A 230,686-nucleotide genomic window follows, 5' to 3' on the forward strand; every position below is an offset into this window, starting at 1 on the left:
AACTTCTACAACGTCGCGTCGTTGTGTGCGGCGTATTATAGACATCTCGAAAATCTTTGCAAGTGTTTTTTTGTAAAAAATAATAAAAAAACACAAAAATGATGACAGCTGATTATTTTAAAATCACAATGATGATTTCTTCTGCAAAGTGCGGTGAAAATTTAGTGAATTTTTATACCGCACTTAATTATTGGCTATTTATCTAAAATAAGCGTGCGTAAGCTTGAAAAGCCAAATTGTTTAAATACCTTTAATAAAGAAGGCTGTTCTTTACTTTCTTTTGTACAATACACCAAATTCTGTTTGACTGTTTTTTGCGTTAGTTCTCCAAGCAAATCCTTGACTCGTTTAGCAATTGCTTTACTTGGATCTAAAAAATATTTCACCTGTGGCAAGCAGGCTTTTAGTTCTGCTTTTAGGAATGGGAAATGGGTACAACCTAAAATCACCGTATCTAATGATAAATTCCGTTGCCATTCTTTGACTTCAAATAAAAGTTTTATGGGATCAATGGGATTCCCTTGTAATTTTTCTTCTGCCATTTTCACCAATTCCGTGCTTCCTAGCTTTTCAACAGTACAATGCATTGCGTAATCTTGAATCAGCTTATCTACATAAGATCGTTTTACTGTACCTTTAGTGGCAAGTAATCCGATAATCCCTGTTTCTGTTTGCTGTGCAGCAGGTTTTACAGCCGGTACGGTACCAACAACTGGGCAAGAAAAATTTTCTCGTAATGCTGGCAAAACGACTGTGCTTGCGGTATTACAAGCTATCACAATTAAATCAATCGGATGTTGTTGCGAAATTTTCTGACAAATCGAGACACAACGTTCAATAATCGCCTGCTCTTCTTTTTCAGAATAAGGAAAAAATGCGTTGTCTAAACAATAAAGGTAATGGCAATAAGGCAAAAGTGTTTTAACTTCACGATATACACTCAAGCCCCCAATGCCAGAATCAAAAAATAAAATGGTAGGCGGATTAGATAAGGTTGTCATGTATTATTAAAAAGCAATTCAAGTTGAGGTGATCTTATACCTTAGTATAGGATATCTCAAGGTAAAGTTTACGCATTGGAATAAATGGTTTTCTCGTCAAGCCAACGCTGAATCAAGGCGTCCGAAAGTTGTGGATATTTGTGAATTATTTCTCCGGCATACTGCTGAACCATTGGGATCATTTTGCGATCGCGCATTAAATTTGCCACTTTAAATTCGGCTACCCCTGTTTGTTTTGTTCCCAATACTTCCCCCGGCCCACGGATTTCAAGATCTTTTTCTGAAATATAAAAACCGTCTTGACTTTCACGTAACACTTGTAGACGTTTTTTTGATACCTTTCCTAATGGTGGTTTATACATTAGTACACAAAACGAGGCCGTACTTCCCCGCCCTACACGTCCACGCAGTTGGTGGAGTTGAGATAAGCCAAGCCGTTCAGCATTTTCGATAATCATCAAACTTGCATTAGGTACATCAACCCCCACCTCAATCACCGTTGTGGCCACCAGAACATCTAGCTCTGCCGCTTTAAAACTTGCCATAATATCTTGCTTTTCTGTCGGCTTCATTCGCCCATGAACTAAACCAATACGTAAATTAGGTAAAGCGCTTGTCAGATCTTGCCAAATTGCTTCTGCGGCTTGCGCCTCTAAGACTTCACTTTCATCAATAAGCGTACAAACCCAATATGCTTGACGTTTTTCATTCACACAAGCCTGATACACGCGTGCAACAATTTCAGCACGGCGTTCTTCTGAAATCGCAACCGTTGTAATGGGCGTTCTTCCCGGTGGCAATTCATCAATAATAGAGGTATCCAAATCAGCATAAACTGTCATCGCTAAGGTGCGCGGAATCGGGGTTGCTGTCATTATCAGTTGATGTGGATAATTTCCTGATTTTTCACCTTTTTCCCGTAACATTAAACGCTGATGTACGCCAAATCGGTGCTGTTCATCAATAATCACTAAAGCGAGATCATTAAATTCTACATCCTGCTGAAATAAGGCGTGCGTACCAACAATCATCTGCACTTCACCTGATTTCATCTGTTCTAATACGGTTTGGCGTGCCTTACCTTTCACTTTTCCAGCAAGCCAACCGACCTTGATACCGAAAGGCTCAAGCCAATGTTGAAAATTGACAAAATGCTGTTCAGCCAAAATTTCCGTCGGTGCCATTAATGCCACTTGCCTTTGGTTATCAATTGCGACGAGTGCGGATAACGCTGCAACCAAGGTTTTCCCTGATCCCACATCACCTTGCACCAATCGCATCATTGGATAAGGCTTTTGTAAATCTCGCTCAATATCCTGCACAACACGATGTTGTGCATTAGTTGGGGTAAATGGCAAACGCTGTAAAAATTGCTGTTTTAGATCCGTTTGATAGTGCAAGGGCAAAGCAAAAAATTGCTGAATATTTGACCGCACTTTTTGCATTGCCAAATTATGAGCTAATAATTCTTCAAAAATTAATCGCACTTGCGCTGGGTGCTGTCCCTTTTCGAGCATTTCCAGCGAAACATCGGGCGGTGGACGATGCAAAAATCGGATCGCCTCTTTCAAAGAGTATGTATAAGGATTAAATTCATCAGGTAGAATTTCTGGCAACTGGATTTTATCTAATAACGCCAGCGCTTGATCGGTGAGTTTTCGTAAAGCGTTTTGCTTTAAACCTTCAGTAGTAGAATAAATGGGGGTAAGCGTTTCTGCCATAACTAAAGGAGCATCATCACGAATAATTTGATATTCAGGGTGATGAATTTCTGCCATAAAACGACCACGCTTAATTTCACCGAAGGCTTTTACCCGGGTTCCCACCTGAAAACTGTTACGCATTGCCGCGTTAAAATTGAAAAAACGTAAAGTTAATTTTGATGTGCCATCAGACACCACGACGATTAGAATTGGGCGACGTCCAAACTGCACTTCACAGAGCTGAACTGTTGCACTGATCGTCGCATATTGCTCAGGACGAAGATCAATAATGGGGGTAATGCGTGTATGATCTTCATAACGACTCGGTAAATGAAAGAGAAGATCTTGTAGATTATTAATACCAATTCGGCTTAATTTCGCCGAAACTGCCGCTCCCACGCCTGATAGGGTAGTAAGCGGTACAGCCCCAAGAATATCTGTTGTCATTAGCGATTAATATTACGTTCAATACTGACAAAACCCGGCGTTGTCTTGATTTTTCGCATAATTTGGCTTAAATGATGGGTATCTTTTGCGGTAAGCAATACGACAATTTGATATAAACGGCCGTCTTGCTCTTCCGTCCAAATGCTATGAATATTACTGTCCATTGCGGAAATATTCGATGTCAAATTAGGCAACGCCCCTTGCTGATTAATCATTTCAATGCGTAATTCTGTTTCAAAATCGACTTTATTCTCACTATTTTCCCAAGTGACGGGCGTATAATGCTCTTTATTTTCTTCATGATTACGCAAATTTGCACAAGCTTCATGATGTACAACAAGTCCTTTGCCGGGACTCGCATAAGCCATAATTGGATCGCCCGGAATAGGATGGCAACATTGTGCGAATGTTGTTAATAAATTTTCTGAACCATTAATAGCAAAAATGCTTTTATTATTACTTAGATCGCCATCGGTATCAATTTCAATGCTTTCACCAAGTAAACGATAGGCAATGACTGCACTCATCTGATTGCCTAAGCCAATTTCAGCTAATAAATCCTCAAAACGATTAAGTTTAAGTTCATTTAGCAACGTATTAATACGTTGTGGTGAAATCTGTTCTAATTTATGTGGCAATAAGGCATTAGTAAGCTGACGTTTACCTAATAGAATAGCGGTATCTGAACGCATATTTTTCAAGGCATGACGAATATTAGAACGTGCTTTTGCGGTAACCACAAAATTAAGCCAAGCCACATCAGGACGCGCATTTAACGCGGTGATAATTTCTATTGTTTGTCCTGATTGTAACGGTTGAGAGAGTGGGTAAGGTTTACGATCAACATTTACTGCGACACACGCATTACCAATATCAGAATGAACCGCATAGGCAAAATCAACTGCTGTTGCCCCTACAGGCAATTCAACAATGCGCCCTTTCGGGGTAAAGACATAAATTTCTTTCGGGAAAAATTCTGATTTTACGCTTTCAATAAATTCAAAAGAATTCCCCGCACTTTGTTGCAATTCGATCAGGCTTTGTAACCAACGTTGTGCGCGAATTTGTGCCGTGGTGCTATCATTCTTACCGCCTTGTTTATATGCCCAATGCGCTGCCACCCCCATTTCTGCCATTTGATCCATTTCTTCTGTACGAATCTGCACTTCCACCGGCACGCCGTGTGGACCAATCATAGAAGTATGCAAGGATTGATAGCCATTTGCTTTCGGCACAGCAATATAATCTTTCACTCGACCGGGACGTGGCTTATATAAGCTGTGCATTTGTCCTAGCACACGGTAGCAAGTATCGACATCTTTCACTACCGCACGGAAAGCATAAATATCCATAATGGAATGAAATTGCTGATCTTTGAGGCGCATTTTTTGGTAAATGGCATAAAGGTGTTTTTCTCGCCCAAAGACGCGTGCATCAATACCCACATCCCCCAGACGTCCTTTAATTTCATCGGAAATCCGCTCAATCATATCTTTGCGGTTACCACGCGCAATTTTTATTACTTTTTGTAATACCGCATAACGCTGCGGGTGCATCGCTTCAAAACCGAGATCTTCTAGCTCATTTTTAATATGTTCTATCCCTAAACGATGAGCAAGAGGAGCGTAAATTTCAAGGGTTTCTTTCGCAATCCTACGCCGTTTATCCGGGCGTAATGCGCCAAGTGTGCGCATATTATGGGTGCGATCAGCCAATTTAATAAGCACAACACGAATATCTCGTGTCATTGCCAAGATCATTTTACGGAAGTTCTCTACTTGCGCCTCTTGGCGTGTGCGAAATTTGAGTTTATCTAATTTAGAAACACCTTCTACAATTTCAGCAACACTCGTACCAAATTCGGCTTCAAGCTGCGCCTCGGTATAAGGGGTGTCTTCAATCACATCATGCAACAAGGCTGCCATCACCGCTTCGTGATCTAAACGCATTTCCGCAATAATGGAGGCCACCGCAACAGGGTGTGTAATGTACGGCTCACCGCTAGAGCGAGACTGTCCTTCGTGCGCATCTCTTGCGATAATATATGCACGTCTTACTAATTCAATTTGTTCAGCAGGCAAGTAGCCGCGAATAATATGCTCTAAACGTTCAAATAAGTACAAAGGACACCTAACTTTTTATTCAAATTTTATTGCGAAGGATAAAAATAAAACAAAAAACTACCGCACTTTTATCGCTTATGAAGATAATAAAGATACTGCGTGATGTTCTGTTGCCTCTTGCTCTAAGGCATCTTGACGCTCGTGCGCATTCATAATTTCATTATTGATCAAGCCTTTCTCAATCTCACGCAATGCAATGACTGTTGGCTTGTCATTATCTTCTGGCACCAAAGGTTGGCGAATATGCAATTGTAATTCTCTTGCACGGCGTGCTGCGGTTAAAATTAAATCAAAACGGTTACCAATTTGTTCTACCGCATCTTGCACTGTTACACGAGCCATAAATTTACTCCAATCAGTTAAACTTCTTCAATAAATAAAAGGGATCTAATGATACTAAAATGTCAATTATTTTGCCAGTAATTGATGAATTAAAGCGATATTTTGCGTTTGTTGATAGCTTTTGGTTAAACATTCGGCGCGTAAAATATGCTGTAAATCTGCCACAGCTTGTTCAAAATTATCATTAATAATCACATAATCATATTCATCATAATGAGACATTTCACTGGTGGCTTTTGCCATTCGATCGGCAATCACTTCTGCACTATCCTGTCCACGTCCAATTAAACGGCGCTCTAATTCACTCACAGAAGGAGGCAAAATAAAAATACTTTTTACACTCGGTAATTTGGCACGAATTTGTTGCGCCCCTTGCCAATCAATATCTAAAAAAACATCAATGCCTTGCGCCAAACTTTTTTCAATCGTTGGTAAGGAGGTGCCATAATAATTTCCGCCAAATACGTTGGCATATTCTAAGAATAAATCTTGTTCAATTAAATGCTCAAATTCCGCTTTACTCACAAAATGATAATGCACGCCATCCACTTCGCCCGGGCGTGGTGAGCGGGTGGTATGGGAAACAGAAACCATCATTTTACGCCCTGTTTCTTTTGCTAATAATGCGGCGATTAAAGATGATTTTCCCGCACCACTTGGGGCAGAAATAATATAAAGGTTACCTTGGCTCATTGTTTATCCTCAATTTTCATCAAATTATGCTCATTATGCCGATAAATCAGAAAAAAATCATTAGGGGCTGGGGATATTTTTCGTGATAACTGCGTTGAATGTGGTTCGTTTAGCATAACTCAACTTCGCCACTTTCGCCTTGCTCTCACAAAAATAGCTCCCCGCTCAACGGCGAAATAAATTATCAACAATCCCTAAAAGTGCGGTGTTTTTTTACTTAATATTGACAAAATAAAAACAAGCTAACTGGCTGATCCGCAAAGTTTTGATGTAGATCACAAATGTTTTACGGTTTTCTTGCGAGTTAGTTTCACCCTATCTAAAAAGCGTGCTATAATTCGCAGCGAACGGAAAATAGAAATTCTTTCTATGCACCGTAACCCTTTTGTTTAACTTAAATTATAGGTGAAAAACTTATGGCAATTAAAATTGGTATCAATGGTTTTGGCCGTATCGGTCGTATCGTATTCCGTGCAGCACAACAACGTGATGACATCGAAGTAGTAGGTATCAACGATTTAATCGACGTTGAATATATGGCATATATGCTAAAATATGATTCAACTCACGGTCGTTTTGATGGCACTGTTGAAGTAAAAGACGGCCATTTAGTGGTAAACGGTAAAACTATCCGTGTTACCTCTGAGCGCGATCCTGCAAACTTAAAATGGAACGAAATTGGTGTTGATATTGCTGTTGAAGCAACAGGTATCTTCTTAACTGATGAAACTGCTCGTAAACACATTGAAGCGGGTGCGAAAAAAGTTGTATTAACCGGTCCATCTAAAGATGCGACACCAATGTTTGTAAACGGCGTAAACTTTGATACTTATGCAGGTCAAGATATCGTTTCAAACGCCTCTTGTACAACAAACTGTTTAGCACCATTAGCGAAAGTAATCAACGACAAATGGGGAATCAAAGACGGTTTAATGACCACTGTTCACGCAACCACAGCAACCCAAAAAACAGTTGATGGTCCTTCAGCGAAAGACTGGCGTGGTGGTCGTGGTGCGGCTCAAAACATCATTCCATCTTCAACAGGTGCAGCAAAAGCAGTAGGTAAAGTTATTCCTGAGTTAAACGGTAAATTAACCGGTATGGCATTCCGTGTTCCAACACCAAATGTTTCTGTTGTTGATTTAACTGTAAACCTTGAAAAACCAGCAACTTATGCTGAGATCTGTGCAGAAATCAAACGTGCTTCTGAAAACGAATTAAAAGGCGTTTTAGGCTACACTGAAGATGCAGTAGTATCAACAGACTTCAACGGTTGTGCATTAACTTCTGTATTTGATGCAGAAGCAGGTATCGCATTAACTGATACTTTCGTTAAATTAGTATCTTGGTACGATAACGAAACAGGTTATTCAAACAAAGTATTAGACTTAGTAGCTCATATTCACAACTACAAAGGCTAATTAAAAATCATTTAAAATTAAGCCGCACTTTTAAAGTGCGGTTTTTTTTCACCAAATTTTTCTCGCTGATTTATTCTTGCTTCTCTCTATTTGCCTTTCTCTGGAAAAACATTTCTTTTCTTCATAGCATAAAAATGAACAACTGTTCGCTCGTTAAAACTGTTACATCGCTCACAAAATCACTGATTATCCGCATTTTTCAGCGGATTTTTCTCGCTTTTTATTGGATTAACGATTATATTTAGCCTACAACTGTACGCTAAAAAATAATCATTAGGTAAATAGGATAAAGAAGAATGACAAATACCCTTGATTTTCATTTTGTGAGCCGTTTTCAACAGCAAGCAAAAACATTAAAAAATAACACCGCACTTCGTTATTTTGAAAATCAACAATGGCACGATATTTCTTGGGCTAGCTTTCAACAACAAGTAAACGAACTTTCTCTTGCACTACTCGCCCATCATATTGATGTACAAGACAAAATTGGCATTTTTTCCCATAATATGCCACGCTGGACAATTGCCGATATCGCGGCATTACAACTTCGTGCCATTACCGTACCAATCTACGCAACCAATACCGCACAGCAGGCCGCGTTTATTATTAATGATGCCGATATAAAAATTCTCTTCGTTGGCGATCAAGAACAGTATGAACAAGCATTACACATTGCTGCGGATTGTCCACAGTTACAGCATATTGTGGCGATGAAAGACAGCATTCAACTGCACAATCATCCACTGGCTTGCAGTTGGGCGAACTTTATTGCAACAGGATCGCAAACCAATCCCACAGCATTACAACAACGTCTCGATAATAAACAACTGAATGATTTATTTACCCTTATTTATACTTCTGGCACAACAGGTGAACCAAAAGGCGTGATGTTAGATTATGCTAACCTTGCCCATCAACTTAAAGCGCACGATCAAGCACTAAAGCCCATTACAGAACAGGATATTTCCCTTTCTTTTCTGCCTTTCTCACACATTTTTGAACGTGCTTGGGTCGCCTATGTGCTACATCGTGGTGCAGTGAATTGCTATATTGAAAACACCGATCAAGTACGCCCTGCGTTAAGTGCTATCCGCCCAACATTAATGTGTGCGGTGCCACGTTTTTACGAAAAAATTTACACCGCTATTCACGATAAAGTGCAACAAGCACCCAAACTTCGCCGTGCGCTATTTAACTGGGCGATGAACGTGGGGCATCGTTATTTTGATCGCAAAAGCCAAAAACTGCCTATTCCATTTTGGCTTAAACAGCAATTTTTCTTAGCGGATAAATTAGTGTTGAGCAAATTACGCCACTTGCTCGGAGGACGTATTCGTATGATGCCCTGTGGCGGTGCAAAATTAGATCCCACTATTGGGCTATTTTTCCACAGCATTGGCATTAACATTAAGCTGGGCTATGGTATGACAGAAACCACCGCTACCGTTTCTTGCTGGGAAGATGATCATTTTGAGCCAAATTCTATCGGCAAGTTAATGCCCGGCGCCGAGGTTAAAATTGGCGAAAATGATGAAATCCTAGTGCGTGGCGAGATGGTTATGCGTGGTTATTACAAAAAACCAGCGGAAACTGCTGCCGCCTTTACCGCTGACGGTTTTTTGAAAACTGGTGATGCTGGTAAATTAGATGAGCAAGGACATCTCTACATCACGGATCGCATTAAAGAGCTGATGAAAACCTCAAACGGTAAATATATTGCCCCTCAACATATTGAAGGAAAAATTGGAAAAGATAAATTTATTGAACAAATTGCCGTGATTGCCGATGCGAAAAAATATGTTTCCGCCTTGATTGTGCCTTGTTTTGCATCTTTAGAAGAATATGCGAAAAAACTCAATATTAAATATCAAGATCGAATGGAGTTGCTCAAACATTCTGAAATTATTCAGCTTTTTGAAAAACGTTTAAATGAATTGCAAAAAGAGTTAGCAAGCTTTGAACAAATAAAAAAATTCACCTTGCTACCAGAAGCGTTTACTACCGCAATGAATGAAATTACCCCCACATTGAAACTACGTCGAAAAGTAATTTTGGAACGTTACAAAGCGCAAATTGAAGCAATGTATCAATAAAACTAAGTGCGGTGATTTTTCACCGCATTTTCCATTTTTCATTTCTCTTCACAACAGCAAAAACTCGCAAATTTTTCACCGCACTTTATTTTTATAAACTTTGATCTATATCAATAAAATTGACAATTTATTGAGAATAATTCTCATAAATAAAGATGAAAATTGCCTAGTAAAATCAACTTCTCCACGTCATTTCACTCAAAAAACAAGCTAAAAAACCTTATTTTTTATCAGTTGAATTTGGTAAAAATCTATATATAGTGCTTTTCAAAACACAAAAACACAATATATAGGGGTTATACAATGAGTTCGTTTTTTGTCATCAAACGCGATGGTTCACGCGCGCAATTTGATATTCAACGCATCATCAATGCAATTCGTAAAGCAGCCTTAGCCGTTGGCATTCATAATGAGGATTATTGCCACACAATGGGACAACAGATTGCCAATGACATTTTTGCACAATATCAGCAAGACATTGATATTAACGAAATCCAGCAATTGGTTGAAAATCAATTAATGACAAGTGCTTATCCGCAAGTCGCACGGGCTTATATTGAATATCGCCACGATCGAGATTTAGCGCGCGAAAAACGTAGTCAGCTCACCCAAGATATTGAAGGGCTGATTGAACAAAGTAATGTGGAATTACTCAATGAAAACGCGAACAAAGATGCTAAAGTCATTCCTACGCAACGGGATTTACTTGCCGGTATTGTGGCGAAGCATTATGCAAAGCGTTATATTCTACCTCGTGATGTCGTAGAAGCGCACGAAAAAGGCGAAATTCACTACCACGATTTAGATTATGCCCCATTCTTTCCAATGTTTAATTGTATGTTGGTAGATCTCAAAGGAATGCTCACGCACGGTTTTAAAATGGGCAATGCGGAGATTGAACCACCTAAATCAATTGGCACCGCTACCGCAGTAACCGCCCAAATTATTGCACAAGTGGCGAGCCATATTTATGGCGGAACCACAATTAATCGTATTGATGAAGTACTTTCCCCTTATGTTCAGCTGAGCTATGAAAAGCATTTAAAAACCGCCCAACAATGGAATGTCCCTGAACCAGAAAATTATGCGAACACCTTGATTGAAAAAGAATGTTTTGATGCCTTTCAATCATTGGAATATGAAGTCAATACCCTACATACCTCCAACGGACAGACCCCCTTTGTTACCTTTGGTTTCGGTTTAGGAACAAGTTGGCAAGCCCGTTTAATTCAACAAGCCATTTTGCGTAATCGTATTCGTGGCTTAGGAAAAAATCACAAAACCCCCGTCTTTCCTAAATTGGTTTTCACGATTAAAAAAGGAATAAATCAGCAACACTGCGATCCCAATTATGATATTAAACAACTGGCTTTAGAATGTGCTTCCAAACGGATGTATCCTGATATTCTTAACTATGATCAAGTGGTTAAGGTAACGGGATCATTTAAAGCGCCAATGGGCTGTCGCAGTTTCTTAGGCGCTTATGAAGAGAATGGTGAGCTTATTCACGATGGGCGTAATAATCTCGGTGTGGTTAGTCTGAATTTACCGCGTATTGCACTCGAGGCTCAAGGTGATGAACAACGTTTTTACGCATTACTTGATGAACGCCTTGCTATTGCGAAAAAAGCCTTGATGACACGTATTGCACGTCTCGAAAACACCAAAGCACGGGTTGCCCCTATTCTCTATATGGAAGGAGCTTGTGGGGTTCGCTTAAATGCGAATGATAATGTCGCCACTATCTTTAAGCAAGGACGCGCTTCCATTTCCCTAGGTTATATTGGTATCCACGAAACTATTAACGCCCTTTATCAAAGGGGTCATATTTATGATGATGAATATCTACGTCAAAAAGGCATTGCTATTGTAGAATATTTAAGCAATGCAACAAAACAATGGCAACAAGACACAGGCTATGCCTTTAGCCTTTATTCCACACCAAGTGAAAATTTATGTGATCGCTTCTGCCGCCTAGATACCAAGCAATTTGGCATCATTCAAGGGGTAACGGATAAGGGATACTACACCAACAGCTATCATCTTGACGTAGAGAAAAAGGTCAATCCCTACGATAAACTCGACTTTGAAATGCCTTATCCCCCATTAGCAAGTGGAGGCTTTATTTGTTATGGCGAATACCCAAATATTCAACACAATCTCAAAGCCTTAGAAGATGTTTGGGATTATAGCTACGACCGCGTGCCTTATTACGGGACAAACACGCCCATCGATGAATGCTATGAATGCGGTTTCACGGGCGAATTCCATTGCACCAGCAAAGGCTTTACTTGCCCTAAATGTGGTAATCACGACAGTGAAAAAGTCTCTGTTACTCGCCGTGTTTGTGGTTATCTCGGTAGCCCCGATGCACGCCCGTTTAATGCAGGTAAACAAGAAGAGGTGAAAAGAAGAGTGAAACATTTATAATTGGAGAATGGAGTGAGAATTTTGTTTAAGGTTAAATTGCTTTTTTCTTTATGATTGATAACGGATTTCGCCGTTGGCAACTTCCTTTCTTTTGCTTACCCAAAAGAAAGGAAGCAAAGAAAAGGGAACCCCGATCAAACCGCTTTTTCCTCATTCCAATAAAATTTTCTTAACGAAAAATCAGCCTGATGTTCGCTTCGCTCTCGCTCGGCGTGATTTTTCTAAAAATTTTATCTCCATTCGGGCGGTTTGGACGGGGAATGCGGTTAAGATGAACTTTAAAGTGCGATAGAAATTTTTGGATTTTTTAAAATTCTGTGGAAAATGCCCGCACTTTATTACTTGCTTTTTTCTTTGGGATTGATAACGGATTTCGCCGTTGGGCGACCTACTTTCTTTTGCTTGCTCAAAAGAAAGTAGGCAAAGAAAAAAGCACCCGACTAAATTGCTGTTCTTCATTTTTAACAAATTTTCTTAACGAAAAGTAAGCCCATACTCGCTACGCTGCGTTCAGGCATTACTTTTCTAAAAATTTGTTAAAAATGAAGGCAATTTACACGGGAGATTAATTCATTATCTTCTCCAGATCATAGAGAAGGATTTTGAAGCCCTTCTGAAATAAACGGGGAGATACTGTATTCAACCCCAGATTTTGTAAAGCGGGAACATTCAAGCTCCTCTTTAGTAAAGAGGGGTGGGGAGATTTGTTCAGGAAGCTACTTCACCACCTACGAGCCGTAGGCGGTTAGGTAACACAGTCGCTCTGTGACTGAGATCGAGAATTTTCTTTACTCTTTGTAAAACTCAAAGATTCTCACCGCACTTTAAAATTCGCCCTAACTGAATTTCCCCGTCCAAACTGCCCGAATGAAGATAAAATTTTTAGAAAAATCACGCCGAGCGAGAGCGAAGCGAACATCAGGCTGATTTTTTGTTAAGAAAATTTTATTGGAATGAGGAAAAAGCGGTTTGATCGGGGTTCCCTTTTCTTTGCTTCCTTTCTTTTGGGTAAGCAAAAGAAAGGAAGTCGCCAACGGCGAAATCCGTTATTAATCACAAAGAAAAAATTAATTATTCAAGATAAACAATAAAATAAAATAAAATAAAATGAACTATCTCCAATATTACCCCGTTGATATCGTAAACGGTGAAGGCACACGTTGCACACTCTTTGTCAGTGGTTGCGAACACGCTTGCAAAGGTTGCTATAACCAAAAAAGCTGGTCATTTAGTGCTGGTGTTCGATTTGATAAAGCAATGGAAGATCAAATTATCCACGATCTTCAAGATCAACGTATTAAACGGCAAGGACTCAGTTTATCAGGCGGAGATCCCCTCCACCCACGCAACGTGCCAACTTTACTCGCCTTAGTCAAACGCATCAAAACAGAATGCCCTGACAAAGATATCTGGCTTTGGACAGGCTATCAACTTGCGGAACTCAATGAATTACAACGCGAAATGTTACCTTATATTGACGTACTGATTGATGGTAAATTTATTCAAGAACAAGCCAATCCCTCTTTAATATGGCGAGGATCGGCTAATCAGGTAATTCATCGCTTTAAACTGAAGTGAAATAATGAGTAAGTGTAATAAATAGTTGCTATTTATACATTTAGCTAAACTACTCTATGCTCTTTAATATCAAGCTGTTCCCTTGCTTCCCTAATTGATTGATACGAACAGGCAGTCCCTCTTTCTTCTCTATCATCTTCGCAGTCTCCGCTAAATATTCTTGAAAGTGCGCTGTTTTGCGGTGCTGTTCATAGGCTTTGGCATCAGCATAAATTTCAAAAAACAGCCATTGATTTGGGAAATTTCTCTCTGTTCCTGCTGCAATTAGCCAACTCTCCTCTTCTTTTTCTATTGCAATTTGCATTTCATTTTTCACGATTTGGGCAAACTCAACTTGATACTCGGGTTTAACACGAACTTTCACCAAGTTTGTTTGCATTGCTTTGCTAGGTATAAAGGCTTCATCAGCCCAAAACTGCAAGGTTAATGGTGTAAATTTTTTATGGTCGGTCAGAATTTTTGGCGATTGCGCTAAAAAATAATGGTATTGTGGCGAATTTTTATGTATTTGATAGGCAGTTTCATCAGCATATAACTCTAGCATATAGCCTATTTGCGGATTATCTTTGGATTGTAGGGCAATCATCGCTAAAGTGCCTTTTTCATTTTTGATGGAAGTTTCGATATTATGCCGTGCCACTTGATCATAAGCGGAGTTTTGCCCCTTGACGATACCAAGCTCAAAGAAGTTCATAATCGGAACAGCCTCAACATTTAAGCTTGTAAAAAGGGTCAGTACAATGATTAATTTTTCCATTTCTTATTCCTTAAAAAAGACGGCGAAAAATCCACGTTTTCCGCCGTCTTTCATTTTATTTATAAAATCCAATTACCAAGGCTGCGTGCTTGGACCAATAGTAATTTCACTGATTGCGGTATCTTCAGGCTGGCTCAAGGCAAATAACACGGCATTTGCTACACGTTCAGCGGGAATTTCATAAGTGTCATACAGCTCACGATAGCCTTTGGAAACCTGTTCATTAGTGATGCCTGCCACCAATTCCGACTGCACAGCGGCGGGATAAATGGTAGTGGTGCGGATATGAGTACCAGCTTGCGCTGATTCCATTCTAAGGGCTTCCATAATGGCTTTCACCGCCCATTTAGTGCCACAATACACTGCGGCGCCTGGGTAAATTTTCAACCCTGCCACAGAGGAGGTAGTGATGACTTGCCCTGATTTTTGTGCTTCAAAAGTGGGCAACACGGCGGCAATACCATTCAACACACCTTTTATATTCACGTCCACCATAGTATTCCAATTGTCTGTTTCTAAAGCCGAAAGCGGCGAATTGGGCATTAAACCCGCATTTAAAAAAATGGCATCGACTTTGCCAAAACGGTCTTTGGCAAGTTGCACAAGAGATTGATTGCTTTCAGGTTTGACTACATCAATCACTCGATAGACTGCCTCACCGCCATTTTCTGCAATTTTATCAACAATGGCTTTAAGTTTGTCTTCACGACGAGCGCCCAAAACGATTTTTGCACCGGCTTCTGCCAATTTATAGGCTGTGGCTTCACCAATGCCTGATGATGCCCCCGTGATGATAACGACTTTATCTTGAATATTGTGCATTTTTTGCTCCTATTTTAGTAACAAAATACATTGACCTCATATTAAGTGCGGTCAAATTTTATGAGATTTTTATCTCTTTTATTTTCAAACAATATAAGCATTTTATGCTACCCTCTAAAAAACTGGATTTTCCACTATTCCGCTTAATTCACCATTTCAATTAAAGCATTTGCGATAAATTTGGCAGTAAACTCGCGAACCTGATAATCCGCTAACTTTTTATGAAAAAACACATCTTCTGCCAAAATCTTCTGCAAAGCGGTTTTATTTTCTACTTGGGCAAGAATGACTCCCCCTTTGTGATCAGCATATGGCCCAAATAAAAGAAACACGCCAGTCTCTGCATACTTTTTCAGCCAAACTCGATGCGCCTCTAACAAAGCATTCACCACATTATTTGTGGGATCTAATGAAATTTGTACTAAAAACATACCGCACTTTCCTTAATTCTGGGCTTGAATAATTTTGGATAAACGCGCTGCGTGAGCAAAGGCTTTTTCACGCACCAATGCAAGCTGTTCCGCAGTGCTGACATTAGGAATCGTCATCATTCCATTAGAATATACAGGCGGTAACCACTGCATTTGACAAAGGTTCGCTAGCTGTTTAAATGCGGGTAAAAATTGCTCTATACTATGATGCATTGCACCATCAGGTTGATACTGTTCCGCTGCGGCTCCCGTGGTAAAAGAAATGAGCAACTTTTTACCAGCTAATTTGCCGCCTGTACTGCCGTGTGCAAAGCCATACACAAATACATCATCTACCCATTTTTTCAACAGCGCTGGATAGCTATACCAATAAAAAGGAAACTGCAATACAATGGTGTCAGCATTAAGCAAGCGGTTTTGTTCCGCTACCACATCAATTTGATAATTTGGATAAACTAAATCTAGACGCATAACTTCTGCCTGCGGTAAGGTTTTTTCTAGCTGGGTGAGAATTTCACGATTCGCCACGGAATGATCTAAATTAGGGTGGCCTGAAATAATTAATACTGGGTTCATTATTATTACTTATTATTTTCTGAATTAATTTGATGCGTAGTATAGACTTGCCTCATTGGTTAAACTAGACTAATAATAAATAAAACAGAATTAGGTAAAAACTAATAATGGATAGCTCAACCTACCAACAATTACGTATTTTCCACGCTATCGCTCGTGCTGGTAGCATCAGCGCAGCAGCGCGTATATTAGGAATAACGACCCCTTCTGCTAGTCAAGCCTTGAAACTCCTTGAACAAAAAATGGATATGCCGCTGTTTTGGCGGAATACTCGCCGTGTGATCCTAACAGATGCAGGACAACGATTACTTAGCCAAACAGGTTCATTAATAACACAGCTAGAACACAACTTTAACACCCTTATCAGCGAAGAACACGAACCTACTGGAGTGGTGAAAATTACCCTTTCTCGTTTTGCTTACCGCCTGATTATTCAGCCTTATTTAGCCGAATTTAACCAACTTTATCCACATATTTGTTTAGATATTTCCATCTATGACGGTACCGTAGATTTGGTGCAAGCAGGCTATGATTTTGGGATCCGCTTTAGTGATAAAATTGATGAAAATATGGTGGCACGGCAATTATTACCGTCCTTTCAAGAAGGATTATATGTTTCCAAAGACTACCTGAAAAAATACGGCGAACCACAAAGAAATAATTTGCATCAGCACCGTTTGATTGGATACCGCTTCATCACCACTGGACAAATCTTACCGCTGATTTTGGAACAGAATGGCGAAAGTGTGAGCGTGGAAATGCCTATATCAGTTATCTGTAACGACATAGACGCTATTGCCGATGGTATGCGTGCAGGTTTGGGTATTGGCCGCTTATTCACTCCAATTTATCAACAATTACCCGATAAAAACAACTTTATTCCTATATTACAAAGTTACTGGAGAAACTACCCACCTGTATATCTCTATTACCCACAAGCCAGTCAGAAAATAAAACGCGTGGCAGCGGTGATTAAGTTTTTAGTGGACAAAATGACAGATAGGGTGAAACAAACAGTTTCATATGGGAAATTTTAATATAAAAAAGCACCGCACTTCAAAATTCCCCAATCCAAACGGTTTTGACAAGAAAATTTTATCGAAATGAAGAAAAAGCGGTTTTCAGAGTTCCCTTTTCCTTGCTTATTTTCTTTTCGGTACGCAAAATAAAGTAGTTTCTCAACGAATAAAATCAGTTATTAATTACCAAGCAAATTAACGCTAGAAAATTATCCAAACATCTCACAACTAGTTTGCCAAATTCGCTCGGTAATGGCTTCAGGACGTTCTGATCTTAATTCGCATAATACCTTGAAGGTTTCTCGGATACGCATTGGGCGATTGGGCTGACCTTGAAAACCAAATACGGGCATATCCGGGCTGTCGGTTTCAAGCAATAAGCTATCTAAAGGCAGACGTTTAATAGTTTCACGAGTTTTGTTCGCACGCGCATAGGTAATCACACCGCCTACGCCAATTTTATAGCCTAAATCGACAAAGCGTTTGGCTTGTTCATAACTGCCTGAGAAACCGTGTACCACGCCCGTACTGCTAAGTTGGGCGTTTTTTAAAAAACGATAAAGATCCTCGTGAGATTTGCGTGAATGTAAATTCACTGGTAATTGATTGTCTTTCGCTAAATGAAGTTGAGCTTCTAAAAATTCGCATTGTTTTTGCCATAATGCAGGCGTTAATAGCTCAGGCACGCCTTTTTCTAAGCCAATTTCAGCTACCGCAGTCAGATTGTTAGAACGCTGAGCAAGCCGCTGCGCCAATAGGTCTAAATCTGCTAAGCGATGCCGAGCAATATATAATGGATGTAAACCCAAGCCATAATAAAGCTGTTTAGGATAAAGTGCGGTGAGTTTTTCAATATTATTAAAATCTTCTGCTTGCACTGCCACCACTAACATTTTCTCAACGCCAGCTTGTTGGCTTTCTTCAATCAGTTCCGCCAAAGGCTGTTGAGTGCTAGCCAATAAATAATCAAGATGAGTGTGAGTATCAAAAAATGGCACGAGAATTCCTATTAATCAAAAATAGTCTGCCAATGTTTGGCGTGATGTGCTTCAAAACACATTTTTATTTGCGCTTCTGTTGTTTTGCCCGTTGCCAAAGGTGGTAAATTCTGTAAGGAAAAATAACCACTGGCTAAGGTTTCGCTATTTGGTTTAAATTCTCCCCCTATGGCACGGCAATAAATGAACACTTTACATACATTATGCGCCAACGCAGGAGGGTTATTTTTAGTATGATCTTGCAAGGCAATAACAAACTCAGCTATGGCATCTAGCCCTGCTTCTTCCTTTACTTCTTTCAACACATTTTCTTTGACGGTGGCAACCACATCACACCAACCGCCGGGGAGCGCCCACAAGCCATTTTCTTCTTGTACCAATAGAATTTGGTTATCTTGAAAAATTGCCGCTCTAGTATCAATTTTTGGCGTTTGATAACCATTTTCATTGCAAAATAACTGGGTAACACGCGCTAAAGGTAAATTAGATTGGGCTTGCAACATTTCAGCGCTAATTTCTCTAATCCGTTGAAAGCGTTCTAAATCAAATTTGTTTTCAGAATAAAATAAGCCAGCTTGCGCCAAGCCTTGCAATTCGATTATCCATTGCAGCCATTTTTCATTTTGCATCGTACGCTTCCTTAGAGAAGATAGTAAAAATCAAGTGCGGTAAAAATTTTAGTTATTTTAAAAGGAGGCAAGCCTCCTTTTATTTCGTCAATCTTATTCAACTGTAACAGACTGAATGACAATATCGTCCACAGGAACATCTTGGTGGAAGCCTTTATTGCCGGTTTTTACACCTTTGATTTTATCTACGACATCCATACCGTCCACGACTTCACCAAATACGGCATAGCCCCAATCTTGTACCACTTCTTTGCCAAACATTTGTTTAGAACGGTAATCCAAGAACGTATTATCTGCTACATTAATAAAAAACTGTGCTGTTGCAGAATGCGGATCAGAAGTGCGAGCCATTGCGATAGTCCCACGTTTATTGCTTAAACCGTTATTGGCTTCGTTTTTGATAGGCGCATTGGTATTTTTTTCCTTCATTCCCGCTTCCATTCCACCACCTTGGATCATAAAGCCGTTAATAACACGGTGGAAAATTGTGTTATCATAAAACCCATTTTTACAATAGGTTAAAAAATTTTCGCTGGTAAGTGGCGCTTTTTCGCTATTTAAAGTAAGTTTGATGTCACCCAAATTGGTGTGTAAAGTAACCATTGTCATCGTTATATTCCTCTAACTGATAAAGGCGGTTATTATTTCATAAAAGTGCGGTATAATTCCAGCTCATTTATTTTGTCTAATTCATCATTTCAAGAGAAACAAACAAATGCTAAAAATTTTCAATACATTAAGCCGAGAGAAAGAAATTTTTACTCCCATTGAAGCCAATAAAGTGGGAATGTATGTGTGCGGTGTTACCGTTTATGATTTATGCCATATCGGACACGGACGCACTTTTGTTTGTTTTGATGTGATTGCGCGTTATTTACGCTATTTGGGTTACGATCTCACTTATGTACGCAACATTACCGATGTGGACGACAAAATCATTAAACGCGCATTAGAAAATAAAGAAACCTGTGAGCAATTAGTGGATCGAATGGTCGCTGAAATGTATCGTGATTTTGATGCGCTCAACATTTTACGCCCAAATATTGAACCAAGAGCCACCCATCATATTCCTGAAATTATTGATATTGTTGAAAAATTAATTCAACGTGGTCACGCTTATGTAGCAGAAAATGGCGATGTGATGTTCGATATAGAAAGTTTCCCACAATATGGCAAACTTTCTCGCCAAGATCTCACTCAATTACAAGCCGGAGCAAGGATTGAAATTTCTGAAATCAAGAAAAACCCAATGGATTTTGTGTTATGGAAAATGTCTAAACCCAATGAACCAAGTTGGGATTCTCCGTGGGGAAAAGGTCGCCCGGGTTGGCATATTGAATGCTCAGCAATGAATAGTAAACAACTTGGGGATCATTTTGATATTCACGGTGGTGGCTCAGATTTAATGTTCCCACACCACGAAAATGAAATTGCGCAATCTTGCTGTGCGCACGATGGCGAATACGTCAATTACTGGATTCACTCAGGAATGATTATGGTGGATAAGGAAAAGATGTCGAAATCCCTCGGCAACTTCTTCACCATTCGCGATGTATTAAATCATTATCACGGCGAAGTGGTACGTTATTTCTTACTCACTGCCCATTATCGTAGCCAGCTCAATTACAGTGAAGAAAATCTTAACCTTGCACAAGGCGCATTAGAGCGTTTATACACGGCATTACGTGATACCGATCCGAATGTTGCCCCGCAAGGTGGCGAAGCATTTGTCGTACAATTTAAAGAAGCGATGGATGATGATTTCAATACACCAAATGCCCTTTCTGTACTCTTTGAAATGGCGCGTGAAATCAATAAATTGAAAGGGGAAGATAAAATCAAAGCCTCTCAACTTGCCGCCCGTTTGCGTGAGTTAGGCGATATTTTAGGCTTATTACAGCAAGCCCCTGAACGTTTCTTACAAGCTGGCGCTGACGATGACGAAGTCGCCAAAATCGAAGCCTTAATTAAACAACGCAACGAAGCCCGAGCAACTAAAAACTGGGCTGCCGCTGATGAAGCCCGCGATCAACTCAATGCAATGGGCATTGTATTAGAAGACGGTGCAAATGGCACAACGTGGCGTAAGCAATAAACCTTGATAATCACATCCGCACGTAAAACGTGCGGATTTTTAGACTTTATCTCTAAATTTTTATGTCCTCAACAGAGGCAAGTGAATAATTTTTCTCAGCTTATCCTTATTCACTCACCTTTGCCTAAAAGGCTACAAATCGTTTTTGTTTAAAAACTATATACTATTTATAGTTCCATTTATTGTATGGTCGATTTTTATCATCATTCAATTTGCTTATCATAGCTTACCTTCCTATATGTTGAATTTTAGTTATTAATAGCATTTTCCCACAGCTTAGGTTCTTTCGCCCCATACAATAGATAAATAACATACCATTTTTTATAACCAGATAAATTAGCTATAAAAAAATAGGGCTAGATATTCCTATCCAGCCCTATTTATGTATTAACGCTAAAATATTAGTCTAACTTGACACCGCCCGTATTAAATGCCTCAAAATGAATTTGCGCTACTGGCACGCCTAACTCGACTAAAGCATTGTACTGTGCTTGCATAAATGCCATTGGACCGCATAAATAGTAATCCGCCTCTTTAGGTAAAAGTGCGGTTGGAATTTGGCTTAAATTTAGATGACCTGTTGCATCAGCTTGTTCGTCTTCCACTTCATATACGGTAAACGTACTGACATTTGGATACTGTGCTTTTACACTATCAATATGATTTTTCATAGCATGCACATCAGCATTACGACAGGCGTGGATAAAGCTTACTTTTTCAGGTACATTTTGTTCTACAAGCTGGTTAAGCATTGCAATCATAGGGGTTAAGCCAACACCACCACTAATAAATACATTCGGCTTATGGCTATCAACCAAGAAGAAATTACCTGTTGGCGCGGTGGCTTCAATCTCATCGCCTTCTTTTAACTGATGCAAGGTGTTTGAAACCCAACCGCCTGCAAGTTCACCTTTTGGATCTTCACGTTTTACAGAAATACGTAAATAATCTGTTTTTGGATTGTCTGAAAGCGTATATTGGCGAGGTTGTTTTAACCCTAATTCTTCGACAAAAACACGCACTGAAATATATTGCCCAGCTTTATAAGTTGGCAATGCGCCTCCATCGACAGGCTGTAAATAAAAAGACGTAATTTCACTGCTTTCTGCTACTTTTTTCGCAATTTTAAATTTACGCCAACCTAACCAACTTCCTTTTGTTTGTTGATGTTCATCATAAATGGCTTTTTCTGTGCTAATCAGAATATCTGCTAATTGGCTATAAGCTACAGTCCAAGCTTCAATTAATGGATCGTCCATTGAAATTTGCAACACTTCACTAATAGAATGAAGTAAGTTGTTACCTACAATAGCATAGTCAGGTGCTTGAATATCCAAACTCACGTGTTTATGTGCCATTAATTCAACGGCAGGCAATAACACAGCGGGATTTTCAATATTTTCTGCATAAGCTAATACCGCATTAGCTAAAGAACGGGCTTGTGCGCCACTACGTTGATGACCAAGATTAAATACTTGTTTTAATTCTGGGTGATTGGTCAGCATTCTGTTGTAAAAATAAGAAGTCAGTGCAACACCATTTTCACGTAGCACTGGCACAGTCGCTTTCACTAATTCAATTTGATTTGCTGTTAATGACATAAACATTCCTTTTTCGTTTATTAAAATGTATTTAAAATACATTTTTAATGTTAGGCTGGCAAGCGATTATTTATGAATACGCGATAATCTAGCGAGAAGTGGTGAAATAGACTACAATAATCCACCTAAGGAGTTGAAATGCAAATTAATAAATTTACTGATTATGGTTTCCGTGTGTTAATTTACCTTGCTCGTCAGCAAGCGCAAAGCCACACAATCGCAAGCCTTGCTAATGCCCTTCAACTCTCACAAAATCATTTAGTGAAAATTGTGCATTTTATGGCGAAACAGCAATGGCTCATCACTAGTCGTGGTAAAGGGGGCGGAATTCGCTTAGCAGAAAATACACTTGATCTTCCTCTCGGTGAAATGCTACGCACTTTTCAAGGCAATGATCCCCTTGTAAATTGCCTCTCACCAAAATGTGGATTACAGCCCCAATGCCAACTGAAACATTTACTTGATAATGCATTAGAACAGTTTTACCAAAGTCTGAATCAGTATCCATTACGGAAAGTCATTAGCGCCCACTCATCAGAAAACATTCCTTTTATTTCTTATCTATAATATCAATAAGATAGGGATATAACCTGCTTATGGATAATCTAAAGTGCGGTGATTTTTTTAGAAAAATTTAGAAAAAAAGCCCCGCACTTTAGAAAGCGGGGCGACATTAAAAAGACAAGTTATTGCAATAAAGAAATATCTGCTACTTGTAAGAATAACCCTTGCAAGGTTTTCAGAATGGCTAAACGATTTTGGCGAAGTTGCGGATCTTCGGCGTTTACCATCACTTTCTCAAAGAAGTTATCCACTGGCTGGCGTAAATTTGCCAATTTATCTAACACCGCCACGTAGTCTCCCTCCGCAATAAGTGGTTGCACTTCACTTTGTAACGCGAGTACGCTTTGCGCTAATGCTTTTTCTTCTGGCTCAACACAACGATCTAACTGGATTTCACCAATTTCACCCTCTGCTTTGGCCAAAATATTGCTTACACGCTTATTCGCGGCGGCTAAGGCTTCCGCTGCCTCAAGGGTACGGAAATGTGCCACTGCTCTTACTCGCGCATCAAAATCAGCAGGACGGGTAGGGCGACGGGCAAGTACTGCTTGAATGACATCAACAGCGATGCCTTCTTCTTGATACCAAGCACGGAAGCGACCTAGCATAAAGTCCACAACATCCTCTACGACATTACCATTGGTTAATTTATCGCCGAAAAGTGCGGTGGATTTTTGCACTAAATCGGTTAAATCAAGAGGTAATTTTTTCTCTACAATGATACGTAACACACCCAATGCCGCACGGCGTAAAGCAAATGGATCTTTATCGCCCTTTGGATGCTGACCAATGCCAAAAATCCCCGTTAAGGTGTCTAATTTATCCGCTAATGCTACGGAACAGGCCACTAAGGAATGAGGTAATTCATCACCGGCAAAACGTGGCATATATTGCTCATTTAACGCAACGGTCACCTCTTCATCTTCACCATCATGACGTGCATAATGCATTCCCATTACACCTTGTGTATCAGTAAATTCAAACACCATATTGGTCATTAAATCACATTTTGATAGTAAGCCTGCACGCTCTGCTTTGCTTACATCAGCACCTATTTGTGCCGCAATTTCACCGCTCAGTTTTTCAATACGTTGTGTTTTATCAAATAACGTCCCGAGCTGCTGTTGGAACAAGACGGTTTTCAAACGAGGGAGATTATCTTCTAAACGCTGTTTTAAATCGGTTTTGAAGAAGAATTCTGCGTCAGTTAAACGTGGGCGTACTACTTTTTCATTTCCTTCAATAATCTTGCTTGGATCGTTTGGATTAATGTTAGATACGAAAATAAAGTGCGGTAATAATTTGCCGTTTTTATCGTAAATTGGGAAATATTTTTGATCCCCTTTCATTGTGTAAACCAAGGCTTCTGCTGGCACAGCAAGAAAACGTTCTTCAAATTTCGCGGTCAGCACATTTGGAAATTCTACTAATGCGGTAACTTCGTCAAGTAAACTTTCTTCAATATCCGCTACACCACCAAGTGCGGTGGCTTTTTGTTGTGAATTTTCCAAAATAATCGCTTTACGGCGTTCAAAATCCGCGATCACACTGCCTTTTTGTTCTAAAATTTGTGGATACTGATCGGCATTTTCAATGGTAAATTCTTGCTCACCTAAAAAACGGTGTCCACGAATGGTTTTACCACTGGCAACACCAAGAATTTCGCCTGCAATCAGCTCATCTCCCAATAACAGGGTTACAGTATGCACAGGACGAACAAATTGCTCACTTTTATCTCCCCAACGCATCGTTTTTGGAATAGGCAATTTCGCAAGGGCATTGCTGATAATACCAAGCAGAAGATTTTTAGTTGGCTGACCTTCAATCACCGCACGATGGACTAACCATTCGCCTTTATCAGTTACCAAACGATCCGCCTGTTCCACACTAATACCACAACCACGCGCCCAGCCTTCTGCGGCTTTGGTTGGCTTGCCTTCTGCATCAAAAGCAGCCGAGATTGCCGGCCCACGTTTTTCCACTTCTTTACTTGGCTGTGCTTCCACTAATCCCAACACTTTCACCGCTAAACGGCGTGGGGAGGCAAACCACTGAACTTCATCAAAGGCTAAACCTGCTTGATGAAGCTCTTGCTCCACATTCTCTTTAAATGCCACCGCTAATTTTTTCAGAGCCTTCGGTGGTAGCTCTTCTGTGCCGATTTCGGCGAGGAAATTTTTTGTCATTTTGTTTCTCTAATTACATTTTAATTTAATTAAGTTTTAGGCTCTCTTGTCTTGCTTTTTCAAGCTGTTTTTCTAACTTTACCATTTGGCGAACCTGATGACGTGCCTGTTCAATAATTTGACTGATTTGCTGTAATAACCCCGTTTTTTGTGGTTAATTGCGTCATTATCGTTCCTTAATCAGTCATTAAACCGCAATTTTGCTTTTTCTACCGCTAAATGCAATCGCTGTGCTAATATTTCTTTGCTCGGCAACACCGTCATATATTCAGCGATATGAATATCCGATTGCTTTAAATCTAATAATTCAACTTGTTCCTGCTTTTTAGAAGTACATAAAATAATACCCAGAGGAGGATTTTCCCCTTCTTCTTGTTCATATTTTGCAAGCCACGCCAAATAAAGTTCCATTTGGCTTTTATGTGAATGTTTAAACGCTTCGGTTTTTAATTCAATGGCAATTAAGCGTTTTAATTTACGATTATAGAACAACAAATCAATATAGAAATCATCATTATCAATTTGAATTCTTTTCTGCCGTGCGATAAAAGTAAAACCCGCCCCTAATTCTAAAAGAAATTGTTCAACTTCTCTTAAAATCGCATCTTCGAGATCTTTTTCTAAATAACGATCATTGAGATCTAAAAAATCCAAGACATACGGATCTTTCAGCACAAGCGACTGATTATATTCGCCTTTTTCTCTCAATAAGGTTAATTCTTGGCTAATGGTTTCATCAGGCTTTTTCGATATTGCCGTGCGTTCAAATAGCAAAGAACCAATACGCTCTTCTAGCGTTCTTGTACTCCAACGCTCTTGTGCCGCCATCGTTGCATAAAAATCGCGTTTGAGCGGCTCATCAATTACAAATAACTTTGTGAAATGCGTCCAACTTAATTTTGCAATCAGTGATTGCACAATTTGAATATCAGGAAAAGCCGTAGCAAATTGCACCATATAACTTAAATTTCGCCGCCCCCAACCTTTGCCAAATTGCGCCGTTAGGCTTTTAGACAAATTCTTAACCACTTCCTTGCCATATTCCGCCCGTTCATTATTGAGAATATGTTGATTAATCCGCTGTCCAATATGCCAATAAAGTAAGGTAAGTTCCGCATTGACTATTACCGCAACACGTTGTTTACTGGTTTGAATAAGTTGGCTAATTTCACCCACTAATTGCTGTTCGTTGATTGCTATGTGGTTTTCTTTTTTCATTTAAAACTCCTGCAAAACTTACCGCACTTTTAGATATCACTTACTTCGCAAAACGTCAGCCAATTTTTCAATTTCTAGCACAACATCGCCGTTATCTAATAACAACGCAGGAATGCCAATCGATCCGCGTGCTTTCACTGCTTCAAACTCTGTACGATTATCACGCAAAGCAAGAAAACGTTTGAGGTTACCTAATGAAGATTGTATTTCCACCGCTTCATATTGCACACCTAATTCTTGCAAGCGTGCCACAAAAGGGGCGGTATCAGGGCAAGTTTCGGCGAAAAATAACACGGGTTTTGTCATATGCTACTCCTAACACAAAATCTTATATTGTTGGTTTTGTTGTTTGTAAAAATATATATTTTTCATTCATTTCTGCCGTCCATTCTACTAAATTAGGGAAGTGTTGCACTAAATTGAAACCTGTGCCATCTATACGAAATTGCCACCAATCAATTAAGCACACCGCACTTAATGTACCGATATTAATTTCGTCACCAAATGTTGCTAATTTCTGTTCTAATTGCTTAAATGTACGAATATTTCTTTCCATTAATTGCTGATGTCTGCTTGTCCACCATTCATTTTGTGGACGAAAACGGCGTTCGGCAACAATGGTTGGCGTGGTATTCTCTAAAATCCCTTCAACTAAAGAATGTAACTGCAAGACTTGCCAACGTTTAGCATTTATCGGAAATAATGTTGGTTGTGAACCTATGCTATCTAAATATTGGCTAATTAACAAACTACCAAATAGCCATTCACCATTTTCCATTTGTAATGCAGGAATTCTCCCTAGCGGATTATCTTGATTATGTGGAGAGTTAGAATCAAATGAATTAGTAATTCTCAATAATTCAACTTGTTCTTCAAGCTGATGATATTTCAATGTAGCAACCGCTTTACGAGCAAATGAACTCGTCGTGGAATACCAAAGTTTCATTTTCCCTCTCCTTAATTCTCTAAAATTATTTTTTACAACCAGGAAAACCTAACGCCTCACGGCTGGCATAATATGCCTCTGCCACACCTTTAGTTAAAGCACGGATTCGTAAAATATAGCGTTGGCGTTCGGTGACGGAAATGGCTTTGCGTGCGTCCAACAAGTTAAAGCTGTGTGCCGCTTTTAAAATGCGTTCGTAAGCAGGCAATGGCAATGGTTTTTCCAGTGCTAATAGCTCTTGTGCTTCTTTTTCATATTGCTCAAAGGCGTTGAATAAGAAATCAATATCAGCGTATTCAAAATTGTAAGTGGATTGCTCTACTTCGTTTTGATGAAACACATCGCCATAAGTTGTTTTGCCTAAAGGACCGTCTGACCACACCAAGTCATAGACACTATCCACGCCTTGAATATACATCGCTAAACGCTCTAAGCCGTAGGTAACTTCCCCCGTAACTGGGCGACATTCTAAACCACCGACTTGTTGGAAATAGGTAAATTGGGTGACTTCCATACCATTTAGCCATACTTCCCAGCCTAAGCCCCATGCACCAAGGGTGGGGTTTTCCCAGTTATCTTCCACAAAACGAATATCGTGTTGTGTTGGATCAAAACCAAGCATTTTTAATGAGCCAAGATAAAGCTCCTGAATGTTATCAGGGGAAGGTTTAATTACCACTTGGAATTGGTAATAATGCTGTAAACGGTTTGGGTTTTCGCCATAGCGCCCATCTGTCGGACGGCGTGAAGGTTGTACATAAGCAAATGCCATTGGCTCAGGCCCGATAGCACGTAATGCAGTCATTGGGTGAGAAGTCCCCGCGCCCACTTCCATATCAAAAGGTTGCACAATAGTACAACCTTGCTCTGCCCAATAAGCTTGTAGGGCAAGGATCATACCTTGAAAGGTTTTTACATCAAATTTTGTATTCATAGCTAGCTTTATTCAAATTAAGTAAACGAAATGGGGCTATTGTACTGGATTATGGGCAATTATCCTAGTTTAGAATAATCCTCTCAAGGAAATTCAGACAAAAAATAAGCCCTACAATATGTAGGGCTTAAAAATAACAAAAATCTCACCGCACTTTATAAATTAAACAAAACTAAAGTGCGGTACAATTTTCAAATGATTACCATTGATAGCCGACAGAACCACCCACAATGTAGTTATTGCGCGTATTTGCCGATGCACCAACTTTAATCACCCATTTCTCATTGTCAGATACACGAGAAACACCTAACGCCACTGCTGACTCGTTGCGGTAAGTTGTACCACCCACAGAAACCATTGATTTACCCGGCCTCGTTGGTTGAGGCAACATACCTAATGCCGCAGCACCTGCGATACCTGCACGGAGTTTTTTATCCATACGTTTCATATCGCCAGCAACTTTATTGACTTTATTATCAAGATGGTTCGCAACATTGCTAAGCTGTGCCACATTTACTGCATCTGTTGGCGCGGTACCCGGTGCCACATTAGTAATTCGATTACCACCATTATTCAAGCCATTTTGCGTTAAGCTTACCGCATTATTGCCACTGCCAATGGTTACCCCCTCGTTATTCACAACGGTGTTACCCGCAGTGATACTATCAACTTTAAGGTTTTTATTTAATGCAACTTTCACACCTGAAGATGTTACAGAAGTTTTAATATTTTCATCACCATTAACAGCGACTGTATCACCTAATTTACGGTTAAGTGTTTGACCATCATCAGCCGTAAAATTCAAGCCCTTGTTGATCGTTGCAGTGTTGTTTGCAATATTTGCAGCATTTTCCGCTACATTTTGGTTAGTTTCGTGTAATTGACTACCATTTACTGCATCAGTGCTATTCGCATTAATATTACCGGCTGATACGCCTGTTACTTTGTTGTTACCTGCGTTAATTCCAGTATCTTTGTTAATGCTCACACCGCCAACATTGACCTGATCAAAGTTTACCTCTTTCTTAGTTGCAACAGTATAAACAGTTTGACCATTACCACCAGTTTTTGAAGTTACTTCAATATTATCACCAGCTTCAACTTCTGTTTTCGCCGCTTTCGCTGCTTGTTGAACAGTGTAGAGTTGACTACCGTTTACTGCATCTTGACTTGTTGCACTAATATCACCATTGGCAACACCTGTTACTTTCTTGTTACCTGCATTGATACCATCAGTTGAGATATTCACATCTCCCACTTTCAAGCCATCTTTGGTGAGAGCAACCTTATCGCCAACTTTAACACCGTCTTTATTCAGTACAGTATCGCCAACTTTCACACCCTGTTTATTCAATACCGTATCACCAGCTTTTACGCTATTCACATCAAGATCATCTGCAGTCGCAACTGTATAGGTTTTGCTACCGTCAGTATTTTTTGTTTCAGTGACTTTGATGTTTTTACCTTCAACCACTTTTGTTGTTGCGGCTTTTTGTGCTTTCTCTAGTTGGCTTACATTTACAGCATCTGTTGGTGCTGTACCAGCAGCAACATTAGTAATTTTGTTACCGCCGTTATCTAAGCCATCTTTCGTTAAGCTAACTGGCTTACCTGCTTTACCATTATTGATAGTTACACCATTGTTATCCATCAAGGTATCGCCTGTTGCAACACTGGTTAAATCTGTCAGGGCTTTTGCCATTTTGATAACAAGCTCACCATTTTCGCTATCTACACGAAGGTTTTTGTCTGTTACATCAGCATCTGCCTGAGCTTTACCTTTGATTGTCACTGTTTCATTCAGTTTCTTAATCAAGGTATCGCCTTTGTCCCCAGCAAATTTCAAGCCATCGTTTAAGGTCGCAACGTCTTCACCATTGATGTCTAAACGCGGTTTCTGTTCGCCATCTTTACCATCAACGCCCGGCTTACCTTGTTTCACGGTAATTGTGCCGCTTGCACCATCTTTACCATTCAAGCCGATTGAACCGTCTTTACCGTTGAGGCTTACGCCGTCTTTACCGTTTTCACCTTTCACCGTAATGGTTCCTGGCTCCTTGTCATCACCTACCGTTAAATCTTTATTTAACGCAAGTTTGATTTCATTATCTGCCACAGTAGTCACAATATTTCCATTAGGGTCGGTGAATTTCACTGTTTCTCCTAATTTCACATTGTCTTTATTTCCATTATCTGCTGCGATATTGAAACCTGTGTTCACAAGGTTGCTGGTTGCATTTTTCAAATCACCAATATTCGCTGCGTTGGTTTCAACAGTACCACCGCTTGCTACGTTTGTGATTTGGTTGCCACCGTTATCTAAGCCAGCATCCGTTAAAGATACAGGTTTTTTCTGACCATCTTTTGGTGTAATCGTTACCCCATTATTATTGACAACAGTTGTATTACCATCTGGGGTTGTAAATGTTGCACTCGTCAAGTCAGTTAGCGCTTTTGCCATCTTGATGATTAACTCAGAACCGCTGTTTTCTACATACATATTAGTAGCAGAAACATCATCTCCCGCATTTTCCCCTTTGATGGTTAAGGTCTCATTCAGTTTTTTCTGAATTGCTGCAGTTGTGTCATTATTACCTTGGAACTTCAAACCATCGTTTAAGGTCGCAACGTCTTCACCATTGATGTCTAAACGCGGTTTCTGTCCGCCATCTTTACCATCAACGCCCGGTTTACCTTGTTTCACGGTAATTGTGCCGTTTGCACCGTCTTTACCATTCAAGCCAATTGAACCGTCTTTACCGTTGAGGCTTACGCCGTCTTTACCGTTTTCACCTTTCACCGTAATGGTTCCTGGCTCCTTGTCATCACCTACCGTTAAATCTTTATTTAACGCAAGTTTGATTTCATTATCTGCCACAGTAGTCACAATATTTCCATTAGGGTCGGTGAATTTCACTGTTTCTCCTAATTTCACATTGTCTTTATTTCCATTATCTGCTGCGATATTGAAACCTGTGTTCACAAGGTTGCTGGTTGCATTTTTCAAATCACCAATATTCGCTGCGTTACTATCGACATCACCACCGCTTGCTACGTTTTTGATTTGGTTGCCGCCGTTATCTAAGCCATCTTTCGTTAGGCTAACTGGCTTACCTGCTTTACCGTTATTAATGGTAATACCATCAGTATTCATCATTGTATCACCAGCAGTGACGGTATTTGCTGAAACACTGTTCAGATCTTTTAAGTCTTTAGCAAGTTTAACAGTCAGCGTATCTTTACCGTCTGAAACCACACCAATATTATTATCGGTTAATTTAGTTTCATCAGTTACGCCACCTTTCACATTGGTTTGTTCACCCAATTTACGGCTAAAGGCATCGCCACTATCGCCTGCAAAACCAACACCTTTGGTATCTACTGCGTCTTTCGCATCTACACCTTTTTTGATGTCTTCTTTGGTCTTGTCGCTTAACGCTACACTGTAGTCTGTCACATTATTACCAGCGTCTGTTGGCGTTACAGTTAAGCCATCACCTTCAGTCACTGTCGTGCCTTTCGCATTAACTGTAAAGGTTGTTTTCTTACCTTCTGTTTCGCTATCTACACTTGCAATGTTCGTGCCGGCTGCCACTTCAACGGTTTTTTGAGCATTGTTGATAGCATCTGCTACGTCTTTCGCTGTGGCAAAATTATCCCCAGTATTAACCGCACTTACATTTCCGCTATCATCTGTATTAAATGTCGTTTTATTCACATCATATTTAACAGAATAAGAACCATTGCTTCCAGTGACTGTTGCTGTGGTGCCAGTGCCATTGACAAAGTTTACGGTATTATTATTTACCACTTTGCCGTTCGCTGTTCCATTGCCTTGAATGTTCCAGCCTCCCTTATTCACTGCTGATTTGATATCACCAATATTCGCTGCGTTACTATCGACATCACCACCGCTTGCTACGTTTGTGATCGGTTTATTACCTGCGTCAATGCCACCGTCTTTAGTAATACTTGGACCGTTATTGATCGTTAAACCATTACCATCAACTTTGGTATCACCCATTGTAACGCTGCCGTTTTTGCCTAAGTCTAAGGTTTTCGCAAGTTCAATTTTTAACTTGTTCTCCTCTACTTTGGTTGTGATATTGTTATCCGCACCGACTACATCTACGGTATTATTTAAGTTTTTGGTTACTGTTTTGTCGTCTTCAGCTTTTAAGCCAAAGGTTGCGTTGTTGAATTTATCATCAACATTTTTCACCGCGCCCTCTGTCGCCGCACGTGTTGCGTTATCACCTACGCCATAATCGCTTGCAGAAGGATCACGTGCCGTTAAGCCAGTAATTTTACCGTCTTCCATTACCGTTGAACCTGTTGTGACTTTCGGCGTTGCAACACCTTCATTATTCACATTTGTATTACCAACTGTAAGGCTTCCGTTTTCACCAAGGTTCACATCTTTAGCAAGTTTAACAGTCAGTGTATCTTTACCGTCTGAAACCACACCAATATTATTATCGGTTAATTTAGTTTCATCAGTTACGCCACCTTTCACATTGGTTTGTTCACCCAATTTACGGCTAAAGGCATCGCCACTATCGCCTGCAAAACCAACACCTTTGGTATCTACTGCGTCTTTCGCATCAACACCTTTTTGGATGTCTTTTTTGGTTTTATCACTTAACGCCACTTTGTAGTCCGTGATGTTATTCGCTTTATTCGTTTCACTATCTGTCGTTAAAGCTAACTCATCCGAAACGCTCACTGTCGTGCCTTTCGCATTAACTGTAAAGGTTGTTTTCTTACCTTCTGTTTCGCTCTCTACACTTGCAATGTTTGTGCCGGCTGCCACTTCAACGGTTTTCTGTGCGTTGTTGATGGCATCTGCTACGTCTTTCGCTGTGGCAAAATTATCCCCAGTATCAACTGCACTTACATTTCCGCTGTCATCTGTTTTGAATGTCGTTTTATTCACGTCATATTTAACAGAATAAGAACCATTGCTTCCAGTGACTGTTGCTGTGGTGCCAGTGCCATTGACAAAGTTTACGGTATTATTATTTACCACTTTGCCGTTCGCTGTTCCATTGCCTTGAATGTTCCAGCCTCCCTTATTCACTGCTGATTTGATATCACCAATATTCGCTGCGTTACTATCGACATCACCACCGCTTGCTACGTTTGTGATCGGTTTATTACCTGCGTCAATGCCGCCGTCTTTAGTAATACTTGGACCGTCATTGATCGTTAAACCATTACCATCAACTTTGGTATCACCCATTGTAACGCTGCCGTCTTTGCCTAAGTCTAAGGTTTTCGCAAGTTCAATTTTTAACTTGTTCTCCTCTACTTTGGTTGTGATATTGCTATCCGCACCGACTACATCTACGGTATTATTTAATTTGTTGGTTACTGTTTTGTCGTCTTCAGCTTTTAAGCCAAAGGTTGCGTTGTTGAATTTATCATCAACATTTTTCACCGCGCCCTCTGTCGCCGCACGTGTTGCGTTATCACCTACACCATAATCGCTTGCAGAAGGATCACGTGCCGTTAAACCAGTAATTTTACCGTCTTCCATTACCGTTGAACCTGTTGTGACTTTCGGCGTTGCAACACCTTCATTATTCACATTTGTATTACCAACTGTAAGGCTTCCGTTTTCACCAAGGTTCACATCTTTAGCAAGTTTAACAGTCAGTGTATCTTTACCGTCTGAAACCACACCAATATTATTATCGGTTAATTTAGTTTCATCAGTTACGCCACCTTTCACATTGGTTTGTTCACCCAATTTACGGCTAAAGCCATTGCCACTATCGCCTGCAAAACCAACACCTTTGGTATCTACTGCGTCTTTCGCATCTACACCTTTTTTGATGTCTTCTTTAGTCTTGTCGCTTAACGCAACTTTGTAGTCCGTGATGTTATTCGCTTTATTCGTTTCACTGTCTGTCGTTAAAGCTAAATCATCAGAAACACTCACTGTCGTGCCTTTCGCATTAACTGTAAAGGTTGTTTTCTTACCTTCTGTTTTGCTCTCTACGCTTGCAATGTTTGTGCCGGCTGCCACTTCAACGGTTTTTTGTGCATTGTTGATGGCATCTGCTACGTCTTTCGCTGTGGCAAAATTATCACCATTTTCAACCGCACTTACATTTCCGCTATCATCTGTATTAAATGTCGTTTTATTCACGTCATATTTAACAGAATAAGAACCATCGCTTCCAGTGACTGTTGCTGTGGTGCCAGTGCCATTGACAAAGTTTACGGTATTATCATTTACCACTTTGCCGTTCGCTGTTCCATTGCCTTGAATGTTCCAGCCTCCCTTATTCACTGCTGATTTGATATCACCAATATTCGCTGCGTTACTATCGACATCACCACCGCTTGCTACGTTTGTGATCGGTTTATTACCTGCGTCAATGCCGCCGTCTTTAGTAATACTTGGACCGTCATTGATCGTTAAACCATTACCATCAACTTTGGTATCACCCATTGTAACGCTGCCGTCTTTGCCTAAGTCTAAGGTTTTCGCAAGTTCAATTTTTAACTTGTTCTCCTCTACTTTGGTTGTGATATTGCTATCCGCACCGACTACATCTACGGTATTATTTAATTTGTTGGTTACTGTTTTGTCGTCTTCAGCTTTTAAGCCAAAGGTTGCGTTGTTGAATTTATCATCAACATTTTTCACCGCGCCCTCTGTCGCCGCACGTGTTGCGTTATCACCTACACCATAATCGCTTGCAGAAGGATCACGTGCCGTTAAACCAGTAATTTTACCGTCTTCCATTACCGTTGAACCTGTTGTGACTTTCGGCGTTGCAACACCTTCATTATTCACATTTGTATTACCAACTGTAAGGCTTCCGTTTTCACCAAGGTTCACATCTTTAGCAAGTTTAACAGTCAGTGTATCTTTACCGTCTGAAACCACACCAATATTATTATCGGTTAATTTAGTTTCATCAGTTACGCCACCTTTCACATTGGTTTGTTCACCCAATTTACGGCTAAAGCCATTGCCACTATCGCCTGCAAAACCAACACCTTTGGTATCTACTGCGTCTTTCGCATCTACACCTTTTTTGATGTCTTCTTTAGTCTTGTCGCTTAACGCAACTTTGTAGTCCGTGATGTTATTCGCTTTATTCGTTTCACTGTCTGTCGTTAAAGCTAAATCATCAGAAACACTCACTGTCGTGCCTTTCGCATTAACTGTAAAGGTTGTTTTCTTACCTTCTGTTTTGCTCTCTACGCTTGCAATGTTTGTGCCGGCTGCCACTTCAACGGTTTTTTGTGCATTGTTGATGGCATCTGCTACGTCTTTCGCTGTGGCAAAATTATCACCATTTTCAACCGCACTTACATTTCCGCTATCATCTGTATTAAATGTCGTTTTATTCACGTCATATTTAACAGAATAAGAACCATCGCTTCCAGTGACTGTTGCTGTGGTGCCAGTGCCATTGACAAAGTTTACGGTATTATCATTTACCACTTTGCCGTTCGCTGTTCCATTGCCTTGAATGTTCCAGCCTCCCTTATTCACTGCTGATTTGATATCACCAATATTCGCTGCGTTACTATCGACATCACCACCACTTGCTACGTTTGTGATTTGGTTGCCGCCGTTATCTAAGCCATCTTTCGTTAAGCTAACTGGGTTACCTTTTGTACCATTACTGATAGTAATGCCATCAGTAGTCATCGTTGTATCACCAGCAGTGACGGTATTCGCTGAAATACTGTTCAGATCTTTTAAGTCTTTAGCAAGTTTAACAGTTAGTGTATCTTTACCGTCTGAAACCACACCAATATTATTATCGGTTAATTTAGTTTCATCAGTTACGCCACCTTTCACATTGGTTTGTTCACCCAATTTACGGCTAAAGCCATTACCACTATCGCCTGCAAAACCAACACCTTTGGTATCTACTGCGTCTTTCGCATCTACACCTTTTTTGATGTCTTCTTTGGTTTTATCACTTAACGCAACTTTGTAGTCCGTGATGTTATTCGCTTTATTCGTTTCGCTGTCTGTCGTTAAAGCTAACTCATCCGAAACGCTCACTGTCGTGCCTTTCGCATTAACTGTAAAGGTTGTTTTCTTACCTTCTGTTTCGCTCTCTACACTTGCAATGTTTGTGCCGGCTGCCACTTCAACGGTTTTCTGTGCGTTGTTGATGGCATCTGCTACGTCTTTCGCTGTGGCAAAATTATCCCCAGTATCAACCGCACTTACATTTCCGCTGTCATCTGTTTTGAATGTCGTTTTATTCACGTCATATTTAACAGAATAAGAACCATTGCTTCCAGTGACTGTTGCTGTGGTGCCAGTGCCATTGACAAAGTTTACGGTATTATCATTTACCACTTTGCCGTTCGCTGTTCCATTGCCTTGAATGTTCCAGCCTGCTTTATTCACATCACCAATGTTCGCGGCGTTGGTTTCAACATTACCACCACTTGCTACGTTTGTGATCGGTTTATTACCTGCGTCAATGCCGCCGTCTTTAGTAATACTTGGACCGTTATTGATCGTTAAACCATTACCATCAACTTTGGTATCACCCATTGTAACGCTGCCATCTTTACCTAAGTCTAAGTTTTTCGCAAGTTCAATTTTTAACTTGTTATCCTCTACTTTGGTTGTGATATTGCTATCCGCACCGACTACATCCACGGTATTATTTAAGTTGTTGGTTACCGTATTATTGTCTTCAGCTTTTAAGCCAAAGGTTGCGTTGTTGAATTTATCATCAACATTTTTCACCGCGCCCTCTGTCGCCGCACGTGTTGCGTTATCACCTACGCCATAATCCGCATCATCGTCAGCATTGCGATCATCTAAACCTTCAACTTTACCTTCTGATATGGTTGTGCCGCCAACATTCACGTTATTTGCTATTACGCTATCAGTGGCAATAGTGTCATTGGTTAAAACAGTATCACCAATTGTTAAGGTTCCTTCCTTCGTTAAATCAATATCTTTCGCTAATTTAACGGTTAAGGTATCAGTACCATTAGAAACTACACCAATGTTGCCTTCCGTTAGCTCACCCGATGCACCACCTTTTACATTCGCTTGTTCACCCAGTTTACGAGCAAAGACTTTGCCAGTATCACCACCAAAGTTTACGCCTAATGTATCAATGGTATCTTTCGCATCAACACCTTTTTGAATGTTATCTTTTGTGGTTTGAGATAAATCTGCGGTATAAGCAATCACGCCTTCGCTATCAGCCGTGCCATCACCACTGATCACAACATCACCAGAGCCAGCCACAGTCGTTTTTGTTGCATTTACGGTATATTTCGTATGACCATCTTGTGCATCTTTTTCAGAAGTAACGGTAACTTGTTTTCCTGCAACCACTTCTGTTTTCGTTGCTTTAATTGCATCATCAACGGTGTCTTTGCCTGTGCCACCAATATCTGTCATTGTGATGTTGCCATCTTCATCAACTGCGGCATTTCCCCCTAAATTATTGACAACCGTATTTGCCACATTGCCTAAGGTATCTGCCACGGCATAAAGTTGTGAGCCATTAATCGCATCGGTGGATGTTTTGCTAATACGTCCTGCTGCAACATTAGTAATGGTACGCTCTGCTCCTGCTGAACCGACACTTACGGTAGATTTTGGATCATTACCTGCAAATCCACCATAGGATAAGCCGTTAATATCCGCCGAATCTGTTGTTACAACTGTCGCTGTGGTTGAGCCAGAACCCAATGCCACATCGCCATTTTGAGCATTTGCTTTTGCACCGTTACCAATGCTTACGGTATCGCTCATTGTAACGTTTTGACCAGCTTCATTACCTAAAGCAACATTATTGCTACCTACACTGTTCGCCCCTGCGTTATAACCGACCGAAGTATTGTTGCTACCCTCAACGTAACGCCCTGCTTGCGCACCGACACTGGTATTATTATTCCCTGTGCTGTTTTGCCCCGCATAAACCCCTAAACCGGTGTTTTCATTACCCACTACTTTATATAGAGTAGCTTGACCAAGTGCCACATTCAGATCACCCGTTATACCTGCACCAGCATTTTGTGTACCAATAGACGTATTCCAACCGCCTACTGTATTTTTCCCAGCGCCACTACCGATATAAACATTTTCAGGACGATCAGAATTTGTTGTTGAACCCATCCCTGCTTGTTCACCAATATAAACTGAATTGTTCGCTGTGCTGTCGTTACTTCCCGCACTATGACCAATGGTAACAACATTCTCACCCGTTGCTTGTGCGCCAACACCTGCGGCTAAGGCATTTAATCCTGTTGCGCCGTCATTATTGTAGTTTGCACCTTGATTACCGCCGTCATTTACACTGTAATAACGGGTTTTCGCGCCTTCAATGGCGTTATAAACCGTTCCGCCATTAACTAAACCGGTGTTGCCATCTGTCACGCTACCATTTGCAGGCGCTGAGATTTTCAATTTGCTATTATCATTTTCAAGGGTGATATTATCGCCAGCTTCAAATGAGAAAGTGCTATCAGATTGATTAACTGTTTTGATTTCAGTTGTATCATCGCCATTAACAATTTGGGCTTTCCAAGATTGTAATGCGGTGTCTGCTTTGTCTAGGCTTGCTTTAGCACCATCAGAAAGATCTACGGCATAATCTGTTACATTATTCGTATCTTTTGTTCCTGGAGTAACTTTAACTAAATCAGAGCCTTTAGATACTGTTGTACCATTCGCATTTACGGTGTAAATGGTATGTCCATCTGTTGTATCAGTTGAAGTGGCAACATTCGCAACATTTGTTCCCGCTTTAACTTCTGTTTTCGCGGCTTTAATTGCTTCATCAACCGTGTTTTTACCCGTACCGCCAATATTCGTCATCGTAATATTGCCCGTAGCTGGATCAAGCGTCGCATCTCCACCTAAAATATTTTTCGTTGTGGTTGCGACATTACCAAGGGTGTTTGCCACCATATAAAGTTGCGAACCATTAATTGCATCGGTTGAAGTGGCGGTAATACGCCCTGCGGCGACATTTTGAATTTGGCGTTGTTGGTTTTCCCCTGTCGTTGTCCCCACAGATACAACACGGCTGCTTCCGATTTTATCACCCGCAAAACCAGAGTAAGTAATGCCATTGACCGTTGCACTTGAGGTTTTAACCGCTGATCCGGTTACACTGCCTGCCCCTAATGCCACAGAACCTGCAAGAGTTGCTTGAGCTCCATAACCCATTGCAAGGGAATCACCTTTCTCTGCTTTAGCTTGATAACCTAATGCCAGCGCATTATTTCCTTTGGCTACGGCTTCCTGACCCACTGCCATACTTGAAGCGCCAACCGCTTGGCTATTCTGCCCCACAGCCATTGAATTTCCGCCTTCCGCTTTTGAGCTATTACCAACAGCTAAAGACACATCACCAAACGCATTTGCTAGTGGACCTAACGCCGTAGAACCACCTGTTGAAGCAATAGCGGATGTTCCCACTGCAACGGTGTTATCCCCTGTTGCATTCGCTTGTTTACCAAATGCTGCTGCGCCATTTCCATTCGCATTCGCTTGCACGCCCACCGCCATTGAATTTTGTTTCGCAGTTGCCGCAGAATTACCAATAGCAATGGCACTTGCACCATTTGCGGATGATGAAGTCCCTAAGGCTAAAGAGTTAGATGAATAGGCGTGTGCGCTGGTACCGACCGCAACAGATTGCGTCGCTTGTGCATTTGATGAAGAACCGATCGCAAGGGCATTAATGCTACTTGCTTGTGCAGAAACCCCAATTGCTGTCGAAGCCGAATTTACCGCACTGGCATTTGTACCAATTGCTGTTGAGTTATCAAATTCCGTTGTTACATTATTACCGATAGCAATAGAACCTGTGCTTTTCGCACCTGACGCTTTATTTACATTAGCATTATTTGCTAACACCATTGCCGTAGAGCCATTGACATAGTTGTTATTCCCTAACACACGGCTTTGTGTTGCATTTTCAGTTAGGGTGTTGCTATCGCCAAACACCCCCACTTGTTTGCCTTGAACGGTATTTGAATTACCAATAATTTCGCTATCAGTCGCACCGGAAATCGTATTACGCGCCCCCATTACCATATCGCCACTTGCTTTATTTTGTAGCGTATTATAATTGCCAATGACACGGTTATTATCTCCAGCAGCATCAAGGTTATTGTTATTACCAAACACGCCAGAATCACTTGATGCGATCGTGCCGTTGTCATTACCGAGAGAATAGGTGCCTGCGCCTGTAATGGTTGTTGGATCCCCAATCGCGCCAGAGTTTTTCCCCGTAACTACGTTGCCGTTACCAATAGAAATGGCATTTGAGGCTAAAGCTTGTGCGTTAATCCCCAAGGCAATGGCATTTTCAGCTGAACCTTTAGCGCTTGAACCAATGGCGATTGTGTCATTTGCGGTTGCTTGTGCTGCACGCCCAATTGCGGTTGATTGAATGCCTGAGGCATTTGACTGTACGCCACTTGCTACTGCATATTTACCCGAAGCAGAAGATGCATTCCCTAATGCGGTTGCTCCTTCACCACTCGCATTGGCATTGGAACCAAAGGCGGAAGCCGAACCAGCGGTTGCTTGAGATTGACGCCCTACGGCAGTGGTTGCCCCTGTGGTAATAGGTGAACCCTCAGTAATAGGCGCTCCCGCAGAAGCTAAAGCAGCTTCACCAATTGCCACAGATGCCACACCTAATGCTTGTGCAGAAACCCCTAATGCAGTCGCGGCATTTGCCAAGGCATTTGCGTTAGCACCAATAGCGGTTGCTGCATTGCCGTTTGCCCCTGGGTTGGCTTTGGTGTCTGTACCAATGGCGATGTTATTATTCGACGTTAATTTTTCCGCTTCGGTATATTTACCCGCATTTTTACCAATGGCGATATTGGAGCTACCTTTGATATATTGCCCTGAATAATAGCCTAATGCGATATTTTGGCTTCCTTCAACATTTTGCCCTGCGTTGATAATGGCAGCAAAGTTATCAGCACCTTTAACATTATTCCCCGCGCTGACACCAATGGCATAGTTTGTGTTGCCCTCAACATTCATCCCTGCCCATCGACCAATCGCCACGTTTTCTGTGCCTGAAATTACATTTTGACCTGCACCGTTACCAATGGCAATTCCGTGGGTGTTCTTTTTGCTCTCATCCGTCGCCCCACCTTTACCTGCGTTGATACCAATGGCAATCATATTCTGTGCTTTCGCTTCTGCCCCTGAACCAATGGCAACAGAGCCTGTCCCCGTTGCTTTCGATTTAAAACCACTTGCTACGGCGTTATAAGCAGCTTGTGCTGCCGCCCCAACAGCAACATTATCTGCACGGTTTTGCGAAGCTAGGCTTGCAGGCAAACCTGCTGTGCTTGCTTCTGCCCCTGCACCGATTGCAACCGCATTACGCCCCGTAGCATTAGCCCCTGCCCCCACTGCCACTGCTGCTGAGGCTCTTTCTGCATAAACATTTGCATTAGTCATTGCTGCAGTATTATTAGTAGTAGTTGTGCCATTTGCCACCGCACCAAGCCCCATTGCCATATCAGCACGTGAAAGGGCATTGGCTTCTGAACCTAAAGCCACCGCGTCATCAGCAGTTTGTGCAGTACGCGCTTTAGCCCCAAAGGCAATAGAACGATCACCTAAGGCTTGAGTGTTGGTATTCGCATCGTAATTGGTTACGCGGGGTCCTGTTGTCTCTGAATCCCCCACATTGGCACTACCAATTGCAATAGCACGATCGCCTGCAGCTTGAGAAGATTGCCCCATTGCAAGGCTTCCTTTTCCTGCTGCCCAAGACACGTTACCAATTGCCATTGCATAATCATTGGTTGCGGCAGATTGACGCATCATTGCTAAAGAGTTAAAGCCTGACGCACGAGAGGCTGTACCAATCGCCGTAGCCCCTGTATCGCTAGCAATAGAATAGCCGCCTAACGCAAAACTCAATGCACCGATTGCCTTTGAATAATCACCAATAGCAATACCTGAAGACTCACCTTCCTTATAAGTACTTTGCCCTGTTGCTCGTGCATCTGCCATTGCCCCAATCGCAATCCCCGTCGCTCCAGATAAAGCACCTGAATAATTTTTGCTAGAACCTTCGCTATCAGGATCATCATAACTCTTACTACCGGGGTTATAGTAGTTTAATGCTCGATCTCCTATTTTATTTCCAGCAAATGCTTGTTGTTCTCTAGATGTTCCATTAACGATTGAACTTCCCGCATTTTCTTGTGCGATTCCGCTATATTGTGCTGTTCCCCCAATTGCCACATAGGCATTTGCGGCAAGGGGTAGGCTCATTAATACACTTAATGAAATAAGATTTAAAAAGAAATTTTTGCTTGATTTTGTTGGCTGAATGGAAGAATCCACAAGGCTGTTTGATTTACCTTGTCGAGAAGCTAATTCTGAGGTTACAACCCAATTTTGTTGAGCGTGGTTCCAAATAATACGGAATATTTTATTCATAAGTTATACCTAATTTTGGTTGGTGAAGAAACAACTATCGTTTAAAAAACGAACAAAGATAAAATTTCAGGATGCAAATATAGCATAAAACCGCTACATTACTAACCAATTTAGCGTAATTAATTGTAAATTTAATGTAAAGTAACCCCACGTTAATGATTGAAAAGAAGTTCTTATAACTTATTGCACTTTTTAAGCAGCTATTTATAACAATCAACAATTAAATCTACAAAAAAGTTATTTTTCTTCAAAAAAGGATTGGGAGAAATAGAAAATTTATAACAAGATAAATTATTACCTAAGCAAAATGTTCAAGCTGCTTAACCGTAATAATGTAGCATTCATTAAAGATTTGCCCGATAACCACAATGCTAATGCAACATTGCTTCACATATTTAATGTAGGGGCAGACCGATGTGTCTGCCCGTTTAATGCGTTATCTTATTTAATGTAAGAAAGATTAAGTGCGGTGTTTTTTGGGTAAGTTTTTGTAATGAAAAACAATTGCTACTTAGCTACTTTACTAAATATTCAATTCAAGATGATAATTGGATAATGTACAAAATCGGAAATCATTACTCGGTGCTTTAGGGTTGTTTTTCATTTCAGTGATATACCGTTCAACGAACTTCTTAAAATGACGCGTGATCTTTTTCACATTACCTTGAATATGAAGAAATTCTTGTTTATCTCTAAGTTGAATAGTTTTATTCATAATATCACTATGCAGATCAACAATAACTGCTTTCGTAAAATCAATGCCTTTAAAGCCCCCATTCTCATTTGGTACTGTTTTAAAACAGATTTTGTCATTATCTGGTTGCGGTAAGTTTGTTCTTAATGGCAATGCGAAATTAACGCCCTTAACTTGTACTAATAATACACAATAAGGACGATTGTCTTTCTCAAGTATTTCATTCAGTAAAGGGGCTTTCTCTGTAAAAAAACGTTGTGATAAAAGATCAATTTGTAGATCAAGATGTTTTATTAACATTTTATTAACCGTTCTATATTCCGTATGTGTATTTTATCATTTACCAGAAAATAACAAATTCATAATGCTTGATTTTTTTTTTTTAACTCTTATTATAGAGACGTGGTGCTAGAGTACGCCCACGTTAATAAATACATAGCTCAATAGATGAAATTTGTGGTGCTAGAGTATGCCCACGTTAATAAATACATAGCTCAATAGAAGAAACCTTGCCTAATCGCAAGGTTTTTTTTGTTTTATAGTATGTTTGGGTAGGATGGGCTTTAGCCCACCGTTCGACACAATTTATCCTTTCGGTGGGCTAAAGCCTCCCAACTTAACTGCTTTGTAAAAAAATCAACGTATATTATTGAAAATGGTATATAGGCGGCACATCGGTCCGCCCCTACCTGTGGGATAACACAATCAACGTTTATTTAGATCGTATAATACAAATGAAAATCCCCTCTTAGGAGGGGATTTTCATCTATTTAATGATTTTTGTAAGCGGATAAAATAATTTTCTATGCTTTATCTCGAGATCTTTAAATTCGATAAAACCTAATTTTTTATAAAATAAAAAAGCATTATCATCTTTTGCCTCAACAACTAAAATTGCAGCACCTACATTCGTGTTTTTTATCTTGTACATCGCATCTACAACCAAAAATTTTCCGTATCCTTGCTTTTGAAAATAATCAGCAATGGCTAATCGCCCAATTAACACCCCCGGAATATTAGGGTATGGAATACCTTTAACTCTTTCTTGCGGAATATCTGAAACAGATACAGACAATGCGGATAAGGTGTAGTATCCAATAATGTTGGATTGTTTTTCATCTATAAGTACAAAACATTTTGCCAATCCCTTTTTTACATCTTGAGAAGCATACTGGTAAAAATATTTTTCTAATTCTTTATTACAACAAGAAAAAGTATTTCTCTTAATCTGTAATTCCTCTAAGGGAAGCACTCGTAAATCTTTTAAGTTCTTATTTATCATTTCACTTTAACCTCCTTGGAGGTAGATAAATATTCTTGATACAAATCAAGTGCGTTTTTCATTGATTGATTAGGCTCAAATGGTTTACTTAAACTTTCAATAAGTAATGCTTGATCATTTAATGTTAAATGTAAAACTTGATGCTCTGAAATCGTTTTTTTAGCTTCTTCGTAAGCAACACTCACAACAAAGTCAGTTAATGTTCGCCCTGAAATTGCTGCTGCTTGCTTAATTATTTGATATATATCTAAATTTACTTTAGCTTCCAATCTTGCTTTTGCCATTGCCTTCATCATTTTTCCTCTCCATAAATTAAATCTCTAACAAGAATTATACGGCTGATAGACGTACAAATCAACGAAGATATTGCCAACTCAATCAGTGCAGTAAATCGGCACAGTGATACGGTTCGTTATTCCTAAAAATAGCTTCCCCTCTTTTATAAAGAGGGGAAGAGAAGAATTAAGTGCGGTGATTTTTTCACAAGTTTTTTCTGCACTGTCGCTATTTTTTCTTCGCATATTTAAGCGAGTCAATGGCAACAGCGAAGATGATAATGCTCCCTTTGATAATATATTGCCAGTAAGGGTTTACGCCGATGTAGGTTAAACCATAATTGATGACAGTAAAGATAAGCACGCCGGTAATAACGCCCATTACGGTACCCACCCCACCTGCGAAAGAAACACCTCCCACGACACAAGCTGCAATGGCATCAAGTTCATACATAAAACCAAGGTTATTCGTTGCACTGCCGATACGTCCTGCCTCCAGCATACCACCAAATGCGTAAAATATTCCTGCAATCATATAAATGGCGACAAGGTTACGGGTTACATTCACCCCTGACACACGAGCGGCCTCTGGATTTCCCCCAATAGCAAAAATATTTTTACCAAAACGCGTTTTATTCCATAGCACCCAAACAAAAGCGGCACAAATTGCTGCATAGATGGTGATATAGGATAATTTGAAACTTCCTATTCTGAAAAAACCTTGAGCAAAGGTTGAAAATTGTTCATTAAAACCTGCAATTGGTGATGAGCCAACGGCATCGTAATAAAGCGAGTTGATACCATAAACAATGATCATCGTTCCCATTGTGGCAATAAATGGAGTAACATTCAGGTAAGCAATAACTACACCATTAACCAAGCCAATGATTGCACCAACAAAGCAGACAACTAAAATCACCACAGGAATCGGGATTTCACCTAAATCAGGGAAAACACGGTTCATATTATCCATTGCTTGCAGAAGTGTGGCAGAGATTACCGCAGCCAAGCCCACTTGACGCCCAGCGGATAAGTCGGTTCCCTGTGTAACCAATAAGCCTGCAACACCGAGTGCAATAATTAAACGAACCGAAGATTGGGTCAGAATATTACTGAAATTTCGTAAGCTTAAGAAGCTTGGATCTTGCATAATAATAATACCAAGCAAGACTAAGAGGACAAAATAAATGGCATTTTGTTTGAGGAAATCAAGCGATTTATTCGATTTTAAAGCTGACATAATTCATTTCCTTCTAAATTAGAGATATTTCGCTGCAAGTTGCAGAATTTCTTCTTGTGAGGTTTTGGCGGTTTCGACAATGCCCGCCACTTTTCCGTTACTCATCACTAAAATTCGGTCGGTTACGCCTAACAGTTCGGGCATTTCGGAAGAAATCATAATGATGCCTTTCTCTTTTTTGGCAAGTTCCATAATCAATTGGTAAATTTCAAATTTTGCACCAATATCAATGCCTCGAGTGGGTTCATCAAGCATTAAAATTTCTGGCTGGGTGAGCAACCAACGCCCAATCACCACTTTTTGTTGATTTCCACCAGACAGCGAACCAATGGTGGTTTTGTGTGAAGGGGTTTTCACATTCATTGCATCAATCACCCATTGGGTGTCGCTTTTCATTTTGTTGCCACTTAATAAACCTAATCGACCTAAATAGGATTTCATATTTGAAATCAATGAGTTAAATTCAATATTTAGGTTGGCATAAATGCCCGTAGAGCGACGTTCTTCTGTGACTAAAGCAAAACCATTGTTAATCGCTTCAAGTGCGGTGCGATTTTTCATTGTTTTTCCGTACAATTTAATTTCACCCGCTTTACGTTCGCGTACCCCGAAAATGGTTTCGACAATATCGGTGCGTTTTGCCCCTACAAGCCCTGCAATCCCTAGAATTTCCCCTTTACGAAGCTGAAAACTCACATCTTGAATAGACGGTTGATTGAGAGCAGTGAGATGTTCCACGTCTAAAATGACTTCTTGTGGTGTGTTGGTTTTTGCAGGAAAGCGTTGAGTTAGCTCACGCCCTACCATCATTGCCACAATTTCGTCCATTGTACTGCCTTTGACTGGCACGGTGTTGATCCATTTGCCATCACGCAGAATAGTGATTTCATCGCAAATTTTGAAAATTTCGTCCATTTTGTGCGAAATGTAAATAATCCCACAGCCTCGTGCTTTGAGTTTTTCGATGATTTTAAATAAATGTTCCACTTCTTTTTCTGACAAGGAGGAAGTGGGTTCATCCATAATCACAATTTTTGCGTTGTAAGAAAAAGCCTTTGCAATTTCAATCATTTGCATTTGTGAAACAGAGAGATTTGCCACTTTTTCTTTCGGATCTACATCAATATCCAATTCATCAAAAATCGCTTTGGTATCGTGATACATTTTAGCGTGATCGACAAAAATGCCTTTTAGCGGATAGCGTCCTAACCAAAGATTATCCATTACATTGCGTTGTCGAACTAAATTGAGTTCTTGATGAACCATTGAGATGCCATTTTCTAGCGCTTCTTTTGATGTTTTAAAATTAACAGGTTGATTTAAAAAGAGAATTTCCCCTTCATCTTTGGCATAAATGCCAAATAGGCATTTAAGTAAGGTGGATTTGCCCGCCCCATTTTCTCCCATTAAGGCGTGAACAGAATGTGAACGGACGGTGAGATTTGCCCGATCGAGGGCTTTAACACCGGGGAAGGTTTTACTTACATTGGTCATTGTCAGTAAAATCTCTTGGTGTTGTGGCATTGGTGTATGTTCTTTCATAGCCAACCTCATAGAAAAGGGGAGCCATTCTCCCCTTATATGTAACGCATATTATTTTAGAAATTCATTTAGATTATCTGCATCGACACCCACATAAGGAATACGCACAACCTTACTTTCTAATTTCCATTGTGTGCCTTCTGTCGCGGGTTTTTCGTTAGCTAAGTTATTGGCTAATTGCACCACGGCTTTACCTTGGTTTACGCCATCATTTAACACGGTGCCTGCCATTTCCCCTTTTTTGATCAGTTGCAACACTTCAGGCAGGGCATCCACACCGAAGATCGGTAATTTTTTACCGTGTGCTTTGGTGGCTTCCAATGCACCCATTGCCATACCGTCATTATTAGAAATAATCACTTCAATATCATTCGCTTTAGAGCTGGATAACCACGCGTCCATTTTGTCTTTCGCTAATGCTGCGTCCCACATTCCTGTGTCAATAAAAAGCTGTTCGGTTTCAATGCCATTTTTATTTAATTCTTCAATCACATATTTGGTTCGTGCTTCGGCATCTGGGTGACCGGGTTCACCTTTTAACAGTACATATTGAATTTTACCGTCTTTATTTAAGTCAAAGGCTGGATTAGCTTTCCAGTGCTTGGTGATAAGTTGCCCTTGAATGACGCCTGATTCTTTTGGATCTGTCCCCACATAATAAGCCTGTTCATAACTTCCGATGGCTTTTGCGCCCGGATCTTTATTGAAGAACACCACCGGAATATCCTCCGCTTTTGCTTTGCCAATAATGGTTGGCGCAGCCGCGGGATCCACAAGGTTAATGGCAAGAGCTTTCACCCCTTTAGAGATCAACACATCTACTTGGTCATTTTGCACGGATTGGGCATTTTGTGAATCGTTCATTAATAATTCAACGTCTTTAAGTGTTTTTGCTTCTTTATCAATTTCTTGACGCATTAAAGACATAAAATTATCGTCATATTTGTAAATCGTTACACCAATTCGGTTCACCGCTTGTGCTGTTGTTGCAGCAAGACCTAAGCCCACAGCAAGTGCGGTGGTTTTTAATAGCATTTTTTTCATAGATAGCTCCTTAAATGGATTAAATAATCGCAAAGAGGTTGTGCATACTGCTAAATTTATTTCATACAGCACAAGGATTTGTTATGAAATAAATTCAATAACAGAACAGAGCATAACGAAAAATAATTGTTAAGACTGTGATCCCTCTCACATTAATGGAAACGATTACAAAAAAATGTTTAAAAATGTGACGGTGATCATAAATTAATCACAAGGTTCTGTGGAAAATCGTCTGACTAGGGTTGGATTAAATTGCGTATGAATCGGTGTATTAACGCGGTTATCCACCAAGCTTAACGCTAAGTTAGCCGCATAAGTTGCCATTAAATCAATCGGATAGCGAATGGTGGTAAGTTTAGGGATCAAATAGCGGGCAATGGGCATATCATCAAACCCGATAATGGAAAATTGTTTCGGCACGTTGATATTGTTTTCATTTAATACGGAAATTGCTCCTGCTGCCATTGTATCGTTATAGGCGACGACGGCGGTTAAATCAGAATTGTAACTCAATAAATGGATCATCGCCTGCTCACCCCCTTCAAAATCAGGCGAGCTATGTGCAATACGATGAGTGACGGCGGGTAAATGATATTGTTCAAGGGCATTTAAATAGCCCTGAATACGTTCCGCTTCATCACTGATTTGATGATTAGAACCAATATAGCCAATATTTTTATGCCCAAGGCGAATTAAACTTTCTGTGGCAATAAATGTGCCTTTGGTGTTATCAAGGCTCACACAACGATTTTCATAGTCTTTCACCACGCGATTAATCACCACCATTCCCGCAATGCGACTTAAATATTGGCTTAATTCTTCATCACTCAAGGCTTTGGCGTGAACCACTAAGCAACTACAACGCTTGCGTAGCAAGGTTTCAATAGCACGGCGTTCTTTTTCTGCATTATGATAACCAATACCGATCAAAATACTTTTTTGATGCTGTTCCGCCACTTTATCCACCGCTTTAACTAAAATCGCAAAGAAAGGATCGGTAACATCGGTTACCACCACGCCGATGGTCTCCGTGTTTTGCAGGGCGAGCGCTTGTGCATTCGCATTAGGGTGATAACCCAGTTCCTGCACCGCTTTTTGTACCGCCAGACGGGCTTTCTCACTGGCGGAAGAATGATTATTCAGCACACGAGAAACCGTTGCGACGGAAACCCCCGCCTGTTTTGCCACATCACGAATTGTAATCATCTTCTCCCCTAAAAATGCGAAAAATTTATACCGCACTTATCATATAAAGAATTTTTTCTAATTGAAAACGCTTACTTTAAAAAATGAAAACTCCATCACAAAAAAAGACGACTTATTTCTCAATTTGTGATCTAGTTAATAGTTTATTTTTGGCAATCTGCTATTTTATAGCAGTTTCTTTTTGTAACCGCTTTCATCTTTTTGATAAGGGAGAATAATTATGTCTGAACAATTTGTTGCGGCAGATCATCCACACCGCCGCTATAATCCATTGATTGACCGTTGGGTGCTGGTTTCTCCCCACCGCGCAAAACGTCCGTGGCAAGGTCAGCAAGAGAAAAATGAAGAAGCGCAAAAACCAAGCTATGATCCAGATTGTTATCTTTGTCCGCGCAATAAGCGTATTACGGGTGAGCAAAATCCTGATTATCACAAACCTTTTGTCTTTAAAAATGATTTTTCTGCCTTGTTAGAACAAACACCTAAGCCCGCACCTAGTGATGATCCATTGTTTCAAACCGCCGCGGCAGAAGGGGAAAGTCGTGTCATTTGTTTTTCACCTGATCACAGCAAAACCTTACCCTTACTGAGCGTAGAAGAAATTGCTGATGTAATTGATGTGTGGCAAGCTCAACTCAATGAGCTAGGTCAGCGTTACCATTGGGTACAAATTTTTGAAAACAAAGGGGCGGCAATGGGCTGTTCAAATCCACACCCACACGGGCAAATTTGGGCGAACAGTTTTCTTCCCAATGAAGTGGCGCAGGAAGATCTGGCTCAACAGCGTTATTTTGAAAAATACGGTTCAGTGCTATTGGTGGATTATGTACAACGAGAATTGGCACTGAAAGAACGTATTGTGGTGGAAACCAAACATTGGGTTGCCCTTGTGCCTTATTGGGCGGTATGGCCATTTGAAACCTTATTACTCCCTAAACAACATCGTAAAAATTTTGCACAACTCAGCCCTGAGCAACAGCAAGATTTGGCACTTGCCTTGAAATTGCTGACCACCAAATATGATAATCTGTTTGAAACCTCTTTCCCTTATTCAATGGGTTTTCATTTTGCGCCATTTAACGGCAAAGAAAATGAACATTGGCAACTACACGCCCATTTTTATCCCCCATTATTACGTTCTGCTACGGTGCGAAAATTTATGGTGGGCTATGAAATGCTTGGGGAAAGCCAACGTGATCTCACCGCAGAACAAGCCGCAGAAAGATTACGGGCTTTAAGCGATATTCATTACAAATTACGCTAAATCAAAAGAAGGAGACAATCAATGACCCCACAACAACGTGCAGAACACTTATTTTCTGAAAAATTTCACCGCACTTTTGATCTCCGTGTTTATGCTCCTGGGCGCGTTAATATTATTGGTGAGCATACGGATTACAATGACGGTTTTGTGATGCCTTGCGCCATTAATTATGGCACGGCAGTATGTGGTGCAAAGCGTGATGATAGCTTATTTCGGGTTTATGCCGCTGATCTTGATGCGTTTGATGAATTTGATCTCGCCAAGCCCATTGAAACAAATCCTGCACATAAGTGGACGGGCTATGTGCGTGGGGTGGTGAAATTTATTCAAGCGCAATGTCCTCATTTCCAGCAAGGGGCTGATTTGGTGATTAGTGGTAATGTGCCACTTTCTGCTGGGCTAAGTTCTTCCGCTTCATTGGAAGTGGCTATCGGCAAATTTTGCCAACAGCTTGCCCAGCTTCCGCTTAGCGATACTCAATTGGCGTTGATCGGTCAGCAAGCAGAAAACCAATTCGTTGGAGCGAATTGTGGCAATATGGATCAACTGATTTCTGCCCTTGGGCAAAAAGATCATTTACTGATGATCGATTGCCGCAGTCTTGAAACCCAACCCACGCCTGTACCAAATGATGTAGCTGTGATGATTGTTAATTCTCACGTTAAACACGATTTAGTCGCCGGTGAATACAATACTCGTCGCACACAATGTGAAAAAGCCGCCGCGTTTTTTGGCGTGAAAGCCTTGCGAGATGTGTCAGTGGAACAGTTCAATAAAATGGAAGAAAAACTTACCGCACTTGATCCTATCGTCGCCAAGCGAGCCAAGCACGTTATTACTGAAAATGCCCGTGTGCTTGCTGCGGTTGAGGCTTTAAAACAAGGCGATCTCAGTAAACTGGGGAAATTAATGGCACAATCTCACGAGTCAATGCGTGATGATTTTGAAATTACCGTGCCACAAATTGATTACTTAGTCGAACTCGCTCAACTTGCCGTTGGCAACACAGGCGGGGCGAGAATGACAGGGGGCGGTTTTGGTGGCTGTATTGTGGTGGTTGCGCCACAAGAAAAAGTTGCAGCGGTACGCCAGCTTATTAGCGAAAATTATGAAAAACAAACAGGGCTAAAAGAAGATTTCTATGTTTGCACCGCCTCACAAGGGGTTTCAGTATGTTAAGACAATCGCACACCGGGCTTGCGCCAGATGGCAAGCCCTTTAAGCTATTTACGCTAACCAATCAACAAGGAATGTGCATTCAATTAATGGATTGGGGGGCGACGTGGCTTTCTTGTAAAATCCCCGTGAATAATCAATTACAAGAAGTACTGCTAGGTTGCCATATACAGGATTATCTCACACAGCAAGCCTATTTAGGGGTAACGGTGGGGCGTTATGCTAATCGCATCGCCAATAGTCGCTTTCGCTTAAATGGTAAAACGATTTATCTCAATGCTAATCAAGGCAAACATCAACTTCACGGCGGTAAAGGGTTTGACAAAGGTCGCTGGCAAGTAGAAAAGTGCGGTGATAATTTTGTTCAATTTTCCCTTTTTTCTGCCAATGGCGATCAGGGCTTTGTCGGTAATTTACAGGTGAAGGTGACTTATCGTTTAACTGAAAAAAATCAAGTACGTATTGAATTTGAGGGCATTTGTGATCAAGATACGCCACTTAATTTAACCAACCACGCATATTTTAATTTAGATGATGCCAGCGCTGGCGCAGATGTACGCCAACATTGGTTACAACTTAATAGTGAGCAATTCTTACCGGTTGATCAACAAGGTATTCCGAATGCCCCTCTCAAAGCGGTGCAAGGCACAAGTTTTGATTTTCGCCAAGCAAAAATGATTGCTCAAGATTTTTTACAGCAAGAACAACGACTTACTAAAGGCTACGATCACGCCTTTTTACTCAATGGCACACAGCCTTGTGCCATATTGCATTCTAGTAATCGCCAAATTTCCCTTAGCGTTTCCACCTCGCAGCCAGCGTTACAAATCTACACAGGAAATTATCTGGCTGGCACACCAACTCGTTTAGGGGGAACTTACCAAGATTATCAAGGTATCGCCCTTGAGCCAGAATGTTTGCCTGATACCCCTAATCATCCAGAGTGGCAAAAATACGGTGGAATAAGCAAGAAAAATCAGCCTTATCGGCAGTGGATTGAGTATCAATTTAAGATTAAAAAACTAAGTAGAGGGAGATTAACCGTTCCTGAAATACTATATCGTAAACCTTAAATTCAGTTGGGCAAAACGATTAAAGGGACTAATAGATAAATACCCTCAACCCGCTTTGTTTAGTATGGGAATGCCTGAGAATTGGCATCAAGATAGCTTTTGGGAAAATGCCTTAGAATAAAAAACGTGATAACACTACCGCTCTTTTCTAAGTGCGGTAGTTTTTTCCAAAATACCTCTACAACACCACCATATCATCACGATGTACCGCGACAGCGCCGTATTCATAGCCCAAAATTTGTGGAATCTCTTGTGATTTTTTGCCTTTAATTAAATTTAACGCATCGCTGTTGTAGCGTGGAATTCCAAGGGCAATAACGTTGCCGTTAGGCTGTTGGATTTTTACCACTTCGCCACGAGAAAAACGCCCTTCGATTTGTGCAATGCCTGCTGGAAGTAAAGATTTATGCTGCATTAGCACCGCACTTGTTGCGCCTTCATCAATGATAATCGTGCCTGCTGATGGCGCGGCAAAAAGCCATTGTTTACGGCTTTCAAGGCGATCTGTTTGCACGGTAAATTTGGTGCCAATATTTTCGCCGTAAGCCAGATCCACAATTACATTTGGGCGATTACCCGGTGCAATAATGGTTTCCACGCCTGAACGGGTGGCAACATCTGCGGCGATCACTTTTGTGGACATTCCGCCTGTACCAAGATTTGTGCCACTTCCGCCTGCGATTTGGCGAATCGCATCGGTGATTTTTTCCACCACTGAAAGCAATTTCGCTTGCGGATTGTTTCTTGGATCACTATCAAATAAGCCTTGCTGATCGGTGAGCAAATAAAGTTGTTCAGCTTGTGCCAAAATCGCCACAAGCGCCGATAAATTATCGTTATCACCAACTTTAATCTCGGCGGTGGCTACTGCATCATTTTCATTAATCACGGGAATAATGCCGTTATCTAATAAGGCGTTAAGGGTGTCTCGTGCATTGAGAAAACGCTCGCGATCTTCAATATCGGCTCGACTAAGCAAAATTTGCCCAATATGAACATCGTAAATAGAAAAAAGCTGTTCCCACGTTTGAATAAGCTGGCTTTGCCCCACGGCGGCTAATAATTGTTTTGAGGCAATAGTGGGCGGGAGTTGCGGGTGGTTGAGATAATCTCGTCCTGCCGCCATTGCGCCAGAGGTAACAATGATAATGCGAAAGCCTGCTTGGTGTAGTTGGGTGATTTGTCGTACAATTTCCATCATATGTGGACGATGAAGTTTGGTTGTACCTTGTGTTAAGGTACTTGTGCCAAACTTCACGACAATGGTTTTCTTTTGTTCCATAAGGGAGTTTCCTGTTACTGTTGAATGCGCCAAACCCTATCATTAAATGCGAAAAATTTCATTAAATTTTCACCGCACTTTGTATGATTTAAAACAATTTTTATTACTCAAAACAGGGTATAATAGCATCATTTTTTAATCAACCCAGCGCAATTGAAATGTCAGAACAAAATCATATTGAACGCCAACGTGAAGTAACACGATTATGTATAAAAGTGGCATTAATGCTACTTCAACACGGTGCAGAAAGTGCGGTTGTGGTACAAATGTCGCATAGATTAGGGCGAGCTTTAGGAATGGATAGTGTTGAATGTGCCTTAACGCCGAATGCGGTGATTATTACCACGCTATATCATAATCATTGCATTACCACTGCACGCAAGAATGTGGATCAAGGCATTAATATGCATATTGTTACGGAAGTGCAACGCGTAGTGATTACGGCGGAGCATCGTATTTATGATTTGCACCAAGTAAAAAAGCGCCTTGAGCAAATTAAACCGTTTAAATATAACCGCTCTCTTGTGGTGCTAATGATTGGGTTATCTTGTGCTTGTTTTGCCCATTTATCTGGGGGCGATAGTAGGATTGCGGTGATAACATTTGTTGCTGCTGCAATTGCAATGTTTATTCGTCAATCCCTTGCTCATCGCCATTATAATCCGATCATTGTCTTTTCAATTACCGCCTTTATCGCCTCAATTATTTCAGGAATGGCGTTGAAATATCAATTAGGCAATGATCCGCAAATTGCCCTTGCTTCGAGCGTGCTTTTACTTGTGCCGGGTTTTCCATTGATCAATTCCCTCGCAGATATTCTCAAAGGCCACGTTGGAATGGGCTTAGGGCGTTGGACCATTGCCACCATTCTCACCTTTGGTGCTTGCTTAGGTATTGTCTTTGCCCTTGCACTGTTAAATATTCCCTATTGGGGAGAATTAAAATGACCTTGTTGCTTAATTTATTAGATGATATGTTTTTCGCCGCTATTCCTGCGGTGGGCTTTGCCTTAGTCTTCAATGTTCCCCCTAAGGCATTGAAATATTGTGCAATTTTAGGCGCATTAGGACACGGCTTGCGTACCTTATTGGTGCATTTTGATGTGCCGTTAGTATTTGCGACCTTTGCTGGAGCCAGTTTAATTGGTTTTATTGGCGTGCATTTATCGCATCGCTATCTTGCCCATCCTAAAGTATTTACAGTTGCGGCAATTATCCCGATGATTCCCGGCGTTTATGCCTATAAAGCGATGATCGCGATTGTGCAAATTCACCATTATGGTTTTTCTGATGTGTTATTTGCACAAATGATTGATTATTTTATTAAAACGGGATTTATTCTAGGGGCATTAGTTTTTGGTTTGGCATTGCCGGGCTTATTGTTCTATCGACAAAAACCTGTAATATAATAGCCAAAGCAAAGTAATCAAAAGGAAAGCAAATGACCCTCAGTTTAATTGTGGCAATGACGAAAAATAATGTGATTGGTAAAAATAACCAAATGCCGTGGCACTTGCCTGCCGATCTCGCGTGGTTCCGCCAAAACACGCAGGGCAAACCCGTGATTATGGGGCGGAAAACCTTTGAAAGTATCGGTCGCCCATTACCAAAACGCACCAACATTGTGCTTTCTCGCTCTCCCTTTGAGTACGATGGTGTCATTTGGAAAAGTGATTTTACAAGTGCGATGGATTTTGTGAACGAGTTTCCTGAAATAATGCTGATTGGTGGTGGCGAGTTATTTAAACAATACCTTCCCCACGCAGATAAACTCTATCTTACTGAGATTCAAGCAGAAATTGATGGGGATACATTTTTCCCACAAATTAATTGGGCTGACTGGCAAATTGAATTTGAACAATATCGTCCCGCCGATGAAAATAATTCCTATGATTGCCGATTTTTGATTTTGCAACGGATTAACCGTTTCCGTTCCTAATGAAAAAGGAAGGCTTGCTTGCCTTCCTTCGTTTGTTTAATTGATTTTATACGAATGCATTTTTTCCTATTTTCCGCCTTTTTGCTGACATTTTGGGCAGAAAAAACTATTACGTTGTCCGATGACTAAACTTTCAATTTTTGTACCGCACTTTGGACAAGGCTTGTCTTTATTGCCATAAACTCGCAATGCTTGAGCAAAATACCCCGGGCGACCATCAGGTTGTAAAAAATCTTTTAAGGTTGTGCCACCTTGTTGAATTGCGCTGGCAAGCACTTGTTTAATGGTTTGAACCAACAATTCACATTGCGCTTTAGTCAAATTTTTGGCTAATTTTAGCGGATGTAATCCACATAAAAATAAGGTTTCATTCGCATAAATGTTACCTACACCAACGACTACGGCATTGTCCATTAAGAAAGTTTTAAGTGCGGTCTGTTTTTTGCGAGATTTTTTAAACAGATACTCCCCGCTAAATTCTTCCGACAGGGGTTCGGGGCCAAGTTTCGCAAAAAGGTGGAAATCCGCCAAATTATCCGTATATAGCCACGCCCCAAAACGGCGAGGATCGTTATAACGCAAAACTTTGCCATTATTCATCACAATATCTAAATGATCGTGTTTATCAATGGGGCTATCTTGTGGCACAACACGCAAAGAGCCTGACATTCCTAAATGCCCAATGATTGCCCCTTTTTCAGTATGAATGATTAAATATTTCGCACGACGAGAAAGCTGGCTCACTTTTACTTGCCTAAACTCACTCAATTGCGGACTCACTTCCCAGCGTAATCTAGGGTTACGCACGACAATTCTTTCAATGGTAAACCCTGTCAAATAAGGTGAAATGCCATTTTTGGTCGTTTCAACTTCGGGTAATTCAGGCATTTTTCCTCCTTACGAATGCTATATTGTTCCTAATGGAAATCGCTATAATTAACTAGGTAGATAAATAGAGGCAATCAATAAAAATCCAAGAAACGCAGATAGAAAAAAACCCGAACAAGTCGGGTTTTTCTAATTCATCAAAATCAAATTATTTGATTTTCGCTTCTTTATAAATAACGTGTTTACGCACAACAGGATCAAATTTTTTGATCTCCATTTTTTCTGGCATATTACGTTTATTTTTGGTTGTTGTGTAGAAATGACCGGTTTCAGCTGTTGAAACTAAACGGATTTTTTCACGAGCACCTTTAGCTGCCATTTTTTAGCTCCTTAGATTTTCTCGCCACGAGCACGGATTTCAGCTAACACTGCATCAATGCCTTTTTTATCAATAATACGCATACCTTTCGCTGTTAAGCGTAAAGTTACGAAACGTTTTTCAGACTCAACCCAGAAACGGTGAGTGTGTAAGTTAGGAAGAAAACGACGACGTGTCGCATTCATTGCGTGTGAGCGGTTGTTACCAACTGCTGGACGCTTGCCTGTTACTTGACAGACTCTAGACATATTAATCTCCAATAAATCAAATATAAGCTCGAGCTTAGGGTTCGGATTACTGCAAACTAGGTTTGCAAGCCACCTCGTCAGGTCGCTGTAACCGACCCGCATACTATATTAAAGGTGGCAAATTATACTCACTTTATTTGCTATACTCAAGCCTAAATCACTTAATTAACGCAATAAATGACAAAAAAATCAGCAATTCTGTTACATTGCGCTGGCAAGACTTCTGCTATAACCAACCTTTTTCACTAAAAGAAACATAACAACCTTTACCGATCACAAAATGATCCAGTACCCGAATCTCCACTAATTCTGCCACTTTTTGGATCTTTTCAGTAATGCACCGATCAGAATGGCTCGGCTCTGCAATTCCAGAGGGATGATTATGGGCTAAAATAATCGCTGCCGCATTGCAAAATAATGCTGTTTTCACAATTTCTCTAGGATACACAACGGCACTATTAATTGTTCCTAAAAACATTTCTTCTTTTTTAATTAAACGATGTTGATTATCTAGAAAAAGCACCAAAAAAACCTCCCGCTCTTTATGCTCTAGCTCCGTTTGCAAATACATTCGCACCAGTTCAGGACGGGTAAATGCCTGTGCCATTTCCAATTCTTGTAACAAATAACGCTTTGTCATCTCTGTACTGGCTTGGAGCTGAATAAATTGCGTGATACCTAACCCTTTGACGTTGCAAAAAGCGTGTTGATCCGCACTGATTAATTGCCTTAACGATCCAAAATGTTCAAGAACCAAGCGGGATAATTCCATCACTGAACAATTCTTGATCCCTGTACGTAGAAAAATTGCCAATAATTCACTATCATCAAGGGCTTCTGCACCAAATGTTAATAATTTTTCTCGTGGCATTAAGACGGTCATTTTAATGATGTACTCTTTTCTCTTAAATCAATTTATACTTACTTTTAGCATAGACAACCGCATTGTGATAGGTTTCCCCATCACTTTTGCGATCCTGATCGAAAAATAGGATTTTGTATTAAGGAAAATTACAGTAAAATTAACCGCACTTTTAATTTAAGGATCGCTAATTAATGCAAGATCTTCAAGGAAAACGTATCGTTATCGGCATTACGGGGGGTATTGCCGCATATAAAAGTATTGAACTTATCCGCTTGTTACGCAAAAGCCAAGCAGAAGTACGCGTGGTACTTACCGCAGCAGCGGCTGAATTTGTTACCCCACTCACATTACAAGCAATTTCAGGCAATGCGGTGGCTCAATCACTATTAGATCCTCAAGCTGAGTTAGCGATGGGGCATATTGAACTGGCAAAATGGGCAGACCTTATTGTTATCGCACCCGCTAGTGCAGATTTTATGGCGCGCTTAAATGCAGGAATGGCAAATGATTTACTCTCCACCATTTGCCTTGCAACTGCAGCGCCAATTTTGCTTGCGCCGGCAATGAACCAGCAAATGTTCCGCCAAGCCATCACACAACAAAATTTGACCAATTTAAAAGCCCGTGGTATTGCCACTGTCGGACCAAATAGCGGTGAGCAAGCTTGTGGTGATGTGGGCTTCGGGCGAATGTCAGAACCAGCCGAAATTTACACCGCACTTTATGAGATGCTTCTTCCTAAACAAGATCTCAGCCATTTAACGGTTGCCATTACCGCAGGTCCAACGCGTGAAGCCATTGACCCCGTACGTTATATTAGCAATCACAGCTCAGGAAAAATGGGCTTTGCTATTGCCGAAGACTTTGCCAAACGAGGCGCAAAAGTAAAATTAATTGCAGGGCCGGTCAATTTGTCCACGCCTGCGCAAGTAGAACGAATTGATGTCATTTCTGCTCAAGAAATGGCGGATGTTACCCTTTCACTTGCACCACAAGTGGATATTTTCATTGGCTGTGCAGCCGTAGCAGATTACCGCGTAGCCCAGATCGCCGATCAAAAAATAAAGAAAACGGCTGGAAATGATATGCTCACCTTAGAATTGGTGAAAAACCCTGATATTATTGCCGCTGTGGCTGCACTCACTGAGAACCGTCCTTTTGTGGTAGGATTTGCCGCAGAAACGCAAAATGTTGCCCAATATGCACAGGATAAATTAGTGCGTAAAAATTTGGATCTGATCTGCGCAAATGATGTTTCTGATGGAAAAGGCTTTAATGGTGATGATAACCAACTTCAGCTTTTCTGGCGTGACGGTAACCAACCATTACCACACAGCAGTAAAAAAGAGTTGGCACGGCAACTCACTCAATATATTGTGGAACGATTTTACGCTCAGTTTGAACGAAAGGAATAAACAAAAAAATGAAAAAGATTGATGTAAAAGTTTTAGATAGCCGAATTGGCACGCAATTTCCCTTGCCAGCTTATGCCACAAGCGGTTCTGCCGGCTTAGATCTGCGTGCGTTGGTGGAAGAAAGTTTTGAAATCCAACCGGGTGAAACGAAACTCATCCCAACAGGGCTGTCTATTTATATTGCCGATCCTAATCTTGCTGCCGTCATTTTACCTCGTTCAGGACTGGGGCATAAACACGGTATTGTACTGGGTAATTTAGTTGGTCTCATTGATTCTGATTATCAAGGCCCTTTAATGGTTTCAATGTGGAACCGTGGTGATCAACCTTTCAAGGTGGAAGTGGGAGATCGCATTGCACAACTTGTGTTCGTTCCTGTGGTGCAAGCAGAATTTAACGTTGTGAATGATTTTGAACAGACAGAACGTGGCGAAGGCGGATTTGGGCATTCGGGTAAGCAATAGAGGGAATATGGTAGAAGAACAATTAGAAATTGCGGGGATTGAGCCAGCGCCCATCACAGAAAAGCACACCACGACACAACGTACAGAAAAAATAACGAAAAGTGATAAACGTAGTGTTAAAGAACGCCGTTTACAAGTCCTCACCGTGCTGACCCATATGCTTCATTCCGAACGTGGAATGGAACGGATGACAACGGCTCGCCTTGCCCAAGAAGTCGGTGTTTCGGAGGCGGCGCTCTATCGCTATTTCCCAAGTAAAACCAAAATGTTTGAAGCCTTGATTGATAATTTAGAAAGTAATTTATTTAGCCGCATCAACCATTCAATCAAAAATGAAACAAACACGATGAACCGTGTGCGAGATATTATGCAAATGATTTTAGATTTTGCACGTAAAAACCCCGGGCTTACTCGTATTCTTACCGGACACGCCTTGATGTTTGAAGATCCGCTCCTACAAGCACGCGTTGCGCAATTTTTTGATCGTTTAGAATTTCAATTTGTGAATATTTTACAAATGCGAAAATTACGCGAAGGAAAAGGGTTTCATCTCGATGAACGGATTATTGCCTCTTACCTTGTTAATCTGTGTGAAGGACAATTTATGCGTTATGTTCGTTCTAACTTTCGCCATCATTCTAGTCAAAATTTTGAACAGCAATGGAAACTTATCGCGGTACACTTTGCATAATAACAATTTTTAGGTAATATGATGATTATTCCTTGGCAAGATTTAGAAGAAGAAACGCTCATTAATATTGCAGAAAGTTTCATTCTGCGTGAAGGGACAGATTACGGTGAACAGGAGCTTTCCCTCCAACAGAAAACGCAAAACTTGCTGACCAAAATACGTCAAGGAACGGCTGTAATTGTTTGGTCGGAATTACACGAATCCATTGATATTAAAGATAAAATGGAATTTCTTAAATCATAGATGATAAATGTAGGAGGACACCGTGCAAGAACAACATACTCCGCCAATGGATCCAACCTTAGAATGGTTTTTATCTCATTGCCATATCCATAAATATCCAACCAAAAGTTCAATTATTCACGCGGGTGAAAAAGCAGAAACGCTTTATTATCTCATCAAAGGCTCTGTGGCTATTTTAGTCAAAGATGAAGATGGTAAAGAGATGATCCTTACTTACCTAAATCAAGGCGATTTCTTTGGCGAAGCAGGATTATTTGAAGAAGGTCAAGAACGTTCAGCTTGGGTAAAAACAAAAATGACGTGTGAAGTGGCAGAAATTTCTTACAAGAAATTCCGCCAGCTTATTCAAGTAAATCCTGAAATTTTAATGTATTTATCCGGTCAGCTTGCTCGTCGTTTACAAAATACCTCAAGACAAGTTCGCAATCTTGCTTTCCTTGATGTGGCAGGGCGTATTGCACAAACCTTGCTAAACCTCGCTAAAATGCCAGATGCAATGACTCACCCAGAAGGAATGCAGATCAAAATTACTCGCCAAGAAATTGGTCAAATGGTCGGCTGTTCCCGTGAAACCGTTGGGCGAATTTTAAAAATGCTGGAAGACCAACATCTTATTTCAGCTCACGGCAAAACGATTGTGGTTTATCACTCCAGATAAAAATCTCCATCAAAGAAAAGAGCGGTGTAAAAATGCTGAATTTTCCACCGCTCTTACTCTTTCTATTGCTTTACTAATGCTTATTACCAAATGGCGGTTTGGCAAACCACACCACGATAAAAAGCAACATAAACATTATCGCAGACAACCAGAAAATCTCATTTGCGCCAATAATAAATCCTTGCGCTGTGATGGTTCTTGCGAGAGACATTGAGGTTTGCGTTTCGCTCAAACCTAGCTCTGCCATTGTGTTGTAATAAGCTTGGGCGTTGAGATTATAAGGATTGATCGCTTCGGTAAATTGCGTGTGATGTATTGCCTCACGGTTATACCATAAGAAAGTGGTCAGCGAAGTACCAATTGAACCTGCAAGGGTTCGTAAAAAATTAAACAAGCTCGAGGCCGACGCCATTTTTTCTGCGGGTAAACCGGATAAGGTAATGGTGGTGAGCGGCATAAAAAAGCAAGCTACAGCGATTCCTTGGATAAGCTGTGGTAATGCTACATCAGCAAAGGTCATTGAAGGCTCAAAAGTAACGGCACGCCAATGGAAAGTTAAGGCATACACCATAAAACTGATCGTAACTAAAATTCGCATATCAATTTTGTAGCCAAAACGCCCAATAATAGGCGAAAGTAGAATGGGGAATAATCCTACTGGGGCGGCGGCAAGCCCTGCCCAAGTGGCGGTATAGCCATAAACTTGTTGTAATAAGAGTGGAATTAGGACGACTGAACCAAGATAAATCAAAAATGCAAGGCTAGTACACAAACAGCCCACACTAAAATTACGTGATTTAAATAAGGAAATATCCACAACAGGGTTATCCTCAGTCAATTCCCAAATAATTAAGGCAATTAATGCAATGGCAGAAATCACAGTAAGCACGACAATTTCAGTAGAATTAAACCAATCTTGCTCACGCCCTTGGTCAAGCATTAATTGTAAACAACCCACGCCGATAACAAGCAAAATTAATCCCATCATATCAATAGGCTGCTGATAAGTTTTGGTTTCTCGCTTAGCTAAAATTTTCCAACTTAGAAAAATGACACACAATCCAATCGGCACGTTAATAAAGAAAATCCACCCCCAGTGTAGATTATCACTAATCCAACCACCTAAAATTGGACCAAAAATAGGTGCAACAACCACCGTCATTGACCAGAATGCTAATGCCATACTGCGTTTTTGCGGGGGATAGTTGTTCAGTAATAAACTTTGGGAAAGTGGGATAATTGGCCCTGCCGCAAGTCCTTGAAAAATACGGCATAAGATCAACATTTCTAAACTATGAGAAATACCACATAGCCAAGAAGCAAGCACAAATAAGCCAGTAGCAATTAAAAACAAGCGCACTTCGCCAAAACGTTTTGCAAGCCAGCCTGTAATGGGAATTGAAACGGCATTTGCAACCCCAAAGGAAGTAATGACCCAAGTACCTTGACTAAACGATGCCCCCAGATCGCCTGCAATCGTCGGGATTGCCACATTGGCAATGGTCGAATCTAACACTTGCATAAAGGTAGCAAGGGAAAGCGCAATCGTCATTACTGCCAGTGCGGCACCTTGAACAGGTTTTTGCATATTATTCACCTGCATTAGCTTGAATAATTTGTTCTGCTAATGTGTTTACAGGACTTAGGTCATAATCTAATGCCTGCGTTTGATACAACACTTCACTTGCACGAGGTTCGCGCAACACCTTACCGCGGGTATCTGCCACATTCACTTCCACTGTGGCAGAAAGCCCAAGCCGTAATGGATATTTTTTCATTTGGTCAGGATCTAAATCAATCCGCACTGGCACACGCTGTACCACTTTAATCCAGTTACCTGTGGCATTTTGAGCAGGAAGAAGCGAAAAAGCACTGCCTGTTCCCATTTCTATCCCGCTCACGGTGCCATCAAATTTTACGTCATCGCCATATAAATCGAAGACTAATTTTACCGGCTGACCAATTCGCATTTTACGCAGTTGGGTTTCCTTAAAATTCGCATCAACCCACATTGTTTGATTGGATACCACTGCCATTAAAGGGCTACCTACTGCCACTTTTTGCCCCACTTGCACATTACGACGTGCAACATAGCCATCAACAGGGCTAACAATTTTGCTACGTTGTAAATTCAACCACGCGAGGGTTAAGGCACTCACGGCATTCTTCACCGCTGGTTGCTCGCGTAACGGCAAATTCCCTAATAAGGCTTGATTCGCTGCTAATTGGTTCTGTGTAGCTTGTAGATCCGCTTGTGCAATATTCACCGCGTCTTTGGCGTGTTGTAAAGTTTCCTTATCAATAGATCCTGTTTTAGCTAACTGCTCACGGCGTTGTAAATCGCCTTTTGCTTTATTAAGTGCGGTGCTTTTTGCATCTAAAATGGATTGCAATTGTTTCACCGTAAAACCCAACTGCTCAATTTGACGCACACTACTGGCTAAATTATCTTGAGCTTGCTGAAAGTGCAATTTGAGATCCGTATCATCAAGCTCAAGAAGAACGTCACCCGTATGGACAAAATCCATATTATCTACGTTAATTTTGCTTACGTTGCCGTTCACTTGGGACGAAATCATCACTTGGTTACCTGACACATAAGCGTCTTCTGTTTCCTCGTAATTTCTTACAAAGAAAAACCAATAAACGCTGGTAATTATCGCGATGAGAAGTAGTATAGTAATAAAATATCCCAGTGCTTTTTTACGTTTCGCATTTTTACTTAATACCGGTTTTTTATTTTCAGTTTGTTCTGTCATTGACTTCACCTATTAAAGATTTTCTAAACTGGTTAGCAGTTTAAGTAATAATTTTTTTAATTGTTGCTGCTCTTGTTCATCTAACACAGAAAAAAGTTGATCCACTTGCTTCCATTGATTGGGCAAAAGTTGTTCTAAAAATTGTATTCCTTGTGGCGTAAGGGTTAATAAAAAGCCACGCCGATCCCCTTGCACTTCCGTGCGTGCTAACCACGCACGTTTTACTAATTCATCAGCAATACGTGTTGCATTGGTTTTTGAATAACCAAAAATTTCACTTAATTGACTGGGTTGTAAAGCATAGGTGGGCTGGCAATATAGCACAACTAATGCCATAAAAAGGGTATCATTGAGCTGATATTTTTTAAGCAACTGATTTCGTTTTTCCACATAACGACTACTATTATGCAAAAGTAAACGAGCCAAAAGAATTTGTTCTACTGGCATTGCAGGATTATTCTTCGCCGATTGGCGAATCAACATTTCTTGATCCGAAAAAGAGAGTGGCATAAAACAATTGATTAGTAGGAAATAAACTGCGTAATAGTAACGCACGTAACTATTTGTGTCAAAAAATACCGCACTTTCTTTTTCCTTAATGTATAAAGTGCGGTGCTTTTTCTTAATATTTTTCAAGCCTTATGGCAAACCTGATTTATGCCAATAGATAAGCAAAAATGAGATTGATCCCTAGTCCCCCAAGCATTAACCAAATCCAAATTATTGCCCCCAATAATAAGGGTTTTGTTCCCGCTTTTTTCAGTGAGTTAATATGCGTGGTGAGTCCTAATGCCGCCATCACCATCATTAATAAAAAGCGGTCTAATTGAACCAGAAAATCTACGATAAATGAAGGTAATACATTGAAAGAATTAAAAATTGCTACACCAATAAATAATAAAGCAAAATAAGGAATGACGATTTTACCTTGCTGTGGGTTATTTTCTTTACGTAAAAAATAGGATAAGGCGAGTAAAAGCGGGGCGAGCATCATTACACGCAGCATTTTAGCAATCACCGCGGTATCTGCCACTTGAGGTGTAATATTTGCCCCTGCAGCGTACACTTGTGCGACTTCGTGTACCGTTGAGCCAATATAAATACCGAATAAATGATCTGGTAAGTAAGCTTGCAAGTAAGGGTAAAGTAGCGGATAAAGGAACATACTCATTGTGCCGAAAATCACAATTAATGCCACCGCAACAGACACTTTATAAGAAGGGGCTTTTAGGATTGGCTCGGTTGCCATAATGGCGGCAGCGCCACAAATACTGCAACCTGAGGCGGTAAGCTGTACAATTTGGCGATCAATCTTAAGCCATTTAATGCCGATCCAACAAGTCAGTAAGAAAGTCAAAATTAGCATCGTTAAATCAGAAAAAAACGCATTTAAGCCAACCTGACTAATGTCTTGCAAGGTCAAACGAAAACCAAATAATACAATACCGCAACGTAATAATATTCCCTTTGCAAAGGTTACTCCCGATTTCATTACGGATTCAATACGATGATAAAACGTATTTCCGCCTAAAATCCCTAACAAAATGGCTAATGTCAAGGCGCTAATGTGCCACGACAGCGCTAAAGGGGTTTGCGCAAGTGAGCTTGCCAATAAGCTAATTAATATAGTTAAGAATAAACCCGGGAGCAGTGAGAGGTGTTTCATCATTGTATGGTTCTCCACATAACAAGGTGGTGATACAGTAACGCATTTTTATGATAAGTAAATAAGAAAAATGATAAAAATCCCACCGCACTTAAATTAGCCATTTTTGAATAACGCTGGTGATGCTATAATCTTGCACTATTTTTCAGCAGAGATCAGGAAAGAATATGATACGAATTGGACACGGGTTTGATGTACACGCCTTTGGTGGGGCTGGGCCGATTATTATTGGTGGTGTCGCGATACCTTATGAGAAAGGCTTGCTGGCACACAGCGATGGCGATGTGGCATTGCACGCATTAACAGATGCATTGCTCGGTGCGGTGGCGTTAGGGGATATTGGTAAATTATTCCCAGATACCGATCCACAATATAAAGGGGCAGACAGCAAGGGATTACTACAAGAAGCTTATCGTCAAGTGCAGGGCAAAGGCTATAAAATCGGCAATGTTGATATTACCATTATTGCTCAAGCACCGAAAATGCGTCCGTATATTGATAATATGCGTGCGGCCATTGCACAGGCGTTAGATTGTGAAATAGAACAGGTGAATGTAAAAGCCACTACCAGTGAAAAACTCGGTTTTACCGGGCGTGGTGAAGGCATTGCTTGTGAAGCTGTCGCTTTGCTATTGAAGGCTTAATTTATGCAAGAACTCGCCTTTTTATACAATCCCCCCGAACAACCGGCTCACTTAAAAGCGGAATGTGCTGATTTTATCGTGAAAGAAGAATTGGGCTATGAAATGGCTGGTGAAGGGGAATTTGTTGCTCTTTATGTGCGTAAAACCGATGCCAATACCCTTTTCGTTGGTGAAAAATTAGCTGAATTTGCGGGAATTTCGCCACGCAATATGAGCTATGCCGGCTTAAAAGATCGCAAAGCCATTACGGAGCAATGGTTCTGTCTGCATATGGCGGGACAAGAAACGCCTGATTTTAGTCAATTTCATTTAGACGGCGTGGAAATTCTTAAAGTAACAAGGCATAACCGAAAAATTCGGACAGGTAGCTTGGACGGTAACCATTTTGAGATTTTATTGCGTGGCGCACAACAAACTGACGATTTAAACCTGCGATTAGAAAATCTGAAGCAGTTAGGGTTTCCTAATTATTTTACCGAACAACGTTTTGGCCGTGATGGGCATAATCTCACACAAGCAATGCGTTGGGCAAAAGGTGAAATTAACGTGAAAGATCGCAAAAAACGCAGCTTTTACTTATCTGCCGCACGGAGTGAAATCTTTAATTTGGTGGTTTCAGATCGTATTCAGCAACAACTTACGCAAGCTATTTTATTCGGTGATATTGTGCAATTAAATGGCTCACACAGTTGGTTTACGGTGAATGAAACAGAGGATCTTGAGCAATTAAAAGTGCGGTTAAAAAATCAAGATATTTTACTAACCGCCCCATTGGTTGGAGAACATATTCAAGCGGCGAATGCGCGTGAAATGGAGATTGTTCAGCAACATCAAGAGATCTTAAACTTAATGCATAAAGAACGAATGAAGCCAAGTCGCCGTCCCTTATTAATATGCCCGCAATCCTTAGATTGGGCATTTTTGCCTGAAGGATTGAAATTAACCTTTTATTTACCAGCAGGTTGCTATGCCACGGCATTGATTCGTGAATTAATACAGATTATTGAATAAGGAATACAATGAATATTTTATTATCAAATGATGATGGCATTCACGCTGAGGGAATTAAAACCCTTGCTACCGAATTACGTAAAATTGCACAGGTTACCATTGTTGCACCAGACCGCAATCGTAGTGCCGCGTCAAGTGCGCTAACCCTAGTAGAACCATTACGCCCAATGAAATTAGATAACGGTGATTACTGCATTAATGGCACACCCGCTGATTGTGTGCATTTAGCCTTGAACGGTTTTCTTTCAGGGCAAATCGATCTTGTCGTATCAGGTATTAATGCAGGGGTGAATTTAGGTGATGATGTGCTTTATTCGGGGACAGTGGCGGCAGCTTTTGAAGGTCGCCATCTCGGTTTACCGGCTATTGCCGTTTCATTAGATGGTCGCCAACACTATGAAACAGCAGCACGTATTGTCTGTGAACTTGTACCGAAATTGCACAATCAGTTAGTAAAAAGCCGTGAAATTCTGAATATTAACGTGCCTGATTTACCTTACGACAACATTAAAGGGATCAAAGTCTGCCATTTGGGCTATCGTGCAGCGGCAGCAGAAGTCATTAAACAACAAGATCCCCGTGGTGAAGCCATTTATTGGATTGGTCCTGCGGGTTTAGCAGAAAATGAACAAGAAGGCACAGATTTTCACGCAGTGAAAAATGGCTATGTGTCGATTACACCGATTCAAGCGGATATGACCGCTTATCATTCGCTCCAATCTTTACAAGATTGGTTAAAAAGTGAATAATATTCCGCTTTGCAAATTATTGAGGGTATGCCATTGAAAATATTTGGCGCGATGTACGATAAAGTGATGCAGTGGTCGGTTCATCGCTATGCGACGGCGTGGTTGATTTTTACCAGCTTTATCGAATCCATTTTTTTTCCTGTTCCCACTGATGTGATGCTTGTGCCAATGGCAATGAATCGCCCTAAACAAGCCTTAAAGCTGGGAATTTATACCGCGATTGCCTCTGCACTCGGTGGCGTCGTGGGCTATGGATTGGGTTATTATGCTTTTGATTATATTCAAGAATATATTATTAAATGGGGCTATCAATCTCACTTAGACACAGCGATGTCTTGGTTTAAACAATGGGGAATTTTAGTGGTGTTTATTGCTGGATTTTCCCCTATTCCCTATAAAGTGTTCACTATTTGTGCGGGCGTAATGCAAATGGCATTTTTACCATTTTTAATTACATCAACGATTTCTCGTGCTGCACGTTTTATTTTAGTGGCGAAATTAGCCGCTTGGGGCGGTCAGAAATTTGCCCATAAATTACGTCAATCCATTGAATGGATTGGCTGGGCAGTAGTACTGCTTGCTGTGATCATTTATTTCATATTCAAATAAAAGTGCGGTCAAAAATGAAAAAATTTTTAATCCTAATTACTTGCTTTTTTATGCTAGGGGCTTGTACATCAGAACCACAACAGCAAGATGAACATACCCTTTCACCGGGAATGATGCAACCTGTGCTTGGCACAGGGGCAACGGAAGATGCCCAATGGCAACCAATTATTGAAAAACAACCTATGCCTGAATCAATGAATTAATAGAGGAACTCCAATGAAAAAATCTTTTTTACTTTTGCCTATTACGATGGCGGTATTATCAGCTTGTTCATCCACTTCACCTGCACCGGTAGAAAATGCCGATGGTGCGTTGCCACCGGGAACGATGCAACCGGTAGATAGCAATGCTGGTAGCACTTGGGAGCCCCAAATTCAGCAACAGAGTATGCCGGCTACAATGACTGCACCTGTTGCGCCACAACCCACTTATCAAGCCCCTCAAGTACAGGCGCCACAAATACCACAACCAGTCAATCAAACTGTGCAACAAAGCAAAAAAGCGGTGGCAAATACCACTGTGAAAGCAAAACAAGTTTCACAAAACTTTGAGATTCCGCGTAATCCAGAAACCAATGCCCCTGATTACAGTAAAATTGATAAAGGCTTCTATAAAGGGAACACTTACACTGTTCGCAAAGGCGATACAATGTTCTTGATTGCTTATATTTGTGGGCTTGATGTGAAAGAACTGGCGGCGATGAATAATATGTCTGAACCTTATACCTTAAGTGTTGGACAAACCTTGAAAGTCTCTAATGAAACTGCCCCTGTCGCGACCAATACTGCGCCAAGTACGGCTAAACCGGTGGAAAAACCTGCACAACCTGCAGTTACTTACACGCCGGGGCCAAATGGTACACAATATGGTTCTGATGGTTCGATCATCGGGCCGATTAAATCTTCGGTCGGTACTCCTTCATCAACACCAATCGTTTCTGCACCAGTTAAAACACAACCTGTTGTGCAACCGGTTTCTTCTACCCCAATTGCTTCAAATGTGGCTTGGCAATGGCCAACCAATGGAAAAATTGTACAAGGGTTCTCTAGCGCTGATGGCGGAAATAAAGGCATTGATATTAGCGGTTCACGTGGACAGGCAGTTAATGCAGCAGCGGCTGGTCGCGTAGTATATGCAGGTAATGCATTGCGCGGTTACGGTAACCTTATCATTATTAAGCACAATGATGATTATTTGAGTGCTTATGCACACAATGAAAGTCTTTTAGTGAAAGATCAGCAAGAAGTGAAAGCCGGACAGCAAATTGCGAAAATGGGGAATTCTGGCACAAATAGCGTGAAACTTCATTTTGAAATTCGCTATAAAGGCAAGTCTGTTGATCCTATTCGTTATTTACCGAGACGTTAATGATGAAAAAACTTGCTGCATTATGCTTTAGTACCACGCTGACCTTGGGCTGTACCGCCCATTCAGCAAACCACCTTTTAGGCGGTGATGTTGATGAAAAAGGCTGTATCTCCTCTGCTGGTTATCGTTGGTCTGAATTAAAACAGCAATGTGTTCAACCTTTTGATATTGCCGATCTTCGCTTTACCGATCCTGAAGATTCGACCCTCGCTATCTATGTCATCTTGGCACAAGATCAAGGTAAAGCAGAGGTTTTTTCTGCACATTCAACGCCTAATCTGATCCTTGATGCGGTAAAAGGTGGCTATGCAGCAAAAGATAAAAGTCTGAGCATTATAAAAACCACGCAAGGGTGGGAACTGAAAAAACGTCCTACTCGTTAAAAATAAAAAGTGATCTGCCGCCAAAAAGTTAGACAGGTTGTTAAACTATAAATACTGAGTTCTGTATTGAACAGGACTCAGTCTTTTTAAAGCCATTTAAATACGTTTTTGGTTGTAATACACCACATATTATTCCTCAACTTCAGCTTGCAATTGTGCTATCCACGTATAGCTACGTGTATAAAAACACTCGGATTTCAAAATCGCAAAGAAACCCTCAATCACCGCATTATCCTGGCAATTCCCTCGTCGGCTCATACTCGGTATCGTGCACCCTTCCAGCATTTTTCGCCAAGCGTTTGTACGATAAAGAACGCCTTGGTCGCTGTGAATAATGGGGCAATCCGTCGCACTTAATTGGCTTCTCCCTTATTACAGCATCTTTGTTACCAAAGGAAAGCTGGGGCATCTTGCAAACTGATAGGCGATAATTTCTCAATTCGCCAAATCCATTAATGCGGAAAAACACATCTTCTCCTGCCCAATATGAAATTCGGTCACATCCATCACCCATTTCTGATTAAGTTTTGTGGCGGTAAAATCACGATTCAGCACATTTGGCGCAATCAAAGCGGTCTTAGTAAATCATTTAACGCGTGCGTTTGCTTTAAATCGTGAATGGCGGCTATTTTTTCTGCCGTCGTTTTTGCCGGTCTAATTCCTCCAACTTTTTTAAATAAGCAATCTCTGCACGGGCGAGAGCCAGCTCACGTTGCAATTTTTTAACGGCTTTAGGGGATAAATCTGTGGGGTTCAGGAATCTTCATCTCTTTTTTCTTCATTTTGGGCTTAACTCTTTTAGGTTGAATAAAGGGTGATTTTCCCCCCTCTAAACCTCTTTCGTAGAAGGCTTTTAACCATTTAATCACAAGAGAATGAGAAATTTGATAACGTTTAGCCACTTCTCTGTGTAAGCGGTCAATTTATTTTGCATAGATTGACGAATTATTTTGCATAGCTAATAAACATAACCTATGCAAAATAAAGTAAAAAATAAAGCCCTTTAAAGTTCATTTAAAAGGGCTTTAAATTTATATTTTATCCCCACAACGGCGTTGCATACTTACGGCGGGCATATTCAAACAGCAAATCCATAAAGATTGGGTCGTTCTCCATGTTTTTATCAAACATCATCATGTGTCCGATATAACCTTTCCACTGGCTTGCATGAGATTCATCCGAACCGTCGTACCAACGTCCGACATAGAGATAATCATCTTCTGCCTTGAGATTATGTCTAACACCTTTTGCAAAATTTTCAGGCGTACGTAAAAAGGATTCATTGGTTTCAAATACTGTCGATGCAATAATGTTCAGCGGTTTTCCAACCACGCTATCAACTAAAAACTTCGCTCGCCCCGCATTTAAAGAGACTGACGCATTATCCATATACAGAGCATAAGAAGATGTCGTTTTTCTGGATGCTAAGATAGTTAATGCTGGGGTAGATGTTGCTTCGGGTTTTAACGCAAAAACAACCATTGTCATCTCTGCCCAAGTTGATTTATAAGCCGTATTTTCTGAAACAAGATATTGCGAACCTGCAAAATAGCCAGAGCTGATACCTTTTAAGGTTAAATTGTCCAGTGTTGGAGCAAGTTCACTGGTCGCAATCAATGGATTTGCATTGGCTGACTTATCTAAGATTTTCGTGATTTTGTTATTTGATAACGTCAAAGTCGATTTATCGCCAAAATCCCAAAAGCCTTGTAAATTGGGATGTTTCAAAATTGTAGCTTCTAGAGCTGAAACATCTCGATCTACGATAGCAGGCAGGTTTTTGTTAGAAAATACAGTATTTAATCGAATAATGTGTCCCATAATTAAGTCCTATTGGTTAGTTTGTAATTTTTTCTTCAAAGGCAAAGCACCAGTTGTGCAGTGTCCAATTACCGTCGCTAGATAAATCTGAGCAACTGTCTCGTAAGCAGCCACGAGCTCCTTCTGTCGGGCCAGATTTCCCTGAGCCGTTATCAAAAGCATAGGTAATCGATGCCCCGTCTGGAATGTTTCCATTAGTGGTAATGATGACTTTGTTGTTATCTTCATCCAGCGTAATGTTGTCAATATTGACACCATTTCCCTTATAGAGATAAAAGCCGAAATTACCAGGGTCTGTTACCGTTCTTGTGTCAAACACTAGTGGTGGATTTGGCACGTTAAAGGTAATTTCTACCGTTCTTGAACTCACTTTCTGGCAATGAATCGGTCGTAAGCCTAACCAGTCTTCTCCTTTATCCACGACGAGATGTTTCACTTTGCCGTAATAATCTCCCAAAATATCGGCAGATTTGCCGTTAATATGGATGCCATCGACACAAGGGAACATGTATTTGGGCGTTACTGCAAAAATACGCGGGTTCTCAGCACTAGCTTTTAACTGTAAAAACGGTGTCGTGAATTGGTGTCGGTCTGCCAGGTTTGGTCGATAGTGTGCCGCACCTGCCGTTTGACACATTAACATCACAGGTTTATCTGTTTGCCCATTGATAGCGTGCAAATCTTGCGTATAACTCTCTAACCAATCATTCAGATTTTGGTCATACTGGCTATTTTTCTCTTTACCGTCTTGTTCACCGTGAATCACTAGCATAGCTTTGTAGTTCACTTTGTATGGCGTATTCTGCACAAAGCTCATCGCTTTAATGACTTTCTCATAAGCACCACTTTCTCCGCCTTTAATCAACTGACGATAACTTCTGCCACCACGGGCTGAGCCAAATACCATAATTGGTTTGTCTTTCTTCGCTAGTACGGACTTGCCAAAGTTCGACATCATGGTTTCATAGTAGCGTTCTCGCAATGGGATAATGCCTGTAATCTTGTTATTCCATTCCTTATGCCACATAGGTCCCGTTGAGATGGTGAATGCTTTATCAGAGAATACAGTGGTTGAAGTCGCTACATTATCCGCACTCACAGCAAGGGATTGCCCTGTTAAGAAATAGCCGTCAATGTCGCTTTGTTCAAAAACTTGCGATATTTCGCCATCTCGCCATTCATAAGTTAAAAATAAACCACGACGCGGTGCTACATAACGAACGGCTGAGCCTGACATTTCACAGGCAAGCACATCGCCACGCTGTGTAATCTGGGTGGTGACCGTACCTTGCTGTAAATAGACATCGCCATCTTTAATAAAGCAGATGCCCGCGTCGGAAATAATCCCAGCTGGGATATATTTTTCGCCCGAATTAAGCGTCTGTTCGGCTAATTTGTAATTGCTATCCGTTTGTGCAAAGACATGAGCTGTTGTAAAGCCTTCTTTTTTATCAGCTACTCCAAATTCAGCGGTTGCAGTATTAAAGCCGAATAACAAGCGGTCTTGACTGTCCGTAACGCCCCAACCTGGATAAGTCGTGTTACGGGTTTCCGCAGAATGCTGATACCAATCGCCCCGTTCTGTAATCCCCAATGCAATCTGAGAACGCTCATCTTCAATGCTCAAGGCTAGAGCTGGGTGTTTGCCTTTATTGTCCATTCTGGCTTTCACTAGCACGTCCTTCACTTCCACTAAGTTGTCTTGAATACTTTGTGCTTCGGCTTTCACAAAGCCTTGCGTTCTTGCATAGGCTTCATCAGCAACCTGCTTGGATATTTCACTTTTTAATTGATTCTTAGATTTCTCGCTTAAGGTAACATCCGATAAATCCAGTGAATTTAATGCAGCTGTCACGGTTTCATTTAATTTTCCGACCGCATACTCACTTGCTACTTTAGTTTGCGATGTGCCTGCAATTTGATGCGATAAATCGGCATCAGTTAAGATTTTCTCTAACGTCCAAACATCATCAGAGCCAGAAAGCAAATCATTCACTCGTAAATAATGTAAGCCGTAGCCACGAGTTAATAACTGAGCAACTTGTCTGCCAACGGAAGCGTATTGAATCCCTGAATAATCTCCAGCCGCTAAACCAAGTTTATCAAGCAATTCAGGAGACGAGAATGCAAGAAATTTACTGTAGGTTTTATCGCTAGAAATATCCTTTACTTCTGGAGTAACGATATGAGCATCATATTGCACAAGGCGTTTCCAGCGATGACGTCCAGCCGTAATCACTGTATGTCTATTATCATCTTCGCTTGTAGTGTCGTTCATATCCGCATAGAACTCGCCACCACCTAAATTTTCTCCTGAGTTGATAGATTTAACTAAAATACGTTGCCCCTGTTCAGTAGGTTCAATTTTTCTTAGCTCAGCAAAGGATTCGACTTGACCGATATATTTAAAACCAATGGCTTTTAAGAGTTTATTTGTTAAAATAACTGCTAAAATAGCTTGAAAAAGCTGAGTATTATCATCCGCATCAATCTCAATCCCTGCCTCATTCAACACAGTAATGATCTCATTCTGCATTGAGATCACTGAATCTTGCACATTATTCATATGTTCAGCAGTTACTACCGTGCCATATTCACCTGTTGCGGGATTTCCATCTTTAAAGCGACCATTATCAGTCGCAATAGGATTCATTGTTTGTCTCATTGATTTATTCCTGAAAAATCTCTTACCCAATAACGAGTAAAGGCGGGTTTAATCTCATCTAATAATAATTTGAGAGTTTCTGGTGTATTGATTAAGGGGGCAAAATCGGGATTAGTATTATCGTTACGGTTAAAGTCCACAAAAAACATCCAGATGACGTCTTTATCCCAAAGCCTGTCGCCACAACAGTTAATGCCACATCTAAACGGCTCTGGCTCGTAGATTTTAAATTCATAACCTAATGCTTTAGCCTGTTCCATTAAGTATCCGATAGACAATCCACCAAGCTGATTTAGTTTTGCAATAACTCGTTCAATCCGAGCATCAATAGGCAATAATTTATTTGCGGTCAAACCACATACTCGTTCCCAGTCGTCAATAAAAATGCCGCTTGATACATCAACCGCATCCGTTAATGTCTTAGCTCTTGTATCAATTCTGTCTAATTCTCTCCCTTCAACTTCAAGGGACAATGCCAGCCATCTGCCGTTTGGGTCATACGATACAGGCGGCAATAAACCGCCTAATGCTTTGCCGTGTTTAGAGTTAACTGTTACCATTACATCAACTCCACATTAACATTACCTAATCTAAACCAGCCCATTTCACGATAAGCATCTATGGTCTGATTTCGAGTCGGTTGCACAATTTCACGATCTACAACGCCAATCAAATCACTAATTACAGCTTCTATTTGCGAAAGAATTAGCGTGTCTGCTGGTTTTAACGATAAGAAATAATTAGATAAAGCATTTTCAATTTCAGCTTTTACATTAGCCAGAGTCGTGTCCGTATCCAACTGCACCTTGATATCAAAATTCACTTTCTTCTCAATGGGCTTAAGTACATGGACGGACTTAGCTGTTACAGGGCGTACTTCATCTATATAGGCTTGCGTAGCTTGTACAATCTCATCACTTGGCACGGTATCACCCGATGTAATAGCAATATCAACCGTTCCCTCCCCACGCCGTAATGGATAGACAAATGCAGAGGTTACGCCATCCATGCTTTCCGCCCATTGGCGAAAATCGTTTTTATTACCCCCTGAGGGTGGTCGGCGGATACGTTCTAACAAACGAGCTAAAAGAGACGAATCACTTTCAGCCATTGTCCCACCCGTAACATCTGAAAGAAGTAAACAGTCTGTCGAAATCCCAACTGGTGGTGCAGTTAATAATGCTTTGCTTTCTGCTTTAACATTACTTGCAACACCTGTTGCAAGAGCAGTTACCTTAACGATAGTAGAGCTATCATCACCTATAACACCAGTGGTTTTAGTTAGATAAAAAAGCTCGCCATATTTAACTTGTAAACCCTCTTGAATTACCGAGCCAACTGTGCCAAATACTTTCAGTGAACCACTCGCATAAGTCGCATTTTTACGGTAAATATTCCGCAATTTAGCGTGCATTTCGAGATATTCAGAGTCTGCCGTATCTGGGAAATACTGGCGGACAATCCAGTTTTGATGAGCATATAAACCAACGGCACAACTCGCCAGAGCAGAGGCTCGGACGTAATAGTCTGAATCCACTTCAACATCAGCAGTTGGTTCTAAAGATTGGATATCTCGCAGAATCTCACTACGCACATCCTCAAGCGTTGGGATTTGATACATTTTAAAAACCACCTAAACCAGTTTTACAGGGTATTTAAACTCAAATTTAACCCCACGATTATCAATAACGGAGATGAAAAGATTTAAAGAACCATCTTTTGGCTGCTCGTGCGTTACCGTAATACTTTTGGCACGACCATCATCAATAATCGGCTGCAACGCTTCCTCGGCATACTGCTGGGCTAACAGCCCCACACGGCTTAAATCTTTTTCTCGTTGAATAAGATGGAGCAAAGAACCTACACGCCCATCTGCCCACCACGAGCCTTTAGGAGTTGTTAATCGGATATACACAGCATTTTGCAGTGTATCTATTTTTTCACTTGTATAGTCCCGAGTGAGCGGGCTGATTTCTCTGTCCATATTGCAAGGATAGAGAGATTAAAGAAAGGAATAAGGGGGAAGGAGTTCCACAGCCACAAGCGGTTAGATTCTGCAAAAATTTTGCAAAAAATAACCGCTTGAAATTAAGCATTTGGTCTGCCACGTCCATCATTTTGATGGGTATGGTTTTTAAGGGAGGTTGAGCCAGCAGTTACATCGCCATCCGTCGTAAAACTACCGCCTTTTTGCGTAACATTGCCACTAAAACTTGCTCCCGTTCCACCTTGTACAGTCATTCCACCATTGCCGCTGATTTTCCCTTGAGATACAAACTGCTGATCGGTTTCAAGTTTTGGTGTAACAAAATTCGCTCCATCTGTTGCTGTAACCTGATATTGCTTGCAATTAACGTTAAAGCTATCGCACTCAATATCAATTACCCGTCCATTTTTTAAAATGATAGTTGAGCCGCTAGAATCATAAATCGCCACCTCACCATTTTTCAGATTTTTGACCCTAAATGAGCCGTTTTCAGTCGCCACAATAATGCCGTGCGTGGTTTTACCGCCTAACGGAATAACAACCGCTTGCGTGCCAGATGGTGGCACAGAGGTAAAACCAAAGTGCTGCATTAACTCTAAGTCTTGGATAGTCTCATCAGCCAAACCCGATACCTGCACTTGCTGAATGTCACTGCCGCTTTTAACTAAATTTAATACTCCCCTAAAAGCAATACGCATACTATCTTGTACGCCTTTTGCAACTGCTTTTGTTTGTTGTGCCAGTTTTCTCATCATTGTCCTAATTCCCAAGAACCTACAATCTCAACAGGTTGTTTTGTTTTACGTCCCTTTTTAGCTTTTTTAGCCTTTTTCGTTTTTTTCACTTTCTCTTTCGATGCTTTATCTCCTTTCTTACCCTTACGCTTGCGGGCTTCTTCAGCTTTGGCTTGATAAGCATCTGGAGTCCAGACGCCATCTAGTTTTAACCGCAGTTCGGTGGTTGTGCCACCACTACGAGAGAGCCGAAAACGCCGCCCCATCAGAAAGAATATGCCATCTAAATCGTACTCTTCGCATACAACGTGAACCCGTTGCCCTGCTTGCCACAGCGTACCGTCTTGGGTTTTATGGTCTGGCACAACAATCGTGAGGCTAAATGACTCTAACTGCCAATCTGATACCTGCTTTTTCGCCTGTTTCATCAGAGCTTCGAGATTTTCCACATCGCCCAATACAATCGTTTTTGGCTTGTATAAGTCCATCTCGTCATTTTTATACACCCACTTAAAGTCGTGCTTGGCATTGTCAGAATCCTTGCCGTGTTTTTGAGCGAGAAAAGTTACCTCTGAATAACTTTGCGACACATCATAAGAAAGCGTAGCATCCACAAAGTTATTTTTGCGGGTATCCCCAGATTCTTTCACGCAATATAGCGTGGCGACAGGCGGCTGGGCATAATCCGCACCGCCGACAATCAAAACGCCTTTCGGATCAAACCAGCAATGCAAACCAGCAGAGTTAGCACACCGCATAATTGCCTCCCACGCTGATTCGCCTACATCAATATCGACCTTGCTTAGAGTTGGGTTTTTCTCGGCTTTAAGCTGTACCTCTTTAATCCCAAGCGGATTTACAATTTTTTTAACCGCATCAAGCAAGGATAGTCCTTGCACATTGGTAATTGGTGCAGAGCAATCCACCAAAATAGAGGCTTTATCACGTCCATTCAGGCTAAAATCACGTCCGCTTTTGCTTATAGAGTGGTATGTAGTATCTACAATGCCAGTTAAAACCGTTTCACCGTTGATTTTTACTACTGCCGTTTTACCTGAGTAATTTGGCAGAACTTCCAACTTGCTAGATTTCCCCAACTCAAAATTAAAACTATCGGCAGGGATTAAAAAATCACTGTCAATATCATAGCTTTTCCAATTTTTATGCTGTGAACCGTCAATCTCCACTACAATCTCATTCTCAAACATTGCCTACTCCGAATAACAATTTAACAATGTGCCACGCTCAATAAAGTTGGGCTGGTGGATCTGTGGATTAAGGCGTAGCAACTCATCAGAACGGCTATAGTCCCCATAAAAATGATGTGCTACCTTATGCACAGTACCACTTTCTGCGACCATTTTAACGATAAGTGGTGGCTTCTGATTGATGACGGCAAGCACCATTGTCGTAAATTGATGAGCAATATCTCGAATAGTATTGATAGTTTGCTCAGCAGTTTCATAAACTGATTTGGTTTTATCGCTTACTTTCCCTTTTTGAGCATATTTCTGCTGTTCACGTAGTTTATTAATGATATTTAGGCAATGTTCACGTACCGTTTGGTTCATCAGTTCTAAATCACTAATAAGTAAATCATCTTCTTGCTCTTCAATTAACTCAACTAAAACTTTAATAAGCTTTGATGTTGCAATTAGATCCACCATAACACTAAGTTCAATCACATCAGAACTAAGCAGTTTTACCGTTTTTGAACGATTAAATCCTTCATCTTTAGTAACTTTGCCGACAATCGCTTGAGAGTTATCAACCGCATCGGTAATATTTAAAAACTGTGATTTAAATGATAAAGTGGCTAAGTCTGCACGCCCTTGAATCCCATTATTCATCATCTCTTTTAACTGAGTTAAAGCACCAAGTCCATCATTAAGATAAGTTCGTGGAGATGTTGATGATGCAATACGGTATTTCTTTTTATCGAAATCAAATAGATTTCTGATTGCTTCAAATGTTGCAAATAACGCCCCCCAAAGCCCTAGCAGACGAGATTTCAAATCAAGCGATGACACGCTATTCCAAAAGGAAAGTCCATCATCAAAAAGTTGTTCTAAATCCAATAGCAATTTATCGATCTTGGAAATCAGCGAATCTTCAAAGGCAAAAATTGGCTGCATTTCGGTTGCCTCTTTAAAGGTCAAATCTAACGCAACATAATTGATATTTTCGGCATCGGTATGCACATTAGCGGATACCAACAACATATTTGGTAAACGTCCACGAATAGGGTGGACTAAAACATCCGCTCCTTTTTGCTGTAAAACCGAAAGTAAACGGATATAATCCGTATAATAACTTGAACCAAAAAAGACCGCTTGCAGCCGAATAGTTTGGGTGTTTAGCCCCATATCCTCTAAATCAGCCCCATTCACAAAAGGGTAAGCGTGTTCAATTACTGCTCGCTCAAAGCTGTCATCCACCGCAAGCACATCAAAACGTACCCCTTTAAAACTAGCCTGCTGAATAGGCATTGTCCAACCACTCATTACGCCATCCTTTTGTTAAACTTAAACTGATACTCAGCCACTTTTTCAGCCACCACCGAGCCGTCCAGCTCGACTGTAATTTGGTTTGCTATCGTATGAGATTGAGCGGCTAAGCCTGCTTCTAATCCTGCTGAAATCGTTGCTCCGAATGCCTGAAAGTCGGCTTGATAAGTTGATAATGTTTGGGTAACGGAATCGACTTGCGGTTTAATTACCCCTTGAATAATAGATTGATTTCGTTCTGTACGAGCCTTAAGCTCTTCCGTTGTCAATGTGCCTTGTTTAAGGCGTTCTTTTGCAATTTCATTATCTTGTAATCTCTCTGCAATAATATAACCACCGTGATATGGTTTAAGCGGTGGCTGAGTATCTGCTGGTATGCCATATTTAAAGGTTTGTGTTACTTTAGGTTGAATAGATTGATGGAATTTTTTTGCCGCATCGGCATATTTCTCTCTATCCGCTTCAGATTTTGCCGCATAAGTGATACGACCTTCAGCAGCACCATACAGACCAAAACCAACACCTGTTGCAGCTAAACTACCCAACCCAAATTTAAGCCCCTTACGACTAGTGGCAAGATCAATCGCACTACTTACTAAAGAGCCTTTACCATTTTTTCCACCAAATTTTCCAGTTAATAAATCCATTAAACTTGACGCAGCCAATGCCGCCCCGAAAGTAAATACTGCATCTTTTGCTCCTACTAAATATTCAGTGAGATTGGGGTATTCTTTAGCATAATTCGTTAGCTGTTGGCTTAAATCTCCGAGAACATTATTCACTTTTTCAAAATTTTTCATCTGAGCAAATTCAGCGGTATTTTTTAGATCGTCTGTCTTGTAATCTGCTGTATCACGAACTACAGCATGAGATGTTTCAACCGCTCCATCACTATTTTTTACATCCTTTCTAACGGCTTCACCAAGCTCTTTATTATTACGAATGGCGACTAAAGCCATAACTGCTTGTCTATCAGAGATAACCTGCCCAATAGCAGACGCCTCAATCAAATCAGTCATCTGATCTAACAGTTTCTTCGCTTCTTCGCCTTTAGCTGTTTTTAAACGTTGTTGCAAATTTTTATATTGATCATTGTTGACAACAGTATCTTCAATAACCGACATAAATGCTTGTAAAGAATCTTGCCCTTTACCTTTGTAATGCTCCATTGATTTCATATAATCAATAGATTTAATCTTTCCGTTTTTATCCTTATATTCTAATTTTTCAAGGCGATCTTTCGTTTCTTTGGCAGTAATTTTCGCTAATAGATTGACAAGGTTATTACCAGCCTCATCACTTGTTCCCGCAGTTACTCGTGCTTGCTGATTTGCAACAAGTAAAGTTTCAAAACCCTCTAAATCTTGTAAGCCGATAGATTTTGCCGCTGCCATTTGTTGCGGTAGCCAGCGAGCCATATCCGCAAGCTCAAAGTTACCCGCTTGTCCAGCAGCAACAGCCATATCAAGCACTCGCCCAATATCTGCTTCTTGAATACCAAACTGCTGCATTGCTGAGATTGCAATACTTGCCATATCTTCAGGCGTTGCTCCAGTTGCCACCGACCCTTTCTGTAATGTTGGTAACAAGTTCATTGCTGTTTCAGCCGAAACTGCACCAGATGCAAGCAATTTATCTAAAGAAGCTAAGGCTTCTTCTTTTGATCCACCTCCGACTTCAACTGCTTTCTGCACGGCATCAAACAGTTCTTTCTTACCTTCAATACGTCCTTTTACATCACGCTCTGCAAAGGCAGTATTTGCCACCATAGCTAATCGGCGATCAAAACTCATCTGGTTTCTAGCTGGCTGGCTAACTACCGCAGCTCCTGCCATAACACCAGCCCCTACGCTCATCAAACCACGCCCAAAACTACCTGCTTTATCCCCAAAACTTGTTTTACCTAACTCTGCATTTAGTTCTCTCACTCGGTTTTTGGTAGCTTCTGAAGCACGACGTAGCTCATTTTGTGATGCAACCCCTGAGCGTTTTAAACGCTCATAGGCTGCACGGGTTTGATTGATTTCTCTCTGGATCGCATTTTCAGACCGAACTCCTAACGTTTCACGGGCTTTGGCTACATCCGCAGCCACTTTACGGGCATTACGATAGCTCTGCTCAATCTTTTTATTTGCAGCTTGAGTTGCATTAGCTGCTCGTTGTACAGATTGCTCTTGTGCATTTCCACTTTGTTGTGCTGCACGCTCGGTATCTTTAAACGTCTTTTCCGCACTCTTGGCAGCTTGTTTAAGAACGACTGAAGCATTATCTTTAGCTGATAACTCCAGTTGCACTTTCATATTTTTTGCCATTTTTAAAGTCTCTTTAAAATGATTTTAAAGTACAAAAAAGGGGCTTCCGCCCCTATTCAATTTTGCCACGCCGAGTAAAGATATAACTTTCGTGTTTCACTTCTGAATTGTTTGCACCCATTGGGCCATGTGGTGTTTTCACTCCTTCGCTCTCTAAGTAGCTCTCAATCCACGCAAACACTTCAAGCAATGGCATTTGCCATACTTGCTCGGCGGTAATTGCAAATTTTGAGAGTAAAATCACCGCTTGTCGGTACTGCTTAAAGGCTTCCGCTACGCCAAATCGGGATTTACTGGGCTTTCGCTCTCGCTTTGGCTCGCCCCATTTTCTAACCGCTTTTTTCGTAGTTCCAACGTTGCCTCAATCAACGTCCAGTAATCATCAGTGGCAAGATTATCAAACAAAAATTGAGCGGTAACGGTTTCTTTATCTAAGCCATCAAAGCTCACTTGTTGAGAAAGATAAGCCATATCCACCAACGTTTGTTCACGCTTTGATAAGGCTTCCGAGCTTTCTTCAATGTCTAAATCAGCCACCATTTCTTGAGCGGTGCATTGCCCCCCCATTGTCAATAATCGCACCGTGCAATCACGGTAGATTACGCCATTATGTTCAAAACCAAGTAGGGTAACTTTCATTATTCTTGCACCTTACGCAACGCGTTTAACTGAATATCACGAGTAGATTCGCCATCCACCGTGTAAGATTCTCCTACATCGGTAGTAAAACAACCCAAATAAGAAGTACGTTTTTCACTGTTATCCAACGGGTATTTGGTAAGTTTTGCATTTTTGATATTATCCCAATCAATCACTGTGCCATCTTGTGGTTCAACCGCAGTAACTGAAAGGGTATATTCAGCGATACCCTGTGAATAACCACGAGCACGCCCGGAGCTATTCATTGTTTTCACCAGCTTACGACCGGTTACGGTTTTTACATCAAGTTTGGTAATTTCAATCTCAACGCCATCCACCTCAAGCACACACGAGCCTTCATAAACAATCGACATCTAATACCCCCTATAAAATTAACGTAATTTTGTTACGGATAACGTGTAAACCATTAACCACATCAGCAGGGATTTCTAAATCCAAGTAAGTCGGGTCTTGAGTATTACGCACCACCAATAAGCGAGATTTCCACGCCTCCACGTTTTCAATCACCTCTTCGCCTTCGAGCTGGTAAAGCACATCTAAAATTTCCGAACGCACTTTCGCCACAATACGATGCGAATTTTTCGCACGAGGGAAACGCAAACGCTGACGGGTTTGAATTGCCTTACGCACATAGTCGAGTGTGCGAATTGTGGTTAAATCCAAATAGCTCGGGTCGTCCGTATTGGTCACATTTTTGGTGTAAGTGGTAATCGCACGGGTAATCTGCACACGGCTTGCCACCACCTCAATCGGACTTAAACCGTGATATAACGCTTGGTTTACCTCAGTAAATAACGGCTTTTGCGAGTCATCCACCACTGTTAAGCCTTTAATTTCAAGAGTATTCAATGGGAGAGCTGGATCTTCTTCGCCTGCAATCACCGCTCCCAATCCGGCTGCAATCATCGCATTTGATTCGGTTGCTCCTTTATACCAACCGACAATAATGCGTTCGCTATTTAGGCTTGCGGTTAAGGTTGTGCCGGTGGCATAAGTACCACGCCAACCCATTACACCGATAGCCGGTTTATCTTCAATCGGGGCAGAAACAGATTCTAAATGGCTACGCAATGCCAGAGCATTTTCATCGTCTGAAAACGGCGAAATAATCACGTTGTAATGCGTACCGGCAACACTTGCCAATGCTGGTGCAATTTGAGCATTACGCTGACCGTCGGCAAAGGCAGTGACTTCTAAATGCAAGTCTTTTGCCGTGTTTTTAGCTGCAAGGGTAATTTCATTGCCGATTTCACCTTTCACTTTAGCCGTTAATTTCAATGTAGTATCGGTTTCAATACTTGCTATTACAGGGCTAAGGCTTGAGCCGTTAATCACATTCACCAAACGAGCCACCACCGCTTGAGCTTCTTCGCCCTTAGCCGCTGCGACTTCATACGCTGTCCCTGCAATCGTAAGGGAAACGACACCGGCATAAGTCACTGTACCGGTAAAAGTCACTTTACCTACTGCCGCAATACCAGCATCGTGGTCTTTTAAACCTACCACCGTTAAGCGGATTAGCGAGTTATTTTGGATTGCTTGACGTACCATCAAGTGAGCGGTTGAGCCTGCACCAAATAAATCTTCTGCTTCTTTATCACTAAACAACTTATGCGGAGCAGTAAAGGCAGTTTCTCCTTCAATCATCGGGGCAATAATCAAAACTTCTTGCTCATTGGTCGGCAAAGTGGTTACTGCATCTTTATTGTTATATTCGGTCAGCACACTGGGCTTACGAATACTATTCGGGATTTTCTCAAATTCGATTTTAGCCATTGTTTACCCCTTTATCTTTTGTACTTTTAGGCTCATTGCCTTTCACGATAATTAAATCACCATCGGCAATGCGGCGTTGGTAGTAAAGGGTGTTTTCCACCTCTACTGCATCTTGTTCAATATAGTTGTGCGGTCTGCCTTCAACTGGCACTCGCCCCCCTTTAGCGGCTTTCACTTTTAACATCTAATCACCATCCTTAAATTCTGTTCTAAATGCCGTTTCGGCATTGTTATTCGGGTCAAAAACCCGATTATTAAAGCCCGATAAATTGCCTAATGGTTGGTCTAACTTGCCTTGATACTGCTTAAAGACTTGTTCATTCGGCTCAACCCCTTCCGGGAATCTGCCATCATCAAGCACATCGCACTCGTTGTAGCTGATTTCAAACTCAATAGCATAGGCAGAGAGCTTCTCTTTCTTCACTTCCGCATTATTCCAAATTGTGCGGATTCGTTTAGGCTGGACAGGGTGGACTAAACCGCCTAAGGTCTGGTTAATCAGCAAGGTTTTAACTGCACCCAATAGCTGATTCGCCCCCACCTCTCGGCTTGTTACCCCACCTAAACGCCCTGCGGTTTGATTTCGCATTGAACGGGTAATCACTAACACCACAAACACATCGGTGGTTTGATAGCGTTTACCTCTTGCCCCCATTGATTTAGCCTCGAACGCCGAGCCACCGTAAGAGACAAGGCAAGCCGGCAAACGGCGAACATCTAACTGCTCATCGTTAATCTCTCCGGCATAACCGGCAACGGAATACACCATCTTGCCTAAACCTAACTCCAAACGGTCAATCAAGGCTTGCTCAATTTTGCTAATCATCTACGGTCTCGCTCCCAAATACGATTGCCGCCATTGAAAAACTGTACCGTGTTTTCGCCATCAGCCGATTCAGCGGCAGCCTCTTCATCCAAACTCAACGAAACCACGCCTTTTGAGATGTTTTCCAGCTCTTTCAAGCAAAACTTGTAGCGATTTTCCACTTCTTCCGTCATCGTTACAGACGATTTACTGGTTAAGTGGTAGCGAGCCAAATCACAACAAATCCGCACTAAGTTATGTGGCACAGTCGCTAACGGGAGCTTATAACGACCACTTAAATAGCCGTCAATTTGGCTGGATGAATCAGCTAATGCTACTTGCAGTAAATCTTCATCCACCACACCTTGCATTTCACGGTCGGTTAATTCAATGCTTTCACGCTCACCAATCCGCAGTACAAAGTCATCAACCTGAGCGTACATCGCTATGCCTCAACTACCGGTACAAATTCCAAATACGGATCTTCCGCAAGCGTTATAATCTGCTCACCGGTTAAGGCTTCACGAGGGATTTCTACCGCCGTTTCTTTGTTAAAACGGTAGCCGCAACGCCCATAGGTCGCTTGCGGGTGGTGGCTTTTGAGCGTGATTTCAAAGGCGATAGGGTCAATCACTGCACCGTCAGTTTTTGTTTCACCTTCTGGTGGTTGTGGTTGCTCGTCAGCCTTAACTTCGTCTTCAGGAGGAGTGTTTTCCTTTGTGTTCAAGGTTTCATCCTCATTTTTAGGTTTTCTAGCCATTTGTATCCTCTCAAAATGGGCGTATTGCTACGCCCGATTAACTTGTTATTCTGCAATCTGAGCAGAAACTGCGACTTTCAGCACACCTTTTAACGGATTGCTTGTGCCGTTAATAATATCTGCCTCAACCAACTGGCGAGCCGCATATTCAAGAGCAGGCGGCACTAAAATGGTGCTTGGACGGATATTCAGCAACTTGCCGCCATCTCCTTTGAGCATACGCATCTTAGCGATAACTGCCATTACGGTTTCTGCATTCAGCTCTGAGTTTTCTACACGGTGGATAAGCTGCCAAAAGCCGAAACCGGCATTACCACGAGCACGCACACCCCACAAATATTCATCTTCCATAAATACGGTATCGGATTTTGAAGGATCAAACTTCGTTTCAATTTCAGGCTTAGTGCGTTCTTGCCAAATTAACGGCTTAATCGCATTGGTATCATCTAAAATATAAAACGCAGGCTTACCGCTTGCAGCACCGGTGGTAATATTGCTTTGGATTTTGCTTGTGCCTGTACCGTCCACGTTTTCATAAACAGGGTGGTCTGTGTCAAAAAAGTTCTGCCCGTCATAGCAAAGTGTGGATTTACCTTTTGCCAATAAACTAAACACTAAGTCATCCGGCAATTCCGCCGCACTTTGACCAGCTTGCTGCACAATAGGAGTAAACAAACCCACCTGATCATCTTCAATATCGGTACGAGCCACACTGACTGTCGATTCAAAGGTTTTATTCTCAATCGACATCGCTTCTGCTTGCATTTTCTTGATTTGGCGTTTACCCACCCACTCACGCATTTTCGGGAATTGCCCTAACCAGCCGTAAGTATTGGTTTTAGTTGATGAACTAATCTTCATCGCTACCATTCCCCATTGCGGTTTAATTAAAGCTAAACCCGCACCAAATTCTTTTTTAAAAGCCGTATCTAAGGCTTGTAATAATTCTGATTTTTTAAACATTACTTCGCTTCCTCTTTGTATTTTTGAGCAAATTCATCAGGGGTTAAGCCTAACGTCTTAGCAGTTGCAATTTCCGCAGCCGATAAAGCCACTTTCTCCGCACCTTTATTCGGATCTTCACCGCCCGACTGTGTACCATTTAACGCAGGGGTAGGAGTAACGGTTTTCAAAAAGTTTGATAATGCCACTAAATTCTGCTTGCCTAAATCTTCCGCCCATTGTTTTTGAGCTGGCAATAAACGACCGTCTGATAACGCACTTTTAATTAAGTCATCACGCTCTTTGTCGTTCATTTGTTGCTTTAAGCCATTCAGCTCAGTTTGCACCGCTTGTAAATCACTTAACGCTACATATTTAGCAGGGTCGGGGTTATTCACTTTTGCCGACAGTGCCACAACTTGACCTTGCTCTTTAGCAAGCTCAGCATACACATCGCTCAACGCCACAGGGCTATCGCCTTTGGCTTTATCCAATGCGGTCAGCTTTTCGGTAATCTGCTCATCGGTTGCATTTGCCGACAATGCAAATAATTTAATTAAGAGTTCTTTCATTTGAGAATTGTCCTCGCTAGGTTCTAGGTAATGAGCAAACTGGCTTGAAGTTGCCACTACTTCGGCAAGATTGTGTAAAGCAGGACGATTAGTTAAAGCGGCATTTAACACCTTAATTACACGCCCCGACTTATCCGCTAAAAACAGTGGGGAAAGATAACGGTACTCACCATTTTTAATTTCAGTGGTGGCTTTTTTCGTCCACTTCACCTCAACAAAAATACCTTTCCCCGAAATATATTCCGCTTTTACCATCCAGCCCGCGGCAGGGTTGCCCTTGCCATTAGTTGCTACATAAAGGGTTTGATGCTCATAATCGATCATCAGTTGGATTTGCAAATTATTGATGTCATCAGCAAGCTGATAACCGTTTGTGTCATCTACATACCAACCTCCATCACGCCCATCTTGCGGATAGAACCAACCATAAGGAAAAAGCTGAATACGACCATTCACTTCTTGCTCAAGTTGAAAACTGCACGCAATCGGGTTTAATTTGAATTTCTGCGTAAACACAAAAACACCTCAACACAAATTATTGAGATTAGAGAATAAAGAAATGAGAAAGAAGAAAAGCGGGGAGCAACTTCCACAAGTTGCAAATTTTTATAAAAAAGTAACCGCTTGTATTGGAAAGGAAATAAAAACCATTTTAAAACGTTTTAAAACCACTTTAAAAATTTTTAAAAAAGGAGAAATGATAAATCGCACCAATAAAATCTAAATCGCCATCACGAGCGATTTAGGGGCTTTATTTTGGATTATTTATTGAGTAGATTTTGCCAATATTCTTGAACATCATCCAAAATAGTTTTTTCATCTTGTGATGTAAGCTGCAAAAATGGGCGGGCAGGAATTTCCACTTTCCGCCCTCGACCAGCCATTCCACCGAATTGATGGATAGCGGCATAAGGCTCATTTGTGCCGACTACTGCCGAATCGTTATCGTAATCACTAGTAATACTGTTCATCAAGTTTTCAGTATCTACAAGCGGAGTGCCTTGTCGATGCTTAATACCGAGCCATTTTGGGCGACCGCCTTCATCAAAATTAGTTAGCACCGCCGACTCCATTATGCCTGCGATATTCCGCATTAAGTCGCTTTTATCTTTGGTTCTAGCCGAAATACGATTAAGCGTGGCAACAATCTCATCTATACCGTTAATTTGGATTTCAATCATTTTTTAACCATCTGAGTTGATTTTTAAAATAAACGGGGGTATATTCACACTGAGGCTATTTGACTCCGCCTGATGAATCTCCCCCGCAGGAGCCGTCTTGCTGAAACAGTGCAAGTAGAGCTGTAACGTAAGTGCTGGGAGCCTTACCTGATAGCCTCGTACTTTCTACTCTTTCTTTCGATATCCCATTCAGATTTATTTTGTAATCTTGCTGAAACCATAAACCATTCATCGGTATGTTTTATTTGTTTCACAAACACAACATAATTTTTCAACTCATCAAAATGCTTTACAAAAATGTAAGTATTCCCGTTCTTAAAGATATTGTCTGCCAAATTAAGCACATCGGGCATATCTTGATAAGTTTCAACGGTAAAATAGGGATCGTCTAGTCGGCTATTAAATTGCTTAACCAAAGATTCGTCGGATAACCAAACGGTAGCTGAATTTGAACCAATAAGTTCTTTATCTTTGGCATTTATAATACCGGCAGCAAATTTAAAATTTTTGGTAATAGTCAGCTCAACCTTTTGCAAAATATCTTTGTTGGTAATTTTTTTCTCAATTCCTAATTTGGCTTTTTCAGATAAATATGCCTTCTCTAATTTTGCATAATCAGACTTAAACTCCCCCCCACTCATCTCCGCCTTCGCAAACTGATGTGCCAGCTTTTCAGGATATAAATCCAAATTCGGCTTGTAGGTTAGGCGCCCCACATTGTAATCAAAGCCTTTATCCGCCAATCGCACCGTACCATCAGGCAGTTTAAAACCAATCGTCTCCTCTTGATTGCCAAGTTTGTCTTTCGGGCGTTTTGCCTTAACCAAAAACGGCTCACTACTGCCGATCTCATCAATCCCTTTACGTTTTAAATCACGCTCACCCAGTGCAATCACGGTACAACGGCAATTAAAGCCGTTGGGCGGGTAAAATGTTGCCCAAAACGGATCGTCATAACGATAAATTTTGCCGTTTAACGCTTGATGAGCAGGGCGGGTGCGTTGGTCGCCCACCGCTGAATATTGCCAATAAGGGCGATTATCCACATTCTCCATATACCGCTGATAACGAGCCGCCGAATACGCCTGTTGCATATTAGTGCGATAAATCGTATTTAAACGGCGAGGCGTACCGAAATGTTCACCAGTTTTCGGGTCGGCAAGCAATTTACCGTCAATGCCACGACTAATCGCCTTATCGTGTCCATACACCCAGCCTTTCCGTTCAAATTCACTAACTAGCGTTTTCTTCCACTCATTAAAGGATTTTCCTTCACGACGAGCCTTTTCCATGGATTCGTAAATATCACGAGTCATTTCAAGGCTGGTTAATTTACTAATCGTAGTGGCTCGCCCTAAAGCTGAATCAAACAGCTCCGACTTAAACACTTTGCTTGCAAGTAACCTTTTTTGGTATAAATATTCAATCGCTTGCTTCGGCTCAAGCCCAATCACAAAATTAGCCTTCGGCATTGGCAGCCCCCAATAAATCCGCTAAAAATAACGCATTGGCTAAATAGCGGTCGTGTTCTTCGCTCACTAAATCAGGATAGGCAGCCGCCAGTTTTTCCGCTGCCTCATCATAAGAGCTACACGCCATCAACACCGCCACCGCTCTTTTAGTTATTGGATCAAATTGAGCATTAAAATCAGGCATAGAAAAAGCCTCATCTGCCAAATCATCTAACACATCTTGCTCTTTAATACCGGTTTTGGTTTGAGCAGAGAGAGAATGTACTCCACCGCATCTACACCCACAGGATTTATTCGCAAAATGTGCTGATAATCCGACTGCTTGTTGTTGGGGTGTATGCAATACGCCCCTACTTAGCACTTTTTCATTTTCTTGAGCTGCTGGAATACCTAATTTATCCATAGCCCACTGCACAGGGATTGGCATGCCAACATCCACTAATTTGGGTAAAGCCTCTGCAAATGCTGTTAAATCTGCGGTTTCTTTGGTATCAAATTCAAAAGTGGGAATACGATTTGGATCAACACCAGCGAAGTTAATTTGTAAGAACGGCAAAATAATCTGCTGGGTAAAAGTTTGCCCCAACTGCTTCACATCCGAGACCAACAAATCACGGCGGACTTCGTTATGCACATTGCCAAGTGCATTGGTTGAGCTTTTGCCGTCTGCACCGCTGGTTAAGGTTTGCCCCAGAATTAAACGAGCAATAGATTTCTCGCACCAATCGACCATCTGCAAGAATGGATTATTACCTGAACCCACTCCTGCATTTGCTGCATTATGCAGCTCAATACTCATTGATTCTGGCATAATCCCTGCAGCATTGTGTCCGATTTCCGCCAGTGCACGCTTAAGGGTTTCTTTTTCGCCCTTGCTTGCCCCCGCACCGTATTTACCAATACGAATCGGCATTCCATAAAGCTCTAAAAATTCAGCAAAATCGTGAATACTGTAATGCTTAAACATATACAGCCACGCTAACGAGCGGAATAAGTTATTGCGTGCTGCCTGCGTTGAGCGGGATTTATGGGTATGCACCACCCAACCGAACTCACGCAACGGTTCGCCATTAAAGTTTTGTGGAGTTTTAAGCAGTAAATTGTCGTGTTTATCCCATTTAAACCACGATTGCGGGCGATGATTAAACACTGTCGGCAACCACTGCTTACCATTAAATTTCCACTCAATTTCAAGAGCAGCAAATCCGTGTCCAATCGCGTCCATACAACCCATCATCAAATCTTCAAGGTTGCCGATTTGATAGAACAATTCGTCCACTTCATCACGCCATTTTTCTTCTGCTGGCGTGGCATTGCGAGGAGCTTTTATAAACCAATCTACGCCCAACACAGCACGCTTACGGGTTTGAATATTGGCAAAAATAGAGCTGTCTCGCTCTTCAATGTCCATAAATAGCTCGTGCTGGGCGGTAATATCGCCATTCTCCGCATCTTCAAAAATCGCTTTCATTTTTGCCGGCGTAATAAAATTGCTAGGGTGGTCGGAGAGTACCCGACCTGTAGCGGTAATTTCGGCTAAATCCGTCTGCAATTTTTGATTTTTAATTGGGTTTAAATCAGGTTTTTTCTGTTTCTTTTTTGCCATTTTAAATTCCTAGTGTCGCCATTTACTGCGATACTCACCGTCAAAATCATCTACCGATTCCCACTCAATCGGGGCGGAAGAACTCACCGCATTACGCCACAACATCTCCAACGCATCCGGTCCGTCATCGTGGTCAGCTTTTGGAAAATGCCGCAACTGGCTCTCTAAGGTCGATTGCGAGCGGTGCAGCAAAATCAAGCCGTTAGCGATATGCGGTTGCAAGCTCTCAATCCGTAACATTTTGTCGCTGTTCGGCTTGGTTGCCGTTGCCGGCACAGGCTTGCCACGTTGTGCCGAACGTTTAACCAGTTCCGTTTGTAAAAACTCCTGAAACTGCACCGTCTCCACAAACCAGCGGTGGCAGTTGTATTGCGAGTGCAAGCGGATCACATCTTCAATAATTAAATCCGGCAGACGTTTCTTAATTTGAGCTTCTACAACGTACAACTTACCGCTTTCACGGTGATAGCCACCGACTAAAATCGCACTCGGGTCTCGGCTTGCACCGGCTTTCCCCATTGATGGGTCTAACGCTCCGAAATAAATCAAGTCATCGGGCAATTCCGTCCAATATTGGATACTGTTGGCAAAAATCGCATCATCACCCGAAACAGGGTCGTTTTGATATTCGGAGTCAAAAGTAGAATGTCCATCCCTTGCCCGAATTTTCATTAAATCTAAAATCGGACGAGTAGCCCAAGAGACAATCGCCCCTTTGTCCATTTCCGCTTTATTCGCTGAGTAAAAAGCATCAGCCACCAATTCGCCTTCGGTTAAGTAAAACTCTTCCCACTTATCCCACAACGCCATATTGTCGGGCATTTGTAAAATCGCTTTAAAATGGGCGGTGTGCCACGCTTTACTGGCTAAAGTACGGTTGAGAACACTGTCGTAATGTAAAATGGTGCCGATATAGACAATATCTAACTTGCCATCGGCAGAGCCTAACGGTAGCACAGTCTTTTTCAGCCAGTTGTGGAGCTTGTCTCGCTGTTCGGGGCTTCTGACTTGTTCGTCATTTTCAATATCGTCTAACACCACTAAATCAGGACGGTATGCACCGTGTCGCAAACCACGCAACTTTTTACCCGAACCGGCAACTTGTACCTTTTGGTCGTGTTTAGTAATGATTGTGCCGACCTGCCACACACGCCCCACACCGGCAATTTCAGGAAAATCAATGCCAATGCGGTTGTTAAATTCTAATTCCGCCTTAATTGCCTCTAACATCGGGTAGGCTTGGTCGATACTGTCCATCACAATCAAGGCGTATTTTTTGCGGTTTGTTACCAAGCACCACAACACAAACAACTGCGACACAATGGTCGATTTCGCCTCACCACGAGGGGCAGCAATCGCATCTAAGCATTTTTTCGGGCTTTGGATAATTTCCGGCAACCGCTTAAACAGATAATGGTGTAACTGCGATTTATGCGGCGAGCGAACATAATGCGGAAAATAATGGGAAACAAAATATTCAAAGCCGTTTTGAGGATCGAATACTTTCTCCCGACGGCTTAAAATATCTTCAGCTTTATCACTCCAGCCCTCATTACTTGCTTCAATAAATTTCTGCAAGTCGGCACGGATGGCTTCTAAACCTTTCTTAAAATCTTTAAAATTCATTATTTACCTGCCAATAAAACTGCCGCAAATAAAAAACATCCCCAATGCTTTGAGCCTTCTAATGCCAAAATAAAGGCAATTAACAAACAAATGAATCCCATTTTTACCCCTTAAAGGTTTTGCCAAAATCAGCCGTCAGTTCTTGCATAATCTGCATAAATTCAGGCAATAATGCAGGATTACGCTGTTTGACTTTGTCCGCAAACATCTCAATCGCTTTTAATGCAGTAGCAATTTCATTCACACTTGGTAAAATCTTCTTGCTCGATGCCGTCATTTTCGCAAACGAATCAGCCAAAGCAGATAATGCCTCAACCTTAGCAGCGGTTGTCATCTCCGTGTTTTCCTCAAGCTCCGTCATCAAAGTGCGGTACTTAATCAAAAAACCGGCTAACAAGCCTTGAGCGATATTCTCAATACCACCGCTTGCGATGACTTGCACATCACGGGCTTTTTCCCAGTTATCACCGTTTTTTTCAGCTTGAGCTTTCCAACGGCGAGCCGTACCGAACGACACACCGGCACGCTCAGCAGCCATTTCAAGGCTTAAGCGGTCAAATACATAGGCTTGCCGAACGGCTTTCTGTACTTCAACATCGTGTGCCATATGTCCTCTACATACCAAATTTCAGGCGTAACAACTCAAAACCCACAGCAACAATGCCACCGCCGACACCACCGGCAATTAAGGCTTGCTTGCGGTTTTTAGTTGCCATTTCATTAACTAAACGATTGGTGGCTTGAATTTCACGGTGCAAGCGTTCAATTTCTTCGTTTTGCTTATCCACCTTGTCGTTAAGCTCATTTAACCCACCTAAAATCAGGTCTAATTTTTCCGAATCTGTCTGCTTTTGTTTTTTACGGCTCATTACTTATCCGCCTTTTTATCTAATTTTTGGTTTACTTCTTTGATAGAGTCTAAAATATCGTCCAATTTCTCTCTGATGCCCCGATTAACCTCGTGAGCAAGCTCTTTCGACTGATATTTACTCTCCATTTCTGCTTTTAACTCTTTAACCGCTTGCTCATTGCGATTGATGCGGTCAAACACCACCTTAATCGCAAATCCAAGCAATGGAGCAATCACAAACGAGAGCAAGATCTGAAATAGTTTCTCATCAATCATAACGCCCCCGTTTTGCTCGCCCGACCGGATTTTGATTACCTTGTGCTACCGCCGCACGCACCACGTTATGCAGTTCTGCAAGGTCAGGACGGCGGCGGTAAAATCGCCATTGATGCCAACGCTTTCTCAGTTTTTTAATTAATGTCATTCTTGCAAACTTCCTCATAGGTCAGATTGTGTGCAAGCACTTGTCGTTTCGTTTCCGCCGTGTCCGCACGACTCGGATAAATCAGACCGAACGCCGTGCAACCCGTTGTCGTTACGGAAGTAACCGTGTTGGTGCAACTGCTCATCAACGGCACTAGGCTGAATACGGCGAGTTTCGCTAACGTGTTTTTGCTGAATTTTGGCATTTTTCACCTCTGCATTTTTTTGTTGAATTTCGACCGCTTGTTGCTGCTTTTCAGCCTCTAAAGTTGCTGTCTTTTTACGTTCTTGTTTTAACTGCCAGACTTTAAAAAACGCATAGGCAATTACTGTGCCAATCACACCGATAAAACCGACAATTTGTTGAGTAATCATTCTTCAGCCTCCCTTGAGCGTTCTTTTTGCTTTAACGCACTTACCACGCCTTTTGTGGCAGGGCTGCCTAACACACAAATGCCGGCATAAGCAAACCACCAGTCGGAAATAAACGTCTTATCGGCAACATAAGCGTGAATTAAAATGCCCGATAGCACTAACCAGCTCATAAACTGAATAAAACCGGTAGTGCTGGCTTTGCCGTCTTTGTTTGTGATGAGATCGAGTAAAAACTGCTTCATTTTTACTCCTTAGTATCGTGGGCAAAATAACGAAGATTGTTCGCCATTCTGCGAATCCAGCCTTTACCGTAGCGTGGGAAATCATTGAGCTTGGTGAAAAACTCGACCCGTTCAGCAATAAATAACGTGCCAACATCCGCAACGGAATGACGTTCAATCGCCGCCAACGTAATTTTGCCAATAACACCATCATCAGCCACACCCACTGCACGCTGTAGCATACGAGCAGCATTGCCGAATCCGTGATTCACGGCAGCATCAAAGAGTTGGAAAGCAATTTCTGGGGCAAATTTTTCGCAGTTGTAGCGTTGCCAGAACGCTTTAAGATAGATTTGCTTGGCTTGCTCACGAGTCATTGCACGCATTAAGCCTGTATAACCATTGGCACGAGCCGTGTCGATTGTTACTCCCCAATTGGTTTCACCTCCTTTATCGTGTTTATCGTTTACATAACCACCTTCGTGACCAAGCAAGCGATCAAACGCAAGATTAAAATCGGCAAGAGTTGCCTTTGTTTTGGTAGGTTCAGTCATAAAAAAAGCCTCTTTAAATACAATGATGATTTAAAGAGACTCTAACGATTCGAAGTAAAGGGGAGCAGTTGAAAGAGTTCCACAAAGAGCCTAAAACAAGGTTTTCTGAATACTGGTCTGTTTACGTTTAAAATAACGTACCGCTTCCCATGCAATACGATCACACACACCGTATTTTTGACAAAGTTGCATAATTGCCAATCGACCACTTAAGCCATTTTGCTCGGTTAATTGGCAATAATCAGTATAAATTTGCTGATTACGGAGCATTCTCAACGCGGTTTCACAACGGGGGATATAAACTTCCCCAGCTCCCATATAAGCTTGTAGTTTAACGGTATCATCTTGCCCCAACACTTCTTTTAATCTATCAAAATAGATTTTGCCATTGGAAAATTGAAATGAAAAACCACCAAAAGCCTTGATCAGCTTTTCAGTTGCAGGCAAGCCAATCACGCCGACAATTTCTTTTACCGTTTCCGGCAAATAGTGTTCAATGCTTTCAAACTCAGACATAAAAAATCCCCCTGAATAATTTCTACATAAGCTATTATCCAAGGGGATTTTGAAAAGTATGAACTTTTAGGGAAAATTTTTTGCAAATTTTGCATAAAAAAAGACCGCTTGAAAGCGGTCTTAAACTTTAAGATAAGTTATTTACAATTATTCTCTTTGAGTAAATCACTCACTTTTATATATCCATCTTCATTATTAGCATCTAAATAAAACTGCTTTGCAACTCTTAAAGATGTACAAGCCTCCGACATATTGCCGTGTTTCTTAGCTAACTCAAAGGATTTTAATTTATCTTCTGCTAAAGAATTTGAGAACTGACTTTTACCCTTCGATAGGGTTTCTTGGTCCATAATAATTTGAGCATCTTCTAATTGAACCCAAAATCCTTTTTCATAAGGGGAAATAGAGTATATCGTATCAAATTTATAAATATTAGCTTGAACAATAGCAGAACAAGCCCTTACATCTTTTCCTTGATTTGGAAATTTAACCTCTTTGACAAAATCAATACTTTTAGGTGTTAAATCAATACCGGTTTCATCCCCTCTCAACTTAAATACATCTGCTAGTGTTTCTTGAATATTACTGGCATCACATAATGGTAAATTCAAAATGCTTGCATTCGTTAAAGCTGGCAAGAAGAAAGCAAAAACTACTAATTTCTTCATTATCAATTTCCTTTAATTAGGTAAAAACACCTGAAATCTACCACAAAAAAGCCCACTTTTTAAAGTGGGCTATGCAAAAAATATCGTTATTTTATCCTTTTACCATGCCGATAGTTATAACTCGCTAACATCTGCACCAGTTTATGCAACTGCTCATCGGTTAGCCATTGCACCCGCTCAATGCCAAAAGAGCGTTTAGCGATTGCATGAGCATAATTCCAAGGCTTTTTACTTTCTGTTAATAAGGCAGTGATTTTGCTCATTAGCAACTGCCGATGTGGGGCGAATTTTGATGCGGTTGGGCGTTTGCCATATTTAGAACGAATCACAAAACCTTTTGCCTGCATTGCTTTAAGTACAATCATTAGCTCACTGTCTGCCATCATCGTGCAACTTGGTTTATCTACCGTCTCTAATAGCAATGTTTTGTAAGCGTTATCGTCTAATCCTAGCTCACTCTTGCCAATATGAATTTTCTGAATCATCTGTTTTCTAGTTTGTGGTTGCATTTGCTTTCTCCTGTTGCCACGCTTTCCAATCACTAAATCCATGTAAATTTCGACAAGCTTCTTCCCCCCTTAGCCGGACAAACCGTTCGATATATTGGATATTCGCAATTCGTTTTTCTTCTAACTTTCTAGCCTGCTTTTCTTCACTGCTTAGTTCTACTTTTTTATTCTCACTTCGCACAACAGCAAAATGTGGCTTATTACTTTCATAGACTTTTTTCAAGTAATTATGATTGGTAAGCGGTTCGACTCGCCCCGTTTCACGGCGATTTTTACGCACGTTTTCCACCGTTTCTGCTAGTGCATGAGCCAGTAGATTGGAGCAAGGGTAGAGTTCTAATAAACTTTGCAAGAGTTTTAATGCTCGGCTACTGCTGAGTGTGCTTTTTGGTGGTTTGAACAGCCCTAAATAAGCGGTGGCATATCGTCCACAATCGTGCGTCATTTCGGTAATCATTCTTAATAATTCTCGACCGCTATCATCTTCAATCAGGGCTTCTAGCGTTAAGTCCGAGTGGCAAATCGGACATCGACAGAGTTTCATTTTGTAGCTCCTTTGTAAAAAAACATCCAAAAACCACCGCTTGCAGTTACTTTTGGATGCTCTTTAAAACCTCCGCCCCGAGCTTATGCAATTTTCTTTGAACTTGGGTTTCGGGGCGGTGGTGTTTTTTTAAACAAAACTTTCTAACTTCGTTTCATTCACAAATTCCAGTACTGTAGATTCTGCAATTTTCAATAAGGCATTAAGCTGGCTTTCTAAATATTCAGTAAATGCCAATGATTTGCCGACAAAATCTGGGCGGTTGAGTTGCTTGCTGACATCACTACATTCACTAAAACGCATTGATCGGATTTTTAAATTACCGTCTAACTTAAAATGCACGGGGAAATTGCCTTCGTCACATCGCATTTTTGCCGATTGCACTCTGAAGCCATTATTTAATGCTTCAAGGGCTTTATTTTTCCCTTTTTCACTATCTAGGTGGCGACAAGTCAAGAACGTTTCATCACCTTCTTCACGATTACCTAATGTAGCTTCATGTTCAAAATTTAAGAATTTAAACATCGGTTTGCTTTCTGCTAAGTATTCTTTTAGGCGTGTGTTTAAACCTAGCTTTTCATCAGATACCACAACACTTCTAAATCCTACCAAACCAAATAATCCAATTAAGTGATGTAATGCCAATTTAGTGTGCTTTGAGTGGCTATTTGTGATCAGCAATTCTTTTTCTGGGCTGTAAAAGATATTCACTAATTCACTTGAAAACGGCACAATGTGGAAAAGTTGCATTTCTGCTTCTAGTCGCCACTCTTTTTCATTGCTTGGAGGTAGCTCTGGACGCTCTTTGTACTCTTGTTTCAATTCATAAATCTTGGCTGACAATAATTCTTTAGTTACTTTTTTGAAAGTGCTTCGTACTGTAAAAAATAAGCCATTTTCAAGTTCTTGCACTTTCTGACCTGTCATTGGATTTTTTACAATTTCAACTTGAGTGTAGCTATCGCCTACATCAATTTCAGCTTGCTCCAAGATCTCTTTGATATTGTCGGTCGGAAATTTAATGCTAAAAATATGGCATTGGCTCATTTGGATAAAATCACTGTTTTTCATTGGTTTCTCCTAGTGTAGGTTAGTTAATTTCTGTCTCACTCTCGGCAGTTGGTTCTGCACCGTACCGACGTAGATTGAGGCGTGGGTAAATTGGTTATTGCTTAATGCAGTTTGGGCTTGTTGTAACTGCACAATCACTTCATTTAACTGTGCTTCCAACTCACTTTTGTGTAATTCGCTCATGTCTCCCCCTAAAACGGCTTCTCAACCACGCGTTCACAAAAATCACAACGATTTCTGCACCATGCTTGCTGATTAGTATTTACTGCAACTTTTGCGGCTTTATTCCATAACTCCGTCGCTTGTGCATAATTGCCAAACCGTTCTGCACGAGCAGCAGCCTCGGCAATTTCTTTTTCTTTTGTCATAAGTACTCCTTGGTTAAAACACATTACAAACGCCCCTTAAATTGGGTTTAAAGAGCGTTTAAATGAGCTTTAATGCCACAACTTCTCAATTTCTGTATAGATTTTGCAAATTGTGCCAAGTAGTAGTGTTAAGGCTACGGCTGGAATCAGTACAATAGCCAAAATCACAAACAAAGCTCCCATCACGCCACCTGCTCAAACGGTTTAATCACAAAATCTTCTACACCTTGTTTGAGAGTGATGCCTGCAATGCCTTTTGCTACATCAGGCTCGGCAAGTAGGGCATCTTTATTGATTTCGCTTTTAGTACGGATAAAGCGACCTAGCCCCAGTTTTTCCAGTGTTTCCAACACGCCATCTTTGTTGCGAATGGACACCGACGGTGGACGTTGTCGCCATTGCACTTCGCCAGTGACGAAGTTTGCGGTTTTGCTTTTACCAAATTCGGTCAATTCATCACGATGAGCTTCGCAGTATTCCTGCACCGCTTGTTGCAGTGGCTCAATGTCTGCTTTTAATGCCTCTAATTTCGGGGCGTAAGCGTTGCTCGTTTCGCCGATTTTGTCATTCATTTCGGTGGTAAGGCGTGTGTGTTCACGGCTTAAATCACCAATCTCTTTAATTGCATTTTGAACCTGCTCAGGTGTGGTAAAACGCAGTTTTGCAGGTTGTTTTAGGCGAGTTTTCGCTGCCATTTTTTTGCTCCTTTGGTTATTGATAATTCGGTTTGGTTGGTTTCCAGTTTGGGTTAAATTCTTCACAGCGGAAAATAGTCTTAATTCCTTCCACCATCATTTGTCCTTCCCAGAAGTGAATGGCTCTGTCATCACTGCCTCGTTTAAAAATGATGGCTTTACCATTAGCTAACATCTTTTCAGTTACGTGGTTGTGCATCACTTTCAATCGGGGCTTGATTTTGCTGAAATCAATTTCTGTCACGGTTAGCCCCATCGCATTGCAACTCACTACGGCTTTTTGGGCTTGTTCTAAGAACTTATAGGCAAGGTGATTGCCTTTATTTAAACGACGATGTTTCATTTTTACATTTCCTCTTTTCCTAGCTTGACGACGATAATTCGTCGTCCTTTATGCTGTTTTTGATAACTGGGGCTTGACCATTTGCGTATCGTTTTTGCTTTAACCCCTAGTTTTTGAGCCAATTCATCAGCCGTACCATCTACGATGTTGATATCTTGCCGATAGGCGGCATAAATTTGCTTGCCTTTGCTCATTTATCCCCCCTTAATGAATCAACATCCCTGCATACTGTGTGATCATCTCGGCATTGATTGGCGTTTGGTTAATCTCGCTAGACCGCACCACACCTCGCATTAACTTGCTTAATCGGCGAACATTGCCGTTACAGGCTTTAATCAGTGGAGTATTAAATTCACTCGTACCTAATGCACTTTCCGCTAATAGCCCTAAATCTTCTTCACTTAACGCATTACCTAAATCGCAAGCAAAACCCACTCGGCTATAAAGCTGTGCCAGTTCGTTATTCTTGCCTTTTAGGTTAATCAGCAAGCGAGGCATACCGGCTAATACCACCCCCACGCCGGTTAAATCGTGGATTCGGCGGATAAATTCCAGCGAGCGGGTAGAGAGTAATTCAGCCTCATCAATCATCAGCAACCGCTCCGAGCCTTTGAGCTTGCTCACAATGCTATCTAACAATTCGTTATTTACCCCTCGTGCATTTGCTCCCACCGCTTCGGCAATCTTGCGGAGCAACACTTTCGGCGTGCAACTTGGATCAACTTCAATTAACACCGCTGAGCTGTTTCTGCGTTCGTACTCTTTCAACATCTGCGTTTTGCCTAAGCCTGCCGAGCCGTAAATCACATTAATTTCACCCTCAATATGAGCAAACTGCATTACTTCCATTCCACGGCGAGCCGCCAAAGTCGGCACAAAAGTAGCGTTATATTTGGCTTCCACTACCTTTGCTTTATCTCGCTCAATCAGCTCTTCCACCTTGCGGTCAATATCTGCCACGTTGCCGTTATATTCCCCTTTGAGATAGAGGCTTACGACCGTAATCGACACGCCTAAAAGTTGTGCCACCTGTTTTTGCTGATAGCCCTTGATATCCATTAAGGCTCTAAGTTCTTGGTTTTTCATTTTTTATTCTCCTTTAAATGGATTAGTTTTAAGTTTTTCAGCCGTGCAAATTAATTTTCTACCCTTTAAGGAATAAACATTCACTTGACTTGCATCTTCATCATCAAATTCGACTAAAACCGCTTTTTTGTGATAACCAATTAATGCTTCAGCGTGATATTTCACACCCAACACACAAACAAACGCTCTGCTCACAATACGAGTTACACGATATTTCATATTTACTCCTTACCCGTAGGCTCTCTGTTTCTTTTCCCACTCATCCTTATCGGCTTGCGTGAGGAATATTGGTTTGGCTTGTTTAGCTTTGGTAGTTGGTATAAGACTAAACGCCGGTATATGTTCAATGGTTCGCACTGGGTTTAATTCCGCTTGGATTTCATCAATCTGCTCTTGTTTGAGCTTCATTCTGCGTTTACCTCGTTCTTCTCGTGCTTTCTCTACAAAAGATTGAGGGAACGCATCACGTTTGTTGCCGTCAAAGATCGCATCGCAAATATATCTGCCGTCTAAGGTGCGGATAATTACGCTTTCGGCATTGTGAATATCAAAGCTCACCGTAACTTTCTCGCCGTCCACTTCAATCAATTTTTGGTTAAAGTAGTTATTGTTAAATAAGCTAATCCAACCACGTTGTGCGGTGCGAACAACCTGCGGTCTGAACATATCTCTTGCTTCAATCTCGGTAATCGTTAAGATTTCCGTCTCTTGCAATAACTGCTGGCGTTTTCTTGCCGGTGTTGTGCCGATTTCTCGGTGAATATGCTCGTTGTTGTACCACTTAATGCCAGCTTCAACCGCTTCAATAAACTGCTTCCAGCTCGGCAATTTGCCTTTGGCTTTCTGCTGTTTCGGGGTGAGTTCGGTTTTCCCTTCTCGCACCGCTTTTTCAAGACTAATCACGCCTGTGTTAATTTGTCGCACCGTTTCACGATCTGCCCCTGTGCCGTGATAAGTGGCAAACTGTCTGGCAACTCTTAAAGCGATGGTTTGGTTCACTCGTTCGATAATGCCTCGACCTTGCGGATTACCGGGTATTCCTGTTTGGTGGTTAATGCCTAATCTCGGCAGAATCCCTGTAATATCCGCATCTAACGTCCAGTTCTTTTCACCGCCACCGTTATCGGAGTAATACACCGCCGGTATGCCGTGTTTTTCCACCCCGTTGCGGATAGCATCAGCCACTGCGATGCAGTTTTCCGCTAAGCTAACCGACCAGCCCACAATAAATCGGCTTGCTGTATCCATCACCATTGTCAGCTCAGGGATAAACGGTCTGCCGTGGTCAGGGTGGGCGACCTTCATCTTCATTGAGTGACCATCGCCAACCCACACATCATTTGCTTTTAACACCGACCAATCACGCTTCACATAAGTGTTCATTGCTCGGAGTTCCGCCCCTGTTTTACGCCCCACCGCTTTAAATAACTTGCTAAATTTGCTCATTACTCGGCGGACTTGCGAGAGGCTCGGCATCAGTTCCAACCATAACGGCTGGTCTGCATAAGCGGTTTGCCACCGCCAGCTAAATTCTTCATAGGCTTCTGCCACGCATAAGCCGTTGGTGTTGCGATAAACCGCCAAAAATTCAGGCAACCAGTTCAAGGACTCCACCGCAACAGGCTGTCTAACCTGCGGGGCAATCATTTGCAGTCTTTCGGTTGCATTGTCTGCCTTGCAGTAATCAATTACCCATTGATTTAACGTCCGTTCACCAATAGTCCGTTTTGCATTTGCCTTAGCATTTGCAACCGTAACCAGCTCAGCCATATCGGGCGATAACTCCCCACTTTTTGCAAGATTGCAGAAAAATTTAACCGCTTGTATCCGGCTCATTCCGCTATCTTCCAGCTCTAATACCTTGGCAATAATTGCCATTCGGGCATCAGCAATGCTGCGTTGTTTATTTGTTAAAGAGCTTAAATCTATTTCAGCTCGCACCGCTGGGGGCTTGGGCTTACTTTGGACTACCGACACCGCAAAGCGGGAACGGATTTCGGTTTGGACTTCGGTGGGGAGACTACTTAACTCATATTCAACGCCACCGCCTCGTCCTTTGCGTTTTTGAGATTGCCAGTTTTCTCTTATGGCTTTCTCAAGCACATTTTTATGAGCACTTGGTAAGCTAGATAACTTAAAACTCAGTAATTCCGCCACCGAATAGTGCGTTTTTAAACTTTGTTTTTCCATAAATGTTCCTTTTTGTAACCTTTATGGGTAGAATTAAAACTTATTCGTTAAAATTGGTCGGCGATTACGTTCAATTCGCTCTGCATTCCGCCCAGCCCAGATAATTTCTGGAGCAACGCCAATCGCATTAGCAATTAAACGTTCCATCTTTGGATAAGGCTTATCTAGGGCAGATTTCAGCGTGTTATAGCTAACTTTGCCCTCAACCGCCAAAGAACGAAGTGACCAACCATTTTTACGAAGCTCCGCAAGAATATCGGCTCGATGCCAATCACTCTGTGCGGTTTTTTTAACGTCGCTAAATACGCTCATTTGATACACCTACTTTTATCTATCTGATGTGCGTATTAAAGCGTAAAACTTAAATTAATGCAAGCGTAAAACTTAATTTTAGTGAATTATTTTTATATTTAAGCTAAACATTTAAGAAAAACAATGACTTACATTTAACATTTACAGTAAATGTTGCACTAAAGGAAAAGTAAAAGATCAGTGTTTGTAAGTTTTACGCCATGCTTTAGCGTAAAGGGTACTATATGAGTAAGGCAAAAATTAACGATCCTGATTTCGGTGAGAGACTTCAATGGATACTTAAAGAAAAATTTAATGGTAATACTAGCGAGTTTGCTAGAACTGTTGGTATTGCAATAACGTCATTAAACCGTTGGTTAATTGGTGAAGCAGATCCATCTCGTTCAAATCTAATAAAAACAGCAAACGCTGCTGGAGTAAGCCTAGAATGGCTTGCAACAGGTAAAGAAAGCCAGCCACAAACCAGCCATAACGTTGTTGAAAGGGCATTTGAACAAGCGAGAAAGATGTTAGAAGATGGAATTTCAATGATCGCATCTTATTCTTCCATCAATGTGTCTGCTGGCTTTGGTAGCTTTAACGAAGGAGTTACTAAGCCAGATGGAGAAGAGCCTTATTCTGACGCTCTTTTGGCATCATTAGGGGCAAAAGCTGAACATTGTGGCGTATTCTGGGCTAATGGAACATCAATGGACCCGACTATCAGCGATGGCGATCAGATGTTAGTGGATTTCAGCAAAAAAGAAGCTCGTGGAGACGATAAGATTTATCTTGTGCAAAACGGTGAAAGCGTTTGGGTAAAACGTGTAAGAAAAGAGTGGGACTATGTTGAATTGATTAGCGATAATGAGTCCTACCGCCCAATCCGAATTACAGCAGACGAAGCTCAAAATTTACAAATCATCGGGCAAGTAATCCATAATGGACATAAGTTCATTTAAAACTGTTTTAAAATCATTTTAAAACCGATCAAACCTATGCAAAAAATAACGCAAAAACTGCTCATTTTTTTCTAATCCTGCTCATTTTGTTTTTTGCATAGCCCCACCCAAACAAAAACGGCGAACCCTTGTATTCACTAGGCTCGCCGTTATTTTTTCGACCAAATTTTTTTCTTTCTCTCTATGCAAAAAAGATCAGTACCCCACATCTGATACCGACATCCTGTTCGGTGGCTTGTTTAATAATTTCTAAACGGAATTGATAAGTATAGGACATAATCTGCACCTCTAATTAGGTGTCAGTTTTTAGGGCGCAGATCATAAGTGCGGTGTTATTTTTACGATTTTTTTCGTTTCGCTCTTGGATGTGCGGAATCATAAACCTGTGCTAAATGTTGGAAATCAAGGTGAGTATAGATTTGCGTGGTAGAGAGATTACTGTGTCCAAGCAATTCTTGTACCACGCGTAAATTGGAACTACTTTCAAGCATATGTGTGGCAAAAGAATGGCGCAATTTATGAGGGTTTAAATGGCTAGATAGCCCTTGCTTAATTCCCCACACTTCCATTCGCTTTTGAATAGAACGATGGCTCATTCGATTGCCTAATTGACTCACAAATAAAGCATCATCTTTTGGATTAAATAACAACCGCACTTTTAACCATTGTTGTAAGGCGTGAGAGGCATAACGACCGAAAGGCAAAATACGTTCTTTATTCCCTTTCCCAATGACACGCACCTCCCGCGCACGCGTGTTAATGCTATTTAGATTCAATCCTTGCAATTCGGATAAACGTAAACCTGAGCTATACATTAATTCCAACATCGCTTTATCGCGTAAATCTATTGGCTCTTTACTGTCGTTAGCTAATAATTGCTGAACCTGTTCATTATCCAAATTTTTTGGTAAATGTTTCCCTTGTTTAGGCGCAGAAACGCCAACCGCAGGATTGACAGCAAGCACGCCTTGCTGAACTAAATAACTCAAAAACTGACGTAATGCAGATAATCGTAAAGCCAAACTTTTTTCGTGTAAGCCTGCCTTTTTACTCTGTGCCAAGACAAACCGCACTATACTTGGTGTAATATCTTGCCATTGTGTTATCCCATTTTCCTGCAACATCGGCACCACCGCCTCAAGCTGACGCTGGTAATTACTCAATGTATGTGGACTCACCTGCCGTTCAATACGCAGGTAGTTCCAGTAGGTGTTGAGGTGTTGTTGCATTAACTTTGTCCTATCATAAAGTGCGGTGTAAAATAACGAAAAATTACAACCTAATCACCCCATCATAAATATGCGTCGCATCGCCTGTCATATAAAGTGGGTGGCCTTCGCCTTGCCATTCAATGGTGAGGCTGCCTCCGGGCAGATCAACTTGCACTTTATTATCAAGTAAACCTTGCATTATGCCTACTGCCGCTGCAGCACAGGCGCCGCTTCCACAGGCTTGGGTTTCTCCTGCGCCCCGTTCGTAAACACGTAATTTAATATGATTACGGTTAATGATTTGCATAAACCCTGCGTTTACTCGTTCAGGAAAGCGTTCGTGGCTTTCAAGTAAAGGGCCTAGCTGGGCAACATTGGCGCTGGCAATATCTTCCACTTGTACAACGCAATGAGGATTTCCCATTGATACTGCACCACATAATACCGTTTGAATTTCCGTACGTAGAATGTAATTTTTCTCAAATTTATTGGCGATAAATGGAATTTTGCTTGGCTCCCAAATCGGTTCACCCATATTCACACGGATCATTCCATCATCTTGTACGCTTAAGATCATTTTGCCTTTTGCCGTGCTGACCGCAATGTCTTTTTTATTGGTTAGCCCTTTCATTGTCACAAAACGGGCAAAACAACGTGCGCCATTGCCACATTGAGCCACTTCACTGCCATCTGCATTAAAGATACGATAATGAAAATCTAGCTCGGGATCATAAGGCGGTTCAACGACAAGGAGTTGATCAAAGCCAATGCCAGTATGGCGATCGGCCAGTTTTTTTATCATTTCAGTGGGAAAATAAGCATTTTGCGTTACCGCATCAACCACAACAAAATCATTGCCTAATCCGTGCATTTTGGAAAATTGCATTTTTCCATCCTTATTGAAAATCATTAATTAACCGCAATTATAAAGGTGAAGAACAATTGAGTAAACTACTCATTTATGCAACCTATTGTTCTAACGGTATTAATAGATTTTGCTTAAATTTTTTTTATTTTATGCTTGAAATTTACAAATTAGTCCTTACTTACTTGAACAAGAGAAACTCGCCAAAATGCGAGATAGCATAATGATCATTGCTTGATTTTGAAATACGATGGCATTGCCTTGCTTTTCAAACTTAAGCAACAAAAGATAGGAAGAAGAGAGAATGAATATAGAAAAATTTACCACTAAATTTCAACAAGCCTTGGCTGAAGCCCAATCTTTAGCCTTAGGAAAAGATAACCAATTTATTGAACCCGTACATTTAATGACAGCCTTGTTAAACCAAGAAGGCGGATCTGTTGCCCCAATTTTAACCGCAAGTGGGGTGAATGTTGCAATGTTACGTAATGAATTAAATGCAGAACTTAATCGCTTACCACAGGTTTCAGGGAATGGCGGTGATGTGCAAATTTCACGTAACTTGGTTAATTTATTAAATTTATGCGATAAGCTCGCACAACAAAAACAAGATAAATATATTTCATCAGAACTTTTTCTGTTAGCCGCATTAGAAGAAAAAAGTAGCCTAAGTGAGTTATTACATAAGTGCGGTGCAAAAAAAGATCGTTTACAACAAGCAATAGAACAAATTAGAGGAGGTCAATCCGTGAATGACCAAAATGCAGAAGAAAGCCGTCAGGCCTTAGAAAAATATACGATTGATTTAACCGCACGTGCGGAAAGCGGTAAGTTAGATCCCGTCATTGGGCGAGATGAAGAAATTCGTCGCACAATCCAAGTGTTACAACGCCGAACTAAGAATAACCCTGTCCTGATTGGTGAACCGGGTGTGGGAAAAACCGCCATTGTGGAAGGATTGGCACAACGTATCGTTAATGGTGAAGTGCCAGAAGGATTAAAAAATAAACGCGTTCTTTCCCTTGATATGGGCGCATTAATTGCGGGCGCAAAATACCGTGGTGAATTTGAAGAACGTTTAAAAGCTGTACTGAATGAAATTGCAAAAGAAGAAGGCCGTGTGATTTTATTTATTGATGAAATTCACACTATGGTTGGTGCAGGTAAAACCGATGGGGCAATGGATGCAGGAAATTTATTAAAACCGTCTCTTGCTCGTGGTGAATTGCACTGTGTCGGCGCAACAACCTTAGATGAATATCGTCAATATATTGAAAAAGATGCCGCACTTGAGCGTCGTTTCCAAAAAGTTTTTGTCGATGAGCCAACGGTTGAAGATACCATTGCCATTTTACGTGGTTTGAAAGAACGTTATGAAATTCATCATCACGTTCAAATTACAGACCCAGCGATTGTCGCGGCGGCAACACTTTCACATCGTTATATCTCCGATCGCCAATTACCTGATAAAGCGATCGATTTAATTGATGAAGCTGCCTCTAGTATTCGTATGGAAATTGATTCTAAACCGGAACAACTTGATCGCTTGGAACGCCGTATTATCCAGCTCAAGTTAGAACAACAAGCGTTACAAAAAGAAGATGATAGCGCAAGCCGTAAACGTTTAGAAATGCTTGAAAAAGAACTGGCAGAAAAAGAACGTGAATATGCGGAATTAGAAGACGTTTGGAAAAGCGAAAAAGCAGCCCTATCTGGCACGCAACATATTAAAGCCGAATTAGAAAATGCCCGTACGCAAATGGAACAAGCGCGCCGTGTCGGTGATTTGAGTAAAATGTCTGAATTACAATATGGACGTATCCCTGAATTAGAGCGCCAACTTGCCCAAGCTGAAAGTGCAGAGGGTAAAGAAATGCACTTATTACGCTATCGTGTAACCGATGAAGAAATTGCTGAAGTGCTTTCCCGTGCCACAGGTATCCCAGTATCCAAAATGATGGAAGGGGAAAAAGAAAAATTATTACGTATGGAAAATGTACTTCATAAACGCGTTGTTGGACAAAATGAAGCCGTTGTGGCAGTTGCCAATGCGATTCGCCGTAGCCGTGCCGGATTATCCGATCCAAATCGCCCGATTGGTTCATTCTTATTCTTAGGGCCAACAGGTGTGGGTAAAACGGAATTGTGCAAAACATTGGCAAGTTTCTTATTTGATGATGAAAATGCGATGGTTCGTATTGATATGTCAGAATTTATGGAAAAACACAGTGTCTCGCGTTTAGTCGGCGCCCCACCGGGATATGTGGGCTATGAAGAAGGGGGCTATTTAACCGAAGCGGTACGCCGTCGCCCTTATTCTGTAGTGTTATTAGATGAAGTAGAAAAAGCGCACCCTGATGTTTTCAATATCTTATTACAAGTGCTTGATGATGGACGCTTAACTGATGGACAAGGTCGCACGGTTGATTTCCGTAACACCGTTGTGATTATGACCTCAAACCTCGGTTCTGATCTGATTCAAGGTAACCAAGATCTTGATTATGCAGGTATGAAAGAGGTCGTGATGTCGGTGGTAAGCCAACACTTCCGTCCAGAATTTATCAATCGGATTGACGAAACGGTGGTCTTCCACCCATTGGATAAAGCCAATATTCGCACGATTGCGAAAATTCAATTACAACGTTTAGAAAAACGGATGGAATTACATGGTTATCATCTAAGTTTTACCGATGCGGCATTAGATTTCATTGGGGAAATTGGTTATGACCCAATTTATGGTGCAAGACCACTGAAACGTGCGATCCAGCAAGAAGTGGAAAATCCGCTTGCCCAACAAATTCTTTCTGGTGAGCTTTTACCGGGAAAAACCGTTACGATTGATTATGTCGATGGTAACGTGATTGCAACCCAATCCTAATTGTTGCTAAAAAAACACCGCACTTTTGCGGTAAACCAAGCCTCGCAAATGCGGGGCTTTTTTGATCATTCGCTGGCTTTTCGTCATTTCTAGATTAAGCTATAATGCTCACCGATTTATTTAGCAAAGGAATTAATTATGCAAAATCCAAAAGATGATGTACTTTACGCCCCCGTAGAATGGGCAGACCACAGCGAAGGGTATAGTGATATTTTGTATCATAAATCCACTGACGGGATCGCCAAAATTACGATTAATCGCCCCGAGGTTCGCAATGCCTTTCGTCCTCAAACGGTAAAAGAAATGATCCACGCTTTTTCTGATGCACGCTTTGATGAAAATATTGGGGTGATCGTGCTAACAGGACAAGGAGAAAAAGCCTTTTGCTCTGGCGGAGATCAAAAAGTCCGTGGTGATTACGGTGGTTATAAAGACGACGCAGGCGTGCATCATCTTAATGTTCTGGATTTTCAACGTGATATTCGCAGCTGTCCGAAACCCGTCGTAGCAATGGTGGCAGGCTATGCGATTGGTGGTGGACACGTGTTACATATGCTTTGCGATCTTACCATCGCTGCCGAAAACGCAATTTTTGGTCAAACAGGCCCGAAAGTCGGATCCTTTGATGGTGGCTGGGGTGCAAGTTATATGGCACGAATTGTCGGACAGAAAAAAGCCCGTGAAATTTGGTTCTTATGCCGTCAATACAATGCGCAAGAAGCCTTAGAAATGGGCTTAGTCAATACCGTTGTGCCGTACGCTGATTTAGAAAAAGAAACCGTGCGCTGGTGTCGTGAAATGCTTCGCAATAGCCCAATTGCATTACGTTGTCTAAAAGCCGCATTAAACGCAGATTGTGATGGTCAAGCGGGTTTACAAGAATTGGCGGGGAACGCAACGATGTTATTTTATATGACTGAAGAAGGGCAAGAAGGGCGTAACGCATTCAATGAAAAACGTGCGCCTGATTTCAGTAAATTTAAGCGTAACCCATAATTGCCTAGTGCGGTAAAAATTTTCATCATTTTTTACCGCACTTTTATTTTATCCCGAATACAGAATGATGACCTCAATTTCACTTAAAAAACTGCTTTTCTTTTGGACAGCCGTTGTGTTATTTAACACCGCTGTGTGTTTTTTCTTTGGCTTACTGATCTCTTCCCACCCGATGTCTATACTAGGAATGTGTATCGGTGTTCTCTGCTTTATTGCTTTTTATACCTTTGTCGATTACCACTTACTGATTAAGCAAAAATTACGTTGGCATAAAGCATTACGAAGAAGTGCTTTGATCAGAGGGGGCTTGCAAATTGCTGTTTTATTACACGTTTCCATTGAATTTTGGTGTGGCTTTCTCGCATTAGCGTTATTGGAAGTGTTATTTGGCAGTTCCTTACCATTATTTTTACATAGTTTCCTTGCCACCTTACTCACAGGGTTATTTCTGTCCATCATTCTTGCTATCCTCTGTGTCATTTGCTTTTTTCTGGCTAAGCCAACAAAACAGATCAATCAATAAAAGGAGAAAATATGCGTTCCTATCAACTCTATCGTTATCAAATTCCTATAGATTCCCAAGTGGTATTACGCAACCGTTTTTTAAAATTACGCGAAGGGTTGCTTGTAAAAATTTGCTGTGGTGAACACGAAGGGTGGGGAGAAATCGCACCTTTACCCGAATTTAGCCAAGAAACCTTAGCACAGGCGGAAGCGCAAGCGATTCAATGGTTGAAAGACTGGGATAAGGCACGGAGTCAAAATCAGAAATTGTCCTTAGAAGGATTATTTCCTTCCGTGGCATTTGGGCTAAGTTGTGCCTTAGCCGAAATGAAAGGGGAATTACCGATAGAGGGAAATTATCGCACTGCCCCGCTTTGTTATGGTGATCCCGATGAACTTTATGCTGAATTAATGCAACTTGAAGGGGAAAAAGTCGCAAAAATCAAAGTGGGCTTATATGAAGCGAATCGTGATGGATTAATTGCCGATATGTTTTTAGAAGCCATTCCTGAATTGCAATTACGTTTAGATGCAAACCGCGCTTGGACACCCGCCAAAGCACAACTTTTCGCCAAATATATTAAGCCAGCACACCGCTCCCGTATTCAGTTTGTAGAAGAACCTTGTCGCTCTCGTGAAGAAAGCCGTCAATTTGCCCAACAAACAGGCATTGCGATTGCGTGGGATGAAAGTGTACGAGAAGCCAATTTTGTGGTCGAAAAAGAACCGCACTTAGCTGCCATTATTATCAAACCAACCCTTGTTGGCAGTTTAGAGCGTTGTATTAGGTTAATTCAACAAGCCCATCAACAAGGCATTATGGCGGTAATCAGTTCCGCATTAGAAAGTAGTTTTGGTTTAACCCAATTAGCCCGTATCGCACAGCGTTATACGCCCAATACAACACCGGGCTTAGATACATTAGACCTAATGCAATACCAATTAATTCGCCAATGGCAAGGTTCAACCTTACCGGTCTTAGATCTCAATAGTGAACAGATCACACCAATAACAATACAATAAGCCCTTATTGGTTAGACCACCGAGAAGGCTACTGCGATTTTTATAAAAATCATTATAATGCAACAAGTTAAGGGAAAAAGGATTAATTATGTCAGCATCTGCACGAATTTTGTTACTGAATGGCCCAAATCTAAATATGTTAGGCAAGCGAGAACCTAAACATTATGGCACGCTTTCTTTATCTGCTATTGAGCAACAAATGCAACAGCTTGCACAACAGCACGGCTTAGCATTAACCTGCTTTCAAGCAAATAGCGAAGAAAAACTGATAGATAAAATTCATCAAAGTTTTCAACAAATTGATTTTATTATTATTAATCCTGCTGCTTATACCCACACCAGTGTCGCACTACGCGATGCCTTATTAGCCGTCGCCATTCCGTTTGTTGAAGTCCATTTATCGAATATTCATAAACGCGAACCATTCCGCCATCATTCTTATTTTAGTGATGTGGCTGAAGGGGTGATTTGTGGTTTAGGGGCAAAAGGCTATGAATTTGCCTTCCATTATGCGTTGCAATATTTGCAAAATAAGGCATAAATTACGGAAATTTTAACGAAATTAACAGAATTTTATCGCCAAAAAGATTATTTTAAGGTAATCTTTGTGGCGGCAATTTTAGTTAAAAAAACACCGCACTTTGTTTTTCATAACGTCATTAAAGTGCGGTGAAAAATATTAACATTTTAGGAAAAAATTATGGATATTCGTAAAATTAAAAAACTTATCGAATTAGTTGAAGAATCAGGCATTATGGAGCTTGAGATTTCAGAAGGTGAAGAGTCTGTTCGTATTAATCGTGGCTCTCCTTCCTCAACCGCAGTGCAATATACGCTTCCTGCTACAGCGCCTCAAGTTGCACCAGCACCTGCGCCTGTCGCAGCGCCAACAGCTACCGTTGAGCCTCAGGCAAGCACCGAGGTTTCAGGTCATCAAGTTCGTTCACCAATGGTTGGAACCTTTTACCGTAGCCCAAGCCCTGATGCGAAACCATTTGTAGAAGTGGGACAAAGCGTGAAAGTCGGTGATGCCTTGTGTATTGTTGAAGCAATGAAAATGATGAACCGTATTGAAGCAGATAAAGCCGGTGTGGTAAAAGCAATCCTGATTAATGACGGTGAACCGGTTGAATTTGATGAGCCATTAATTGTTATCGAATAAATCATTTCTATTTAGGCGGAACAACGTTCTGCCTAACAATTCTAAGAGATCATTCTTATGTTAGAAAAAGTTGTAATAGCCAACCGTGGAGAAATTGCCCTACGCATTTTACGTGCTTGTAAAGAGCTAGGTATCCGCACCGTTGCGGTTCACTCCACCGCAGATCGTGAATTAAAACACGTCTTATTAGCAGATGAAACCGTCTGCATCGGGCCTGCGCCTTCAACCAAAAGTTATTTAAATATCCCAGCGCTAATTGCGGCTGCAGAAGTTACGGGCGCAGATGCTATTCACCCGGGATATGGTTTTTTATCTGAAAATGCCGATTTTGCTGAACAAGTAGAGCGTTCGGGGTTCACCTTTATTGGCCCAACTGCCGATGTCATTCGTCTAATGGGGGATAAAGTTTCTGCCATTAACGCAATGAAAAAAGCGGGCGTGCCTTGCGTACCGGGTTCTGATGGCCCTGTTGGCAGTGATATGAAGAAAAACAAAGAAATTGCCAAACGCATTGGTTATCCTGTGATTATTAAAGCCTCTGGTGGCGGTGGTGGTCGTGGTATGCGTGTGGTGCGTGATGAACATTCTTTGGAAGAATCTATTGCAATGACGAAAGCCGAAGCAAAAGCCGCCTTCAACAACGATATGGTATATATGGAAAAATATTTAGAAAATCCACGTCATATTGAAATTCAAGTACTGGCAGATACGCACGGCAATGCGGTTTATTTAGCAGAACGTGATTGCTCAATGCAACGTCGCCACCAAAAAGTAGTGGAAGAAGCGCCAGCGCCGGGGATTACTGAAGAAATGCGCCGTGATATTGGTTCACGTTGTGCAAAAGCCTGTGTAGAAATTGGCTACCGTGGTGCGGGGACGTTTGAATTCTTATATGAAAATGGCGAATTCTATTTCATCGAAATGAACACTCGTATTCAAGTTGAACACCCCGTTACAGAAATGATTACGGGCGTGGATTTGGTGAAAGAGCAATTATTAATTGCCTCAGGCTTACCACTTTCTATCAAACAAGAAGAGATTAAAGTACGTGGCCACGCCATTGAATGCCGTATCAATGCCGAAGATCCAAAAAGCTTCTTACCTTCTCCAGGGAAAATTAGCCATTTACACGCTCCCGGTGGTTTAGGGGTACGTTGGGATTCGCATATTTATACGGGCTATACCGTTCCGCCACATTATGATTCAATGATCGCAAAATTGATCACTTATGGCGATAATCGAGAAGTGGCTATCCGTCGTATGCAAAATGCCTTAGGTGAAACGATCATTAATGGCATTAAAACCAATATTCCACTCCACGATCTGATTTTATCGGATGAAAACTTCCAAAAAGGTGGTACAAATATCCACTATCTAGAGAAGAAATTAGGAATGCACGATTAATTCCATTATTCAATCCACAAGGCGTTTTAAATAACGCCTTTTTTATTACAGAATTTTTTGGGGGGGGAATCACTTTCTTTATGATTACGCGTAAAAAAAGTGCGGAGTAAAATTTACAAATTTTCGTTGCCTGATTTGAAATAACACAACGTTGCCTTGCCTGATTTCAATCATTTAATCGACAATTTTCACGCTATTTAACGTGATTTTTGTCAATATATTTTGCTAAGATTAGGCACTGAGCAAATAACTCAATTCGTCTGAAATTTTGCTCGTGTGTTGCCGTATGAAAATTTAGCGATAAACATAACAAATTAGGAGAACAACAAAAGCGATGAAACAACATTCTCGTTATCAGCAAGCCACAAAAGAAGCGCGTTGGGCGTTTGGGCTGACCTTGCTTTATGTCGTGGGTTGGTGTTTATGTGCTTATTTACCCAAGGATTCTAAAGGACCGCTCGGTTTTCCACTCTGGTTTGAATTAGCTTGTATTTATTTGCCAGTGCTATTTATCGTGGTGGCTTATTGGGTGATAAAAATTGTGTATCAAGAGATTGATTTAGAAAATATTAAACTCGAAAACAAGGATGTTGAATAATGAATCTCGGTATTATTTTCCCTTTAGGTATTTACCTTGCTTTTGTGTTTGGTGCAGCAATTTATGCTTATACGAAACGTTCTAAAGGCGATTTCTTAACTGAATATTATGTTGGCAACCGCTCTATGACAGGCTTTGTACTTGCGATGACCACCGCATCCACCTATGCCAGCGCCAGCTCTTTTGTCGGAGGGCCGGGCGCGGCGTATAAATTTGGTCTAGGTTGGGTATTGCTGGCAATGATTCAAGTACCCGCAGTATGGCTGGCGCTTGGTGCGTTGGGGAAAAAGTTCGCCTTACTTTCTCGTGAAAGTAAAGCCTTAACAATCAATGACTTATTACTTTATCGTTATAAAAATAAATATTTAGTCTGGATTTCTTGTATTGCATTATTAATTGCTTTCTTTGCCGCAATGACCGTGCAATTTATTGGCGGTGCGCGCTTGCTGGAAACCACTATTGGCATTAGTTATACCAATGCGTTACTGATTTTTGCCGTTACAGTGGGGCTTTATACCTTTATTGGTGGATTTCGTGCGGTGGTACTGACGGATACTATTCAAGGAACGGTAATGATTCTTGGCACGATTATTTTACTTGGGGCAACGATCTATGCTGCTGGGGGAATTGAAAGTGCGGTGCAAAAACTCAATGAAATTGACCCGCACTTAACCAGTCCTTATGGGCCAAATGAGATGTTAGGCTTTCAATTTATGGCCTCTTTCTGGGTTTTGGTATGTTTTGGCGTAGTCGGTTTGCCTCATACGGCGGTGCGTTGTATGGCGTTTAAAGACAGTAAAGCTTTGCACAATGGAATGTTAATTGGCACGATTGTTTTAGCGTTAGTGATGTTGGGTATGCACCTTTCTGGCGCCTTAGGACGTGCAATTTTACCCGCGTTAGACGTGCCAGATCAGGTGATCCCAACGTTAATGTTACAAGTGCTTCCGCCAATTGTCGCGGGTATTTTCCTTGCTGCACCAATGTCTGCCATTATGTCCACGATTGATGCGCAGCTCATTCAATCCTCATCTATTTTTGTTAAGGATTTATATCTCAGCACCAAGCCTGAAATGGCACAAAATCAAAAAAAGATTAGCTGGTTTTCTTCAATTATTACGTTAATTTTAACCGCACTTTTGATCTTGGCGGCGTTAAATCCGCCAAAAATGATTATTTGGTTAAACCTTTTCGCCTTTGGTGGTTTGGAAGCCGCTTTTTTATGGGTGATCGTGTTGGGATTATATTGGCAGAAAGCCAATGCCGTTGGTGCAATTTGCTCAATGGTAGTGGGCTTAACCACTTATGTAGGCTTAACCGCCGCAAGTATTAAACTATTTGATTTTCACGCCATTGTGCCGTCTTTATTATTTGGCTTAATCGCTTTTCTGATCGGTAACAAGTTTGGTGAAAAATCTCAATAATATCGTCATTTGAGTTGACAATAATACCGGATAGGCTCGCCGCATACGCGCTGAATAGTACGCCGCGAGCTATCTTATTTGATTTCCAATTTAAACGGCTCTTATTTATTAACCTTTTTATTTTAGTAAGGAAAAATTATGGCTTGGGTTCAAATCCGCATTAATAGTACCAATCAACAAGCGGAAACAATTAGTGATTATTTAGAAGAAATTGGTTCAGTTTCGGTAACCTTTATGGATAGCCAAGATACCCCGATTTTTGAACCACTTCCCGGTGAAACGCGTTTGTGGGGGAACACCGATGTGATCGCCTTATTTGATGCCGAAACCGATATGCAACAGATTGTTGCTTTACTCAAAAGTGCGGGGCATTTAAGTAAAGAAACTGCCTATAAAATCGAACAAATTGAAGATAAAGATTGGGAACGTGAATGGATGGACAATTTCCACCCAATGCAGTTTGGTAAACGTTTATGGATTTGCCCAAGCTGGCGAGACGTTCCCGATCAAAATGCGGTAAATGTTATGCTTGATCCGGGACTAGCCTTTGGAACAGGCACGCACCCAACGACGGCGCTTTGCTTAGAATGGCTAGATAGCTTAGATTTAAGCAATAAAACCGTCATTGATTTTGGCTGCGGTTCCGGGATTTTAGCCATTGCCGCCCTAAAATTAGGGGCGAAAAATGCGATTGGTATTGATATTGACCCACAAGCGATTTTAGCCAGTCGCAATAATGCAGAACAAAATGGCGTGAGCGACCGCCTACAACTCTTTTTGGCTAAAGATGCGCCAGCTGATTTGCAAGCTGATGTTGTTGTCGCTAACATTTTGGCGGGTCCATTAAAAGAACTTGCGCCGACTATCACTCAATTAGTCAAACCACAAGGTTTACTTGGTTTATCGGGCATTTTAGAAACGCAAGCCCAATCAGTTTGCCAAGCTTACGAAAATCAATTTATCCTAGAGCCAGTGGCAATCCGTGAAGAATGGTGCAGAATTACGGGGAAAAACAAATAGCAAAATCTAAAAATGCCTCTCCTTTTGTCAAGCATAAGATGAATTTTTTTTGACTAAAATCATTTACATTGCATAAAATTCACACAATCATAAAAAAATGAATTTTGTATAAAAATTATGCTTTGCAAATGGGGCAAAAGTGCGTATCATAGCACGCCTTGCCCGTAGGGGCGGGCGATGAGTTGTATGTCAAAGGTAGTAATGTGTTAAAGGAAGGCAACAATGCGAATTGGTCATTATCAATTAAAAAACCGTATTTTGCTTGCACCGATGGCAGGTATTACTGACCAACCTTTTAGACGCCTTTGTGCGAATTATGGGGCAGGATTAACGTTTTCAGAAATGATGGCAAGTAATCCTCGTGTCTGGCATACAGAAAAATCGAAACAACGTCTTGCGTATCATCAAGATGTCGGCATCAACGCCGTGCAAATTGCGGGATCTGATCCGCAGGAAATGGCACAAGCTGCACAAGTGAATGTGGGCTATGGGGCAGAAATTATTGACATCAATATGGGCTGTCCAGCAAAGAAGGTGAATCGTAAATTGGCAGGTTCTGCGCTTTTGCAATATCCTGATTTAGTCCAACAGATTCTTGAAGCCGTGGTTCGTGCTGTGGACGTGCCTGTAACACTAAAAATTAGAACAGGCTGGGATCGACAAAATCGAAACTGTGTGGAAATCGCTAAAATTGCCGAACAAGCTGGCATTCAAGCACTAACTATTCACGGGCGTACGCGTGAATGTTTATTTGAAGGCGAAGCGGAATACGACAACATTAAAGCGGTGAAACAACAGGTTTCCATCCCCGTGATTGCCAATGGCGATATTACATCAGCACAAAAAGCCCAAGATGTACTCAATTACACAGGCGCTGATGCAATAATGATTGGGCGTGGTGCATTAGGTCAGCCTTGGCTATTTCAGTCTGTGGCAGATTTAATAGAAAACAGCTCAATAACTTCAGAACCAAGCTTAGAAGAAAAGTGCGGTGTTATTTTGCAACATATTCAGGCACTTCATCAGTTTTATGGTGAAGAAAAGGGGTATCGCATTGCACGCAAGCACGTTGCTTGGTATTTACAGGGAATTCAACCTAATTCCAGTTTTAGACAGACTTTTAATGCCATTACGAATGCAAAAGAGCAAATAACAGCATTGAAAGAATTTTTTAATTTGATTTTATTGGATAAGAACAACAATGTTAGAACAACAACGTAATCCAGCCGAAGCACTTACTGTTTCAGTATTAAACTCACAATCACAAGTAACAAATAAACCACTTCGTGATTCTGTGAAACAAGCAATTAGAAATTATTTAGCACAATTAGATGGTCAAGATGTGGACGATCTTTATGAGTTAGTGTTGTCAGAGGTTGAACACCCTATGCTTGATATGATTATGCAATATACCCGTGGTAATCAAACTCGTGCCGCTACAATGTTAGGTATCAACCGTGGTACATTACGTAAAAAATTAAAAAAATACGGTATGGGCTGATAATTTCAGGTTTTAAATAAAATGACACTGATCTGCTCCCCAAAAGTTGGACCACATCCAATAATTAAGGAGCAGATTTTTTATGGCAAAACATTGTTCAACAGAATTTAAACTACTCACGATTTCATTAGCCTCTGCTCAAGATATAAATCAGGTGACAAACTATTACAGTCTCTCTTACTTTCGCTAAATTGTGGTTTAGTTGTAACGCATTAGAAAAGTGATATTGATTGGCTTATTCGCTAGCCTAATCGGAGAAATAAGATGTGATTCCTCAAACCAAACCGCCTGTCAAAGCCGATAAAAAACCTTTTTTACAAGAGATTGAATACTCTTACCAGAAGAATATCTATTTAAAAAAGTTCTTTGAACTCAGAAGTATCAAGCTCAAGCGGAAAAATACACCATCGTTCGAGAACGAAGGAAGCAATCTCCTTTTCCATATTACTGAAGATGACAAATCTGTCTCACCATACCTTTTAACTATTTGGGGTTTCGTATTGAAGATATTCAAGGAAGCGTTATAAATTCGTTTCTCTTGCACACTGATTCATAGCGACTAAGGTTGGCACTATCAGGTAGCAGTGTGGCACGAAATACTCGTAGTGAAAAATCCCTTAAAGTCGGTTCATAGCATAAGCCATAAGGGGAATTGGTATAATAAGATGGTAGAGAGTTTTTAGTATGGTGAAGTTCGAATGTTTTTACCTGAATTGCTTTGCCAATGTGTCAGAGATGGAGGTAGCGCTACACGAGTATATTCGCTATTATAACAAGCAATGGATTAAATCCGCATTAAATAACTTGAACTTAGTGCAATACAGAGATCACAACAATGAAAATCATTATTTTAGGCGCAGGGCAGGTAGGGACAACATTGGCAGCCAATTTGGTCAGTGAAGATAACGATATTACGCTTGTCGATAATGAAGCAGAACGTTTACTTGCGTTACAAGATAAGCACGACTTGCGTGTCGTGAATGGGATTGCCTCATCACCAAGAGTCTTGCGCGAGGCAGGCGCGGCGGATGCAGATTTAGTCGTGGCAGTAACTAATTCAGACGAAACCAATATGATTGCGTGCCAAGTGGCTTATACTTTGTTTAATACACCAACGAAAATTGCACGTATTCGGAGTACAGACTATTTACGTGAAAAAAATAAATTATTTCAATCGGATGTTATCCCGATCGATCATATTATTTCTCCTGAAAAATTAGTGACTGATGAAATCGTTCGCTTGATTGACTATCCGGGGGCGCTACAAGTTTCTCATTTTGCCGAAGGGCGGATTAGTATCGTGGTGGTGAAAGCCTATTATGGGGGGCCATTGGTAGGATATGCCCTATCAATGTTAAAAGAACATTTGCCACATATTGATTGCCGTGTCGTGTCTATTTTGCGACAGGATAAAGTGATTCGCCCACAAGGCTCAACCATTATTGAAGCGGGGGATGAAGTAACGTTTATTTGCGATACGATTCATATTAAAGCCATTATGAGTGAATTACAGCGTCTAGAAAAACCTTATAAACGCATTATGATTATTGGTGGTGGGAATGTTGGAAGTGGGGTTGCAAAACGTTTGGAAGAACAATGTTCCGTTAAATTGATTGAACGTAATCCTGAGCGAGCTACTGCTTTAGCTGAGCGTTTATCAAAAACCTTGGTTTTTTGCGGTGATGCCTCAGATCAATCCTTACTATTTGAAGAACATATTGAAAATATTGATGTTTTCCTTTCGCTCACCAGTGATGATGAGGCAAATATTATGGCAGCCTTACTTGCCAAGCGCTTGGGGGCGAAAAAGGCAATGGTGTTGATTCAGCGAATGGCATACATTAACTTATTGCAGGGAGGCACGTTAGATATTGTCGTTTCTCCTCAACAAGCCACGATTTCTGCGCTGTTAGGCCATATTCGTAAAGGTGATGTGGGTAATGTTGTATCTTTGCGACACGGTATTGCCGAGGCTTTAGAAATTGTTGTTCATGGCGAAGCAAATTCTTCTCACATAATAGGACGAAAAATATCTGAAATTAAACTTCCTACAGGCGTGATTATTGGCGCAATATTACGTGGTGAAGATGTAATGGTTGCGAGAAAAGGGTTAGTGATTGAAGAAAATGATCGCATTGTGGTATATGTGAGTGATAAAAAATATATTCCAGATGTAGAAAAATTATTCCAACCTAGTGCATTTTTTATCTAAAAATGAAAAAAGTGCTGTACTTATTGTTTTTAGTTCATATAATAGCCGCCGCTGATTAATCCTTTCAGCCTTTATTTAGGAGTATTTTATGAGTTTTATGAAAGAATTCCGCGAATTTGCAATGCGTGGAAATGTGGTGGATATGGCTGTCGGTGTAGTTATCGGTGGTGCATTTGGTAAAATCGTAAGTTCATTTGTCGCTGATGTGATTATGCCAGTTTTAGGTTTATTCACAGGCGGCGTAGATTTCAAAGATTTACACCTTGTATTGAAAGAAGCGGTAGGTGATGTGCCAGCAGTAACGTTAAACTACGGTGTATTCGTACAAAATATTGTTGACTTCGTGATCATTGCATTTGCAATTTTCTTAGTTGTGAAAGGAATGAACAAAATGAAGAAACCAGCAGAAGAGCCAGAAGCAGCACCTGCTGAGCCTTCAAGTGAAGAAAAATTATTAACTGAAATCCGTGATTTATTAAAAAAATAATTCGCTGAATAGAAAAAATCTTCCTTATAAATAGGAAGATTTTTTTTATCCTAAATTTGGATAACGTAGTAAAATAAGGGCATATATTTACTTTACACACAAAAGGAGAAATTCAATGACTACCATTCCACATATTGAAAATGCACAAACAGAAACGCGTGAAATTATTCAGAATTTACTCAAGGACGGTAGCGATCCTGAAGCACTTTATATTATTGAGCATCATATTTCTCATAATGATTTTGAACAATTAGAAAAAATTGCTGTTGATGTATTTAAGGCTGGCTATGAAGTGTCTGATGCAGAAGAGTGGGAAGAGGAAGAAACTGGCAAGATCTTTTATTCCTTTGATGCTATTAGCGAAATTGAATTAAAGGCTGAATTAATTGATGCACAACAAAAAGAATTATTTCCACTTATCGCTAAATTCAATGGCATTTATGACGGCTGGGGAACATATTTTGAAGATCCTAATGCTGAAGACGATGAATATGGCGAAGATGGTGAATTTTTTGATGATGAAGAATAAGATTGCGCAAAATTTTTAAAAATCACACCGCACTTTATTTTCAGCAAAATATAAGTGCGGTGCTTTTTTATAGATTTTTTTATCTTCGGAACTATTTTCATTTTTTTCTGTCGATATAGCAATAAATCAATTAATTTATAAGGAATTTTATGCGTTTAAAACAACTTACTTTTGCCTTAATGGCATTACCATTATCGTTATCTACCTATGCTGCAGAGAATACTTATAATATAGTGAGTTTTTCTGTTGATGTTGAAAAAGAACTTTCGCATGATTTACTCCAAGCCACCTTGTTTACCCAAGCGGAAAACAAAGATCTTGCGTTGGCGAATAAAGAAGTGAGCAATAAAATTAATCAAGCCTTTGAGATATTAAAATCCTATCCGGACGTTGAATTAAGTGATAATTCACGTAGTACACAAGTCCGTTATAACAGTGATGGCAAACAAAATGGCTGGATTGCGCGCGCCCAGTTAGTGTTGCAAAGTAAAAATAATGAAGCCTTATCTAATGCAATGACGAAACTTAATGGTATTTTGGCAATTGAATATGTAAACTCTCAAGTGTCTTCTGCTGCAATTAATCGAGTTGAAGACGAAATGACAAAACAGGCGCTTGAACAATTAAACCGCAAGGCAAACTTAATTCAACAATCACTTGGTGCAAAAGGCTATAAAATTGTGGAATTAAATATCCGCACTCCAATGGAAAGCGGACGCTTTGTGGCTCGCCCTTATGCTATGGCGAAAATGGCAAGTTCAATGTCGAATGATGAGGTGCAATTAGGCAACGGCAAAGCTAACGTAAGAGCAAGCATTGAGGCAAAAATTCAGCTAGTTCAGGAATAATGACAGCCAGCCCCATTTCTTATACAATGAGGCAATTTTAACAAGCCAACGAGGTTATCAATGAAAGTTGCAAAAAATGTGGTGGTGAGCATTGCTTACCAAGTTCGTACTGAAGATGGAGTATTAGTCGATGAAGCTCCAGTCAATCAGCCTTTAGAATATTTACAAGGGCATAATAATTTAGTCATTGGCTTAGAGAAAGCCCTAGAAGGTAAATCTGTTGGTGATAAATTTGAAGTTCGCGTAAAACCAGAGGAAGGTTACGGGGAATATAATGAAAATCTTGTTCAACGTGTACCAAAAGATGTGTTTGTTGGTGTCGATGAGCTTGTCGCAGGAATGCGCTTTATCGCCGATACCGATGTAGGACCATTACCTGTTGTGATCACGGAAGTAAGTGAGAATGATGTGGTTGTCGATGGTAATCATATGCTCGCAGGACAAGAATTATTATTTGATGTAGAAGTAGTTGCAACACGTGAAGCAACCTTAGAGGAAATCGCTCATGGTCATATCCACCAAGAGGGCGGTTGCTGTGGTGGACACGGTGATAGCGATGAAGAAGGGCACGGCTGTGGTTGTGGCGGTCATCACCATCATCATAACCACGATCACCACCATCATCACGATGGTGAAGGTTGCTGCGGAAATGGCGGCTGTAAGCATTAAGGCTAGAGAATTATGTTGAACCACGCAAATCGCGTGGTTTTTTTATGATCTTTCGCAAGAAATCTTATTTTTCATTCTTGATTTTATTTCTTTTTTATTCTGACTACGCATAATAGAGAAATACGAATCACCTAATATTAGGTATTAATTGAACACTTTTATAAGGAGAAAAACATGAAAAAGATGTTATTAATGAGTGGATCAAAATATAAAGATACAGGTTATTTGGTACATTGTATGCCGTGGCTGAAAACTTTTCTTTCTGAATACCGAGGAAAAACCATTGGATTTGTCCCTTATGCTGGTGTCAGCCGTAGCTATGATGAATATGAAAATGGAGTAAAACAAGCATTTGCTGAATTAGAGATGGATATTATTTCTGTTCATCGAGGAAAAACACACCTTGATATTATCGAACAAGCTGATGTGATCGCAATTGGTGGCGGTAACACGTTCTGCCTGCTTAATGGGTTGTATGAACATCATTTATTAGATGCCATTCGTCAAAAAGTACAACAAGGCACACCTTATTTTGGTTGGAGCGCTGGTGCCAATGTGGCTGGTAAAAGTATTATGACAACCAATGATATGCCAATTCTTTATCCCCCTTCCTTTGATGCTTTAAATCTATTTCCTCACCAAATTAATCCACACTTTATTTCAGGTAAAATAGCAGGACATAATGGTGAAAGTCGTGAAGAGCGTTTAGCGGAGTTTTTAATGATTAATCCTGAATCACAGGTTTACGCATTACCTGAAGGCACGGCATTGCATATTCAGGGGCAACAAGCAAGTGTACTAGATATTAGTCAAGCACAACAAAGTGCGGTGTTAAAATTGAGCAAAAATGGGGCTTGTCAGTCTTACCTCGCTGGATCGATTTTTAATTATTAAGGAGAATAATATGCTTGAACTTAAATCTTTCGTGGCAATTTTGGGCGTTGTTGTTGCAGTTTATTTATTGGTAAAAAAATATGAAACGCGTACCGTATTAATTGGTTTAGGCTTATTAATGTCTTTATTAACGCTCAACCCAATGGGGGCGTTCGATGCCTTTGCTAAATCAATGACCAGCAGTGGATTAATTATGGCAATCTGTTCCAGTATGGGCTTTGCTTATGTGATGAAATACACAAAATGTGATACACATCTTGTGCATTTAATGACTCGACCCTTATCAGGACTAAGATTTTTCTTAATTCCTTTTGCCACAATGATTACTTTTTTTATTAATATTGCGATTCCTTCAGCAGCCGGTTGCGCTGCCGCCGTTGGCGCAACATTAATCCCCGTGTTAAAAAGTGCAGGTGTGCGACCTGCTACGGCTGGGGCAGCCATTTTGGCTGGCACATTTGGTTCAATGATGAGTCCCGGCTCTTCTCATTCTGCAATGATTGCCGAAATGTCAAATTTAACGATTACGCAAGTCAATTTATCTCATGCACCTTATACGATTATCGCTGGTGCGATTGCAGCGGTTTCGCTAACTTTAGTCGCATTAATGCTAAAAGATTATGGCGAAGAACATCGCCAAGCCTATTTAGCAGAAGCTAAAGAATCTGAACAATCTTTCCAAAAATCAAACATTTTCTTTGCCATTGCACCTTTATTACCATTGGTGATTTTAGTAATTGGTGGAACCACTTTACAAGAAATCCCGGCACTTGCTTGGACGAAAATGGGAGTACCGCAAGCAATGTTAATTGGGGCAATTTATGCCATTCTCGTTACACGTATTTCTCCAGCTAAAATTACAGAAGAATTTTTTAATGGAATGGGGAGCGCTTATGCAAATGTGTTAGGCATTATTATTTCAGCGAGTGTTTTTGTGGCAGGGCTAAAATCGACTGGTGCCATTGACAGCGCCATTGAATTTCTTAAGCATTCAAACGAATTTGTCCGTTGGGGGGCAACGATTGGTCCATTCTTAATGGGCTTACTCACAGGTTCTGGCGATGCGGCAGCAATCGCCTTTAACACAGCAGTAACACCACACGCAGTCGAATTAGGCTACACACACTTAAACCTTGGTATGGCGGCCGCTATTACCGGGGCTATTGGACGCACTGCCTCGCCAATCGCAGGCGTAACGATTGTTTGTGCAGGATTAGCGATGGTTAGCCCAGTGGATATTGTTAAACGTACAGGTTTAGGAATGGTGCTTGCTGTACTATTCTTGGCATTATTTATGCTTTAATTTTTTCACGGTGGGAAAATTTAACATATTCCCACCGCACTTTATTATTCCTTCAGTCTAAAAAAGCCATCTGACTTTCTTCGCATAAAGTGCGGTGCTTTTTTCTGTAAATTTCCCCTCACTTATCGCCTTTTGCATACGAATTTTGTACAATGCACCGTTTTGAGTGATTATTGAGATTATTTTATGAGTTCAGCACCAAATATTGGTTTTATTAGTTTAGGTTGTCCTAAAAATTTAGTGGATTCAGAACGTATTTTGACGGAGCTGCGTTCTGATGGGTATAACATTATTCCAAGTTATGAAAATGCCGATTTAGTGATCGTTAACACCTGCGGATTTATTGACAGCGCGGTGCAAGAGTCGTTAGAAGCCATTGGTGAAGCGTTAGAAGAAAATGGTAAAGTGATTGTTACAGGCTGTTTGGGGGCAAAAGAAGATCGTATCCGTGAAGTACATCCAAAGGTATTAGAAGTAACTGGCCCACATAGTTATGAGGCAGTGATGACACAAGTGCATAAATATGTACCAAAACCCGCACATAACCCTTATATCAGTCTTGTGCCAGCGCAAGGGGTAAAATTAACCCCAAAACATTATGCCTATTTGAAAATTTCAGAAGGCTGTGATCATCGTTGTACTTTCTGTATTATCCCTTCAATGCGCGGTGATTTAGATAGCCGTCCGATTACGCAAGTCTTAGATGAAGCCAAACGCCTTGCTGATGCTGGGGTGAAAGAGCTACTTATCGTGTCGCAAGATACTTCAGCGTATGCCTTGGATCAGGGTAAAGAAAATCAAAATAAAACGGTTTTCTGGAATGGTAAGCCAATCAAAAATAATCTGATCAGCCTGTGTGAGCAGTTGGCGACCTTAGGCATTTGGGTGCGTTTGCATTATGTATATCCTTATCCGCACGTGGATAATTTAATTCCACTTATGGCGCAAGGCAAAATCTTGCCTTATTTAGATATTCCATTACAACACGCAAGCCCAAAAATTTTGAAAGCAATGAAGCGTCCGGGGTCTATTGATCGCACGTTAGAACGTATAAAAAAATGGCGTGAAATTTGCCCTGAATTAACCTTACGTTCCACTTTTATTGTTGGCTTCCCGGGTGAAACGGAGGAAGATTTTCAACAACTATTAGATTTCTTACAGGAAGCCCAGCTTGATCGAGTTGGCTGTTTCAAATTTAGCCCTGTTGAAGGTGCGCCAGCCACAGATATGCCAGATCAAGTACCAGAAGACGTGAAAGAAGCGCGTTTCCACCGTTTTATGCAAGTGCAACAAGCTATTTCAGCACAACGCTTACAGCAAAAAATTGGCAAAACCCTGCCTGTCATTGTGGACGAAATAGATGAAGAAGGGATTATCGGACGCTCAATGGCGGATGCCCCAGAAATTGATGGCGTGGTGTATGTAGATAACTTATCTCACCAAGCTGTGAACGTAGGGCAAGTGATTAACGTAACGATCACACAAGCCGATGAATATGATTTATGGGGAACCTGCTAATGGCAGCGCCAGTGAACGTGTTATTTGTCTGTTTGGGGAACATTTGCCGTTCCCCAATGGCGGAATATCTTTTCCGTGAAAAAGTGAAACAAGCAGGCTTAGCCAATAAAATGATGAGTGATAGTGCTGGCACATCTGGCTGGCACGATGGCGAGGATATGCACTGCGGTACAGCAGAAACCCTTGAATTACATCATATTGATAATAAAGGTTTTACTAGCCGAAAAGTGCGGTTAAAAGATTGGCAAGATTTTGATTATATTATTGCTATGGATAACCAAAATTTAGCCGATTTAGAAAAATTATTTGGACATCACCCTGAAAAATTATTTCAAATCACGCAGCTTTGTCCTGATTTAGGTATCGATCATATCCCTGATCCTTGGTATACCAAGAATTTTACCCAAACTTACGAATTATTAGATCAATGTTGTGATGCCTTGTTAGCACACATTCGTAAAGAAAAATCTTGTTAAAAACCACCGCACTTTTGTTGATAAAAGCTGATAGGTTATGGCTATCAGCTTTTCTTTTTGTTATAGATTTCTCTTGATATGGAGAAATTTATTGATGGTTTATTTTAAAGGTAGGTTGCTTTTTACCCCACAAACACCCCAAACAAGGGGATATCCCAACTTTCTATGGGTAATGCGTCCACTTGTTGGCATTGGTGAGCTAAGCCGATAGGAAGGAAGTTTTTTTGTTGCCAGTTTTGTAATGTTCTGTCATAAAATCCACCGCCCATTCCAAGACGGTTGCCTTGTTTATCAAAGGCAACAAGTGGGGTGAAAAGAATATCAAGTGCATTGGTTGGAAGCACATTTCGTACATCTAATCTAGGTTCTAAAATACCAAATTTGTTTTTTTGTAATGGACTATCTGATTGATAGCGGAGAAATAACAAATGATTCGCTGCAAAAGGATGTAACACGGGGAGATAAACAGAGAGATTTTGTTGCCACAATTTTTGAATAAGCAGTTTGGTTGAGATTTCTCCGTCAAAAGAAAGGTATAATCCAATATGTTTAGCCTGTTTTTGCGTAATAAAATCAAGCGCTTGTTGGGTAATATTTTGTTCAGCAAGGCTTTGTTGAGCAGGGCTAAGAGATTGTCTTAATTGACGAATGTGTTGGCGAATAATTTGACGCTGTTGATTGCAGGTTGTAAGGTTCATTGCATTGACGGAAGAACCCGAGATGCCGTTGTGGATGGTCGGTCCTTGAACCCTACGGTTCAAGGGAATCAGTCATTATCATTTTTAGGCTTCTTACATCAGGGCTTGCGCCAAGGTAAGCTTGCACACCAACAATAGGAAACCAATTCATAAGATGTTAAGTATCGGCTCAGGGACGTAACCCACTGGCGAACATCTCAGGTAATCTTTAAATTTGTGGTAATACTAACGCAATTTAGTCGTATTGACTAGCTTAATTTTTCCAATTCTTGGTTAAGATCATATTATTTCATCAAGTATTGGTTTTTTGTGCCAAAATGCCTTCTAAAGAATTATCCAGTTGTCTGATTTGTGTGCTAACGACTTGTTCAATTTTCTGCGTAACTTGCTGCTGTTGGATAAGTTCATAACTTAGGTTTAATGCCACGATAGAAAGCACTTTCTCTAATTGCAATATCCCTGTGCGTTCCTTCATTTCAGATACTCGTTGATCTAATGCGCGAGCAGCTTGGCGTAAGGCATCGTGTTGATCTTCTTGACAATTTAAACGTAACACCTGTCCTAATACAGATAATTCAATGCTTTGCGATGACATACTTATCCTCAGTGAAAATAAATTTTTTGCTATTATGCCATAGCAAATATTTTTCGTCATAAAAATCCGCCTGATTGTGGTTAGCTTAATCTAACAGTGCTAAACTACGCCTATCTTTAGCAAAAGGAAAAAATTATGTCTGATATTCTCTCTTATGACGAATTAGCCCAAAAACTCCGCCAAGCCACCATTCCTGTTACTGCTGCCGAATTACACGGCTTGCTTACTGGCTTAATTTGTGGTGCGGCAAGTGAGCAAAAATGGCCCATTTTTATGAATGAATTTACCAATAATGGTGAGGCCTACCCTACCGCTTTATTAAAAGACATATCGGCACTTTACCACGATATTCAGCATCACCTAGAAGATATTGATAGCTTCAATTTTCAACTTTTCTTGCCAGAAAACGGCGATGTGTTTAACGAAATTGATGCCCTTTCAGAATGGACAAGCCACTTTTTGCTCGGTTTAGGGCTAGTGCAAGCTCAAATGGATAAAGAAACGGGGGAAATTGGTGAAGCGTTAGATGATCTGCAACATATTGCAGTGTTAGCTTATGAAGAAGACGACGATCCTGAAGAACTGGCGGAATCCTTAGAACAAGTGGTGGAATATGTCCGCACCTTAGTGGCGGTGCTTTATGCCCATTATCGCCCTTATCAGGCTCAACCAAAAACCGTATTACACTAAGGAGAAAGACGATGGATCTTGCTTATTTAGCCCAAATCCCTGCCAACGAATTTGTCCAACGGCGTGAAAAATTGCTGGCACAAATGGCGGATAATTCCTTAGCCATTATTTTCTCGGCACAAGAACAGGTGCGTAACAACGACAACCATTATCCCTTCCGCCAAGACAGCTATTTTTGGTATTTCACCGGCTTTAATGAACCTGATGCGATTTTGGTATTAGCCAAAACGGCACAACGCGCTCGCACCCTATTGTTTTTACGTCCTTCTGATCCTCTAATGGAAACGTGGAACGGACGTCGCTTGGGCGTGGAAAGTGCCGCGGCTAAATTAAACCTAGACGAAGCCTATTGTATTGAAGATTTTGTGCCACAATGGCAAAAAATCAGCAAAAATTTCACCGCACTTTACCATAACCCCGCCTCTCAGCCTTGGGGTAATCAGCGGCTTAAAGAAAGTGCGGTGCAATTTTCGCAAGTTTTGAATTGGGCAGACTATGTAGATGAAATGCGTTTAATCAAATCAGCGAATGAAATTGCCTTATTACAACAAGCAGGGCAAATTAGCGCCCTTGGGCATTTACGCGCAATGAAACAAACGCGTCCAAACCGCTTAGAGTTTGAAATTGAAGGGGAATTGCTACACGAATTTAACCGTTTTGGCGCACGTTTCCCTTCTTTTAACTGTATTGTTGCTGGAGGCGATAACGCTTGTATTCTGCATTACAATGAAAATGATCAGCCTTTGAAAGAGGGCGAATTAGTGCTAGTCGATGCAGGCTGTGAATTTGCCTACTATGCTGGCGATATTACGCGTACTTATCCCGTTAATGGCAAATTCAGCCAAGCCCAGCGAGATATTTATGAAATCGTGCTAAATGCACAAAAACACGCCATAAAATCTTTGGTGGCAGGCAATAATATTCAGCAAGTGAATCAAGATGTTATCCGCATTAAAGTGGAAGGCTTGGTACGTTTGGGTATTTTGCAAGGCGAGGTGGAACAACTGATTGCAGAGGAAGCCTACAAAGCCTTTTATATGCACGGTTTAGGTCATTGGCTTGGTATTGATGTCCACGATGTGGGGCGTTATAGCCTTAAAACAGACAGCAAATTACGCGATCGACCATTAGAAGTAGGTATGGTGCTAACGGTGGAACCCGGTTTGTATATTCCAACTAATGCGGATGTGCCTGAGCAATATAAAGGCATTGGCGTTCGTATTGAAGATGATATTGTGATCACAGAATATGGCAACAAAGTGCTAACCAGTGCCGTACCAAAAGAAATTGATGAAATCGAACAAGTGATGGCACAGAACGCGTAAAATTAAAATGGGGCAGAAATGGAACAAATTGAGCATTATGATGTGATTATCGTAGGCGGCGCAATGGCAGGTTGCACCCTCGCTTTAGCCTTAAGTGCGCAAACACAAGGCACAATGCGCATTGCGTTACTAGAAAAACAAGCCCCGCAACAGCATCAGCAAAGCGGTTTTGATGCGCGTTGCATTGCCCTTTCAGCGGGAACTTGCCAACAACTTGCTTGGCTCACTTTACCTAATACGCAATCATTATGGCAACAAATGTCTCCCCTTGCCTGCCCTATTGAGCATATTCACGTTTCTGATAAAGGACACAGTGGCTTAGTGGAATTTCACGCCGATGAATTTCAGTTAAAACAACTGGGTGCAGTGGTTGCATTGCAGCCGATAGGCGAAATATTGCTTGCGGCAATCAAACACTATGACAACATTGATTATTTTTCCCCGATGGATATTGCACAAATTCAGTTTGATAAAGAGCGGGTGAAAATTTCGCTAAAAAACCACCGCACTTTATCTTGTCAGCTTATTATCGGCGCGGATGGCACTCAATCTTTGGTGGCAAAATCAGCCAACATTGCCATCAACAAGGTGCGTGATTATCAACAAACGGCGATTATCACCAATCTTCAAGTGCAACAGCCTCATCAAAAGCGTGCGTTTGAACGTTTCACTGCGGAAGGTCCGCTTGCATTATTACCGATGACAGATAATTTGATGTCCTTAGTCTGGTGCGTAAAAGATCCTCAATATTTAATGGGGCTAACGGACGACGCCTTTCTTGCTCGTTTGCAACAACACTTCGGCTGGCGGCTCGGCAAATTGCAGCAATGCGGCAAGCGTTTTGCGTATCCTTTGGCGTTATATCAAGCCAGCCAGCATATTCATCACCGCACTGCGCTGATCGGTAATGCTGCACAAACCTTGCATCCCATTGCGGGACAAGGCTTTAATCTGGGGATGCGTGATGTCATTTGCCTTGCCAAGTTATTAAGCCAAGCCTTTATGCAAGGGCAAGATCTCGGCACATACGCCTTATTAAAGCAATATGAAAAAGCACGCCAAGCGGATCAAACGCAGTTAATCAACTTAACGGACGGCTTGGTTTCGCTCTTTGCCAATACATTATTGCCATTACAAATTGGACGAAATTTGGGGCTAATGGCAATGGCGCAATCTCATTTACTCAAACAACACTTTATCAAACCGACATTAGGGTGGTTAGCACAATGAAAAATTTTGATCTCATTATTATCGGTGGTGGAATGGTGGGGCTGGCACTTGCCGCCAAATTAAAACATACCGCAATGCGCATCGCCCTAATCGAATCTCATCCGCCGCATTTTTCTTCCACGCATATCGCTTATCGTGTGAGCGCCTTGAACCTTGCCAGTGAGCATTTTCTGCAAGAACTCAATGCGTGGCAAACCATTCAAACGACGCGCGCAACGGCTTACGATAAAATGTCTGTGTGGGAAAAAGATAGCTTTGCCAAAATTGAATTTGATACCAAAGGGTTAGGTATTTCTCACCTTGGGCATATTGTGGAAAATCCGATCATTCAGCATAGCCTTTGGCAACAAGTGGACGCACAAGAGAATATTGAGATTTTCACCGAGACGGCTCAGAATATCGGTATTAACGAAAGCAGCGCGATTCTTACCTTAACTGATGGGCAAATGTTAGTGGGAAAATTAGTTGTGGGCGCAGATGGAGCAAATTCTTGGCTGCGGCAAAAAGCCAATATTCCGCTTATTTTCCGTGATTACGGGCAATATGCGTTGGTCTGCAACGTCAAAACCGCAGAGTCACACCAACATTGCGCAAGACAAATTTTTGCCCCCGACAGTATTTTGGCATTCTTACCATTACATCAAGAAAATCTCTGTTCTATTGTGTGGTCACTTCCGCCAGAGCAAGCTAAACAACTTCGTGATTGCGATCCTGCACAATTCAACAAACAACTAAGCATTGCTTTTGATAATCAACTTGGGCTATGCGAACTCCAAAGCGAACGCCAAGCGATTCCACTCACCGCGCGCTATGCACGCAACTTCGCGCAGCCGCGTATCGCTTTAATTGGCGATGCGGCTCACACCATTCATCCACTGGCAGGACAAGGGGTAAACCTAGGCTTGCAAGATGCGTTACTGCTTGCCCAAGAAATTGAAAAACACGTTGCATTAGGTTTAGACATCGGTGAATATCGCAACCTGCGTTATTACGAACGTACACGTAAAACAGAAGCAGTAAAAATGCTCATCGCAATGCAAGGCTTAAAAGATCTCTTTGCCGGCAACAATCCACTAAAAAAACTCGCCCGCGGTATCGGCCTTCGCGCCACAAATCAGTTTGGATTATTAAAAGAACAGCTTATTCGTCAAGGATTAGGGATTTGATTTCAAAAATGTTCATTCTTGTTTCTTTTCCAATATGACCACTAGATTGTTCCTTTAAGAGAATGATGATTAATAAGTGGAAGAAATAAGTACCAACGTTATAGAAAATATAAGCAAACATACAAAACGTTAGGGGCTATACCAGATAAGCCCTAAATCCTACACCATTTCCACAACGTTTTAAGTTGGTCTTTTGCTGTCTAAAAGTTAAACTGAAAATCCCATTCTTTCAAGAAGAATGGGAACTTTTTGGGATCAGATCACTGCTCCTAGCATTGATTATTTTTTCAACTTCTAGGAGCAGAGTGAGCAAGGTTGCTTTTATTGATGAGGGATTATGCCCAACCTAATGCTTTCTTAATGCCTGCGCCATAGGCTGGATCACACTTGGTGCAGTTGTCGATATGACGCTGTTTGATGAAATCTGGCGCATCACCTAAGGCACGTGCAGTGTTTTCAAATAGCACTTGTTTTTGTTCGGCAGTCATTAATTGGAACAATGCACGTGGTTGGCTGAAGTAATCTGCATCATCTTCACGATAATTCCAAAAGTCTGCATCCCCTGTGATTTTCAACGGCGGTTCTTTGTATTGTGGTTGCTCTTGCCATTGACTAAAGCTATTTGGTTCATAATGTGGCAAACTACCATAGTTTGCATCTACACGTCCTTGCCCATCACGATGGTTGCTATGTACTGGACAACGCGCACGATTAACAGGGATTTGCTGATAGTTTACCCCTAAACGATAACGTTGTGCATCGGCATAGTTGAATAAACGAGCTTGTAGCATACGGTCTGGTGATACACTAATTCCCGGCACTAAATTACTTGGTGCAAACGCCGATTGTTCTACATCTAAAAAGAAGTTTTCTGGATTACGATTAAGTTCAAATTCCCCCACCTCAATTAATGGATAATCTTTTTTAGGCCATACTTTGGTAAGATCAAAAGGGTGATAAGGCACTTTTTCCGCATCTTGCTCTGGCATAATTTGTACAAACATTGTCCATTTTGGAAAATCACCACGCTCAATCGCTTCATATAAATCGCGTTGGTGGCTTTCTCGATCTTTACCGATAATGGCTTCCGCTTCGGCATCAGTAAGATTTTTAATGCCCTGCTGTGTGCGGAAGTGGAATTTCACCCAAAAGCGCTCATTTTCAGCATTAATAAAGCTATAAGTGTGTGAACCATAACCGTGCATATGGCGATAGCTGGCAGGGATACCTCGATCGCTCATAACAATGGTGACTTGATGAAGTGCTTCTGGTAACAATGTCCAGAAATCCCAGTTATACGTTGCTGAACGCATATTAGTACGAGGATCGCGTTTTACTGCTTTATTCAGATCTGGGAATTTGCGCGGATCGCGTAAGAAGAAGACAGGCGTATTGTTGCCTACCATATCCCAATTTCCTTCTTCGGTATAAAATTTCAGCGCAAAACCACGAATATCACGTTCTGCATCTGCCGCCCCACGCTCACCCGCTACGGTTGTGAAGCGTGCAAACATTTCAGTTTTCTTACCAATTTCACTAAAAATTTTTGCACGGGTATATTGAGTAATATCGTGGGTGACCGTGAATGTACCGAATGCGCCAGAACCTTTGGCGTGCATACGACGTTCTGGGATCACTTCACGTACGAAGTTCGCCAATTTTTCTTGTAACCATATATCTTGAGCTAAAAGTGGACCACGTGGTCCTGCCGTTAAACTATTTTGGTTATCCACCACTGGCGCCCCAAAGTCTGTCGTTAAATGGGTAACTGGGCATTTTTTGATTGAATTGTCAGTCATTTTTTTTCCTTAGTGAGTGATATAGGAGATTAATTTCCCCAAATCATAGCAGTATTGAGGCAAATTTGGCTAAACGATAATTTTTATTGATTTAATAGGGATAAAGAGGTGTTAAAAATAGAGCTAAACAAAAGTGCGGTGTAAAAATGGTAAATTTTGATCTGCTTCCCAAATTTACACTACACTTAGTTTCAAGAAGATATCTTTTCTATTTAGAAAATTTATCTGCATATTCCTGGCTATTGATCCATTGGTGATCTGTTTCCCAAGTAAACCGCCATTTACGAACAGGGCCTGCCATAACATTGAGATAATAATTGTTATAACCCGCAATGGTCGCAACAGGATGATAACCTTTTGGAACTTGCACAACATCGCCATCATAAACAGCCATACATTCATCTAAGCTACGATCATCAGTATAAACTCGTTGCAAACAAAATCCTTGAGCTGGTTCAAAACGGTGGTAATAGGTTTCTTCTAGGTAAGTTTCGGCTTCACTATCTTTTTGATCGTGTTTATGGCTCGGAAATGAACTCGTGTTTCCCTCGTCGGTAAATACTTCTACAACTAATAAGGCATCAGCGGATTCCGTTTCTGGCAAAATATTATGCACAAGGCGTTTATTATTACCAAATCCTCGTTGCTCAACACCAACGTCTTCAGGTGTGATTAAACGTACAGATAAATTACCTTCACTTGGTGCGCGGCAAACGGCTAATTCTAAATAACTTTCAGCTTCGATTTCAACTTGATGATGATGAGGGACATAAAGAGAATAAGGTGGAATACGCTCGAAAGGGGATTGGCGCTTACCAATATGTTTAAAGACTTGTCCTGCTGTCGAAATCGTGCATTTCCCCGCTAAAACTACAAAACATACTTCAGTATTTTCTGTATCAAAGCTCAAACTTTGCTTAGGTTGCAGATGATAACATTCAAACCCAACATATTCCCAATTAGCACTCTTAGGTGTTATTTTTTGTACTAGACCATTAGGCGCAGGATTTTGTTTGGCTGATTTTGATAATAGATAGCTCATATTAACCTCTCATCTTAGACTATTAGGTAGATTTTGCCCAAATCATAGATCAGATGGTGAAATACTGTTAGAAAAAATTGTCAAATATCCAACGTAGATCACAAAAATGAAATAATTATTTCACTTTCACGCAAGATGAATTGAAAAATTTGTTTCATTATTCTAATCTAATTCTCACTTGACTTTGTGCCAAGCATAATCAGATGAATCATTCATTTCACTTTTAGATTAAGGAGCAAAGAATGGAAACCGTTTTAAACTTTATTAATGGAAAACAGGTTGAAAGTAAGGGCGAAAAAGTATGGCCAATTTTTAACCCTGCAACAGGAAAACAAATTCGACAAGTGCATATGAGTACGGAAGCAGAAGTATTGGAGGCTGTTGAGGTGGCACAAAAAGCTTTCCCTGAATGGGCAGCGACTTCACCACTACGTCGAGCGAGAGTGTTATTTAAGTTTAAAGAACTATTACAGCGTGATTGGGATTCTCTAGCTCGTTTAATTACTGAAGAGCATGGTAAAGTTTATTCTGATTCTTGTGGTGAATTAACTCGTGGTTTAGAAGTCGTCGAATTTGCCTGTGGTATCCCACATTTACTAAAAGGTGAGTTTTCAGAGCAAGCAGGACGAGGTATTGATATTCATTCCACAATGCAACCTTTAGGCGTTTGTATTGGTATTACCCCATTTAACTTTCCTGCAATGGTGCCAATGTGGATGTTTCCCGTGGCATTAGCTTGTGGTAATACCTTTATTTTGAAACCTGCGAAAACTGATCCTTCACTTTCTATTCGTCTTGCTGAATTATTAAAAGAAGCAGGCTTGCCAGATGGTGTGTTTAATGTCGTTCACGGAGATCGCCACGATAATGAAATTTTATTGCGAGATCCACGTGTTAAAGCAGTGAGTTTTGTTGGCTCGACAACAGCGGCAGAATATGTCCATAAAGTGGGTTCTGAACACGGTAAACGTGTACAAGCACTTGGCGCTGCGAAAAATCACGGTTTAGTGATGCCTGATGTGGATATTAATGCTACTGCAGATGCCTTACTAGGCGCCGCTTTTGGTGCGGCTGGTGAACGCTGTATGGCACTACCAATTGCAGTAACCATTGACGATGACACTGCGGATAAATTAGTGGCAGCACTCAAACCAAAAGTAGAAGCCTTACGCTATGGACCAGGTATTCCAACAGAGGGCGAAAAAGAAATGGATTTTGGCCCCCTTATTACACAGCAACATCTCAACAATGTAACGAAATACATTGATAAAGGTGTGGAAGAAGGTGCTACTTTAGTCGTAGATGGACGTAATAAAAAACCAGCAGGTTATGAAGATGGTTTCTTTATTGGAGGTACATTATTCGATCACGTTACTGAGAATATGGTTATTTACAAAGAAGAAATTTTTGGCCCTGTGCTAGGTATTGTTCGAGCGAAAAACTTTGAAGATGCAATGCGTTTAATCAATGATCACCAGTTTGGTAATGGCGCTGCTATTTTCACCAATAGCGGTGCAGCGGCCCGAGAATTCTCATATCGTGTTCAAGCTGGAATGATTGGAGTGAATATCCCAATTCCAGTTCCGATGGCGTTCCATTGTTTTGGTGGTTGGAAAGGTTCAGCTTTTGGCGCATTAAATGTATATGGTCCAGATGGCGTGCGTTTCTATACTAAGATGAAAACTGTGACGACACGTTGGCCAGAACAAAATATGGACTCTCAAGCAGCATTTAGTATGCCAACCTTATAATAAAAACATAAAAGAGATTTCTGTGATGGAAATCTCTTTTTTTCTTGCATAAGGAAAAAGAAATGAAAAAAGTAAGAATTGGATTAATTGGTACAGGATATATTGGGCGTTGTCATGCGATTGCTTATGCGCAAGCGCCAACGGTTTTCCCGCTAGATGCTGAATTAGAATGTGATTATCTAGCTGAAATAACGCCTGAGTTAGCCGCCGAAAAAGCCAAAGCCTTTGGCTTTAAACGATCTACAGGAAATTGGCGTGATGTGGTGCAAGATCCTGATATTGATGTGGTAGATATTTGCACCCCCAACTTTCTACATAAAGAAATTGCCTTAGCAGCGATTGAGCAAGGTAAACATATTTATTCAGAAAAACCTCTTGCGTTAACTGCGGAAGATGCCAAATTAATGTATCAAGCTGCAAAAAAAGCAGGGGTAAAAACCCTTGTGGGATTTAATTATATTAAGAATCCAACCACTCAGCTTGCGAAAGAAATCATAGCGCGAGGAGAAATTGGGGACATTATTCATTTTTATGGAACACATAATGAAGATTATCTCGCCGATCCCAATACACCAAGAGATTGGCATTGTATTCGAGAAAAAGCAGGACTGGGTGCGCTAGGTGATCTCGCGGCACATATTATACAAATGTCACAGTATCTTGTAGGTAGCCAAATTCAACGTGTAGTTGGAGATATGGATACTGTAATCAAAATGCGTCCAAATCCACAAAATTTGAATGAACAGCTCCCAGTAGAAAATGAAGATCAAGCGGCAGCAATCGTACGTTTTGCTAACGGTTGTATGGGAACGATTGAAACTTCTCGCATTGCTTGTGGACGTAAAATGGGACTAAGTTATGTTATAACCGGAACTAAGGGGACTATCAGCTACACGCAAGAAAGAATGGCTGAACTAAAATTGTATCTTCACTCAGATGATCCAGCACGACAAGGTTTTAAAACTTTACTTACCGGCCCACTTCACCCTGATTATAAGCATTTCTGTGTAAGTGCTGGGCATGGTATTGGCTTTAATGATCAAAAAACAGTGGAAATTCGAGATCTTATCAATGGTATAGCAAATAATAAGCCAATGTATCCTGATTTTGAAGAAGGCTTTAAGGTTTCTCGTGTTCTTGATGCAATAGCAGTGTCTTATCGTGAAAAACGTTGGGTTAATGTAGAAGAAATTGCCTAACCATCTTAAATACATAAAAAAACTTGGCTATTATGCCAAGTTTTTCATTTTTAAGTGCGGTCTTTTTTAGGCATTTTTTGCAAGTTTCGACCAGTTGTAATAGCCATATAATGAATTAAGCAAGTAAGCACCATACATTAGATACATAGCGGGGGTTTCTGCCCATAGTATGACAGAGAGAATGTTGATAATAATCCATAAAATCCACTGTTCGCTATAACGCAAAATCATCAATAATTGTGCGGCAATAACAAGTACCGTGGTAACACCATCTAAGCCCACTGAATTACCATCAGTGGTTTTTAAAATACTAATAAAGGTAGCAGAACCTAGTACCACAAGGGTGATGAGGGTTGTCCAGCCTTTTAAGGTGAGAAATTTAGCAATTACCGTTTCACTTTGTTCTGCGTTATTACGCATATTTTCTTTCCATAAGAAATAACCGATAAATTGCGCAGGGATATAAACATAAAGCGTGGTGGTCATTTCGCCATAAAACTTATTGTCTAAAGACACATAGAAATAGCTATAAGCAAAAATCAAGCCGAAGAAATAGTTACTGATTTTCCCTTTCCCGACAAAGACCACGCATAAAATCCCTGAAATACCCGCGAGCGCTTCTAACCACGAAACAGGGGATTGCACATAGGCATAAACCTGTGCCGCAATAAACAAGAAAAGCCAGACAACTTCAAAGGGTTTCCAGCCACCAAAAAATTCATTTTTGAGCGTTTGAGATAAGCGCATTGTATTATCCTCAATAAGTGAAATAAAAACCTTGCGATTTTTACACCGCACTTTTTTAAAGTCAAGGATAAGCTACATTTTTATTTGCTTTACGTGATTTTAATCACATTTTTGTTGTATATATTTTCATTTCTTTTTTGTGGCAAGATCGTTAAAATAGCCGCCCTTTTTGATGGTTGAATATTCGCGAAATGCTTTACCTATAAAGCGTTAGCAATTGAGTAAGAGTAATAATAAGAGAAAATTTTATGTCCTTTGTAGTTGGTCAGCGTTGGATTAGTGAAAGTGAAAATGATCTGGGCTTGGGGGTGGTTGCAGAAGTTAATCATCGTACCGTAACGGTCAATTTTCCTGCCGCCGAAGAAATTCGCATTTATGCCTTAGATAATGCCCCATTAGTACGAGTGGTTTTTAGCGTAGGCGATGAAATTCGCCATAAAGAGGGTTGGCAGGGAAAAGTGCTTGAAGTGTTAGATCATAATGGACTGGCATTTTATTTGGTACAAAAAGAAGACGGGCAAGAAACGCTATTGCAAGAAGCCGATCTCAGTGCGCAAATTACCTTTAGCAAGCCTCAAGAACGTTTATTTGCTGGGCAGATTGATCGTGTTTCGCATTTTGTGTTGCGTTATCGTGCCTTGCAACAACGTCAAGCACAATATCAATCGCCATTGCGTGGTTTGCGAGGGATTCGTGGTGGATTAATTCCACATCAACTTCATATTGCGCAAGAAGTCGGGCAACGTATTGCACCACGCGTATTACTTGCTGATGAAGTGGGGTTAGGGAAAACCATTGAAGCAGGAATGATTTTACAACAGCAACTTTTTGCGGAAAGAGCAGAAAGAGTACTTATCATTGTGCCAGAAAGCTTACAGCATCAATGGCTAGTAGAAATGCTACGCCGTTTTAACTTACATTTTTCACTTTTTGATGAAGAACGTTGTGCGGATTTTGATGGGCTTGACGGTGGTGTGGCAACCAATCCGTTTAAAACAGAATCCTTGATTATTTGTGCATTAGATTGGCTCATTCAAAAGCCCAAACGTGCTGAGCAGCTTGTGAAGGCAGAATTTGATTTACTCATTGTGGATGAAGCCCATCATCTTGAATGGTCGGAACACGCACCTAGTTTGGCATATCAAATGGTGGAACAGCTAGCAAGCCATATTCCAGCCGTGTTATTGCTGACCGCAACGCCTGAACAGCTAGGGCAAGCAAGTCATTTTGCACGCTTAAAACTGCTCGATTCTGATCGCTTTTATGATTATGACGCCTTTGTGCAAGAACAACAGCGTTATCAACCGGTGGCTGAAGCGGTGAAAGGATTACTAAGTGAACAGCCATTAAGCAGGCAAGAAGAAAAACATTTAGCCGACTTGCTTTCCGATCAGGATATAGCGCCATTATTGGCTGATCTTCAACATTGCGAGAAAAAAGGACAAGCACGCCAAACGCTGATAGAAAATTTACTCGATCGCCACGGTACAAGCCGTGTGTTATTTCGTAATACGCGTCAAGGGGTGAAAGGCTTCCCATTGCGTCATTATCACGAAATCACCTTGCCAATGCCAAAACAATATCGTAATGCGATTGGCGTGTTGAAAATGCTAGGTGAGGTAAAAACCAGTGATTTATTTTATCCCGAGCAGATCTTCCAAAAAATGAATCCAGATGCAGCGTGGTGGGATTTTGATCCTCGTGTGGAATGGTTGATTGATTTTTTACAATCTTATCGTGAAGAAAAAGTGTTGGTGATTTGTCATCAAGCCAATACAGCCATTCAGTTAGAAAAAGCATTACGCGAAAAAGAGGCTATTCGCAGTGCGGTATTCCATCAAAATATGTCGATTGTGGAACGGGATAAAGCTGCCGCCTATTTTGCTCAACAGGAAGAAGGCGCGCAAGTGTTGCTGACTTCCAGCATTGGCTCAGAAGGGCGAAATTTCCAGTTTGCCCATCATCTCGTGCTATTTAATTTGCCGGATAATCCTGATTTGTTGGAACAGTGCATTGGACGCTTAGATCGTATCGGGCAAACTCAAGACATTGAGATTTATGCGCCTTGTTTTGCCGATAGCCCGCAGGTTCTACTGGCGAAATGGTATCATCAAGGATTAAATGCGTTTGAAGAAACCTGTCCGATGGGGGCAACGTTATTTGAAAAGTGCGGTGTAAAATTACAAGCATTTTTACAGCATAATGAACAAAATGCGGACTTTGATGAATTTATTGCACAAACTCGCCTTGAACGTGATGCACTGAAAGCCCAGCTTGATCAAGGACGCGATCGCCTATTGGAAATCAACTCTAATGGGGGCGAACAAGCCCAAGCCTTGGCAGATGCCATTGGCGCGCAAGATGGATCAAGCGAATTAATTAATTTCACCTTGAATTTGTTCGATATTATTGGCGTGGAACAGGAAGATTTAGGTGAAAAAAGCATTGTTATTCATCCAACAGGCACAATGCTCGTACCAGATTTTCCGGGCTTAAAAGAAGAGGGAGTAACCGTTACCTTTGATCGTCATTTAGCGGTAGCACGCGAAGAGGTTGAATTTCTCACGTGGGATCACCCGATGATTCGCAATGGCATAGATTTGATTACTGATGGCGAGATTGGTAAAACTGCCGTATCATTGTTCATCAATAATGAATTGCCAGTGGGATCGATGTGGTTGGAACTTATCTATATTGTGGAAGCACAAGCACCAAGAGGATTACAGCTCACACGTTTCTTACCACCAACGCCAGTACGCTTATTAATTGATGGTAAAGGAAATAATCTCGCGGAAAAAGTGGGCTTTGAGTTGTTACAAAAACAACTTAAACCTATGGCAAAACAAATGGCGAGCAAGGTGATCAAAATGTTGCGCGCTAATATTGAACAATTATTGAAAGCAGGCGATCGTCAAATGGCTCAACAAGCTGAGGAATTTATTCAGCAAGCTGAGCAGAAAGCCACACAACGTTTGGATAGCGAATTAACCCGTTTGCACGCGTTAAAACAAGTGAATAAAACGATTCGCCAAGATGAAATTGACGCACTCAGCGCAGAGCGAGAGCAAATTTTGCAGCATTTGCAAAAAGCAACTTGGCGCTTGGATAGCCTGCGTGTGATTATCAGTAATAAGAGTAAATAATGGCATTAATTGACTACCGTCCCCCACGTGAACCTTGGCTAGAGGTGATTTATCACGATAACCATATTTTATTGCTCAATAAGCCGAGCGGTTTACTTTCTGTACCGGGAAATCAACCGCAATATTACGACAGTGCAATGTCGCGAGTGAAAGAAAAATATGGTTTCTGCGAGCCAGCGCATCGTCTTGATATGGCAACCAGTGGGATTTTGTTGTTTGCGATGAGTAAACTTGCGGACAAAGAACTCAAACGCCAGTTTCGTGAGCGTGAGCCGAAGAAATCTTACCAAGCCTTAGTATGGGGACATTTACAGCAGGAAAGTGGCACGGTGAATTTGCCACTGATTTGCGATTGGGAAAATCGTCCAAGACAGAAGATTTGTTTTGAGCTAGGCAAAAGTGCGGTAACAAATTTTGAGGTTTTAGCGCGCTTACCCAATAACAGCACAAGGGTGCAACTTACCCCCATTACAGGGCGTTCGCACCAATTAAGATTACATATGCTCGCTCTTGGTCATCCCATTTTAGGTGATAAATTTTATGCGCATCCACAAGCGAAAGCAATGTCGCCACGTTTATGCTTGCACGCGCAATCTTTACAGATTCGCCATCCTTTAACGGGCGAAATAATGAATTTTACGGCAGAAGTGCCATTTTAATTGATTATAACCAATCACAGAAATAATGCGGAGAATTGGTGATTTAATGCTACAATTCTCCCTTATTCATTTTTATTTGAGATAAATTATGTCCCGTCAAAAGAAAACACGCCGTATTACGGATATTATGCCAACACGCAAGGCGGATAAACCAACGCAAAACGTCCCAACTGGACGTGGACGCAAACTAACACGTTATGAATTAGATGCCAAAGCGCGTGAAGAAAAAAGAAAGAAAAAACATAAAGGCTTAGCCGCGGGTTCTCGCCATAGTCGCCAAGAAGAAAATAACGCCTTGCAACAACAAGTGAAGTTAGATCCTCGTGTAGGCAGCCGCAAGAAAATTCCACTCGTGGTAGAGTTCGTCAATAAACCTGAAAAAGGGATGACCATTCCACCCGTTGCGGTAGAAAAACAGAAAGCCCTTGATCCAATGGTGGAACTTGAACAGCTTGAAAATAATGAATGCTTGAATGACTTATTAGATGAGCTTGAAGCAGGTAAAACCTTAAGCCGTCAAGATCAGGCCTTTGTGGATGAATGTTTAAATCGCATTGCACAGCTTATGGATCAACTTGGCATCCGAGACGATGAAGAAAATGCGGAAAATTTATACCGCACTTTTGAAACCATTGATATTAATCAGTTTAAATAATTTATGTGGATTTACCTTTTAGTTGCCCTCGGGCTTTTGATTATTGTGGGATTAACCGCTTATGCGGTGAAATTGTTGCGTGCCTTAAAGCAACAAAAACAGCAGTTAGAGAATGCGCGTTTGGCTCGTGTAAAACGCCTCAAAGAGAGTATTGAGATTATCGCTCGGGCAATGCAAAATGGTGATTGCAATTTGTCTGAAGGGGCGATTCGGTTAAAAATGTTACTCGATCCTTTGGGGCTAAAAATCACCGCTTACCCTGCTATGGTAGAACTTTATGAGGTGGTGAAGGAAATGCCAACGCATCAAGCACGGAAAGCGTTAAAAAAGAACGAGCGTATGCGTTTAGATCTAACACGTGAAAGTGCTGAGGCAAAGTTAGAGCCAAAAATTTTGTTGGAATTAAATCAATTATTGCTTGATATTGAAAATATTTAGGGGGAAATTAATGTCTGGAACTATGTGGGATTCCGCGTTAATTCAAAAATATAACTATTCTGGACCGCGTTACACCTCTTACCCAACGGCGCTAGAATTTAATGAACATTATAATGAACAGGATTTTCAAGCGGCAGCAGGGCGTTACCCAGATCGTCCGCTTTCCCTTTATGTGCATATCCCGTTTTGCCATAAATTATGCTATTTCTGTGCTTGTAACAAAATCATTACACGTCATCAGCACAAAGCGGATATTTATCTCGATTATTTGGAAAAAGAAATTAAAAATCGTGCCGTACTTTTTCGCAACCGCAAGGTTACCCAAGTCCATTGGGGTGGTGGCACACCAACCTATCTCACTGAGCAACAATCCAGCCGTTTAATGGCAATGTTGCGAGAGCATTTCGAGATTTGTGATAACGCAGAAATTAGTATCGAAATGGATCCACGCAAAATTGAATTGGAAACCCTTGATCACTTACGCAAAATCGGTTTTAACCGAATTAGTATGGGTGTGCAGGATTTCAATAAAGCAGTGCAAAAAGCGGTAAACCGTGAGCAAGATGAAGACTTTATTCACGCTTTGTTAGAACGCGCACGCGCTTTAGGCTTTCAGTCCACCAATCTAGATTTGATTTATGGCCTGCCATTGCAAAACGTTGAAAGTTTTATGTTTACCTTGCAAAAAGTGATCGAACTGAATCCCGATCGTTTGAGCGTGTTTAACTATGCGCACTTACCAAGTCGCTTTGCGGGGCAGGCAAAAATCAAAGAGGATCAACTACCTGCACCAGAGACCAAACTCACCATTTTACAAAAGACCATTGAAACCTTAGGTCAGGCGGGTTACCGCTTTATTGGAATGGATCACTTTGCCAAACCGGATGATGAGCTAGCGATTGCCCAACAAAATGGCGTGCTACACCGAAATTTCCAAGGTTACACCACACAAGAAGAATGTGATTTGCTTGGACTTGGCGTTTCTGCAATTAGCCTGCTAGGTGATACTTATGCACAAAACCAAAAAGAGCTAAAACATTATTACGCAGATATTGAACAAAAAAGCACCGCACTTCACAAAGGCTTTGTTATGAGCCAAGAAGATTGCTTACGCCGTGATGTGATCAAACAACTTATTTGTAATTTCAAACTGGATTATGCCCCTTTTGAACAGCAATATGGCATTGATTTCAAAACTCATTTTGCAGAAGATCTGGAATTGCTTGCCCCTCTGGCGGAAGATGGACTCATTGAAATAGGCAATCAAGGCTTGCAGGTTTCACCAGTGGGACATTTGCTCATCCGCAATATTTGCTTATGTTTTGATACCTATTCACGACAACAAGCCAGACGTCAGCAGTTCTCACGAATTATTTAATCTCAATGATCCGCTCAAAGCGATTGCATTGAGCGGGTAAACTGTGAGCTTAGAAGTACGAAGCGAGTTAAAGAAATTCAGTATATTTAACTTTTTTATAACATATTCCTTTAAGTTATTTGTAAATCATGCTGTTTCTTTTACAATGCCTAGCACTTAACGAAATCTACTCAAAGGAGACTATTATGTTGAAAAAATTAGCATTTTTTTCTACCGCACTTTTCGCTATCACAACTGCAACTCAAGCTGTTGCAGCAGAAAGTTTGATTGAACGTATCAACAATAAAGGGACTATTACGGTTGGTACAGAAGGCACTTATGCCCCTTTCACTTATCACGATGCGAGCGGAAAATTAACCGGCTATGATGTGGAAGTTACCCGTGCCGTGGCAGAAAAATTGGGGGTAACCGTAGAATTTAAAGAAACCCAATGGGACGCAATGCTTGCAGGCCTAAAAGGTGGACGCTTTGATTTAGTGGCAAACCAAGTGGCATTAACCACACCAGAACGTCAGGCCACCTTTGATAAATCAGAACCTTATAGCTGGTCTGGGGCGATGCTATTAGCGCGTCAAGATGAAAATCGTCTTCAAAAAGTTGAAGATGTAAAAGGCTTAAAAGCGGCACAAACACTTAGCTCAAACTATGGTGAGCTAGCGGTGAAATATGGTGCGCAAATTGTACCTATTGATGGTATGGCACAAGGACTATTATTAATTCAGCAAAAACGCGCAGATGTTACCTTTAATGATTCCTTAGCCCTATTGGATTATTTAAAGAAAAATCCAAATTCAGGTTTAAAACCATTCTGGGAATCAGAAGATAAAGTGGGTGCCGGGTTTGTGGCTAATAAAGGCAATAATGATGCCCTAGATAAAATCAATGCCGCAATTGTTGAGTTACGCAATGACGGCACATTGAAAAAATTAGGTGAACAATTCTTTGGAAAGGATATCAGTGTTAAATAATTTCTTAGTTTCCTTACCCTTTATGACCGATGCGCGTGCTGAGCTGGTGATAAATGGGTTTCTCCCAATGGTTAAAGCAGCGGTATTGGTTTCAATACCGCTTGCTGTCGTTTCTTTCTTTTTGGGAATGATCATTGCAATTGGCGTGGCATTGTTACGAGTAACACCTGTTAATGGGTGTTTACATCGTATTCTACTCGCCATTGCCAAAGTGTATATTTCAATTATTCGCGGTACGCCAATGTTGGTGCAAATTTCAGTCGTATTTTATGGCTTACCTGCATTGGGAGTGTTTATCGATCCGATTCCCGCGGCAATTATTGGGTTTTCCCTTAATGTTGGCGCTTATGGTTCAGAAACCGTGCGTGCAGCGATTCAATCCGTGCCGAAAGGACAATGGGAAGCAGGCTATACTATTGGTATGACCTATATGCAGACTTTCCGTCGAATTATTGCACCGCAAGCGTTTCGTGTTGCCGTTCCGCCGTTGAGTAACAGTTTTATTGGCTTGTTTAAAGATACATCGCTTGCTTCGGTTGTTACTGTAACAGAGATGTTCCGTGTAGCTCAGCAAATCGCCAATTCCTCTTACGATTTCTTACCAGTGTATATTGAGGCTGGTTTAGTATATTGGTGTTTCTGTTTTGTGCTGTTCATCATTCAAGCGCGGGTAGAAAAACGTTTAGATCGCTATGTGGCAAGATAGGGGAAGGCAATGATTAAAGTACGCAATATTCATAAAACCTTTGGTCATAATCCTGTACTAAAAGGGATTGATCTTGATATTCACAAAGGCGAAGTGGTGGTTATTCTTGGGCCTTCAGGTTCAGGCAAAACGACTTTCTTACGTTGTTTGAATGCCTTAGAATTACCAGAGCAAGGCACGATTGAATTTACCCAAGAAAATCCACTCACCGTCGATTTTGCAAGTAACAATATCAATAAGCAGATTTTACCTTTGCGCCGTAAATCAGGAATGGTGTTCCAACAATATAACCTATTCCCGCACAAAACCGCCTTGGAAAACATTATGGAAGGCCCTGTGCAAGTGCAAAAACGCGATCCCAAAATCGTTCGTCAAGAAGCTGAAACCTTATTGGAAAAAGTGGGATTACTAGACAAAAAAGATCTTTATCCTTACCAACTTTCAGGCGGTCAGCAACAACGTGTTGGGATTGCTCGCGCACTGGCGATTCAACCTGAATTAATGCTCTTTGATGAACCCACTTCCGCACTCGATCCGGAATTAGTACAAGATGTGCTAAACACAATGAAAGCACTCGCTAACGAAGGTTGGACAATGGTCGTGGTAACACACGAAATCAAATTTGCCCTAGATGTGGCGGACGTAGTTGTGGTAATGGACGGTGGCGTCATTGTTGAACAAGGTTCGCCACAAGCATTATTTGCCAATCCAAAACACGAACGCACTAAAGCCTTTTTACATCGTTTAAAGGCAGAATGACAACACTAAAGCGTGATAAAAAAACGAAACCGATGAGAAATCATCGGTTTTTTCTTACCGTTTTATCAGCTAAGAGTCGGCGCTGTGAGGAGAAAAAATGGCGTAAAAAACACCGCACTTCTTATTTTCGTATCATAACCACGTTGTAAAATTTAATCCGCTTTTTTCACTAATTTCGCGTAATAAAAGCCATCGCCACCATTTTCTTGCGGAAAAAATTGATGACCAGCTTGTGTTTGCTCAGGGAATGGCAGTGGCATTAATTCCGCCTCAGGGTGCTGTTGTAAAAAGTCAGTAATTTGCGCGCTGTTTTCCTCTGGCAATAATGAACAAGTGGCATAAAGCAACACGCCATTCGGTTTCAAGCGTTGCCATAAGGCAGTTAAAATGGCTTTTTGTAAGGCGACCAAAGGGGCGATATCACTTTCTTTACGTAACCATTTTATATCAGGGTGGCGGCGAATAACCCCTGTTGCAGAGCAAGGGGCATCAAGCAAAATTCGGTCAAATTGCACCGCACTTTCTCCGAATTGCTGCTGAATCTGACTGAGCCACTGTTCTGGCTGGCTTGCATCACCGCAAATCACTAACGCTTTTTGTCCCATTCGCGCTAAATTTTCTTCCACTCGTTGTAAGCGATGTCGTTCTACATCCAATGCGATCACATTGGCTTGCGGGGCAAGTTCTAAGATGTGGGTGGTTTTTCCTCCCGGTGCGGCGCACGCATCTAAAATCACTTCCTCATTTTGTGGGGCAAGTAATCGCGCTGACCATTGAGCGTGCAAATCTTGCACGGTGAGCCAACCTTCCATAAAGTGTGGTAACTGCGCCACATTTTTTGCCTGTATTAAACGAATGGACTGCGGATGCTCTCCCGCCGCTGCGTCAATGTCTGCTTTTTGTAATAAAGCGAGATAATCATCAACATTGCTATGTTGCACATTCACTCTTAACCACATTGGCGGTTTTTGATTATTCGCTTCGATAATTTCTCGCCAATTTGGATAGGCTTTTTTCAGCTTATTCACCAACCATTCTGGGTGTAAGGTTTGCCAATGTTTATCCACTTTCTCTAGAATATTCGCCTGTTCGCGTAAGAAACGGCGTAGCACGCCATTCACCAAGCCTTTGAAACTGTCTAATTTCAGGCTTTGCGTCGCCTTTACCATTTCATCGACTACCGCGTGATCGGGAGTGCGTAAATATAAAAGTTGATACAAGCCCACTAGCAATAAACAATGCACAAGGCGAGTTTTGCCTTTCAACGGCTTATCCACTAATTGCTGAATAATTTGTGTTAGACGGGGCAACACACGGCATACACCAAAGCAAATTTCTTGTAATAAAGGAAGATCCTGTTCTTTCAGCGCAGGATTTTTTTCCGCAAGTAAGGTAGAAAGCGATTGTCCTTTATCTAACACTTGCAAAAGATATTGTGCCGACACGGCTCGCACAGAAAGGGATTTCGCAGCAAGTGCGGTACTTTTTTTAGGCATTTTATCTTGAGGTTTTGTTTGCTTCATTATGCTAATACCTTACCTATGGGGAACCAATCTGCTCTGCCATTAAGTAAATCTTGTGCCGACATTGGCTTTTTACCCGCTGGTTGCAGCTGAGTAAGATTTAACACGCCATCGACTGTGGCAATTTGAATGCCATTTTTATCTGCCTGTAAAATCGTACCAGCAGGTTGATTCTGATGAGGTAACACCGTTGCTTGATAGACCTTTAAGGTCTGTTCATTGCCATCACTATCGGTCGTAACAAAATAACTAATCGGCCAAGGATTAAAAGCTCGAATACAACGCTCAAGCTGTACTGCGGAATATTGCCAATCTAATTTAGCCTCTTGTTTAGACAGTTTATCGGCATAGTTAGCCAAGGCATCATCTTGCACTTCTGGCTGAAATTGTCCTGCCTCTAAACCATTTAATACCTCAAGCAACGCATTTGGGGCAATTTTTTCCAGCTTATGATAAAGGCTCAAAGAGGTTTCTTCAGCGCTGATATCGCAATACACTTTATGCAGCATATCTCCCGTATCCAAGCCTTCATTCATCTGCATAATGGTGATCCCCGTCTGAGCATCGCCTGCCCAAATAGCGCGTTGAATGGGGGCAGCGCCACGCCAACGAGGTAAAATGGAACCGTGTACATTCAAACAACCTAATCTTGGTGCGTCCAAAACCGCTTTTGGCAAAATTAACCCATACGCCACCACGACCATCACATCGGCATTTAACGCAGCGAGCGCGTGTTGCGCCTCTTCTTTGCGTAAGGATTTAGGTTGATAAACAGGAATCTGATGTTGCTCCGCTAACTGTTTCACCGCACTGGCTTGTAGTTTCTTACCACGTCCTGCGGGCTTATCTGGCTGGGTGTAAACCGCAATTACATTATGTTCTGAATTCAACAAGGCCGCCAAATGTTGTGCCGCAAATTCTGGCGTACCTGCAAAAATGATATTTAAAGGTTTTGTCATCGCATTTCTCTTCGTTATGCTAGTCATTATGCAAATAGTTATAGATGCAAGGTAATTCTTAGCGTTAAGTATAATGTATTTTTAACTTGGGGTGAAAAAAATGCTGAAAGAAAGGTCTATTAAAGCGAGAATATTGCCGCTTTTTCTACCGAGTAATCGCGCTTAACTTCTTGATAATAAAAGGTAGAACGCGGCATTTTCGCCACTTTCAGTAAATCATCTAACGCGTGCGTTTGCTTTAAATCGTGAATGGCGGCTATTTTTTCTGCCGTCGTTTTTGCCGGTCTAATTCCTCCAACTTTTTTAAATAAGCAATCTCTGCACGGGCGAGAGCCAGCTCACGTTGCAATTTTTTAACGGCTTTAGGGGATAAATCTGTGGGGTTCAGGAATCTTAATCTCTTTTTTCTTCATTTTGAGCTTAACTCTTTTAGGTTGAATAAAGGGTGATTTTACCCCTTCTAAGTCTCTTTCGTGAAAGGCTTTTAACCATTTAATCACAAGAGAATGAGAAATTTGATAACGTTTAGCCACTTCTCTGATACCGACATCCTGTTTGGTGGCTTGTTTAATAATTTCTAAACGGAATTGATAAGTATAGGACATAATCTGCACCTCTAATTAGATGTCCAGTTTTTGGGGTGCAGATCACTTTAATCGCTTAAAGAGCGGTGATTTTTTTATGTTAGTTAAACTATTTCTAAGAACTCAGTATCGCTATCCGTCGCTATTGCTGTTACTGCCGATAAAATAAGATCTCTGGAAATAGATTTTGCTTTTTCGGGTTCTCTCATTCTTATTGCTTCCAAAAGTAGCTTATGCTTGTCTAATGCTGGTAATTTAGTATGTATATCAATTTCTAATGTCTTATCAAAAGACAATCTCATTGCAGTTGATAATAGGCCATTCATTGATGATAGAAATGGGTTTTTGCATGATGCAACAATAGATGAATGGAATAACATATCCCCCTCAAGAAAAATATCTCTATTATTTTGCTCTGCTCCTTTCACCATTAGGAGATAGCCATTATGTATATTCATTAGATCTTCTGTATCAGAGGCAACCGCTGATATGGCACAAATGCTCGGTTCAAAAGTCAACCTTGTTATTAATAAGTTCTTTATAAAATAAGGGGCAATGTCTGCCTGATAGATAAATTCTAATATCTCACTATCTAACCAATTCCATTTATCCAATTTATTAACAAAACTCCCTTTTTTAGGGATTATCGATATAATTCCTTTACTTGCCATTGCTTGTAAAGCACTTCTCACTGGCGTTCGAGATGCGCTAAATATTCTACATAATTCTATTTCTCCAGGAAGTAACTCTTCCTCTTTAAACTCACCTGATAAACATCGAAGAATAAGCGCTTTCATAATCACTTGAGATTTTAGCATTTTCACCTCTAAATCTTGTATAACAAGAAACAACATCAAAAATAAAAAGATTTAATCTATTATAACTTATAAAACAATAACTAATAAATTATGTATATTCTTAAATTTGTGATACTGATCACGGAAAAAATATTTTTATTCAATATAATCTTGTAATACAAGAATTGAGTTGAGGATCATATAAGATGGAAAACTGGATTGCTGTTGATTGGGGAACAACGAACTTTAGAGCCTATTTTATGGATCATGAAATGTCCGTTATCGATAGAATAGATAGCGATCAAGGCTTATTATCAATTAAAGAAAAAGATTTTGCTGATACATTGCTAAATAATATACAACAATGGCAATGCTCGACTGATCTCGCATCAACTCCAATTTATATGGCAGGAATGGTAGGATCCAAGCAAGGTTGGAAGGAAGCTAATTATTTATCTATGCCATTAAATCTGTCAGAAATTCCTCATCACCTCTTAACATTCAAACTACCTTGGGAAGCGCCCGCATTTATTGTCCCTGGTATCAGTGGCATGAATAAATTAGGAATGTATGATGTTATGCGAGGAGAAGAAACTCAATTACTCGGTTTGCAACGTATTTTAAATCAAGAAAATATTGCAGCTATTTTACCCGGTACCCACAGCAAACAAGTTGTTATCGAAAAAGGAAAAATGAACACATTTATATCGATAATGACTGGGGAATTATTTTCCTTACTCAATCAACACAGTATCTTAACCAAAGATGTGCCTCAAAAATACGATGATCATGATAGCTTTTTATTCGGGGTAAAAAATGGTTATAACTATCCACTAAATGCGATCTTATTTTCAGCGAGAACATTATCACTTAACAGTATGCTATCCCCTACACAAATACGTTCTTATCTCTCCGGCTTACTTATTGGGAATGAAATCAATTTATTAGGCGAATATGACCAATACTATATTATTGGCAACTCAACATTATCTCAAAAATACTTAGACGCATCACTTTCTGTCGGTAAAAAGGCAGAAATTATTGATGGAGAACAATGCTTTATCAAAGGAATATCATATATCCATCAACATACCCATAATTAATTGTAGGTGTTATATGAAAAAACAAGAAATTTTAAATGAAAAAATGCCCTTAGTGGCCATTCTACGGGGTATTACAACTGATCAGTCAGTTCAATATGTCTCTAAATTAATTGAATTAGGCTACTACTATATTGAAGTGCCATTAAATAGCCCTAACGCATTAGACACCTTACGCCTGCTTTACAATCAATTTGGTCAGCAATGCTTAATTGGTGCAGGAACCGTAACTGATGAACATTTATTACAACAGGTGCTTGATATAGGCATAAAATTCATCGTCACCCCCAATATGAATACCAATGTTATAAAACTGGCTAAAGCGAATAATTGTACGATTTTTGTAGGCGTAATGACACCGACCGAAGCCTATGATGCTATTCATTGTGGCGCAAATTTATTAAAAATTTATCCTGCTGAAGTATTCGGATATAACGGCTTTAAAGCAATCAAAACAGTCATACCACCAGAAATATTATGTTTCCCAGTAGGTGGCATTAATGCAGACAGCGAACAAATGAAAAAATTTCTCGCCATTGGTGCAAGTGGATTTGGTATAGGAAGTGCGCTTTATAGTTCAGGGTTAGATTTCAATGAATTTGCCAAACGTGCCGAAGCATTTAAATCATGCTATGAAAATGCCAAATCACAACTGTAACATAAGGAAACGATCATGAAAATTGTTGGTTATGAAACATATATTGTTCCTCCTCGTTGGGGATTTCTTAAAATATTAACCGATGAAGGAATTGTAGGTTGGGGGGAACCTTGCTTAGAGGGTCGGACTCATACAGTTCACACATGTGTAAAAGAATTAATGGAATATCTTATTGGTAAAGATCCTAGAGATATAGAAGACCACTGGAATGTACTGTATCGTTCTTCTTTTTATCGTGGCGGCCCAATTATGATGAGTGCTTTAGCTGGTATAGATCAAGCACTATGGGATATCAAAGGAAAAGCATTAAACACGCCTGTTTTTCAGCTATTAGGAGGTAAATGTCGAGATCGAATGAGAATGTATTCTTGGATAGGAGGAGATCGACCTGATGATGTAGCTAAAATGGCCAAAGAAAGACAAGCATTAGGGTTTACAGCAATAAAAATGAATGCAACTGAAGAACTTAATTTTATTGATGATTATTCCAAAGTTGATGCAGTATTAGTTCGTGTTCAAGCGATTAGAGATGCGACAGGTAAAGATTTTGGTATCGGCATTGATTTTCATGGCAGAGTACATAAAGCAATGGCTAAAGTACTCATGAAAGAACTTGCTCAATTTAATCCTATGTTTGTGGAAGAACCTGTACTTGCTGAACATTTAGATGCAATTCATGAAATAGCACAATATGGCGCTATCCCGATTGCAACGGGTGAAAGAATGTTTTCACGCTGGGAATTTAAATCTCTTCTTATGCGTGGAGGTATTGACATTCTACAACCGGATGTATCGCACTGTGGTGGTATTACCGAAATGAAAAAAATTGCGAATATGGCAGAAACTTTCGATGTAGCATTAGCCCCTCATTGTCCACTAGGGCCTATTGCTTTAGCTTCTTGTTTACAAGTAGATACTGTATGTCTTAATGCTGTAATTCAAGAACAGAGTATAGGCATTCACTATAACCAAGAAAATGATGTTTTAGATTATATGCTTAATAAGGAGGTATATCACTTTAAAGATGGGTATTGCGACTTGTTAACAGGATCGGGGTTAGGTATCCAAATTAACGAAGAATTTATGAATACGCAAAATACATTAAATAGTAAATGGCGTAATCCTATTTGGCGCAATAAAGATGGCTCTTTTGCTGAATGGTAATTATTCTGTAAACTTTAATGGAGGAAATGATATGAAACTACTTAGAAAATTTATTATTACTTCTTTAGCTATTTTTTCTGCTAACGTGTTTTCAGCACAATACAATTGGAATTTTCAATCATCAGATCAACCTGGAGATGATGCATTTAAATACCAACAACAATGGGCAAAAGATGTAGAAAAAATGTCAGACGGAAAAATTCATATCAACGTCTTAGGAGCAGGTTCTGTAGTTGAACATAATCAAACGCTTGATTCTATCAATATGAATATTATCCAAGGTGATTTCACCGATCCATCGTATTTCTCTGGTAAAGATCCTGCATTTGCTTTATATGGAAATTTGATTGGTGCTTGGAGCAATCCTAAAGATCTTATTGACTTTATGTATAATGGCGGGGGATTCGAAGTTGCCAATGAATTACTCAATAAATATGGTGTGCAATTATTAGCAGTCAGTACGGTAGGTGTTGAATCATTAGTATCTAAAAAACCTATCCATAATATTGCGGAATTAAAAGGAGTAAAGATAAGAGCACCTGAAGGTTTAGTTCAAGCTTTATTTAAGAACCTTAATGCATCTCCAGTCAATCTGCCTGGTTCAGAGGTTTATACAGCACTTGAAAAAGGTGTTATTGATGCATCGGACTATTCTATTTTTGCCCGCAACCAACAAAGTGGTATGAATGATATTGCTAAATATCCTATTCACCCAGGTTGGCATTCGATGCCCGTCAATCAAGTCACTTTAAATAAGAAAACTTATGACTCTTTATCTGCAGATTTAAAAACTGTTCTAAACAAAGCAGGTAAACAATATGCAGAAGGTTTCTTAGCAATGCATCAAAAATTAGATGAAGATGCAGTTAAACATAAAAAAGCAGATATCACCATTATTCAATGGGAACCTGCAGAAATAGCAAAAGTGCGAGCAATCGCAACAACAATGTGGCCAGAATGGGCGACTAAATCACCTATGTCACAAAAATACTATGATACAGTTATGAAATATCTGAAAGATAAAGGCATGATCCAGTAATCTAAAATACAAGTTATAGCCAAATTTAAATTTGGCTATAACTAATAAATTATTTATTAGGTGGCAGTTATGAGTAACAACAACGAAACACATAATGAACTTACATTAACATCGATAGATAAAATAATTGAGAAAGTGGGTCGAAGGCTATCATGGCTATATTTATTCATCGTATTTATTTCATTTTATGAAATCATTGCTCGTTACATTTTTAATAGTCCTACCGAATGGGTTCATGAACTTAGTATCGCATTAGCAGGTTTCTTAATGGTCTATGCTGGTTTGTTTGCTTATGGTAGAGATAAACATATCCGAGTACCTATACTTCTTAATAACGTGCCTGATAAATGGAGAAATATTCTCGAAATATTCAGTAAACTCGTCACATTAGCTTTTTTATTGCTACTTGCTTATTCTGCTTATTTTGTCGCTCAAACAGCTATATTTTCTCCCTCTGGCGAACTTATGCTTGAAAGATCGGGATCGGCATGGAATCCACCTATCCCAGGACTGTTAAAAGCCTCTCTTTTTGTGTTAACGATGATTTTTATTATCCAAGTATTTTTTAAATTGCTATCGCACTTTTCTATAAATAAGGAGAAATAATATGTTTGGTTTCAGCGAATTAGGCATTGAGTCTGTGACGACAATATTATTTATAGCAATGTGCTTGCTATTAGTATTAGGCACTCCACTTGCATTTCTCACAGGTTTAGTCGCGACATTACTAGCTGTAGGTTGGTTTAGTCCAGATATACTCCCATTAATTATAAATCGTGTTTATGGTTTTATGACCAGTTACTCTCTATTAGCAGTTCCAATGTTTGTATTGATGGCTTCCTTATTAGATAAAACAGGAATAGCTAAAGATCTTTACAATGCCATGTGGTTAACAACTCGAAGATTTAAAACTGGCGTAGCATTACAAACAGTTATTATCGGCGTCTTTTTAGCAACGATGTCGGGAATTATCGGTGGCGAAACAGTATTACTAGGGCTACTGGCTTTACCACAAATGCTAAGACTAGGTTATGATAAAAAACTAGCCATTGGCATAGTCGTATCCTCTGGCGCTTTAGGCACAATGGTTCCACCAAGTATTGTACTTATTATTTATGGATTAGTAGCTTCAGTTTCTATTGGTGATTTATTTACCGCAAGCTTTATCCCTGCATTCATGCTCGCTGCTATGTACATCATCTACATTATTATCAGAGGAAAACTAAACCCAGCATTGTTACCCGCTATCCCTGATGAAGAACGAAATGCGCCGATTTCTAAAGAAGAGCGCAAAAAAGCAAGAATCAATATTGCGCTACCAAGTATTATTGCATTATTAGTTTTAGGCAGTATTTATGGTGGTATTGCATCAGTTACAGAAGCTGCCGCAGTAGGCGTTATTGCGGTATTGAGTGTTGCCACATATCGTAAAGAATTAACTATATCCGTACTCAAAGATGCTTCTTACACAACAATGCAAACCTGTGGCATGATCATGTGGATCGGAATTGGTGCTTATATCTTAGTCGGCATCTATAATTTAGTTGGAGGAAACCATTTTGTTGAATCTTTACTCATTAGCTCTGGCCTATCTCCGGTTGGCATCATATTATTAATGATGATTATTCTGTTTGTGTTAGGGCTATTCTTAGATTGGATTGGCATTGCTATGTTAACTATGCCAATTTTTGTCCCTATCGTACAAAATCTAGGCTTTGATCCTATTTGGTTTGGTGTTTTATTTTGTGTTAATATGCAAGTATCATTTTTATCTCCTCCCTTCGGACCTGCTGCTTTTTATTTACATAGCGTAGCACCTAAGGGGGTTGAGTTAGTAGATATTTTTAAATCAGTTATTCCATTTATTTTTATCCAAATAATATTGTTAACATTATTAATCGCATTTCCTGAAATTACTTTGTTCTTAATTAAATAGTATATTCAAAAAAAGAAATGATCTGCCCCCAAAAAAGTGGCTCCTAATTTGAGGTGCAGATCATGTCCTATCCTTATTAATTTCGTTTAGAAATTATCAAATAAGTCATCGAACAGGATGTGGGTATCAGAGAATTCTCTAAACGTTATCAGATCTCTAACGCTATTGTCATTAAGTAACTAAAAGCTTTTTTGAAAGAGAAGCTTTATTTTCCAGTGCTAATGGATTTGATCAATCAAGAAATTATCGCATATGAGTTTGTGACACGTCCAAAATTCCTCTTAGTAAAAAATGTTGGGACAAGGGTTAAACCAATTAAACGCCACGGATTACCCCATTATTCACAGTAACCAAGGTATACTTTATGGTACAAAAGCCTGGCGAAAAATGTCAGAAGGGAGAGTAATTCCTAGTATGAGTCAACGAGGTCTCGTCTATGATAATGCGGTGATTGAAAGTTTCTTTACTATTTTGAAATCCGAGCGTTTTTTACTCTCATAGCTATACATCAATAGCGCTATTACAAACTGAACTTGAAGAATATGTGATGTATTACAACCAAAAACGAAGTGGCTTTAAAAGGACTGGGCCCTGCACAAATACAGTGCCCAATATTTATAGTTTACTAACCCGTCCAGCTTTTGGGGGCTGCTCAAATAGTATTCTAATAAAAGAAACTTAAAATCTAGAATTTCTATTATAAAACAATTAGTTAAATGGCTTTTAGCTTAGTTTATCTAAGACCGCCCTTTTTATTTAACTCAGGTTTCAAGCAGATTTACAGCCTATTTATCTTTCCCCAAAAACTTCACCGCAGTGTCTGGGAAATCCGTGAAGATCCCTGTTGCGCCAGCTTGATTGAGTAACGCATCATACATTTGATTGACATTGCTAAAGAAGGCTGGCAACGCATCTTTACGTACGGTGTAAGGATGTAATTCCATATTATATTTTTTCAATTCTTTCACTAATGGGGTATAAACGACGTTATCTTTCGTAGAATGTTCTTTATCAACCAGCATATACCAACCGGGTCCGACACCGTCAGCATATTTTGCCACTTCTGCCATTGCGCCATCTTTGAACATCCAGCCATAATCATAGTTTACCCACTCACCTTGCGGATTTTTTTCTTCCGTTTCGTGCCAATCAGTGTAGGCTATTAACTGAACCAATTTTAAATCCATACCTAATTGTGGAAGTAATTCCGTTTTAATCCGTTTAAGTTCATTAAAATCAAAGGTCTGTAAATAAACAGGGTCAGATTTTTTTGTATAGCCATATTTTTTTAGCACTTCTAAGGTGGCTTTGGCAATGTCTTTTCCTTCTTTATGATGTAGCCAAGGTGCTTTAATCTCTGGGTAAATACCAATTTTTTTCCCTGTAGATTTTTCTAAGCCTTGAATAAATTCAATTTCATCTTCAAAGGTATGAATTTTAAAATGAGATTTCCACATTGGAAAACGATCAGGATAAACTTGCACTTGTTTTCCGTCTTTCACTTCAAAGTTTTCAGTCATATTTAAAGACTGAATTTCGGCGAGTGTAAAATCAACCACATAATAACGGCCGTCTTCACGCTTACGATCAGGAAACTTCGTTGCCACATCGGTTAAACCATCTAGAAAATGATCGTGAATAACAATTAGATGATCGTCTTTTGTCATCACTAAATCTTGTTCTAAATAATCCGCTTTCTGTCCAAACGCAAGGGCTTTACTTTCTAAGGTATGCTCTGGTAAGTAGCCACTTGCACCACGGTGAGCAATAACGAGCTTTTCTTTGTTATCCATTGTTGGTATTGCAAATGCAGATTGTACGCAGGTGAAAGCTAAAGTGGAACACGCCACAACTTGTGCTAATTTTTTGAGTTTAAACGTCATAAAAACCTCCTTTTAAAGTGCGGTTATTTTTTACAAAGATTTTTGCCAAGAAAAAAGGAAGCCTTTTTCAGACTTCCTTTTGTTTATAGATTATTTGCCGTAGTGATCACCTAATGCGGCTTTATGTTTTGCTTCTTGAATAGTTACGATTAAAAGTAACAACACAGCTAAGATCCCCCCTGCGATCATTACATAGAAACCACCATCCCAGCCGTAATATTCTGCAGCCCAACCAACAACGGCTGAAGCCGAAACTGTACCACCGAGGTAACCAAATAAGCCGGTGAAACCTGCTGCTGTTCCCGCCGCTTTTTTCGGTGCAAGTTCAAGGGCGTGTAAACCAATCAACATTACTGGACCATAAATTAAGAAACCAATGGTTGTCATTAAGATAAAGTCTGTTAATTGATATGGGTTTTCATACCAAGCTTTACCCGCATATTGCGCTAATTCTGACTCTGGTGTTGCTGGGTTAAGCCATAATGCGACCACTGCTGCGGTGGTTAAGATCATAAAAATAAAGCCAGTTAAACCACGTTTACCTTTAAACAAGTGATCCGATACCCAACCACAAATTAATGTTCCCGGAATCGCGGCTAATTCATAAATAGTGTATGCCCACGCAGTCCCTTTGATGTTGAAATGTTTCACTTCTCCTAAATACACAGGCGACCATTTCAAGACACCATAACGAATAAGATAAACAAACACGTTAGCAATCGCGATGTACCATAACAATTTGTTTTTCAATACATAAGTAACGAAAATTTCTTTTGCAGTAAGATCATTTTCGTATGTTTTTTCATTGTAATCATCAGGATAGTCATTGCGCCATTTTTCAATCGCAGGCAATCCGCAAGATTGTGGCGTATCTTTCATTACAAAGAAAACAGGGATCGCAGCAAGCATTGCGGCAATACCAGGATAATAAAGGGCTTGTTGCCATACATCTTTAGCTGTCGCTTGCACGCCGTGTTCGCTGAAATAAATTGCACTGGCTAATAACACCATTGCCCCCGGAACCATTCCCCCTACGTTATGCGCACAGTTCCAAATAGAGACGATGGTTCCACGTTCTGATTTAGACCACCAGTGAACCATTGTACGACCACAAGGTGGCCACCCCATTCCTTGGAACCAACCATTGAGGAAAATCATCACGAACATCACTAAAATGCCCGATGTAGCCCAAGGCATTAAGCCCATTAGGGTCATACATAAACCAGAAAGCAACAAACCACAAGGTAAGAACACTTTCGGATTTGAACGATCCGAAATACTTGCCATAATAAATTTAGATAAACCGTAGGCTAAACCCGCCCCCGTTCCGATAATACCGAGTTCGGCTTTATTATAAAGCCCTGCTTCAATCAACCCTTTTTGTGCTAAATCAAAATTAGCACGCACGAAATAATAAGCGGCATAACCGAAAAAAATTCCCGCAAACACTTGCCAACGCAAACGTTTATAAGTGGAATCTATTTTCTCTTTTGGCAACTCCGCAATATGCGGCGCTGGTTTAAATGGTCCAAACATAGAAATTCTCCAATATTGTTATTTTTTATAAATGAAATACGCTCTTATACGAACATTTCCGCCATATCATAACGATAAAATCAAAAACGAAAAGTAAATAAATTTTAAGATGTGATGTTTATCACAAAAAAATAACAACTTTTTTTCAAGGAAGGATAAATAGTGATCTACCTCACAGAATTTAATACAAAATCGAGCATTTTATTTTCTAAAACGAACATTTGGCGTATGATAGCACTACAAATTGTTATCTTTTTATTTACAAATTTAATGTGGGGGAAAAGCGATGAAAATATCACCGCACTTTTATAAAAATGCAGAGGACTTTTCGCCTATCAATACCGATGTCATCATCATCGGCGGTGGTGCAACAGGCGCGGGAATTGCGCGCGATTGTGCCTTACGTGGGATTAATTGTGTATTACTGGAACGACGAGATATTGCCACGGGTGCAACGGGACGTAATCACGGTTTATTACATAGTGGGGCGCGCTATGCAGTCAATGATGAAGAGTCTGCACGCGAATGTATTCAAGAAAACTTAATTTTAAAAAACATTGCCCGCCATTGTATTGAAGATACGAAAGGGCTATTTATTACCTTACCGGAAGATGATCTTAATTATCAAAAAACGTTTCTCAATGCCTGTGATGCCGCAGGCATTGAAGCGGTTGCTGTTGAGCCAGAATTAGCCAAACGCTTAGAGCCGTCAGTAAATCCTCACTTAGTGGGCGCGGTTGTTGTCCCTGATGGATCAATTGATCCTTTTCGCTTAACCGCAGCGAATATGCTTGATGCCAGTGAAAATGGCGCTAAAATTTTTACTTATTGTGAAGTCATCTCTCTTATCCGCGAGGGGGATCGTGTTATTGGTACGAAAGTTTATGATCATAAGAATAAAGTAACACGTCTCTTTTTTGCTCCTGTTGTGGTCAATGCTGGGGGGATTTGGGGGCAAGGTATTGCCGAATATGCGGATTTGAAAATTAGAATGTTCCCAGCAAAAGGAGCATTACTGATTATGGGGCATCGCATTAATAATTTGGTTATCAATCGTTGTCGCAAACCTGCAGATGCTGATATTTTAGTGCCGGGCGATACCATCTGTGTCATCGGTACCACATCAAGTCGCATACCTTATGATCAAATTGATAATATGGTAGTAACCCCTGAAGAAGTGGATATTCTTTTCCGAGAAGGCGAAAAACTGGCACCTTCGCTACGCCACACGCGTGTTTTACGTGCTTATGCTGGCGTTCGCCCACTGGTTGCAACAGATGATGACCCTTCCGGGCGTAATGTTAGTCGTGGCATTGTGTTACTTGATCACGCCCAGCGAGATGGTTTAGAAGGGTTTGTTACCATTACAGGGGGGAAATTAATGACCTATCGCCTAATGGCTGAATGGGCAACAGATTTAGTTTGTAAAAAACTCAATAAATCGGCAACCTGTACTACGGCTAACCGCGCCTTACCCGGTTCAGATGCCACACAAGAAGAAACCTATAAACAGATTATTTCTCTCCCCACCCCAATTAAAATCTCCGCGGTTTATCGGCACGGTCAGCGCGCCACAAAATTACTTGAGCAAGAACGCCTAGATCGCTCTTTAGTCTGTGAGTGTGAAGCGGTCAGTGCGGGGGAAGTTCGCTATGCGGTAGATGAACTCAAGGTTAATAATTTAGTGGATTTACGCCGCCGTACACGTGTTGGAATGGGGACTTGCCAAGCGGAACTTTGTGCTTGTCGTGCGGCTGGCTTAATGGCTCGTTTTAATGTGGCAACGCCTCGCCAATCTACTACGCAACTCGCTTCTTTTATGGAAGAACGTTGGCGAGGTATTCAACCTATCGCTTGGGGTGAAGCCGTACGTGAAGCCGAATTTACCAGTTGGATTTATTACAGCTTACTCGGTTTGAATGATGTAAAACCGCTTGAAGAACAAGCCACACAGGGGACAGATAGCAATGAAATTTGATGTAATTATTATTGGCGGTGGCTTAGCAGGATTAACTTGTGGCATCGCACTACAACAGCAAGGCAAACATTGCGCCATTATCAATAATGGACAAGCGGCGATGGATTTTTCTTCTGGCTCACTGGATTTACTGAGCCAACTCCCTGATGGAAGTGCGGTGGAAAATTTTGTTGAATCTTATCCACAATTTGCCCAACAACTGCCTCATCACCCTTATAGTTTATTAGGTCAAGAGCAGGTGATCGCAAAAGCACAGGCATTTGAGCAATTCGCTCAATCACTGAATTTAGCACTGATTGGGTCATATAAAGAAAATCATTTTCGTGTTACCCCTTTAGGTGGATTGCGACGTACTTGGCTTTCAGCAGATAGTGTACCGACATTGCCATTATCACAAACCGCCTATCCACATAAACATATTGCCGTATTAGGAATAGAAGGCTATCACGATTTTCAACCCCAATTACTTGCGGATAACCTGAAACAAAATCCACAATTTGCCCATTGTGAGGTAAAAATTGGCTACTTATCTATTCCACAACTGGATGAACTTCGCACAAATGCAAGGGAATTCCGTAGTGTCAATATCTCTCAAGTCTTGGAATATAAATTGGCATTCAGTGAATTAGTCCAAGAAATCAAGCAAGCCGCCAATGGGGCAAGTGCGGTATTTTTACCAGCCTGTTTTGGCATTGAAAATCAAGCCTTTTTCCAGAGTTTAAAACAGGCTTCAGGACTGAATTTATATGAATTACCGACACTCCCACCTTCATTATTAGGTATGCGTCAGCGTAAAAATTTACGTGCTAAGTTTGAGAAATTAGGGGGAATGATGCTAAATGGCGATAAAGCATTACGTGCTGACATTGCCGAGCAACAAGTTAAAGCGCTTTACAGCCAATTACATCAGGATGATGCGCTTTATGCTGATCATTTTGTACTGGCTTCAGGGCATTATTTTAGCTCAGGCATTGTGGCAGAGTTTGAGCGTATTCGAGAACCCATTTTTGATTTGGATATTGTTGGTAATGGCGATTTTGATAATGACAATCGTCTTTCTTGGACGAAAGATCGTTTCTCTGCCCCACAACCTTATCAAAGTGCGGGGGTAAAAATTAACGCAAAATGCCAAGTACAAAAGTGCGGTGAAATTTTAACGAATTTATACGCTGTGGGATCAGTGATTGGCGGTTATAACAATTTGGAACTCGGCTGTAGCTCTGGCGTGGCAGTGGTTACCGCACTTACTGTGGCAGAACAGATTCTGGCAGGGGGTAAATAATGAACATTCAACAATTAATCGAAAATGCAAAACAAAATGCCGCGTTGCCACCCTCTCATCAATATGTAGATAACAGTTTTGAGAGCTGTATAAAATGTACTGCTTGTACGGCAGTTTGTCCTGTATCAAAACAAAATCCGCTCTATCCCGGTCCAAAACAAGCGGGCCCAGACGGAGAACGCTTTCGCTTAAAAAGTGCTGCATTTTACGATGAAGCACTCAAATATTGCACCAACTGTAAACGTTGTGAAGTGGCTTGCCCTTCAGATGTTAAAATCGGTGATTTAATCGTACGAGCGAGGAATAATCACCTGCAAGCGCAAAAAAAATCGCTTATTCATAAATTACGCGATGCGGTGTTAAGTAATACGGATATTATGGGTAAGCTCAACACGCCATTTGCCCCCGTGGTGAACACCATTACAGGGTTAAAGGCGACAAAATTTCTGTTAGAAAAAACGTTAAAAGTCAGTAAACACCGCAGTTTGCCGAAATATTCTTTTGGTTCATTCCGTCAATGGTATAAAAATAACGCCCTTGAACGTCAGCGTTACTATAAAGATAAAGTCGCCTATTATCACGGTTGTTACGTAAACTATAATAATCCTCAACTTGGTAAGGATTTAATCAAGGTTTTCAATGCGTTAGACATTGGTGTAATGTTATTGGAAAAAGAAAAATGCTGTGGCTTGCCATTAAGTGTGAATGGTTTTCCTAAACGGGCAAAAGAATTAGCGAAATTTAATCTTGCTCAACTTGAAAATACCATTATTAATCAAGAACTTGATGTGGTTGGCACATCTTCTAGCTGTACAATGAATCTGCGTGATGAATACCATCATATTTTAGCTATGGATAACGCCAAAGTACGTCCGCATATAAATATTGTGACTAAATATTTATATCAACGCTTGCAACGCCAAAAATCACCGCAATTTAAATCAATGCCGTTAAAAGTGGCTTATCACACAGCTTGCCACGTGGATAAAGCAGGCTGGGCGCCTTATACCCTCGCGTTACTTAAACTTATCCCTGATCTAGAGGTGGTGATGCTACCAAGTCAATGCTGTGGTATTGCTGGCACTTACGGCTTTAAAGCCGAAAATTACGAGGTTTCTCAAGCGATTGGTAAAAGCTTATTTGAGCATATTGAAGAAGGGCAATTTGATTTTGTTATTTCTGAGTGTGAAACCTGCAAATGGCAAATTGATATGTCCACTCGCCTTACTTGCTTACACCCCGTAACCTTACTTGCCAAAGCCCTCGCTTAAAGATAAAAAGGGATAGGATTTCCTCTCCCTTTTATTTCACAAGTGCGGTGTTATTTTTTCCTGTTTTGTCTCATCGCCTTATGTTAATCAGATGAAATAATGAACATTATTCACAAATATGTACCACGGTATTACTCGCTTCAAGTAATTGGCTGATCGTGTCAGAAGGTGGGGTATCGGTAAATAAATGGCTCAACTCTGATAACGATCCAAGACAAACCATTGCACGGCGATTAAATTTAGAATGATCCGTAGCAAGGATGGTATTACGCGAACTTTCAATAATGGCGCGCTTCACTTGAACTTCGTGGTAATCATAATCTAGCAAGGTACCATCAGCATCAATGGCACTAATGCCTAAAATACCAAAATCTAAGCGAAATTGTTTAATAAAAGCCACTGTCGCTTCACCAATAATCCCGCCATCTTGGCGTAACGATCCGCCTGCCATCGTAATATTAAAACTTTTATTCTGCATCAAAATATAAGCGGCATTGAGGTTATTGGTTACAATGCGTAAATTTTTATGATTTAACAACGCATTTGCTACCGCTTCTGGTGTCGTACCAATATCCATAAATAAAGAAGCACCATTTGGAATAATCTTTGCAACTTCAGCCGCAATTCGTCTTTTTTCTGCTGAAAAAAAATGTTTCCGTTCTACATAATCCGAATTTTCAGAGGTGGATGGCGAAGCTGCGCCTCCGTGATGACGGCTAATTAAATTATTTTCCGCAAGCTCATTTAAATCACGCCGAATGGTTTGTGGACTGACACCTAATAAATTGACCAGATCTTCTGTGCTAAGATAGCCATTTTGTTTCACTAAGGAAATGATTTTTTTATGGCGAAGAGATTGTTTCATTTCTTATTCCTAACTTATGTTGTGTTTATTTTTTAATGCGACTTTTGGGCTAACTAAGCAAGATTTTTAGCCCAGCCAGTATAATGCCTGTAAGAAAACCACTAATATGTGCGCTATTTCCCATCGAAATCCCAATCAATGGGCTAACAAAACCAAAGGCAATACCGACAAGGAGCATAGTAAAAAAGCCTTGCGGTAAATGAAAGAGCGACTGGCGACTCAATTTATCTAATACAAGAACATAACCCAACACCGCATACACGACACCAGATAAGCCAAAAAATGCGGGTCCCGATGCCATATTTTGTGCAAAGCCACTGATAAAGGCGGAAAGCAAATACAATAGAACAAGGGTTGTTGTGCCAAATTTCTGCTCAATTTTCCCTGCAAAAATCCACCACCACACTAAATTAAAGGTGATATGCCAAAGGGAAAGATGCACAAGGCTATGCGTAAAATAGCGCCAAAGTTCTGCTTGTTCCGCATAGCTGTCAGGATAATGTGTTGCTAACAAAATTGGCTGATTAAAACCGAGCAACTGAAAAAGGTAAACGCACAAACAGAGTGCGGTTAAAAAAACGGTGAATTTTTGTTGTTTCCATTGTGAAAATGAAGGTAATTTCCACCGCACTTTATTTTCGTTATCTTGTTCAAGTTTGCCCGTTTCCCAGCTGGCCTGTTGATATTTCTCAGCAAAAGGATGGCGAAGAAATTCATCACGCTCTTGCGCTATTTGGCTTAATTGTGGGCAATCCTCCGCCACATATACAGCAAGCATAATGCCATATTTTGTTTGCTCTTCTTTCACTTCAAGTGGCACTTGATATTTCTGCGCAATATAATCACGAAAGTAAAAGGCAAAATTGCTGATTTCACTACCAAATAAACGTTGCATTTGTTATATTCCTTTCTCCCAAAATATTGAATAAATGATTGCTGAATATGAATAAACAAAAAATGCCTACTGGCTTTAGCCCTTTTACTTGGACGCTTGCCATTTTTTGCCTGCCCATTTTGTTATGGCCTTTGGCGCTACTTATCTCGCCAAATTTATTGAAAAACCCAAGTTTGAGCGATTTACAAATCACGTTGATGTCCATTTTTTTCTGGGTTTACCCGCTCATTTTAGGCATTAGTGCAAGAATACTTTACCTGATTCATCAACGCAATGCACCAAAAGCCAAAGGCTTGCTGTTATTAAGTGCGGTGATTTTTTACGCTATTTTAATCTATATCTGTGTTGTGGGATTCAATGCTTAAATGAGGAAATCGCTCATCGCCTGATTTAAGTTCAGAATAAGATATCTCCGCGATATGCGAAAACAAGTTAATTCACCTTAAAACGGCATTCTATATTCTGCACTGTCTATCTATAAACAAAAATCCAAGTCAATTTTCTACCGCACTTTATCGAAACGATGACTGAATATAAACGAGGCGAACGTTGTTCGCCTACTTGTTATAAAATAATTTCCAGTTTATCGTAAGCACGTTGTACTTTTTGCAACGCTTTCTCGACATTCTCATCACGAGCGAGTAATACCCCCATTCTGCGATGCCCTTGCACTTCACCTTTAGCAAATAAACGAAGATCGGTATTAGGTTCAGCTAGCGCATTTTCTAATCCCGCAAACTGTACATTTTGCGAATGCCCCTCTACCACAATGGCTTTTGAGGCAGCTGGGCTAATTAAATTTATTTGTGGAATTGGAAGCCCTAAAATTGCACGAGCGTGCAAAGCAAATTCTGATAATTCCTGCGAGATAAGGGTAACCATTCCTGTATCGTGTGGACGAGGCGACACTTCGTTGAAAATGACATTATCGCCCGATACAAACATTTCTACACCAAAAATGCCTCGCCCACCTAGTGCAGTCGTGATTTTTTCTGCAATTTGCTGGGCTTTCGCTAATGCTACTTCAGACATTGCTTGAGGTTGCCAAGATTCACGATAATCCCCCTCTTCTTGACGATGCCCAATAGGGGCAAGGAATGCCGTGCCACCGATATGACGAACCGTCAGCAAGGTAATTTCATAATCAAATTTTACGAACCCTTCAACAATCACACGTCCTGCCCCAGCGCGTCCGCCTTGCTGGGCATAATCCCACGCGGTTTGCAACTGTTCAAGGGATTTCACGATACTTTGTCCGTGTCCAGAAGAAGACATAATCGGTTTTACCACACAAGGCACACCAATTTTTTCCACTGCCCGTTGGAAATCCGCAAAATTATCAACAAACTGATAAGGTGATGTTGGCAACCGTAATTCTTCGGCGGCCAAACGGCGAATGCCTTCACGGTTCATCGTTAAGCGAGTGGCTTTCGCCGTAGGAACAACATTAAACCCAGCTTGCTCTAATTCCATCAAGGTTTCCGTCGCAATCGCCTCTACCTCAGGCACAATATAATCTGGCTGTTCTTTTTCCACTAACGCTTTCAATGCTTCACCATCAAGCATTGAAATGGTATAAGCACGATGAGCAACTTGTTGAGCAGGTGCATTTTCATAACGATCAACGGCAATCACTTCAACGCCCAAACGTTGTAACTCAATCACCACTTCTTTGCCTAATTCACCTGAACCTAACATCATCACTTTCGTTGCATTTGCAGTGAGTGCCGTACCTAATGTTGCCATTGCATTTTCCTTCTTTAATTAACGATTATTGTGTTAAAAGACGTTCATCTAATAATAAATCTTCATTTTTATTTACCCCGACACCACATTCAAGGATATGTTGTGCAATTTGATGGGCTTCTGGCAAAGAATGTTCAGTGTAAGTACCACATTGATATTCGTTTAATTCAGGAATATTTTTTTGATCTTGCACTTGTAAAATATCATTCATAGAAGCAAGCCAAGCCTGAGCCACTTGTTGCTCGTTTGGCGTGCCGATCAATGACATATAAAATCCCGTACGGCAACCCATTGGCGAAATATCAATAATTTCGACATTTTCACTGTTCAAGTGATCACGCATAAAGCCAGCAAAAAGATGTTCTAAGGTATGAATACCTTTAGGGGGCAAAATCTCTTTATTTGGAAGACAAAAGCGTAAATCAAAAATCGTAATGTCATCACCCTTTGGGGTTCGCATTGTTTTTGCAACACGTACCGCAGGGGCATTCATTTTCGTATGATCAACTTTAAAACTATCGAGTAATGGCATAAGGTTTCCTTTTCTTGAATTAAAATGTAAATTTTTGTAAAAAAAATTCAATATTCTCTGAACTTTTCTGTTATTATTCGGTCTGACAGTATAGCAACTTGCAGTTGTTTTAATAAATTTGATTCCTTAAGTTATTTTTGCCACTCTTTATGAGTGGCTTTTTCTTGCCTAATTTCTGCAATAACCGAGTTATACACGTCAAGCTAGTATAAGCAAAGTACAAAAAGCGAACAACCCAAATTTATTTTTGTAATTTTTTGTAAATTTTCTTCAAGTTATGTTATTATAGCCTTCCACAAAAAATAGCAACTTGCAGTTGTTTAATAAAAATTGGTTCCTTAGGTTATTTGCCACCTTTCAAGGTGGCTTTTTTTTACTTAAATATGGCTAATGAGCAATAACAACATATAGCGAAATAATTTTCCAATCATTATAAATAATAAGGATTTCAACCAGTTAAACCGCAACCAACCTGCCATCGCACAAAATGCGTCGCCCACAATGGGTAACCAGCTTAATAATAATGTCCAAATGCCATAACGCTGAATTTTGTTTAATGCCCAGCGTTGTTGTCGATTTTTTTGTTCTAGTTTTGGAAGCCCGCGTCCAATCACATACGTGGTCATACCACCTAATGTGTTGCCAAGCACGGCAGCAATAAGCAATTCAACAAGATTAATGGAAAAAATTGTCCCAATAAAAGGTGCGGTCAAAAAAAGGAAAATAATTTCAGAATTGCCGGGTAGCACGGTGGCGCTAAGAAAGGCACTACTAAACATTATCCACAGGCTATTTTGTGATCCCAATAGCCCCTCTCTCAGCCAATCAAGCATAGTCTGCCATATATTTGTGAATGTAATTGAGCCTATCTTGCTCTGTAATTTGGCGTATCACTTTGGCGGGATTGCCTACCACAAGGCTATTGGCGGGAATATCTTTGTTCACCACCGATCCTGCGCCAATCACCACGTTATCGCCAATCGTTACTCCGCCTAAGATAATGGCATTGCCCCCCACCCATACATTATTGCCAATAGAAATCGGCAGTGCGTGTTCCCAATCTTGATTGCGTAACGCCGCATCAAGAGGATGCCCTACCGTATAAAGGCTCACATTTGGTGCTAGCATCACATTATCCCCAATGGTGATCCCCCCATTATCGAGCATTGTACAATTATAATTAGCAAAAAAATTCGCACCCACTTCAATAAAGCAGCCATAATCACAAAAAAATGGGGCATTAATATGAGGTTCATTTTTACATTTCCCTAAAATCTGCTGAATTAACACCGCTCTTTTTTCTGTTTCCGAAGGACAAATTTGTGTATTGTATTGAAAAAGTCGCTTTTTATTTTCAAGACGAAGTTGTGCTAATTCAGGATCATTTGGTTTATGTGCCAAGCCCGCGAGCATTTTTTGTTTATCAGATAACATTTAATTACCCTTAATCAATTGATTGATACGCACATCAAAAACGTCCATTCCCGCAGCCAACCCAGCTTGCACGCCAAGATCCGCATCTTCAAATACCACACAACGTTGTGGATTAACCTTGATCAATTCTGCGCAGCGTAAAAATGTATCGGGTTCAGGTTTGTGATTAACCACATCTTCTGCGGTAACCACCGCATCAAAATAAGAATGTAAATCAAATTTATCAAGCAATAAATTGGTCACATTGCGGTGCGACCCCGTTCCCAACGCTAATGGTTTTTGTCCTGCAAATTTTTTCACCACCTGTGCAGCGGGTAATAATGTGGAATGTTGCATAATTAATTCAATGCCATATTGGCGTTTCAATTGAATCACTTCGTCAAACAATGCCATTGGCATTGCTGCTTCTTTCATCATTTTTTCAGCAATCACTTTTACTGGCGCACCACCAAGGTCATAAATCATCTGCCCATTCAAAGGATAACCCAAGGTTTCCCCTACTTTATCCCAGGCTTTTTTATGACTCGGCATTGTGTCGATAACGGTACCATCCATATCAAAAATGAGCCCATCATAATCAGCCAAAAACGCTAAATCTGTCATTAATCACTCCCTTTTTTAAAATTTTTCGTATTTTGCTACAAATTTGTGATCCCTGCACTGTTTTATTTGAAGAGATTTCGGTAAAGTTAGGCTTAAACAGAATTTATCACAAAAAATTACCGCACTTTCTAACCGAAAAATGATTTCGAGGTGGCAATGAGGCTGCAACAACAATTAACTTTTTTATTACAACGAAAGTTGATCGATGAAGAAATCGTGCAATGGATGCTACATATCCGCGATCATTTGCTCAAGCAATGGCACGTTGATCTCGAAAGCCCACAGGTTTTAATGCTATTCAATCACATTGCAATGGCATTAGGGCGAATAAAACGGGGTTATACTGCAACCCCACTCGCAGCGGATATTTTGGCTGAAATACAAAGTGCGGTTGTTTTTCCACAGATTTTTCAACGCCATTCAGAATTGCTTGCATTACTGCCTATCTCAATTCCTGACAGTGAACAAACGCATTTTATTGCAAATATTTATTCGCTTTCATTAAGCCAACCACAAATTCTAACTAAGACAGTATGAAAATATATTAGGAGAAGTAAATAAAAAAGGTATTAGATAAGATGGCGCACCCGAAAGGATACCATTAGTTAATTAAATCAAATCATTATATAAATATGGTGCAGTTTTGGATCATATTATAAATTATTAATATAACCGCTTAAAATTACAGCAAATAGATCTAATTTTGCGTTTTATTGCGTTGGTTTGCGTTGGAAGATCTGAAAGAAAGGATCTCAATGCCGTTATTATGCAAAAGGCTTGAGCAAGGATCGCAATTTGCGTTGAAATCACTACATTTACTGTGCGGGCGTGGCGAGGATATGACTGCGATTTTTTAGGCGTGGTTTTGTGCTAGAAAATGGGGGAGAATAGGTTTTCGTGCTTGGTGGGATTATGTGGTTTGTTATAATAGCATCGGGCAATATTATTATATTGCAGCAAAAAGAATGGCTATTTTGTGCGGTTGAATCTATTTTTAAGCCTAGGCTTTTATTAAAACTAGGCAATAAAAATCCCGTGCTGTACACGGGAATAGTTGATAAAGTCTTTTGAGTTTATTCAAAAATTATAAGAAATTGCACCGCACTTTATTTGGATTTCACTCGCTTTCTAATAGCTTGTAATCTTCAAAACGAATCACTTCAAACCCTAGCCAATCGTTGATCTCTTTTAGCCGTTCCTGCAATGGAATGATTTCATTCACAAAAAATACTCTTGTGGCTTTTTCCACATCACCGAAACCGCCTGTATTATTTGGGATAATCCCCATTAATTGCGGTGGTACGCGGTGAGCTGCTAGCACATCATCACGACTTGCATTTTTGATATTCATAAATTCATCTTTGGCTACCGCATCAGAAAGAGGGATCACTTGCAGCCCTTCTTTCTTGCCGTTTGGCACATAGATGAATAAATTTTTAAAATTGCCTGTGCCTTTGGTTTGTTTGATTTGATTTTTAATGGCCTCAATATCATCACGGGTTTGCGTTGGGTCAGTCATATAAATAATTGATCCTGCGTGCGCCCCATTCAAATAATATTTACGACGGAACAGAGTGGCACTCTCATTTAAAAACGCCGATTGCAAACTCGCCAGATATTCAGGTGTACCATAAACTTCCTGATTAATATCAGGGTTAAGCAGGCAGAACACCGAATCTTTGGCGAACTCATATTCTTCATAGCCATTCACAATTTGGAAAAATTGCCCATCTTGCACGCCATTGCGCATATATTTTGCTAATGGAGCTTTTAAGCTCACCACCTTACCAAAAGCATTTTTCACTTTTTCGAGATAAGCATAACCAAACACCAAATAATCTTGCACCAGTTTTTCCAATTGCGTGCGGGGTAAAAGTGCGGTGGTTTTACAGGTGGAAAGCAAGATATTCTTTTTCACCGTGATCGCACTTTGATGATGTGGCGACGCATTTAAGGCTTTGGCCAAATAGCTTGGATTAATCGGTGGTAGATAATATTTGTCATACATCAACACCGATTCAAAGTAATTCATAATTTCAGCCCTGTCTAACACCGGGATAGGCTCACCAAAGCTAAATGCTTGGGTTTTGCTATGGCTATTGTTAAGTGCGGTCATTTTTTTGCGAGATTTTTTCATAAGTTATCCTAGTCAAAAGTAAAAATAGTGGATTGTTGGCTGCCAATATCACCACCCGAGCCATAAGGCACATTTAAAATACAGTTCATAATCGCCCAAGAAATATCGCCGTGGCTTGCCTCTTCCGAACGGTCAGAAACGTAGGTAATTTTGCCGGTGCTAGTGGTGCGTTTTTTGATAGTCATAAAACTAGTGAGAATATCCACGCCATCAAATTTCAAACGGCGTTTTTGGATTAAGTTTTGCGTTTTCAGAATCATTTCATTTTTAATATCAGGGTTATAAGTCAGCCCTGTTGCCATAGGGTAAAACTTCAGCACTTCTTGATACACACCTGACCCCATTCCCGTTTTATCAATCACAATGCGGGTAACATTATAATCATCACAAAACTGGGCAATGCGTTTGGCTTGCGCTTCATAATCCATTCCATGGAACGTTTGATGATGTAGCACCCGATAATCCCCCCCTTCCACGCGTGGCGGTGCAACAATCGCCAATGCCGCGCGGTCGCCTGTATAAGCAGGGTCATAACCTAGCCACACTTCGCGATTACCAAATGGGCGATTCCAACCAGGCACAAAATCGTGCCATTCTTCAAGGCTATCCACTTGGCATAACTGCAAGTCCGCAGCCTTGAATGCACTGGTGCTATCATCAGCAAATTGACATAAAAAAAGTTGCTCAAATTCTTCTTTTGAGTTCTCGGCTAACAAATCTTCAATGTTAAAGAGATTACAGCCACCTTCCAACGCATCATAAATAGTAACGATTTGCTTCCACTGGCGATCACCGCACAGCTTGCCTGCTCGCAAGTTTGTGTGGGAAATATCAATGTCCACTTTTTCGCCTTTGGCACGGTTACGGTTAAACGCCTTGCCCGAAAAAAACGCATAGGCAGGGTGGGCAATGGTTGTTGGCGTGGAAAAATAGGTTTGGCGATAGAATTTCTGCGCCGCCATACCCGATGCCACTTTGCGCATCACATCAAATTTCGGCACCCAGAAAATCTCATCGAAGTATAAATTGCCGTGATAAGATTGGGCGGTTGCCGAGTTTGTCCCTAAAAAGATTAATTCTGCACCATTTGGCAATTTAATGGTTTCGCCTTTCAGTTCCACGTCCGCTTTTTGCTTGGCGTAATTCACGATATAAGATCGAAACTGCAAGGCTTGCTTTTTACTGGCAGACAGAAAAATTTGATTATGCCCTGTGGTTAAAGCATCCACTAAGGCTTCGTGGGCGAAGTAATAGGTTGCTCCAATCTGACGGCTTTTTAAAATATTACGGATGCGGTGCTTTTTCGCATCGTGCCAAACGCGCTGATAAGCAAACATTTCTTCCAAAAAGCCATTAATGAGCAATTCTTCTTGTTCTTGGTTAATGGCATTTTGTTCAGGTTTCTTGCGTTCGCTTTTATAACGGTTTTTCAGTTTCGGGTTTAAATCCGTTTCATTGCCTTCGCCAAAGGAATAGCGTTTCACCCTTGCGGCTTTTTCCATTTGACGCATTAAAAAATCCAACTCTTTCAAGTCAGATCCCGTTTTCACCTCTTTCCGCAGTAATAATAAATAGCGTGTTTCAATGCCAAGCTCTACCCGACCGATTGAAGCCATATCATCCCACCTTTCGCGCTCTTTCCAGCTAGAAATAGTCGAAGATGGGATACCCAACTGGCGAGAGATTTCAGCAATTTTATAACCTGCGAAATACATTTCCTTTGCTTGGCGTTTGTTGTCCACGTCTAACGGTGCTAAATCTATTTGCTCTGTTTGCTCTTGTTCGCTCATCACTTTATAAAATCAATTTAGAATGACCGCATAATAGAAACCCCATTGCGTACCGTCTTGCCTTTGTGTGTGTTAATCCGATATTCACATTCGCAACCCATAGACCGAAAAAATAAAACCTTACAGAATGTTGGCAATTTGAACACCACACCGAAAGGACGCACTATGTCGAAAAAATCAAAATGGGTTGTAATTGCCACCGAAGGGGCAACCACAGACGGCCGCGAAATCCAGCGTAACTGGATTGAAGAAATGGCAGAAAGCTATGATCCAAAGAACACTTATGGCGCAAGAATTAATCTTGACCACATCAAATTTAATACCTATTGGAAAGATGTGCCGAACTCACAATGCTTTGGCGATGTGTTAGCACTCAAAGCGGAAGAACGTGAAGATGGTAAATTGCAATTACTCGCCCAATTAAAACCGACTGATGCCTTGATTGAACTCAATCGCGAAGGGCAAAAAGTTTATACCTCCGTGGAAATCGACACCAATTTTGCCGACACAGGCAAAGCCTATTTAGTGGGATTAGCAGTAACAGATAACCCAGCAAGTCTTGGCACAGAAATGTTATCCTTTTCTCATAACGGCTTAAACAGTCGCAAGCTCAAAGCAGATAACCTATTTACCGCAGCCATTGAAACGGCTTTAGCGTTTGAAGAAATCAGCGAAAAACCGAATTTTACGGTATTTGAAAAAATCAAAGCCTTATTTGCCAAAAAAGAAAGCAATGATGAACAACGCTTTACCGATTTGCAAAAAGCCCTTGAGTTACTCGCCGATCAAACCAAAGAAACGCAAGAAAAACTCACCGCACTTGAAAGCGATTTGCAACAAAATCAAGCCCAGCTCACCGAAGTGCAGAATGAAAATCAGCACATTAAAGCACAATTTGCCGAGCTGGAAAGCAAACCTGCTCAACATTACACCGCACGCCCACGCATTGCGGGTGAAGGTAGCCAAACCGATGGAAGATTTTTCTAATTTATTTTGAATAGGAACACACAATGAAAAAATTTACCCAACAAAAATTTGATGCTTATGTTGCAGGTGTTGCTGCAGATAACAATGTTGATATTACTCTTGTATCTAAAGGGGGGCAATACACTGTTGAGCCAACTATTCAGCAAAAATTGGAAAATGCAGTATTAGAAAATTCTGATTTCCTAAAACGCATTAATATTGTTTTGGTTGATGAAATGAAAGGCAGTGCATTACGTTTAGGTGTGTTAAGCCCAGTTGCAAGCCGAACAGATACCAACACAAAAGCTCGAGAAACGACTGATATTCATAGCTTACAAGAAAATGATTATTCTTGTGAAAAAACTAATTTCGATACTCACTTAAATTATGCAACTTTAGATTCTTGGGCTAAATTCCCAGATTTTGCTGCTAGAGTGGGTAAACTTAAAGCTGAACGCATTGCTTTAGATCGAATTATGATTGGTTGGAATGGTACAAGTATTGCAAAAACCACAGATCGTGATGCAAATCCATTACTACAAGATGTCAATAAAGGTTGGTTAGTTCAGATTGAAGAAAAAGCACCTGCCCGAGTGATGACGGAAGTTGAAAAAAGCAGTGGAAAAATTGAAGTTGGAACAGGCAAAGTTTATAAGAATCTTGATGCTTTAGTTTTCTCATTAAAAGAAGACTTTATTCCCCCACAATATCGCGATGATACAAAATTAGTTGCAATTATGGGAAGTGATTTATTAGCAGATAAATATTTTCCGCTCATTAATCAAGAAAAACCTAGTGAACAAGTTGCAGGTGATACTGTGATCAGTCAAAAACGAGTTGGTGGGTTACAAGCAGTTTCAGTGCCTTATTTCCCTAAAGGAACGGTACTAATCACATCTTTAGATAACCTTTCAATTTATGTTCAAGAAGGGAAAGTTCGCCGTAGTATTAAAGATAAGCCAGAGCGTGATCGTGTGGAAGATTATCTTTCATCCAATGAAGCTTATGTTGTTGAAAACTATGAAGCTGTTGCAATGGCAAAAAATATTACCATCGTAGATGCACCAGCTAAAACAGAGTAATCACAATGCGACCAACTAAACGCCATTTTCTTGAAGTTTCCGCCGCTGTTGCCCACGCGGCGGAACAGGAAGATTTAAGCCAATACAGCGAATATGAAAAACTCTGTCGCCTATTGGCTCGTCATAAGAAAAATCTGAAAGAACTGCAATCTAACGAGCGTAAAGCGGCATACAAAAAAGAAATTTTGCCACATTTTTTACCGTGGATTGAAGGGGCATTGTCCGCTGGCACAGGAAAACAAGATAACGTGTTGATGACGTGGTTAGTCTGGGCGATCGACTGCAACGAATATCACCTTGCATTACAAATTGCCCATTATGCCGTGTTCCACGATTTGCGCCTGCCCGAGCCATTCACCCGCACGCTTGGCACATTGCTTGCGGAAGAATTTGCCGATAAAGCCAAAGCTGCAATGGCAATTAATCAGCCTTTTGAAGTGGCTTATTTAGAGCAAGTGCAACAGCTCACTGCCAACCTTGATATGCCCGATGAAAGCCGAGCAAGATTATTGCGCGAATTAGGATTATTGCTTGCCGAAAGCCAACCAGAACAAGCCCTTGCTTATCTGGAAAAAGCACTAAGCCTAAATCAACACATCGGTGTAAAAGGCGACATCAAAAAATTAAGAAAACACCTTGATTTAACCGCTCAAGAACAGGGTGAAACCGAATAATGCCCCGTGTAAATCGCTCGAATGTGTGGCAATTTTTAGGAAAATTTTGCCCATAGTTTTTTTAAACATTTGACCAAAATTGAGCGATTTAACAAGGTTAAATAGAGCCAGATTAAAAAAGAAAGAAAATGAATTTGCCGCGTATTTATTGGATAGTCAAAAACAGAAAAAGTTTTACTCTCCCCTAAGGCAATAAATTCAAGCACAGCAATACAAAACGCACCGAGAAAAGTCAGCACCGCAATACATTTTTCTTTAAACATTGGAAACCTATTATGAACAAACCCTTTTTTGAAAGTTTAACCCTTAAATTGTATTTAGCAAGCACAGCCATTGTGCTTTACGGAATGATATTCCACTAAACCGAGCATATCACGCCACGGCGGGGCGGATTAAAAGTGCGGTCAAAAAAATCATCGAATTTTACCACCGCACTTCATTAATCCCCACCCCGCATTTTTTAAGGATAACATAATGTCAGACGGCTCAATTTCTATCAAACTTGCCCCCGATTACGCAATGCCTGCGGTGCAACGCCAAGTGGAAAAAGTGGGTAGCGAAGACAGCATCAGCAATGATGGCTTTTTCCCCGATTTATCGCTGGCAGATTTCCGCAATCAAGCCCGTGTAGATGGCACAGTAACCACCGCACGGCTGCAAGATGCGGTGATTGAAGCAATGGCAAGTGTCAATCAAGAACTGGCAAGCCTTAAACCACAAGATAGCGACAGCACGTTTTATGATATTGCTTGCCCACAAATCAACGGCGAAAGCCTAATGGTTTACCGCTACCGCCGAGCTGTAACCTGCTTAGCACTGGCTAACCTCTATGAGCGTTACACCAGCTACGACACCACAAACGACGGCGAGAAAAAAGCCGAATTGCTCAATGAAAGCATTGACGAGCTACGCCGTGATGCCCGTTTTGCCATTAGCGATATGCTCAACGTGCGAAGAATAAATGTGGAGCTGATTTAATGAAAGTGTATGCCCAACAAAATGACAACCTTGATGCCATTTTATACCGCTATTTTGGCAATCCTCAAGGTTGGTTAGAAATTACCTGCGAGCTAAATCCACACCTAATGCACTTACCTGTTTTGCCCTTGGGAACAGAGGTGATTTTGCCTGATCCTGACACAGAAAAAATCAGCGTTGCACAAGATAGCGTGCAACTTTGGAGCTAATAATGCACGACACCACAACAAAAGTTTCATACACAGGGGCAGGGGTTACATTCTTTATGGGGCGAATTGCCGATATGTTTAGCAATATTAATTGGGCAGATGCTGCTTCAATCGTGGGGATTGTAATGGGAATTGCCACCTTTGCGATCAACTGGTACTACAAGAAAAAAGATTTTGAACTAAAAAAACAAGAATTAGAAGGACGATCCAATGCAAAGAAAACTCACTAAATGGGCGTGTTCTGTTGCAGCCGTGGTTGCCCTCACCGTGGCATTACACGGCAAAGAAATTCGCACCTCACAAGCAGGCTTATTACTGATTGGCAATGCCGAAGGTTGCCAACAAAAACCCTATCAATGCCCTGCCGATGTCTTAACCGTAGGCATTGGCACAACCAACGCCGTAGAACCGATTAAACGCAACAAGGTTTACAGCTTGCCTGAAATCGCCAGTTTATACGCCAAAGGCATTAAACAAGCGGAAAAATGTGTGATCACCTATGCCAACGGCAATGCAATGCCACAAGGCGCATTTGATGCCTTGGTATCCATCACCTTTAACATTGGTTGCGCTAAGCTCAAAAATAGCACCCTGTTCAAAATGGCGCGCCTTGGGTATAGCAAAGCAATGTGCGACCAATTCCCACGTTGGATTTATGCTAACGGAAAAGTGCTAAAAGGCTTGGTTGATCGCCGTAACAAGGAGCGTGCCAGATGTTTAATTTCTTAACATTGAAAGAAAAAGGGCTGTTATTGATTGGCCCGATCATATTGGTACTAATTATCCTCTTTCAGGGTTGGCAAGCCACACATTGGCACGAACAAGCCATCAAAGAAAGTCAGCTCAAAACCCAATGGCAACAGGCATACCAAGCCCTAAACCAAGATGTTAAAAAATTTACCGAACAACAAAACAAGCTGATTGCCGAGCTAACACGCCAAAAAGCCGAACACAGCCAACAAAACAAGGAGTTACACAATGCACTTAACCAACACCAAAATTGGGCTAATCAGCCTTTGCCTGCTGATGTGCAACGCCTGCTCAACCCAAACCGTGCCACAGCCACGCCCGATACTTTGCCCGCAAAGCAATGAGTGCGGTGGTTTTTCTGCGCAAATTCGCACCAATGGCGAACTGGCGAAAGCCTATGTGCAGACACAACAGCATTTAGCCTTGTGCCTCACCGAAAACCAAGTCTTGAAACGCTGCATCACCGAATTTAATCAACAGGATAAACAATGACAGACAACCTAGACCGCGCGCAACAAATCGAACAAATGCAACGCGAAATCGCACTAAAAAAGCACCGCACTTTTAAAGGCGTGAGTGCCTTATATTGCCAAGATTGCGATGAGCCAATCCCCGAAAAACGCCGACAACTCATTCAAGGCGTTCAGCGGTGTGTGGATTGCCAACAACGTATGGAATTTAATCAAAGAAACGTGAAAAAATGAAAAAACCAAACCAACTGCGCGCCGTCCTTGAAAAAAGCTACCCTGATTTTGTCGCCAATCCTGACCGTTTACAGCTGTTTGTCGATAATGGGCGCATTATTGCCACGGGCGGAAATAGCCTCAGTTTCGAATATCGTTACACCCTTGACATTATCGCCACGGATTTTGCCGATGATCTCGCACGCCTGATTGTGCCAATTGAAGCCTACCTTAAAGCGAACCAGCCAGAACTGTTTGAAAACCCACAACAGCGTGAAGAAGCCTTTAAATTTGAGGTGGATTACAACAATAACAACACCTTAGATGTCGCCTTTAAAATCCAGCTCACAGAACGGGTGGTCGCCAAGAAAACCAGTGAAAACGAACTGAATTTAGAATATGCCCCAGAGCCACAATGTGAAGATAATTCAGCAATGGAGCAATGGCAAGTTTACTTGAAAAAACAGTTGATTTTTGAGGGGAAAACGCTGAATGGCAACAATTGACGAAGTCAACACAAGGCTTAATGCCCTGATTAATAACCTTAAGCCCCAAGCTCGCCGAGTCTTGGCACGCAACATTGGGCAACAGTTACGCAAAAGCCAAGCCAAACGCATACAGACACAGAAAAACCCTGACGGCACAGCCTTTGAACCACGCAAACCACAAAAACAGCTACGCAAAAAGAAAGGCAGAATCAAACGCAAAGCAATGTTTGCCAAACTCCGCACTACAAAACACCTGCGTTTTCGTGCGGAAGCCAACGCAATCAACATCGGTTTTAACGGTGGTTCAGCAGCCATTGCCAACATACACCAACAAGGCTTAAAAGCCCGAGTGCGGAAAGACAGAGATTACAAAGTGCAATATGCCCAGCGCGAATTGCTGGGCTTTAGTGATGAAGATAAGGAATTAATTGAGGGGTTGGTTATTGAGCAGTTAAGTTTTGGAAATTAAATTATTCCAGCTTGCTTTAAATTCAGCTTTTGCTTTTTCGTAGTCTGCTTTTTGTGCATCAGGAACAGGAATAAACCACATTACAACAGCAAAAACAATAATTGGCACCAATATCCAACCTAGCAAATTATCAGAATAAAGCGCAGGGAATAACATTATTAACATAGCAGCAAGAACAAAATACCAAAAACGAACAGCCAAAATGGCAATACTAACAATGGTAAAGCCAATAGCGGCAAGTGTTAGTACCCCCATTGCAAACATTATTCCAATGATAAAGGGAAGGATAATAAGTAAAAATAGAAATTCCATATGCCCTCCTAATTTTCCCTATTATTCAATCTTTATTTTTTTATTGTCAAGTAAAAGTGAGTAGAAAATGAAAAATTTAGAACTCAAAGTCATTTTAAATGCGGTAGATAAGCTCACCTCACCTTTGCGAGGCGTGCAAAAACAGCTTGATAAATTGCAAGATAAAGTAAAGGGTGCAACAGGCGAATTAAACAAGCTTAAACAACCAGCGTAAGTTGCTGGGCTTTAGTGATGAAGACAAGGAATTAATTGAGGGGTTGGTTATTGAGCAGTTGGATTCTGTTTAAATAACGCAAGAATCAATTCAAGCATTATTTCCTCCTAGTATTTATAAAACCATTTTTACCCCAAATTGCTTCAACAAGGGTAGGAATAATAAGTAAAGATAACAACGCTTGCCATAAAGAATCATTAATAAAATGATAATAAATAAATGGTGTCGCAAGCGTTAAAGGTGAACATAACGCGTGAATTTTATCTCGTTTATTGGTTGCTAACTCATACTGATCTTTCACCGAAATAATACCTGTATAGGCAACAGCAAGTGGCACGCCAATCACGAATGCAATAACTAATAATATAGCCAAAAAAGCAATAAAAAATCCAATCATATAACACTCCTTAGTGTGCCTTATTTTTGGATCAAAAAAATCACATTGTCAATAAAAATTGAGGTTGAGAATGAATAAATTACAAATACAAGTGCTATTAAGTGCGGTAGATAAAATGACTGCACCATTACGAACAGTTGAAAGCAAAACAAAAAAACTCTCCCAAGCCCTAAGTGAGAACAAAGAAAAGCTCAAAGCCTTAGAAAAGGTGCAAAATCAAATGGGCAGTTTTGGGCGAATGAAATCTAATATAGAGCAAAGCGCACAAAGCATTCAAAAATATGCGTCAAAAATTGATACGCTAAAAGAAAAACACGAAACCCTGAAACTAACCAGAGATAAGTTAATTGTATCTATCAAAGATCATAAGCGAAAAGTTGATACCTTACTATCAAGACAAAAAGCATTAGCTGCATCAAATCAAGCAAATAGCTCTAAATATGCTGAACTTACTGCACAAATTAACCGTGCTAATTTTTCCATTTACACAATGGAAAATAATTTACAACAAAATAAACGTGCATTAAGTGATAATAAGAAAAGCCTTACTGCAGAAAAAGCCGCACTGAAAGCCAGTCGCCACGAAAAAGCCAAACAGCTTGTGGAATTACGCCGTTTACGCCAAAAACTCAAAGAAAGTGGCATTGATGTAAAACGTTTTGGTACCAATGAAATTATTACTAAAAATAAAATCAGAGAGGCAACAAAAGAGATTGAAAAGCAACAGAAAGCATTGGAACGATTGAATAGAACAAAGCAAAATAATGAACGTTATAAAAAACAGGTTCAATCTTTAAAAAATGGTAGTGATAGATTAGCCAATTTAGGGCAAAAATCAATGGTAACAGGGGCAGCGGGAATAGGATTACTCGCTAAACCAACTGCTGAATTTGCAGCCGCCGAGAAAGCAGCAATCAATTTAAAAGTCGCAATGATGGATAAAGATGGAAAAGTTTCAAAAGATTATGAAAAAATCAACCAACTTGCGACAAATTTAGGTAATAAGTTACCGGGTACTACAGCTGATTTTAAAGAGTTGATGACAATGCTTATCCGTCAAGGTATGAGTACAGAGGCTATTTTAGGTGGAACAGGTGAAGCCGCCGCCTACCTTTCTGTTCAATTAGGAATGGCTCCCGCAGCTGCTGCTGAATTTGCGGCAAAAATGCAAGATGCCACAAGAACAACAGAAGCTAATATGATGGATTTAATGGATATTATTCAAAAAGGTTTCTATGCTGGTGTGGATCCAACAAATATGCTAGGAGCATATAAAAATTTAGGCAGTGCAATGGATCTCATCAAAATGAAAGGCATTGAGGGAGCAAAAGCCTTTGCGCCTTTTGTTGCAATGTTTGATCAGGCAGGAATGGACGGTTCTTCCCAAGGCAATGCGATGCGTAAAGTCTTACAGAAAAGTATGGATACGCAAAAAATCCAAAAAGCATTGAAAGATCTAAAAGATGATAAATTACTGCCTAAAAACTTTAAGCTCAATTTTACAAATGGAAAGGGAGAGTTCGGCGGTTTTGACAATTTATTTAAGCAGTTAGATAAACTAAAAGGACTAAATTCAGAAGCAAGATTAGCGGTAATAAAAGAAATTTTTGGCGATGATGCAGAAGTAAACCAAGTGTTATCTGTCTTAATTGAAAAAGGCAAAGCAGGCTATGAAGAATTTGCAGAAAAAATGGAACGCCAAGCGGCATTACGCAAACGAGTTGATGAACAATTAGCAAGCCTAGCGAATATTTGGGACGCAGCATCAGGAACATTCACGAATTTATTAGTTGAAATTGGCACAACATATGCCCCACAACTTAAAGCTCTTGCAGAACAATTTGGGCAACTTTCAGAACAGTTAATTAACTGGGTAAAAGCAAATCCTGAATTAGTGGGGAGTATTGCAAAATGGATTGCTATTTGTGGGGCGGCAATGGTAGTCATTGGCGGCTTATCAACCGTATTTAGTTACACATTATATCCTATTGCAAGACTAGGGTTATTTTTATGGAAAGTGGTTCCAGCAATAATCAATGTCGCTAAGCTATTAGGGGGGAAGCTGGTATCTGCGATTACGATAGTTGGAAAAAGTTTATTTTTAATGGGTAGATTTTTGCTAGCTAATCCTATTTTTCTTGTGATTGGATTAATCGCGGGAGCAGCCTATTTGATCTATAAAAACTGGGAGCCAATTTCAAACTTTTTCAAAGAAATTTGGGACGATGTAGAACGTATTTTTGACGATGTAAAAAAAAGGTTTACTAATCTGCCAGCTGAATTTTCACAGTTTGGTACGAATATGATTGAGTCATTGAAAAAAGGCATTGAAGATAAATTTAAAGCCGTTACCAATTTCATTAAAGAAAAAATTGATTGGATCAAAGAAAAATTAGGTTTTTCAACAGAAGCAGAAACCAAAATCACCGAAGTTAAAGAAAAAACAGAAAAAGCAATGTCCAAAGCAATGAGCCAAAATAACATAGCGGGGCAGTTGTATATGGCGGGTTCTGGTATAGAACCAGAACAACAAAAAGTACCCAATAAAAATAGTTGGTCAGGCGGCTACGCAGGTAACGGTGGCAAATACCAACCCAAAGGCATTTTTCACGGCGGTGAATATATTATGACCAAAGAAGCCACATCACGCCTTGGCGTGCCATTGCTCAACGCCTTAAACTACGGCAAAAACGCAATGCTTGCCGCAGGGCTTGGTGTAAGTGTTGCTACTGCTCAACCAATTAAGGTGGATAACCGACCACCGCTAACTGCCAAACCACAGGCTACCCAAATGGCAAGCCAACCAATGCAAGTAACCATAAACATCAACGCCCAACAAGGGCAAAGTGCGGTGGATATTGGCAAAGAAGTGGAAAAAGCCTTACAGCGTATAGAACAACAAAAACAAGCACGTGCAAGAAGTGCATATCGAGATAGAGAGTAAGGGTGAAAGGCCTTCTATTTTTCATTTGACATTGTACAGGGTACAAGATACTATCTGTTCATAGGAGATAATATGAATACAGATAAATTTATTACCTTTATCGAAACTCCAATTTTTGAGGAAGATAGAAAAGCCTTACTTTCTGATGAGGAATATCAAGCATTTCAAACTTATATGCTAGATAACTTTCATTTAGGTGATGTAATTCAGCATACTGGTGGCTGTCAAAAAATCAGGTGGAAACTATCAAGTAATAACAAAGGTAAAAGTGGCGGTGTAAGAATTATTTATTATTCACTCACAACCAAGGGGAAGTTATATTTATTGATGATGTATCCAAAGAGTGAGAAAGATAATATGAATGCCGCAGAAAAAGCGATTTTAAAATCAATCGTTGATCAACTAAAAGGAGATTAAAAATGGATAAAAAATTATTTGATCGTCTAGTCAAAAGTGCTGAACAAATGGTTGCGATTGAAAAAGGGGAAATGCAACCCACTCCTAATGCTGTAACCCAATTCCGTATTCCTGATGTGAAAAAAATCCGTGCCAACACCCATTTAAAACAAAATGAATTTGCGGATTTATTAGGCGTTAGCACAGCGTTAGTACAATCTTGGGAAACCGCCCGCCGTGTGCCGAATGGTCCAGCACTAAAATTACTTAATATCCTTGAAAGCCAACCACAAATTTTAGAAACATTAAGAGCGGTTTAATTTCATCAAAAAAGCAAGCCTCGCTTGCTTTTTTGTTATCCCCAAATCCACACCGCAAACCACTACCCAATCTCTAGCAAATCCCCAACAATAGCCCTATTTAATCCATCAATAATAGTGCTATGTCCGCAGAAAATAATCGCAGAATTGAAAACCTGATTCGATATGGCGTGATTGCCGAAGTGGATTGTGCCACCCGCCGCGCACGTGTGCAATCAGGCGAAATCTTAACAGATTGGTTGCCTTGGAGTTCTGTCAATAACTGTACGGAACAAAAAATAGACAATTTAACGTTATTTTTAAATGCTCGTCAAAATGATGTGGAAATCGTGCAAAAAGCACTCAAACCAATCTGTTTACCACTTAATGATCGGCAGTTAGCTTATTTATTGAAAGGAAATTTATTGGTACTAAACCATAAACAATCGGTGAGATTTATTAATAACAAGGTAGAAATTATCCCAAACCAAGAACCCGTGCCGTTTATGGGCGATGCCGGGGAGTGGTTTGTGCAGTGAGGCTAAAAATGAAAAAATTACCCCCAAAAAAAGAAAAAGAAATCATTAGGCTTTTTTGTGATATGCGTTTGTCTTTGGACACAGTTGATGATGTTGGAAGAGAAACTTATGAATTTTTATGTAGTTTGATAGCAGATTATGATGATGTTAATGAAGAATTAAAATTTTCTTGTGGGAGCGATGAAGATATTGATTTTGATTCATTTATTGATTCAGTTGAAGATTCAATACGATGGAATAAATACGCATTAAGCCTTTTAAAAGAATTAAAACAAAAGAAATTACCGTTAAAACAATGCATTGAACTTTATAATGGTGGGGGAAAATAATATGGAAAATATTTCAAACGAACAACTACACCAAGAGCTACAAGCCTTACGAACCTTAGTAGCTAGCACAATGATTGATGAAAAAAGCACCTTAGTTTGGACGGCGCAGGATATTGCGGACTATTTTCAATTTAGCTATGAGCATACTAAAAGAGCGGTGATTGCAGATCCTGATTTCCCCAATGCCATTGAATTGCAAAAACGCACTGGGGGAAAAGCAGCTAATCGTTGGTTAGCTGGTGATGTGATTGCCTTTGCCCGTAAACGTGCGAGAAATCAGCGTTAGTCTAACAAATGTGCTACTTTTTTCATATCGGGGGCATAGTAGGTATTTTGTAGTATGCTTAAATCTCTATGCCCTGATATTTTTGCCAAGGTCATCACATCAACTTTTTCTGCCAATCTTGTTAATGCCTCGCGACGGGTGTCGTGAAAATGCAAATCTTCTAGCATCATTCTATTTTTCAGCTTACGAAATAGGGCATCAAGCAACGATGATGTAAGTTGGAAAACACTTTCACCCTCTTTTATTTTCTCTAATAATTTTAATATTTTGATCGCTTGGGTTGATAATGGGACATCTCTGGGCCAGCCATTTTTAGTTTTGGGTAAATGGGCAATGCGGTCTTCAAAATGGATATGTTCCCACGTTAAATTCACAATTTCCCCTGCACGCATTGCAGTTTCAATAGCAAATAAAATCGCTGCGCCCACCCTTGCTGTGGCAGTGGTAGGCAATTCATAAAAAGAAAACCCCGAGCTGTAAATTAGTGCATCAATTTCATCTTGGCTATAACGTCTTGTGCGAGGCTTAGGCGTTGCAGGTTTCTTTACCCCTTTCAACGGATTATTTTTTAACAATTTCCATTCGGTTATCGCCGTGTTAAAAATATGGCTAATTACTGCCCATTCTCTTAATACCGTCGCTGATGATACGGTTTTCAAGCGTTCATCCCGCCATCGCTGAAAATCTTCTTCTTTTAGCTCTTTGAGGGATTTTTTTGATATGGGCAATTCTAAAAAGCGATATAACAAGAGTGTTTCTTTTCTTGCACTGCGTTTTTTTAATGTAACTTCTCGCAAATAACGTTCAACCACATCGCTAAAAGGGATATCGACAATTTCACTGTATGAGCCTGTTTCAATTTCGATTTCTGTTCTATTCGCCCAAGCGACAGCTTCCGCTTTTGTGCGGAATGACTTTGATTTAACAACGCCTTTTTTCCTAACTTGCGCTCGCCAAGTCGCATTTCTTTTTGTAAATGTTGCCATAAAATCTTAAATATTTGGTTTGGTGCAATAATTGGTGCAGTGATGGTGCATTTTTGGTGCAAATAAATGTTACAACAGATCAAATCTGATCACAATCAAGCCAAAAATAGAACGGGGAAAATTAAGAAAAACTAGAAAAATACGTTATTTTTCAAGCAAATATCATATTAGATCAAGAAAAAATAGATTTTTATATTAAGATGAATTTAGTAGAATGGCGCACCCGAAAGGATTCGAACCTTTGACCGCTCGGTTCGTAGCCGAGTACTCTATCCAGCTGAGCTACGGGTGCGTATTTGAGTTATACTAACCAACCATTTAATCATTTTAATTTTGCTGTAGAGTTCAACAAAATGGCGCACCCGAGAGGATTCGAACCTCTGACCGCTCGGTTCGTAGCCGAGTACTCTATCCAGCTGAGCTACGGGTGCCCTGAGTAAATGGCGGTGAGAGAGGGATTCGAACCCTCGATAGAGTTTCCCCTATACACCCTTAGCAGGGGTGCGCCTTCAGCCTCTCGGCCATCTCACCGCAATCGGTTTGTGGGCGGTATAATACGGATTGCCTCAGCATAAGTCAAACGATTTTTTGCAAATAATTATTTGTTTGAATGATTTATCTACAACAAGGAATAAATATCAACTAGCCTTTCAAAATCGCGCGTAGATTCGCAAGGTTTTTCTTTGTTTGGTTCTGTTTTTCTTCTGTTGTCATTACTGGTTTGTCTTTTTCCCATTGCACATCATCTGGCGGCAATTCATCTAAAAAGCGGCTTGGCATCGGTTTAAAAACTTCGCCAAATTGTCGCCGCTCTTTGCACAAGGAAAAGGTCAGCGTTTGTTGCGCGCGTGTAATCCCTACATAGGCTAAGCGTCGTTCTTCTTCCACATTGTCTTCATCAATGCTGGTTTGGTGTGGCAGGATATTTTCTTCCATTCCCACTAAAAACACGTGAGGAAATTCCAGCCCTTTTGAGGCGTGTAATGTCATCAATTGCACTTGATCACTTTCATCATCTTCTTCTCCACGCTCTAACATATCACGCAAGGTTAGGCGGGCGACCACTTGATTGAGCGTCATTGGCTCATTAAATTCATCGCCTTTGAGCATTTCTGCTACCCATTGGAATAAGGTCGCCACATTTTTACTTTGTACTTCAGCCATTCTTGGTGAAGTGGCCGTTTCGTAAAGATATTCTTCATAATGCAATTGGCTTAACATTCGGCGAATGGCATCTTCTGGTTCAGCGCGTAAAATGTCATCATTAAGCTCAACAATCCAACGCGCAAAATTTTGCAACGCATCATAAGCTTTTGGCGTAACGCGTTGAATTAATTCAAAATCAAAAATGGCTTCAAATAAACTGATATGTTTTTCTGATGCCAATGATCCCAATTTTTCAAGGGTTGCCGTACCAATTTCTCGCTTTGGCGTATTGATAATACGTAGCAATGCGGCATCATCATCTTGGTTCACCAAAACGCGCAAATATGCCATCATATCTTTAATTTCAGCCCTTGAGAAAAAAGACGTACCGCCAGAAATCTTGTAAGGAATACGATTTTGCATAAGTACCTTTTCAAATAAACGGGATTGATGATTTCCCCGATACAAAATGGCATAATCACGGTATTTGGTTTTACGCATAAAACGGTGTGTAATCAGCTCTCCCACCACCCGTTCTGCCTCATTTTCCTCATTTTTAGCCTCGATCACTTGTAATTTTTCCCCTTCACCCAAGGTAGAAAATAATTTTTTATCAAAAACGTGATCGTTGTTGGCAATCAAAATATTGGCACAATGCAAAATTCGCCCTGTAGAACGATAATTTTGCTCAAGTTTAATCACTTCTAACTGTGGGAAATCATTTTTTAGGCGAGCCATATTTTGCGGTTTTGCACCACGCCAAGAATAAATAGATTGATCGTCATCGCCTACTACGGTAAATCTCGCAGCCTCCCCCACCAACAATTTGATTAATTCATACTGGCTCGTATTGGTATCCTGATATTCATCTACTAGCAAATAGCGAATTTTTGCCTGCCATTTTGACCGCACTTCTGCATTTTCACGTAACAGCAAAGTAGGCTGCATAATTAAATCATCAAAATCTAAGGCATTATAAGCACGCAACTGAGTGGCATAGCGTTGATAGCATTGGGCGAATGTTTGTTCTTGGGGATCCCCTGCCATTGCAAAGGCTTGGGCTGGCAAAATAAGATCATTTTTCCAACGGGCAATACGCGTAATCAACGCTTTCAATAAATCTTTATCTTGTTGTAGAAGATCTTGGGTTAATTCCTTTAATAACGCCATTTGATCCGAATCATCAAATAAAGTGATCGAAGATTTTAGCCCTAAATGCTTATATTCTCGCTTTACAATCTCAAAACCAAGGGTATGGAAGGTAGAAATCGTCAAACCGCGACTTTGCGCTTTGCCAATAGAATGCGCCACCCGTTCTTTCATCTCTCGTGCCGCTTTATTAGTAAAGGTTACCGCCGCAATTTGCTTCGCGGAATAACCACAATTTGCGATTAAATACGCAATTTTATTGATGATAACTCGCGTTTTCCCCGAACCAGCGCCCGCTAAAACCAAGCAAGGTCCAGAGACATAATGAACGGCTTGTTGTTGTTGTACATTTAATTTCATTTGGCTTCTTCCGCCCACGCATAGGGCAATAATGCGGTGTCTAATAAAAAAGATAAAGGCAAATCTAAAATTGGCAGTCCCCATTTTTGAGCCATCTGCCAATCATATTTTGTACCCGCATAGCTTTCATAAGGTTTACTTGGATCAACCAACTTCACCACCGTGCCACAACCCGAAAGTAAACAAAGTGCGGTAGGAATTATTACTATTTTTTTCATACTAAATGAGACAAAAAATTTCGGACATTATAAAAAATAGAAAGTAAGAAATAAAACGGGAATTGCCAAGATAGCTACATAATGTGTGATTTCAAAACAACTAATATGTCAAACATTATCTTATAATCCATTGATTAACAAGCTCTTGTGTCGTTTCTTTATGCACCCACATACTTTCAAAATTTGGTGTAGGATATTTACTGTGGTTGTAGCCAACAAATTGGTGAAAATCAAATACGGCGTGAGGATAACCATTAATCAGTAAAAAGGCTTGATAACCATTTTCTGACCAACAAATCTGTAAATCTCGTGGCTCAGCTAAAGAATTTTTATCAATATCATTCACTGCATATACAAAAAGACTATCCACTACAGGCTGAGATCTCTGATGCAAATCAAGGGCATAAAAATAGCCTGTTTCACCATCATCTTCAAAAATAACCAGTAAATGTTCGTGCTGTGGTGAATGTGCGCCACAACGGTATTTTTCACCAATTTTTAGCTTTTCATCAAGAACAGAATAAAGCATTGTTTCTCCTATTTTTAGGTAATAAAAAGCCACCGGTAATTCGGTGGCTTAGGTAAATCAGGTAATAAATTACGCTTGACCTTTAACTGCTTTTAATCCTAAGAATGGCGCTTTTTCGCCTAATGCTTCTTCGATACGGATTAATTGGTTGTATTTTGCAATACGGTCTGAGCGGCTCATTGAACCCGTTTTGATTTGACCTGCTGCTGTACCTACTGCTAAATCAGCAATAGTTGCATCTTCAGTTTCGCCAGAACGGTGTGAAATAACCGCGGTGTAACCTGCATCTTTTGCCATTTTGATTGCAGCTAAAGTTTCAGTTAATGAACCAATTTGGTTGAATTTAATTAAGATTGAGTTTGCAATCCCTTTTTCAATCCCTTCTTTTAAGATTTTGGTGTTAGTTACGAATAAGTCATCACCCACTAATTGTACTTTATCGCCTAATACTTTAGTTTGGTATGCGAAACCGTCCCAATCTGATTCGTCTTGACCATCTTCGATAGACACGATTGGGTACTCTTTGCATAAACCTTCTAAGTAGTGAGTAAATTCTTGAGAAGTGAATGATTTACCTTCACCTTTCATTTCGTACATACCGTTTTCTTTGTTGTAGAATTCAGATGATGCACAGTCCATTGCCAATGTAACATCTTTACCTAATACATAACCGGCTTTCTCTACAGCTTCTTTGATACAAGCAAGCGCTGCTGCATTTGATTCTAGGTTAGGTGCAAAACCACCCTCATCACCCACTGCGGTGCTTAAACCTTTAGATTTTAATACTTTAGCAAGGTTATGGAATACTTCAGCACCGATACGTAGTGCTTCTTTTAAGGTTTTCGCACCCACTGGTTGGATCATAAACTCTTGAATATCCACGTTGTTATCTGCGTGTTCACCACCGTTGATAATGTTCATCATTGGTAATGGCATTGAGTAAACGCCCGGTGTGCCGTTTAGCTCTGCAATCCACGCATAAAGTGGTAAACCTTTAGATGCTGCCGCTGCTTTCGCGTTAGCAAGAGAAACCGCTAAAATTGCGTTTGCACCGAATTTAGATTTATTTTCCGTGCCGTCTAAGTCGATCATAATTTGGTCGATTTCTGCTTGGTTAGTGGCATCTTTACCCACTAAGGCTTGTGCGATTGGACCATTTACCGCTTCAACCGCTTTTAACACACCTTTACCTAAGAAACGAGATTTATCGCCATCGCGTAATTCTAATGCTTCACGAGAACCTGTTGATGCGCCAGATGGTGCAGCAGCCAGACCGACAAAACCACCTTCAAGGTGAACTTCTGCTTCAACAGTTGGGTTACCGCGCGAGTCAATGATTTCACGACCAATAATTTTAACGATTTTCGCCATTTTATTTTCCTCTTTTAAGTTCAAAATGAATTCTTGAAAAATCGGGCTTATAGTAAAGCGTTTTTCCGAATTTGTCTTGTTAAAAATACTGCTTATTTGATCAAAACACTATTTTTTAACTATTTTTCTGATGTTCTTTTGCTGCCTTGACAAAGCCCTCAAATAATGGATGACCATCACGTGGAGTTGAGGTAAATTCAGGGTGGAACTGACAAGCAACAAACCAAGGGTGATTTGGTACTTCAATAATTTCCACTAATTTTTTATCCGCAGATAACCCTGTTACTTTTAAACCGGCTTTTTCAATTTGTGGTAATAGGGTATTGTTTACCTCGTAACGATGACGATGACGCTCTTCAATGGTTTCTGCACCATATAGCTCACGCGCTCGGCTGCCTTCGGCAAGATGACATTGCTGTGCGCCTAAACGCATTGTGCCACCAAGATCAGACTTATCACTACGGGTTTCGATATTTCCTTCTGCATCTTGCCATTCTGTAATTAAGCCCACCACAGGCTGTTTACAATTTTTATCAAACTCAGTGGAATTTGCCTCGGTCAATCCTGCTTTATGACGCGCATATTCAATTAATGCCACTTGCATTCCTAAACAAATGCCTAAGTACGGAATGTTGTTTTCTCGGGCATATTGTGCGGTGCGAATTTTGCCTTCCACCCCACGATAGCCAAAGCCACCCGGCACTAAAATACCATCTAAGCCTTTTAGCACCTCTGTGCCTTTGCTTTCAACATCTTCTGAATCAATATACTTAATATTCACATTTAGACGGTTTTTTAATCCCCCGTGTTTTAATGCTTCATTCACGGATTTATAAGCATCAGGTAACTCAATATATTTCCCTACCATACCAATGGTTACTTCACCTGTTGGGTTAGCTTGTTGATAAAGCACTTGCTCCCATTCGCTTAAATCCGCTTCAGGGCAATCTAGGTGGAAACGCTGACAAATAAACTCATCTAGGCCTTGTGATTTCAATAAAGCTGGAATCTGATAAATAGAACTCACATCTTTTAACGAAATCACCGCACGTTCTGGCACATTACAGAACAAGGCAATTTTGGCACGTTCATTTGGTGGGATCATACGATCAGAACGGCAAATTAACACATCAGGCTGAATTCCAATTGAGAGCAATTCTTTAACTGAATGTTGCGTTGGCTTGGTTTTCACTTCGCCCGCTGTTGGAATATAAGGCACAAGGGTTAGATGCATAAAAATCGTACGTTCACGCCCCACTTGCACAGCAAGCTGACGTAATGCCTCTAAGAACGGTAATGATTCAATATCCCCCACTGTTCCGCCCACTTCCACGATAGCCACATCGTGCCCCGCTGCGCCATCGATCACGCGCGCTTTAATTTCATTGGTGATATGTGGAATAACTTGAATAGTCGCACCAAGATAGTCGCCTCGACGCTCTTTGCGTAAGACTTCAGAATAAATTTTACCCGTAGTGAAATTATTGCGTTTGGTCATTTTAGTGCGAATAAAACGCTCATAATGCCCGAGATCGAGATCCGTTTCTGCGCCGTCTTGGGTCACAAACACTTCACCGTGTTGGGTTGGACTCATTGTACCGGGATCCACATTAATATAAGGATCCAGTTTCATAATGGTTACATTCAAACCACGAGCTTCTAAAATTGCGGCCAATGATGCCGCTGCAATCCCTTTACCAAGGGAAGAAACCACGCCGCCCGTTACAAAAATATAGTTGGTAGCCATAAATAGAACCTAATTTGTTGAGATGAAAAAATTGAGAATCATTGTAATAAGACGGGATGTTAGTTTACAGCAAAGGGCAATCTAACTCAATCGCTAGGAAAGATTTTTTAATTTTTAAAGTGCGGTCTTTTTTCTCATTTTTTTATAAAATTCCGCAAAATCTCCCCGCACTTTCTTTTTTCGTCAATAAAAAAGCTACCCAGAGGTAGCTTTTGATTTTTTGATGATTAATTAATGCTGACCATTGTCTTCAATAGGTTTGATGCTTTCATCAAACTCTGGTAATGGTTTATGCTCACTTGCGATATAAGTATAAATGACAGGCAAGATGAACAAGGTAAAGAGCGTACCAATTGCCAATCCAGCCACGATCACAATACCAATACTAAAGCGAGACACTGCACCTGCGCCTGTCGCATATAGCAATGGAATTAACCCTGCAATCATCGCGGCGGTTGTCATCAGAATTGGGCGTAAACGCACGGTCGCGGCTGCCATAATAGCTTCTCGACGGTTTTTATGGTGATAAAGCTGCTCTTCTTTCGCCACTTCACACATTAAGATACCGTGTTTCGTAATTAAGCCTACAAGCGTAATCAAGCCCACTTGTGAGTAAATATTTAAGGTTGTTCCAGCAATGCCGAAGAAACCAAATAAATTTAAGGCAAATAACGCGCCACTCACAGCAAGTGGTACAGAAATCATAATCACTAATGGATCACGGATAGATTCAAATTGAATTGCTAACACAAGGAAGATAATAATCACCGCTAAGGCAAAAGTAACGCCTAATGAATTGCCTTCTTGTACAAGCTGACGTGCTTCACCTTTGAAGTCGTAGTTATAGCCTTGTGGTAAATCCTGATTTGCTGTGTCTTGTAACCACTTCACCGCATCACCAATACTGGTGGTTGGTGAAGGCACCGCACCAATAATCGCAGAATTTAACTGGCTAAAACGAGGCAATGAACTTGGTTGTGATTCAAGTGTGATCGTTAAGAAACTACTTAACGGTACAGATTCGCCATTGCTTGCTTTTACGAAGTAATTATCCATACTTTCTGGCGCAAGGCGATCTTTACGCTTAACTTGTGAAATCACTTTATACGCACGCCCATCAATATCTACACGGGTGATGGTTGCAGCAGAAAGATAGCTACCTAGTGTATTACTAATTTGCTGCATAGATACCCCATAGGTTCCCGCTTTTTCTTTATCAATGGTGATTTTCATCTGCGCGGTATCAAATTTCAACGCTAAAGAAGTGTACACAAACTGCCCAGAGTTTTTCATTTTATCTAAGAAAGCGCCGGCAACGTCTGCCAATTCTTTATAATCTTTCGCCGTGCTAATCACAAAGCTCACTGGTGGGCCTTGTTCACCGGTTTCAATTTCTGGGAAAGCGAAACCACTCACCGAAATTTCAGGGATAGCTTGGGCTTTTTGATTTAATTCAGCAAGCACTTCACTTTGTTTACGGCTACGATCCTTCCAATCCTTTAACGTGACTACGTTTAATGATTGATTAGATGCTGGCGCACCAGAAATGACCATTGAAAAATCGACTTCTTCGGTATTTTTCAAAATATCTTCATAGCCTTTCATTGCCCCTTGTACATAATCCACATTCACATTCGCAGGTGCTGTTCCTAACGCGAGAAATGCCCCTTTGTCTTCCGCTGGGGTTAATTCACTTGACAGTGCATTGAACAACATCGGTAAAGTGGCAAAAATAACAACAGCAAATGCCAGCACAAATTTACGGCTATTCATTACAATGCCAAGCAAATATTCATAAGTGCGGGTCAATTTTCCTAAGGTATTTTCAATGCGTTGCTCAAGTTTTGACGGTGCAGTATGTGGCTTAAGCAATTTACTACTCATCATTGGAGAAAGCGTTAAGGCCACGATTCCTGAAATAAACACCGCCCCCGCTAAAGTAAGGGCAAATTCTTTAAACAGTGAGCCAGTAATCCCATTCATTAATGCCATTGGGGAATACACCGCGATCAATGCAATGGTCATTGAAATAACAGGCGTTGCAATTTCTCTTGTCCCGATAATTGCTGCGCGGAATGGCGTTTCACCGAGTTTAATATGGCGATCCACGTTTTCTAGCACCACAATCGCATCGTCCACCACAAGCCCAATTGCCAGTATTAATGCCAGCAATGTCATTAAATTAATTGAGAAATCAAACGCTTGCAACATCATAATCACCCCAATTAGAGAAATTGGAATGGTAATGACAGGAATTAAAATCGCTCGGAATGAACCAATAAATAAGGTAATCACCACCAATACGATAATGGTTGCCTCTAAAATGGTTTTCACCACTTCATCAATGGAGCTGTTAATTGCAATTGTGCGGTCATAAAGAATGTCAGTTTCAATACTGTCAGGCAAATTGCGTTTAATGCTTTCATAAAGCGGACGAATATTTTCCGCCACGGTTAATGGGTTTGCCGTTGAGGCAGGATCAATGGCTAATACCACAGAATCTGAGCCATTCGCTACCGCTCGGCTATCATCGCTTTCTTTATTTAATTCAACATCAGCAATATCACGCAAACGCACGAGATTATCACCTTTTGAATACACGATCAGATTTTGCAACTGCTCTACGGTCTTGGTGGTGGTTTCCACTTTATTTTTATACACCGTAAAATAGCCATTATCATTACCTGCCGCCGTTTGAACGTTATTAGCAGATAAAGCCGCCATCACTTCTGGCGCGGAAAGGTTTTGCGCTGCCATTTTTTGTGGATCTAACCAAATACGCATTGCATATTGTGATGCACCGAAAATGGTGACTTTTGCCACCCCTTCCACGGTAAAAAATTGTGGTTTCACCACACGCTCAATATAGTCGGTAACTTGGCTGGCATCTAATTTGTTGGAACGGAAACTGATGTACATAATCCCTGATCCCCCTGTTGAAGAAGTAATCGTAGGATCATCAATCCCAGTCGGCAATGCAGAACGCACGGAATTCACCTTCGCCAACACATCAGCTAGCGCCGCGTTGGGATCGGTGTTGAGTTTCATTTTTACCGTAATAGAAGAGGTATTTGGACGACTTTCTGAAGACATATAATCAATATTATCAGCCTGTGCAATCGCTTCCTCTAGTTTTGAGGTAATAAAGGCTTGGATCAGATTGGCATCCGCCCCCGGATAAACCGTGGTAACGCTGATTACCGTGGTTGTCATTTTAGGATATTCACGCACCGTCAATTTTGAAATGGCTTGCAAACCTAAAATAACAATCAGCAAGCTAATCGAAACTGCTAAAATGGGGCGACGAATAAAAATATCTGTAAATTTCATTCACACACTTCCTAAATTAAAGATTAGTTTTCTTCACAGGCTCGCTGGTGCCTACGCCCGCTTTGTCTGTAACAAACACTAAACTGCCGTTACCAATACGTTGCTGACCGCCCGTGATGATTAAATCACCCACTTTCACATCATCGCCTTTTAATTGCGCATAAATGCCTTGACGATCTTTGGTAAACACCGTGATTTGTTTCGCACGATATACCTTATCAATGTCATCTTTGTGTGGGAATTTATCGTTATCTAATAACGTCTGTTTATCTTCATCAGAAAGTGCGGTTAAAACGTAGGCAATTTCGCCGTACATATTGTAGCTCACTGCCACTTGTGGCACGACAACTTGGTTGCGCTCCGTTGGTAAGGCAATGCGTAAACGCGTGAACATTCCTGATAATAATTTTTGTCCCTGTGGCTGATCAAACGTCGCTTGCACATCAATTAACCCCGTAGAACCATTAATTGCAGGTTCAATGGCGGTGATTTTCGCCCCAAAGGTTTCGCCCAAAAGTGCGTCGGCTGTTGCCGTTACCTTTTGATCTAAATGTAATTTTTCAAGGGAATTTTGTGCAACTGCAAAATCCACTTTCATTTGGCTACGATCTTCAACACGAACAATTTCACTGCCCATTGTGACATATTGCCCGACATTCACTTTCACAATCCCTGCCACACCATCAAAAGGTGCGACAATTTGACGGCGTTCGATGGTTGCTTTTAACGCGGCAATATTCGCCACTAAGGCATCATAACTGGCTTTGGCATTATCCAATTCCTGTTGCGAAACACTTTTGGTTTTATAAAGATTAAGATAACGTTGATAAGTTTGTTTCACCGAAGAAAGCTGTGCTTGCGAAGCCGATAAATTTGCCTGTTCTACCGAGCTATCTAATTGCACTAACACATCACCTTTTTTCACCGCTTGCCCTGATTGCACTAACACCTTCGCCACTGTACCTGCGGTTTGCGCACTTAGCATTGCCCCTTGGTTTGGACGAACCAAACCGGTGGTTTCAATAACAGGTGTCCATTCTTTTGCCTCAACACGCATTGCCGTTACAGGATTAGCAGGTTCAGGCATTGACGATAAATATTTGCCAATCGCCATTCCTTTAAAAATATTGGCGGCGATCATTCCAATAAAAATGAATGCCACCACGATAAGGATCAACTTCACCCAAAAAACGTGCGAACGCTTTTGTGTTTTAGGCTGAACGGGTTGAGTATTAAGACTCATAAAAAAACTCCATAATAACTATAACTAAACTATTTTTGCATTGAGCGCCAAGTTCTTATAATAACTTCCTCTAAAATATCATTTTCAACTTCAGTTTTTATAAAAGCGTGATCGTATGCTAAGTTAATCGCACTTTCTAAACCTAATGAAAATAATATTTTCGGCGGTAAATCACATAATACTCCGGCTTGATTTGCTTTTTGGCAAAACGCATACCATAGGGTTTGTTTTTCCTGTTCCATACAAATTTGATAGAAATCAGGTAAGGATTGATATTGGCTCATATTCACCACAATCATTGGATTGTCCTGTAAATAATGCCAAATGTTCCACCACATTTGACGATATTGTTCAAAGTGCGGTTGGTTTTCATCGTAATTTTTTTCTAATTCCTTAGAAAAAAGAGTAAACACTCTACGAGCAAAGGCTTTTAACAATTCTTCTTTACTTTTAAAGTAGATATAAATTGTTCCCGCAGAAATATTGGCTGCTTTGGCGATTTTGTGCATCGACAGATTATGCAATCCACCTTCTGCCATAAGCCTTTCTGTCGCTAAAAAGATTTGCTCGGTCATCTCATTTTCAGATTGACGCATTAAAATAACCTTAAAAAAATTAATAAAAGGAAGTTACACACAGTAACAGAATGGACTGAATGAACGTTCGTTCATTTTAATGATTTTTTATTTTTTCGCAATAAATAAATCAAAATACAAGCGAAAAAAAAGCCACCTTTAAAAAGGTGGCTGATGTGATTTCGTTCGATTTTACATTCCAATTAACACACAAGTGGTGATTGACTTCGCCTTTTCAAGTGTCTTTTGTGTGGTTGTGCGATCTCCCACAGGTCCAATCACGACACGATTCCAATCCGCACTGCTATTTACGCGTGCATTAAATCCTGCTAAAACCAATTTCGCTTGAATATTTTCTGCTTGCTGACGATTTTTAAATGCGCCACATTGCAAGCCGTATTTTCTCTCTCCATCGGTATTTTTCGCTACGGCGGTTTCCACTTTCTTCGGTGTTTCCGCTTTTTTTGGTGTTTCCACTTTTTTGCTGTCTTCTTTCGCTTTCACAACAGAGGTTGTTTCTACCACTGTAGGCTTGCTTTCACTAACTTCTACTTTTACAGGCGCAGGCTTTCTTGCCGCTTCTTTTGCAGCAAGTTCTTCTGCTTTTTTACGTTCTTCTGCTTGTTTTAAACGTGCTGCCTCAGCGGCTTTTTGCTCTTTTTCCATTTCGATTAGCACTTTTTTCTGCTCTTCCGTTAAACGCATATTTTTTTCCAACGATTTTGGATTATCGTCCACTGGCACAGTGCGGGTTTCCAAGGCTTTAATATAGCTCCACACTTCTTCAGGCGGTGTAGGCAACACACTTTTTGGTGTGTTTTTCTCTGGCATTATCAGCACAGGGGCAATGTCATTAGATTTTTCTTTTAACAAGAATAATCCCGCTACAAAAATGCCGATCACTAATGCGGCAATCCCTAAAATCAGTGGTTTATTAACCTTTTTTGCTTTTTTCTTTGGTTTGCCTGTACGGCGAGCATAATCACGTTGAGCCACAATAAAACCCTATATTTAAAAGTGCGGTGGAAATTTACGCTAAATTTGCTTTCGGAAATCGCGTATTATTCGCGATGGAAGATTGCGATTAAATTGTATAATGAATAAAAATCAAGATCATTATTCAATAAAACAGATGAGAAAATAAATTTCCCCTCATTTCATCCGACAAAATTGTTCCAATTCTACTGAAAAATAGGGGCAATGGCTAGCGAGTTTTAACTTAAATCTAACGGATCCACATCTAACACCCAACGGACTTGATGGGCTTTTTGCGGAATATCCTGTTTAAACTGGCTTAATACTTGCTGTAATTTTGCTTTTGACGAATGTTGTAATAATAACTGCCAACGGTAAGCCCCCGCTTTTTTGCTAAATGGCGCAGGTAAAGGACCATAAATTTGTAAACCTGCCACATTTTGCTGTTGTAATTGTTGCGCAATTTGCTGTAAAAACTGTTCAGCTTCTTCACTATGACGGCTTTGCGCACGAAATAAGGCTTGTGAATGATAAGGCGGTAATCCCATTTGCTGGCGTAATTGCAAGGCGTGTTGGGCAAATTCGCCATACCCCTCTTTTAATAAGGTGCGTAATAAAGGGTGATCTGGATAATGGGTTTGCAATACCACTTCCCCACGTTTGTCGCCACGTCCAGCTCGTCCTGCGACTTGAATATAAAGCTGAGCAAGTCGCTCTTCAGCACGAAAATCTACAGAAAATAACGCATTATCCACATTCAGCAATCCAACTAAGGTGACATTAGGAAAATGATGTCCTTTAGCAAGCATTTGTGTACCAATTAAAATCTGGCTTTTGCCTTGTTGAATATCTTGCAAATGCTGTTCTAACTTACCTTTGCGCGCGGTGCTATCACGATCAATACGCGTTACCACATAATCGGGGAAGCGTTGTGTTAAGGTTTCTTCAAGCTGTTCGGTGCCAAGCCCAGTGGTCATTAAGTGGGTTGAGCCACAATGCCCACATTGCATAGGAATGGGCTTTTGCGAGCAGCAATGATGGCAACGTAATACACGCTGATGTTGATGATAAGTATAAGGTTTTTCACAATGTTGGCATTCTGCAATCCAACCACATTCGTGGCAAAATAACACAGGGGCAAAGCCACGACGGTTTAAAAACAGCAAGACTTGGTTGCCTTGTTGTAAATGTTCCTGCATTTTATTGGCAAGGGCATCTGACAATCCATTTTGTATACGCTGATGTTTTAAATCAATCACGAATTGTTGAAGTGCGGTGCTATTTCCTGCCCTTTTTTGCAAAATAATGTGTTGGTATTTGCCTAATTTCACGTTATTCAGGCTTTCTAAACTTGGCGTTGCTGACCCCAATAAAATAGGAATCTCTAATTGTTTTGCATACACCACCGCCAAATCCCGTGCGTGATAACGCCAACCATCTTGCTGTTTAAAAGAACTGTCGTGTTCTTCATCTATCACAATCAAACCAAGATCCGCAAATTGCGTGAATAATGCCGATCTTGTGCCAATGATTATCGCACTTTGTCCTGATTTTGCACGCTGCCACGCCTGTAAGCGTTGGTTATCATTCAAATTTGAATGTAATACATCAATCGCGACATTAAAACGTGCTTTAAAACGTTGTACCGTTTGTGGCGTTAGCCCAATTTCAGGCACAAGGACTAGCACTTGTCGCCCTTTTTTCAAGGTTTCTTCAATGCTTTGTAAATAAATTTCTGTTTTACCCGAACCTGTTACGCCATCAATCAACCAAACGGCAAAACCTTGATGAAATACAATTTGCCCTAATGCTAAGGCTTGTTCTTTGTTTAAACGATGCTTATTCTCTTCATTAACAATGGGCTGATCAAGATCATACCAAGGACGGCTCACTTTCTGTTGTTCGTATTCCTCTATATAACCTTTTTCTTTTAAATGCTGCCAAATTGTAGTAGAAAAGGGCGTTTGCCCTTTTTCCAGTGGCTGTTGAGCTAATAACTGTAAGGCTTCTTGCTGTTTCTTCGCGCGTTTAAGTGAATGCTCACGTAAGGCTTGCTCACCCTGTTCAGTAATGCGGAAAAAAACGGGCGAATTTTCCACCGCACTTTCCCCTTGCCGCAATTTCACCGGCAGCGCTTGGAATAAGGCTTCACCCAATGGCGCTTGATAATAATTTGCCGCCCAGTGGATCAATTGCCACACAGGTTCATTAAACAGAGTTTGCTCATCAAGTACGGTCAAGATTGCTTTAAGCTGTTGAGGGGCAACCTCACTTTGGCTCGGAAAATCTACCACGATCCCCACGCGTTTCTGTGTTCCAAATGGCACAATCACACGCCCCCCCACAGCAGGAGAGAAGCCCTCTGGCAGAAGATAATCAAAAAATTGGAATAATGGCACGGCTAGCGCCACACGGACAAGTTTCATTATGCGAGCCTTAACAAACAAAAATTGCGCTTATTATAGCGGAATAATCTCGCCCCTTGAATATTCCTTTTTTTTCGGTATAATCTGCGGGCTTAAATGAAAGATCTTGCTTATGGCGATGTGCTATAAGTGTAATATTAACCACACTCGGTGCTAAATTCAGTTTTAGAGAGCGGAGTGGCTTCAAATTGAGGTTTTCTATGAAACAAGGTATTCACCCAGAATATAAAGAAATTACGGCAACTTGTTCTTGCGGTAATGTGATCAAAACTCGTTCAACTTTAGGTAAAGATTTGAACTTGGACGTGTGCAGCAACTGCCACCCATTCTACACAGGTAAACAACGCGTTGTTGATACTGGTGGTCGTGTTGAACGCTTCAACAAACGTTTCAGCATTCCAAGCACGAAATAAGATTAAGTGTATGAAAAACCCTACTGATGTAGGGTTTTTTATTCTCTAAAATTAATCTTTTCTAAGGGAAACCATTAACTGATCAATTTTAAAATTCTCTGTATCAATAATTTCAAATTTATAGTTATCATAGAGAACAAAGTCAGTTTTTTTCGGGATTTTACGTAACATATACATCATAAATCCACCGATAGTTTCATAATTTTCTGCATCGGGGAAATTTTCTATTTCTAAGGCGCGCATCACATCTTCTAAAGGTGTTGCACCGTCAATCAGCCACGAGCTTTCATCACGGCGAACAATTTGCTCTTCTTCACTCGAAACTAATTCGCCCATTACAATACTCATTACATCATTGAGCGTTACAATTCCTACCACCAACGCGTATTCATTCACAATCACGGCAAAATCTTCACCAGCAGATTTAAACAATTCCAGCACTTCAAACAAGGATAAGGTATCAGGAATAAATAGTGGTTTACGCAAAACACGCTGATCCGTAAGGGAAACCTGTTGTTCTTGTAAATACAGTGTGAGTAAGCTATGTGATTCAATATAACCTAAAATTTTATCCAATCCATTATCGCAAATGAGCAATTTAGAATGCGGATTAGATTTAATCGTTGCCACCACCTTTTCACGATCAAAAGTGCGGTCTAAAAAAACAATATTTTCACGCGTGGTCATTGTGGAGGTTACCGTACGCTCTTGCATATCAAAAATATTTTCGATCAAATAATGTTCTTGCGCTTTTAGCACACCCGCTTCTGCACCAGCGTCCACCAACGCCACAATATCTTCAGGGGTAAGGTTGTCTTCTCGCACGGTGGAAATACGGAATAAGCGAAACACAGCATTAGCAATGGCATCAAACAACCATACAATAGGCTTAAATAAGAAGATACAAAACAGCATAATGCGTACGGTACGTAATGCCACAGTTTCTGGATTAGTCATTGCAAGACGCTTCGGAATAAGATCCGCCAACAAAATAAAAGCAATGGTAACAATCGCAAAAGACAGCCAAGAGGCGGCACTTTGCAACCATTCTGCCTGACTATATTGGGCAAGCCATTTTTCAAGCACTGGGCTAATGGCACTTTCACCAATTACCCCACCTAAAATCGCCACCATATTCAAGCCAATTTGCACCACAGTAATAAATCTCCCCGGGTGGGCTTGCAGTTGTAACACTAATCTTGCCCGTTCATCGCCTTCATTTTCAAGGCTTTGTAGTTTTAATTTTCTTGCTCCCGCTAATGAAATTTCTGCAGAAGAAATCACCGCACTTACGCCAATTAAGGCGGTTAAACTTAATATTGCTTCAAATAATCCCATTTTTATTATCCTTATAAGAAAAATGGTGCATCGCAAGATACACCACTTTCACCTGATTTTGACGCTTATTTTTCGCTATCAAACCAACCACGCACAAATTGGATTGAGAAGAACAGTGTAATCAACAAGAAGAAATAAAATACATAAGACAGAATTGGGTAAGACGCCCCTTCATCTAAGGTAACTTCTTTGATTGAGGTGGCATTACGGAATTCATCAAATAGCACTAAACGCCAGCCATAATATTTCACTTGCACCAATTTATGCTCCACAGCAAAGCTTTGTGCTTTGGCTTGTAAATCGGCAGAGCCAAATTTGAAATAGAAAGGAAAACTCCAGCGTGTATCTTCATTGCGATACACCATCACCTTATCTTCATTCGGTTTTTGCGTATAAATATAATACACATCACGGGTCGGACCATCTGCTGGATTCGATTTGGTAATTGGACCATCTTTATCCACCCGTTTTACTTCTACACCTGTTACTCGGGTTACATCATAATGAGGGGTAACATAGTTTACAAGGGCAAATAAAAAACCGTGAAATAAAAAGATGATCAAAATGAAAAAATATTTAAAAAAGCGTCGCATTGTTTCTTCCTCCAGCTAAGGTAATGTTTTATTGTACCTGAATTTTGAACAAACGCTCAAAATTTTGTGTGGTTATTTGGGCAAATTCCTCACTTGAAAGCCCTTTCAAGGTAGCAACATAATCACACACTTCACGAGTATAAGCAGGCTGATTTTGTTTTCCACGATAAGGCACAGGCGCAAGGTAAGGGCTATCGGTTTCCACCAATAAACGATCTAACGGCACTTGACGTACAACTTCACGTAGTTCTTCCGCATTTTTAAAGGTAATAATGCCCGAAATGGAAATATAAAATCCCAGATCAAGGGCTTGTTTTGCCATTTGCCAATTTTCGGTAAAACAATGCAAAACACCACCGCACTTTTCAGCCTGATGTTCTTTCAACAAGGCAATGGTATCTTCTCTTGCCGAGCGGGTATGCACAATAATTGGCTTGTTTAACGCATTCGCTACGCCAATTTGCTCAGCAAACACAGCTTGCTGCTGAGCTTTATTTTCCACACTGTAATAATAATCCAAGCCCATTTCACCAATAGCGATCACCTTATCATCTTGCGCAAGCTGATGTAAACGTGCTGCATCAAAAGGTTCATCATCTAAATCTAAAGGGTGAACACCACAGGCTAAGGAAATTTCAGAAAACGGTTTTAAGGTTTCATACATTTGCTCAAAACGTTTTAAGGTTACGCCCACCGCAAGTAAATGTTGCACACCACGTTGTTTGGCTTTTTGCACCACATCAGCAACATTTTGATGTAAGTTTTCATAATCTAATGCGTCTAAATGACAATGACTATCTACAATAAACATTTTACTTTCCTAATGCATTTGTTGAGGTTCAAAGACCTCGGTAATTAAGCGTGTTAAGCCATCAAGCAAAATAATTTCTTGATTCACGCCGTTAATTTGTAATAAATCCGACCGCACTTGCTGCATAATTTTGCTGGCTTTAAGTAGCCCTTGCGTACTCTGTTTTTGGTTAAAACGTTGAATAGCTTGCAAAAAATCCGTCTGAACCCATTGAGCTGGCACATTCAATTTCATTTTTAACGCATCACGCAAAAATCCACTCAACCAATCGAGTTGTTGGAATAAAATCTCTTTTTCAAAGTGCGGTAATAATTCCAGTGGCGAACGGCGCGTATAAAACAGCCAAAATTGACGTAACAATAACGTGCGTTTTTGTAATAATCCTTGTTGCAACATAGCCAAGGCAGAAAGTGGACGACCGTGCGAAACATCAAGTGCGGTGCGAATTTCTTCCATTTTTCCCACATTTTGCTCCGCCAGCCAAGCTAGGGCTTGTGCTTGTGTCGGGTTGGCGATTAACCAAGGCTGACTACGGCTGTAAATGGTCGCCAACAAGCTCGCCGAAAGATCGGCTTGAAGCAGGAAATAGGTCTGTTGCGTCGGTTCTTCCAAGGTTTTCAGCAACGCATTCACGGCAGATTCTGTCAGGCGATCCACCTGTTTAATCATCACAATTTTATTGCCTCCCTGTTGTGAACGCTGCGCCACTTTTTCATTCACTTCACGTACTTGATCAATACCAATATCCTTATTTTCAATCGGTTCAAGCAGATAAAAATCAGGGTGATTGCCTGCATTAAAAAGCTGGCAATGATGGCACGCACCGCAAGGTTGATGACCCTTTGGCGATTGACAGACTAACCACGCTGCCACGCCACGCAACAACGCATCACTGCCAATGCCTTGTTCCGTTTTAAATAACAAGGCGTGATGCCCATACCCTTGTTCAAAGGCGTGGATAATTTTGTCGTAATAGGGTTGCAACCAAGGATAACGTAACATAAATTTTATTGATGATTTTTAATGAAATTTTGCACCGCACTTTGAATATCGGCACGCACTTGTTCAATGCTTTGTTCAGCATTAATCATCACCGCATTGGGATCTTGTTTAACCAAGGCTAAGTAACGATCTCTGGTACGTTGGAAAAAGGCAATTTCTTGCTGCTCAATACGATCTAACTCACCACGCCCTCTCGCTCGCGCTAAACCAATTTCAGGATCAAGATCTAAATATAAGGTGAGATCAGGGGAAAAATTGCCTAACACCGTTTGCTTTAAGGTTTGCAACAGATTTGCATCAATTTGACGCCCCCCCCCTTGATAAGCTTGGGAAGATAAATCGTGGCGATCGCCCACCACCCACTTACCTTCGGCAAGGGCAGGCTTAATCACATTTTCCACCAACTGAATGCGCGCGGCATAAAGCATTAACAATTCTGCTTTATCCGTTACGGGTTCTTCTGTTTCGTATTTAATCAAATGACGCAATTTTTCCGCCAAAGGCGTACCACCGGGTTCACGAGTAAACACCACATCACTTACCCCCTCACGGGCTAGCACTTCCACAATGGCATCACGGGCAGTCGTTTTGCCCGCCCCTTCTAAGCCTTCAATCACAATAAATTTACCAGTCATCTTATTTCTCACTTTTCTGTTGGCGATACCAACGCAGATATTCCTGTACGGCCTGATTATGTTGCTGTAAGTTTTTGCTAAATTTATGTCCCCCCGTACCATCTGCGACAAAATATAAAAATTCCGTTTTTTCAGGGTGAGCAACGGCTTTCAACGCACTTTCCGTTGGCATTGCAATTGGCGTAGGGGGCAAACCCTCAATCACATAAGTATTATAAGGGGTGGCTTCTTCCAAATCTTTACGCCGAATATTGCCATTATACCGCTCACCCATTCCATAAATCACGGTTGGATCAGTTTGCAATTTCATCTTTTTATTCAAGCGATTAATGAAAACAGAAGCCACTTTGCCACGCTCATCATTTAAAGCGGTTTCACGCTCTACAATAGATGCCAAAATCAACATCTCATAAGCATTTTTTAATGGTAAATCGGCATCACGCTCTGCCCACATCTTTTCTAATAATTTCGTCATCCGTTCAGCCGCCCGTTTTAAAAGCGCCAGATCGGTAGATTTCGGCGTATAGTGATAGGTATCTGGATATAACCAACCTTCAATTTTATGCGGTAAATCCGCCGGCAAATCCAATAATTGATAAATTTCTTCTTCTGTTTTATCTGCCAAAGTTTGTTGCAAATAAGGGGCTTTCGTCAGGGTTTTACGCCACGTTTTAAAGGTATCACCTTCTAAAAAACGGACATTCAACTGCACTTCCTTACCTTCGTTCAAACGTTGCAACAAATCCGCCAGCGTTTTTACACCGTCAAGGCGATATGTTCCTGCTTTAATCTTATTTAATTGTGGTTGAAGTTTTAATAACCAAGGTAAATAAGTGGCATCATCAATCAGCTTTTCTTGCTCCAACAGCTTCGCTAATTTTGCGCCTGTCGTGCCACGCTCCACGGTTAATAATTGATTGGCTTGCACATTTACGGGGTGATTTATCCATTGTGTGAGGTGCTGATACCCCCAAAGTGCCGCGCTCCCAATCAAGAGCAACAAAAATAAAAGAAAAAAGAAAAATTTTTTCATCATCAATCCATCATCAAAAAATTGCGGGCAAGTGTATCATAGACAGGCAAATTTTCAGAATGTTATAAAAACAAGAACAGGATAAAAATAAAGTGCGGTGAAAATTTTGTGATTTTTTACCGCACTTCCTTTATAGACAAGACTTAACATTCAAAGCCAAGCAAAGCTAATACAACACCCTTGCTCGAATGGTGCCATCAATTTCACGCAGTTGTTGTAAGAGTTGTGAACAGTCATCAGTTTCTACATCAATCACAACATAACCAATTTTTGGATCGGTTTGTAGGTATTGTGCAGCGATGTTAATATTTGCTTGCACAAAAAGTTGGTTAATGTGGTTTAACACGCCTGGGCGATTTTCGTGAATGTGCAATAAACGCTTGGTTTTGCTGTGTTCTGGTAAAGACACTTCTGGGAAGTTTACCGCTGAAAGCGTTGAGCCGTTATCGGAATATTTCACAAATTTGCTTGCCACTTCTGTACCAATATTTTCTTGTGCTTCTGCCGTTGAGCCACCAATATGCGGGGTAAGAATAACATTATCCAAACCACGTAATGGCGAAACAAATTCTTCATTAATAGAAGCGGGTTCTTTTGGAAACACATCCAATGCCGCCCCACGCACTTTGCCGGCTTTAATCGCGGCTGCCAACGCATCAATATCCACCACCGTTCCACGTGCGGCATTAATTAAAATACTGCCTTCTTTTAATTGTGCGATACGTTTAGCGTTCATTAAATTTTTGGTGGAATTATTTTCTGGAACGTGTAGGGAAACGACATCGCTATTGGCAAGCAATTCTTCCAAAGAACCAACTTGCTGTGCGTTACCCAATGGTAGTTTGGTTTCAATATCATAGAAAAACACGTTCATTCCGAGAGATTCGGCAATCACACTAAGTTGAGAACCAATGTGTCCATAGCCAACAATGCCTAATTTTTTGCCCCGCACTTCGTGTGAACCTACAGCAGATTTGTTCCATAAACCACGATGCACTTCGGCATTGGCTTGCGGTACATTACGCATTAAGAGCAAAATTTCGCCTAGTACCAGCTCTGCTACCGAACGGGTGTTAGAGAATGGTGCATTAAACACGGGAATCCCTCGCATTTTCGCCGCTTCAAGATCCACTTGGTTCGTGCCAATACAAAAACAGCCCACCGCGATTAATTTGTTAGCGCACTCCAATACCTCAGCAGTTAAGTGCGTGCGTGAACGAATACCTAAAAAGTGGGCATCTTTAATCACTTTTTTTAATTCTTCTGGCTCAAGGGCTTTTTTATGATATTCAATATTGGTATAGCCTGCGGCATTTAACACATCAACGGCGTTTTTATGCACGCCTTCTAGCAGTACAAATTTAATTTTAGACTTATCCAGTGAGACTTTTGCTGACATTTTGCTCTCCATAATCAAATAGTTATTCGATAATTTCTGCCCCTTGCGGTGTGCCGACAATCACAATATCCGCGCCACGCAAGGCAAAAATACCATTGGTTACTATACCTGCAACATTATTTAAGGTTTTTTCCATTTCAATGGGATTTAAAATTGCGAAATTATACACATCCAAAATCACATTGCCGTTATCGGTTACCACGCCTTCACGATATTCTGGCGCACCACCTAAGCTGACTAATTTACGCCCAACTTGCGAGCGTGCCATTGGGATGACTTCTACAGGTAGTGCAAAGGTTGAACCTAGCACGTCCACTTGTTTGCTTTGATCCACAATACAAATAAATTGCTTCGCAAGTGCCGCGACAATTTTTTCTCGAGTCAGTGCCGCCCCTCCGCCTTTGATCATCATTTTTTGAGGGTTAATTTCATCTGCGCCATCAACATAAATATCTAAACTGGATACATCATTGGCACTGAATACCTCAATCCCTTGTTTTCTCAATAATTCCTCTGAAGCTTTGGAAGCGGCTACTGCACCTTTAATATTATTTTTCATTGCACCAAGTGCTTCAATAAAGCAGTTTACCGTTGAGCCACTTCCCACGCCGACAATCATATCAGGCTTCACATATTGTAATGCGGTTTGTGCCGCTTGCTTTTTCATTGCGAGTTGATCCATATTCTTTCCCTTAACGCATAATATTGATGTTCAAATTTGACATAAGTAACCGTTTGCGAACAAGGCATCTACTTTAATCCCATTCAAGGATAGATACAAGCCTTATTCTGGTAAAAACTCTGCTAATAATTCATTCAAAAAGAGTTTTCCTTGCTCAGTAATTTGCCAAGTGCGGTGGTTTTCCTGAATATATTTTTTTGATTTTGCCCACGCAATTTGGGGGGCTATCACGTCAAGCGATAATCCTGTCAAATGCTCAAACTCCGATTTTGGCACAGGTTCAAGCAAGCGAAAACGGTTCATAAAAAATTCAAAAGGACGATCTTCAAGCGCGATTTGTTTTTTTTCATATAAATATTCCCCACGCATATAGCCTTTCGGGTGCTTGGTTTTAGAAAAACGCTCTATTTCCCCATTGGGGAAGGTTAATTTTCCGTGTGCCCCACAACCTATCGCTAAATAATCACCAAATCGCCAATAATTCAGATTATGCCGACACTGATCGCCAGCTTTTGCATAAGCTGATGTTTCATATTGTACATAACCTGCGTGGCTTAACAGTTGATGTCCTTGCTCAAAAATATCCCATAGGGCATCATCATCGGGCAAAGTAGGAGGGCGATAAGCAAACATTGTATTTGGCTCAATCGTCAGTTGATACCAAGAAAGATGGCTCGGTTCAAGGGCGATAGCTTGGTGTAAATCATCTTTCGCTTGCTCAAGGCTTTGATTGGGTAAACCGTGCATTAAATCTAAATTAATACGCTTAAAACCCGCTTCTTTCGCCATTTGTACCGCTTTTTTTGCTTCGGTCGCGTTATGAATACGCCCTAAACGTTGCAATTTTTCATCATCAAAACTTTGTATGCCTAAAGAAAGGCGATTTACCCCAGCTTCAACATAGCCCGCAAAACGTGTCGCTTCCGCCGTGCCGGGGTTGGCTTCTAACGTAATTTCAATATTTGGTGCAAACGCGATTTGCTGTTCAATTCCTTGTAATAATTGAGCTATACCTTGTGCAGAAAATAAACTTGGCGTACCGCCGCCAATAAAAATGGAATGCAGTGTTCGCTCAGCAAGACTTGCTTGATAACGCAGTAGATCTTGGTGTAAATCAGCCAACAAATGCGCGATATATTCTTGTTCGGGAATGACTGCTTTTTGTGCGTGTGAATTAAAATCGCAATAAGGACATTTCTGCACACACCAAGGAATATGCACATACAGACTTAATGGCGGTAAAACTCGCATTATTTTGACCGCACTTTTACTTGTAAACGTTCTTTCAATACACTTAATGCACTGGCTCGATGTGAGATTTTTTTCTTCTCTTGGGTATCAAGCTCGGCAAAAGTGCGGTCTTTTTTAGGATAAAAAAACACACTATCGTAGCCAAAACCATTTTCTCCTTTTTCTGCAAAAGTAATTTCACCTTCACATTCTCCTTCGGCAATAATTGGCGAAGGATCCGTTTCGTGTTGCAATAAAACAATACAACTCACAAATTTAGCCTGACGTTCACCAGCGGGTACATTTGCTAATTTTTGCAGTAATTTTTTACGATTTTCAGCATCAGCCTGATCACCCTCAACACTCGCATAGCGCGCGGAATATAAGCCCGGTTCGCCATTCAAGGCATTCACCACTAATCCGCTATCATCGGCAATAGCAGGCAACCCCGATATTTTGGCGGCATAACGCGCTTTTAATAAGGCATTTTCGACAAATGTCAGCCCCGTTTCCTCTGGACTTTCAATCCCTAAATCAGTTTGAGCAATGACATCAAAACCAAATTCGGCAAGTACATCAGCCATTTCTCGCACTTTACCTTGATTACCTGTAGCAAGCACAATTTTTTGTTTCATTATTGTTCCTTATAAAATAAAAAAGGCGACCACTAAGCCGCCTTTGCAATACGAACTGATAGGAAATCAACGCAGGATTACCGCTCAATCACAATATTCTTCCGCAATATACTTAGTTTGATTAGTATAGTGCATTTTAATTGCGATCACTATTTGCTATTTTCACTAAATGATAAAGGATCAATGCGTTCTCTGTTTTTTTCTAATGTTGCTTTACCAATGCCCTGAACCTCTAACAACTGTTCTACAGCAGTAAATTTGCCGTGTTTTTCTCTATACTCAACAATCGCATCCGCTTTTTTAGCGCCAATACCCACTAATGCACGCTGAATATCGCTAGCTGTTGCAGTATTGATATTCAATTTTTCGCCAATAAAAGAAGAAGAGGCTTTCGCAACTTCCACTGCGCTTTCTAACTGAGGACTCGCCTTATCATTTTGTTGAGATTGTGCGGCAACAGAAAAACTCCCTAATAATGCGGTTGATAGAAGTAAAGAAGATAAAATTGTCTTAATTTTCATTACGGTTTTCCTTATTCATAAAACAAAACGTATAAATACTGAATAAATCAGCGGTTATACTTTGCATTTCAGAGTAAAAACTCGCAACAAAAACACCGCACTTCTGCGATCACGATCGTAAAAATAAAGGAAATAGGTTAAAAAAGTAATCATATTGTTTAAAGATTACTTAACTTCTTATTTACTATCTGTACACTTCAAATGGATAACATTTTGTATAATCCTGATTTTAAACTGCTACAAATAATCACCATAGAAAATGAATTTAAATAAAATCAGAGAAAATAGAAGAGGGAAAATATAGAAAAATAGGTTATATAATGGCAGGGGCGGAGAGGCTCGAACTCCCAACACCCGGTTTTGGAGACCGGTGCTCTACCAATTGAACTACGCCCCTAAGTGAAGTGGCGGAACGGACGGGACTCGAACCCGCGACCCCCTGCGTGACAGGCAGGTATTCTAACCAGCTGAACTACCGCTCCGCAAAATTTGTAATTGGCAGTGACCTACTCTCACATGGGAAAATCCCACACTACCATCGGCGTTATAGCGTTTCACTTCTAAGTTCGGCATGGAATTAGGTGGGCCCGCTACACTATTGCTGCCAAAAAATTTTATTTTGTTAATTTACTAATATCATAATAAATTAACAAAATAAAACCTGGCGGTGCCCTACTCTCACATGGGAAACTCCCACACTACCATCGGCGTTACAGCGTTTCACTTCTAAGTTCGGCATGGATTTAGGTGGGTCCACTGCACTAACGCCGCCAAGATAATTCTTTCGCTTATCTAAAGCTTATCTCTCTTATCTACAGACTTCAAAGCATTCCGCTCTAAAATCCCTACTCTCTCAATCAAAAACAAGCCAAAACCCTTGAGTGTTGTATAGTTAAGCCTCTCGGGCAATTAGTACTGGTTAGCTCAACGACTCACATCGCTTACACACCCAGCCTATCTACGTCTTAGTCTCAAACAACCCTTACCAACTTAAAGTCGGGGAGAACTCATCTTAAGGCAAGTTTCGTGCTTAGATGCTTTCAGCACTTATCTCTTCCGCATTTAGCTACCCAGCAATGCCTCTGGCGAGACAACTGGTACACCAGTGATGCGTCCACTCCGGTCCTCTCGTACTAGGAGCAGCCCCTCTCAATTCTCCAACGCCCACGGCAGATAGGGACCGAACTGTCTCACGACGTTCTAAACCCAGCTCGCGTACCACTTTAAATGGCGAACAGCCATACCCTTGGGACCTACTTCAGCCCCAGGATGTGATGAGCCGACATCGAGGTGCCAAACACCGCCGTCGATATGAACTCTTGGGCGGTATCAGCCTGTTATCCCCGGAGTACCTTTTATCCGTTGAGCGATGGCCCTTCCATTCAGAACCACCGGATCACTATGACCTGCTTTCGCACCTGCTCGACTTGTCTGTCTCGCAGTTAAGCTTGCTTATACCATTGCACTAACCTGACGATGTCCGACCGTCATTAGCAAACCTTCGTGCTCCTCCGTTACGCTTTGGGAGGAGACCGCCCCAGTCAAACTACCCACCAGACACTGTCCGAACACCCGTTTCAGGCGCTTCGTTAGAACATCAAACGTTAAAGGGTGGTATTTCAACAACGACTCCACGATAACTGGCGTTACCGCTTCATAGTCTCCCACCTATCCTACACATCAAAATTCAAGGTTCAGTGTCAAGCTATAGTAAAGGTTCACGGGGTCTTTCCGTCTAGCCGCGGGTACACCGCATCTTCACGGCGATTTCAATTTCACTGAGTCTCGGGTGGAGACAGCCTGGCCATCATTATGCCATTCGTGCAGGTCGGAACTTACCCGACAAGGAATTTCGCTACCTTAGGACCGTTATAGTTACGGCCGCCGTTTACTGGGGCTTCGATCAGGAGCTTCTCTTTCGATTACACCATCAATTAACCTTCCAGCACCGGGCAGGCATCACACCCTATACGTCCACTTTCGTGTTTGCAGAGTGCTGTGTTTTTAATAAACAGTTGCAGCCAGCTGGTATCTTCGACTGGTTCATGCTCCATTCGCAAAGAACTTCACACTACGCCAGCGCACCTTCTCCCGAAGTTACGGTGCTATTTTGCCTAGTTCCTTCACCCGAGTTCTCTCAAGCGCCTGAGTATTCTCTACCTGACCACCTGTGTCGGTTTTCAGTACGGTTTAGTAAAGCCTGAAGCTTAGTGGCTTTTCCTGGAAGTGTGGTATCAGTTACTTCAGCTCCTTAGAGCCTCGTCATCATCTCTCTGTGTTGACAGTAGACCGGATTTGCCTAGTCTACCCACCTACCAACTTAAACGTACATCTCCAACAGTACGCTAACCTAACCTTCTCCGTCCCCACATCGCAGCTTTACCAAGTACGGGAATATTAACCCGTTTCCCATCGACTACGCTTTTCAGCCTCGCCTTAGGGGCCGACTCACCCTGCCCCGATTAACGTTGGACAGGAACCCTTGGTCTTCCGGCGAACGGGTTTTTCACCCGTTTTATCGTTACTTATGTCAGCATTCGCACTTGTGATACGTCCAGCAAACCTCTCGATTCACCTTCTTCCGCTTACACAACGCTCCCCTACCCAACAATCTTTCGATTGATGCCGCAGCTTCGGTACTATATTTTAGCCCCGTTACATCTTCCGCGCAGGCCGACTCGACTAGTGAGCTATTACGCTTTCTTTAAATGGTGGCTGCTTCTAAGCCAACATCCTAGCTGTCTAAGCCTTCCCACTTCGTTTCCCACTTAATATAGATTTTGGGACCTTAGCTGGCGGTCTGGGTTGTTTCCCTCTCCACGACGGACGTTAGCACCCGCCGTGTGTCTCCTGTGCAGTACTCTTTGGTATTCGGAGTTTGCATCGGTTTGGTAACCCGGGATGGGCCCCTAGCCGAAACAGTGCTCTACCCCCAAAGGTATTCACACAAGGCTCTACCTAAATAGATTTCGGGGAGAACCAGCTATCTCCCGGTTTGATTGGCCTTTCACCCCCAGCCACAGGTCATCCGCTAATTTTTCAACATTAGTCGGTTCGGTCCTCCAGTTAGTGTTACCCAACCTTCAACCTGCCCATGGCTAGATCACCGGGTTTCGGGTCTATACCTTGCAACTAGCCGCCCAGTTAAGACTCGGTTTCCCTTCGGCTCCCTTATTCAGTTAACCTCGCTACAAAATATAAGTCGCTGACCCATTATACAAAAGGTACGCAGTCACCCCATCACTCAATCCCACTGCTATTTTTTGGGGTTAAATTTTTACTTCGTAAAAATTAACCTTTCAGTGCGGTATTTTTTTACTAAACGTCCATCACTCAATAGGCTTGAGTGATGGGGCTCCCACTGCTTGTACGTACAGGGTTTCAGGTTCTATTTCACTCCCCTCACCGGGGTTCTTTTCGCCTTTCCTTCACAGTACTGGTTCACTATCGGTCAATCAGGAGTATTTAGCCTTGGAGGATGGTCCCCCCATCTTCAAACAGGATTCCTCGTGTCCCGCCCTACTTCTCGTAAGCTTAGTACCACACGCGATTTTTCAGATACGGGGCTATCACCCTGTTTCGCTTGACTTCCCAGTCAATTCTCCTAAATCACTCGCTATCACTTACTGGCTCCTCCGCTTTCGCTCGCCGCTACTCACAGAATCTCGGTTGATTTCTTTTCCTCGGGGTACTTAGATGTTTCAGTTCTCCCGGTTCGCCTTGTTTACCTAGTTTATTCAGTAAACAATGATAGGTTCTTCACCTATCGGGTTTCCCCATTCGGACATCGTGGGTTAAACGCTTCTTATCAACTCACCCACGCTTTTCGCAGATTAGCACGTCCTTCTTCGCCTCTGATTGCCAAGGCATCCGCCCTGTACGCTTTCTCACTTAACTATACAACCTCAAGGATTTTTTTCCTTAAAGCTATCATCGTCATTCGTTGAGAATCGCTTACTTGCTTTTGTTCAAGTAAGTCTTCTTCTACTCAGACTTCTTCAATTCAGTGATAAACTTTATTATCACCGGCTTGAAAGTCTCTTCAGTTTTCAGCTTGTTTTTACATTGTTAAAGAGCAATTCGCTATAAGATTAGCTTTATATGGCGTCCCCTAGGGGATTCGAACCCCTGTTACCGCCGTGAAAGGGCGATGTCCTAGGCCTCTAGACGAAGGGGACTACATATAAAGGTAATCTCTACTACATCCTTTGCTTCTCATTGTCTAACATCAATCAACCAATCTGTGTGAACATTCGTCTTCTCTTCGGTAAGGAGGTGATCCAACCGCAGGTTCCCCTACGGTTACCTTGTTACGACTTCACCCCAGTCATGAATCATACCGTGGTAAACGCCCCCCTCTCGGTTAAGCTATCTACTTCTGGTACAACCCACTCCCATGGTGTGACGGGCGGTGTGTACAAGGCCCGGGAACGTATTCACCGCGACATTCTGATTCGCGATTACTAGCGATTCCGACTTCATGGAGTCGAGTTGCAGACTCCAATCCGGACTTAGATGCACTTTCTGAGATTCGCTCACCCTCGCAGGCTCGCTTCCCTCTGTATGCACCATTGTAGCACGTGTGTAGCCCTACTCGTAAGGGCCATGATGACTTGACGTCATCCCCACCTTCCTCCAGTTTATCACTGGCAGTCTCCTTTGAGTTCCCATCTCTACATGCTGGCAACAAAGGATAAGGGTTGCGCTCGTTGCGGGACTTAACCCAACATTTCACAACACGAGCTGACGACAGCCATGCAGCACCTGTCTCAAAGCTCCCGAAGGCACAGTCTTATCTCTAAGACCTTCTTTGGATGTCAAGAGTAGGTAAGGTTCTTCGCGTTGCATCGAATTAAACCACATGCTCCACCGCTTGTGCGGGCCCCCGTCAATTCATTTGAGTTTTAACCTTGCGGCCGTACTCCCCAGGCGGTCGATTTATCACGTTAGCTACGGGCGCCAAGCTCAAAGCCCAACCCCCAAATCGACAGCGTTTACAGCGTGGACTACCAGGGTATCTAATCCTGTTTGCTCCCCACGCTTTCGCACATGAGCGTCAGTATCTCCCCAAGGGGCTGCCTTCGCCTTCGGTATTCCTCCACATCTCTACGCATTTCACCGCTACACGTGGAATTCTACCCCTCCCTAGAGTACTCTAGTAAACCAGTCTGAAATGCAATTCCCAAGTTAAGCTCGGGGATTTCACATCTCACTTAATTTACCGCCTGCGTGCCCTTTACGCCCAGTTATTCCGATTAACGCTCGCACCCTCCGTATTACCGCGGCTGCTGGCACGGAGTTAGCCGGTGCTTCTTCTGTGACTAACGTCAAACAAACGCGCTATTAACACGTCCACCTTCCTCATCACCGAAAGAACTTTACAACCCGAAGGCCTTCTTCATTCACGCGGCATGGCTGCGTCAGGGTTCCCCCCATTGCGCAATATTCCCCACTGCTGCCTCCCGTAGGAGTCTGGGCCGTGTCTCAGTCCCAGTGTGGCTGGTCATCCTCTCAGACCAGCTAGAGATCGCAGGCTTGGTAGGCCTTTACCCCACCAACTACCTAATCCCACTTGGGCTCACCTTATGGCTAGTGGCCTTCCGGTCCCACTACTTTAATCCTCAGATATTACGCGGTGTTAGCCATCGTTTCCAATGGTTATCCCCCTCCATAAAACAGATTCCCAAGCATTACTCACCCGTCCGCCACTCGTCAGCATCGAAAGCAAGCTTTCAACCCGTTACCGTTCGACTTGCATGTGTTAAGCCTGCCGCCAGCGTTCAATCTGAGCCATGATCAAACTCTTCAGTTTAATCTCGCTCAATGAATACATAACGTTATATTCTTTTCGAATTTCAAGTTAAGCATCATTGATTTCTAAATTTTAAATCTTTTTGAAAATCAACGAATGCCCACACAGATTGTCTAATTGATTGTTAAAGAGCAAAAAAGAACGACGCGATTTGTATCATCTTTATTTCTACAACGTCGCGTCGTTGTGTGCGGCGTATTATAGACATCTCGAAAATCTTTGCAAGTCTTTTTTTGCAAATTTTTAAGATTTTTTATCGCTTGATGACTTTTACACCAACTTGCAAAATTATTCACCTAAGTGCGGTGAAAATTTAGCGAATTTTATCTCTCTAGAGCCATCCTTTTTGACGAAATGTTTTCCACACTTCAATAACATATGCCATTTCCTCTGGTGTACCTAAGGTTAAACGGTTGTAATTCGTCAATGGTGGGAAAGGACGCCCCACAACAATATTGTATGCTTTCATACGTTTTGCATATTCTACACTATCACCTTTGATACTGTGAAAAATGAAATTTGCACTACTTGGTATATAAGTAAGCCCTAATTCATCAAGCGCTTTCATCACCATACGACGAGATTCATCTGTAACACGACGGCTTTCTTGTAAAAATGCGTTATCTGCTAATGTCGCACGTGCAGCCACTGCAGCGGTTAAGTTAGTGTTATCGGCGCTTAAGAATTGACGTAAATAATCCATTTCTGATTTCGCTGCCACCATATAGCCAATCCGCAAGCCTGCCAATGCATATAATTTAGAAAATGTTCTCGTTACAGCTAAATGTTCAGTTCCTTTACGCACCCATTCCATCGCACTAGTGAATTGCGGATCACCTTCGGCATATTCTGCATAAGCCTCATCAATCAACAAACGATGATTCGCTGGAATATTATCTAACCAAGGCGCCAACTGGCTATTTGGCGTCAATAATGCAGTTGGATTATTTGGGTTACAAAGATAAATAATGCTCATACCATCAAATTGATCCGCAACCGCACGGATTGCTTTAAGATCAAATGAGAGATCCTCTTTTAATGGAACTTTCACCACAGGCACATTGCGTGCAGCGGCATAATCTTCATAAATCCCAAATGTTGGATCGGGCGCAATCACTTGTACAGCTTGCTTTTTCTCATTCGCTTGCTGAATCCAACCTGCAATCACCGCTTCAATCGCTTCAGAAGAACCATTACCTAATCCTATATTTTCCGTATTAAGATTAAAACGCTTGGCAATATCCTCAATCAAACCTTCACGTTCACTGTCCGGATAACGATTGGATAAATTGAGATGATTAATAATCGCCTGACGTGCAGACTGGCTCATTCCCAAAGAATTTTCATTAAAGTTTAATAGCAGAGGGTGTTCAGCGCTAGGTAGCGTAAATGTTGTCTGCGTTGTAATGGGTTGTGTTTCAGCAACGACTTTGTGGTGAAAAAGACCTGCAGCAACACCCGCAGCGGTAAGTTGTAGCATACGACGACGATTAATTTGCATAATTATTCCTTATTGAGTTTTAGTTATTAAATTTCCAATTCATAAAGCAAGCAATTAAAGCCTATTAAAACTTACTTTAACGGCGTTAAATTTGTAATAATTCATCAAAATTGTCAAGTGATAAAACCCATATTTTTAAATTAATATTTAAAAATAATGAATTTTAATTCAATGAAGGTTATTTTAGTTATGCACTATACAATGACGTTCTGATAGCAACATACGATAGATGTAAAATAAGAGGAGAAAAATGTTCTTGCAGAAAAGTGAAAAAGAAAACGAGAAGATGGAAGTCTTCTTCAGGGTTAGTCTATCTTTTATATCACGTTAATGCTGGGGTGCAAGATCCGCTTCAACGCGACTTATGCAAGTGCGGTGGAAATTCTGTTAATTTTTCCACCGCACTTTCTGTTGGCTAATTAAGTTGCTTCAACTGTTCGGCAAATTTGTCCACTTTTTGCCAATCGGTATATTCAATTTCTTTACTGGTGTCCGTTTCGCCGCCCGTAATTTTCATAATAAAGCGGATCATCATTCGGTCGAACCAGCCATAACGGGGATACAATAACGCCCCCGCAAATACCGCACATAAAGTGGGGTTCCAGTGGATACGTTGCAAAAATTTTTTGACATATGAATTCGTTTCTGGCGTATCCTTGCCGGCTTTACGCGCAGTTAAATTCACGCCAAAAAATGCCGTTTGTTTGCGATTTAAAAGTGCGGTGTTTTTTTCGATGAATTGATAAAGCAATTTGTTAAAATGTCCGTAACGGATTGACGCACCGATGATAATGCGATCAAATTCCGCTAAGTCAGGCACGTTATCACTAATGCTACGCACTTCGGCGATTAATTTTTCTGCCATAAATTGGGCGATTTTCTGCGTTTGCCCATCACAGCTAGAATACAAAATCAAGGTTTTCATCAAGTTCTCCAAAAAGCAGGACTGAATAGCACTAAGAGTGAAAAGATTTCCAAACGCCCTGCCGCCATTGCAAAGGAAAAGACATATTTTGCACTATCTGGCACACCGGCAAAGCTTGTACTGATGATACCTAGCCCCGGTCCCGAATTTGTAATGGCGGCAAAAACAGCCCCAATGGAATCAAATGCTTCCATTCCGCATAAGATAGCCGCAAAGACGCATAGCCAAAATGTAAGGAAAAAGGCAATTAAAAACGCCCAGATCCGTTCAATAACCTGCATAGATAACAAATTATCACCGAGTTTAACTGGCACAACAAGGCTTGGATGAACTAACGATTTCAGTTCTCGTTTAAACTGCAACCAGACAACTAAGACACGGATCATTTTAAGCCCCCCCGAGGTTGAGCCGGCACAGCCCCCTAATAACCCTGCAAAGACAAGCATCATTCCTAGAAATGGCGGCAATTGATTGAAATCAAATAATGTATAGCCTGACGTCATTGCCATAGACGCAGATTGCGCACTCCCTTGGGCAAAGGCATCAATCAACGAAAGGTTATCGTAAGAAAGATAAAGCCCTAGAGATAGCACGAGAATAAAGAATCCTTGAACGAAACAAAAAAAACGAAACTCAGGATCGTGCCAATAGGTTTTCCATATACTTTGGTGTTTCATATGTGTTAAAGCCGTAATGTGCAAGCCAAAGTTACAACCTGCGACAAGCATAAAAAATGCGGCTAAAAAATAAATTTTGGAATCATTAAAATACCCTAAATTGGCATCGTGAGTGGACATTCCACCATTAGAAACCGTAGAAAAACTATGGGAAATCGCGTCAAACATTGACATTCCCGCCCACCAATAAGCAAGAATACATACAACCGTAAGCACGCAATATAAAATCCATAATAGTTTTGCAACTTCTGCAATTCTCGGCAAATTTTTCTGATCTTTCAGTGGGCCTGAAGATTCAATGCGATAAAGCTGGCTTCCTCCAATCCCTAAAATGGGTACAACGGCAACAACCAATACAATCAGCCCCATTCCCCCTAGCCATTGTAAAAACTGGCGATAAAATAAAATGGATTTCGGCAAGTTATCTAGCCCAGACATTACCGTTGCACCTGTCGTCGTCAGGGCAGAAAATGCCTCGAATACCGTATCTGCAAAATCCATATGCACTTCATCAAATAACAAGAATGGAATCACCGCCAATAAACTCAACAGCACCCAGAATACCACGACGATTAAAAAACCTTCTCTGGCGCGCAATTCCTGTTTATGTTGATGACAGCTCCACCACAACAGCGTGCCAAAAGAAAAGCTAGCAATGAAGGCTTGCATAAACGCTTTTCCTCCCCCATCACCATAAATTAGTGCCACAAATGCCGGCACAAGCATTGTGGCAGAAAAACACATCACCAAAATGCCGATAATTCGAAAAATAGATAATATATGCACAATGTTCTCTCTTATTTTATTGCGAGGATTGTTAGCTGACCGGCAGAACGTTCCGTTAATTCTCGTTCAAACTCAGCCTGTCTATCAGGACGGATTGCCAATACAAAATGGACTTTTTCTTGGAAATCTTGCGATTCAATCAACACCTCTTGCTGCACACACAAGTGTTGCAGCCAGTTGATTTGGTCATACTCACAGGTCAACCGAAAATGTTCTCGCTCCACTTTCATTGTGGTTTCAAGCAATTGCAAGGCTTGTTGCACGCCGTTGCCATAAGCACGCACCAAGCCTCCTGTCCCCAGCAAAATCCCACCATAATAGCGCACCACAACGGCACTGACTTCACCAATTTGGCTACCCAGCAACGCATTTAACATTGGCTTACCAGCTGTGCCTGCGGGTTCGCCATCATCGGAAAAGCCTAAACTTTGGGTATCTGACGGTTTACCCGCGACCGCCGCCCAACAATGATGGCGGGCATTTGGGTGCTGAGTACGAATTTCCTGCCAAAACGCTTTCGCTTGTGCTAAACTTTCTGTATGTTTGAGATACGTGATAAAACGGCTTTTCTTAATTTCTTCTTCAAAAACCACCGCACTTTGCGGAATTAAATATTCCATAATCCAGACTAATTTTGACCAATATTTAATTGAGCGGTATTATACGCACAAAATCACTTCAACTAAATAAACAATGAACGAAATTAATATTCATCAACAGTTAGATACCCAAGGGCTACGCTGTCCTGAACCAGTAATGCTAGTACGCAAGCAAATTCGCCATATGCAAGCGGGGGAAGTGCTACTCATTCTGGCTGATGATCCTGCTACCACAAGGGATATTCCCAGTTTCTGTCAATTTATGGATCATCGTTTACTCAAAAGCGAAACAGAAAGCCCCCCATTTAGATATTGGGTGCAGAAAGGGCAATAACGAAGAAAATCAGAACAAAATAAAAAGGTGCGGACATTCGCACCTTTCTTTTTTAACGGGATTATAGATAGAATTTATCTACAAAATTTAATTTATCGTCAAGTTTTAGCACTAATGGCTGACCTGTTGGGATTTCAAAATCCATAATATCTTCATCAGAAATGCCGATAATGTGTTTGGCTAAGGCGCGCAATGAGTTACCGTGAGCAGTGACTAATACACGTTTTCCTGATAATAACGCTGGGGCAATTTGATCTTCCCAGAACGGTAAAACGCGCTCTAAGGTTACTTTTAAGTTTTCGCCATCAGGGATCACATCAGGCGGTAAATTTGCATAACGGCGATCATTATGGGCTGAATTTGGATCATTTGGATCTAGTAATGGTGGTAATGTATCGTAAGAACGACGCCAAATATGCACCTGCTCATCACCATATTTTTCTGCCGTTGCTTTTTTGTCTAAGCCTTGTAATTCGCCATAATGACGCTCATTTAAACGCCAACTTTTCACTTGTGGGATCCAAAGCTGGTGAGACTCTTCCAACACGATATTACAGGTTTTAATTGCACGAGTAAGTACAGAGGTAAACGCGATGTCAAACTCATAGCCTGCATCTAATAATTTTTTCCCTGCCGCTTTTGCTTCTTCTACACCACGTTCCGTTAAATTAACATCACGCCAGCCAGTGAATAAATTTTTCGCATTCCATTCACTAAAACCGTGACGAATAAACACTAATTCCATAGAAAATCTCCTAATGTTAATGAAAAATACTGCGCCACTTTATAGCAAAAATTTCAGCCTTTTAAAAGGAAAAAGCATTACTTTCCTGATCTTTCGCAAGGATTTACCGCATTCTGATTTTTCTCCAAACCGCGATTTTCTGATTTACTCAAAATTTTTCCCGCGAACATTTAGCGCCTTGCTCAAATAATGGTATAGTTATGCACATTTTTAGCCATTAGGGCGATACACCAATTTTATTAATGAGAGAAAAAACGTTGAAAAAACGCACCGCACTTTTCTTTTTTGCCTGCACCCTACCTTTCGCTGTGCAGAGCGCGGATCTGTCTGCGATTCAAAAACAGATCAAACAGCAAGAACAGAAAATTGCTGAACAAAAACGTGAACAAGACAAATTGCAATCCACCCTTAAAAATCAGGAGTTGCAAATTAATGGCGTGGTTGGACAACTTCGCCAAACGGAATCAGATCTAAAAGCCATTCGCCAAATGATCGCGGATACCGATAAACAAATCAAACACTTAGAAAGACAAGAAAAAAGCCAAAAAGAAAAACTGGCTAAGCAGCTCGATGCAATGTACCGCTCAGGCATTAACCCTTCGGTGCTAGAGAAACTCTTTTCAGAAGATGCTCAAAAAGCAGAGCGAATGAAAGCCTATTATGAGCATATGAACCAAGCTCGTCTTGCCTACATTGAAGATCTCAAACAAACGCAAGAACAGCTCAAGAAAGAAAAAGCCAATATTCAAACTCAACAGCAAGAACAACAAAATCAGCTGAATGCGCAGAAAAAACAACAACAGAGTTTGCAAAAAGTGCAGCGTGAGCGCCAATCTACGCTCAATCAGCTGAATAAGCGTTTAGCCAAAGATCAAAATAAATTAGATAGCTTAAAAGAAAACGAAAATGCCTTACGCCAACAAATCCAACGCGCAGAACAACAAGCGCGTGAACAAGAAAAACGTGAACGTGAAGCGTTAGCGCAGAAAACTCGCCAAGAAGAACAAAAAAACCAAAAGCCTTACACGCCAACTGCCCAAGAAAAACAGCTTATGGCAAGCAATTCAGGGTTGGGTAAACCACAAAGGCAATATCAATATCCTGTATCAGGCAAAATTCTCAACCGTTTTGGTTCAACCCAAATGGGAGAATTAAAATGGAAAGGGATTGTGATCGGGGCAAATGCTGGAGCGTCTGTACGCGCGATTGCTGATGGACGAGTTATTTTAGCTAGTTGGTTACAAGGTTATGGCTTAATGGTTATTATCAAACATGGTGAAAACGATTTAAGTTTATATGGTTATAATCGCTCTGTTTCTGTTAAAGAAGGGCAATTTGTTAATGCTGGACAAAAAATTGCAGAAGTGGGGAGTTCTGGGGGACAATCAAGATCAGGGCTTTATTTTGAAATTCGCCGCAAAGGTGTTGCGGTAAATCCAACAGGATGGCTACGATAATGAAGAGAGCTTATCAAAAGCAAATCACCAAAAAACAAAGTGCGGTTAAAAATTTACTGATTTTTTCTACCGCACTTTGCTTGAGCCTCTCCCCCACAATTTCGATCAGCCAATCTCGCCTTGCCATTGTTATTGATGATGTGGGCTATCGCCCTAAAGAAGATGCTG

General features: G+C 40.9%; 227 protein-coding genes, 6 tRNA genes, 4 rRNA genes, 1 other RNA gene and 4 pseudogenes (1 of these 242 cut by a window edge). 99 read left to right on the plus strand and 143 right to left on the minus strand.

Annotated features, from left to right (window positions below):
• Positions 1–194 precede the first annotated feature (194 nt).
• The 5 genes from murI to gmk all read right to left on the minus strand — a co-directional run bounded on the left by murI (position 195) and on the right by gmk (position 6,309).
• Entirely contained in the window at positions 195–1,001 is an 807-nt protein-coding gene (murI, locus tag L5B90_RS09490) for a glutamate racemase (RefSeq protein WP_265762764.1), read from the minus strand.
• A gap of 68 nt (positions 1,002–1,069) precedes the next feature.
• A complete protein-coding gene (gene recG / locus L5B90_RS09495) occupies positions 1,070–3,151 on the minus strand; it encodes an ATP-dependent DNA helicase RecG (RefSeq protein WP_265762765.1) in 2,082 nt (693 codons plus the stop codon).
• A complete protein-coding gene (spoT, locus tag L5B90_RS09500) occupies positions 3,151–5,274 on the minus strand; it encodes a bifunctional GTP diphosphokinase/guanosine-3',5'-bis pyrophosphate 3'-pyrophosphohydrolase (protein WP_250349500.1) in 2,124 nt (707 codons plus the stop codon). The genes recG and spoT overlap by 1 nt, the downstream gene beginning before the upstream one ends.
• Before the next feature lie 75 nt (positions 5,275–5,349).
• The gene (gene rpoZ / locus L5B90_RS09505; RefSeq protein ID WP_250349499.1) at positions 5,350–5,616 is read right to left on the minus strand and encodes a DNA-directed RNA polymerase subunit omega; all 267 of its coding nucleotides are present in this window, start codon (positions 5,614–5,616) and stop codon (positions 5,350–5,352) included.
• Positions 5,617–5,682: 66 nt separating this feature from the next.
• Positions 5,683–6,309, minus strand: coding sequence for a guanylate kinase (gene gmk, locus L5B90_RS09510; RefSeq protein ID WP_250363573.1), 627 nt, complete (start codon positions 6,307–6,309; stop codon positions 5,683–5,685).
• Between the two features lie 416 nt (positions 6,310–6,725).
• Here gmk and gapA point away from each other — a divergent pair, with 416 nt between their 5' ends.
• From gapA to nrdG, 4 genes are all read left to right on the plus strand, one after another.
• Entirely contained in the window at positions 6,726–7,730 is a 1,005-nt protein-coding gene (gene gapA / locus L5B90_RS09515; RefSeq protein ID WP_250349497.1) for a glyceraldehyde-3-phosphate dehydrogenase, read from the plus strand.
• 296 nt (positions 7,731–8,026) lie between these two features.
• Positions 8,027–9,823: an AMP-dependent synthetase/ligase gene (locus L5B90_RS09520; protein ID WP_265762766.1), complete on the plus strand. Its 1,797-nt coding sequence runs from the start codon at positions 8,027–8,029 to the stop codon at positions 9,821–9,823.
• Between the two features lie 303 nt (positions 9,824–10,126).
• The gene (gene nrdD, locus L5B90_RS09525) at positions 10,127–12,253 is read left to right on the plus strand and encodes an anaerobic ribonucleoside-triphosphate reductase (RefSeq protein WP_265762767.1); all 2,127 of its coding nucleotides are present in this window, start codon (positions 10,127–10,129) and stop codon (positions 12,251–12,253) included.
• 1,107 nt (positions 12,254–13,360) lie between these two features.
• Positions 13,361–13,831 (plus strand): anaerobic ribonucleoside-triphosphate reductase-activating protein, encoded by a 471-nt coding sequence (gene nrdG, locus L5B90_RS09530; RefSeq protein ID WP_265762768.1) that lies wholly within the window; start codon positions 13,361–13,363, stop codon positions 13,829–13,831.
• Positions 13,832–13,880: 49 nt separating this feature from the next.
• Here the strand turns inward: nrdG and L5B90_RS09535 are convergent, their stop codons facing one another.
• The 4 genes from L5B90_RS09535 to L5B90_RS09550 form a co-directional block, all read right to left on the minus strand.
• Complete coding sequence (locus tag L5B90_RS09535) at positions 13,881–14,588, minus strand: putative quinol monooxygenase (protein WP_265762770.1); 708 nt, start codon at positions 14,586–14,588, stop codon at positions 13,881–13,883.
• A 72-nt stretch (positions 14,589–14,660) separates the two neighbouring features.
• A complete protein-coding gene (locus L5B90_RS09540; RefSeq protein ID WP_250363579.1) occupies positions 14,661–15,410 on the minus strand; it encodes an SDR family oxidoreductase in 750 nt (249 codons plus the stop codon).
• A 143-nt stretch (positions 15,411–15,553) separates the two neighbouring features.
• Positions 15,554–15,841: a YciI family protein gene (locus tag L5B90_RS09545; protein ID WP_250349491.1), complete on the minus strand. Its 288-nt coding sequence runs from the start codon at positions 15,839–15,841 to the stop codon at positions 15,554–15,556.
• A gap of 12 nt (positions 15,842–15,853) precedes the next feature.
• Entirely contained in the window at positions 15,854–16,417 is a 564-nt protein-coding gene (locus L5B90_RS09550) for an NAD(P)H-dependent oxidoreductase (protein WP_265762771.1), read from the minus strand.
• Positions 16,418–16,524: 107 nt separating this feature from the next.
• Between L5B90_RS09550 and L5B90_RS09555 the strand changes: the two genes are divergently transcribed.
• On the plus strand, positions 16,525–17,454 hold the full coding sequence (locus L5B90_RS09555; RefSeq protein WP_265762772.1) for a LysR family transcriptional regulator: 930 nt from the start codon (positions 16,525–16,527) through the stop codon (positions 17,452–17,454).
• A 191-nt stretch (positions 17,455–17,645) separates the two neighbouring features.
• On the opposite strand, the gene L5B90_RS09560 is transcribed toward L5B90_RS09555, so the two are convergent.
• From L5B90_RS09560 to L5B90_RS09570, 3 genes are all read right to left on the minus strand, one after another.
• Positions 17,646–18,434, minus strand: coding sequence for a TatD family hydrolase (locus L5B90_RS09560; protein WP_265762773.1), 789 nt, complete (start codon positions 18,432–18,434; stop codon positions 17,646–17,648).
• Between the two features lie 11 nt (positions 18,435–18,445).
• Positions 18,446–19,063, minus strand: a complete 618-nt coding sequence (locus tag L5B90_RS09565; protein WP_265755106.1) for an NUDIX hydrolase N-terminal domain-containing protein — start codon at positions 19,061–19,063, stop codon at positions 18,446–18,448.
• 93 nt (positions 19,064–19,156) lie between these two features.
• Positions 19,157–19,666, minus strand: coding sequence for a peptidylprolyl isomerase (locus L5B90_RS09570; protein WP_250351644.1), 510 nt, complete (start codon positions 19,664–19,666; stop codon positions 19,157–19,159).
• Between the two features lie 112 nt (positions 19,667–19,778).
• On the opposite strand from L5B90_RS09570, the gene cysS reads away from it, so the two are divergent.
• Entirely contained in the window at positions 19,779–21,158 is a 1,380-nt protein-coding gene (gene cysS, locus L5B90_RS09575; protein ID WP_265762774.1) for a cysteine--tRNA ligase, read from the plus strand.
• A gap of 401 nt (positions 21,159–21,559) precedes the next feature.
• Here cysS and hmpA read toward each other — a convergent pair whose 3' ends face one another.
• On the minus strand, positions 21,560–22,759 hold the full coding sequence (hmpA, locus tag L5B90_RS09580) for an NO-inducible flavohemoprotein (RefSeq protein WP_265762775.1): 1,200 nt from the start codon (positions 22,757–22,759) through the stop codon (positions 21,560–21,562).
• A gap of 138 nt (positions 22,760–22,897) precedes the next feature.
• Here hmpA and L5B90_RS09585 point away from each other — a divergent pair, with 138 nt between their 5' ends.
• Positions 22,898–23,326 carry an RrF2 family transcriptional regulator gene (locus L5B90_RS09585; protein ID WP_265762776.1) on the plus strand — a complete coding sequence of 143 codons (429 nt, stop codon included), beginning with the start codon at positions 22,898–22,900 and terminating at the stop codon, positions 23,324–23,326.
• 119 nt (positions 23,327–23,445) lie between these two features.
• Here the strand turns inward: L5B90_RS09585 and glyS are convergent, their stop codons facing one another.
• From glyS to L5B90_RS09650, 13 genes are all read right to left on the minus strand, one after another.
• Positions 23,446–25,509 carry a glycine--tRNA ligase subunit beta gene (glyS, locus tag L5B90_RS09590; RefSeq protein ID WP_265762777.1) on the minus strand — a complete coding sequence of 688 codons (2,064 nt, stop codon included), beginning with the start codon at positions 25,507–25,509 and terminating at the stop codon, positions 23,446–23,448.
• 180 nt (positions 25,510–25,689) lie between these two features.
• A complete protein-coding gene (locus L5B90_RS09595) occupies positions 25,690–26,727 on the minus strand; it encodes a PDDEXK nuclease domain-containing protein (protein WP_265762778.1) in 1,038 nt (345 codons plus the stop codon).
• A 36-nt stretch (positions 26,728–26,763) separates the two neighbouring features.
• The gene (locus L5B90_RS09600; protein ID WP_265762779.1) at positions 26,764–27,033 is read right to left on the minus strand and encodes a hypothetical protein; all 270 of its coding nucleotides are present in this window, start codon (positions 27,031–27,033) and stop codon (positions 26,764–26,766) included.
• A 22-nt stretch (positions 27,034–27,055) separates the two neighbouring features.
• Positions 27,056–27,673 carry a glutathione S-transferase family protein gene (locus L5B90_RS09605; protein ID WP_265762780.1) on the minus strand — a complete coding sequence of 206 codons (618 nt, stop codon included), beginning with the start codon at positions 27,671–27,673 and terminating at the stop codon, positions 27,056–27,058.
• 25 nt (positions 27,674–27,698) lie between these two features.
• The gene (glyQ, locus tag L5B90_RS09610) at positions 27,699–28,607 is read right to left on the minus strand and encodes a glycine--tRNA ligase subunit alpha (RefSeq protein WP_250351585.1); all 909 of its coding nucleotides are present in this window, start codon (positions 28,605–28,607) and stop codon (positions 27,699–27,701) included.
• 199 nt (positions 28,608–28,806) lie between these two features.
• Positions 28,807–43,050, minus strand: a complete 14,244-nt coding sequence (locus L5B90_RS09615) for a YadA-like family protein (protein ID WP_265762781.1) — start codon at positions 43,048–43,050, stop codon at positions 28,807–28,809.
• 523 nt (positions 43,051–43,573) lie between these two features.
• Positions 43,574–44,044 carry a type III toxin-antitoxin system TenpIN family toxin gene (gene tenpIN, locus L5B90_RS09620; RefSeq protein ID WP_265762783.1) on the minus strand — a complete coding sequence of 157 codons (471 nt, stop codon included), beginning with the start codon at positions 44,042–44,044 and terminating at the stop codon, positions 43,574–43,576.
• Positions 44,045–44,510: 466 nt separating this feature from the next.
• Positions 44,511–45,026: a GNAT family N-acetyltransferase gene (locus L5B90_RS09625; protein ID WP_250363592.1), complete on the minus strand. Its 516-nt coding sequence runs from the start codon at positions 45,024–45,026 to the stop codon at positions 44,511–44,513.
• Positions 45,023–45,322, minus strand: a complete 300-nt coding sequence (locus tag L5B90_RS09630; protein ID WP_250351582.1) for a type II toxin-antitoxin system TacA family antitoxin — start codon at positions 45,320–45,322, stop codon at positions 45,023–45,025. Before L5B90_RS09630 ends, L5B90_RS09625 begins: the two co-directional genes overlap by 4 nt.
• A 208-nt stretch (positions 45,323–45,530) precedes the next feature.
• Entirely contained in the window at positions 45,531–46,541 is a 1,011-nt protein-coding gene (gene mglC, locus L5B90_RS09635) for a galactose/methyl galactoside ABC transporter permease MglC (protein ID WP_250351581.1), read from the minus strand.
• A gap of 18 nt (positions 46,542–46,559) precedes the next feature.
• Positions 46,560–48,065, minus strand: coding sequence for a galactose/methyl galactoside ABC transporter ATP-binding protein MglA (gene mglA, locus L5B90_RS09640; protein WP_442778776.1), 1,506 nt, complete (start codon positions 48,063–48,065; stop codon positions 46,560–46,562).
• Between the two features lie 69 nt (positions 48,066–48,134).
• Positions 48,135–49,127: a galactose/glucose ABC transporter substrate-binding protein MglB gene (mglB, locus tag L5B90_RS09645; RefSeq protein ID WP_250363594.1), complete on the minus strand. Its 993-nt coding sequence runs from the start codon at positions 49,125–49,127 to the stop codon at positions 48,135–48,137.
• 204 nt (positions 49,128–49,331) lie between these two features.
• Positions 49,332–50,333, minus strand: a complete 1,002-nt coding sequence (locus tag L5B90_RS09650; protein ID WP_265762784.1) for a substrate-binding domain-containing protein — start codon at positions 50,331–50,333, stop codon at positions 49,332–49,334.
• A 220-nt stretch (positions 50,334–50,553) separates the two neighbouring features.
• On the opposite strand from L5B90_RS09650, the gene galT reads away from it, so the two are divergent.
• Genes galT through galM form a run of 3 tightly spaced genes read left to right on the plus strand, consistent with a single transcriptional unit; the run spans position 50,554 to position 53,846 of the window.
• Positions 50,554–51,597 carry a galactose-1-phosphate uridylyltransferase gene (gene galT, locus L5B90_RS09655; protein WP_265762785.1) on the plus strand — a complete coding sequence of 348 codons (1,044 nt, stop codon included), beginning with the start codon at positions 50,554–50,556 and terminating at the stop codon, positions 51,595–51,597.
• Positions 51,598–51,618: 21 nt separating this feature from the next.
• Complete coding sequence (gene galK, locus L5B90_RS09660) at positions 51,619–52,776, plus strand: galactokinase (protein ID WP_250363597.1); 1,158 nt, start codon at positions 51,619–51,621, stop codon at positions 52,774–52,776.
• Positions 52,770–53,846 (plus strand): galactose-1-epimerase, encoded by a 1,077-nt coding sequence (gene galM / locus L5B90_RS09665; RefSeq protein ID WP_250363598.1) that lies wholly within the window; start codon positions 52,770–52,772, stop codon positions 53,844–53,846. Before galK ends, galM begins: the two co-directional genes overlap by 7 nt.
• Before the next feature lie 178 nt (positions 53,847–54,024).
• On the opposite strand, the gene proB is transcribed toward galM, so the two are convergent.
• Entirely contained in the window at positions 54,025–55,128 is a 1,104-nt protein-coding gene (gene proB / locus L5B90_RS09670; protein WP_265762786.1) for a glutamate 5-kinase, read from the minus strand.
• Positions 55,129–55,286: 158 nt separating this feature from the next.
• Here proB and L5B90_RS09675 point away from each other — a divergent pair, with 158 nt between their 5' ends.
• The 3 genes from L5B90_RS09675 to folA are packed head-to-tail and all read left to right on the plus strand — an operon-like array spanning position 55,287 to position 57,066.
• On the plus strand, positions 55,287–56,075 hold the full coding sequence (locus L5B90_RS09675; protein WP_250363600.1) for a threonine/serine ThrE exporter family protein: 789 nt from the start codon (positions 55,287–55,289) through the stop codon (positions 56,073–56,075).
• Positions 56,072–56,536 (plus strand): threonine/serine exporter family protein, encoded by a 465-nt coding sequence (locus tag L5B90_RS09680; protein ID WP_250351572.1) that lies wholly within the window; start codon positions 56,072–56,074, stop codon positions 56,534–56,536. Before L5B90_RS09675 ends, L5B90_RS09680 begins: the two co-directional genes overlap by 4 nt.
• 32 nt (positions 56,537–56,568) lie before the next feature.
• Positions 56,569–57,066 carry a type 3 dihydrofolate reductase gene (folA, locus tag L5B90_RS09685; RefSeq protein WP_265762787.1) on the plus strand — a complete coding sequence of 166 codons (498 nt, stop codon included), beginning with the start codon at positions 56,569–56,571 and terminating at the stop codon, positions 57,064–57,066.
• A 66-nt stretch (positions 57,067–57,132) separates the two neighbouring features.
• Here folA and mutM read toward each other — a convergent pair whose 3' ends face one another.
• The 4 genes from mutM to radC form a co-directional block, all read right to left on the minus strand.
• A complete protein-coding gene (mutM, locus tag L5B90_RS09690) occupies positions 57,133–57,954 on the minus strand; it encodes a bifunctional DNA-formamidopyrimidine glycosylase/DNA-(apurinic or apyrimidinic site) lyase (RefSeq protein WP_265762788.1) in 822 nt (273 codons plus the stop codon).
• A gap of 148 nt (positions 57,955–58,102) precedes the next feature.
• Positions 58,103–58,273 carry a 50S ribosomal protein L33 gene (gene rpmG / locus L5B90_RS09695; RefSeq protein ID WP_005542835.1) on the minus strand — a complete coding sequence of 57 codons (171 nt, stop codon included), beginning with the start codon at positions 58,271–58,273 and terminating at the stop codon, positions 58,103–58,105.
• Positions 58,274–58,284: 11 nt separating this feature from the next.
• Entirely contained in the window at positions 58,285–58,521 is a 237-nt protein-coding gene (rpmB, locus tag L5B90_RS09700) for a 50S ribosomal protein L28 (protein WP_011608297.1), read from the minus strand.
• Positions 58,522–58,747: 226 nt separating this feature from the next.
• The gene (radC, locus tag L5B90_RS09705) at positions 58,748–59,404 is read right to left on the minus strand and encodes a RadC family protein (protein ID WP_265762789.1); all 657 of its coding nucleotides are present in this window, start codon (positions 59,402–59,404) and stop codon (positions 58,748–58,750) included.
• 173 nt (positions 59,405–59,577) lie between these two features.
• Between radC and coaBC the strand changes: the two genes are divergently transcribed.
• From coaBC to crp, 5 genes are all read left to right on the plus strand, one after another.
• Positions 59,578–60,801 (plus strand): bifunctional phosphopantothenoylcysteine decarboxylase/phosphopantothenate--cysteine ligase CoaBC, encoded by a 1,224-nt coding sequence (gene coaBC, locus L5B90_RS09710; protein ID WP_265762790.1) that lies wholly within the window; start codon positions 59,578–59,580, stop codon positions 60,799–60,801.
• Between the two features lie 8 nt (positions 60,802–60,809).
• Positions 60,810–61,265 (plus strand): dUTP diphosphatase, encoded by a 456-nt coding sequence (gene dut, locus L5B90_RS09715; RefSeq protein WP_250351568.1) that lies wholly within the window; start codon positions 60,810–60,812, stop codon positions 61,263–61,265.
• Positions 61,266–61,356: 91 nt separating this feature from the next.
• A complete protein-coding gene (gene slmA / locus L5B90_RS09720) occupies positions 61,357–61,956 on the plus strand; it encodes a nucleoid occlusion factor SlmA (protein ID WP_265762977.1) in 600 nt (199 codons plus the stop codon).
• A gap of 21 nt (positions 61,957–61,977) precedes the next feature.
• Positions 61,978–62,199 carry a YheU family protein gene (locus L5B90_RS09725; RefSeq protein WP_250351642.1) on the plus strand — a complete coding sequence of 74 codons (222 nt, stop codon included), beginning with the start codon at positions 61,978–61,980 and terminating at the stop codon, positions 62,197–62,199.
• Between the two features lie 22 nt (positions 62,200–62,221).
• Complete coding sequence (crp, locus tag L5B90_RS09730) at positions 62,222–62,857, plus strand: cAMP-activated global transcriptional regulator CRP (protein ID WP_265748352.1); 636 nt, start codon at positions 62,222–62,224, stop codon at positions 62,855–62,857.
• Positions 62,858–62,930: 73 nt separating this feature from the next.
• On the opposite strand, the gene L5B90_RS09735 is transcribed toward crp, so the two are convergent.
• The 4 genes from L5B90_RS09735 to L5B90_RS09750 form a co-directional block, all read right to left on the minus strand.
• Positions 62,931–64,445: a DHA2 family efflux MFS transporter permease subunit gene (locus L5B90_RS09735; protein WP_250363606.1), complete on the minus strand. Its 1,515-nt coding sequence runs from the start codon at positions 64,443–64,445 to the stop codon at positions 62,931–62,933.
• Position 64,446: 1 nt separating this feature from the next.
• Positions 64,447–65,616 carry an EmrA/EmrK family multidrug efflux transporter periplasmic adaptor subunit gene (locus L5B90_RS09740; RefSeq protein WP_265762791.1) on the minus strand — a complete coding sequence of 390 codons (1,170 nt, stop codon included), beginning with the start codon at positions 65,614–65,616 and terminating at the stop codon, positions 64,447–64,449.
• Between the two features lie 12 nt (positions 65,617–65,628).
• The gene (gene mprA, locus L5B90_RS09745) at positions 65,629–66,126 is read right to left on the minus strand and encodes a transcriptional repressor MprA (protein WP_265762792.1); all 498 of its coding nucleotides are present in this window, start codon (positions 66,124–66,126) and stop codon (positions 65,629–65,631) included.
• A 145-nt stretch (positions 66,127–66,271) separates the two neighbouring features.
• Complete coding sequence (locus tag L5B90_RS09750; RefSeq protein ID WP_265762978.1) at positions 66,272–67,282, minus strand: YeiH family protein; 1,011 nt, start codon at positions 67,280–67,282, stop codon at positions 66,272–66,274.
• Positions 67,283–67,449: 167 nt separating this feature from the next.
• On the opposite strand from L5B90_RS09750, the gene ispF reads away from it, so the two are divergent.
• The 7 genes from ispF to L5B90_RS09785 are packed head-to-tail and all read left to right on the plus strand — an operon-like array spanning position 67,450 to position 72,046.
• Complete coding sequence (gene ispF, locus L5B90_RS09755) at positions 67,450–67,926, plus strand: 2-C-methyl-D-erythritol 2,4-cyclodiphosphate synthase (protein WP_265762793.1); 477 nt, start codon at positions 67,450–67,452, stop codon at positions 67,924–67,926.
• A gap of 3 nt (positions 67,927–67,929) precedes the next feature.
• Positions 67,930–68,937 (plus strand): tRNA pseudouridine(13) synthase TruD, encoded by a 1,008-nt coding sequence (gene truD, locus L5B90_RS09760; protein WP_265762794.1) that lies wholly within the window; start codon positions 67,930–67,932, stop codon positions 68,935–68,937.
• An 8-nt stretch (positions 68,938–68,945) separates the two neighbouring features.
• A complete protein-coding gene (gene surE, locus L5B90_RS09765; protein ID WP_265762795.1) occupies positions 68,946–69,686 on the plus strand; it encodes a 5'/3'-nucleotidase SurE in 741 nt (246 codons plus the stop codon).
• Positions 69,687–69,719: 33 nt separating this feature from the next.
• A complete protein-coding gene (locus L5B90_RS09770; protein ID WP_265762796.1) occupies positions 69,720–70,295 on the plus strand; it encodes a YqaA family protein in 576 nt (191 codons plus the stop codon).
• 14 nt (positions 70,296–70,309) lie between these two features.
• On the plus strand, positions 70,310–70,498 hold the full coding sequence (locus L5B90_RS09775) for a hypothetical protein (RefSeq protein WP_250351560.1): 189 nt from the start codon (positions 70,310–70,312) through the stop codon (positions 70,496–70,498).
• Positions 70,499–70,511: 13 nt separating this feature from the next.
• Positions 70,512–71,663 (plus strand): murein hydrolase activator NlpD, encoded by a 1,152-nt coding sequence (gene nlpD / locus L5B90_RS09780; protein ID WP_265762797.1) that lies wholly within the window; start codon positions 70,512–70,514, stop codon positions 71,661–71,663.
• Positions 71,663–72,046 (plus strand): hypothetical protein, encoded by a 384-nt coding sequence (locus L5B90_RS09785; RefSeq protein ID WP_265762798.1) that lies wholly within the window; start codon positions 71,663–71,665, stop codon positions 72,044–72,046. The genes nlpD and L5B90_RS09785 overlap by 1 nt, the downstream gene beginning before the upstream one ends.
• Positions 72,047–72,671: 625 nt before the next feature.
• Here the strand turns inward: L5B90_RS09785 and L5B90_RS09790 are convergent.
• The 20 genes and pseudogenes from L5B90_RS09790 to L5B90_RS09885 form a co-directional block, all read right to left on the minus strand.
• Positions 72,672–72,954, minus strand: a pseudogene (locus L5B90_RS09790) (transposase); the annotation flags it as partial.
• Between the two features lie 130 nt (positions 72,955–73,084).
• Positions 73,085–73,867 (minus strand): hypothetical protein, encoded by a 783-nt coding sequence (locus L5B90_RS09795; protein ID WP_265762799.1) that lies wholly within the window; start codon positions 73,865–73,867, stop codon positions 73,085–73,087.
• Between the two features lie 16 nt (positions 73,868–73,883).
• Positions 73,884–76,532, minus strand: coding sequence for a hypothetical protein (locus tag L5B90_RS09800; protein ID WP_265762800.1), 2,649 nt, complete (start codon positions 76,530–76,532; stop codon positions 73,884–73,886).
• Positions 76,529–77,092: a putative phage tail protein gene (locus tag L5B90_RS09805; RefSeq protein WP_265762802.1), complete on the minus strand. Its 564-nt coding sequence runs from the start codon at positions 77,090–77,092 to the stop codon at positions 76,529–76,531. Before L5B90_RS09805 ends, L5B90_RS09800 begins: the two co-directional genes overlap by 4 nt.
• On the minus strand, positions 77,092–78,153 hold the full coding sequence (locus L5B90_RS09810; protein WP_265762804.1) for a baseplate J/gp47 family protein: 1,062 nt from the start codon (positions 78,151–78,153) through the stop codon (positions 77,092–77,094). The genes L5B90_RS09805 and L5B90_RS09810 overlap by 1 nt, the downstream gene beginning before the upstream one ends.
• Positions 78,154–78,165: 12 nt before the next feature.
• Complete coding sequence (locus L5B90_RS09815) at positions 78,166–78,516, minus strand: phage GP46 family protein (protein WP_265762805.1); 351 nt, start codon at positions 78,514–78,516, stop codon at positions 78,166–78,168.
• A 104-nt stretch (positions 78,517–78,620) separates the two neighbouring features.
• Entirely contained in the window at positions 78,621–79,271 is a 651-nt protein-coding gene (locus tag L5B90_RS09820) for a phage baseplate assembly protein V (protein WP_265762979.1), read from the minus strand.
• Positions 79,271–80,461, minus strand: coding sequence for a phage baseplate assembly protein (locus L5B90_RS09825; protein ID WP_265762806.1), 1,191 nt, complete (start codon positions 80,459–80,461; stop codon positions 79,271–79,273). Before L5B90_RS09825 ends, L5B90_RS09820 begins: the two co-directional genes overlap by 1 nt.
• 3 nt (positions 80,462–80,464) lie before the next feature.
• Positions 80,465–81,757, minus strand: a complete 1,293-nt coding sequence (locus L5B90_RS09830; RefSeq protein ID WP_265762807.1) for a DNA circularization protein — start codon at positions 81,755–81,757, stop codon at positions 80,465–80,467.
• The gene (locus L5B90_RS09835; protein WP_265762808.1) at positions 81,757–84,072 is read right to left on the minus strand and encodes a phage tail tape measure protein; all 2,316 of its coding nucleotides are present in this window, start codon (positions 84,070–84,072) and stop codon (positions 81,757–81,759) included. Before L5B90_RS09835 ends, L5B90_RS09830 begins: the two co-directional genes overlap by 1 nt.
• Positions 84,073–84,124: 52 nt before the next feature.
• Positions 84,125–84,316 (minus strand): hypothetical protein, encoded by a 192-nt coding sequence (locus L5B90_RS09840; RefSeq protein WP_265762809.1) that lies wholly within the window; start codon positions 84,314–84,316, stop codon positions 84,125–84,127.
• A gap of 29 nt (positions 84,317–84,345) precedes the next feature.
• On the minus strand, positions 84,346–84,711 hold the full coding sequence (locus tag L5B90_RS09845) for a hypothetical protein (protein ID WP_265762810.1): 366 nt from the start codon (positions 84,709–84,711) through the stop codon (positions 84,346–84,348).
• Positions 84,711–85,085: a phage tail protein gene (locus L5B90_RS09850; protein WP_265762812.1), complete on the minus strand. Its 375-nt coding sequence runs from the start codon at positions 85,083–85,085 to the stop codon at positions 84,711–84,713. Before L5B90_RS09850 ends, L5B90_RS09845 begins: the two co-directional genes overlap by 1 nt.
• A 10-nt stretch (positions 85,086–85,095) precedes the next feature.
• Complete coding sequence (locus L5B90_RS09855) at positions 85,096–86,508, minus strand: phage tail sheath subtilisin-like domain-containing protein (protein ID WP_265762813.1); 1,413 nt, start codon at positions 86,506–86,508, stop codon at positions 85,096–85,098.
• On the minus strand, positions 86,501–86,692 hold the full coding sequence (locus L5B90_RS09860; RefSeq protein WP_265762815.1) for a DUF2635 domain-containing protein: 192 nt from the start codon (positions 86,690–86,692) through the stop codon (positions 86,501–86,503). The genes L5B90_RS09855 and L5B90_RS09860 overlap by 8 nt, the downstream gene beginning before the upstream one ends.
• Entirely contained in the window at positions 86,693–87,334 is a 642-nt protein-coding gene (locus L5B90_RS09865) for a DUF1834 family protein (protein WP_265762816.1), read from the minus strand. It abuts the gene before it with no gap.
• Positions 87,331–87,756: a gp436 family protein gene (locus L5B90_RS09870; protein WP_265762817.1), complete on the minus strand. Its 426-nt coding sequence runs from the start codon at positions 87,754–87,756 to the stop codon at positions 87,331–87,333. Before L5B90_RS09870 ends, L5B90_RS09865 begins: the two co-directional genes overlap by 4 nt.
• A 2-nt stretch (positions 87,757–87,758) precedes the next feature.
• On the minus strand, positions 87,759–88,073 hold the full coding sequence (locus L5B90_RS09875; protein WP_265762818.1) for a hypothetical protein: 315 nt from the start codon (positions 88,071–88,073) through the stop codon (positions 87,759–87,761).
• A 45-nt stretch (positions 88,074–88,118) separates the two neighbouring features.
• A complete protein-coding gene (locus L5B90_RS09880) occupies positions 88,119–89,036 on the minus strand; it encodes a Mu-like prophage major head subunit gpT family protein (protein WP_265762819.1) in 918 nt (305 codons plus the stop codon).
• Complete coding sequence (locus L5B90_RS09885; RefSeq protein ID WP_265762820.1) at positions 89,036–90,103, minus strand: phage protease; 1,068 nt, start codon at positions 90,101–90,103, stop codon at positions 89,036–89,038. The genes L5B90_RS09880 and L5B90_RS09885 overlap by 1 nt, the downstream gene beginning before the upstream one ends.
• Positions 90,104–90,146: 43 nt before the next feature.
• Here L5B90_RS09885 and L5B90_RS09890 point away from each other — a divergent pair, with 43 nt between their 5' ends.
• On the plus strand, positions 90,147–90,311 hold the full coding sequence (locus tag L5B90_RS09890; RefSeq protein ID WP_265762821.1) for a hypothetical protein: 165 nt from the start codon (positions 90,147–90,149) through the stop codon (positions 90,309–90,311).
• 37 nt (positions 90,312–90,348) lie between these two features.
• Here L5B90_RS09890 and L5B90_RS09895 read toward each other — a convergent pair whose 3' ends face one another.
• The 25 genes from L5B90_RS09895 to L5B90_RS10015 all read right to left on the minus strand — a co-directional run bounded on the left by L5B90_RS09895 (position 90,349) and on the right by L5B90_RS10015 (position 106,197).
• On the minus strand, positions 90,349–90,768 hold the full coding sequence (locus tag L5B90_RS09895) for a phage virion morphogenesis protein (RefSeq protein WP_265762822.1): 420 nt from the start codon (positions 90,766–90,768) through the stop codon (positions 90,349–90,351).
• Positions 90,769–90,911: 143 nt separating this feature from the next.
• The gene (locus L5B90_RS09900) at positions 90,912–92,240 is read right to left on the minus strand and encodes a phage head morphogenesis protein (protein ID WP_265762823.1); all 1,329 of its coding nucleotides are present in this window, start codon (positions 92,238–92,240) and stop codon (positions 90,912–90,914) included.
• Positions 92,227–93,846: a DUF935 domain-containing protein gene (locus L5B90_RS09905; RefSeq protein WP_265762825.1), complete on the minus strand. Its 1,620-nt coding sequence runs from the start codon at positions 93,844–93,846 to the stop codon at positions 92,227–92,229. The genes L5B90_RS09900 and L5B90_RS09905 overlap by 14 nt, the downstream gene beginning before the upstream one ends.
• Before the next feature lie 9 nt (positions 93,847–93,855).
• Entirely contained in the window at positions 93,856–95,472 is a 1,617-nt protein-coding gene (terL, locus tag L5B90_RS09910; protein WP_265762826.1) for a phage terminase large subunit, read from the minus strand.
• Between the two features lie 103 nt (positions 95,473–95,575).
• On the minus strand, positions 95,576–96,079 hold the full coding sequence (locus L5B90_RS09915; protein WP_265762827.1) for a DUF1804 family protein: 504 nt from the start codon (positions 96,077–96,079) through the stop codon (positions 95,576–95,578).
• Positions 96,080–96,086: 7 nt separating this feature from the next.
• Positions 96,087–96,341 carry a hypothetical protein gene (locus L5B90_RS09920; protein WP_265762828.1) on the minus strand — a complete coding sequence of 85 codons (255 nt, stop codon included), beginning with the start codon at positions 96,339–96,341 and terminating at the stop codon, positions 96,087–96,089.
• A complete protein-coding gene (locus L5B90_RS09925) occupies positions 96,341–96,598 on the minus strand; it encodes a hypothetical protein (protein ID WP_265762829.1) in 258 nt (85 codons plus the stop codon). The genes L5B90_RS09920 and L5B90_RS09925 overlap by 1 nt, the downstream gene beginning before the upstream one ends.
• The gene (locus tag L5B90_RS09930; RefSeq protein ID WP_265762830.1) at positions 96,591–96,746 is read right to left on the minus strand and encodes a hypothetical protein; all 156 of its coding nucleotides are present in this window, start codon (positions 96,744–96,746) and stop codon (positions 96,591–96,593) included. Before L5B90_RS09930 ends, L5B90_RS09925 begins: the two co-directional genes overlap by 8 nt.
• Positions 96,747–96,760: 14 nt before the next feature.
• Positions 96,761–97,120 (minus strand): DUF2681 domain-containing protein, encoded by a 360-nt coding sequence (locus tag L5B90_RS09935; protein ID WP_265762832.1) that lies wholly within the window; start codon positions 97,118–97,120, stop codon positions 96,761–96,763.
• Positions 97,117–97,362: a DUF2644 domain-containing protein gene (locus L5B90_RS09940; protein ID WP_265762833.1), complete on the minus strand. Its 246-nt coding sequence runs from the start codon at positions 97,360–97,362 to the stop codon at positions 97,117–97,119. The genes L5B90_RS09935 and L5B90_RS09940 overlap by 4 nt, the downstream gene beginning before the upstream one ends.
• Positions 97,363–97,364: 2 nt before the next feature.
• Complete coding sequence (locus L5B90_RS09945) at positions 97,365–97,895, minus strand: glycoside hydrolase family 108 protein (RefSeq protein ID WP_265762835.1); 531 nt, start codon at positions 97,893–97,895, stop codon at positions 97,365–97,367.
• A 90-nt stretch (positions 97,896–97,985) separates the two neighbouring features.
• Positions 97,986–98,411: a Mor transcription activator family protein gene (locus tag L5B90_RS09950; RefSeq protein WP_265762836.1), complete on the minus strand. Its 426-nt coding sequence runs from the start codon at positions 98,409–98,411 to the stop codon at positions 97,986–97,988.
• 137 nt (positions 98,412–98,548) lie between these two features.
• On the minus strand, positions 98,549–99,079 hold the full coding sequence (locus L5B90_RS09955; RefSeq protein WP_265762837.1) for a hypothetical protein: 531 nt from the start codon (positions 99,077–99,079) through the stop codon (positions 98,549–98,551).
• 86 nt (positions 99,080–99,165) lie between these two features.
• Positions 99,166–99,588: a gp16 family protein gene (locus L5B90_RS09960; RefSeq protein ID WP_265762838.1), complete on the minus strand. Its 423-nt coding sequence runs from the start codon at positions 99,586–99,588 to the stop codon at positions 99,166–99,168.
• A complete protein-coding gene (locus L5B90_RS09965) occupies positions 99,572–100,132 on the minus strand; it encodes a hypothetical protein (protein ID WP_265762839.1) in 561 nt (186 codons plus the stop codon). Before L5B90_RS09965 ends, L5B90_RS09960 begins: the two co-directional genes overlap by 17 nt.
• 129 nt (positions 100,133–100,261) lie before the next feature.
• Positions 100,262–101,203, minus strand: coding sequence for a hypothetical protein (locus L5B90_RS09970; protein WP_265762841.1), 942 nt, complete (start codon positions 101,201–101,203; stop codon positions 100,262–100,264).
• 9 nt (positions 101,204–101,212) lie between these two features.
• Positions 101,213–101,386: a hypothetical protein gene (locus tag L5B90_RS09975; protein WP_265762842.1), complete on the minus strand. Its 174-nt coding sequence runs from the start codon at positions 101,384–101,386 to the stop codon at positions 101,213–101,215.
• An 8-nt stretch (positions 101,387–101,394) separates the two neighbouring features.
• On the minus strand, positions 101,395–101,571 hold the full coding sequence (locus L5B90_RS09980) for an ANR family transcriptional regulator (protein ID WP_265762843.1): 177 nt from the start codon (positions 101,569–101,571) through the stop codon (positions 101,395–101,397).
• A 182-nt stretch (positions 101,572–101,753) separates the two neighbouring features.
• Positions 101,754–102,266 (minus strand): host-nuclease inhibitor Gam family protein, encoded by a 513-nt coding sequence (locus tag L5B90_RS09985; protein WP_265762845.1) that lies wholly within the window; start codon positions 102,264–102,266, stop codon positions 101,754–101,756.
• Between the two features lie 16 nt (positions 102,267–102,282).
• Positions 102,283–102,609, minus strand: a complete 327-nt coding sequence (locus tag L5B90_RS09990) for a hypothetical protein (RefSeq protein WP_265762846.1) — start codon at positions 102,607–102,609, stop codon at positions 102,283–102,285.
• 2 nt (positions 102,610–102,611) lie between these two features.
• Positions 102,612–102,803: a hypothetical protein gene (locus L5B90_RS09995; RefSeq protein WP_265762847.1), complete on the minus strand. Its 192-nt coding sequence runs from the start codon at positions 102,801–102,803 to the stop codon at positions 102,612–102,614.
• A gap of 10 nt (positions 102,804–102,813) precedes the next feature.
• Positions 102,814–103,695 (minus strand): AAA family ATPase, encoded by an 882-nt coding sequence (locus tag L5B90_RS10000; protein WP_265762848.1) that lies wholly within the window; start codon positions 103,693–103,695, stop codon positions 102,814–102,816.
• A 3-nt stretch (positions 103,696–103,698) separates the two neighbouring features.
• Positions 103,699–103,914 (minus strand): Mu transposase C-terminal domain-containing protein, encoded by a 216-nt coding sequence (locus tag L5B90_RS10005; RefSeq protein WP_265762849.1) that lies wholly within the window; start codon positions 103,912–103,914, stop codon positions 103,699–103,701.
• Positions 103,915–103,923: 9 nt separating this feature from the next.
• Positions 103,924–105,885 (minus strand): Mu transposase C-terminal domain-containing protein, encoded by a 1,962-nt coding sequence (locus tag L5B90_RS10010; RefSeq protein ID WP_265762850.1) that lies wholly within the window; start codon positions 105,883–105,885, stop codon positions 103,924–103,926.
• Between the two features lie 33 nt (positions 105,886–105,918).
• On the minus strand, positions 105,919–106,197 hold the full coding sequence (locus tag L5B90_RS10015) for a helix-turn-helix domain-containing protein (RefSeq protein ID WP_265762851.1): 279 nt from the start codon (positions 106,195–106,197) through the stop codon (positions 105,919–105,921).
• A 224-nt stretch (positions 106,198–106,421) separates the two neighbouring features.
• On the opposite strand from L5B90_RS10015, the gene L5B90_RS10020 reads away from it, so the two are divergent.
• Positions 106,422–107,138, plus strand: coding sequence for a LexA family transcriptional regulator (locus L5B90_RS10020; RefSeq protein WP_265762852.1), 717 nt, complete (start codon positions 106,422–106,424; stop codon positions 107,136–107,138).
• 338 nt (positions 107,139–107,476) lie between these two features.
• On the opposite strand, the gene xerC is transcribed toward L5B90_RS10020, so the two are convergent.
• Both xerC and dapF read right to left on the minus strand, forming a co-directional pair.
• Positions 107,477–108,367 carry a tyrosine recombinase XerC gene (gene xerC / locus L5B90_RS10025; protein ID WP_265762853.1) on the minus strand — a complete coding sequence of 297 codons (891 nt, stop codon included), beginning with the start codon at positions 108,365–108,367 and terminating at the stop codon, positions 107,477–107,479.
• Between the two features lie 43 nt (positions 108,368–108,410).
• On the minus strand, positions 108,411–109,235 hold the full coding sequence (gene dapF, locus L5B90_RS10030; protein WP_250350987.1) for a diaminopimelate epimerase: 825 nt from the start codon (positions 109,233–109,235) through the stop codon (positions 108,411–108,413).
• Positions 109,236–109,518: 283 nt separating this feature from the next.
• On the opposite strand from dapF, the gene clpB reads away from it, so the two are divergent.
• From clpB to L5B90_RS10135, 22 genes are all read left to right on the plus strand, one after another.
• Positions 109,519–112,092, plus strand: coding sequence for an ATP-dependent chaperone ClpB (gene clpB, locus L5B90_RS10035; protein WP_265762854.1), 2,574 nt, complete (start codon positions 109,519–109,521; stop codon positions 112,090–112,092).
• A 138-nt stretch (positions 112,093–112,230) separates the two neighbouring features.
• On the plus strand, positions 112,231–113,088 hold the full coding sequence (gene menB / locus L5B90_RS10040) for a 1,4-dihydroxy-2-naphthoyl-CoA synthase (protein ID WP_265762855.1): 858 nt from the start codon (positions 112,231–112,233) through the stop codon (positions 113,086–113,088).
• A 64-nt stretch (positions 113,089–113,152) separates the two neighbouring features.
• The gene (locus L5B90_RS10045) at positions 113,153–113,611 is read left to right on the plus strand and encodes a hypothetical protein (protein WP_265762856.1); all 459 of its coding nucleotides are present in this window, start codon (positions 113,153–113,155) and stop codon (positions 113,609–113,611) included.
• A gap of 11 nt (positions 113,612–113,622) precedes the next feature.
• Positions 113,623–114,615: an o-succinylbenzoate synthase gene (gene menC, locus L5B90_RS10050; protein WP_265762857.1), complete on the plus strand. Its 993-nt coding sequence runs from the start codon at positions 113,623–113,625 to the stop codon at positions 114,613–114,615.
• An 88-nt stretch (positions 114,616–114,703) separates the two neighbouring features.
• Positions 114,704–115,156: a type II 3-dehydroquinate dehydratase gene (gene aroQ / locus L5B90_RS10055; RefSeq protein ID WP_250363618.1), complete on the plus strand. Its 453-nt coding sequence runs from the start codon at positions 114,704–114,706 to the stop codon at positions 115,154–115,156.
• Positions 115,157–115,315: 159 nt separating this feature from the next.
• A complete protein-coding gene (gene accB / locus L5B90_RS10060; protein ID WP_250350981.1) occupies positions 115,316–115,777 on the plus strand; it encodes an acetyl-CoA carboxylase biotin carboxyl carrier protein in 462 nt (153 codons plus the stop codon).
• Between the two features lie 57 nt (positions 115,778–115,834).
• Positions 115,835–117,181, plus strand: a complete 1,347-nt coding sequence (gene accC / locus L5B90_RS10065; RefSeq protein ID WP_250350980.1) for an acetyl-CoA carboxylase biotin carboxylase subunit — start codon at positions 115,835–115,837, stop codon at positions 117,179–117,181.
• 334 nt (positions 117,182–117,515) lie between these two features.
• Positions 117,516–117,779, plus strand: coding sequence for a YhdT family protein (locus L5B90_RS10070; protein WP_265762858.1), 264 nt, complete (start codon positions 117,516–117,518; stop codon positions 117,777–117,779).
• Complete coding sequence (panF, locus tag L5B90_RS10075; RefSeq protein WP_265762860.1) at positions 117,779–119,203, plus strand: sodium/pantothenate symporter; 1,425 nt, start codon at positions 117,779–117,781, stop codon at positions 119,201–119,203. Before L5B90_RS10070 ends, panF begins: the two co-directional genes overlap by 1 nt.
• A gap of 138 nt (positions 119,204–119,341) precedes the next feature.
• Positions 119,342–120,223, plus strand: coding sequence for a 50S ribosomal protein L11 methyltransferase (gene prmA, locus L5B90_RS10080; protein WP_265762861.1), 882 nt, complete (start codon positions 119,342–119,344; stop codon positions 120,221–120,223).
• A gap of 222 nt (positions 120,224–120,445) precedes the next feature.
• The gene (dusB, locus tag L5B90_RS10085; protein ID WP_265762862.1) at positions 120,446–121,444 is read left to right on the plus strand and encodes a tRNA dihydrouridine synthase DusB; all 999 of its coding nucleotides are present in this window, start codon (positions 120,446–120,448) and stop codon (positions 121,442–121,444) included.
• Positions 121,425–121,724: a DNA-binding transcriptional regulator Fis gene (gene fis, locus L5B90_RS10090; protein ID WP_103855173.1), complete on the plus strand. Its 300-nt coding sequence runs from the start codon at positions 121,425–121,427 to the stop codon at positions 121,722–121,724. The genes dusB and fis overlap by 20 nt, the downstream gene beginning before the upstream one ends.
• 684 nt (positions 121,725–122,408) lie before the next feature.
• The gene (locus tag L5B90_RS11650; RefSeq protein WP_395896871.1) at positions 122,409–122,624 is read left to right on the plus strand and encodes an IS3 family transposase; all 216 of its coding nucleotides are present in this window, start codon (positions 122,409–122,411) and stop codon (positions 122,622–122,624) included.
• Complete coding sequence (trkA, locus tag L5B90_RS10095; protein WP_265762863.1) at positions 122,560–123,936, plus strand: Trk system potassium transporter TrkA; 1,377 nt, start codon at positions 122,560–122,562, stop codon at positions 123,934–123,936. Before L5B90_RS11650 ends, trkA begins: the two co-directional genes overlap by 65 nt.
• 88 nt (positions 123,937–124,024) lie before the next feature.
• Positions 124,025–124,423 carry a large-conductance mechanosensitive channel protein MscL gene (gene mscL, locus L5B90_RS10100; protein WP_265762865.1) on the plus strand — a complete coding sequence of 133 codons (399 nt, stop codon included), beginning with the start codon at positions 124,025–124,027 and terminating at the stop codon, positions 124,421–124,423.
• Positions 124,424–124,538: 115 nt separating this feature from the next.
• Positions 124,539–124,952, plus strand: a complete 414-nt coding sequence (rraB, locus tag L5B90_RS10105; RefSeq protein WP_265762866.1) for a ribonuclease E inhibitor RraB — start codon at positions 124,539–124,541, stop codon at positions 124,950–124,952.
• A gap of 149 nt (positions 124,953–125,101) precedes the next feature.
• Entirely contained in the window at positions 125,102–125,800 is a 699-nt protein-coding gene (locus L5B90_RS10110; RefSeq protein ID WP_265762867.1) for an SIMPL domain-containing protein, read from the plus strand.
• 60 nt (positions 125,801–125,860) lie between these two features.
• Complete coding sequence (slyD, locus tag L5B90_RS10115; RefSeq protein WP_250363626.1) at positions 125,861–126,469, plus strand: peptidylprolyl isomerase; 609 nt, start codon at positions 125,861–125,863, stop codon at positions 126,467–126,469.
• A 174-nt stretch (positions 126,470–126,643) separates the two neighbouring features.
• Positions 126,644–127,363 (plus strand): dipeptidase PepE, encoded by a 720-nt coding sequence (gene pepE, locus L5B90_RS10120; RefSeq protein ID WP_250363627.1) that lies wholly within the window; start codon positions 126,644–126,646, stop codon positions 127,361–127,363.
• A gap of 10 nt (positions 127,364–127,373) precedes the next feature.
• A complete protein-coding gene (gene dcuC / locus L5B90_RS10125; protein WP_250363628.1) occupies positions 127,374–128,666 on the plus strand; it encodes a C4-dicarboxylate transporter DcuC in 1,293 nt (430 codons plus the stop codon).
• Positions 128,667–128,852: 186 nt separating this feature from the next.
• The gene (gene rimO, locus L5B90_RS10130) at positions 128,853–130,184 is read left to right on the plus strand and encodes a 30S ribosomal protein S12 methylthiotransferase RimO (RefSeq protein ID WP_265762868.1); all 1,332 of its coding nucleotides are present in this window, start codon (positions 128,853–128,855) and stop codon (positions 130,182–130,184) included.
• The gene (locus L5B90_RS10135; protein WP_265762870.1) at positions 130,184–130,660 is read left to right on the plus strand and encodes a low molecular weight protein-tyrosine-phosphatase; all 477 of its coding nucleotides are present in this window, start codon (positions 130,184–130,186) and stop codon (positions 130,658–130,660) included. The genes rimO and L5B90_RS10135 overlap by 1 nt, the downstream gene beginning before the upstream one ends.
• A 122-nt stretch (positions 130,661–130,782) precedes the next feature.
• Here the strand turns inward: L5B90_RS10135 and L5B90_RS10140 are convergent, their stop codons facing one another.
• The 3 genes from L5B90_RS10140 to L5B90_RS10150 all read right to left on the minus strand — a co-directional run bounded on the left by L5B90_RS10140 (position 130,783) and on the right by L5B90_RS10150 (position 131,953).
• Positions 130,783–131,358: a 5-formyltetrahydrofolate cyclo-ligase gene (locus L5B90_RS10140; protein WP_265762871.1), complete on the minus strand. Its 576-nt coding sequence runs from the start codon at positions 131,356–131,358 to the stop codon at positions 130,783–130,785.
• Positions 131,359–131,368: 10 nt separating this feature from the next.
• Positions 131,369–131,565, minus strand: a non-coding RNA gene (gene ssrS, locus L5B90_RS10145) — 6S RNA.
• Positions 131,566–131,650: 85 nt separating this feature from the next.
• Complete coding sequence (locus L5B90_RS10150) at positions 131,651–131,953, minus strand: cell division protein ZapA (protein WP_250350990.1); 303 nt, start codon at positions 131,951–131,953, stop codon at positions 131,651–131,653.
• A gap of 144 nt (positions 131,954–132,097) precedes the next feature.
• Between L5B90_RS10150 and L5B90_RS10155 the strand changes: the two genes are divergently transcribed.
• Genes L5B90_RS10155 through L5B90_RS10170 form a run of 4 tightly spaced genes read left to right on the plus strand, consistent with a single transcriptional unit; the run spans position 132,098 to position 136,364 of the window.
• Positions 132,098–132,643: a UPF0149 family protein gene (locus L5B90_RS10155; RefSeq protein WP_265762980.1), complete on the plus strand. Its 546-nt coding sequence runs from the start codon at positions 132,098–132,100 to the stop codon at positions 132,641–132,643.
• An 11-nt stretch (positions 132,644–132,654) separates the two neighbouring features.
• The gene (pepP, locus tag L5B90_RS10160; protein ID WP_265762872.1) at positions 132,655–133,968 is read left to right on the plus strand and encodes a Xaa-Pro aminopeptidase; all 1,314 of its coding nucleotides are present in this window, start codon (positions 132,655–132,657) and stop codon (positions 133,966–133,968) included.
• Positions 133,969–133,986: 18 nt separating this feature from the next.
• The gene (ubiH, locus tag L5B90_RS10165; RefSeq protein ID WP_265762873.1) at positions 133,987–135,198 is read left to right on the plus strand and encodes a 2-octaprenyl-6-methoxyphenyl hydroxylase; all 1,212 of its coding nucleotides are present in this window, start codon (positions 133,987–133,989) and stop codon (positions 135,196–135,198) included.
• Positions 135,195–136,364 carry an FAD-dependent monooxygenase gene (locus L5B90_RS10170; RefSeq protein WP_265762874.1) on the plus strand — a complete coding sequence of 390 codons (1,170 nt, stop codon included), beginning with the start codon at positions 135,195–135,197 and terminating at the stop codon, positions 136,362–136,364. Before ubiH ends, L5B90_RS10170 begins: the two co-directional genes overlap by 4 nt.
• 335 nt (positions 136,365–136,699) lie before the next feature.
• Here the strand turns inward: L5B90_RS10170 and L5B90_RS10175 are convergent, their stop codons facing one another.
• Together L5B90_RS10175 and iolB are read right to left on the minus strand one after the other, a co-directional pair.
• Positions 136,700–138,163, minus strand: a complete 1,464-nt coding sequence (locus L5B90_RS10175) for a catalase (protein WP_250350994.1) — start codon at positions 138,161–138,163, stop codon at positions 136,700–136,702.
• Between the two features lie 208 nt (positions 138,164–138,371).
• Positions 138,372–139,205, minus strand: a complete 834-nt coding sequence (iolB, locus tag L5B90_RS10180) for a 5-deoxy-glucuronate isomerase (protein ID WP_250363636.1) — start codon at positions 139,203–139,205, stop codon at positions 138,372–138,374.
• A 242-nt stretch (positions 139,206–139,447) separates the two neighbouring features.
• Between iolB and L5B90_RS10185 the strand changes: the two genes are divergently transcribed.
• A complete protein-coding gene (locus L5B90_RS10185; protein WP_250350996.1) occupies positions 139,448–140,956 on the plus strand; it encodes a CoA-acylating methylmalonate-semialdehyde dehydrogenase in 1,509 nt (502 codons plus the stop codon).
• A 62-nt stretch (positions 140,957–141,018) separates the two neighbouring features.
• Positions 141,019–142,155 carry a Gfo/Idh/MocA family protein gene (locus tag L5B90_RS10190; protein WP_250350997.1) on the plus strand — a complete coding sequence of 379 codons (1,137 nt, stop codon included), beginning with the start codon at positions 141,019–141,021 and terminating at the stop codon, positions 142,153–142,155.
• 66 nt (positions 142,156–142,221) lie between these two features.
• Here L5B90_RS10190 and pnuC read toward each other — a convergent pair whose 3' ends face one another.
• A complete protein-coding gene (gene pnuC / locus L5B90_RS10195) occupies positions 142,222–142,902 on the minus strand; it encodes a nicotinamide riboside transporter PnuC (protein WP_250350998.1) in 681 nt (226 codons plus the stop codon).
• 248 nt (positions 142,903–143,150) lie between these two features.
• Between pnuC and rapA the strand changes: the two genes are divergently transcribed.
• From rapA to L5B90_RS10235, 8 genes are all read left to right on the plus strand, one after another.
• On the plus strand, positions 143,151–146,045 hold the full coding sequence (gene rapA, locus L5B90_RS10200) for an RNA polymerase-associated protein RapA (protein ID WP_265762875.1): 2,895 nt from the start codon (positions 143,151–143,153) through the stop codon (positions 146,043–146,045).
• Positions 146,045–146,704 carry a bifunctional tRNA pseudouridine(32) synthase/23S rRNA pseudouridine(746) synthase RluA gene (gene rluA / locus L5B90_RS10205; RefSeq protein ID WP_250351000.1) on the plus strand — a complete coding sequence of 220 codons (660 nt, stop codon included), beginning with the start codon at positions 146,045–146,047 and terminating at the stop codon, positions 146,702–146,704. Before rapA ends, rluA begins: the two co-directional genes overlap by 1 nt.
• 88 nt (positions 146,705–146,792) lie before the next feature.
• On the plus strand, positions 146,793–147,359 hold the full coding sequence (yihI, locus tag L5B90_RS10210; RefSeq protein WP_265762876.1) for a Der GTPase-activating protein YihI: 567 nt from the start codon (positions 146,793–146,795) through the stop codon (positions 147,357–147,359).
• A 3-nt stretch (positions 147,360–147,362) separates the two neighbouring features.
• Positions 147,363–147,797 (plus strand): DUF2489 domain-containing protein, encoded by a 435-nt coding sequence (locus tag L5B90_RS10215; RefSeq protein ID WP_265762877.1) that lies wholly within the window; start codon positions 147,363–147,365, stop codon positions 147,795–147,797.
• A 10-nt stretch (positions 147,798–147,807) separates the two neighbouring features.
• Entirely contained in the window at positions 147,808–149,175 is a 1,368-nt protein-coding gene (gene hemN / locus L5B90_RS10220; protein WP_265762878.1) for an oxygen-independent coproporphyrinogen III oxidase, read from the plus strand.
• Positions 149,176–149,360: 185 nt separating this feature from the next.
• Positions 149,361–150,143, plus strand: a complete 783-nt coding sequence (locus L5B90_RS10225) for an amino acid ABC transporter substrate-binding protein (protein WP_250351004.1) — start codon at positions 149,361–149,363, stop codon at positions 150,141–150,143.
• Between the two features lie 22 nt (positions 150,144–150,165).
• On the plus strand, positions 150,166–150,849 hold the full coding sequence (locus L5B90_RS10230) for an amino acid ABC transporter permease (RefSeq protein ID WP_268738993.1): 684 nt from the start codon (positions 150,166–150,168) through the stop codon (positions 150,847–150,849).
• A gap of 9 nt (positions 150,850–150,858) precedes the next feature.
• The gene (locus tag L5B90_RS10235) at positions 150,859–151,608 is read left to right on the plus strand and encodes an amino acid ABC transporter ATP-binding protein (protein ID WP_250363641.1); all 750 of its coding nucleotides are present in this window, start codon (positions 150,859–150,861) and stop codon (positions 151,606–151,608) included.
• A gap of 152 nt (positions 151,609–151,760) precedes the next feature.
• Here the strand turns inward: L5B90_RS10235 and rsmB are convergent, their stop codons facing one another.
• From rsmB to L5B90_RS10255, 4 genes and pseudogenes are all read right to left on the minus strand, one after another.
• Positions 151,761–153,104 carry a 16S rRNA (cytosine(967)-C(5))-methyltransferase RsmB gene (rsmB, locus tag L5B90_RS10240; RefSeq protein ID WP_265762981.1) on the minus strand — a complete coding sequence of 448 codons (1,344 nt, stop codon included), beginning with the start codon at positions 153,102–153,104 and terminating at the stop codon, positions 151,761–151,763.
• A 26-nt stretch (positions 153,105–153,130) separates the two neighbouring features.
• Complete coding sequence (fmt, locus tag L5B90_RS10245; RefSeq protein ID WP_265762881.1) at positions 153,131–154,090, minus strand: methionyl-tRNA formyltransferase; 960 nt, start codon at positions 154,088–154,090, stop codon at positions 153,131–153,133.
• Between the two features lie 256 nt (positions 154,091–154,346).
• Positions 154,347–154,695: pseudogene (locus L5B90_RS10250) on the minus strand (transposase).
• An 83-nt stretch (positions 154,696–154,778) separates the two neighbouring features.
• A complete protein-coding gene (locus tag L5B90_RS10255; RefSeq protein WP_250363644.1) occupies positions 154,779–155,492 on the minus strand; it encodes a FadR/GntR family transcriptional regulator in 714 nt (237 codons plus the stop codon).
• 185 nt (positions 155,493–155,677) lie between these two features.
• Here L5B90_RS10255 and L5B90_RS10260 point away from each other — a divergent pair, with 185 nt between their 5' ends.
• The 7 genes and pseudogenes from L5B90_RS10260 to L5B90_RS11655 form a co-directional block, all read left to right on the plus strand.
• Positions 155,678–156,574, plus strand: a complete 897-nt coding sequence (locus L5B90_RS10260; RefSeq protein ID WP_250363645.1) for a 2-dehydro-3-deoxygalactonokinase — start codon at positions 155,678–155,680, stop codon at positions 156,572–156,574.
• A 13-nt stretch (positions 156,575–156,587) separates the two neighbouring features.
• Positions 156,588–157,229 (plus strand): 2-dehydro-3-deoxy-6-phosphogalactonate aldolase, encoded by a 642-nt coding sequence (locus tag L5B90_RS10265; RefSeq protein WP_250363646.1) that lies wholly within the window; start codon positions 156,588–156,590, stop codon positions 157,227–157,229.
• A gap of 15 nt (positions 157,230–157,244) precedes the next feature.
• Positions 157,245–158,393 carry a galactonate dehydratase gene (gene dgoD / locus L5B90_RS10270; protein ID WP_250363647.1) on the plus strand — a complete coding sequence of 383 codons (1,149 nt, stop codon included), beginning with the start codon at positions 157,245–157,247 and terminating at the stop codon, positions 158,391–158,393.
• A gap of 31 nt (positions 158,394–158,424) precedes the next feature.
• Positions 158,425–159,432 carry a TRAP transporter substrate-binding protein gene (locus tag L5B90_RS10275; protein WP_250363648.1) on the plus strand — a complete coding sequence of 336 codons (1,008 nt, stop codon included), beginning with the start codon at positions 158,425–158,427 and terminating at the stop codon, positions 159,430–159,432.
• A gap of 69 nt (positions 159,433–159,501) precedes the next feature.
• On the plus strand, positions 159,502–160,038 hold the full coding sequence (locus tag L5B90_RS10280) for a TRAP transporter small permease subunit (RefSeq protein WP_250363649.1): 537 nt from the start codon (positions 159,502–159,504) through the stop codon (positions 160,036–160,038).
• Position 160,039: 1 nt separating this feature from the next.
• Positions 160,040–161,368, plus strand: a complete 1,329-nt coding sequence (locus tag L5B90_RS10285) for a TRAP transporter large permease (RefSeq protein WP_250363650.1) — start codon at positions 160,040–160,042, stop codon at positions 161,366–161,368.
• Between the two features lie 499 nt (positions 161,369–161,867).
• Positions 161,868–162,050: pseudogene (locus tag L5B90_RS11655) on the plus strand (hypothetical protein); the annotation flags it as partial.
• 103 nt (positions 162,051–162,153) lie between these two features.
• Here the strand turns inward: L5B90_RS11655 and glpQ are convergent.
• Both glpQ and glpT read right to left on the minus strand, forming a co-directional pair.
• Positions 162,154–163,251 (minus strand): glycerophosphodiester phosphodiesterase, encoded by a 1,098-nt coding sequence (gene glpQ, locus L5B90_RS10290; protein ID WP_265762883.1) that lies wholly within the window; start codon positions 163,249–163,251, stop codon positions 162,154–162,156.
• Positions 163,252–163,341: 90 nt separating this feature from the next.
• A complete protein-coding gene (gene glpT / locus L5B90_RS10295; protein ID WP_250351500.1) occupies positions 163,342–164,787 on the minus strand; it encodes a glycerol-3-phosphate transporter in 1,446 nt (481 codons plus the stop codon).
• Between the two features lie 286 nt (positions 164,788–165,073).
• On the opposite strand from glpT, the gene glpA reads away from it, so the two are divergent.
• Genes glpA through glpC form a run of 3 tightly spaced genes read left to right on the plus strand, consistent with a single transcriptional unit; the run spans position 165,074 to position 169,318 of the window.
• Positions 165,074–166,765, plus strand: coding sequence for an anaerobic glycerol-3-phosphate dehydrogenase subunit A (glpA, locus tag L5B90_RS10300; protein ID WP_265762884.1), 1,692 nt, complete (start codon positions 165,074–165,076; stop codon positions 166,763–166,765).
• Positions 166,755–168,047, plus strand: coding sequence for a glycerol-3-phosphate dehydrogenase subunit GlpB (glpB, locus tag L5B90_RS10305; protein WP_265762885.1), 1,293 nt, complete (start codon positions 166,755–166,757; stop codon positions 168,045–168,047). Before glpA ends, glpB begins: the two co-directional genes overlap by 11 nt.
• The gene (glpC, locus tag L5B90_RS10310) at positions 168,047–169,318 is read left to right on the plus strand and encodes an anaerobic glycerol-3-phosphate dehydrogenase subunit GlpC (RefSeq protein ID WP_250351497.1); all 1,272 of its coding nucleotides are present in this window, start codon (positions 168,047–168,049) and stop codon (positions 169,316–169,318) included. The genes glpB and glpC overlap by 1 nt, the downstream gene beginning before the upstream one ends.
• A gap of 106 nt (positions 169,319–169,424) precedes the next feature.
• Here the strand turns inward: glpC and L5B90_RS10315 are convergent, their stop codons facing one another.
• Positions 169,425–170,183, minus strand: a complete 759-nt coding sequence (locus tag L5B90_RS10315; protein WP_250351496.1) for a DeoR/GlpR family transcriptional regulator — start codon at positions 170,181–170,183, stop codon at positions 169,425–169,427.
• A 49-nt stretch (positions 170,184–170,232) separates the two neighbouring features.
• Positions 170,233–171,078, minus strand: coding sequence for a rhomboid family intramembrane serine protease (locus L5B90_RS10320; RefSeq protein WP_250363656.1), 846 nt, complete (start codon positions 171,076–171,078; stop codon positions 170,233–170,235).
• Positions 171,079–171,125: 47 nt separating this feature from the next.
• Here L5B90_RS10320 and L5B90_RS10325 point away from each other — a divergent pair, with 47 nt between their 5' ends.
• Positions 171,126–171,443, plus strand: a complete 318-nt coding sequence (locus L5B90_RS10325) for a DUF5389 domain-containing protein (RefSeq protein WP_250363657.1) — start codon at positions 171,126–171,128, stop codon at positions 171,441–171,443.
• A 199-nt stretch (positions 171,444–171,642) separates the two neighbouring features.
• On the opposite strand, the gene purT is transcribed toward L5B90_RS10325, so the two are convergent.
• The 5 genes from purT to L5B90_RS10350 all read right to left on the minus strand — a co-directional run bounded on the left by purT (position 171,643) and on the right by L5B90_RS10350 (position 175,393).
• A complete protein-coding gene (purT, locus tag L5B90_RS10330) occupies positions 171,643–172,824 on the minus strand; it encodes a formate-dependent phosphoribosylglycinamide formyltransferase (RefSeq protein ID WP_265762886.1) in 1,182 nt (393 codons plus the stop codon).
• A 25-nt stretch (positions 172,825–172,849) separates the two neighbouring features.
• The gene (gene luxS, locus L5B90_RS10335; protein ID WP_265762887.1) at positions 172,850–173,356 is read right to left on the minus strand and encodes an S-ribosylhomocysteine lyase; all 507 of its coding nucleotides are present in this window, start codon (positions 173,354–173,356) and stop codon (positions 172,850–172,852) included.
• Positions 173,357–173,733: 377 nt separating this feature from the next.
• Positions 173,734–174,189 (minus strand): YqaA family protein, encoded by a 456-nt coding sequence (locus tag L5B90_RS10340; RefSeq protein WP_265762889.1) that lies wholly within the window; start codon positions 174,187–174,189, stop codon positions 173,734–173,736.
• A complete protein-coding gene (locus tag L5B90_RS10345) occupies positions 174,182–174,790 on the minus strand; it encodes a sugar O-acetyltransferase (RefSeq protein WP_265762890.1) in 609 nt (202 codons plus the stop codon). Before L5B90_RS10345 ends, L5B90_RS10340 begins: the two co-directional genes overlap by 8 nt.
• A complete protein-coding gene (locus L5B90_RS10350) occupies positions 174,791–175,393 on the minus strand; it encodes a beta-phosphoglucomutase family hydrolase (RefSeq protein WP_265762891.1) in 603 nt (200 codons plus the stop codon). It lies immediately after the preceding gene.
• A gap of 156 nt (positions 175,394–175,549) precedes the next feature.
• Here L5B90_RS10350 and L5B90_RS10355 point away from each other — a divergent pair, with 156 nt between their 5' ends.
• Positions 175,550–175,930, plus strand: a complete 381-nt coding sequence (locus L5B90_RS10355; RefSeq protein ID WP_265762892.1) for a PRD domain-containing protein — start codon at positions 175,550–175,552, stop codon at positions 175,928–175,930.
• 580 nt (positions 175,931–176,510) lie between these two features.
• On the opposite strand, the gene L5B90_RS10360 is transcribed toward L5B90_RS10355, so the two are convergent.
• Positions 176,511–177,530, minus strand: a complete 1,020-nt coding sequence (locus tag L5B90_RS10360; RefSeq protein ID WP_265762893.1) for a phage portal protein — start codon at positions 177,528–177,530, stop codon at positions 176,511–176,513.
• A gap of 8 nt (positions 177,531–177,538) precedes the next feature.
• Positions 177,539–179,320: a terminase large subunit domain-containing protein gene (locus L5B90_RS10365; RefSeq protein ID WP_265762894.1), complete on the minus strand. Its 1,782-nt coding sequence runs from the start codon at positions 179,318–179,320 to the stop codon at positions 177,539–177,541.
• Between the two features lie 165 nt (positions 179,321–179,485).
• Between L5B90_RS10365 and L5B90_RS10370 the strand changes: the two genes are divergently transcribed.
• From L5B90_RS10370 to gpM, 3 genes are read left to right on the plus strand one after another with little or no spacing between them, the layout of a single operon-like run.
• Complete coding sequence (locus tag L5B90_RS10370; protein ID WP_265762895.1) at positions 179,486–180,307, plus strand: GPO family capsid scaffolding protein; 822 nt, start codon at positions 179,486–179,488, stop codon at positions 180,305–180,307.
• Positions 180,308–180,330: 23 nt separating this feature from the next.
• On the plus strand, positions 180,331–181,368 hold the full coding sequence (locus tag L5B90_RS10375) for a phage major capsid protein, P2 family (RefSeq protein ID WP_265762896.1): 1,038 nt from the start codon (positions 180,331–180,333) through the stop codon (positions 181,366–181,368).
• A 5-nt stretch (positions 181,369–181,373) separates the two neighbouring features.
• Positions 181,374–182,042: a phage terminase small subunit gene (gene gpM / locus L5B90_RS10380; RefSeq protein ID WP_265762897.1), complete on the plus strand. Its 669-nt coding sequence runs from the start codon at positions 181,374–181,376 to the stop codon at positions 182,040–182,042.
• A gap of 35 nt (positions 182,043–182,077) precedes the next feature.
• On the opposite strand, the gene L5B90_RS10385 is transcribed toward gpM, so the two are convergent.
• Positions 182,078–182,305 carry a hypothetical protein gene (locus L5B90_RS10385; protein WP_265762898.1) on the minus strand — a complete coding sequence of 76 codons (228 nt, stop codon included), beginning with the start codon at positions 182,303–182,305 and terminating at the stop codon, positions 182,078–182,080.
• Between the two features lie 211 nt (positions 182,306–182,516).
• Here L5B90_RS10385 and L5B90_RS10390 point away from each other — a divergent pair, with 211 nt between their 5' ends.
• From L5B90_RS10390 to L5B90_RS10430, 9 genes are read left to right on the plus strand one after another with little or no spacing between them, the layout of a single operon-like run.
• Positions 182,517–183,020 (plus strand): head completion/stabilization protein, encoded by a 504-nt coding sequence (locus L5B90_RS10390; protein ID WP_265762899.1) that lies wholly within the window; start codon positions 182,517–182,519, stop codon positions 183,018–183,020.
• Positions 183,020–183,229, plus strand: a complete 210-nt coding sequence (locus L5B90_RS10395) for a tail protein X (protein ID WP_265762901.1) — start codon at positions 183,020–183,022, stop codon at positions 183,227–183,229. The genes L5B90_RS10390 and L5B90_RS10395 overlap by 1 nt, the downstream gene beginning before the upstream one ends.
• Positions 183,230–183,231: 2 nt before the next feature.
• Positions 183,232–183,459: a phage holin gene (locus tag L5B90_RS10400; protein WP_265762902.1), complete on the plus strand. Its 228-nt coding sequence runs from the start codon at positions 183,232–183,234 to the stop codon at positions 183,457–183,459.
• Positions 183,440–183,958 (plus strand): lysozyme, encoded by a 519-nt coding sequence (locus L5B90_RS10405; protein ID WP_265762903.1) that lies wholly within the window; start codon positions 183,440–183,442, stop codon positions 183,956–183,958. The genes L5B90_RS10400 and L5B90_RS10405 overlap by 20 nt, the downstream gene beginning before the upstream one ends.
• The gene (locus L5B90_RS10410) at positions 183,943–184,323 is read left to right on the plus strand and encodes a chemotaxis protein (RefSeq protein WP_265762904.1); all 381 of its coding nucleotides are present in this window, start codon (positions 183,943–183,945) and stop codon (positions 184,321–184,323) included. The genes L5B90_RS10405 and L5B90_RS10410 overlap by 16 nt, the downstream gene beginning before the upstream one ends.
• Entirely contained in the window at positions 184,256–184,471 is a 216-nt protein-coding gene (gene lysC / locus L5B90_RS10415) for an Rz1-like lysis system protein LysC (RefSeq protein ID WP_265762905.1), read from the plus strand. Before L5B90_RS10410 ends, lysC begins: the two co-directional genes overlap by 68 nt.
• Entirely contained in the window at positions 184,468–184,683 is a 216-nt protein-coding gene (locus tag L5B90_RS10420) for a TraR/DksA family transcriptional regulator (RefSeq protein WP_265762906.1), read from the plus strand. The genes lysC and L5B90_RS10420 overlap by 4 nt, the downstream gene beginning before the upstream one ends.
• On the plus strand, positions 184,680–185,168 hold the full coding sequence (locus tag L5B90_RS10425) for a phage tail protein (RefSeq protein WP_265762907.1): 489 nt from the start codon (positions 184,680–184,682) through the stop codon (positions 185,166–185,168). Before L5B90_RS10420 ends, L5B90_RS10425 begins: the two co-directional genes overlap by 4 nt.
• A complete protein-coding gene (locus tag L5B90_RS10430; RefSeq protein WP_265762908.1) occupies positions 185,155–185,619 on the plus strand; it encodes a phage virion morphogenesis protein in 465 nt (154 codons plus the stop codon). The genes L5B90_RS10425 and L5B90_RS10430 overlap by 14 nt, the downstream gene beginning before the upstream one ends.
• Here L5B90_RS10430 and L5B90_RS10435 read toward each other — a convergent pair.
• Positions 185,602–185,931 (minus strand): hypothetical protein, encoded by a 330-nt coding sequence (locus L5B90_RS10435; protein ID WP_265762909.1) that lies wholly within the window; start codon positions 185,929–185,931, stop codon positions 185,602–185,604. The genes L5B90_RS10430 and L5B90_RS10435 overlap by 18 nt on opposite strands.
• A gap of 67 nt (positions 185,932–185,998) precedes the next feature.
• Between L5B90_RS10435 and L5B90_RS10440 the strand changes: the two genes are divergently transcribed.
• Positions 185,999–186,145 carry a hypothetical protein gene (locus L5B90_RS10440; protein ID WP_265762910.1) on the plus strand — a complete coding sequence of 49 codons (147 nt, stop codon included), beginning with the start codon at positions 185,999–186,001 and terminating at the stop codon, positions 186,143–186,145.
• Between the two features lie 97 nt (positions 186,146–186,242).
• Here the strand turns inward: L5B90_RS10440 and L5B90_RS10445 are convergent, their stop codons facing one another.
• A complete protein-coding gene (locus L5B90_RS10445; RefSeq protein WP_250363679.1) occupies positions 186,243–186,542 on the minus strand; it encodes a hypothetical protein in 300 nt (99 codons plus the stop codon).
• Positions 186,543–186,612: 70 nt separating this feature from the next.
• Here L5B90_RS10445 and L5B90_RS10450 point away from each other — a divergent pair, with 70 nt between their 5' ends.
• The 6 genes and pseudogenes from L5B90_RS10450 (at position 186,613) to L5B90_RS10475 (ending at position 191,335) form a co-directional block, all read left to right on the plus strand.
• Complete coding sequence (locus tag L5B90_RS10450) at positions 186,613–189,486, plus strand: phage tail tape measure protein (protein ID WP_265762911.1); 2,874 nt, start codon at positions 186,613–186,615, stop codon at positions 189,484–189,486.
• Positions 189,487–189,558: 72 nt separating this feature from the next.
• Complete coding sequence (locus L5B90_RS10455) at positions 189,559–189,903, plus strand: type II toxin-antitoxin system RelE/ParE family toxin (protein ID WP_250363681.1); 345 nt, start codon at positions 189,559–189,561, stop codon at positions 189,901–189,903.
• A gap of 2 nt (positions 189,904–189,905) precedes the next feature.
• Positions 189,906–190,202 carry a NadS family protein gene (gene nadS / locus L5B90_RS10460; RefSeq protein ID WP_250363682.1) on the plus strand — a complete coding sequence of 99 codons (297 nt, stop codon included), beginning with the start codon at positions 189,906–189,908 and terminating at the stop codon, positions 190,200–190,202.
• Positions 190,203–190,324: 122 nt separating this feature from the next.
• Positions 190,325–190,450, plus strand: a pseudogene (locus tag L5B90_RS11615) (phage baseplate assembly protein V); the annotation flags it as partial.
• A 278-nt stretch (positions 190,451–190,728) separates the two neighbouring features.
• Positions 190,729–191,049 (plus strand): hypothetical protein, encoded by a 321-nt coding sequence (locus L5B90_RS10470; RefSeq protein WP_250363683.1) that lies wholly within the window; start codon positions 190,729–190,731, stop codon positions 191,047–191,049.
• A 1-nt stretch (position 191,050) separates the two neighbouring features.
• Positions 191,051–191,335 (plus strand): hypothetical protein, encoded by a 285-nt coding sequence (locus tag L5B90_RS10475; protein WP_265762912.1) that lies wholly within the window; start codon positions 191,051–191,053, stop codon positions 191,333–191,335.
• Here L5B90_RS10475 and L5B90_RS10480 read toward each other — a convergent pair.
• From L5B90_RS10480 to priA, 14 genes are all read right to left on the minus strand, one after another.
• The gene (locus L5B90_RS10480; protein WP_265762913.1) at positions 191,332–192,321 is read right to left on the minus strand and encodes a tyrosine-type recombinase/integrase; all 990 of its coding nucleotides are present in this window, start codon (positions 192,319–192,321) and stop codon (positions 191,332–191,334) included. The two genes, L5B90_RS10475 and L5B90_RS10480, sit on opposite strands and share 4 nt — an antisense overlap.
• A gap of 215 nt (positions 192,322–192,536) precedes the next feature.
• Positions 192,537–192,613: transfer RNA gene (locus tag L5B90_RS10485), tRNA-Arg, on the minus strand.
• 62 nt (positions 192,614–192,675) lie between these two features.
• Positions 192,676–192,752 (minus strand) — tRNA-Arg (locus tag L5B90_RS10490).
• A gap of 10 nt (positions 192,753–192,762) precedes the next feature.
• Positions 192,763–192,852, minus strand: a tRNA-Ser gene (locus L5B90_RS10495).
• A gap of 111 nt (positions 192,853–192,963) precedes the next feature.
• Positions 192,964–194,976, minus strand: coding sequence for a DNA helicase Rep (gene rep / locus L5B90_RS10500; RefSeq protein WP_326938219.1), 2,013 nt, complete (start codon positions 194,974–194,976; stop codon positions 192,964–192,966).
• Positions 194,973–195,194 (minus strand): YceK/YidQ family lipoprotein, encoded by a 222-nt coding sequence (locus tag L5B90_RS10505; protein ID WP_250351486.1) that lies wholly within the window; start codon positions 195,192–195,194, stop codon positions 194,973–194,975. Before L5B90_RS10505 ends, rep begins: the two co-directional genes overlap by 4 nt.
• A gap of 115 nt (positions 195,195–195,309) precedes the next feature.
• A complete protein-coding gene (locus tag L5B90_RS10510) occupies positions 195,310–195,723 on the minus strand; it encodes a DUF2251 domain-containing protein (RefSeq protein ID WP_250351485.1) in 414 nt (137 codons plus the stop codon).
• A gap of 69 nt (positions 195,724–195,792) precedes the next feature.
• Positions 195,793–197,094: a phosphopyruvate hydratase gene (gene eno, locus L5B90_RS10515; protein ID WP_250363686.1), complete on the minus strand. Its 1,302-nt coding sequence runs from the start codon at positions 197,092–197,094 to the stop codon at positions 195,793–195,795.
• Between the two features lie 115 nt (positions 197,095–197,209).
• Complete coding sequence (gene pyrG / locus L5B90_RS10520; protein ID WP_265762914.1) at positions 197,210–198,841, minus strand: glutamine hydrolyzing CTP synthase; 1,632 nt, start codon at positions 198,839–198,841, stop codon at positions 197,210–197,212.
• Positions 198,842–199,072: 231 nt separating this feature from the next.
• Positions 199,073–202,171: a multidrug efflux RND transporter permease subunit AcrB gene (gene acrB, locus L5B90_RS10525; protein ID WP_265762915.1), complete on the minus strand. Its 3,099-nt coding sequence runs from the start codon at positions 202,169–202,171 to the stop codon at positions 199,073–199,075.
• A gap of 16 nt (positions 202,172–202,187) precedes the next feature.
• Positions 202,188–203,414 (minus strand): multidrug efflux RND transporter periplasmic adaptor subunit AcrA, encoded by a 1,227-nt coding sequence (acrA, locus tag L5B90_RS10530; RefSeq protein WP_265762916.1) that lies wholly within the window; start codon positions 203,412–203,414, stop codon positions 202,188–202,190.
• Between the two features lie 29 nt (positions 203,415–203,443).
• Positions 203,444–204,010 carry a TetR/AcrR family transcriptional regulator gene (locus tag L5B90_RS10535; protein ID WP_250363689.1) on the minus strand — a complete coding sequence of 189 codons (567 nt, stop codon included), beginning with the start codon at positions 204,008–204,010 and terminating at the stop codon, positions 203,444–203,446.
• 171 nt (positions 204,011–204,181) lie between these two features.
• Positions 204,182–204,985 (minus strand): cell division protein FtsN, encoded by an 804-nt coding sequence (ftsN, locus tag L5B90_RS10540; RefSeq protein ID WP_265762917.1) that lies wholly within the window; start codon positions 204,983–204,985, stop codon positions 204,182–204,184.
• 218 nt (positions 204,986–205,203) lie between these two features.
• Positions 205,204–207,390, minus strand: a complete 2,187-nt coding sequence (priA, locus tag L5B90_RS10545; protein WP_265762918.1) for a primosomal protein N' — start codon at positions 207,388–207,390, stop codon at positions 205,204–205,206.
• A 200-nt stretch (positions 207,391–207,590) separates the two neighbouring features.
• On the opposite strand from priA, the gene rpmE reads away from it, so the two are divergent.
• Positions 207,591–207,803 carry a 50S ribosomal protein L31 gene (gene rpmE, locus L5B90_RS10550; RefSeq protein WP_103854262.1) on the plus strand — a complete coding sequence of 71 codons (213 nt, stop codon included), beginning with the start codon at positions 207,591–207,593 and terminating at the stop codon, positions 207,801–207,803.
• A 51-nt stretch (positions 207,804–207,854) separates the two neighbouring features.
• On the opposite strand, the gene L5B90_RS10555 is transcribed toward rpmE, so the two are convergent.
• The 19 genes from L5B90_RS10555 to L5B90_RS10645 all read right to left on the minus strand — a co-directional run bounded on the left by L5B90_RS10555 (position 207,855) and on the right by L5B90_RS10645 (position 224,995).
• The gene (locus L5B90_RS10555; RefSeq protein ID WP_250363692.1) at positions 207,855–209,141 is read right to left on the minus strand and encodes a hemolysin family protein; all 1,287 of its coding nucleotides are present in this window, start codon (positions 209,139–209,141) and stop codon (positions 207,855–207,857) included.
• Positions 209,142–209,206: 65 nt separating this feature from the next.
• Positions 209,207–209,734 (minus strand): DUF1523 family protein, encoded by a 528-nt coding sequence (locus L5B90_RS10560; RefSeq protein ID WP_250351476.1) that lies wholly within the window; start codon positions 209,732–209,734, stop codon positions 209,207–209,209.
• Between the two features lie 28 nt (positions 209,735–209,762).
• The gene (locus tag L5B90_RS10565; protein WP_250363693.1) at positions 209,763–210,545 is read right to left on the minus strand and encodes a TatD family hydrolase; all 783 of its coding nucleotides are present in this window, start codon (positions 210,543–210,545) and stop codon (positions 209,763–209,765) included.
• Between the two features lie 9 nt (positions 210,546–210,554).
• Positions 210,555–211,547, minus strand: a complete 993-nt coding sequence (locus L5B90_RS10570; RefSeq protein ID WP_250363694.1) for a DNA polymerase III subunit delta' — start codon at positions 211,545–211,547, stop codon at positions 210,555–210,557.
• A 5-nt stretch (positions 211,548–211,552) separates the two neighbouring features.
• Positions 211,553–212,182 (minus strand): dTMP kinase, encoded by a 630-nt coding sequence (gene tmk / locus L5B90_RS10575; RefSeq protein ID WP_250363695.1) that lies wholly within the window; start codon positions 212,180–212,182, stop codon positions 211,553–211,555.
• Position 212,183: 1 nt separating this feature from the next.
• On the minus strand, positions 212,184–213,215 hold the full coding sequence (gene mltG, locus L5B90_RS10580) for an endolytic transglycosylase MltG (protein ID WP_250364601.1): 1,032 nt from the start codon (positions 213,213–213,215) through the stop codon (positions 212,184–212,186).
• Positions 213,216–213,381: 166 nt separating this feature from the next.
• Complete coding sequence (gene serA / locus L5B90_RS10585; RefSeq protein WP_250351472.1) at positions 213,382–214,614, minus strand: phosphoglycerate dehydrogenase; 1,233 nt, start codon at positions 214,612–214,614, stop codon at positions 213,382–213,384.
• A 22-nt stretch (positions 214,615–214,636) separates the two neighbouring features.
• A complete protein-coding gene (rpiA, locus tag L5B90_RS10590; protein ID WP_250363696.1) occupies positions 214,637–215,296 on the minus strand; it encodes a ribose-5-phosphate isomerase RpiA in 660 nt (219 codons plus the stop codon).
• A 102-nt stretch (positions 215,297–215,398) separates the two neighbouring features.
• On the minus strand, positions 215,399–216,547 hold the full coding sequence (gene hemW, locus L5B90_RS10595) for a radical SAM family heme chaperone HemW (RefSeq protein WP_250363697.1): 1,149 nt from the start codon (positions 216,545–216,547) through the stop codon (positions 215,399–215,401).
• Positions 216,547–217,161 (minus strand): RdgB/HAM1 family non-canonical purine NTP pyrophosphatase, encoded by a 615-nt coding sequence (gene rdgB / locus L5B90_RS10600; RefSeq protein WP_250363698.1) that lies wholly within the window; start codon positions 217,159–217,161, stop codon positions 216,547–216,549. Before rdgB ends, hemW begins: the two co-directional genes overlap by 1 nt.
• Before the next feature lie 149 nt (positions 217,162–217,310).
• The gene (locus L5B90_RS10605; RefSeq protein ID WP_250363699.1) at positions 217,311–217,682 is read right to left on the minus strand and encodes a ComEA family DNA-binding protein; all 372 of its coding nucleotides are present in this window, start codon (positions 217,680–217,682) and stop codon (positions 217,311–217,313) included.
• A gap of 321 nt (positions 217,683–218,003) precedes the next feature.
• Positions 218,004–218,079 (minus strand) — tRNA-Trp (locus L5B90_RS10610).
• A gap of 8 nt (positions 218,080–218,087) precedes the next feature.
• Positions 218,088–218,164, minus strand: a tRNA-Asp gene (locus L5B90_RS10615).
• 11 nt (positions 218,165–218,175) lie between these two features.
• A 5S ribosomal RNA gene (gene rrf, locus L5B90_RS10620) occupies positions 218,176–218,291 on the minus strand.
• A gap of 50 nt (positions 218,292–218,341) precedes the next feature.
• Positions 218,342–218,457, minus strand: a 5S ribosomal RNA gene (rrf, locus tag L5B90_RS10625).
• Between the two features lie 113 nt (positions 218,458–218,570).
• Positions 218,571–221,579 (minus strand): 23S ribosomal RNA (locus tag L5B90_RS10630).
• Between the two features lie 205 nt (positions 221,580–221,784).
• Positions 221,785–221,860 (minus strand) — tRNA-Glu (locus L5B90_RS10635).
• Positions 221,861–221,950: 90 nt separating this feature from the next.
• Positions 221,951–223,494: ribosomal RNA gene (locus tag L5B90_RS10640) — 16S ribosomal RNA — on the minus strand.
• Together the 16S, 23S and 5S rRNA genes with 3 tRNA genes alongside form the textbook arrangement of a ribosomal RNA operon.
• Positions 223,495–223,825: 331 nt before the next feature.
• A complete protein-coding gene (locus L5B90_RS10645) occupies positions 223,826–224,995 on the minus strand; it encodes a pyridoxal phosphate-dependent aminotransferase (RefSeq protein ID WP_265762919.1) in 1,170 nt (389 codons plus the stop codon).
• A 266-nt stretch (positions 224,996–225,261) separates the two neighbouring features.
• Here L5B90_RS10645 and L5B90_RS10650 point away from each other — a divergent pair, with 266 nt between their 5' ends.
• Entirely contained in the window at positions 225,262–225,414 is a 153-nt protein-coding gene (locus L5B90_RS10650) for a hypothetical protein (protein WP_265762920.1), read from the plus strand.
• Here the strand turns inward: L5B90_RS10650 and hemG are convergent.
• Genes hemG through L5B90_RS10665 form a run of 3 tightly spaced genes read right to left on the minus strand, consistent with a single transcriptional unit; the run spans position 225,411 to position 228,006 of the window.
• On the minus strand, positions 225,411–225,920 hold the full coding sequence (gene hemG, locus L5B90_RS10655) for a menaquinone-dependent protoporphyrinogen IX dehydrogenase (protein WP_250351466.1): 510 nt from the start codon (positions 225,918–225,920) through the stop codon (positions 225,411–225,413). The two genes, L5B90_RS10650 and hemG, sit on opposite strands and share 4 nt — an antisense overlap.
• The gene (locus L5B90_RS10660; RefSeq protein ID WP_250351465.1) at positions 225,920–227,383 is read right to left on the minus strand and encodes a TrkH family potassium uptake protein; all 1,464 of its coding nucleotides are present in this window, start codon (positions 227,381–227,383) and stop codon (positions 225,920–225,922) included. Before L5B90_RS10660 ends, hemG begins: the two co-directional genes overlap by 1 nt.
• 11 nt (positions 227,384–227,394) lie before the next feature.
• Positions 227,395–228,006, minus strand: coding sequence for a YigZ family protein (locus tag L5B90_RS10665; protein ID WP_265762982.1), 612 nt, complete (start codon positions 228,004–228,006; stop codon positions 227,395–227,397).
• A gap of 70 nt (positions 228,007–228,076) precedes the next feature.
• Here L5B90_RS10665 and tusA point away from each other — a divergent pair, with 70 nt between their 5' ends.
• Positions 228,077–228,316 carry a sulfurtransferase TusA gene (gene tusA, locus L5B90_RS10670; protein WP_250351464.1) on the plus strand — a complete coding sequence of 80 codons (240 nt, stop codon included), beginning with the start codon at positions 228,077–228,079 and terminating at the stop codon, positions 228,314–228,316.
• A 61-nt stretch (positions 228,317–228,377) separates the two neighbouring features.
• Here the strand turns inward: tusA and L5B90_RS10675 are convergent, their stop codons facing one another.
• Entirely contained in the window at positions 228,378–229,061 is a 684-nt protein-coding gene (locus L5B90_RS10675; protein WP_250351463.1) for a 2,3-diphosphoglycerate-dependent phosphoglycerate mutase, read from the minus strand.
• A gap of 242 nt (positions 229,062–229,303) precedes the next feature.
• On the opposite strand from L5B90_RS10675, the gene envC reads away from it, so the two are divergent.
• Both envC and L5B90_RS10685 read left to right on the plus strand, forming a co-directional pair.
• Positions 229,304–230,518, plus strand: coding sequence for a murein hydrolase activator EnvC (envC, locus tag L5B90_RS10680; RefSeq protein WP_442778775.1), 1,215 nt, complete (start codon positions 229,304–229,306; stop codon positions 230,516–230,518).
• Positions 230,518–230,686 carry the 5' portion of a divergent polysaccharide deacetylase family protein gene (locus L5B90_RS10685; protein WP_265762922.1) on the plus strand. It continues 707 nt past the right edge of the window, so the window shows 169 of its 876 coding nt (coding positions 1–169); it begins with the start codon at positions 230,518–230,520; its stop codon lies off the right edge, out of view. Before envC ends, L5B90_RS10685 begins: the two co-directional genes overlap by 1 nt.

Origin of the sequence: Avibacterium sp. 20-129, from assembly GCF_026226845.1 — a bacterium.
Lineage (GTDB): Bacteria > Pseudomonadota > Gammaproteobacteria > Enterobacterales > Pasteurellaceae > Avibacterium.

Coding starts and splice junctions, on each gene's coding strand:
- murI (WP_265762764.1), bottom strand. CDS start 1,001: ATGACAACCTTATCTAATCCGCCTACCATTTTATTTTTTGATTCTGGC.
- recG (WP_265762765.1), bottom strand. CDS start 3,151: ATGACAACAGATATTCTTGGGGCTGTACCGCTTACTACCCTATCAGGC.
- rpoZ (WP_250349499.1), bottom strand. CDS start 5,616: ATGGCTCGTGTAACAGTGCAAGATGCGGTAGAACAAATTGGTAACCGT.
- gmk (WP_250363573.1), bottom strand. CDS start 6,309: ATGAGCCAAGGTAACCTTTATATTATTTCTGCCCCAAGTGGTGCGGGA.
- gapA (WP_250349497.1), top strand. CDS start 6,726: ATGGCAATTAAAATTGGTATCAATGGTTTTGGCCGTATCGGTCGTATC.
- L5B90_RS09520 (WP_265762766.1), top strand. CDS start 8,027: ATGACAAATACCCTTGATTTTCATTTTGTGAGCCGTTTTCAACAGCAA.
- nrdD (WP_265762767.1), top strand. CDS start 10,127: ATGAGTTCGTTTTTTGTCATCAAACGCGATGGTTCACGCGCGCAATTT.
- nrdG (WP_265762768.1), top strand. CDS start 13,361: ATGAACTATCTCCAATATTACCCCGTTGATATCGTAAACGGTGAAGGC.
- L5B90_RS09535 (WP_265762770.1), bottom strand. CDS start 14,588: ATGGAAAAATTAATCATTGTACTGACCCTTTTTACAAGCTTAAATGTT.
- L5B90_RS09540 (WP_250363579.1), bottom strand. CDS start 15,410: ATGCACAATATTCAAGATAAAGTCGTTATCATCACGGGGGCATCATCA.
- L5B90_RS09545 (WP_250349491.1), bottom strand. CDS start 15,841: ATGTTTTTAGTACAAATTTCATTAGATCCCACAAATAATGTGGTGAAT.
- L5B90_RS09550 (WP_265762771.1), bottom strand. CDS start 16,417: ATGAACCCAGTATTAATTATTTCAGGCCACCCTAATTTAGATCATTCC.
- L5B90_RS09555 (WP_265762772.1), top strand. CDS start 16,525: ATGGATAGCTCAACCTACCAACAATTACGTATTTTCCACGCTATCGCT.
- L5B90_RS09565 (WP_265755106.1), bottom strand. CDS start 19,063: ATGCAAAATGAAAAATGGCTGCAATGGATAATCGAATTGCAAGGCTTG.
- L5B90_RS09570 (WP_250351644.1), bottom strand. CDS start 19,666: ATGGTTACTTTACACACCAATTTGGGTGACATCAAACTTACTTTAAAT.
- cysS (WP_265762774.1), top strand. CDS start 19,779: ATGCTAAAAATTTTCAATACATTAAGCCGAGAGAAAGAAATTTTTACT.
- hmpA (WP_265762775.1), bottom strand. CDS start 22,759: ATGTCATTAACAGCAAATCAAATTGAATTAGTGAAAGCGACTGTGCCA.
- L5B90_RS09585 (WP_265762776.1), top strand. CDS start 22,898: ATGCAAATTAATAAATTTACTGATTATGGTTTCCGTGTGTTAATTTAC.
- glyS (WP_265762777.1), bottom strand. CDS start 25,509: ATGACAAAAAATTTCCTCGCCGAAATCGGCACAGAAGAGCTACCACCG.
- L5B90_RS09595 (WP_265762778.1), bottom strand. CDS start 26,727: ATGAAAAAAGAAAACCACATAGCAATCAACGAACAGCAATTAGTGGGT.
- L5B90_RS09600 (WP_265762779.1), bottom strand. CDS start 27,033: ATGACAAAACCCGTGTTATTTTTCGCCGAAACTTGCCCTGATACCGCC.
- L5B90_RS09605 (WP_265762780.1), bottom strand. CDS start 27,673: ATGAAACTTTGGTATTCCACGACGAGTTCATTTGCTCGTAAAGCGGTT.
- glyQ (WP_250351585.1), bottom strand. CDS start 28,607: ATGAATACAAAATTTGATGTAAAAACCTTTCAAGGTATGATCCTTGCC.
- L5B90_RS09615 (WP_265762781.1), bottom strand. CDS start 43,050: ATGAATAAAATATTCCGTATTATTTGGAACCACGCTCAACAAAATTGG.
- tenpIN (WP_265762783.1), bottom strand. CDS start 44,044: ATGTTAATAAAACATCTTGATCTACAAATTGATCTTTTATCACAACGT.
- L5B90_RS09625 (WP_250363592.1), bottom strand. CDS start 45,026: ATGATAAATAAGAACTTAAAAGATTTACGAGTGCTTCCCTTAGAGGAA.
- L5B90_RS09630 (WP_250351582.1), bottom strand. CDS start 45,322: ATGATGAAGGCAATGGCAAAAGCAAGATTGGAAGCTAAAGTAAATTTA.
- mglC (WP_250351581.1), bottom strand. CDS start 46,541: ATGTCAGCTTTAAAATCGAATAAATCGCTTGATTTCCTCAAACAAAAT.
- mglA (WP_442778776.1), bottom strand. CDS start 48,065: ATGCCACAACACCAAGAGATTTTACTGACAATGACCAATGTAAGTAAA.
- mglB (WP_250363594.1), bottom strand. CDS start 49,127: ATGAAAAAAATGCTATTAAAAACCACCGCACTTGCTGTGGGCTTAGGT.
- L5B90_RS09650 (WP_265762784.1), bottom strand. CDS start 50,333: ATGATTACAATTCGTGATGTGGCAAAACAGGCGGGGGTTTCCGTCGCA.
- galT (WP_265762785.1), top strand. CDS start 50,554: ATGTCTGAACAATTTGTTGCGGCAGATCATCCACACCGCCGCTATAAT.
- galK (WP_250363597.1), top strand. CDS start 51,619: ATGACCCCACAACAACGTGCAGAACACTTATTTTCTGAAAAATTTCAC.
- galM (WP_250363598.1), top strand. CDS start 52,770: ATGTTAAGACAATCGCACACCGGGCTTGCGCCAGATGGCAAGCCCTTT.
- proB (WP_265762786.1), bottom strand. CDS start 55,128: ATGGAACAAAAGAAAACCATTGTCGTGAAGTTTGGCACAAGTACCTTA.
- L5B90_RS09675 (WP_250363600.1), top strand. CDS start 55,287: ATGTCAGAACAAAATCATATTGAACGCCAACGTGAAGTAACACGATTA.
- L5B90_RS09680 (WP_250351572.1), top strand. CDS start 56,072: ATGACCTTGTTGCTTAATTTATTAGATGATATGTTTTTCGCCGCTATT.
- folA (WP_265762787.1), top strand. CDS start 56,569: ATGACCCTCAGTTTAATTGTGGCAATGACGAAAAATAATGTGATTGGT.
- mutM (WP_265762788.1), bottom strand. CDS start 57,954: ATGCCTGAATTACCCGAAGTTGAAACGACCAAAAATGGCATTTCACCT.
- rpmG (WP_005542835.1), bottom strand. CDS start 58,273: ATGGCAGCTAAAGGTGCTCGTGAAAAAATCCGTTTAGTTTCAACAGCT.
- rpmB (WP_011608297.1), bottom strand. CDS start 58,521: ATGTCTAGAGTCTGTCAAGTAACAGGCAAGCGTCCAGCAGTTGGTAAC.
- radC (WP_265762789.1), bottom strand. CDS start 59,404: ATGACCGTCTTAATGCCACGAGAAAAATTATTAACATTTGGTGCAGAA.
- coaBC (WP_265762790.1), top strand. CDS start 59,578: ATGCAAGATCTTCAAGGAAAACGTATCGTTATCGGCATTACGGGGGGT.
- dut (WP_250351568.1), top strand. CDS start 60,810: ATGAAAAAGATTGATGTAAAAGTTTTAGATAGCCGAATTGGCACGCAA.
- L5B90_RS09725 (WP_250351642.1), top strand. CDS start 61,978: ATGATTATTCCTTGGCAAGATTTAGAAGAAGAAACGCTCATTAATATT.
- L5B90_RS09735 (WP_250363606.1), bottom strand. CDS start 64,445: ATGCAAAAACCTGTTCAAGGTGCCGCACTGGCAGTAATGACGATTGCG.
- L5B90_RS09740 (WP_265762791.1), bottom strand. CDS start 65,616: ATGACAGAACAAACTGAAAATAAAAAACCGGTATTAAGTAAAAATGCG.
- mprA (WP_265762792.1), bottom strand. CDS start 66,126: ATGCCACTCTCTTTTTCGGATCAAGAAATGTTGATTCGCCAATCGGCG.
- L5B90_RS09750 (WP_265762978.1), bottom strand. CDS start 67,282: ATGAAACACCTCTCACTGCTCCCGGGTTTATTCTTAACTATATTAATT.
- ispF (WP_265762793.1), top strand. CDS start 67,450: ATGATACGAATTGGACACGGGTTTGATGTACACGCCTTTGGTGGGGCT.
- truD (WP_265762794.1), top strand. CDS start 67,930: ATGCAAGAACTCGCCTTTTTATACAATCCCCCCGAACAACCGGCTCAC.
- surE (WP_265762795.1), top strand. CDS start 68,946: ATGAATATTTTATTATCAAATGATGATGGCATTCACGCTGAGGGAATT.
- L5B90_RS09775 (WP_250351560.1), top strand. CDS start 70,310: ATGAAAAAATTTTTAATCCTAATTACTTGCTTTTTTATGCTAGGGGCT.
- nlpD (WP_265762797.1), top strand. CDS start 70,512: ATGAAAAAATCTTTTTTACTTTTGCCTATTACGATGGCGGTATTATCA.
- L5B90_RS09785 (WP_265762798.1), top strand. CDS start 71,663: ATGATGAAAAAACTTGCTGCATTATGCTTTAGTACCACGCTGACCTTG.
- L5B90_RS09795 (WP_265762799.1), bottom strand. CDS start 73,867: ATGGGACACATTATTCGATTAAATACTGTATTTTCTAACAAAAACCTG.
- L5B90_RS09800 (WP_265762800.1), bottom strand. CDS start 76,532: ATGAGACAAACAATGAATCCTATTGCGACTGATAATGGTCGCTTTAAA.
- L5B90_RS09805 (WP_265762802.1), bottom strand. CDS start 77,092: ATGGTAACAGTTAACTCTAAACACGGCAAAGCATTAGGCGGTTTATTG.
- L5B90_RS09810 (WP_265762804.1), bottom strand. CDS start 78,153: ATGTATCAAATCCCAACGCTTGAGGATGTGCGTAGTGAGATTCTGCGA.
- L5B90_RS09815 (WP_265762805.1), bottom strand. CDS start 78,516: ATGGACAGAGAAATCAGCCCGCTCACTCGGGACTATACAAGTGAAAAA.
- L5B90_RS09820 (WP_265762979.1), bottom strand. CDS start 79,271: ATGAGAAAACTGGCACAACAAACAAAAGCAGTTGCAAAAGGCGTACAA.
- L5B90_RS09825 (WP_265762806.1), bottom strand. CDS start 80,461: ATGTTTGAGAATGAGATTGTAGTGGAGATTGACGGTTCACAGCATAAA.
- L5B90_RS09830 (WP_265762807.1), bottom strand. CDS start 81,757: ATGAGTGGTTGGACAATGCCTATTCAGCAGGCTAGTTTTAAAGGGGTA.
- L5B90_RS09835 (WP_265762808.1), bottom strand. CDS start 84,072: ATGGCAAAAAATATGAAAGTGCAACTGGAGTTATCAGCTAAAGATAAT.
- L5B90_RS09845 (WP_265762810.1), bottom strand. CDS start 84,711: ATGAAAGTTACCCTACTTGGTTTTGAACATAATGGCGTAATCTACCGT.
- L5B90_RS09850 (WP_265762812.1), bottom strand. CDS start 85,085: ATGTCGATTGTTTATGAAGGCTCGTGTGTGCTTGAGGTGGATGGCGTT.
- L5B90_RS09855 (WP_265762813.1), bottom strand. CDS start 86,508: ATGGCTAAAATCGAATTTGAGAAAATCCCGAATAGTATTCGTAAGCCC.
- L5B90_RS09860 (WP_265762815.1), bottom strand. CDS start 86,692: ATGTTAAAAGTGAAAGCCGCTAAAGGGGGGCGAGTGCCAGTTGAAGGC.
- L5B90_RS09865 (WP_265762816.1), bottom strand. CDS start 87,334: ATGATTAGCAAAATTGAGCAAGCCTTGATTGACCGTTTGGAGTTAGGT.
- L5B90_RS09870 (WP_265762817.1), bottom strand. CDS start 87,756: ATGTACGCTCAGGTTGATGACTTTGTACTGCGGATTGGTGAGCGTGAA.
- L5B90_RS09875 (WP_265762818.1), bottom strand. CDS start 88,073: ATGGCTAGAAAACCTAAAAATGAGGATGAAACCTTGAACACAAAGGAA.
- L5B90_RS09880 (WP_265762819.1), bottom strand. CDS start 89,036: ATGTTTAAAAAATCAGAATTATTACAAGCCTTAGATACGGCTTTTAAA.
- L5B90_RS09890 (WP_265762821.1), top strand. CDS start 90,147: ATGAGAAAGAAGAAAAGCGGGGAGCAACTTCCACAAGTTGCAAATTTT.
- L5B90_RS09895 (WP_265762822.1), bottom strand. CDS start 90,768: ATGATTGAAATCCAAATTAACGGTATAGATGAGATTGTTGCCACGCTT.
- L5B90_RS09900 (WP_265762823.1), bottom strand. CDS start 92,240: ATGCCGAAGGCTAATTTTGTGATTGGGCTTGAGCCGAAGCAAGCGATT.
- L5B90_RS09905 (WP_265762825.1), bottom strand. CDS start 93,846: ATGGCAAAAAAGAAACAGAAAAAACCTGATTTAAACCCAATTAAAAAT.
- terL (WP_265762826.1), bottom strand. CDS start 95,472: ATGAATTTTAAAGATTTTAAGAAAGGTTTAGAAGCCATCCGTGCCGAC.
- L5B90_RS09915 (WP_265762827.1), bottom strand. CDS start 96,079: ATGGCACACGATGTTGAAGTACAGAAAGCCGTTCGGCAAGCCTATGTA.
- L5B90_RS09920 (WP_265762828.1), bottom strand. CDS start 96,341: ATGAGCCGTAAAAAACAAAAGCAGACAGATTCGGAAAAATTAGACCTG.
- L5B90_RS09925 (WP_265762829.1), bottom strand. CDS start 96,598: ATGATTGATGAGAAACTATTTCAGATCTTGCTCTCGTTTGTGATTGCT.
- L5B90_RS09930 (WP_265762830.1), bottom strand. CDS start 96,746: ATGACATTAATTAAAAAACTGAGAAAGCGTTGGCATCAATGGCGATTT.
- L5B90_RS09935 (WP_265762832.1), bottom strand. CDS start 97,120: ATGATTACTCAACAAATTGTCGGTTTTATCGGTGTGATTGGCACAGTA.
- L5B90_RS09940 (WP_265762833.1), bottom strand. CDS start 97,362: ATGAAGCAGTTTTTACTCGATCTCATCACAAACAAAGACGGCAAAGCC.
- L5B90_RS09945 (WP_265762835.1), bottom strand. CDS start 97,895: ATGACTGAACCTACCAAAACAAAGGCAACTCTTGCCGATTTTAATCTT.
- L5B90_RS09950 (WP_265762836.1), bottom strand. CDS start 98,411: ATGTCTGAGTTTGAAAGCATTGAACACTATTTGCCGGAAACGGTAAAA.
- L5B90_RS09955 (WP_265762837.1), bottom strand. CDS start 99,079: ATGAAGAAATTAGTAGTTTTTGCTTTCTTCTTGCCAGCTTTAACGAAT.
- L5B90_RS09960 (WP_265762838.1), bottom strand. CDS start 99,588: ATGCAACCACAAACTAGAAAACAGATGATTCAGAAAATTCATATTGGC.
- L5B90_RS09965 (WP_265762839.1), bottom strand. CDS start 100,132: ATGAAACTCTGTCGATGTCCGATTTGCCACTCGGACTTAACGCTAGAA.
- L5B90_RS09970 (WP_265762841.1), bottom strand. CDS start 101,203: ATGAAAAACAGTGATTTTATCCAAATGAGCCAATGCCATATTTTTAGC.
- L5B90_RS09975 (WP_265762842.1), bottom strand. CDS start 101,386: ATGAGCGAATTACACAAAAGTGAGTTGGAAGCACAGTTAAATGAAGTG.
- L5B90_RS09980 (WP_265762843.1), bottom strand. CDS start 101,571: ATGACAAAAGAAAAAGAAATTGCCGAGGCTGCTGCTCGTGCAGAACGG.
- L5B90_RS09985 (WP_265762845.1), bottom strand. CDS start 102,266: ATGGCAGCGAAAACTCGCCTAAAACAACCTGCAAAACTGCGTTTTACC.
- L5B90_RS09990 (WP_265762846.1), bottom strand. CDS start 102,609: ATGAAACATCGTCGTTTAAATAAAGGCAATCACCTTGCCTATAAGTTC.
- L5B90_RS09995 (WP_265762847.1), bottom strand. CDS start 102,803: ATGAGCAAAGGCAAGCAAATTTATGCCGCCTATCGGCAAGATATCAAC.
- L5B90_RS10000 (WP_265762848.1), bottom strand. CDS start 103,695: ATGAAAAACCAAGAACTTAGAGCCTTAATGGATATCAAGGGCTATCAG.
- L5B90_RS10005 (WP_265762849.1), bottom strand. CDS start 103,914: ATGAAATATCGTGTAACTCGTATTGTGAGCAGAGCGTTTGTTTGTGTG.
- L5B90_RS10010 (WP_265762850.1), bottom strand. CDS start 105,885: ATGGAAAAACAAAGTTTAAAAACGCACTATTCGGTGGCGGAATTACTG.
- L5B90_RS10015 (WP_265762851.1), bottom strand. CDS start 106,197: ATGAGCGTATTTAGCGACGTTAAAAAAACCGCACAGAGTGATTGGCAT.
- L5B90_RS10020 (WP_265762852.1), top strand. CDS start 106,422: ATGAGTAAGGCAAAAATTAACGATCCTGATTTCGGTGAGAGACTTCAA.
- xerC (WP_265762853.1), bottom strand. CDS start 108,367: ATGCAACAACACCTCAACACCTACTGGAACTACCTGCGTATTGAACGG.
- dapF (WP_250350987.1), bottom strand. CDS start 109,235: ATGCAATTTTCCAAAATGCACGGATTAGGCAATGATTTTGTTGTGGTT.
- clpB (WP_265762854.1), top strand. CDS start 109,519: ATGAATATAGAAAAATTTACCACTAAATTTCAACAAGCCTTGGCTGAA.
- menB (WP_265762855.1), top strand. CDS start 112,231: ATGCAAAATCCAAAAGATGATGTACTTTACGCCCCCGTAGAATGGGCA.
- L5B90_RS10045 (WP_265762856.1), top strand. CDS start 113,153: ATGATGACCTCAATTTCACTTAAAAAACTGCTTTTCTTTTGGACAGCC.
- menC (WP_265762857.1), top strand. CDS start 113,623: ATGCGTTCCTATCAACTCTATCGTTATCAAATTCCTATAGATTCCCAA.
- aroQ (WP_250363618.1), top strand. CDS start 114,704: ATGTCAGCATCTGCACGAATTTTGTTACTGAATGGCCCAAATCTAAAT.
- accB (WP_250350981.1), top strand. CDS start 115,316: ATGGATATTCGTAAAATTAAAAAACTTATCGAATTAGTTGAAGAATCA.
- accC (WP_250350980.1), top strand. CDS start 115,835: ATGTTAGAAAAAGTTGTAATAGCCAACCGTGGAGAAATTGCCCTACGC.
- L5B90_RS10070 (WP_265762858.1), top strand. CDS start 117,516: ATGAAACAACATTCTCGTTATCAGCAAGCCACAAAAGAAGCGCGTTGG.
- panF (WP_265762860.1), top strand. CDS start 117,779: ATGAATCTCGGTATTATTTTCCCTTTAGGTATTTACCTTGCTTTTGTG.
- prmA (WP_265762861.1), top strand. CDS start 119,342: ATGGCTTGGGTTCAAATCCGCATTAATAGTACCAATCAACAAGCGGAA.
- dusB (WP_265762862.1), top strand. CDS start 120,446: ATGCGAATTGGTCATTATCAATTAAAAAACCGTATTTTGCTTGCACCG.
- fis (WP_103855173.1), top strand. CDS start 121,425: ATGTTAGAACAACAACGTAATCCAGCCGAAGCACTTACTGTTTCAGTA.
- L5B90_RS11650 (WP_395896871.1), top strand. CDS start 122,409: ATGGTGAAGTTCGAATGTTTTTACCTGAATTGCTTTGCCAATGTGTCA.
- trkA (WP_265762863.1), top strand. CDS start 122,560: ATGAAAATCATTATTTTAGGCGCAGGGCAGGTAGGGACAACATTGGCA.
- mscL (WP_265762865.1), top strand. CDS start 124,025: ATGAGTTTTATGAAAGAATTCCGCGAATTTGCAATGCGTGGAAATGTG.
- rraB (WP_265762866.1), top strand. CDS start 124,539: ATGACTACCATTCCACATATTGAAAATGCACAAACAGAAACGCGTGAA.
- L5B90_RS10110 (WP_265762867.1), top strand. CDS start 125,102: ATGCGTTTAAAACAACTTACTTTTGCCTTAATGGCATTACCATTATCG.
- slyD (WP_250363626.1), top strand. CDS start 125,861: ATGAAAGTTGCAAAAAATGTGGTGGTGAGCATTGCTTACCAAGTTCGT.
- pepE (WP_250363627.1), top strand. CDS start 126,644: ATGAAAAAGATGTTATTAATGAGTGGATCAAAATATAAAGATACAGGT.
- dcuC (WP_250363628.1), top strand. CDS start 127,374: ATGCTTGAACTTAAATCTTTCGTGGCAATTTTGGGCGTTGTTGTTGCA.
- rimO (WP_265762868.1), top strand. CDS start 128,853: ATGAGTTCAGCACCAAATATTGGTTTTATTAGTTTAGGTTGTCCTAAA.
- L5B90_RS10135 (WP_265762870.1), top strand. CDS start 130,184: ATGGCAGCGCCAGTGAACGTGTTATTTGTCTGTTTGGGGAACATTTGC.
- L5B90_RS10140 (WP_265762871.1), bottom strand. CDS start 131,358: ATGAACCTTACAACCTGCAATCAACAGCGTCAAATTATTCGCCAACAC.
- L5B90_RS10150 (WP_250350990.1), bottom strand. CDS start 131,953: ATGTCATCGCAAAGCATTGAATTATCTGTATTAGGACAGGTGTTACGT.
- pepP (WP_265762872.1), top strand. CDS start 132,655: ATGGATCTTGCTTATTTAGCCCAAATCCCTGCCAACGAATTTGTCCAA.
- ubiH (WP_265762873.1), top strand. CDS start 133,987: ATGGAACAAATTGAGCATTATGATGTGATTATCGTAGGCGGCGCAATG.
- L5B90_RS10170 (WP_265762874.1), top strand. CDS start 135,195: ATGAAAAATTTTGATCTCATTATTATCGGTGGTGGAATGGTGGGGCTG.
- L5B90_RS10175 (WP_250350994.1), bottom strand. CDS start 138,163: ATGACTGACAATTCAATCAAAAAATGCCCAGTTACCCATTTAACGACA.
- iolB (WP_250363636.1), bottom strand. CDS start 139,205: ATGAGCTATCTATTATCAAAATCAGCCAAACAAAATCCTGCGCCTAAT.
- L5B90_RS10185 (WP_250350996.1), top strand. CDS start 139,448: ATGGAAACCGTTTTAAACTTTATTAATGGAAAACAGGTTGAAAGTAAG.
- L5B90_RS10190 (WP_250350997.1), top strand. CDS start 141,019: ATGAAAAAAGTAAGAATTGGATTAATTGGTACAGGATATATTGGGCGT.
- pnuC (WP_250350998.1), bottom strand. CDS start 142,902: ATGCGCTTATCTCAAACGCTCAAAAATGAATTTTTTGGTGGCTGGAAA.
- rapA (WP_265762875.1), top strand. CDS start 143,151: ATGTCCTTTGTAGTTGGTCAGCGTTGGATTAGTGAAAGTGAAAATGAT.
- rluA (WP_250351000.1), top strand. CDS start 146,045: ATGGCATTAATTGACTACCGTCCCCCACGTGAACCTTGGCTAGAGGTG.
- yihI (WP_265762876.1), top strand. CDS start 146,793: ATGTCCCGTCAAAAGAAAACACGCCGTATTACGGATATTATGCCAACA.
- L5B90_RS10215 (WP_265762877.1), top strand. CDS start 147,363: ATGTGGATTTACCTTTTAGTTGCCCTCGGGCTTTTGATTATTGTGGGA.
- hemN (WP_265762878.1), top strand. CDS start 147,808: ATGTCTGGAACTATGTGGGATTCCGCGTTAATTCAAAAATATAACTAT.
- L5B90_RS10225 (WP_250351004.1), top strand. CDS start 149,361: ATGTTGAAAAAATTAGCATTTTTTTCTACCGCACTTTTCGCTATCACA.
- L5B90_RS10230 (WP_268738993.1), top strand. CDS start 150,166: ATGACCGATGCGCGTGCTGAGCTGGTGATAAATGGGTTTCTCCCAATG.
- L5B90_RS10235 (WP_250363641.1), top strand. CDS start 150,859: ATGATTAAAGTACGCAATATTCATAAAACCTTTGGTCATAATCCTGTA.
- rsmB (WP_265762981.1), bottom strand. CDS start 153,104: ATGCCTAAAAAAAGTACCGCACTTGCTGCGAAATCCCTTTCTGTGCGA.
- fmt (WP_265762881.1), bottom strand. CDS start 154,090: ATGACAAAACCTTTAAATATCATTTTTGCAGGTACGCCAGAATTTGCG.
- L5B90_RS10255 (WP_250363644.1), bottom strand. CDS start 155,492: ATGCTAAAATCTCAAGTGATTATGAAAGCGCTTATTCTTCGATGTTTA.
- L5B90_RS10260 (WP_250363645.1), top strand. CDS start 155,678: ATGGAAAACTGGATTGCTGTTGATTGGGGAACAACGAACTTTAGAGCC.
- L5B90_RS10265 (WP_250363646.1), top strand. CDS start 156,588: ATGAAAAAACAAGAAATTTTAAATGAAAAAATGCCCTTAGTGGCCATT.
- dgoD (WP_250363647.1), top strand. CDS start 157,245: ATGAAAATTGTTGGTTATGAAACATATATTGTTCCTCCTCGTTGGGGA.
- L5B90_RS10275 (WP_250363648.1), top strand. CDS start 158,425: ATGAAACTACTTAGAAAATTTATTATTACTTCTTTAGCTATTTTTTCT.
- L5B90_RS10280 (WP_250363649.1), top strand. CDS start 159,502: ATGAGTAACAACAACGAAACACATAATGAACTTACATTAACATCGATA.
- L5B90_RS10285 (WP_250363650.1), top strand. CDS start 160,040: ATGTTTGGTTTCAGCGAATTAGGCATTGAGTCTGTGACGACAATATTA.
- glpQ (WP_265762883.1), bottom strand. CDS start 163,251: ATGACGTTTAAACTCAAAAAATTAGCACAAGTTGTGGCGTGTTCCACT.
- glpT (WP_250351500.1), bottom strand. CDS start 164,787: ATGTTTGGACCATTTAAACCAGCGCCGCATATTGCGGAGTTGCCAAAA.
- glpA (WP_265762884.1), top strand. CDS start 165,074: ATGAAAATATCACCGCACTTTTATAAAAATGCAGAGGACTTTTCGCCT.
- glpB (WP_265762885.1), top strand. CDS start 166,755: ATGAAATTTGATGTAATTATTATTGGCGGTGGCTTAGCAGGATTAACT.
- glpC (WP_250351497.1), top strand. CDS start 168,047: ATGAACATTCAACAATTAATCGAAAATGCAAAACAAAATGCCGCGTTG.
- L5B90_RS10315 (WP_250351496.1), bottom strand. CDS start 170,183: ATGAAACAATCTCTTCGCCATAAAAAAATCATTTCCTTAGTGAAACAA.
- L5B90_RS10320 (WP_250363656.1), bottom strand. CDS start 171,078: ATGCAACGTTTATTTGGTAGTGAAATCAGCAATTTTGCCTTTTACTTT.
- L5B90_RS10325 (WP_250363657.1), top strand. CDS start 171,126: ATGAATAAACAAAAAATGCCTACTGGCTTTAGCCCTTTTACTTGGACG.
- purT (WP_265762886.1), bottom strand. CDS start 172,824: ATGGCAACATTAGGTACGGCACTCACTGCAAATGCAACGAAAGTGATG.
- luxS (WP_265762887.1), bottom strand. CDS start 173,356: ATGCCATTACTCGATAGTTTTAAAGTTGATCATACGAAAATGAATGCC.
- L5B90_RS10340 (WP_265762889.1), bottom strand. CDS start 174,189: ATGCTTGATTGGCTGAGAGAGGGGCTATTGGGATCACAAAATAGCCTG.
- L5B90_RS10345 (WP_265762890.1), bottom strand. CDS start 174,790: ATGTTATCTGATAAACAAAAAATGCTCGCGGGCTTGGCACATAAACCA.
- L5B90_RS10350 (WP_265762891.1), bottom strand. CDS start 175,393: ATGACAGATTTAGCGTTTTTGGCTGATTATGATGGGCTCATTTTTGAT.
- L5B90_RS10355 (WP_265762892.1), top strand. CDS start 175,550: ATGAGGCTGCAACAACAATTAACTTTTTTATTACAACGAAAGTTGATC.
- L5B90_RS10360 (WP_265762893.1), bottom strand. CDS start 177,530: ATGAAAAAATCTCGCAAAAAAATGACCGCACTTAACAATAGCCATAGC.
- L5B90_RS10365 (WP_265762894.1), bottom strand. CDS start 179,320: ATGAGCGAACAAGAGCAAACAGAGCAAATAGATTTAGCACCGTTAGAC.
- L5B90_RS10370 (WP_265762895.1), top strand. CDS start 179,486: ATGTCGAAAAAATCAAAATGGGTTGTAATTGCCACCGAAGGGGCAACC.
- L5B90_RS10375 (WP_265762896.1), top strand. CDS start 180,331: ATGAAAAAATTTACCCAACAAAAATTTGATGCTTATGTTGCAGGTGTT.
- gpM (WP_265762897.1), top strand. CDS start 181,374: ATGCGACCAACTAAACGCCATTTTCTTGAAGTTTCCGCCGCTGTTGCC.
- L5B90_RS10385 (WP_265762898.1), bottom strand. CDS start 182,305: ATGTTTAAAGAAAAATGTATTGCGGTGCTGACTTTTCTCGGTGCGTTT.
- L5B90_RS10390 (WP_265762899.1), top strand. CDS start 182,517: ATGTCAGACGGCTCAATTTCTATCAAACTTGCCCCCGATTACGCAATG.
- L5B90_RS10395 (WP_265762901.1), top strand. CDS start 183,020: ATGAAAGTGTATGCCCAACAAAATGACAACCTTGATGCCATTTTATAC.
- L5B90_RS10400 (WP_265762902.1), top strand. CDS start 183,232: ATGCACGACACCACAACAAAAGTTTCATACACAGGGGCAGGGGTTACA.
- L5B90_RS10405 (WP_265762903.1), top strand. CDS start 183,440: ATGCAAAGAAAACTCACTAAATGGGCGTGTTCTGTTGCAGCCGTGGTT.
- L5B90_RS10410 (WP_265762904.1), top strand. CDS start 183,943: ATGTTTAATTTCTTAACATTGAAAGAAAAAGGGCTGTTATTGATTGGC.
- lysC (WP_265762905.1), top strand. CDS start 184,256: ATGTGCAACGCCTGCTCAACCCAAACCGTGCCACAGCCACGCCCGATA.
- L5B90_RS10420 (WP_265762906.1), top strand. CDS start 184,468: ATGACAGACAACCTAGACCGCGCGCAACAAATCGAACAAATGCAACGC.
- L5B90_RS10425 (WP_265762907.1), top strand. CDS start 184,680: ATGAAAAAACCAAACCAACTGCGCGCCGTCCTTGAAAAAAGCTACCCT.
- L5B90_RS10430 (WP_265762908.1), top strand. CDS start 185,155: ATGGCAACAATTGACGAAGTCAACACAAGGCTTAATGCCCTGATTAAT.
- L5B90_RS10435 (WP_265762909.1), bottom strand. CDS start 185,931: ATGGAATTTCTATTTTTACTTATTATCCTTCCCTTTATCATTGGAATA.
- L5B90_RS10440 (WP_265762910.1), top strand. CDS start 185,999: ATGAAAAATTTAGAACTCAAAGTCATTTTAAATGCGGTAGATAAGCTC.
- L5B90_RS10445 (WP_250363679.1), bottom strand. CDS start 186,542: ATGATTGGATTTTTTATTGCTTTTTTGGCTATATTATTAGTTATTGCA.
- L5B90_RS10450 (WP_265762911.1), top strand. CDS start 186,613: ATGAATAAATTACAAATACAAGTGCTATTAAGTGCGGTAGATAAAATG.
- L5B90_RS10455 (WP_250363681.1), top strand. CDS start 189,559: ATGAATACAGATAAATTTATTACCTTTATCGAAACTCCAATTTTTGAG.
- nadS (WP_250363682.1), top strand. CDS start 189,906: ATGGATAAAAAATTATTTGATCGTCTAGTCAAAAGTGCTGAACAAATG.
- L5B90_RS10470 (WP_250363683.1), top strand. CDS start 190,729: ATGAAAAAATTACCCCCAAAAAAAGAAAAAGAAATCATTAGGCTTTTT.
- L5B90_RS10475 (WP_265762912.1), top strand. CDS start 191,051: ATGGAAAATATTTCAAACGAACAACTACACCAAGAGCTACAAGCCTTA.
- L5B90_RS10480 (WP_265762913.1), bottom strand. CDS start 192,321: ATGGCAACATTTACAAAAAGAAATGCGACTTGGCGAGCGCAAGTTAGG.
- rep (WP_326938219.1), bottom strand. CDS start 194,976: ATGAAATTAAATGTACAACAACAACAAGCCGTTCATTATGTCTCTGGA.
- L5B90_RS10505 (WP_250351486.1), bottom strand. CDS start 195,194: ATGAAAAAAATAGTAATAATTCCTACCGCACTTTGTTTACTTTCGGGT.
- L5B90_RS10510 (WP_250351485.1), bottom strand. CDS start 195,723: ATGCTTTATTCTGTTCTTGATGAAAAGCTAAAAATTGGTGAAAAATAC.
- eno (WP_250363686.1), bottom strand. CDS start 197,094: ATGGCGAAAATCGTTAAAATTATTGGTCGTGAAATCATTGACTCGCGC.
- pyrG (WP_265762914.1), bottom strand. CDS start 198,841: ATGGCTACCAACTATATTTTTGTAACGGGCGGCGTGGTTTCTTCCCTT.
- acrB (WP_265762915.1), bottom strand. CDS start 202,171: ATGAAATTTACAGATATTTTTATTCGTCGCCCCATTTTAGCAGTTTCG.
- acrA (WP_265762916.1), bottom strand. CDS start 203,414: ATGAGTCTTAATACTCAACCCGTTCAGCCTAAAACACAAAAGCGTTCG.
- L5B90_RS10535 (WP_250363689.1), bottom strand. CDS start 204,010: ATGCGTCAATCTGAAAATGAGATGACCGAGCAAATCTTTTTAGCGACA.
- priA (WP_265762918.1), bottom strand. CDS start 207,390: ATGAAACTTGTCCGTGTGGCGCTAGCCGTGCCATTATTCCAATTTTTT.
- rpmE (WP_103854262.1), top strand. CDS start 207,591: ATGAAACAAGGTATTCACCCAGAATATAAAGAAATTACGGCAACTTGT.
- L5B90_RS10555 (WP_250363692.1), bottom strand. CDS start 209,141: ATGGGATTATTTGAAGCAATATTAAGTTTAACCGCCTTAATTGGCGTA.
- L5B90_RS10560 (WP_250351476.1), bottom strand. CDS start 209,734: ATGCGACGCTTTTTTAAATATTTTTTCATTTTGATCATCTTTTTATTT.
- L5B90_RS10565 (WP_250363693.1), bottom strand. CDS start 210,545: ATGTTTATTGTAGATAGTCATTGTCATTTAGACGCATTAGATTATGAA.
- L5B90_RS10570 (WP_250363694.1), bottom strand. CDS start 211,547: ATGTTACGTTATCCTTGGTTGCAACCCTATTACGACAAAATTATCCAC.
- tmk (WP_250363695.1), bottom strand. CDS start 212,182: ATGACTGGTAAATTTATTGTGATTGAAGGCTTAGAAGGGGCGGGCAAA.
- mltG (WP_250364601.1), bottom strand. CDS start 213,215: ATGAAAAAATTTTTCTTTTTTCTTTTATTTTTGTTGCTCTTGATTGGG.
- serA (WP_250351472.1), bottom strand. CDS start 214,614: ATGTCAGCAAAAGTCTCACTGGATAAGTCTAAAATTAAATTTGTACTG.
- rpiA (WP_250363696.1), bottom strand. CDS start 215,296: ATGGATCAACTCGCAATGAAAAAGCAAGCGGCACAAACCGCATTACAA.
- hemW (WP_250363697.1), bottom strand. CDS start 216,547: ATGCGAGTTTTACCGCCATTAAGTCTGTATGTGCATATTCCTTGGTGT.
- rdgB (WP_250363698.1), bottom strand. CDS start 217,161: ATGAAACAAAAAATTGTGCTTGCTACAGGTAATCAAGGTAAAGTGCGA.
- L5B90_RS10605 (WP_250363699.1), bottom strand. CDS start 217,682: ATGAAAATTAAGACAATTTTATCTTCTTTACTTCTATCAACCGCATTA.
- L5B90_RS10645 (WP_265762919.1), bottom strand. CDS start 224,995: ATGCAAATTAATCGTCGTCGTATGCTACAACTTACCGCTGCGGGTGTT.
- hemG (WP_250351466.1), bottom strand. CDS start 225,920: ATGAAAACCTTGATTTTGTATTCTAGCTGTGATGGGCAAACGCAGAAA.
- tusA (WP_250351464.1), top strand. CDS start 228,077: ATGAACGAAATTAATATTCATCAACAGTTAGATACCCAAGGGCTACGC.
- L5B90_RS10675 (WP_250351463.1), bottom strand. CDS start 229,061: ATGGAATTAGTGTTTATTCGTCACGGTTTTAGTGAATGGAATGCGAAA.
- envC (WP_442778775.1), top strand. CDS start 229,304: ATGAGAGAAAAAACGTTGAAAAAACGCACCGCACTTTTCTTTTTTGCC.